Below are 218,251 nucleotides of genomic sequence, written 5' to 3' on the forward strand. Positions count from 1 at the left end.
ACCTGCCTCGATGTCGGCGCCTCGACCGGTGGCTTCAGCGACGTCCTGCTCCGGCGGGGGGCGGCGCATGTCTACGCCATCGATGTCGGTCAGGCGCAGTTGCATGACAGCCTGTGTGGCCATCCGCGCCTGACCAGCCTGGAGAGCCAGGACATCCGTACGCTCGATTCCGGCCTGTTCGCTGAGGCGCCGGCGCTCGCCGTGATCGATGTCAGCTTCATCTCGCTGAAGCTGGTGCTGCCGGCGGTAGCGGAGCGGCTGGCTCCCAAAGCCCGGCTGGTCGCGCTGGTGAAGCCGCAATTCGAGACGAAGCGTTCGGCACTGAAGAAGGGCGTGCTGCGCGACGAAGCGCTGCAGCAGCGGATCTGCGCAGAGATCGCGGAGGCGGCCACCGGCCTCGGCTTCGTCGTCAGCGGGCTGATCCCCTCGCCGATCGAGGGCGGCGACGGCAACCGCGAGTTCCTGCTCGGCAGCGAGCGAACGGCCTAACTCGCCATCACGGCGTCGATATCGGCCTGTACCGCATTTGGATCGATATAGGCCGCCTCGCCCTGGCCGTTGGCATTGATGAAGGCAGTGGCACGGGCGATCAGACGGCGTAGCGACAGGCTGGCGACATCGACGATCAGCCCCGGATCCTCCTCCGCCGGCATCTCCTCGAGCAAGGCCGTTGCCGTATAGATCAGGCGGTCCATGGCAGTGCAGAGTGCATCGAAGCTCTGGGCTTCGCGCTGGCCGAGTCCGCGATAGGCAGCCATCGCCTCTCCGGCGCAGCGCAACGGCGAGCTCGCGAAATGCTCGAAATAGCCGACGGCGCGCCAAGCCTTGAGGTCGCCGACGATCTCGCGGTCGACCGGCACCATCTCCAGCAGCATCAGCGCCTCGCTGTGCCGGTTGAGGTAGTCGGTCGAAAGCTGCGGAGCTGTCCAGTCCGCCGCGGTCGGTGATGTCTCGGTCGCGGAAGCAGACATGAAGGGCCCCGAAGCGCCGCGACTATGCTGTGCCAACCGCAAACAAAGTCTTGATCCGGTCACGATAAGGCGAAAGTGATCAGAAGATGTGTGGTCGCTATGCCATTACCTTGCCGCCTGAGGCGATGCGCGAAGCCTTCGCCTATCGCGAGCAGCCGAATTTCCCGCCGCGCTACAATATCGCGCCGACGCAGCCGGTGCCGGTGGTGTGCCTCGACGAGGGCCGACGCCAGTTCATCCTGATGCGCTGGGGCTTCATCCCGGGCTGGGTCAAGGATCCCAAGGACTACCCTTTGGTCATCAATGTCCGCAGCGAGAGCGCCAGCGAGAAGCCCTCCTTCCGAGCCGCCCTCACCCGAAGGCGTTGCCTGATGCCGGCCGACGGCTTCTACGAATGGCACCGCCTCGGCGAGGGCCGCCAGCAGGAGAACAGGCCCTATCTCTTCCGCAAGCCGGATCAGGACTTCTTCGCCTTCGCGGCCCTGTGGGAGACCTGGCACAGCCCCGATGGCTCCGAGATCGACACGGTCGCGATCGTCACCGGTCCGGCGAACGGGCAGATGGCGGCGATCCATCACCGCTCGCCTGTCATCGTGCCGCCCGAGGCTTTCGACGCCTGGCTCGATCCTGCGGCGGAGCCTGCGACCGTGCAGAGCCTGATGCGGCCACCGCCCGACGATCTCTTCGAGATGTTCCGGCTCGGCGCTGGCGTGAACAAGGTCGCCAATGACGGGCCGGAGGTACAGGAGCCGTTCGATCCGGCTTCGGAGCCGGCCCCCGCTCCCAAGCCCGCCATGCGTTCCCGTCGGGGCGGCCCCGACGATGCACAGGGCAGCCTGTTCTAGCGCAGTCTACCGCGGCGCGCTTACTCTGGTCCCAAACGAGACCAACAGAGGGAACGCACGAGATGGATGGCCGCCGCCCGACGATGAGCTCCCTGCACGGCATGGTCGCCGCCGCGCATCCACTGGCGGCACAGGCCGGCGCCCGCATCCTCAGCCAGGGCGGCAATGTCTTCGACGCGGTCGGCGCAGTCGCCTCCGCGCTCAACGTGGTCGAGCCGTTCATGTCGAGCCTTGCCGGCATGGGCTCAGCGATCATGTGGGTCGCAGCCGAGAAGCGCGTGCGCGTGCTCGATTTCGTGCCGCCCGTGCCGGAAAGCTTCCCGTTCGAACGCTTCACGCAGCGTTCCGAGCTGGAGCGCGGGGCGCTCGCCGTCGCTCCGCCCGGCAATCTCGCCGGCTGGTGCGAGCTCAACCGCGCTTATGGCCGGCTCTCGCTGGAGCAGATCTTCGCGCCGGCGATCGCGCTCGCGCAGGATGGCTTCCCGATCGCCGAGTTCGGCGTGATCGAGTTCAACGAGCAGGCGCCGCTGCTGCGCGAGCGGCCGGAGCTCTATGAGCATTGGGCTCGGAACTACCTGCGCGATGGTGCAACGAGCGTCGCGCTCGGGCAGATCCTGCGCCAGCCCGAGCTGGCGGCGACCCTGCGCGACATCGCCGCCAAGGGACCGGGCCATCTCTATCAGGGCGCGCTCGGCGAGACGATCACCAACCATCTCAAGGCGCAAGGCGGCACGCTGACCATGGCCGACCTCGCCAGGATCGCCCCGGGATGGCGCGAGCCGCTCGCCGCCGCCTATCGCGGCCGGCAGGTGCATGTGCCGCCGCCGGCCTGCGAAGGCTTCCAGTTCCTGTTGACCCTGCGCATCCTCGACGGCTTCGACCTCGGCAAGCTCGAACGCAACGGCACCGAGCATCTCGACATCGTCTATCGCGCCATCCGCCTCGCTGCCGGCGTCCGGATCGCCCACAACAACCCCAGGCCCGAGAAGCTCACAGAGATCCTGTCCGACGCCTTCGTCGAGCGGCTGCGGGCGCGGGTCCGAGACGGCAAGCCGATCGACGGCCCCACCGAGCAATGGATGCCGCAGGCGCCGGCGGGCGAGGACCCCGGCCACACCACCTCCTTCTCGATCGCCGACCGCGACGGCAATCTGATCTGCGTGACGCAGAGCATTGGCAGCCCGTTCGGCAGCGGCGTCGTGGTGCCGGGTACCGGGCTTTGCCTCAACAACTTCCTCTATTGGGCCGACGTCCAGCCCGGCAGCCCGAACCGCTCGATGCCCGGCTCGGAACTGCCGATGTGCATGTCGCCGACGCTCTCGACCAAGGACGGCGCGCCGGTGCTCGCGCTCGGCACGCCCGGCAGCTACGGCATCATGCAGACGCAGATTCAGGCCATGGTCCAGCATGTCGATTTCGGACTGCCGCTGCAGCACGCGATCGAGGCGCCGCGCGCCCGGCTCTGGGATGGCCGCGAGGTCGAAGTCGAGAACCGGCTTCCCACGGAGACCATCGCGGCGCTGGCCGAGCGCGGGCACGGCATCTTCGCCAATGACAGCGGCTGGACGATGCGCGTCGGCGGCATGCAAGCGGTGTCGCGCGATCCGTCGACCGGGCGGCTCACCGGCGCCTGCGATCCGCGCCGCGACGGCTATGTCGCGACGCCGTGAGCGGCCACAGCGCTGGATCGAGCAGGCTTCGTTGGCGGCGCCAAGGATGGAAGCATTTTGAGCACAGCCGTGGATGATCTGCATGCCTGGCTTACGGGCACATTGCTGCCGGGCTGGATCGCCCGCGCCTTCGACCCGGCCCGGCCCGGTTTCGTCGAATATCTCGGGCCGGATGGAACGCCCGAGGCCAGTGAGCTGCGCACGACGCTGGTCACCGCCCGACTGACCTATGTCTTCAGCCACGCGCATCTGCTCGGGGTCCCAGGGGCGCTTGCCGCCGCGCGCCACGGCCTCGCCTTCCTGACCAGCGTCTGCCGGGGCGCCGATGGGCGTTTCGTCCATTCCTGCGCGGCGCATGGCGAGGCCGTCGACGGCAAGACCGACTTCTACGATCTCGCCTTCGTGCTGTTCGCGCTCGGCTGGTTCGCGAAGGCAACCGGCGAGACGGAGGTGCTGGCAATCGCCGGCGAGGTGATGGATTTTCTCGACGGCGAGCTGGCCCATCCGGCCGGCGGCTTTCGCGAGGATACGCTGGGCACCCAGCCGCGGCGGCAGAATCCGCATATGCACCTGCTCGAGGCCTGCCACGCCCTCGCGGCGGTCTCACCCGATCCGCGCTGGCTGGCGATGGCCGACAGGCTCGTGCGGCTGATGCGGGAGCGGATGCTGGATACCAATGGCACGCTCGGCGAGTTCTTCAGCGAGGACTGGGCGGCCTTTCCCGGCCCGCGCGGGCTGATCCGCGAGCCAGGCCATCATTTCGAATGGACCTGGCTGCTCTATCACCACGAGCGGCTGACCGGTTCGAGCGAGGCTCGCGAGACGGCCCGCAAGCTCCATGCGTTCGGGCAGCGTCAGGTCGACGCCTCCGCCAATTCATTGCGGCTCGTCGTGAACGAGGTCGACCCGACCGAGCGTGTGCTGAACGGCGCTGCGCTGCTCTGGCCGCAGACCGAATACCTGAAGGCGCTGGTCGCACGGATCGAATTCGAGGGCGATACAAATGCCGCAGCACTGCTTGATCGGCATCTGCGCCTGATGTTCCGGCACTTCGTCGACGCCAAGAGCGGGATCTGGGTCAACCAGCTCGACGACGAGGGAAGGCCGATCAGCGAGCGGGTACCGGTCCGCGTGCTCTATCACCTCGTGCTGGCACTCGCCGAAGTCTGCCGCGTCACCGAGGGCGACGCGGCCTTCCAACGACCCTCGCCCGCTACAGCACCGAGCCGGGATTGAGCACGCCCTTGGGATCGAGCGCTACCTTGATCGTCCGCATCAGATCGAGCTCGACCGGATCCTTGACGCCCGGCAGCAGCGAGCGCTTCAGGCGGCCGATGCCGTGCTCGGCCGAGATCGAACCCTTGAGCTCGGTGACGATGGCGTGCACCGCCTCGTTCATCGCACTCCAGCCGGCGAGATAGGCGGCCTTGTCGGCGCCGACCGGCTGGCTGACGTTGAAATGGATGTTGCCGTCGCCGAGATGGCCGAAGGGCACCGGCCGGCAGCCCGGTACCAGCGCCTCGACCGCGGCAATGGCACGCTTCAGGAACTCGGGCGTCGCCTGGAGCGGCACTGAGACGTCGTGCTTGATCGAGCCGCCCTCATGGGTTTGCACCTCCGAGAGCATCTCGCGCAGCTTCCAGAGATCGGCGCGCTGGCCAAGCGAGCCGGCGAGCACGGCATCGGTGACGAGCCCCTCCTCCAAGGCTTCGCCGAGGAAGGCTTCGACCGCCTCGCTGAGCCCGGTTTCGGCCTGGGCGCAGACCTCCATCAGCACATACCAGGGTGACGGCTCCGACAGCGGGTCGCGCGCGCCGTTGGCATGGCGGACGACGAAGTCGAGGCCGATCCGCGGCATGATCTCGAAGGTGGTGAGCGTGCCGCCGGCGCTGGCCTTGGCCTTGTTGAGCAGCGCGAGCGCGGCTTCCGGATCAGGCACGGCGAGGAAGGCGGTGGCGCGCGCCGCGGGCAGCGGGAAGAGCTTCAGCACCGCGGCGGTGATGATGCCGAGCGTGCCTTCCGAGCCGATGAAGAGGTTCTTGAGGTCGTAGCCGGTGTTGTCCTTGCGCAGCTGGCGCAGGCCGTTCCAGACGCGGCCGTCGGCGAGGACCACTTCGAGGCCGAGGCAGAGCTCGCGGGCATTGCCATAGGCGATCACCGCCGTGCCGCCGGCATTGGCGGAGAGATTCCCGCCGACCGTGCAGGAGCCTTCCGAGGCGAGCGAGAGCGGGAAGAGCCGCCCGGCGGCCTCGGCCGCTTCCTGCGCCCTCTGCAGGATGACACCGGCCTCGACGGTCATGGTGTCACCATCGGCATCGACCGAGCGGATCCTGTCGAGCCGTTGCAGCGACAGGATGATCTCACGGCCCTCGGCGACCGGGACCTGGCCGCCGACCATGCCGGTATTGCCGCCTTGCGGCACCACCGTCGCGCCGGTCTCGCTCGCCCACTTCATCACGGCCGAGACCTCGGCGACCGAGCCCGGCCGCACCACGGCCTGCGCCTTGCCCTTGAACAGGCCGCGGGGCTCCTTGAGATAGGGCACCATCGCATCGGCGTCGGTGATGACGTTCTTTGCGCCGACGATGCCGGCCAGAGCTTCGATAACGGACGCGCTCATCCTGCCTCCGGAAACCTGATCATTTGCGGCCGGCGCTCTTTCGGAAGACGCCGACGAGTTCGATATGGGCGGAATAGCGGAACTGGTCGACCGGCGTCACGCGCTCAAGCGCATAGCCGCCTGCGACCAAAAGCGCCGCATCGCGGGCGAAGCTGCCGACATCGCAGGAGACATAGGCCACCAGCGGGACCTTCGACGCCGCAAGCCGTTTGACCTGCGCCTCCGCACCGGCGCGCGGCGGGTCGAGCACGACGGCGTCGAAGCCGTTGAGCTCATGCTCCAGCAGCGGCCGGCGGAAGAGGTCGCGCGCCTCGACCGCGACCGGCTTCAGCCCCTGCGTATGGTTGGCGGCCCGGCTCAGCGCCTGGATCGCCGCCTTGTCGCTCTCGAAAGCCGAAACCTGCGCCTTCTCGGCGAGCCGGGCGCTGAACGGGCCGCAGCCGGCGAAGAGATCGGCGATGCGCTTCGCCTTCGGGGTCGCCTCGAGCACGAGGCGCGACAGTGTCGCCTCGCCCTCGGCCGTCGCCTGCAGGAAGCCGCCGGGCGCCGGCGTCACCGCCGCCTTGCCCATCAGCTGAAAGGGCGCGCGCCGCTCGACGATGACCTCGCCATGCATGGAGAGGCGAGCGAGGTCGAGCCGCTCGGCCGCCTCGGTCAGCTGTCGGCGCAGGCTGTCCCCGGCTGGGCCATGACCGCGAATGTCGACATCGAGCCCGGCTTCAGAAGCAGTCAACTGAATATCGAGCGGCTTGTTCGAGGCGCGCAGGCGGTTGGCGAGGAGCTGCGCCACGACCGGTGCCCGGGCCAGTCCCGGCGCCAGCACGGGGCAAGCCTCGACCTCGATCAGATCGTGGGTGCGTGCCGCCATGAAGCCGACGCGCATGCCGCTCTCGTCGCGGCGGGCATGGAAGGTGACGCGCCGGCGGCCCTCGCCATGGGCATCGACCAGCGGTGCGACCTCCGTTTCCAGCCCGGCGCGGGACAGCGCCGTCACCACCTGCTGGCGCTTCCATTCGGCATAGAGGTCCTCGCCCATATGCTGCGCGGCGCAGCCGCCGCAGCGGGTGAAGAGCGGGCAGATCGCGGCGATGCGAGAGGTAGAGGGCGTCAGGATCTCCACGATCTGCGCCCGGTCGCCGTCGCGCACGGCGCGCACGCTCTCGCCCGGCAAGGCGAGCGGCACGAAGACCTGACCACCCGCCGTCTCAGCGACGCCGTCGCCGCGCTGGCCGAGCCGCGCGATCGTGAGCGTTTCATTCATGGCGAGGGCGGACATGGGGTGCTGGGCTCGTGACGTGATTGCGGGTTTGGCCTATCAGGTGCCGAGCGACAGGGAAATGGCTGGAGTTGCCTGACATGACTATCCGCAACGGCGTCGTCGAAGCGATCGGCAACACCCCCCTGATCAAATTGAAGCGTGCCTCGCAGGAAACCGGCTGCGAGATCCTCGGCAAGGCCGAGTTCATGAATCCCGGCCAGTCGGTCAAGGATCGGGCCGCGCTCGCCATCATCCGCGATGCCGAGAAGAGCAGCGCGCTACGCCCCGGCGGCGTCATCGTCGAGGGCACGGCCGGCAATACCGGCATTGGCCTCGCGCTGGTCGGCAATGCGCTGGGGTATCGCTCTGTGATTGTCATCCCGGAGACGCAGAGCCAGGAAAAGAAGGACATGCTGCGGCTCGCCGGCGCGACCCTGGTCGAGGTTCCAGCCGTCGGCTACGTCAACCCGAACAACTATGTGAAGGTCTCCGGCCGCCTTGCCGAGGAGCTGGCGAAGACTGAAGCCAACGGCGCGATCTGGGCCAACCAGTTCGACAATGTCGCCAACCGCCAGGGCCATATCGAAACGACCGGCCCGGAAATCTGGCAGCAGACCGACGGCAAGGTCGACGGCTTCGTCAGCGCCGTCGGCACCGGCGGCACATTGGCCGGCGTCGCGATCGCGCTGAAGGGTTTCAACCCCAAGATCCGCATCGCCCTCGCCGATCCGATGGGCGCGGCTCTCTACGCCTATTACACCACCGGCGAACTCAAGGCCGAGGGCTCCTCGATCACCGAGGGAATCGGCCAGGGCCGAATCACCAAGAATATCGAGGGCGCGCCGATCGATGTCGCCTTCCAGATCCCGGACGAGGAAGCGATCCCGCTCTGCTTCCAGCTGCTGGAGGAAGAGGGCCTCTGCCTCGGCGGCTCCTCCGGCATCAACGTCGCCGGCGCGATCCGGCTGGCGAAGGAGATGGGCCCCGGCCACACCATCGTGACCATCCTTTGCGATTACGGCACGCGCTATCAGTCGAAGCTGTTCAATCCGGAATTCCTGCGCTCGAAGAATTTGCCGGTGCCCGGCTGGCTGGAGCGCGATGGCGGGCTCAAGGACGTGCTCGCCAAGGTGATGGCCTGATCTCGTGCTGCTCGACCGGCGCACGCTTCAGGGCATCGCCGAGGGCAACATCACCATCATCCTGCGCCGTTGGCGCCGGCCGAGCGTCAAGAGCGGCGGCACGCTGCTGACGGCGATCGGCCAGCTCGCCATCGACGCGGTCGAACCCATATCCGAGGCTGAGATCGACAGCACCACCGCAAAGGCGACGGGCTTCAATTCGCGGGAAGATGCACTCGCTGCGCTGGCCGGACATGAAGGCGACCTCTACCGCATTCGCATTCGCTTGATCGGCCCGGATCCGCGCGAAGCTCTGCGGGGAGCGGATAGCCTGACCGACGCTGACATGCAGGAGCTGGTCGGGCGCCTCGACCGGCTCGACGCCCGCCAGCCCTGGACGCGCGCCACGCTCGAGCTGATCGCAGCACATCCGGGGCGACGCGCTGCCGAACTCGCCGAGCTGCTCGGGCGCGGAATGCTCCCGTTCAAGCAGGATGTGCGCAAGCTCAAGGCCCTCGGTCTCACCGAGAGCCTTGAAATCGGCTACAGGCTGTCGCCTCGCGGCAAGGCCCTGCTGGCGAAGCTCCCGCCGCGCTGATCCGCCTCAGGCCGTCTGCGCGCCGGCGTCGATGGCCTCGATGTCGCCGGCGCGATCGTACTGCGCCTGGTCGAGCATGCCCTGCCGCTTGGCGACGATGGTCGGCACCAGCGCCTGGCCGGCGACGTTCACGGCGGTGCGGCCCATGTCGAGGATCGGGTCGATCGCCAGAAGCAGGCCAACGCCGGCGAGCGGCAGGCCGAGCGTCGACAAGGTCAGCGTCAGCATCACCGTCGCGCCGGTCAGGCCGGCAGTCGCGGCCGAGCCGATCACCGAGACGAAGGCGATCAGCACATATTCCTGGATGCCGAGCGGGACACCGTAGAACTGCGCGACGAAGATCGCCGAGATGGCCGGATAGATCGCGGCGCAACCATCCATCTTGGTGGTGGCGCCGAGCGGCACGGCAAAGGCGGCGTATTCGCGGGGCACGCCGAGGCTCTTCTCGGTCACGGCCTCGGTGACCGGCAAGGTGCCGACCGAGGAGCGCGAGACGAAGGCGAGCTGGATCGCCGGCCAGGCACCCGCGAAGAAGCGCAGCGGCGAGAGCCCGTGCAGGATGAGCAGGACCGGGTAGACGATCAGCAGCACGATGGCGAGGCCGAGATAGATCGCGAAGGCGTACCAGGAGAGCTGCTGCAGGGTCTGCCAGCCATATTGCGCCACGGCATTGCCGAGCAGGCCGATCGTGCCGATCGGCGTCAGCCGGATCACCCACCACAGGATCTTGCGCGTGATCGCCAGCAGCGACTCGTTGAAGGACAGGAAGGCATTGGCGCGCTCGCCGACCTTCAGCGCAGCGACGCCGACCACGATCGAGATGACCAGCAGCTGCAGCACGTTGAAGCCGAGCCGGGTAGTCGCTGCGCCGCCGTCGATCCGGGTCGAGGCCTGCAGGCCGAGCATGTTGGCTGGGACGAGGCCCTTCAGGAAGTCGAGCCAGGAACCGACCGAGCCCGGAGCCTTGGCACTGGCGGCGATCGCGCCGGAATTGATGCCAGGCTGGATGATCAGGCCGAGCGCGATGCCGATCAGCACGGCGATGAAGGCGGTGAGCGCGAACCAGAGCAATGTCTGCCAGACCAGCGCGGCCGCATTGGAGAGCTGCCGGAGATTGCTGATCGAAGCGACGATCGCCGTGAAGATCAACGGCGGCACCAGCGCCTGCAGCAGCTGCACGAAGATCGAGCCGGTGGTCGCGAGCGTCGTCGTCAACGCGTTCGGCTGTCCGGCTGCATCCGGGCCGATATTGCGCGCGACCCAGCCGAGCACGAGCCCGATCACCATGGCTGCCAGAACCTGGAAGCCGAAGTTCGCGTAAAATGGCTTTGCGCCGGCGGTCGCCGCGCCGGCTCGGGACGCCACTGTGGTCATGATGGGAACTCGTCAATCGCCGCACTGCGGCTGAAGCTATCTGCCGTTTATATAAGCACGGCAGCAACTTGCGGGAAGCCAAACACGTCCATTTTGCGCCATCCGAGCAGCAGGACCGTTCTCCATGGAAACGATCCGAAGAGAATTATCTTCTCCAGGCCTGTTTCGATATCCGCAAATGCCGCCGTTCAGCGCAGCGGCCAGACGAACAGGATCAGCGGCACGGCGAGCAGGATCACCAGCACCGACAATGGCGCGCCGAGCCTGGCGTAGTCGCCGAAGCGATAGCCGCCCGGCCCCATCACCAGCGTGTTGCACTGGTGGCCGATCGGGGTGAGGAAGTCGCAGGCCGCTCCGATCGCGACCGCCATCAGGAAGGCGTCGGGATTATAGCCGAGCGTCTTGGCAAAGCCTGCGCCGATCGGCGCCATTACCAGCACGGTCGCGGCGTTGTTGAGGAAAGGCGTCACCGCCATGGCGGCGACGAGCATCAGTCCGACTGCGCCCCAGCCCGGCAGGCCGGCGCCAACCTGCGCCAGCAAGCCGGCGAAGACATCAGTCGCGCCGGTGACGCGCAGGCTGTCGCTGACCGGGATCAGCGCCGCCAGCATGATCAGGATCGGCGCCTCGACCGAGTCGTAGGCATCGCGCAGCGTCAGGGCGCGGGTCACCAGCAGAAGCACGGCAGCGGCGAAGAAGGCGATCGCCACCGGCAGCAGCCCCAGCGCGACGACAGCGACTGTCGCGGCAACGATCGTTCCGGTGACGAAGCGGCGGCGCGTGCTGCCCAAAGCGAGGCTGCGCGCCGCCAAAGGCAGCAGGCCGAGCTCGCGCAGGCGCTCCGGCAGCAGATCCTCGTCGCCCTGCAGCAGGACGACGTCGCCGGCACGCAAGCGGATATCGCGCAGGCGCTCGGTGAAGCGCTCGCCGGCGCGGCTGATGCCGAGCAGGTTGATATGAAAGCGGGCGTGCAGGTCGATCTCGGCGGCACTGAGACCGTCGAGCAGCGAGCCCTGCGTGACGATCGCCTCGCCGGTGCGAGCCGGGTCGAGCGAGCCCTCGCGCTGTGTCGATCGATGCTGGCCGGTCAGCTCGAGTTCGCCCGCGGCGATGACGCGCTCCAGCGCCTTGGGCTCGCCGCGCAGAAGCAGGATGTCGCCGGCGCGCAGGCTGGCATCGGGCAGCGGCGCCCGTCGGCGCTCGCCATCGCGCAGGATCGCCACGACCTCGACCTCGCCATCGCCCGGCTTCCTGAGATCGGCGACCGTCTTGCCGGTGAGCGATCCCTTCTCGGGAAGGCGCGCCTCGGTGACGTAATCCTTGATGTCGACGGCCTGGTCGAGCGAGCGCGAACCCTGGCGGTCCTTCGGCAGCAAACGGTAGGCCACGCTGAGGAAGGCGCAGCCGGCGAGCGCGATGCCGATGCCGACCGGGGTGAAATCGAACATTGCGAAAGGTTCGCCGCCGAGCTCCTGCCTGACACGCGCGACGATGACGTTGGGCGAGGTGCCGACCAGCGTGACTATGCCGCCGAGCAGCGAGGCGAAGGCCATCGGCATCAGGAAGACCGAGGGCGATTTCCCGTCCTTGCGGGCGAGCTGGTAGGCGATCGGCAGCATCATCGCGAGCGCGCCGATATTCTTGATGATCGCCGACATGGCGGCGACGACGAAGACGAGGAGCGCGACCTGCGCCTGCGTCGAGCGCAGCGCCGGGGAGATACGGGCGAGCGCGGTCTCGACCAGCCCCGAGCGCGCCACCGCGGCGCTGACGATCAGCGCGCTGGCGACGATGATGACGATGTCGTCGGAGAAGCCCTTGAAGGCCTCCTTGGCCGGCACGACGCCAAGCGCGACGCCGGCGAGCAGGGCCAGAAGCGCGATCACGTCGTAGCGCAGCTTGCCCCAGACGAAGGCCGCCATCATCGCGGCGACCAGGGAACAGGAGAGAATCTGCGGCAGCGTCATCCGGGCAAGCTATAGGAAAGAGCGCCGCCCCGGCAGGGTCAGAGCCACTTCTTCCAGCGGAAGAACAGATAGGGCAGGATCGCCGCGACCACCATGATACCGAGCGACATCGGATAGCCGAGCTGCCATTTCAACTCCGGCATCTTCTCGAAGTTCATGCCGTAGATCGAGGCGACCAGCGTCGGCGGCATGAACACCACCGCGACGACCGAGAACAGCTTGATGATCTTGTTCTGCTCGATGCTGACCAGGCCGAGCGTCGCGTTCAGCATGAACTGGAGCTTGTTCGACAGGAAGGTGGCGTGCTCCTCGATCGCCTGGACGTCGCGGATCGCGGCGCGCCACTCCGGGGTGAAGCCGCTCGCCGCCTTCTTGGTGCGCTTGAAATTGGCCGAGAGGTAAAGCAGCACCCGCTCGACCGAGACCATGCTCTCGCGCACATTCGAGATGATGTGCTCGTACTGACCGATCTTGCGGACCACCGCCTGATAGACGCGCCCCTGCTCGACGCTGGCGCTGTTGCCATCGAATATCTGGCGTGAGCGCAGGTCGATGCGGTCGCCGACGCCGCGCAGCACCTCGGCGGCCCGGTCGACGATCGCCTCGATCAGTCCCTCGATCACGCCGGCGGGCTCGAGCTCGCAACCACCGGGCTTGGTGACGCGGTTGAGGAAGATGTTGAAGGCGCCCGGCTCGTCATAACGCACCGTGACCAGCGCCTTCTCGGTCAGGATGAAGGTGACGTCGGCGAGCCGGGGAACGTTGGTGTCCGACTGACAGATGACGCGCAGCGTCATGTAGTGCGCGCCATCCTCGGCATAGATCGTCTCGGAGGGCTCGAGATCGTGCATCTCCTCCTTGGTCGGGATCGAGATGCCGAGATGTTGCTCGACCTTGGCGTCCTCGGCTGCGGTCGGATTAAGCAGGTCGATCCAGATCGAGCCTGGCGGGATCTCCTCCTCGACGGCCAGGGTGCGATGCGCGAGCTTGTCGCCGTGCGTCTGGCAGATGCCGTGGATCAGGAGCATGGCCGGTTATCCGGAGTCGGGCGCCGCAAGGCGCGGATTTGCACTGCACCAACTCCAAACGTTCGGCAGTGTCAAACCGATGACGCGACCATGGCGATGGTAGCCTCCGGCGCAGTATTGGCTCGCCCCCGGCAGGCGCTACCCGGGACAAAGCGCGTGGTTAGCATAAAATAAATCGCCGGATGAGACACTTAACAGATCAATTGCTCATCCGGGTTTGCCATGCTCAACGCCGCGAAAAACCTCAGCATCAAGACCATGCTCCTGGCCGTCCTCGGTCTGGCCAGCGCGGCGATCGTAACGCTCTCGTCGCAAGCGCTCTGGCAGGCCTGGACGCGCTACAACAGGGCGGTCGAGGTTTCCGCTCTCGCCGACCTGAACAAGGCCTATTTCGCGGCGCTGCAGAACCTGCGTTACGAGCGGGGAAACGGCGCGAGCGCCCTGACGATGCCCACCGACAAGAACGGCGGGATGATCGAGGACGTGCTGACGCGGCGCAAGCGCTTGGACGATGCGATCGCAACGGCTCAGGCGATCGTCCAGAAGAACGGCTATGAGGTCGCGACGACCGTCTCGAAAGAGATCGACGGCCATGTCGCCGCCCTCAAGCCTTTGCGGGCAAAAGTGGACGGCAACTGGAAACTCCCGCTGGAATCGCGCGAAAAGGAGCTGGCCGGGGCCAGCATGGCCCAGACCGCCAAGTTCCTGACCGCGCTCGAGTCCGCATCGGCGACTCTCGAGGAGCGCATCCTCGCTCTCGACGCCAACTTCGCCAACCTGACCACCATCCGCTCGATGGCCTGGGCGGCGCGTTCGCTCAGCGGGTCCTCGACGATCGTCCTCAACAACGCCGTCGCGCAGGACCGGCCGCTCGACGCCAAGGAGAGCAATACCGTCCTCGTCAACGATGCGCGCATGGAGTTCGCCTGGGGCGTGGTGAAGCAGCTCATCGGCCAGGCCAACACGCCGCAGGCGTTGAAGGAGGCGCTCGCCACCGCCGAGAACACCTATTTCGGCGGCACCTTCAAGGCGACGCGGGCGGACCTGGTCGCCAATGCGACCGGAGGGCGCAAGCCGTCGATCAACCCCGATCAGTGGCGTGACCAGATCGTGGCCGCTTCCGAAACCGTCGGCGCCGTGGCGAGCCGTGCCATCGATGTCGTCTCGGATGCCGCCGATGCAAAGGCCGACGCAGCGATGCGCTCGCTCGTCATGTACGGCCTCGTGCTCCTGGCCGCGCTCGCGCTGGCGCTGATCGGGCTCTGGCTGGTGCAGAGCCGCGTGACGCGTCCGATCACGGCGCTGACCGCCTCGATGAAGCAGCTGGCACAGGGCGACTTCTCGGCTGAAGTCATCGACAGTGGCCGCAATGACGAGATCGGCGGCATGGCCGCCGCCGTCCGGGTGTTCAAGGAGAACGGGCTGCGCGTGCAGGCGCTGGAAGCGCAGGAGCGCGCCGCCGCAGCCGAGCGGGCGGCGCGGACGGAATCGATGATCGCGGTCGTCAACGATGTCGGGACGGTCGTCGCAGCCGCCGCGGCGGGCGACTTCAGCGCAAGGCTGCAGCTGGAGAACGCCGACGCGCAGATGCAGCAGCTGGTCAACGGCATCAACCAGATCAACGCCGTGGTCGACGGCGCGACGACGGAGTTCGCCGACATCCTGGCATCAGTCTCGCAGGGCGATCTGACCCGCCGGGTCGCGACCAGCTATCAGGGCCGCTTCGCCGAGCTGAAGCAGTCGGTCAACGAGACGGTCGAGCGCCTCTCGGAGACGATCGGCGGCATCCAGGCGACGACCTCGCAGGTCTCTGCCTCGGCTCGCGAGATCAAGGCAGGCGCCGACGATCTCGCCAAGCGGACCGAGGAGCAGGCCGCCTCGCTGGAAGAGACCGCTGCGACGACCGAGGAACTCGCGGCTTCCGTCAAGGCGAGTGCCGGTTCCTCGAAGGTCGCGGCATCGGCCTCCGACGAGGCCACGACCGTGGCGCAACAGGGCGGCATGATCGTGCAGGATGCTGTCGCGGCGATGGAGCGGATCGAGGCCGCCTCGCGCAAGATCACCGACATCACCTCCGTCATCGACGGCATCGCCTTCCAGACCAATCTGCTGGCGCTCAACGCCGCGGTGGAAGCCGCACGCGCTGGCGATGCCGGCAAGGGCTTCGCTGTCGTCGCCTCGGAGGTCCGGACGCTGGCGCAGCGCTCCGCCGAGGCCTCCAAGGACATCACGACCCTGATCCAGTCCTCGACCACGGAGATCGAGGAGGGCGTCAAGCTGGTCCGCTCGGCCGGAACGGTGCTCGACAAGATCGTCACGGCCTCCCGGCAGGTCGCGGCGACCGTCGTCGAGATTTCGGCAGCGGCAGGCGAACAGGCGAACGGCATCGACGAGATGAGCCAGACCGTCGCCCATATGGACGAGATGACCCAGGCGAACGCGGCGCTGGCCGAAGAGAGCGCCGCCTCCGCGGCTTCGCTCGCTGACCAGATCCACAGCCTGGATCAGCTCGTCGCGGCTTTCCGCGTCGCGGGCGGCGAGGCGCGCTCGACCAGCGAGCCGGAGCGCCTGCGCAACCTCGCCGCGGCCGCAATGTCGGAGACCCGCTCGGCTCCGCGCGCGCCTGCTCGGAAGGCACAGCCCGCCCCCACAACTCCGATGCCCGCCCGCAAGGTCGCGAACGGCGGAGCGCGCGATCGCGAGTGGGAGGAGTTCTGATCCCGCTAGGGCATGCCGAGTTCGCACGCAACCACGATCGTCATCCTGGGCGCCCGAAGGGCGTCCCGGGATCCATCGTAGAGCTCCGGAGCCTTACGATGGATCCCGGATCTGCGCGGCTTCGCCGCTTGTCCAGGATGACGGTGCGGTTCCGAGTAATATCCGCGGAACTAGGGCTCAGACGCCGCCCTTCACGCCCTGCGGCGGCTTGATCTCCTCAGGCACGAAGAAGTCCGGCATCAGCGGCACCGACGGATCGACGCGATAAGGCGTGAAGTCGGTGACGCCCTCGCCGGCCATGAAGTTGTCGTCGATCAGGAAGTTGCCCGAGAAGCTGCGTGATGGCTTGTTGAAGACCATATAGGCGGCGTCGGCCAGCATCTCCGGCGTCCGGCTCGCCTGCACCATCTTGTCGCCGCCGAGCAGGTTCTTCACCGCAGCAGTGGCAACCGTGGTGCGCGGCCAGAGCGCATTGACGGCGATGCCCTTCGGCGCCAGCTCGCCGGCAAGGCCGAGCACGCACATGCTCATGCCGTATTTCGCCATGGTGTAGGCCAGGTGCGGCGCGAACCAGCGCATCTTCATGTCGAGCGGCGGCGACAGCATCAGGATATGCGGGTTCTCTGCCTTCTCGAGATGCGGGATCGCGTATTTCGAGACCATGAAGGTGCCGCGCGTGTTGATCTGGTGCATCAGATCGTAGCGCTTCATGTCGGTCATCTGCGTATTGGTCAGCGAGATCGCGCTGGCATTGTTCACGACGATGTCGAGGCCGCCGAAGGTCTCGGCGGTCTTGGCGATCGCCTCGGCGACGCTCTGCTCGTCACGGACATCGACCATCAATGGGAGGCACTTGCCGCCGGCCGCCTCGATCTCGGCAGCGGCGGTGTAGATCGTGCCTTCGAGCTTGGGGTGCGGCTCGGCCGTCTTGGCGGCGATGGTGACATTGGCGCCGTCGCGCGCCGCCTTGATGGCGATGGCGAGCCCGATGCCGCGCGATCCGCCGGTGATGAAGAGCGTCTTGCCCTTGAGCGACATTGTGTCCTCCCTCGTTAAGTCTGCAAGCTGAACCGGTCCGGCTGGCTGCCGTCCGCATCGGTGAAGCCATAGGCGCGCGCCAGATCGGCGACGTGCAACACCTGGCCGGCATGGCGGGCGACGTCCGGATCGGCGGCGAGCGCAGCGACTGCACGGCCGGCATAGAGCGGCGTCTCGGTGGTCTCATCGGCCATGCCGGCGTCGCGCACCCGCTCGGTCAGGACATGACCTGGGGACAAGGCCAGCGCGGTAACGCCATAGGGCTTCAGCTCCTGCCCCATCGCCAGCGTCAGCCGGTTCATCGCCGCCTTGGCAAGGTCGTAGAAGACGTCGCCGAGATAGCCGCCGGTGGTGTCGAAGCTCACCGTGACGATCAGCCCCTGCCGCATCTGCACCATCGCAGGAGCGACCGCGCGCGCCAGCAGCAATTGCGCATAGACGCCACTCTCGAAGCTCTCACCGAGCCGCGCCACCGGGCGGCGCCAGAACGGCGCGCCGAAGGCCGAACCGTCCGGATAGCGCTCGCCGTCATAGCCCTCATTGCCGCCCCAGACCGCGTCGACGACGCAATCGAGCCGGCCGAAGCGGCGCAGCGACCAAGCGACGAGCTGGTCGACCTCGCGCTCATTGGTATGGTCGCAGCGATAGGGCTCGCCGCGCCCGCCGGCCGCCTCGACCTCGCGGGCGGTGTCCTCGAAGGTCTCCGAGCGCTGGTCGGTGCGCGGCCCCGCCTCGCTGGAGCGACCGGTGACGATCACGGTGGCGCCAGCCTGGCCGAGCGCCCGGGCAATGCCGCGCCCGAGCCCACGCGAGGCGCCGGCGACGAGGCAGACCTTGCCGGCGAGCGGCTTCAACTGGCTGTCACCGGTCATGGCGATACCGCTGGCGCAATGCGAGCGGCTCCGCTAGAAGCCCCCTCCCCCGAACGGCGAGGACGATCATGGAAGCGAGGGAAGTCGCGGCCTGCTGGGAGGCCAATGCCGAAACCTGGACCCGGCATGCGCGGGCCGGCTACGATCTCTACCGGGACGCCCAGAACACCCCAGTCTTCTTCGCGAACCTGCCCGACATCGCCGGCCTGACCGGCCTCGACATTGGCTGCGGCGAAGGCTCGAACTCGCGCAAGCTCGCCGAAGCGGGTGCAAGCGTCACCGCGATCGACATCGCCCCGACCTTCATCCGTCATGCGCAGGAGGCCGAGGCCGCAAACCCGCTCGGGATCACCTATCGCATCGCCGATGGCATGGCCCTGCCCTTCGCCGATGCCTCCTTCGATTTCGCCACCGCCTTCATGTCGCTGATGGACATGCCGCATCAGGATCGCGTGCTCGCCGAGGCCAAGCGGGTGCTGAAGCCGAGCGGCTTCCTGCAGTTCTCGATCCTGCATCCCTGCTTCGCCACGCCTGGCCGCAAGGTGATGCGGGATGAAACCGGCAACGTCCTCGGAATCGAGGTGCGCGAGTATTTCCGCGTCAGCGATGGCGAGATCGAGAGCTGGCGCTTCGGCGCGGCGCCCGACGAGGAGAAGGCCAAGGTCGAGCCATTCCGGGTGCCGCGCTTCCACCGCACGCTGAGCGACTGGATCAACCTGCTGGTCGCCACCGGCTTCCGGATCGAGCATATGCACGAGCCGGGCGTGGATGCAGAGACGGCCAAGGCCGTGCCCTATCTCGCCGACACCTATGTCGCGCCGCTTTTCCTGCACATGCGCGTGCGCAAGCCAGTCTGACACGTCCGGAGCGGCGAGCGGCGTCACGCCGCGAAGACCACAGCCGAACCCTCGACGGCGCCGGCGCCCTCGGTCACCGCGAGTTCCAGCGCGGTGGCCTCACCGACATGGTGCTCGGCGTAGAAGCGGGCGGTGGCGAGCGCCGCGGCGCCCTGGTCCTCGCCCTGCATTGCCAGCGCCTTCTTGGCGAGGCCCGTGCCGCCCTGGGCGAGTGCGAACAGCTTGAGATAGGGCGTCGCGCCCGCGAGCGCGCTCGCCTGGTCGATGCCCATCGTCGCCAGCATCCATTCGGTGGCGCGCTCGAGCGAGTCGACGGCAGCGCCGAGCCGCGCCGCGCTATGGCCGAAACCGGGTGTGTTGGCCTCGCGCACCTGCGCAACGACGCCGCGCATCTCGCCGATCAGCGCCTTGACCGCATCGCCATTGGAGAGCGGCAGCTTGCGCAGCACGAGGTCGATCGCCTGGATGCCGTTGGTGCCCTCATAGATCGTCGCGATCCGGGCATCGCGCAGATGCTGGGCCGCGCCGGTCTCCTCGACATAGCCCATGCCGCCATGGATCTGGACGCCGGTGGAGGCGACCTCGACGCCGATATCGGTGGCATAGGCCTTGGCGATGGGCGTGATGATCGCCGCCCGCTCGGCAGCCGCCTTGCGCTTGGCCTCGTCGGGCTCGCGATGCGAGCGGTCGAGCAAGGAGGCGAGAAGCAGCGAGAGCGTGCGCGCGGCCTGCGTCTTGGCGCGCATCTCCATCAGCATGCGGCGGATGTCGGGATGGACGATGATCGGGCTCATCGGCGCGCCCTTCGGCGCATCGAGCGCGGTGCCCTGCTTGCGTTCCTGTGCGAAGGACAGCGCCTGCTGATAGGCGCGCTCGGCGATGGCGACACCCTGTACCGCGACGTTGAGGCGGGCATTGTTCATCATCGTGAACATGCAGGCGAGGCCACGGTTCTCCTCGCCGATCAGCCAGCCGATCGCACCGCCCTCGTCGCCATAGCTCATCGCGCAGGTCGGCGAGGCGTGGATGCCGAGCTTGTGCTCGACGCCGGTGCAGCGGACGTCGTTGCGCGCACCGAGCGAGCCGTCGGCATTGACAAGGTATTTCGGCACGAGGAAGAGCGAGATGCCTCGCGTGCCGGGAGGTGCGTCGGGCAGGCGGGCGAGGACGAGATGGACGATATTGTCCGTCATCTCGTGCTCGCCATAGGTGATGAAGATCTTCTGGCCACTGATACGATAGGTGCCGTCGCCGGCGCGCTCGGCCTTGGAGCGCAGCGCGTTGAGGTCCGAGCCCGCCTGCGGCTCGGTCAGGTTCATCGTGCCCATCCACTCGCCCGAGACGAGCTTGGCGAGATAGGTCTCCTTCAGATAGTCGGAGCCATGGGCATGCAGCGCCTCGATCGCGCCGACCGTCAGCAGCGGGCCGAGCGCGAAGGCGAAGGCGGCCGAGTTCCACATCTCCGTGCAAGCCGACTGCACCAGGGTCGGCAGAGCCTGCCCGCCATAGGCTTCCGGCCCTGGCAGCGCATTCCAGCCTCCTTTAGCCCAGGCGTGATAGGCTTCCTTCCAGCCCGGCGGCGTGATGACGGTGCCGTCCTTGAGCTTGGAGCCGTGCCGATCACCCACGATATTCAGGGGAGCGAGAACATCGCTGGCGAACTTCGCGGCTTCCTCGAGCACGGCCTCGGTGACGCCGTCGGCGAGTTCCGGTGCGAGCCCCTCGCTGATCAGGGCATCGAGCCCGGCGACATGGCGCATCGTCGCCAGGATATCCTCGACCGGAGCACGGTACGACATCGCTTACCTCCCTCGGCGCCCGCGAAGCATGTCGGGGCATTCGTCTCGTTGCGTTGACGGCGATGCTAGCCGCGAACTATGCGCTTGCCCACGCGCCAGCCGGCGCGTTCTCGCACATGCCATCCCGGCATTGTTATAGTTTACATATGAACTTTCAAGAGCGGCCGTGACAGCATCTCGCCAGACCCAGCGCCTTTCCGCCGACGAGGCTGGCATCGCCGCCGCGACGGAGCTGCTGCGCGCCGGCAAGCTGGTCGCGCTGCCGACCGAGACCGTCTACGGCCTCGCCGCCGATGCCAGCGACGATCGCGCCGTCGCCTCGATCTATGCGGCCAAGGAGCGCCCGAGCTTCAACCCGCTGATCTCGCATCTACCGGATGTCGATGCGGCGCGGCGCCAGGGCCTATTCGACGCTCCGGCGCTGGCGCTGGCGAGGGCATTCTGGCCGGGTCCGTTGACGCTGGTCGTGCCGGCCTCCAGCGCCTGTACGATCTGCAGCCTCGCCCGCGCCGGGCTCGGCAGCGTGGCGCTGCGTGTCCCCTCTCATCCTGTCGCACACGCCGTGCTGCAGGCAGCCGGTCGGCCGATCGCCGCGCCCTCGGCCAATCGCTCCGGGCGGGTCAGCCCGACGCAAGCCGAGCATGTGCTCGCCGATCTCGACGGCCGCATCGACGCCGTGCTCGACGCCGGGCCGACCGCGGTCGGGCTCGAATCCAGCATCGTCGCCTGCCTCGGCGGTGCCCCGCGTCTGCTGCGTCCGGGCGGCGTGCCGCGCGCCGCGTTGGAAGCGGCGATCGGGCAGGCGCTCGTCATCGTCGAGGAGGGCGGCGCAGCGCCGATCGCTCCCGGGCTGCTCGCCTCGCACTACGCGCCGCGCGCCGCCGTCAGGCTCGACGCAGAGGCGCCGCGTCCCGGCGAGGCCTGGCTCGGCTTCGGTCCGGAAGCGAATGGCGGCGCCCTATCCGCGCTCGCCTTCAACCTCAGCCCAACCGGCGACCTGACCGAGGCGGCCGCCAATCTCTTCGCTGCGATGCGCCGGCTCGACGACCAGCGCCCGGCGACCATCGCGGTGGCACCGATCCCGATGCAGGGTCTCGGCGAAGCGATCAACGACCGGCTCCGCCGCGCCGCCGCTCCGCGCTGAGATCCGGCCGCACCGCCTGCACCCGCTTGCAATTCCGCAAGATCTGGCAATGCTGCGCGCAGCGTTGCCGGAGAATGCGCGTTGTCGACGTCGAAGCTCGCCTGGGATGATTTCCGCCTGATCAAGGCGATCGCCGATGCCGGCGGGCTGACCGGCGCGGCCGCTGCGCTCGGCGTCAACCATTCGACCGTGTTCCGCCGGCTCGGGCAGATCGAGGAGCAGCTCGGTCACGCCCTCTTCGAACGGCGCAAGACCGGCTATGTCGCGACCTCGGCCGGCGAGGAGATGACCACCCTCGCCTCGCGCATCGACGACGACGTCACCGCCTTCGGACGCCGGCTGGCGGGGCGCGACCTCGCGCCGTCAGGCGATCTGCGGGTCACCACCACCGACACGCTCTATCTGCATGTGCTGCTGCCGATCTTCGCAGCTTTCCGGGCGGCGCATCCGCTGATCCGGCTCGACGTCGTCATGGCGAGCCAGACGCTCAACCTCTCGCGCCGCGATGCCGACGTCGCCATCCGCGCCAGCGATTCACCGGGCGAGACGCTGGTCGGCCGCCGCCTCGCCAATCTGAACTGGGCCGTCTATGCCCGCGCCGACGCACCGGCGACGGAGGCCGAGGCGCACGAGCCGAAGCTGCTGTTCCGACGTGACTGGGTCGCGCTCGGCGACCCGCTCGGCTACGTCAAGGCGGCCCGCTATGTCCGTGACCATGTCCCGGCAGACCGGATCGCGCTGCGCTCCTCGGCCGTGCTCGGGCTGACGGAGGCGGTCGAGCAGGGCATCGGCATCGGCCCCCTGCCCTGCTTCATCGCCGACCAGCGCCCTGGGCTGGTCAGGCTGCTGCCACCGGATCCGGATTTCTCCACCGGCCTGTGGATCCTGACCCATCCCGATATCAGGCACGCGCCGCGGGTGCGCGCCTTCATGGATTTCGTCGGCGGCGAACTGGCAAAGCGGAAGGGCCAACTCGAAGGCGCCGGCTGATCCTCAGCCGATCTCGACGACGACCCGGCCGCGCACCTTGCCGTCGAGCAGAGCGCGGCCGGTCTCGACAACATCCTCGAGCGGGATCGTCGTGGTGATCACCGCAAGCTTGTCGCGGTCGAGATCGTGGGCAAGACGGGCCCAGGCTTCGAGCCGGCGCGGCTTTGGGCACATCACCGAATCGATACCGAGCAGCGCGACGCCGCGCAGGATGAAGGGCGCGACCGAGGCCGGCAGGTCCATGCCCTGCGCCAGGCCGCAGGCGGCGACGGCACCGCCATACTTGGTCATCGACAGGACATTGGCGAGCGTGTGCGAGCCGACTGCGTCGACGCCGGCGATCCAGCGCTCCTTGCCGAGCGGGCGGCCTGGAGCGGAGAGTTCGTTCCGATCGATGATCTCGGCGGCGCCGAGGCCCTTCAAATAATCTGCCTCCTCCGGCCGGCCGGTCGAGGCGATGACATGCCAGCCGGCCTTGGCAAGCAGCGCGGTCGCAACCGAGCCGACGCCGCCGGCAGCGCCAGTGACGACGACGGGGCCGTCGGCGGGCTTCACGCCATGGCGCTCGAGCGCGAGCAGGCTGAGCATGGCAGTGTAGCCGGCAGTGCCGATCGCCATCGCCTCCGCCGGTGTCATGCCCTCGGGCAGCGGCACCAGCCAGTCGCCCTTGACCCGGCTCTTCTGGGCATAGGCGCCGAGATGCGTCTCACCTGTGCCCCAGCCATTGAGGGTGACGAGATCGCCGGGCTTGAACTCGGGATGTTCGGAAGTCTCGACCCGGCCGGCGAAATCGATACCGGGGATCATCGGCCAGCGCCGCACGACCGGGGCGCGGCCAGTGATGGCGAGGCCGTCCTTATAGTTCAGCGTCGAATGTGTGACGCGGACGGTGACGTCGCCTTCCATCAGGTCCGCCTCGGCGAACTCGCCAAAGGCGACGCTGGTGCCGGCTTCGCCCTTGCTGGCGATGAGGGCCTTGAAGGTCGACATGAACTCACTCCCGGGAAACTATCGAACTTTCCCTAGGAGTGACCCGCCCGGCCGCCGCCCGCAAGCGCGGCGACCGTGCATCTTTGGTCAGGCCGGCTGCGGCACGGTGCGCGCCACTGGCTTTTCGACGATCGGCAGATTGATCAGCGCCGAGGCGACACCGAGTGCGACCGAGAGCCACCAGACGATGGTGTAGGAGCCGAACTGCTCATAGAGGATGCCGCCGAGCAAGACGCCGAGGAAGCCGCCGACCTGATGCGAAAAGAAAGCGAAGCCATAGAGCATCGCCATGTATTTGGTGCCGAACATCAGCATGACCAGCGCCGAGGTCGGCGGCACGGTCGAGAGCCAGAACACGCCGATGACGATGCCGAAGGCGATCGCGGTCACCGGGCTCGGCGGTAACATGATGAAGGCGGCGATGGCGACGGCGCGGCCGAGATAGATCCAGGCGAGCAGATGGCGCTTGGGCATGCGCGCCGTCAGCCAGCCGGAGCCGAGCGAACCGACGGCATTGGCGAGACCGATCGCCGCCAGCGTCCAGCCGCCGACCCAGGCCGGCATTCCGGTGTCCTTGAGATAGGCCGGCATGTGCACGGTGATGAAGGCGAGCTGGAAGCCGCAGGTGAAGAACCCCAGCACCAGCAGGACATAGGAACGGTGCTTGAAGGCCTCCGCCAACGCCTGCGCGATGCTCTGATTGGGGGCGGCGACAGCGCCGGGCGCAGCCGCAGGCTGCTTCGCGCCTCGCATTGCCAGCGCCACCGAGAGGGGCAGCACCGGCAGCAAGGTGAAGGCGAAGACGATCAGCGCCTGCTGCCAGCCCAGCGTCTCGATCAGGATGTTGCCGATCGGCGGGAACAGGAACTGGCCGAAGGAGCCGGCCGCCGTCCCGGCGCCGAAGGCGAGCGGGCGCCATTGCTCGGGCAGGAGTTTGCCGAAGGCGGCGAGGATCAGGTTGAAGGAGCAGGCCGAGAGGCCGAAGCCGATCAGCACGCCGGCGCCGAGATGAAGCTGCAGCGGCGTTCCGGCATAGGCCATCGTCACCAGACCGGCAGCATAGAGCAGCGCGCCGGCGCAGAGCACCCGCACCATGCCGAAGCGGTCGGCGATCGCGCCGGCGAAAGGTGCACCAAGACCCCAGAGCAGGTTCTGGATCGCCAGCGCCAGGCTGAACGTGTCGCGGCCCCAGCCGAACTCGGATGTCATCGGGATCTGGAACAGGCCGGCGCTGGCGCGCGGGCCGAAGCTGATCAGCGCGATCAGGCAGCCGGCGGCAACGATGATCTCCGGCGCGTAGCCGCGCTTGGTGGTGGCGGTCATGACGGGCTCCGGAGCAGGAAACGTGTGTCTGCACGATAGGGCGTGCAGGCTAAGCATACCAACGCGATTTCGTTACGTTGCGCATCACAGGATTGCATGGGGATGCACCTCCACTCCCGCCACAGGCTGGCCGCGTCCATGCGTCATAAGAAACCGGCAGACCGATCGCGAGGACCTAGGCCATGACCGTATCGAGCAATGACCGCCGCATCGACTATGTCGAATTCGTCGTCGCCGACATCGCCAAAGCGCGCGCCTTCTACGAGAGGGCCTTCGGCTGGACGATGACGGATTACGGCCCGGAATACTGCGCCTTCGCCGACGGCAGGCTGGAGGGCGGCTTCACCACGATCGGCACGGTGCGGCCCGGCGGCCCGCTGGTGATCCTCTATGCTGATGATCTCGCGGCCGTGCAGAAGAGCATCGAGGCGGCCGGCGGCCGGATCGTCAAACCGGCCTATGATTTCCCCGGCGGCCGGCGCTTCCATTTCGCCGACCCCGACGGCTACGAGCTGGCGGTCTGGACGAAGGCCTGACCCAAAGAATTCGCCGGCAAACGGCAGGTTTTCATGCTAGGATCGTCTCCGCAATCGTGGAGGCGTCTTATGCGTGCCGTCATTGAGTTGCTGTCCGCCTACTCTTCCTGGCTGTCCCGGATGCTTCTGGTGACGCCGGAGTTCATCACCAAAGATCGCAGAGGCAACATGCCGCCGCCATCCGGCGGCATCGGCGCCTATTGACGGTCACTGCCCGCTTTTGACGGCGGGCAGCAAGAGCAGCTGGGCTACTTGCCCCAGCGCAGGGCCAGCGGATCGAGTTCGCGCGCGAGCTCGAGCAGGCCTTCGCGCGTCTGCGGATGCAGCGGCGTCAGCGGATGGCGGACGGCGTCCGACTTGATCACCCCGCCCGCCTTCATCACCGCCTTGGCCGAGCGCAGGCCGCATTGGCGGTTCTCGTAGTTGATGATCGGCAGCGCGCGGGCATAGAGCGCCGCCGCCTGCTTGCGGTCGCCCGCGGCATGGGCGGCGAGGATCGGCTTGATCAAATCGGGGATCATCGCCGAGGTCATCGTGCCGGTGGCGCCGGCGTCCAGATCGGCCATCAGCGTGATCGCCTCCTCGCCGTCGAAGGGTCCGACGATGGCATCGCCGCCGGCTTCGATCAGCGAGCGCAGCTTGCCCGCCGTGCCCGGTACCTCGATCTTGAAATAGCGGACGAGTGGTACCTCCTTGTTGAGCCTGACCATGAAGGGCACGGTCATGGTCACGCCCGAGAGCGGCGCGTCCTGCAGGATGATCGGGATGCCGCAGGCATCGGCGACGACCTTGAAGTGCTCGATCATGCCCTGCTCGTCGGCCTTGAGCAGCGCGCCGTGATAGGGCGGCATCATCATCAGCATCTTGGCGCCGGCATCGGCCGCCGCCTTGGCGCGCTGCGCGGCGATGCGGGTCGAGAAATGCGAGGTGGTGACGCAGACCGGCACCCGGCCGGCGACCTGCTCGATCGAGAGCCGCATGACCTCGTCGCGCTCGGCGTCGGTCAGGAGGAACTGCTCGGAGAAATTGGCGAGGATGCAGATGCCGTCGACGCCCTGGTCGACCATCAGGTCCATGACCCGGCGATTGCCGTCATGGTCGACGTCGCCGTTCTCATGGAAGATCGTCGGCGCGATCGGGATGATGCCCTTGTAGGGTTCGGTCATGGCGTGGCCTCGGCTGTTCGTGGCTGAAAGAGAGTAGGAGCTACTGCGCCTGCGGATGGCCGGCCTCGGCGAGCTCGCGCTGGTAGATGGCGAGGTCCTCGGGCGAGAAGCAGCAGAGAATGATCGCGTCGAAAGCGGCCCCGTTCTTCAGGGCGGCAGCGACCGTCGCCACGGCGATCTTCGCCGCAGGCGCAACCGGATAGCCGTAGACGCCGGTGCTGATGCTCGGGAAGGCGATGGTGCGGATGCCCGCTCCGGCAGCGACCGCGAGGGAGCGGCGATAGCAGGAGGCGAGCAGTTCCGCTTCGCTCTGCCCGCCGCCCTGCCAGACCGGCCCGACCGTGTGGATGACGAAGCGCGCCGGCAGGCGATAGCCTTGCGTCAGCTTGGCGTCGCCGGTCTGGCAACCGCCGAGCTTGCGGCATTCCTGCAGGAGCTCCGGCCCCGCCGCGCGATGGATCGCGCCGTCGACGCCGCCCCCGCCCAGCAACGCGTTGTTGGCCGCGTTGACGATGGCGTCGACGGGAAGCGTCGTGATGTCGGCCTGGATGGCGCGCAGTCTCGAGTCTGTCATCGGCGTTCCGCCCTCGGCTCGGTTCTGGACGGCTCACCATAACGTCGACATCCGCGCTCCGGCAGTGCGTCTGGCTCAGGCCTTGGCTGCGCGCGCGGTCACAAGCTTGCGGATGCCGCGCCTTGTCGAGCCGATCAGCGGGAAGAGCAGCAGCGCGAGGCCGATCGCCATCAGGCTTGCCACCAGCAGGTTCGACCAGAAGATCGAGAGCGAGCCCTGGCTGAAGATCATCGACTGGCGGAAGGCGTCCTCCGCCTTGTCGCCGATGACCATGGCCAGCACCAGCGGCGCGATCGGGTAGTCGAGTTTCTTGAAGAGATAGCCGACGATGCCGAAGGCCAGCGCCAGCCAGATGTCGAACTGCTTGTTGCCGACGGTGTAGGCGCCGATGAAGCAGACCACGACGATCACCGGCCCGATGATCGAGAACGGGATGCGCAGGATCGAGGCGAAGAGCGGGACGGTCGCGAGCACGACGATAACCGCGACGACATTGCCGAGATACATCGAGGCGATCAGGCCCCAGACGAAGTCAGGCCGTTCGACGAAGAGCATCGGGCCCGGATTGAGGCCCCAGATCATCAGCCCGCCCATCATCACCGCGGCGGTTGCCGAGCCAGGGATGCCGAGCGCCAGCATCGGCAGCATAGCCGAGGAGCCGGCAGCGTGGTCGGCGGTCTCGGGCGAGATCACGCCCTCGGGCTCGCCCTTGCCGAACTTCTCCGGATTGCGCGAGGAGCGCTTGGCCATGGCGTAGCTCATGAAGGACGCCGCTGTCGGGCCGCCCGGGGTGATGCCCATCCAGATGCCGATGATGCTGGAGCGCAGCAGCGCCAGCCAGTAGCGCGGCAGCTTCAGCGCTGTGGCGAGCACGTCGCGCGGGCTGACCTTGGCCTTGACCCCATCAAAGCGCAGGCCCTCCTCCATCGTCTGCAAGAGCTCGCCGAGGCCGAACAGGCCGATCACCGCGATCAGGAAGCTGACGCCGGCGAGCAGCACGTCGAACTCATAGGTCAGGCGGACATTGCCCGAGACGGAGTCCATGCCGATCGAGGCGAAGGCGAAGCCCATCGCCATCGAGACGATCGTCTTCAGCGGCGAGGCGCCGCCGAGGCCGACGAAGCTGGCGAAGGTCATGAAGTAGACCGCGAAATACTCCGGCGAGGAGAATTTCAGCGCAAAGCGAGCGACCCAGCCCGAGAGCAGCGTGATCAGGATGACGCCGGCCATGGCGCCGATGCCGGCCGAGAGGAAGGCGAAGGAGAGCGCTTCGGTCGCCCTGCCCTGCTTGGCCATCGGATGGCCGTCGAAGGTCGTGGCGACCGAGGAGGGCTCGCCCGGGATGTTGAACAGGATCGAGGTGGTCGAGCCGCCGAAGAGCGCGCCCCAATAGAGCGAGGTCAGGAGGATGATCGCCGAGACCGGGTCCATCGAGAAGGTCAGCGGCAGCATCAGCGAGACGCCGTTGGGCGCTCCCAGGCCAGGCAGCACGCCGACCAGGATGCCGAGCAGTACGCCGGCGAACATCAGCGCGATGTGATGAGTGGTCAGCGCGATCTGGAAACCGTGGAGGAGCGAGGCGAAGTTTTCCATGGAAACTGTCCGGCTCGCTGTTCAGAGGCCGAGCATCGCCTCGACCGGCCCCTTGAGCAGGCCGACCTGGGCGAATTTCTCGAGGCCGAGATAGAAGAAGGCGGCGGTGCCGAAGGCCGTCGCGAGCGAGGGCAACCAGCCATAACGGCCCTGGAAGCGCATCGCGAAAACGAGATAGAGCAGCATCGCGACATACATGCCGAGCGTGACGGTCAGGATGACGAAGGCGAGCATCGGCAGGAAGAAGGACAGCACGCGCTTGCCCTGCTCCCTGTCGAGGACAATGCCGGCGAGCGTCGTTGAGCCGCCCATCCTCCGACCGATCGTCGTCGCGATCGTGCCCGCGCTGGCGAGCGCGATCAGCAGGCCGCAATAGAACGGGAAGGCGCCGGGCTGCGGGCCGGAGGAATCCCAACCGATGCCGAACTCGCGGGCGCCGTTGACGATGACGAGGCCGAAGGCGAGCGTCGCCAGCGCTGTCGCGATCTCGGCCTGAAAACGGCTGATCATCGGCGCTCCTCCCGAATGCAAACGCTGTTCTGAACGATCATCCCGGACGAGCCGCGCCCGCCCCGGGATGATCCGATGTCGACCCGTTCGGGTCAGTTCACGACCCAGCCTTCGTTCTTGAAGACCTTGGCGTTGGCCGCCTCGTCCTTGGCGACGAAGTCGGTGAATTCCTTGCCCTTCATGAAGCGGGCGGTCTGCGCGGTGCGGGCGATGAACTCGGCCCATTCCGGCGTCTTGCTGACCTTTTCCATCACGTCGGCGTAGAAGGCGACGGCGTCCGCGGGCACCTCGGCCGGGAGCCAGACGGTGCGCGGCATCTGGAAGGCTTCGAGCGGCAGGCCGGCCTCCTTGCAGGTCGGGATGTCGCCCCAGCCCTTGCCGTCATGGACCGGATCGCTCTTGGCGAGGCGCACCGGCGAGAAGACGCAGAGCGGCTTCACCTGGCCGGCCTTCCACTGGCCGATGTTCTCGTTCGGGTTGTTGGTGTTGGAATCGACATGGCCACCGGCGAGCTGGGTCGCAGCTGCGCCGCCGCCCTGGAAGGGCACGTAGATCCACTTGGCGCCGGTCGCCTCCTGGATCATCGCGGTCAGGGTCTGGTCGGTGTCCTTGGATTGGCTGCCGGCCATCTTCAGGCTGCCGGGCTTGGCTTTCGCCGCCTCGACATAGGCCTTGGCGTCGGCATAGGGCGCATCGCCCTTCACCCAGATCAGGAATTCGTCGAGCGCCAGCGCCGAGACCGGCGTCAGGTCGGAGAGCTTGTAGCCGAGCTTGGCGACATAGGGCAGCAGATAGGCGTTGTTGGTGCCGAAGACGACCTTGTGGGCATCACCCTTGGCGCCCTTGCCATAGATGTAGCCTTCGGCGCCGCTGCCGCCGCCCTTGTTGAGCACGACGACGGGCTGCTCGATCAGCTTGTGCTTGGTGATGATCGACTGGACGATACGGGCGAAATTATCGGTGCCGCCGCCGGGGCCCGAGGTCACGACGAACTCGATCGGCTTGGTCGGCTGCCAGGCTGCGGCCGGTACCACCGCGGCAATGACGGAAGCGACGGCAAAGCCGGCCGCAATGCACAAACGTTTCATGCTGTTTCTCCCTGGATGATTGTTGAAATGGGGCGCGGCTCTTCGCGGCCGCTTCGCCGGGACGTGATTTTCAGGCGGCCTTGCGCGCCGCCTTGCCTTCGCTCGCCATCTTGATCGCGAGCGAGAGCGCCGCGCGGGTGGCACCGAGATTGGCGATGCCCTTGCCGGCGATCTCGTAGGCGGTGCCATGCGCCGGCGTGCAGATCGGGAACGGGAAGCCGCCGATCAGGGTGACGCCACGGTCGAAGCCCATCAGCTTCATCGCGATCTGACCCTGGTCGTGATACATGGTCAGCACCGCGTCGAAATCGCCGTTCTTGGCGCGCAGGAAGACCGTGTCGGACGGGAACGGTCCCTCGACCGCATAGCCCTTGGCCTTCGCCGCCTTCACCGCCGGCTCGATCGTCTCGATCTCGTCGCGGCCGAAATTGCCGCCATCGCCAGCGTGGGGATTGATGCCCGCCACAGCGATGCGCGGCGGGTTGAAGCCGGCGGCGCGCAGGTTCCGGTCAGCGAGGTTGAGCGCCCGCAGGATGCGCTCCTGGGTGATGTTCTGCGCCACCTCGGAAAGAGGGATGTGCGAGGTGACACGCGCGTTCCAGAGCTTCTCCAGCACGTTGAACTCGCTGGCCGGCCCTTCGAACGCGATCGCGTCGCGGACGAAGCGGATCTCATCGTCATAGCCCGGATAGGCGAAGCGCATCGCCGCCTTGTTGAAGGGCGTGAAGAACACCGCATCGGCCTTGCCGGCGGCGGCGAGACGCAGCGCGCGGCGGAAATTGTCGGTCGCGGCCTTGCCGCCGGCGAGCGTCGCCGTGCCGCGCCGGAGGTCAGCCGGATCGTGGTTCTTGAGATCGACGAAGACCGGCTTGCCGGCGTCGGCAGGCAGGGCATCGCCCTCGCCGACGACATGGAGATCGGGGGTCAGGCCGGCGTCGTCGGCGCCGAGCTGGAACAGGCGCAAATCGCCGAAGACGATGTAGCGGGCAGCACTGCGTAGATCGGGCTCGACCAGGATGCGGGCGGTGAGTTCGGGGCTGATGCCGGAGGGATCGCCCATCGCGACCGCGATCACCGGTAAGGAAGCCTGCGCCTTGATATCCATCTCGTCCTCCCGAGGCCGGCCGCGACCGGTTGCTTGGCTTTCGGCCTATCATGGGCAGCAATGAGAAGGCAAGTATGCTGTATGCAGCATAACATTCCTGCACTACTCTGCCGCGAGTCCGGCGGCGGCTTCACCTGTCCACAGGCGAGGCCGCGTCCGGTCAGGAGGGGCGCGTCACAGCAACCCCGGTCGCGTTGACAGCGCGAAAGCGCCATGCCGTACAGATACAAAGGAGAGCCGCGATGACGAACGAGGCCGGCATGTCGAGCGAGGCGCAGGACGTCTATCCGCGCATCACGCGGCGCACCCTGCACGAAGAGGTGCTCGAACGACTGCGCGACATGATCATCGAGGGCAGGCTCGCACCCGGTCAGCGCATCAATGAAGGCGCTGTCGGCGCGCAGCTCGGAGTCTCGCGCACCCCCTTGCGCGAGGCGATCAAGACGCTGGCGAGCGAAGGCCTTGTCGAGATCCAGCCGGCCAAGGGCGCGATCGTCCGCAAGTTCTCGGCGCAGGACCTGCTGCAGATCCTCGAAGTGCTGAAGACGCTGGAACAGCTCGGCGGCCGGATGACCTGCGCTGAAGCCAGCGACGAGACCATCGCGGCGATCAAGGCTCTGCACGACGAGATGATGGAGCTTTACCGGACCCGCAACCGGCTCGACTACTTCAAGCTCAACCAGGCGATCCACAGCGCGATCGTCGCCGGCTCGGGAAACGGCGTGCTGGTCGAGATGCATGGCACGCTCCAGGCCAGGATCAAGCGCCTGCGTTTCGTCGGCAATGAAGGTCCGGAAAAATGGGCCGGTGCCGTGGCCGAGCATGAGGAGATGATCGAGGCGCTGCTGAAGCGCGACGGCGACGCGCTCGCCGTGATCATCGGCAAGCACATGGACTCGACGCTGGTGCGCGTACGCGACGTGCTCTGAGTCCAGCGCGCTTTCAAAACGCAAGGCATATCGACGGGCGCAGCCATCGCGCCTGACATAATGGCGCGTTCAGTCAGAGGATGAACGCGCTGGACAGCGCCCGCGATAGTTGCTTACCATGTATATATTCAATCAGAACGGTTATAATTTAAGTCAATAACAGCACAGCAGACGACCTTGGTTTCCGCAGACTTCGATGTCGATGGAGCGCTTATGTCCTGGCTGCACGCCCTGTTCGCCCAGTCGCCCGAAATCGCATTATTTCTGTCTCTCGCCATCGGCTACTGGGTCGGCAAATTCCAGTTCGGCAAGTTCCAGCTCGGCGGCGTCGCCGGTTCGCTTCTTGCTGCAGTGATCATCAGCCAGGTCGGTGTCTCCATCGACAACGGCATCAAATCCGTCCTGTTCGCCCTGTTCATCTACGCGGTCGGCTATGAGAGCGGCCCGCAATTCTTCCGCTCGCTCGGGCGCCAGTCACTGCGCGAGATCGCCATGGCATCCGTGCTGGCGGTGAGCGGGCTCCTCACCGTCATCGTGCTCGCACGCGCCTTCGGCCTCGACAAGGGCCTCGCGGCGGGGATCGCCGCCGGCGGCCTGACCCAGTCGGCCATCATCGGCACCGCCGGCGCCGCGATCGGCAAGCTCGGCCTCGCGGCCGACGAGACCCAGCGCCTGCAGGCCAATGTCGCGATCGGCTACGCCGTCACCTACATTTTCGGCTCGTTCGGCGCGATCATCGTCTGCGTCAACATCCTGCCCTGGTTCATGCGCCGGAGCATCCGTGACGACGCGATCAAGGCCGAGGCCGAGCTCCTGGCCGGGTCGCGCAGCTATGGTGTCGGCGAGCACGCGGCCGCGCCCGATCTCGTCGGGCGGATCTATCGCATCGAGACCGCGGCCGGCCGCAGCGTCGCCGAGATCGAAGGCGCCAGCGCCCAGCCGATCAGCATCGAGCGCATCAAGCGCGGCGGCGCGCTGATCGGAGCGGAACCGTCGCTCAAGCTCGAAGCCGGTGACATCGTCCTCCTGGTCGGGCGCCGTTCGGGCGTGGTCGGCCTGTCGCAGCAGCTCGGCCCGGAGCTCGAATCCTCGGAAGGCATGGACGTGGTCGTCGTCACCCGCGACGTCGCGGTCACCGCGCCTGCCTTCGTCAAGCGCACCATCGCCGAGATTCGCAGCTCGACCGCCGCGGATCTGCGCCACGGCGTCTATGTGATCGCGGTCAAGCGGGCCGGCACCGCGTTGCCGCTCGAAGGCGCGACGGTGATCGAGCCGGGCGACGTCGCCACGCTCTACGGTACGGCCGAGGACGTGCAGCGCGTGGCGCGGCAGGTCGGCACCGTCATCATTCCGAGTGACAAGACCGATTTCGTCTTCCACGGCTTCGGCCTGGTCGTCGGCCTGCTGATCGGCCTCGCAGTGGTCCGGATCGGCGATATCCCGCTGACCCTGGGCAGCGGCGGCGGCGCGCTGCTCTCGGGCCTGGCCTTCGGCTGGTATCGCAGCCGCAACATGACGCTCGGCAACATGCCGACCGCGGCCTCAACGCTGCTGCGCGATCTCGGCCTCGCCGGTTTCGTCGCGGTGGTCGGCCTGCAATCAGGCCTGCAGGCGGTCAGCACGATCGCCGACAAGGGTCTGTCGATCTTCCTGATCGGCGTGGTGGTGACGCTGCTGCCGCTGCTGATCACCATGATCTTCGGCCGCTATGTCCTGCGCTACGACAACACCGCCGTCTTCGCCGGCGCGCTGTCGGGCTCGCGCAGCGCCAACCCGGCCTTCGGCGAGATTCTCGACAAGGCCGGGAACTCGATCCCGACCACGCCCTTCGCCATCACCTACGCCCTCGCCAACGTCTTCCTGACCCTGCTCGGACCGCTCGTCGTCGCCTTCGCCTGAATCGATCGGAGTTTGCCATGGCCACCGACTACTCGAAATACGCCAAGCTCAGCCCGTTCGAGCTCAAGGACGAGCTGATCAAGCTGGCCTCCGGCAAGGCGAATCGGCTGATGCTCAATGCCGGCCGGGGCAATCCCAATTTCCTGGCCACCCTGCCCCGCCGCGCCTTCTTCCGCCTCGGCCTCTTCGCCGTGGCCGAGGCCGAGCTGTCCTATTCCTATATGGAGAACGGCGTCGGCGGGCTGCCGAAGATCGAGGGCATCGAAGGACGGTTCGAGCGCTTCACCGCCGAGCACCGCGACCAGCCGGGCGTCGTCTTCCTCGGCCGGGCCCTGAGCTATGTCCGCGACCAGCTCGGTCTGCCCCCTTCCGACTTCCTGCACGAGATGGTCGAGGGCATCCTCGGCAGCAACTACCCCGTGCCGCCTCGGATGCTCAGGATCAGCGAGGAGATCGTCAAGCAGTACATCGTCAAGGAGATGATCGGCGGCTTCCTGCCGGCCGGCAGCATCGACCTCTTCGCCACCGAGGGCGGCACGGCGGCGATGGCCTATATCTTCAACACGCTGAAGCAGAACGGCCTGTTGAAGCGCGGCGACAAAGTCGCGATCGGCCTGCCGGTGTTCACGCCCTATATCGAGATCCCCGAGCTCGACGAATACGGACTCGTCGAAGTCGCGATCAACGCCGATCCGGCGCGCGGCTGGCAATTCCCAGACGAGGAGCTCGACAAGCTCAAGGATCCGGCGGTCAAGATCTTCTTCTGCGTCAACCCAAGCAACCCACCCTCGGTCAAGATGGACGACCGCAGCCTCGACCGCGTCGCCGCGATCGTCAGGGAGCACCGGCCGGACCTGTTCATCCTGACCGACGACGTCTATGGCACCTTCGCCGACGAGTTCCGCTCGCTGTTCGCGACCTGCCCGCAGAACACCATGCTGGTCTACTCGTTCTCGAAGTATTTCGGGGCGACCGGCTGGCGCCTCGGCGTGATCGCCACGCACAAGCAGAACGTCTTCGACAGCGCGCTCGACGCCCTGCCCGAAAAGGCCAAGAAGAGCCTCGACCACCGCTATGGCTCGCTCCTGCCGGATGTGCGGTCGCTGCGCTTCATCGACCGGATCGTCGCCGACAGCCGGGCGGTGGCGCTCAACCACACCGCCGGCCTTTCGACCCCGCAGCAGATCCAGATGGTGCTGTTCTCGCTGTTCGCGCTGATGGACGAGAGCGACAGCTACAAGGCCGAGCTGAAGAAGCTGATCCGTCGGCGTGAAGCTGCGCTCTACCGCGAGCTCGGCATCGAGCAGGATACGGACCCGAACGCCGTCGACTACTACACCCTGCTCGATCTCGAGGAGATCGCGCGCAAGCTCTATGGCGACGACTTCGCCAAATGGGTCCTCGACCGTTCGGCCGCCGGCGACTTCCTGTTCCGCATCGCCGACGAAACCGGGATCGTGCTGCTGCCGGGGCGCGGCTTCGGCACCAAGCAACCAGCAGGCCGCGCCTCGCTCGCCAACCTCAACGAGTACGAATACGCCAATATCGGCCGGGCGCTGCGCAGCATGGCCGACCAATTCTACACCCAATACAAGAAGAAGGGCCGCAAGTGAGGCGCTCCGCAGCGTCTCGCCTACGCCCCGCCCGACGACCATGGAGAACGCCGATGATCCCGCGGATCACCGCCGGCGCGCTCGCCGCCGCGGCCATCATCGTCTTGTCTGCAAGCCTGCCGGCCGGGCCCGCGGCTGCCTGCAACCGGATGGATGGCTGCATCCATGATTCCCAGCTCGAGAATTACGGCATGATGCATGACGGCCGCATGGATACCGCCATGCGCAGCGGCGCGGCGAACGTCGATGCGTTCCGCGAGATGGGTACGGCGGCCCGGCAGCAAGAGCAGCCCGGGCGCGAGCCGAGGAAGCGGCCGGCCACCCTCAGTGGCCGCTGAACACCAGCGTCTGGATTGGCAGCACGAGCGCCTGGATCCGCAGCAGAATCGCGTGCACCAGCCCGACCGCGTCCACCGCATGCAGGGCGATCCGGCGCAGCGTGCCGGTGTCCTTGGCGGCGATGATGTCGTGGTTGTTGCTGTAGGCGTTGGCGATGCAGCTTGAGCCCGGCGTCACGCCGTCGAGCCCGCCCGGATAGAGCGGCTCCATATAGGTCAGGATCGTTCCAGGCCGTACCACCTGCTGAGCGTCGATCAACTGGTCGCCACTGCGGACCTGGCCAGCGGCAATGAAGTCCTGCACGCCGGTCACGACCATCGGGATCACCGTCCAGGGCTTCGAGATGCAGGTGACCTCGGCAACCATCCCGACCTTGATGACCTGCGCCTCGATCTGGCCGAAGCCGGCCTGAAGCCGGCCACGGCCCGCCTCCTCCGGGATGATCACGCCAGCCGGACGCATGAACGGGTTGACGATGTCACCGGGGCGCAGCGTGAACTGCTCGACATGTCCGTTGAAGCCGGCCCGCACCACGGTCTTGCTCAGCTCGACCTCGGCCTGCGCCAGCGCGGCCTCGGCGCTGGCGCGCTCGGCCGGAAGCAGGGTCGAGATCTTCGTCTGGGCCGCCACCTGCGACGCCCCCGTCGCTGCAAGCGCCGCCTCGCGCCCCGCGGTGAGGTTCTCGAGCTTCTCGATTTCGCGGGTCGCGACGATGTCGTCGTTGCGCCGCCTCAATTCGCGCTTGGTCTGCAGTTCGTCGATTGCTTGCTGCAGCGAGCTCTTGGCTTCCTGGATCTTGCCGTCGAAGGTCAGGATATCGGCCTTCGCGACCACCAGTTCGGCCTCGACCTCCGCGAGCTTGCGTCGCGCCGTCTCGACCGCCGCCCGCTGGCTGGTGCTGTCGAGCGTGAAGATCGGCGCGCCCTGCGCCACCTTGCCACTCGTGCCGACATGCACCTGCGCGACCCGGCCGTTCGTCTCCGATATGATCGGGACGCTGCGGAAGAACACCGTGGCGCTGGTCGTCGAGGGGTGGTTGTAGAAGATCACCGTGATCAGCCCGACCGTCAGCATCACGCAGGTGACGATGCCCCAGCGCAATTCGAACCAGACCGAATAGAGTGTGATCTCCTTGCCCAGCCGTTTGCCCTGGCCGTAGCGGCGGTAGATGTAATCGGGGAAGATGGTGAAGAGCGCGCAGACAAGAAGCTCGAGCATCGCCTTCTCCCGTCAATGCTGGCCGGCCGGCGCAGCGGCCACGACCGGCGGAGTCGACGACCCGCCCTCCGGCGGGGCGATGCCATGCTCCACGTCGGACGCCGCGTCGCCGCCGCGGCCGGGCGCGATGCCGGCGATCTTCTCGAGCGAGCCGGCCATGCGGCTGAACATGCCCGTGAAGTCGGGAACGTCGATCAGAGCGAGCAGCAGGCCGATCACCCAGAACATATGCACATGCGTGAACAAGGCGAGCAGCCCGAGCACCGCGACGATCTCGAATTGCAGCTTGTGAGACTTGTGCGCCATGCGCTCCGGCAAGGTGTGCAGGCGCAGGAAGAGCAGGCCGACACCGAGCACGGCCGCGAGCAGAATGATCGCCGCAGCCACCATCAGGTAATCCGTGCCGCCCGGATCGGTGATGAACGACGGCAGATGATGCGGCGCCGCCGGGTGAGCCTGGTCCGCCATATCCATCCCCCGGAGCGATCGACGACCTAAGGTCAAGTGACGGGCAAAAGCGCGCCGAAGTCAATCAGCCCCAACGGGCAATGCGTATCGTCTTGACAGGCCGGCGGCGCTCGCTTCCGCTGCCTGCAAGAAGCCGGCGAGGAAACGCCATCCATGCTCACCCTGCGCCAGATCGAGGTGATCCGGGCGATCATGATCACCGGCACGATCGCCGGTGCCGCGAAGCTGCTCAACGTCTCGGCGCCCGGCATCAGCCGGCTGATGAAGCACACCGAGCGGACGCTCCGGCTCAAGCTGTTCGAGCGCAAGCACGGCCGCTACGTGCCGACGCCGGAAGCCAAGGACATCTTCGAGCAGATCAACGGCGTCTATCGCAAGGTCGACGACCTGCACTCGATGCTGGCGCGGATCGAGCGCGGCGGCGATGTCGAGTTCAAGCTCGGCTCGGTGCCGAGCATCTGCCATGTCATGGTGCCGCGCGCGATCGAGCGCCTACGGCGCAAGCATCCCGACCTGCGCATCGACATCAACATCCTGAAGATCGAGGAGGCGCTCGACTACCTCCTGCTCGGCAAGGGCGAGATCGTGGCGATGAGCTACAAGCTCGATCACCCGGGCCTGGATTTCATGCCGCTCGCCATGGGCGAACTGCTCTGCATCGTCCCGCAAGGCCACGCGCTCGCCGGCCGCAGCAGCATCTCCGCCCGCGAGATCGTCCAGCATCAGCTCATCGGCATCGATCCGAACGACCCGTATGGGCGGATCATGAGCGAGATCTTCGAGCACCAGCGACTGCGTTACGACATGGCGATCAAGGCGCGTTTCGGCACCACGGTCTGCTCGCTGGTCAGGGCCGGGCTCGGCATCGCGATCATCGATCAGTTCACCGTCGCGCACGACTCGATGCAGGGCATCGTCACCATCCCGATCGAGGAGCCGACCCGCTTCCAGACCTATGTCGCGATGAAGAACGACAAGGCGCCCTCGCTCTATGCCGAGACCTTTGTCAGGCTGCTGCGCGAGGAAATGAATGCGGTCGTCGGATCACGGCTTGCCGTCTCCTCCGGAAAGATAACATCAGGTTAGGCATTCACGACAAATTGGTTATCGCGTTAGCGGTTCAAATCGGTTTATGTCGAAGCCACCGATGAAGCCTGCCGAGACGGGCGCCGAAGGGAATGGAATGTCGACCATCGTCACCGCCAGGAAGAGCAAGCGGGTGCTGCTCGGGCTGATCGGCTCGCCGATCGCGCATTCGGCGACGCCGGCTGCGCAGGAGGCTGCGGCACGGGCGGCCGGCATCGAGGCGCATTATCATCTGATCGAGGTCGCAGGCGCCGAGCGCGACGACCTTGTCGCGATGCTCGACGGCGTGCGCCGGCTCGGCTTCTCCGGCATCAACGTCACCTTCCCCTACAAGGAAGCGGTCGTGCCGCTGCTCGACGGGCTGTCCGAGCAGGCCGCTGCGATGGGCGCGGTCAACACCGTCGTCGTCGACCATGGCAGGCTGATAGGCCACAATACCGACGCCTCGGGCTTCGCCACCGCCTATCGCCGGCTCGGCCGCCAGGATGGCGACAAGCCGGTCGCGATCATCGGCGCGGGCGGTGTCGGCAAGGCGATCGCCTTCGCACTCGCCGGCAGCGGCGTCAGCCGGCTCAGGCTCTACGACACCGACCAAAACAAGGCCGAGGCGCTCGCTGCAGCTCTTGGCACGCGTGCGGAGACCGTTCTCGCTGACAGCGCCGAAGCCGCCGCCGAGGGTGCCGCCGGCATCGTCAACGGCACGCCGATCGGGATGTTGCCGAACCGCGGAATCCCGATCGACACTGGCGCGATCCAGGCGTCGCAATGGGTCGCGGACGCGGTCTATCACCCGCTCTGGACACCGTTGCTGAAAGCGGCGCAGAAGGCCGGCGCAACGGTGATGACCGGGCGAGAGCTCGCCATCCACCAGGGCGTCGACGCCTTCCGGCTGTTCACCGGGCTGGACGCCTCGGAAGCAGTGATCGGCGCGGCCTTCGACGCGGTGATCGCGGCGCGCGAGAAAGCCGATCGCGCCGCCTGAGCAAGACGACCCGGACAGCACCGGGCGGGGATCAAGAAACGTGAAGGACGAGTGGAGGAAACGAGCATGAAGAAGCACTGGATCATCGCCGCCGCGCTCGGCATGGCCGTCAGCCTGCCGGCCCTGGCGCAGGACAAGGTCAAGCTGGTCGACGTCGTCGAGCTCTCGGGCGCGGGCGCGACCGCCGGCACCAACTGGAAGAACGGCATCGACCTCGCCGTCGCCGACATCAACGCCAAGGGCGGCATTCTCGGCAAGCAGATCGAGATCGTCCACTACGACACGCAGACCAATCCGGGTAACACCCGCGCCGCGGTCCAGCGCGCCATCGACGAGGGCACCTATGCCGTGCTTGGCCCGGTTTTCTCCGGCCCGATCGGCGCCTCCATGCAGATCGCCCAGCGCGCCGAGATCGCCCAGCTCGTCGGCGGCGAGGCGGCAGGCCTGACCAAGCAAGGCAACCAGTACCTGTTCCGCACCTCGCTCAGCCAGAGCGCGGCGATGCCGAAGATCGCGAAATATCTGAAGGACACGGTCAAGGCCGGCTCGGTCGCCGTGGTCTGGGTCAACAACGACTTCGGCAAGGGCGGCCGCGACGCGATCATCCCGGAGCTCGAGAAGGCCGGCATCAAGCTCGCCACCGACGTCGCAACCGAGCAGGGCCAGGCCGATTTCGCCGCCGACGCGATCAAGGTCAAGAACTCGAATGCCGACGCGATCTTCGTCTATCTGAACGAGGAGGAGAGCGCCCGCTTCCTGCGCGCCGCCAAGCAGCAGGGCATCACCAAGCCGATGGTCGGCGAGACCACCCTGCTCGGCGCCAAGGTGATCGAGCTCGCGGGCGATGCCGCCAATGGCGTCAAGGGCCATGTCGGCCTGTCGATCGACGCGCCGATCCCGGCCTTCCAGGAGTTCGGCAAGAAGTTCCAGGCCAAGTACAATTACGCCTCCGACCATAACGGCCTGAAGGGCTACATGGCCGTCTACATGGTCAAATGGGCGACCGAGAAGCAGAAGAAGTTCGACAAGAAGGGCGTCGCCGACACGTTGCGCGGCGCGACGATCAAGACCGCAGAAGAGCCGGGCATCCTGATCGAGACCACGATCGAGAAGAACGGCGACCTCGACCGCGAGAGCTTCCTCGCCGAGGTCAAGGACGGCAAGCAGGTGATCACGGCGACGCTGCCGAAGATCAACCCGTAACAGGCGCGTCATTCTCGGGTGGCGCGGCGCGCGGCCCGAGAATCTCACTATCCAGAGATGGTCGGGGCAAGCCCGACCATGACGCTCACGGCATCGAGCGAGAGCAAAGCCATGGCCGAATTCCTCGCCTATCTCATCGCCGGCATCGCCACGGGCGCGATCTACGCCCTGGCCGCGATCGGCTTCACTTTGGTCTGGCAGACCTCGCAGACGATCAACTTCGCCCAGGGCGAGTTCGTCATGCTGCCGGCGGTGCTGGTGCTGCTGGCGATCAAGCTCTTCGGCGCGCCGATCTGGCTGGGAGCCCTGATCGGCATCGCCGCCTTCATCCTGATCTTCGGCGTCGGCTTCAAGCTGACGATCGTCGATCCGATGATCCGGCATGGCGTCCTGCCGCTCGCCATCGCCACCATGGCGCTGTCGATCATCATGAAGGAAGGCGCCAAGGACGGCTTCTCGGCCGAGGCGCAGAAATTCCCCTCCTTCGTGCCGACCGAGACGATCTCGGTGTTCGGCGCGGCGATCTCGCTGCAGCATGTCGCGATCATCGCGGTCGCCTTCGCCGTGATCGGCCTGCTGCAATGGTTCGTCGGTGGCACCCGCCTCGGCCGCCAGATGCAGGCGACGGCGCAGAATCCGACGGTGGCGCGCATCCTCGGCATCCCGGTCGAGCGCATGGTGCTGCTCACCTTCGTCATCAACGCGGCGCTCGCCGTCGTCGCCTCGGTGCTGATCTCGCCGATCTACCTGGCGAAGTTCTCCAATGGCGAGGTCATCGGCCTGTTCGCCTTCATCGCGGCGATCGTCGGCGGCTTCAACCAGGTTCGCGGCGCCCTGGTCGGCGGGCTGATCGTCGGCATCGTCGACAGCCTGGCGGCGGCCTACATCTCGACCTCCTACCGGCTCGCCGTGCCGCTCGTGCTCCTGGTCGTCGTCATCCTCGTCAAGCCGGAAGGCCTGATGGGCCGCAAAGAGGAGCGCCGGGTATGACCGCGCCCGCAACTCACAGTGCCGCCCCGGCGGCGCGCCGCCTGCCCCTGCCCGGCTTCGTCGACGGCACGCTGCTGACGCTGGTCGCCGCCGCGGTCATCCTCTGGTTCGTCCCTTCCAGCATGGGCCGCTACGGCACCTATGTGCTCTCGCTCTGGCTGGTGATGAGCGTCGCGGTGATGGGGCTCAACCTGACGCTCGGCTATGCCGGCCTGAAGTCGCTGGCGCAGGCCGCCTTCATGGGCATCGGCGCCTATGCGACCGCGCTGCTGACCAGCAAGGTCGGGCTGAACTGGTACGCCTCCTTCGCGATCTCGGGTCTGCTCACCTTCGCAGTCGGGCTGGTGCTCGGCTTCCCGGCACTGCGGGTCAAGGCGCACTACCTCGCCTTCGTGACGCTGGCCTTCTCGACGCTGATCTGGCTCGTGCTGCGCAATGAGCAATGGCTGACCGGCGGCGTCTTCGGCCTCTCCAACATCCCGCGCCCGAGCTTCTTCGGGCTGAAGCTCGACGGCGCGCTGGCCTTCCACCGCTTCGTCGTCGTCGTCACCTTCCTGCTTGCCGTCGTGCTCTGGTGGATGATCCGCTCGCCCTGGGGCCGGGCCTTCACGGCGCTGCGCGAGAACCCGATCCGTGCCGCCAGCCTCGGCATCGACACCCGCATGTACACGCTGCTCGCCTTCGCGATCGGCTCGGCCTATGCGGGCTTCGCCGGGGCGCTCTATGCGCCGCTGGTCGAGTTCATCGACCCCTCGCCCTTCTCGCTGTCGCAGAGCTTCTTCCTGCTGCTGATGGTGGTCGCGGGCGGCGCCGGCTACCTGCTCGGCCCGTTCATCGGGGCGCTGCTCGGCGTGGTGCTGCCGGAATGGCTGCGCTTTGCCGGCTCGCTCTACCTGATCATCTTCGCGGCGATCGTCATGCTGCTGCTGATCGCCTGCCCGCAGGGCATGAGCGGCCTGCTCGAACGTGGCTGGGCGAAGCTTACCGGCAAAGGTGCTGCAAAGAAGGAGGGCGCGCGGTGAACCAGGTCCTCGAAGTCTCGAACCTCCACAAGGCCTTCGGCGGCATCAAGGCGGTGAACGGCGTCTCCTTCAAGGTCAATGAAGGCGAGATCCTCGGCATCATCGGCCCCAATGGTTGCGGCAAGTCGACCCTGTTCAACTGCATCCTCGGCCAGCTCGAGCCGACCGAGGGCGCGGTCAAGCTCGACGGTCGCGACGTCACCAATATGCGCCCCTCCGAGCTCAACAAGCTCGGCGTCAGCCGCACCTTCCAGCTGCTGCAGGTCTTCCCCGAGCTCTCGGTGCGCGAGAACCTGATCCTCGCCGGCCAGGAGCACGAGGGCACGATGCTCTCGCGCTTCTTCGGGCCGCGCGATGCCGGGCTTTCGGCCAAGGCCGAGCAGATGATCGGCTTCTTCAAGCTCGGCCATCTCGCCGACGCCAAGGCCGGTGGGCTCTCCTATGGCCAGCAGAAGCTGCTCGACGCCGCCATGGCCTTCATGGCGGGACCGCGCCTCGTCCTGCTCGATGAGCCGGCCGGCGGCGTGAATCTCACTATGCTCGGCGACCTCAAGGAGCGCCTGCGCGCCATCAACGCCGAGCAGGGCGCGACCTTCGTGGTGATCGAGCACAACATGGATTTCGTCATGTCGCTGTGCTCGCGCGTCATCGTGCTGGCCGAGGGCAAGGTCCTGGCAGAGGGCACGCCGGCCGAAGTCCGCGCCAATCCGGCGGTCATCGAAGCTTATCTCGGGCATTGAGGAGCAATCCCATGACCACTCCCATCCTCGAACTCGACGGCGTAGTCGGCGGCTACGGCGCCATGACCATCCTCAACGGCACGACGTTCAAGGTGCCGCGCGCCGCCATCACCACGGTGATCGGCCCGAACGGTGCCGGCAAGTCGACCGTGTTCAAGGCGATCTTCGGCCTGCTCAAGGTGCGCGAGGGCCATATCCGGCTGGAAGGCCAGGAGATCACCAACTGGAACCAGCGCAAGCTGCTCGAAGCCGGCATCTGCTATGTGCCGCAGGGCCGCAACATCTTCCCGGAGCTGTCGGTGCGCCACAATATCGAGCTCGGCGCGGTCGCCGCCGGCAGCCAGATCACCGACATGCCCAAACGGATCGAGGCTGCGCTCGATCGCTTCCCGTCACTGCGGGCCAAGGCCGACGTCCAGGCCTCGACCCTCTCCGGCGGCCAGCAGAAACAGCTCGAGATCGTGCGCGGGCTCCTGCTCGATCCCAAGCTGGTGCTGATCGACGAGCCCTCGATCGGCCTCTCGCCGATGCTGGTGCAGGAAACCTTCGACATCCTGAAGGAGCTGCGCGCCAAGGGCGTCACCATCCTGATGGTCGAGCAGAACGCCCGCTCGGCGCTGGAGATTTCCGACGAGGGCCTGGTGCTGGAGCTCGGCCGAACCCGCATGCAGGGTCCGGCCGCAGACATCCTCGCCGATCCGCGCGTCGGCCAGCTCTTCCTCGGCGGGGCGATGACGGAAGCGGCCTGAGCCCATGAACCCGACCTCGATCGCCACCGTCTCGCTCTCCGGCGATCTCGCCGACAAGCTCCGCGCCATTGCCGCGGCCGGCTTCGACGGGGTCGAGGTCTTCGAGAACGACTTCCTGACCTTCGACGGCAATCCGCGCGATGTCGGCAGGATGATCACCGATCTCGGCCTGGCCATCGTCGCCTTCCAGCCCTTCCGCGATTTCGAGGGCATGCCGGAGCCGCTGCGCGGGCGCACCTTCGAGCGGGCGCGGCGCAAGTTCGAGCTGATGAATGAGCTCGGCGCCAAGCTGATGCTGATCTGCTCGAACGTCTCGCCGCAATCGCTGGGTGGGATCGACCGTGCCGCCCATGACCTCGCCGAGCTCGGCGACCTCGCCAGCAAGCACGATGTGCGCGTCGGCTTCGAAGCCCTCGCTTGGGGCCGCCACGTCAACGACTATCGCGACGCCTGGGAGATCGTGCGCCGGGCCAATCATGACCGCATCGGCCTGATCCTCGATTCCTTCCATACGCTGGCGCGGCGCTCGCCGCTGGAGCCGATCGCCTCGATTCCCGGCGACCGGATCGAGCTGGTCCAGCTCGCCGACGCGCCGCTTCTCGACATGGACGTGCTGAGCTGGAGCCGGCATTTCCGCAACTTCCCCGGCCAGGGCGACCTGCCCGTCGCCGACTTTCTCCGGGCAGTCGAGGCGACCGGCTATTCCGGCCCGCTCTCGCTCGAGATCTTCAACGACCAGTTCCGCGCCGGCTCGGCCAAGCGCGTCGCGGTCGATGGCCTGCGCTCGCTGATCCAGCTCGCCGACCAGACGACCCGCCTGAGCGATCCCGCCAAGGCCGAGATACCGGCCCGCGCGCCACTGCTCGGCGTCGAGTTCATCGAGTTCGCGCTCGATGAAGAGCCTGCGCAGGCGCTGACCAGCCTGTTCGCGGCGCTCGGCTTCCACAGAAGCGGCGAACATCGCAGCAAGTCGGTGACGCGCTGGAGCCAGGGTGGCATCAACCTGATCGTCAACACCGAGAAGGACGGCTTTGCCCAGTCGCATGCGATCATGCACGGGCCCGGCGTCTGCGCACTGGCGCTGCGCGTCGCCGATGTCGGAGCGACGATGGCCCGTGCCCGGGCGCTCAAGGACACGACCTTCGATCAGCCGGTCGGACCGGGCGAGATGGAGATCCCGGCGATCCGCGGCGTCGGCGGCAGCCTGATCTACTTCACCGAGCCGCGCCATGACGGCGCCCAGAGCTGGCATGACGATTTCATCGCCAGCGGCGCCGGCGACAGCGCCCCTGTCCTGCTCACCGCGGTCGACCACATCTCGCAGTCGATGGACTATGACGAGATGCTGTCCTGGCTCTTGTTCTACACCTCGCTCTTCGCGCTCGACCGCGTGCCGCAGCTCGCCATCGCCGACCCGGCCGGGCTGGTGCAGAGCCGGCCGCTGGTCAATATCGACGGCTCAGTCCGGATGATCCTCAACGGTTCGCAGGCGACCCGAACCCTCTCGTCCCGCTTCGTCTCCGAGCATTTCGGCTCCGGCGTGCAGCACATCGCCTTCACCTCGCCCGACATCTTCGCGGCCGTGACGGCGATGCGGGCAGCCGGGCTCGATTTCCTCGATATCCCCGAGAACTATTACGACGATCTCGAAGCCCGCTACGGGCTGGAGCCGGCCTTCCTCGACCGGCTGCGCGAGCACCACATCCTCTACGACCGCGACGGCGAGGCCGAGTTCCTGCAGGTCTACACCCACGTCTTCGCCCAGCGCTTCTTCTTCGAGATCGTCGAGCGGCGTGGCGGCTATGCCGGCTTCGGCGCGGTCAATGCGCCGGTCAGGCTCGCGGCGCAGGCGCGCGAGGCGCGGCCCGTGACGGTGCCGCGCCCGCTGCACGAGGATTAGCGCCCCCGCACGCTCTGGCGGAACACCGTTGTCCGACAATGATTGTGGCCATGCGTGCCTGGGGCCGCACCCAGGCACGCATGGCCCGCCGCACAAGCTGAACCTGGGGGAGGACCGGTTCAGCCGCGCAGCATCTGCATCGCAGCGGGATAGTAGCGGAAGCCGTCGCCGGCCTTGGCGAGGTTGCCGAAGCCCGGCCAGGCGAAGTGATAGGACATCACCGGCGTCTTCTGCTCGGCCAGCATGGTGAGCAGCTTCACCCGCGACTGCACCGACATCTTCGGGTCCCAGTCATAGGCGAACTCGATCCGCGGGTTCTCGGTCAGCAGCACGGGGTGGTGGGTGAGATCGCCGAGGAAGACGAAGGACTTCCCGCCCGAGGAAACGTTGAAGATGGTGTGGCCGGGGCTGTGGCCCGGCGCCGAGATGGCGGTGATGCCCGGCAGGAACTCCTGCCCGTCCTTGAAGAAGACGATGCGCTCGCGCACGGGCCGCAGATTGGCCCGGGCATGGTCACCGAAGGCCTTGAACGGCGTGCCGAGCCTGGCGTCGTCGAGCCAGTAATCATGGTCGACCTGGCTGATATAGATCTGCGCATTCGGGAAGTTCGGCTTGCCCTCGGCCGAGCAGATGCCGCCGGTATGGTCGATATGGGCGTGGCTGCAGACGATCGCGTCGATCGCGGCCGGGTCGATGCCGGCTTCCTGCATGCTCTTCAGTAGCCGTCCGGTCGTCGGGCCGAAGGCCTTGGAGAAGCCCATGCCGGTATCGAACATCACCAGCCGATCACCGAAATTGACGATCGGAATGTTCTGCTCGAGCACGACATTGTCCTTGGCCAGGAAGTTGGCCTCGAGCAGCCCGTAGACCTGCTCCTTGGGCAGGCCGAGGAAGCTGGAGCCGGGATCGCCGAGCGGCAACGGCCCGTCGGACACCACCGTGACCTCGGCCTGGCCGAGCGGGAAGCGGTAGTAATAGGGCACCTGGCTGTTCGCGAGCGGAGCCTTGGCAAAGGCTCCGCCAGGCAAGGCCGCACCGGCGGCGAGCGCGGCCGCGCCGGACAGGAAACTGCGGCGATCGAGGGAGGGAGTGAGCAGCTTCGACATGGCGTTCCTCCAGGTGAAAGGGGAGCGGCGTCGGGCGCCGTCTTCTTCGCCGGGCGGCCTTGGTGTCGCGACAGGCCTTGCCGGAAGGGAACCATGCACGCCTGCGGAGTGGACGGCCAATAAGGCTTCGCTCTAGTCTGCATAAGCGAAAGCTGCCGCCCGGCGCGGCGGCAAAACAGAACCATGGGGGATCAGGCGGCGATGGATCTGCGCCAGTTGCGCTATTTCACAGCCATCGTCGAACAGGGCTCGTTCTCCAAGGCAGCAGTCAAGCTTCGGGTGGCGCAGCCGGCGCTGAGCCAGCATCTGCGCCATATGGAGGACGAGCTCGGCGTCGCCCTGCTGCACCGCGGCACGCGCGGGGTGCAGCCGACCGAGGCCGGCGAGCGCCTGCTCGCCAAGGCCCGCATCATCCTCGCCGAATTCGCCGAACTGCGCGACAGCGTGCGCGGCGAGCAGGCGGCGCCGGCCGGCGAGGTCCGCATCGGCCTGCCCGGCACAGTCAGCGAGCAGTTCAGCGTGCCATTGATCGAGGCGACGCAGGAGCACTTTCCGGATGTCCGCATCCGCGTCGCCGAGGCGATGAGTGGCTTCGTGCTCGACTGGCTGCGCAAGGGTGAAGTCGACCTCGCGGTGATCTACTCGACCTCGGACCCGAAGGGCCTCGGCATCCACCATGTCCTGACCGAGGAGCTCTGCCTGTTCGGCATCCCGGCTCTGACGGCGCTGAAGAAGCCGGCCGGCCAGGCGGTGACGCTGACGGAAGCCGCCGGACTCGACCTGATCCTGCCCGGGCCGGGCCATGGCCTGCGCGACCAGATCGACGAGGCAGCAGCGGGCATCAACGCCACGGTCCATGCCGCGGTCGAGATCGAATCCTACACACAGATCAAGCGTCTGGCCGAGCGCGGCCTCGGCTACAGCATCCTGCCGCGCATGGCTGTGCGGGCGCAGGAGAAGGCCGGCATCTTCCAGACCTGGCCGCTGGAAGAGCCGTCGCTCTATCGCAAGGTCTATCTCGCCTATTCGACCGAGCGGCCGATGACGGCCGCCGCCCGCGCCATCGGCCAGCTCTCCTGGGAGATCTTGCGCGGCCTTGTCGCCGACGAGCGCTGGACCGCGACGCTCGGCGACGAGACCGATCCGCCCGCCTTATACGGCTGATCGGGATTTCGTCTTTGACAGGCGGCGCGGCGGGCCGAACACTCGCGCGCAAATCAGCTCACGAGGACACGCCTTGAAGACCCGCGCCGCCGTGCTGCACGCCAGCCCCGTCACCGCGCCTTATGCGCAGTCGAAGCCGCTCCGGATCGAGGAGGTCGAGCTCGCCCCGCCGGCGATGGGCGAGGTGCTGGTCAGGGTTCGCGCCGCGGGCCTTTGCCATTCCGACCTCTCGGTGATCGACGGCAACCGGCCGCGCCCGGTGCCGATGGTGCTCGGCCATGAGGCGGCCGGCGAGGTCGAGGAGGTCGGCCCCGGCGTCACCGACCTCAAGAAGGGCGACCGCGTCATCATGGTCTTCGTGCCCTCCTGCGGCCATTGCGCGCCCTGCAGCGAGGGGCGCCCTGCCTTGTGCGAGCCCGGCAATGCTGCCAACGGCGTCGGCGAGCTGATGGCGGGCGGGCGCCGGCTCTCGCAGAACGGCAAGCCGGTGAACCATCATGTCGGCGTCTCCGCCTTCGCCGAGCATACGGTGATGTCGCGCCACTCCCTCGTGAAGATCGAGGCCGATATCCCGCATGAGATCGCAGCTCTGTTCGGCTGCGCCGTGCTGACCGGTGTCGGTGCCGCCGTGAACACCGCCAAGGTCCGCGCCGGCGAAACGGCGGCGGTGGTCGGGCTCGGCGGCGTCGGCCTCTCCGCTTTGCTCGGTGCCGTCGCCTGCGGCGCCTCGCGCGTCATCGCCGTCGACCTCTCGGACGAGAAGCTCCGGATCGCCCGCGAGCTCGGCGCGACCGACACCTTCAACGCCGGTGCCCCCGATGTGGTCGAGGCGATCCGCGCCGTGACCAAGGGCGGCGTCGACCACGGGCTGGAAATGGCGGGCTCGGTGAAGGCGCTGGAGCTCGCCTACCAGATCACTAGGCGCGGTGGCACGACGACGACGGCTGGCCTCGCCAACCCCGCCCACACCATGTCGCTGGCGCCGGTCCGGCTCGTCGGCGAGGAGCGGACGCTGAAGGGCTCCTACGTCGGCTCCTGCATCCCGGTGCGCGACATTCCCCGCTTCATCGACCTCTATTTGCGCGGCCGCATGCCGGTCGACAAGCTCTGGACCAGCTCGAGCCCGCTCGAAGGCATCAATGAGGGCTTCGACGCGCTGCACGAAGGCCGGACGATCCGGCACATCATCCAGATGTGAGCCCAGGCCGCTTCAACCGGAGCCAAGCGCAGCCTCCAACGAGCGTTCACGCGGCCTCTCGACCGACCGTGACGGCGAAGCAGTGATGCTGCGGGCCTGCTCGAGCGCCTCGTCGAGCGAGAAGACTGACCGCCGGCGCGTCGCGGGGGCTTGCGGGAAGTCCGTGCGACAGTGCGCTCCGACGCTGTCTTCGCGTCGCAGCGCCGCGATCGCCATTATCAGACCCACGGCGGCCGGGTCGGCTGCGGGCGACGAACTGATCACAAGGGGCAGGAGTTGGCGTACGCCTTCTTCGAGTCCCGCCCGATCGCGCAGGACACCGAGCGCCTCGCCCAGAATGGCGCGCACCGGCGCAGCATCCGCAGCCGGCAACAACGGCACGGCCGGCTCGTTCGCGCGGCGCTCCGCTCCTGCCGGCACCCCGCTGAGACTTTGCGCAACCCAGGCGGCGCAAACGACGGCTTCGGTCAGCGAATTGCTGGCGAGCCGGTTGGCGCCGTGCAGCCCGGTGCAGGCGGCCTCGCCGCAGGCCCAGAGCCCGGCCACGGTGGAACGCCCCTCGTCGTCCACGGCAATGCCGCCCATGTGGTAGTGCGCCGCCGGCCGGACCGGGATCGGCTGCGTCGCCGGGTCGATGTCTACCGCGCGACAAGCGGCGGCGATCGTCGGAAAGCGCCGCGGGAAGCTAGCGCCGAGTGCGGAGCGCGCATCCAGGAAGACGCGATGGCCGGCCTGCAGATGCGCCCAGACCCGCCGCGCGACGACGTCCCGTGGGGCAAGCTCAGCACCGGGCGCGTCCGCCATGAAGCGCGCGCCGGTCTCGTCGACAAGCGTCGCGCCCTCGCCGCGCACCGCCTCGCTGACCAGCGGCATCGGCCGCGCCGCGCCATCGAGGACGGTCGGGTGAAACTGGATGAACTCCATGTCGGCCAGCAGCGCACCTGCCCGCGCCGCCAGCGCCAGCCCCTGCCCGCAGGATGTCAGCGGGTTTGAACTGTGCGGAAAGAGGCCGCCGACCCCGCCGGTGGCGATGACCACGCGGTTGCTCTCGAATACGACCGCGCTGCCGACGCCATCGCGAGCGAGCAGGCCGGCCACCGCGCCATCGGCGAGCAACAATGACTGCGCCGTGACGCCTTCGAGGATCGCGATCGACGGTGTCCGCCGCACCGCCTCGACGAGCGCCCGGATCAGCTCGCGGCCGGTGCCGTCGCCGGCGGCATGAACGATGCGGCGGCGGCCATGCGCAGCTTCCAGCCCCAGCCACAACGCGCCGTCTGGTGCATGATCGAACATGGCGCCATGCCGCATCAACGTCTTGATCGCGGCGGGAGCAGCCCTCGTCACCCGCGCGGCAATGTCGGGATCGCAGAGCCCGTCGCCCGCGGCGAGCGTATCGGCGAGATGCAGCTCCGGACTGTCGTCCGCGCCAAGGCTCGCCGCGAGACCGCCTTGCGCCCAGCCGCTTGATGACTGCGTTCCAAGGCTGGCCGAGGACAGCAGCAGGACTGGCTCAGGCGCCAGATGCAGCGCGGTCATCAACCCGGCCAGGCCGGCGCCGATGATGACCGGCGTGCCGTTCAGGCGGCGGATATCAGGCTTCATACCGCCAGCATGCGCTCGACAGCCCGTCGCGCGCCTTCCGCCGTCGCCGGATCGAGCGTCACCGCATGGCGCATCTCCTCCAGCGCCCGCCGGATGTTCGGCAGCGTGATCCGCTTCATGTGCGGGCAGAGATTGCAGGGGCGGATGAAGTCGACATCGGGATGCAGGACCGCGACATTGTCGCTCATCGAGCATTCCGTCATCAGGACGACGCGGGCCGGCTTGTTGGCCGTGACATAGTCCGCCATCGCCGCGGTCGAGCCGGCAAAATCGGAGACGGCGACCACATCCGGCGGACATTCCGGATGCGCCAGAACGACGACCCCCGGATGAGCCTCGCGCAACTCAGCGATGTCGCCGGGCGTGAAGCGCTCGTGCACCTCGCAATGGCCCTTCCAGGCGATGATCTCGACCCTGGTCTCGGCTGCGACATTGCGGGCGAGATACTCGTCCGGCAGCATGATCACGCGCTCGCAGCCGAGGGATTCGACCACCGCCCTGGCATTGCCCGAGGTGCAGCAGATGTCGGACTCCGCCTTCACCGCTGCCGAGGTGTTGACATAGGTGACGATCGGCACGCCCGGATAGCGCGCCCGCATCAGCCGCACATCCGCTGCCGTTATCGAATCCGCCAGCGAGCAACCGGCTTCCAGATCCGGGATCAGCACGGTCTTGTCCGGATTGAGCAGCTTGGCGGTCTCGGCCATGAAGTGGACGCCGGCCAGCACGATCACATCGGCATCGACCGTCATCGCCTTGCGCGCCAGAGCGAGGCTGTCGCCGACGATATCTGCGACGCAATGGAAGATCTCCGGCGTCTGGTAATTGTGCGCCAGGATGACCGCGTTGTGCTTACGCTTGAGTTCCAGAATCGCGTCGACATCCCCGGCGAAGACCGGCCATTCGGCGGCGGGGATCACCCGGCGCACGCGTTCATAGAGGTCCTCGGTTCGTGCCCGAGCGGCGGCAATTGCGATCATATCTCTTATACTCCATATGAGCATAAATCGAGCATATGCTTACCCTGAGTATAAGGTCTGTCAAGACCTGGTCAGCGGCAACTTCGTCCCGGCGGCCGCCCGCTCGGCCAGGACGGCATGACGGAAGCGGAAGAGCTTCGCCGGCCGCCCACCGGTGTCGGAGGTGGTGACGCCGGTCTCCTCGACCAGCTCCTGCTGTTCGATCAGCCTGCGGAAATTCTGCTTGTGGACGAGGCGGCCGGCCAGGGCTTCGACGGCGCGCTGGAGCTGAAGCAGCGTGAAGGCGGGCTGCATCAGCTCGAAGACGACCGGGCGATATTTGATCTTGGCCCGCAGCCGGGCAATCCCCGTCGCCAGGATGCGGCGATGGTCGCCAGTCATCGCTTTGCCCGGAATGCGCGCCGCGTCGGACTGCACGCCCGACTCTCCCGCGCGCTCCGGAACCAGGGCCGCCTCGTAGAGCAGCTCGTAGCGCTGCAGGACGAGTTCCTCGTTCCAACCCTCGCCATCGAGACCGAACACGGATGCGCAGCGACGCCAACGCGCCTCGGACAGGGCCGTGGTAGCGCCGGCCTTTGCCCAATCGCGCAAACGCGGCGCGAGATGCTCCGCGATGATGGCCGGCGGGCCGTCGCGATGGTCCTCCCAGGGGAAATAGTCGTACCAGCTGCGCCAGCCGACCTCGCCCCGCGTCTCGCGCGTCAGGCCGAGATAGCTGATCGAGATCACACGCTGCGACGAGCCCGCCGCACTCCGGTCCCGGTCCGCGAAGGTATAGAGCTGCTCGACATAGCCGAGAGGGTGATGCGTCTGCTCCTCGACCCAGATGCGCAACCCGGTCTGCAGTGAGCGATGCGCGTCCTCGAACGGCCCGGACGGCAAGGCGTCGCCATTCTGGACGGTCAGGGCCGATGGCGAGCCGTTCACGACCGCGACGAGAACGGCGATCAGATCGACCGCGATGGCGCCAGCGAGGCTGGCCGTCGTCGTTTCAGGCACCCGATTCCCCTGTCTCGGGAGCCCTTATGCCATTGCCGTGGCGTGCGCGCACGCCTGCTCCTGCGGGGGGCGAGGTGGTGCTATCGATGGCCCTGGGGCGCCGGGCTTGTCTGCGGTCCGCGGCGGGAAGCGAAGATCGCCGCAAGGGCCGCCACGAGCATCAGCGCCACCGCGAGCCAGGCCAGCGCCGCAAAGCCGGCATGGGCATAGACCGGCCCGAAGCCCGTCGTCCCGACGAATAATGCGAGATAGGTCACGCCGCTGTTGAGGCCCATGATCGCGCCGCGGCGACCGGGATCGAGCGCTGCCAGCCGGAGGATCAGCACGTTCAGCGCCGCGTGATTGGCCATGCCCCAGCAGAAGACGACGGCGAGCATCGCCGGGTAGGACGCAGCAGCTGCCGACATCACCAGATAGACGCCGCCGACCACCGTGAAGAACAGCGGCAGCAGGCGAGCCGGGCCGAGGCGGTCGATCCAGCGGTCGAGAAAGGCCGTCGCGCCGAAGCCGAGGCCGTAGCACAGGGCAAGCAGGCCACCGGCGCTGACCGGCAGGCCGAGCCCGCGGTGAAGATGATCGCCGACATAAGCGTAGACGCCATAGAACGAGGCCATGAAGGCGGCGCAGGCGAGCAGCAGCGGCGCGATGCCGGGAACCCGTAACGCCGAAAGCGGCGACGGCGCGGCGCGGCCGGTCGCGCTGCCGCCGGCGGTCAACTTCGTCGTCCCGGCCATGGCGGCGAGACCGGCCACCACGACGATGCCATAGACCATGCGCCAGCCCAGGAAATCGGCGATCACCGCCGAGAGCGAGACGCCGGCGACCATGCTGAGCGTCCAGCCGAACAGGACGATGCCGAGCGTGTCGCTCTCGCGGCCGGCAGGCGCCGCCAGCGCGGCGAGCGTATAGATCGATGGCAGTGCGAGGCCGGCCGCGATCCCAGCCAGCAATTGCGCGCCGACGAAAGCCGGCAAGACGGGAGCCGCCCCGCTCGCTGCGAGCGCGGCGAGGAAAGCGAGCAACGCATAGCGCAGGACCCGTCCCGCGCCGAAGCGGTCGATCAGCCCGGCGAGCAGCAGAGCGCTCGCCGCCGTGCCGATGCCGAAGGCGGCCGAAGCCGTCATCACCGCCGGCACGCTGCTGGCGAAGCTCTTCGCCACGCTGGGCGCAATCGGCCCGAGCGCCAGCGAATTCGCGCCGACCAGTCCGATGCACAGGCACAGCGCATAGGCCGCGGCGGGGATCCGGGGCGTGCCGGTGGCGGTTTGATTTTCATTCGTCATTTTGACAGAATGACCGAATGAAATTCTGGTTCAATTGGAGACCGGCGAATGCTTGAAAAAACAGATAGCGTTCGGCGCAGCCGCGGGTCCGAGCGCGACCTCGATGCGATGGACCGAAAGCTGTTAGGCGTCCTGGTGGAGGATGCGACGATCAGCTACGCCGATCTCGGCGAACGCGTCGGCCTGTCGCCGCCAGCGGCGCATGAGCGGGTCAAGCGGCTGCGGCGCTGCGGCGCGATCAAACGGGTCGCGGCGCTGATCGAGCCGGAAGCGACGGGCAAGACGCTGCTCGCCTTCGTCCATGTCGACACCACCGGCTGGGGCAAGACGACGACGCTGCTGGCGATCGAGGCCCATCCCGAGGTCGAGGAGATCCATTCGGTCGCCGGCGACACCTGCATGATGCTGAAGGTGCGCACGCAGAGCACGCATGCGCTCGAAGGCCTGCTGGCGAAGATCTACGACGTTCCGGGCGTCACGGCGACGCGCAGCTATGTCGTGCTCTCGACCTATCTGGAACGGCCGGTCCAGCCGGGCATCACCAGCGAATGGCCAGGGCGGGTGAAGGATCCCCGTCAGCCGGCCGGAGCCGGCGCGGCCTGAGCCTCAACCGAACATCGCAGAGGTCCCTGCCGGCTTTGCAGCGAACGGCGCCTTGAGGTGGTGCAGCCGCAGCGGCTGGTGCAGGACATAGCCGCCCTTCTCGTGCTCCGACAGCGCCTCGAAGCGGGCGATCAGCTTGCCTTGCGCCGCCTGGGCCCGCTCCTCGCGCGACGGGTCGATCGCCACGGCGCGAGCCATGAAGGCAGCGGCATCGGGAAAAGCCTCGATCCGGTCGTACTCGATCTGCCTGATCTCGCTGACGATGCCGCGGCGCCTCGCCCTGACAATCGCATCCTGTGCCGCCTGCCGGACCTCGGTCTCGTCCTCGATCAGCCGCAGCGTGTCGAAGAACGAGCCTTCCGACAGCGATTCCACGACGATCACGCTGCCACCCTTGCCGACAACGCGAGCGGCCTCCTCCAGCGCCAGCAGCATGTCTGGCACCGGAACATGGTGCAGGCTGTTGAGGAAGAGCGCGGCATGCATGCTGCCATCGCCCCAGGGCAGGAGCTGGGCACAGCCCTGCTTCAGCGCGGCCTTCGGCACGAGCGCCTGCGCGATCTCCAGCATGACCTCGTCCGGATCGAGCCCAGCGACGCTGGCGCCACGTTCAGCCAGCGCCTGCAGCAGGTTGCCGCGGCCACAGCCGATGTCGAGGATGCGCCGGCCCTGCAGCGGCGCAAGCAACTTCTCCAGGATATCGACGGTATCGCCAGCCGGCCGCATGCCCATGACAAATGAATGCTTGCGCCCGCGATCGGGCGCAAGACCTGTTCTCGCACGATCCCAAGCTACTCCTTACGGGTAAACAACCTGGCCGCGATCTACTCGTTCCACTTCACCCGTGCTTGTGCACGATCGTCTTGGCCACGGCGAACTCCTCCAGCGCCATGAAACCCTTCTCGCGGCCATGGCCGCTCTTGCCGGTGCCGCCGAAGGGCAGTTCGATGCCGCCGCCAGCGCCATAGCCATTGATGAAGACCTGCCCGGCGCGGACCCGCTTGGCGACGCGCTGCTGGCGCCCGCCATTACTCGTCCAGACGCCGGCGACGAGGCCATAGGGCGTTGAGTTGGCGAGCTTCACCGCATCCTCCTCGTCCTCGAAGGAGAAGGCGGCGAGGACGGGCCCGAAGACCTCTTCCTGCTCCAGCCGGTTGCCGCGCGGCACCTGGCCGAACAGTGTCGGCGTCACATAGAAGCCGCCATTGGGCACGCCCTGGGCGATCGCACCCTCGGCCAGCACCGGGATGCCCTGCTCGCGCGCCTGGTCGACGAAGCTCTGCACCCGGCCGCGCTGCTTGGCGTTGATCACCGGGCCGCAATCGAGGTCCATCTCGGGCGTGCCGGCGCGCAGCTTGGCGAACTGCTTGGCAACGGCGCCGACGAAGTCGTCATAGATGGTCTTCTGCACCAGCACGCGGCTGCCGGCCGAGCAGGTCTGCCCGGTGTTCTGGACGATCGCCTTGCAGACGATCGGCACGGCGGCGTCGAAATCGGCGTCGTCGAAGACGATCTGGGGCGACTTGCCGCCGAGCTCGAGCGTGCAGGTGATGAAGTTGTCGGCGCAGGCCTTCTGGATGATCTGGCCGACCTGCGGCGAGCCGGTGAAGGAGATGAAGCCGACGCCGGGATTGCGGCAGAGCGCCTCGCCGGCCTCGTGGCCGCGGCCGGTGACGATGTTGATCGCGCCATCCGGGAAACCGACTTCCGTAGCGAGCTCGGCGAGCCGCAATGCCGTCTGGCAGGCATCCTCAGCCGGCTTCAGCACCACGGCATTGCCCATGGCGAGCGAGGCGGTCAGCGAGCGGCCGAACATCTGCGCCGGGTAGTTCCAGGGCAGGATATGGCCGGTGACGCCATAGGGCTCGTGCACGACGTTGACGCTGTAGCCGTTGAGGAACGGGATGATGTGGCCGTGCACCTTGTCGGCGGCGCCGCCATAGAACTCGAAATAGCGCACCGTCGCCTCGATATCGGCGCGCGCCTGCGCCATCGGCTTGCCGGTGTCCTGCGCCTCGATCCGCGCCAGCTCGTCGAAATGGTCCTGGACCTTGAGCGCGAGCCTGGAGATCAGCCGGCCGCGCTCAGCCGCGGTCAGCTTGCCCCAGGCGCCCTCATAGGCGGTGCGGGCCGCGCGTACCGCATCGTCGATGTCCTCGGCCGTGCCGCAGGCGATGCGGGTGAACTCCTCGCCGGTCGCCGGCGCGAGCACCGCCATGGTCTCGCCGGTGCGGCCGGCGACATGCCGGCCGTTGATGAAATGCTGGGTCATGATGGTCTCCGTCTACGGCGATGCCGTCTCGATCTTGTTCAATGCAGCCCGGCCGCGGCGAGCGAGCTTTCGGCCAACTGTGTTTCGCTGACCTCGCCGCGCTCGATCGCATAAGCCTTAGCCGCGAAGTTGCGCAGCAGACTGGGGTTGGATTCGGTGATCAGCAAGGCGATGTCGGGATGACTGTCCCGCAAAGCGCGCAGGGCAGCGGCATAGCGATTGGCCAGCACCGGGGCGAGGCCCTGGAAGGGCTCGTCGAGCAGGATGACGCGGCTGCCGATCATCAGAGCGCGGGCGAGCGCCGCCATCTTGCCTTGTCCGCCGGAGAGCCCCGCCGCCGGGCGCTGGCGCAGCTCGGCGAGCTCGGGCAGCACCGCGTAGATGCGCTCCAGCCGTCTCGCGATCTCGGCCTCGCCGAGCTTCATCACCTCGGCCGGCAGGCGGATGTTCTCCTCGATGGTGAAGGTCGAGAACAGGCGCCGGTCCTCCGGCGCATAGCCGATGCCGAGGCGCGGCCGCTCATGCGCCTTCACCGTATCGAGCGGCTTGCCGTCGAAGCTGATCGCGCCGCCGGTCACCGTCATGAAGCCCATGATGGCGCGCAGCAGGCTGGTCTTGCCGGCGCCATTGCGGCCGATGAGCGCAACGGTCGCGCCCTCCTCCAGCGACAGCGAGGCCCGGCGCAGCACCTGCACGCCTTCGATCTGCGCCGAGAGCTCCCTAATCTCCAGCATCTCAGACCCCCACCCCGATCACGGTCTCGCGCACCTCCGGATGGCTCAATATCTCCTCCGGCGTGCCTTGATGGGCGATGCGCCCGCCGGTCCAGACTGCGACGCGGTTGGCGTAGCGCGCGACCACGTCCATGTCGTGCTCGACGAAGACCGCCGTAGTGGCGCGAGCGTCGAGCACGCGGGTGAGCGTATCCATCACCTGGAACTTCTCGGTCGAGGAAACCCCGCTGGTCGGCTCGTCCATGAAAATCAGCCTGGGTTCGAGCGCGAGCGCGACGGCGATGTCGATCAGCTTGCGCATGCCCTCCGGCAGTTCGCGGACGATGCGGTTGCCGGTCTCCTTCAGCCCGACCAGATCGAGCAGCGCCCACATCTCCTCGGCTTTGGGATGGCGCTGCATGGCGAGGAAAGGCGACCAGGAGCCTTCGCGAGCCGAAAGCGCCAGCAGCAGGTTCTCGATCACGGTGTTGTCGAGGAAGAGCTGCGGGATCTGGAAGGAGCGGCCGATGCCGAGACAGGTGATCGCCTGCGGCGAGAGTCGCGTCACGTCCTGCCCGTTGAAGACGACGCGGCCGGACTGCGGCTTGAGATAGCCGGTGCAGAGGTTGATGAAGGTGGTCTTGCCGGCGCCGTTCGGGCCGATGATGGCGATGCGCTCGTTCGCTGCGACCTTGAGCGAGGCGCCGTTCGCCGCCTGCACGCCGCCGAAGCGCAGATGCAGATCATCCGCCTCGAGGATGACACCGCTCATCGCCCGCCCTCCTCGCGCTGCGGCTTGCCGCCTTTGCCGGCGACGATGCCGTAGAGCCCAGCCGGCGCGAAGAAGATGATGACGAGCAGCATCACGCCAAGCACCGCATGCCAGGTCTCGGGCGCATAGACCGCCGCGTAGCCGCGGATGATCTGGAACATCAGCGCGCCGAGGAACGGCCCGGCGACGCCGCCGATGCCGCCGAGGATCGCGATGAAGACGAACTCGCCGGAACGCACCCAATAGGCCAGCTCCGGCGTGACGTGGCCGGAGACCAGCGCGATGATCGCGCCGCCCAAGCCGGCGAGCAGGCCGGAGAGCAGATAGGCGCCGTAGAGCACTTTTCGCGGGGAGACGCCGAGATATTCGAGCCGGGTCTCGTTCGACTTGATCGCCTCCAGCGCCTTGCCGCCGGGCGAGAGCAGATAGCGCGCGACGAAGAGCGCGGCGAGGATGCAGAGCACCAGCGTGACATAGAAGGTCGCGAGCTCGAACTGCTCGCGGCCGAACTCGATGCCGGCGAAGGTCGGGCGCGGCACGCGCTTGCCGTCGGCGCCGCCGGTGATCGGGAAGAGCTTCTCCAAGAGCGAAAAGAACACCATGGAGATGGCGAGGTTGAGCATGCCGAAGAAGATCGCCCGATAACGCACGACGAAGAGCCCGACGATCGCCGCGAGCAGGCCCGAGGCTGCCATGCCGACCGGGATCAGGATCAGAGCCTCGTGGCCGACCTTGGCCGCGGCCAGGAAAGCGACCGCATAGGCGCTGAACGAGAAGAACAGGCCATGGCCGAAGGAGACCTGGCCGGCGCGGAGCAGCACCATGATGCCGAGCGCCGCGAGGCCCTCGCACAGGGCCACGGTCAGGATCACCGTCGACCAGGGCGAGAACAGCGGGAAGACCGCGAGCGCCGCGATCAGCGCGAGGCCGAAGACGAGCTGGCGCGCCATCACACCTTCCTCGTCTGCACGGTCGAGAACAGGCCCTGCGGACGGACCAGCAGCACGAGCATCATGATGAGATAGGGGATCAGCACGTCGAATTCCGGAGCGAAATAGACCGCGGCCGAGCGCCCGAGCCCGATCAGCAGCGCCGCCACCGCCGCGCCCTCGATCCGGCCGAGCCCGGCGGTCGCGGCGACCGCGAAGGAGAGGACGAGCGTGCCGGCGCCGATGCCGGGGGTGAGCGATGTCGTGGCCGAGGCGAGCGCGCCGCCGAGCGCCGCCAGGAAGGCGCCGATGATGAAGGTGATCAGGTAGACCCGCGCTGCATCGATGCCCATCGCGGTCGCGGCTTCGCGGTCCTGCGTCACCGCGACGATGGCGCGGCCGAAGCTGGTGCGGCGCAGGAAGAAGCGCAGGCCGAGCAGCACCGCAGCTGCGACCAGCGGCATCAGGATCAGCTGGTAGGTGGTGTAGAAGATGCCGAAGACCTCGACCGTCCCGAGCCAGTTCATCGGCGCATTGGCGAAATAGGGCTGCACGCCGAAGACGACCTTCTGCGCATCCTCCAGGATCATGAAGACGGCGAAGGTGACGATCAGCTGCAGCACCTCCTCCTTGCCGTAGACGCGGCGCAGAAGCGCGATCTCGACGAGACCGCCGACGAGGATGCCGACCAACGCGGCCGCGATCAGCAGCATCGGGAAGGCGAGCCAGGTCGGCAGGCCTGCGGCGCCGATGGCGAGCACGCCGGCTGCCGCGACATAGGCGCCGATCGCATAGAACGAGCCATGGGCGACATTGACGATGCCGAGCACGCCAAAGATCAGCGACAGCCCGACCGCGACCAGGAAGATCAGCGAGCCATAGGCGAGGCCGTCGAGCGCGGCGAGGAGGAGCATTTCAGGGGGCATAAGGATCGTTCTTCAGGTGTTGACCAAGGCCCCTCGCCGTCATTGCGAGGAGGCGAAGCCGACGAAGCAATCCAGGCAGCAGAGCGCGTTGCTGGATTGCTTCGCTACGCTCGCAATGACGAGGAGCTCGGGCTGATCGCTCACTTCGCGTAGTCGAAGGTCTCGATCGACTTGTCGGTAACGAGGTCCGGCTTCACCTTGGCGAACCAGTCGAGCGACTTCTCGCCGAGCGGCGTGGTCACCAGCTTGCCGGGATAAAGCGCCATCTTGTCATAGACCGCGAAGGGATACTCCGGCACGCGCTTGGTCGTGCCGAGCAGCTGGTCCTCAAGCCCTTGATGGTCCTGGCGGATGGTGATCGTGCCGGTCAGCGACTTGAACTCGAGCCCCTCGAAGGCGGCGATGACCTCTTCCTTGCTCGGCCATTTGCCGCCGGCGCCGGCCTTCTCATAGGCCTTCACAAGGCCGGTCAGGGCCTGCTGCATATGGAAGGTCGGATAGATCGGATAGACGCCGGTCTTGTCCTTGTACGCCTTGACGAAGGACTGCATCTCCGGCGTGTCCTTGTGCTTGGGATGCCGCCAGTAATGGTCGCCGCGCGAGCCGACGATCACGCCTTCCGGCAGGACATGGCCGAGCCGCTCCAGCGAGCTTTCGGCCAGCGGCAGCACGAAGGTCGACTGCTTCAGGAGGCCGCGCGCCGCCGCCTGCTGGACGAAGGTGTCGAGATCGCCGCCCCAGGAGGTCGAGATCACGACATCGGGCCTGAGCGCCGAGAGCCGCGTGATCTCAGTCGAGAAATCGGGGGCACCGAATTTTGGGAAGAGCTCGGCGACGACCTTCACATCGGGCTTCAGCGCCTTGAGGCCGGCCTGCAGCAGCGCCCAGGATTCACGGCCCCAGGCATAGTCCTGGTTGACCACGGCGACCGATTTGAAGTCGGGCTTCACCTTCATCAGGTAAAGCAAGGTCGCCATCATCTCGGCGCCGGCATGGGCCTGCGTCCGGACCGAATACTTCCACTTGCCGTCCTCGAAGATGGTCTGCGTGCCGCAATCCCACATCACGTTGACGACCTTGAGGTCTTCCGCCACCGGCGCCAGCGCATTGCAGGAGCCGGACGAGATCGCGCCCAGCATCACCTGCGCGCCCTGCTCCTGCACGACGCGGCGATATTCGGAGAGGAGCTGGTTGGTGCCGGCGCCCTCGTCGACATAGACCGGCTTCAGCGGCACGCCGAGCACGCCGCCCTTGGCGTTGATCTCCGCGATCAGGAGGTCGGCGGCGTTGCGGCCGGGCACGCCGAACACGGAAGCGGGGCCCGACAGGAAGGTCGCGATGCCGACAACCAATTCCTTGGGCTTGTCCTGCGCCAGCACTGAGCCTGCGAGCAGCGTCCCGGCCAGCGCGGCCAGCGCCAGTTTCATCGTCTTCATTCGCGTCCTCCCTGAACAGCTGGGCGCTCTTGAGCGGCGCCTCGTCCTGCAAAAAGGGGCGCATAGAGCCAGCAGTCGGACAAGAAGGATAAAGCGATGAAGGCCATAGGGTTTTTCTATGGAGCCGGACGCTATGGCCGCCATCGCGAAACGCTATTTGACTTCACCGGGGCGACGACGATCTCTCGCGCGGAACGGAAGGCGCATGACTGACTGATGACCAATGCTCTCGATGGAACCCTGGTGGTGGCGCTGGAGCAGGCGGTGGCCGCTCCCATGGCGAGTTGCCGGCTCGCCGATGCCGGCGCCCGCGTCATCAAGCTGGAGCGCGAGGAAGGCGATTTCTCGCGCGGCTATGACGACTATGCCGGAGGGCTTTCCTCTTATTTCGTCTGGATCAACCGCGGCAAGGAATCCTGCCGGGTCGACCTCAAGGACAAGACGGACCTCGCTCTGGTCGAGGCGATGCTGGCTGAGGCCGACGTCTTCATCCAGAACTTTGCCCCCGGCGCGACCGACCGGCTCGGCATCGGCAGCGAGGCGCTGCGCCAGCGCCATCGCAAGCTGATCACCTGCGACATCTCCGGCTATGCGCCGGGCACGCCGCACTACACCAAGAAGGCCTATGACCTCCTGATCCAGGCGGAAGCCGGCCTTGCCGCCGTCACTGGCAGCCCTGACTCCGGCCCGACGCGGATCGGCATCTCGATCGCCGACATCGCCACCGGCAACGCGGCCTATGCCGCGATCCTGGAGGCCTTGATCCGGCGCGGTCGTACCGGCGAAGGCTCGCGCATCCAGCTCTCGCTGTTCGACACCATCGCCGACCTGATGAACGTGCCCTATCTGACGCGGCGCTATGGCGGGATCGAGCCGCCGCGGCTCGGCCTCGCGCACCCCTCGATCGCGCCCTATGGTGTCTTCCGGCTCGCCGATGCCGAGGTGCTGATCTCGATCCAGAGCGAGCGCGAATGGCAGATCCTGGCCCGCGACGTGCTCGGCGATGCCGGCCTGCTCGAAGACCCACGCTTCGCCAGTAATGTGCTGCGCGTGCGCAACCGCCCTGCCCTCGACGCTGCGATCCAGGCGATCCTGATCGCTCGTACCTACGCCGAGACGGCGGCCGGGCTCGATGCCGCCCGCATCGCCTATGGCACGGTCTCGACCATGGCCGACCTGATCGACCACCCGGCGGCGACCGCCCTGCCCGTCCCGACCCCGAACGGCCCCATCGAGGTACTGGCGCCGCCGGTGCTGGTCGACGGCAAGCGCGTGCCGATGAGGACGCCACCTGGCCTCGGTGAACATGATGAAGCGTTGCGCCGCGAATTTGCGGCGAAGGCGACGCGATCAGCCTGAGATGAGCATGACGACAGCCAACGATCACACCGACATCCGCGAGGCGGTCGCGAGGCTCTGCGCCGACTTCCCCGGCGAGTACTGGCGCAAGCTCGACCGCGAGATGGCCTATCCGGCCGAGTTCGTCACGGCGCTCACCGAAAGCGGCTTCCTCTCCGCGCTGATCCCCGAGGAATATGGCGGAGCGGGCCTTACCCTCTCGGCCGCGGCGGTGATCATGGAGGAGATCCAGCGCCAGGGCTGCAATGGCGGCGCCTGCCATGCCCAGATGTATGTGATGGGCACGGTGCTGCGCCATGGCAGCGCCGAGCAGAAGCAGCGCTATCTGCCCGGGATCGCCTCAGGCGAGCTCAGGTTGCAGGCCTTCGGCGTCACCGAGCCGACCAGCGGCACCGACACCACGGCGCTGCGCACCACAGCCCGGCGCGAGGGCGATCATTACATCACCAACGGCCAGAAGATCTGGACCAGCCGGGCGGCGCAATCGGACCTGATGCTACTGCTCGCCCGCACGACCCCGCGCGACCAGGTGCAAAAGCGCACCGACGGGCTCTCAGTCTTCATCCTCGACATGCGCGAGGCCTTGAAGGATGGCCTCACCATCCGGCCGATCCGGACGATGATGAACCACGCTACCACCGAGGTCTTCTTCGACAATGTGAAGGTCCCGGCCGCAAACCTCGTCGGCGAAGAGGGCAAGGGCTTCCGCTACATCCTCTCTGGCATGAACGCCGAGCGCATCCTGATCGCGGCCGAATGCGTCGGCGACGCCAAATGGTTCATCGACAAGGCCTCGAACTACGCGAAAGAGCGCCAAGTCTTCGGCCGCCCGATCGGCCAGAACCAGGGCATCCAGTTCCCGATCGCGAGGGCCTACGCCAATATGCGCGCCGCCGAATTGATGGTGCGCGAGGCGATCCGTCTTTACGAGGCCGGGGAGAATCCAGGCGCGGAAGCCAACATGGCCAAGATGCTGGCGGCGGACGCCTCCTTCGAAGCGGCCAATGCCTGCATCCAGACCCATGGCGGCTTCGGCTTCGCCGAGGAGTACGACATCGAGCGCAAGTTCAGGGAGACGCGGCTCTACCAGGTCGCGCCGATCTCGACCAACCTGATCCTCTCCTATCTCGCCGAGCACGTCCTCGGCATGCCGAGAAGCTATTGAGCCCGATGGATATCGACCATCTGAAATCTTGGATCGGCAAGACCGAACAGGCCTCCGACCTGATCACGCCGCGGCTAGTCGCCAGCTATGAGGCGACCTTCGCGCCGCATCTGGCGCCCTATGCCCAAGGCGAAGCGCCGCTCGCCTTGCACTGGTGCCTCGCCCCGCCGATCTCGCCGATGGCCGCGCTCGGCGCGGACGGACATGCCGCCAAGGGCGAGTTCCTGCCGCCGGTCGCGCTGCCGCGGCGGATGTGGGCCGGCGGGCGGATCGAGACGATCGCGCCTTTGCGAACAGGCGACGAGGTCACCCGCCGCTCGACCATCGGCGATGTCAGTTACAAGGACGGCCGTACCGGCCCGCTCTGCTTCGTCGCGGTCGACCATGAGCTGGCCACGGCCCGCGGCGTCGCGCTGCGCGAACGCCACAACATCGTCTATCGCGAAGCGGCCAAGCCTGGAGCGGAAACATCGGCTGCTCCAGCCCCAGAAGAGCCGCGCCCGGCCGACCTGACCTGGACGGTCGAGGCCGATCCGGTGCTGCTGTTCCGCTATTCTGCGATCACCTTCAACAGTCACCGCATCCACTACGATCAGCCTTATGTCACCGGCGTCGAAGGCTATGCCGGGCTGGTCGTGCACGGGCCGATCCAGGCGACGCTGATCATGAACATCACCGCCACCCTCTCCGGTGGCGAACCGATCCGGCTCGACTATCGCGGGCTCGCGCCATTGATCGCGGGCGAGGCCTTCCAGGTGAAGGCGAAGCGCCTCCCGGATGGCGCCATCGCCGCCTGGACCGAAGGCGCCGACGGGCGGGTGCGGATGGAGGGCGTGAGCCGCTAGTACCATCTTCCCGCGTGTCACGGTCCTGCCATGGTGCTAGCGTCTGTCGCTGCACCTCGCTTCAGGAGCCGACGATGGACCGCGCCCCCCGTTTCAGCCGCCGCGACACGCTCAAGGCCGGGGCCACCATCGCAGCGGCGGGAGCGCTCGCCACGCCGCTCGCGGCACAAGCGCCGGCCAAGCTCAAGCTGCGGCTGCTGGAGACCAGCGACCTCCATGTCAACGTCGTGCCTTACGACTATTTCCGCGACGCGCCCGACGACACGGTCGGCCTTGCCAAGACGGCGAACCTGATCAAGGCCGCCCAGGCCGAGACGAAGAACAGCCTGCTCTTCGATAATGGCGACTTCCTGCAGGGTTCCTCGCTCGGCGATTTCGTCGCCTACAAGAAGGGTCTGAAGGCCGGCGAGACCCATCCGATGATCGCCGCGATGAACGCCCTGCCCTATCAGTGCGGCACGCTCGGCAACCACGAGTTCAATTACGGGCTCGACTTCCTCGAGCACGGCCTCGCCCGTGCCGAGTTCCCGATCATCTGCGCCAATGTCGATAAGGTCGGCGGCGGCACGCTGATCGAGCCCTGGCGCATCTTCGAGCAGAGCTTCGAGGACGAGGCCGGGACCAAGCATGTCCTCAACATCGCGGTGATCGGCTTCGTGCCGCCGCAGATCATGCAGTGGGACAAGGGCAATCTCGACCGCAAGGTGACCGCGACAGATATCGTCGACGCTGCGCAGAAATACCTGCCGGAGATCGCGCTCGCCCATCCGGACCTCACCATCGCGCTCTGCCATTCCGGCATCGCCGGCGGCGAGCGCAAGGGCGGCGAGGAGAACGCGGCGCTGCACCTCGCCAAGCTCGACGGCATCGACGTCGTCCTGACCGGCCACCAGCACCTCGTCTTCCCCGGCGGCAAGGCCTTCGACGGCATTCCCGGCGTCGACAACAAGAAGGGCTCGCTGCATGGCAAGCCCGCCTGCCAGCCCGGTTTCTGGGGCTCGCATGTCGGCATCGTCGACCTCGAGCTGGATAAGCGCGACGGGCGCTGGCGCATCGCCGATTTCAAGGTCGATCCCAAGCCGATCTATGAGCGCACGCCCGACCGCAAGATCGTGCCGAAGGCGGAGGTCGAGGCGGCCGTACTGGCGACAGTGAAGGCCGACCATGAGGCGACGCTGACCTATATGCGCGAGCCGGTCGGCACCACGAGCGCTCCGATCAACAGCTATTTCGCCCTCGTCGCCGACGATCCTTCAGTGCAGATCGTGGCGGAAGCGCAGATCGCCTACGCCAAGCCCCTGATGGCGCAGACGCCGCACAAGGACCTGCCCGTACTCTCGGCCGCCGCCCCGTTCAAGTCGGGCGGGCGTGCAGGCCCTGCCTTCTTCACTGATATCCCGGCCGGGCCGATCGCGATCAAGAACGTCGCCGACATCTATCTCTACCCGAACACCGTGCAGATCGTGAAAGTCACCGGCGCGCAATTGCGCGAATGGCTGGAGCGTTCGGCCGGCATCTTCAACAAGGTCGACGTCGCCAAGACCGAGGAGCAGCCGCTGATCAATCCGGGCTTTCCGGCCTTCAACTTCGACGTGATCGACGGCGTCACCTACCAGATCGATGTGACGCAAGCCTCGCGCTATGACGGCGACGGCAAGCTGGTCGCCCCCGATGCGCACCGCATCGTCGACCTCGCCTATCAGGGCAAGCCGATTGACGAGAAGGCGGAGTTCATCGTCGTCACCAATAATTACCGCGCCTCCGGCGGCGGCAATTTCCCGGGCACCAAGACGACGGTGGTGCTGGAGGCGCCCGACCTCAACCGCGACGTGATCGTACGCTTCATCATCGAGAAGAAGACGATCAACCCGGCCGCCGACGGCAACTGGTCGCTGAAGCCGCTGCCGGCCAACGTCAACGTCACCTTCCCGACCGCGCCAGCTGCGGTGAGCAAGAAGCCGGAGACGCTGAAGGCGCAGCCGATTGGCGATGCGGGCGAAGGCTTCGTGAAGTACCGGCTGGGCGGCTAGCCGCTCAGGATCTGTTCTTCGTCGCCCAGCAGGCCGAGCCGCTCTGGACGCTGCGCCAGACGCCGTTCGCCCTGCAGCCTTCAAGCGGCTGGCTGCAGAGGCGGGCGACGCAGGCCGACGGGTTGTTGCCGACCTTGTTGCAGTTCTGCTCGCAGTTCTTGAAAAGTGCCGAGCAGGAGCTGGCTGTCTGCCTGCAGCCCTCCTGCGCAGATGCCGAACCGCTGAAAGACACAGCGAACGAGGCCGCCACGCCTGCGATGAGCGCCAATCTGATCATGCCCGCCCCCTTCTGCGATAAAGCAGCGATCGTGGCGACCATCACGAAGGCGTCAACGAGGTAAGATCGGTACCTCCGCTGTGCCGCTCGGACCATGTCTCCGGCGCGCCCGACGAGGCGATGGCGGTGACATGGGGCCTGCCTTGATCAGCGGTGACTGCTCCTCCTCGCCGACGATCACTCCTGTTCGGCCGGCACAGGAGCGCAAATCGCGGGCGGCGGACACCTAAGACGAACGTCGTAATACCATGCCATCAGCGCTTGTTTGGTCTTATTCTAAAGAATGATGACTGTCGTTGACAGCATCATTTCACGGCGCCTAAGCATTCGGCCGACGAAAACTGTTTTCGCCGCAGAATTCGAGGCTCCCCATGACGTTTTCTCTCAAGGCTCTCGCCGGCGCGCTCGCGCTCGGCGTCTTCACTGCTGGCGTGGCTCACGCCCAGGCCCCGAGCCCCGAAGGGATCGTCGTCTACAATGCCCAGCATGAGAGCCTGACCAAGGCCTGGTCGGAGGCCTTCACCAAGGAGACCGGCATCAAGGTGACGCTGCGCAAGGGCGGCGACACCGAGCTCGGCAATCAGATCGTCCAGGAGGGCGCGGCCTCTCCGGCCGATGTCTTCATCACCGAGAACTCGCCGGCGATGGTGCTGGTCGACAATGCCGGCCTGTTCGCGCCGCTCTCCAAGGCGACGCTCGATCTCGTGCCGGAAGGCTATCGTCCGGCGAACGGTCGTTGGCTCGGCGTCGCAGCACGCTCGACAGTGTTCGCTTACGACAAGACCAAACTCAGCGCCGACAAGCTGCCGAAGTCGATCATGGATCTCGCCAGGCCCGAGTGGAAGGGCCGCTGGGCGGCCTCGCCGAGCGGGGCCGACTTCCAGGCGATCGTCGGCGCCATGCTGGCGCTGAAGGGCGAGGCGGCGACCTCCGACTGGCTCACCGCGATGAAGACGAACTTCAAGGCCTATCGCGGCAACAGCGTCGCGATGAAGGCGGTCAACACCGGCGAGGTCGAAGGCGCGGTGATCTACCACTATTACTATTTCGGCGATCAGGCGAAGACGGCTGAAAACAGCGGCAATGTCCTGCTGCACTACTTCAAGAACCAGGATCCGGGCGCTTTCGTCAGCGTCTCCGGCGCCGGCGTGCTCGCCTCCAGCAAGCACAAGGCCGAGGCCGAGGCCTTCGTCAAATGGGTCGCGGGCAAGGGCGGCCAGGACATCCTGAAGACCGGCGATTCCTTCGAATATGCCGTGGCCAAGGGTGCTGCCTCGAACCCCAAGCTGGTGCCGATCCCGGATCTGCAAGGCCCGGTGCTCGATCCGTCCAAGCTCGACAGCAAGGCCGTGACCGGGCTGATGACCAAGGCCGGCCTGCTCTGACGAGACCGGCCGCGTTCTCAAGATGAGCATCGCCTCATCGGCAGCAACACATGAGACGGCGCGGCGGCAGCTGCCGCTGCGCCGCCTGTCGCCGCGCGCGCCTGCGATCATGACCGGCCTTGCGGGGCTGATCGCGCTCGCCTGTCTGATCCCGCTCGGTTTCCTGGTCGCAATCACGGTCCAGACCGGCGCGGAGACCGTGGCGCAGCTGGTCTTCCGGGCCCGTGTCGCCGAGCTGCTGCTGAACACCGCGCTCCTCGAACTCTGCACCGTACCCCTGGCGATCGGGCTCGGCCTGGCGCTCGCCTGGCTGACCGAGCGGACCAACCTGCCCGGCCGGCGGCTCTGGTCCTGGCTCGCGGTCGCGCCGCTCGCCTTGCCTGCCTTCGTGCAAGGTTACGCTTGGGCGAGCTTCGCGCCGCATCTGCAGGGCCTGCCCGGCGCGACGCTGATCTCGGTCCTGGCCTATTCGCCCTTCATCTATCTGCCGGTCCTGGCGCAGCTGCGCCGGCTCGACCCGGCGCTGGAGGATGTCGCGACCGCGCTCGGACGCAGCCCCGCCCGGGTTTTCATGGAGGTCGTGCTGCCACAGCTTCGGCTGCCGCTCTGCGGCGGCGCCCTGCTCATCGGCCTGCATCTGCTCGCCGAATACGGGCTCTTCGCGATGATCCGCTTCGACACCTTCGCGACGGCGATCATCGACCAGTTCCAGTCCTCCTATAACGGCCCAGCTGCGAACATGCTGGCAGGCGTGCTCGTGCTCTGCTGCCTCGGCCTGCTGCTGCTCGACGGCTCCCTGCGCGGGCGCGAACGCTATGCCCGCGTCGGCTCCGGCGCGCCGCGCGCAATGCCGCTGCGCGAGCTCGCCAGCTGGACGCTGCCGGCTCTGTGCCTGCCGCTCGCCTATGCCGCGCTCGCGCTCGGTGTGCCTGCCTATACCCTGGGGCGCTGGCTCATCCTCGGCGGCGCCCAGGCCTGGCGCGTGCCGGAGCTGCTGGCCGCGCTGGGCACGACGATCGCCTATGCCGCCGCCGGCGCGCTGGCCACCACCATCATCGCCGTGCCCATCGCCTGGCTCTGCGTGCGCAATCCCGGGCCGTGGCAGCGCCGGCTCGAAAGCTGCCATGTCTATGTCGGCTCGCTGCCCGGCATCGTCATCGCGCTGGCGCTGGTGACGATCACGGTCAGGGTGGCGCTGCCGCTCTACCAGACTAGCGCGATGCTGGTGCTCGCCTATGCGTTGATTTTCCTGCCACGCGCGCTGATCGGCCTGCGCGGCAGCCTGGCGCAGGCGCCGGTCGAGCTCGAATGGGCTGCCGCGGCGCTCGGGCGCACGCCGCTACAGGCTGTGGCCCAGGTGACCTTACGCATTGCCGCTCCGGGCGTCGCCGCCGCGATGGCGCTGGTCGGGCTCGGCATCACCACCGAACTGACCGCGACGCTGCTGCTCGCGCCAAACGGCACGCGCACGCTCGCGACCGAGTTCTGGTCGCTCACCGCCGAGATCGACTATGTCGCCGCGACGCCTTACGCGCTGCTGATGATCCTGCTTTCGCTACCCATGACCATCCTGCTCCACCGGCAAGCGCGGAGCGCGCAAGCGCAATGACCGCGGTCACCATCGAAAGCCTGTCGAAGGGCTATGGCCCGGTCCAGGCGCTGAAGGATGTCAGCTTCGCCGTGCCGGCCGGCGCCCGCAGCGCCATCGTCGGCGCCTCCGGCTCGGGCAAGACGACGCTGCTGCGGATCATCGCCGGCTTCGAGCAGGCCGATGCCGGCCGCGTCAGGCTGGATGGCGACCTGCTGGTCGACGGCACGGCCGGCGTCCCGGCCCATAAGCGCGAGATCGGTGTAGTCACGCAGGACGGCTCGCTCTTCCCGCATCTCAGCATCGCCGAGAATATCGGCTTCGGCCTGCCGCGCGGACTCGCAGGTCGCGACGCCGAGATCGCACGGCTGCTCGATCTCGTCGAACTGCCCGCGGCGATGGCGGAACGCCGGCCGCACCAGCTCTCGGGCGGCCAGCAGCAGCGCGTCGCCCTCGCCCGGGCGCTGGCGCGCAAGCCTCGGCTGATGCTGCTCGACGAGCCGTTCTCGGCGCTCGACACGGGCCTGCGCGAGGCGATGCGGCGCTCGGTCGTCGCCGTGCTGCGCGACCAGGGCATCGGCGCGCTCCTGGTCACGCACGACCAGGCCGAGGCGCTCTCCTTCGCCGACCATCTCGTTGTCCTGCGCGAAGGGCGGCTCGTCCAGGCGGGCGCCCCGCGCGACCTCTATGCGGCCCCAGTCGACGCCGACATCGCCCGCTTCCTTGGCGAGGCGATCATCCTCGACGCCGAGATCACGGCCGGGCGCGCGCGCTGCCTGCTCGGCGAGATCGCGGTGCCGGCTGGTGCGCGACAAGGCCAGGCACAGATCATGCTGCGCCCGGAGCAGATTCGCCTGGCGGCGGCAGGCGCCACCGGCACGGTCGGCGACGTCGAATTCGGCGGCGGAAGCGCGGTCGTGACGATCGCGCTCGACGCTGCCACCGAGGCACCGCTACGCCTGCGCATCTCCGGCATCGATATCCCCTCGCCTGGCGAGACAGTCGCGCTCGAGGTCGTCGGCTCCGCTTACGTGTTCGACCGGCAAGCCCTTCCGACGCGCGACTAGACGCCCCAGGCTGGCGGATCGGTGCGGCGCAAGCAACGCCGCCTCGCCGCCGAGCCACGTGGCCCGCGCTCGTATCGCGTGCTAAAGCCCCGCCCGCCATGCTGCGTCGCTTCTTCGCCTATTACCGGCCCCATCGTGGGCTGTTCCTGCTCGATTTCGGCTGCGCCGTGATTTCCGGCCTGCTCGAGCTCGGCTTCCCGATCGCGGTGAAGCTGTTCGTTGACCAGCTCCTGCCGAGCGCGAACTGGAGCCTGATCCTTTTGGCCTCGTTCGGTCTGCTGGCGATCTATCTGATCAATGCCGGGCTGATGGTGGTGGTGACCTATTGGGGTCACATGCTCGGCATCAACATCGAGACCGAGATGCGCCGCAAGGCGTTCGACCATCTGCAGAAGCTTTCCTTCGGCTGGTTCGACAATCAGAAGACCGGCCATCTCGTCGGGCGCCTGACCAAGGACCTGGAGGAGATCGGCGAGGTCGCCCATCACGGGCCGGAGGACCTGTTCATCGCGGTGATGACCTTCATCGGCGCCTTCGCGCTGATGCTGAGCGTGCATCCGCAGCTGGCGCTGATCACCGCGACGATCGTGCCGCTGATCGCCTGGCTGACCGCCCGCTATGGTCGGCGGATGACGGCGAACTGGCAGAGGCTGTTCGGCAGCGTCGGCTCGTTCAACGCCCGCATCGAGGAGAATGTCGGCGGCATCCGCGTCGTCCAGGCCTTCGCCAACGAGGAGCACGAGCGTAGCCTGTTCGCGGTCGACAACCAGCGCTATCGCCGCACCAAGCTCGACGCCTACCGGCTGATGGCGGCCTCGACCTCGCTCTCCTATTTCGGCATGCGCCTGACCCAGATGGCGGTGATGATCGCCGGCGCCTATTACGTGCTGATCGGCGACCTCAGCGCCGGCGGCTTCGTCGGCTTCCTGCTGCTCGTCACGGTGTTCTTCCGGCCGATCGAGAAGATCAATTCGGTGATCGAGACCTATCCGAAGGGGATCGCGGGCTTCCGGCGCTACACCGAATTCCTTGATACGCGGCCGGACATCGCCGACCTGCCCGGCGCCATCGCCGTCTCCGGCCTCAAGGGCGACATCGCCTATGAGAATGTCAGCTTCGGCTACACGCCGGACCGCCAGATCCTGAAGGGCATCAACCTCACGATCCGCGCCGGCGAGACCATCGCTTTCGTTGGCCCGTCAGGCGCCGGCAAGACGACGATCTGCTCGCTGCTGCCGCGCTTCTACGATGTCGAGACTGGGCAGATCGCCATCGACGGCATCGATATCCGCCAGATGACGCTGGCCTCGCTGCGCGGCCAGATCGGCATCGTCCAGCAGGACGTCTTCCTCTTCGCCGGCACGCTGCGCGAGAACATCGCTTATGGCAAGCTGACCGCGAGCGAGGACGAGATCACCGAAGCCGCCCGGCGCGCCAGGCTCGACGAGATGATCGCGCGGCTGCCCGACGGGCTCGATACTGTGATCGGCGAGCGCGGCGTCAAGCTCTCGGGTGGGCAGAAGCAGCGCCTCGCCATCGCCCGCATGTTCCTGAAGAACCCGCCGATCCTGATCCTGGACGAGGCGACCTCGGCGCTCGACACCGAGACCGAGCGCGCCATCCAGGCCTCGCTCGCCGAACTGTCGAAGGGCCGGACCACGCTGGTGATCGCGCATCGCCTCGCGACGATCCAGGACGCCGACCGCATCATCGTCATCGACGAGACCGGCGTCGCCGAGCAGGGCCGGCATCAGGAGCTGGTGCAGCGGCCGGGCATCTATCGACGCCTGCACGAAGCGCAATATGGCGGTGGGAGGCGATAGCGCCTCTCAATCCGCCGTGTGCTTGCGGGCCTCGGACAAGAGGCCTTCCACGGCCTGCAAGGCCTGCTCGAGCGACAGCTGCTCATCCCCCTGCGGATCGAAGCAGATGCCCCCACAAGCCGTGATGAGTGCGGCGGCAACGGCATAGGCGAAAGCGCCCTCGACGAAACTCGCGCCCCAATAGAAGGCGGCGACGCGCACGATCCCGTCCGCTTGTGGGCCGAAGAGCTCGACCAGATCTTCAACCTCAGCCCGATCGTAGACACTGATTTCGATGCCGGCCTGTATCTGCGCCAGCCTGCCCGGCTGAAATCCGCCGACCTCATCGAGCGAAAAATCCTCGTCGAACGAGAGCTCGAGGCCAAGACGCGTGGCTTCGGTCGCGATCGCCTCGCCGGTGGTCGTCGTTCCAGCCGGCAAGCCGACAAGCAACTCCATTGACATCGCACCCCTCCCCGTTTGGTTGGCCTTCAAGCTGTTTGTTCACTATTTGTTCTTACCCGTTGCTGTCAAGCGGTACCGATACGTTCTGGTTGCGAATTCAGGAGAGCGCAGCCTTGATCGCCGCCGTATCAAAGTAGAACGGTGTGCCCTCGATCAGGCGCCCGCCCTCGAAGCGCAGCACCTCCGCGAAAGGCTGTAAGAGTGTCTTGCCGCTGCTGCGCGCCGTGAGCCGCAGGGTGCAGCTCATAAAGACCGTGTCGCCTGTCTTCGCCACCTGCAGACCCTCGACCGTAAGATCGCTCCAGGTCGCGCGCATCGTCCTGAACAGGCGCCCGATCCCGTCGAGCCCGCGCCAGTCGCCGGCATAGGGCAGCGATGCCGGCTCATGCACGACGACATCAGGATGGAAGGCGGTCGCGAGCAGGTCGAGATCGGCCTCGTCCTGTTGCAGGAAGCGCAGCTCGACCGCGAACATGCGTTCGAGCAGCTCCATGGCGGACAGGCCGCTGGTGTCGGCATTCATAGGAACCTCGAAGTCAGCGCGGCCGAAGCGACCGCTATGGCTCCGAGGAAGCCCTTATCACCCGTCAGCCGCCACCCGCTTCCTGTGCCGGTGGCAATCGAGCTCAGCCGCGCGCTTCGAGCGCCTTGACGATGGCGTCGCCCATCTCGGTGGTCGAGACGGCGTTGGCGCCGGGCGCGGCGATGTCCTTGGTGCGGGTGCCGGCGCCGAGCACGTCGGCGATGGCGCCTTCGAGCCGGTCGGCAGCCTCGCCGGCGCCAAACGAATAGCGCAGCGCCATGGCGAAGGAGCCGATCATCGCGATCGGATTGGCGAGGCCCTTGCCGGCGATATCGGGCGCCGAGCCGTGCACGGGCTCATAAAGCGCCTTGCGCTTGCCGGTCTCCGGATCCTCGGCACCGAGCGAGGCGGAGGGCAGCATACCGAGCGAGCCGGTCAGCATCGCCGCAACGTCGGAGAGGATGTCGCCGAACAGGTTGTCGCAGACGATGACGTCGTACTGCTTGGGCCAGCGCACCAGCTGCATGGCGCAGTTGTCGGCCAGCACATGCTCGAGCTCGACGTCCTTGTAGCTCTTGGCGTGCAGGGCGGTGACCGTCTGCTTCCAGAGCACGCCGGTCTTCATGACATTGTGCTTCTCGGCCGAGGAGACCTTGTTGCGACGGGTGCGCGCCAGCTCGAAGGCGACGGCGCAGATGCGCTCGATCTCGCCGGTGGTATAGAGCTGGGTGTCGACGCCGCGCTTGGAGCCGTCCTCCAGGGTGACGATCTCCTTCGGCTCGCCGAAATAGACGCCGCCGGTGAGCTCGCGCACGATCAGGATGTCGAGGCCCTCGACCACCTCCGGCTTCAGCGACGAGGCCGAGGCCAGTGCCGGATAGCAGATCGCCGGGCGGAGATTGGCGAACAGGCCGAGATCCTTGCGCAGGCGCAGCAGGCCGGCCTCGGGACGGTGCTGATAGGGCACGTCGGCCCATTTCGGGCCGCCGACCGCGCCGAAGAGCACAGCGTCGGCGTCTTGGGCGAGTTTCATGTCGCCTTCCGAGATCGCCTGCTTGTGGGCGTCATAGGCGGCGCCGCCGACGAGGCCGCGCTCGAGCGAGAACGAGCCGAGGCCCTGCTTCTCGAACCAGGAGACGATCTTCTCGACCTGCCCCATCACCTCGGGGCCGATGCCGTCGCCGGGGAGCAGCAGGAGCTTGTGGTTCGCCATCGATTGAGCCTCGCGCAACAGAAATGCGCTGGCTGCTTAGGGGCGCGCCGCGATGGGCGCAAGGCCGGGCGTGCAGCCCTGCCCCGCTGCAACGGGCGTTCAGGCCGATGCGAGCCGTGCCGTGACCTCGATCTCGACCTTCATCTCGGGCTTTAGCAGGCCGGCGACGATGTACATGCCTCCTGCTGGCCGGATCTCGCGGAAGACCTCGCCGCAGACGGCGAGCACCGGCTCGCAATAGCTCCGGTCGGTGACGAAATACTGGGCCCGCACCACCTGCGCGAGCGAGGAGCCGGCCTCGGTCAGCACTGCCTCCAGCGTGCGGAAGATGTTGCGCGCCTGCTCGGCGGCGTCTTCCGGCAACGTCATGGTGGCGTAGTCGTAGCCGGTCGTGCCGGAGACGAAGACCAGATCGCCGTCGACGACGGCGCGCGAATAGCCGAAGGAGCGCTCAAAGGGCGAGCCGGTGGAGATGAGACGGCGGGTCATGGCGGGACTCCGAAGGTGAGCCCTGTCCTCTGCCGGGCGGCTGGATCGCAGCCCACCCGTTTCCTGCGTCAGACGCGCCCGCCCTTCAGCGCGCGCAGGACCTTCTCGCCCGGGCGGCCGGTCTGCGGCATGCCGACCTTGCCCTCGATCTCCTTGATCGCGGCGCGCGTCAGCGCGCCGACGGCACCGTCGGGCTCACCGACATTGTAGCCGCGCTGGATCAAGAGGCGCTGCAGTTCGCGGCGCTGCTCGCGCGAGAGCGGCAGATCGTCGGTCGGCCATTCGCCCTGCACGCCCGGCCGGCCGCGCAGACGGTCGGAGAGCAACGAAATCGCAAGGGCATAGGAATCGGCGCCATTATAGCTGTAGGCGGCGTCGTAGTTCTTGAAGACGAGGAAGGCCGGGCCGTTGCGGCCAGCCGGCATCAGGAGGCCGGCATTGCCGGAGCCGGAGAGCGCCGAGCCGTCGAACTTGACGATGCCCTGGCTCGCCCAATGCGACACCGGTCGCTTCGGATTGCGCCCGGCTCCGCCGGAATAGCCGCCGGGGACGCGGACCTCATAGCCCCAGGTCGCACCGGTGACCCAGCCGGCCTTGGCCATAAAGTTGGCGGTCGAATGCAGCGCATCAGGGATGGAATCGACGAGGTCGCGCCGGCCGTCGCCATCGCCGTCGACGGCGAGCCGCAGATAGGTCGAGGGGATGAACTGGGTGTGGCCGAAGGCGCCGGCCCAGGAGCCGAACAGCCGCTCGGGACGAAGGTCGCCGCGCTCGATGATCTGCAAGGTGGCGATCAGTTCGCCCTTGAAGAAGGCGTTGCGGCGCGGCGCCAGGCAGGCGCCGGTCGAGAGCGCCTGGACCAGCGGCATCTTGCCCCGCGCCTTGCCGAAATCGCTTTCCACGCCCCAGACCGCCGCGATGGTATGGCGGTCGACGCCGAAGCGCTGCTCGGCGGCGGCGAGCGTCGAAGCGTGCTGGCGCATCATCGAGCGCCCCTCCGCAACCTTCTCGTCGTCGACCAGCGTGCCGAGATAGTCCCAGATCGGCGTCTTGAACTCCGGCTGGTTGTTCATCGCCTCGATCACCTTCATGTCGGGCGTAACGCCCGCCATGGCGCGGTCGAAGGTGGCGCCGGAGACGCCCTTGGCCGCAGCCGCCGAGCGCAGGCCGGCGACGCAGGAGTCGAAATCAGCACGCGCACCGGTCGCGGCGAGGAGCAGGAAAGGCAGGGCCAGGATCGAAGCGCGCATGGGTCCACCGAATCGCAGGATTGGCGCGAATCTAGGGCGCTGCGGTTAACGGAGGTTAACCATGCGCGTCCGGGGAGCGCGCGGCGCACCGAAACCGGCTATGTCTTCTCGACCTCTCCTGCCCGCGCGAATCGCTTCAGGTCCGCATGTCCACCGCCGCCATCGAAGCGCTCGGCTTCTGCGCCGCCTTGCTCACCACCTTCTGCTGGCTGCCGCAGGCCTGGCAGACGATCAAGACGCGCGATACCAGCGGCATCTCGCTGTGGACGCAGGCACTGTTCGCCACCGGCATCGTGCTCTGGCTGATCTATGGCGTGCTGATCGCCTCGTGGCCGCTGATCGGCGCCAATACGGTCACGCTCGCGCTGGTGCTCGTCATCCTGACGATGAAATTGCGCTACGGCTGAGCCGTTTCTCCACCCGATTTCCCAATTCCGGAACCTGCCATGCCAGCTCTCAGCACTGCCCATCTCTTGCCGATCGGCATGCTGATCGCCTCGAACGTGTTCATGACCTTCGCCTGGTACGGCCACCTCTCCTACAAGAGCACGGCGATCTGGCTGGCGATCCTGGCGAGCTGGATGATCGCGCTGCCGGAATACATGCTCGCCGTGCCGGCCAACCGGATCGGCCACGGCGTCTACTCGGCGGCCGAGCTGAAGACGATCCAGGAGGTGGTGACGCTCTGCGTCTTCGCATTGTTCTCGGTGTTCTGGCTGAAGGAGCAGCTGACCTGGAACCATGCCATCGGCTTCGCCCTGATCGCAGCCGGCGCCTTCTTCATCTTCCACGCCAAGGCTTGAGCGATGGCGCCGATCCCGCACTCCGGTCATTCTGCCGTCGAGGCCTATCTCGCCGAGGGCTATGAAAGCGTCGTCGGCATGTCCTCACGCTTTGCGGCTGCGGTCTGCGCACGGCTGCTGCGGCTGCAGACGGAGGAAGGCGTCAAAGGGCCGATCGCCGAGATCGGCGCCTTCGAAGGCCGTTTCTTCATCGCGCTGGCCCATGCGCTCGAGCCCGGCGAGATCGCGCTGGGCATCGACATCTTCGAATGGCCCAACCCCGAGGTGAAGGACCGGTTCGAGGCGAACTGCCTGAAGCATGGCATCGCGCCCGAGCGCCGCGTCACCATCAAAGGCGATGCCGGCGCGATGTCCCCGGCCGAGCTGATCGGCCATGCCCGCGGCGAGAAACTGCGCTTCATCCATATCGACGGCGAACACTCGCGCGCCGCCCTGAGCAAAGATCTGGCGCTCGCCACCGCCTGCCTTTCCGAGGGCGGGCTGATCGTGCTCGACGACATGCTGCACCCCGGCTACCCGACGCTGATGGTCGCGGTGCAGGAGTATCTCGCCGCCAATCCCGGTATCGTTCCGCTGTGCATCATCGACCGGGAGACCATTGTCGGCGCGACCAAGTTCGTGCTTTGCCAGCGCCACTGGTTCGAGCGTTATCAGGCGGTCATGCTGACGATCTTCAAGGAGCAGATCTGGCCGCTGGGAGCCGACTTCGAGCCACATTGGTGCCTCGTTCTGTCGCTCGATACGCGGCTCGCCGAGATCACCTGATTCTCCCCGGACTGCCCGAAGGATGCCTGCCTTGCTCAAGCCGATGACGCTCGCCCTGTGCCTTGCCGCCCTGTCCAGCGCTGCCCTTGCCGGACCGACCTGCTCGCCGAGCGACGAGCGCGCCCGCATCCTCGCCTCGGCCTCGCCCGGTAACCTCCATCGCGACTGGAAGGGCGGAAACCGGGTCGGCTATGGCTGGTCGCTGCAGGTCGACCGCAGCGTGCGCGACGCGGCCGGCACCGAATACTATCTCGGCGACCTCTACGACACGCGCGGGCAGCTCGCGACCCGCAAGGTCTTCGTCGTTGAGCGTGAATGGGATTGCGGGCCGTGACGAGCCCTCTCCGTCATTGCGAGGAGCGATAGCGACGAAGCAATCCAGGGGCGGCAGAGCTCTACGCCTCCCTGGATTGCTTCGCTGCGCTCGCAATGACGAGCTGGCTCAGCGCGCCGGTTTTACCCGCAGCACCTTCCCGTTTGAATCGTCGCTGAGCAGATAGAGGAAGCCGTCCGGCCCCTGCCGGACGTCGCGGATGCGCTCACCGAGAGTGGTCAGCAGACGCTCCTCGCCAGTGACCTTCTCGCCATCGGTCGAGAGCCGCGACAGCAATTGTCCGGCGAGCGCGCCGACGAAGAGCGAATTCTTCCAGGCAGGCCACTTATCGCCGGTGTAGAAGGCGGCGCCGGACGGCGCGATCGACGGATCCCAGTAGAACAGCGGCTGCTCCATGCCGGGCTTCGAGGTGCCCTCGCCGATCTTCACGCCGGAATAGTCGATGCCGTAGGTGATGACCGGCCAGCCATAGTTGAGGCCGGCCTTCGGCGTATTGATCTCGTCACCGCCGCGAGCGCCGTGCTCGGCCGTCCAGAGCTGGCCGGTCTGCGGATGCAGCGCGGCGCCTTGCACGTTCCTGTGGCCGATCGACCAGATCTCCGGCGCCCAGCCCGGCTTCTTCGGATTGCCCTCCGCCGCTCCGCCCTCGGGGCGAATGCGCAGCACCTTGCCGAGATGGTTCTCCGGGTTCTGCGCCTGGTCGCGCTGGCTGTAGCGGTCGCCGACCGTGACGAAGAGCGCACCGGTCCGGTCGAAGACCAGCCGCGAGCCGAAATGCATGTTGCTGGCGATCGTCGGCATCTGCCGGAAGATCACGCTGAGGCCCTCCAGCGTGGTGCCGTTGGCGCTGAGGCGGGCGCGGGCGACGCTGGTGCCGTTGCCGTTAGCGCGCGGCTCGGCGAAGGAGAGGTAGAGATAGCGGTTCTGGGCGAAGTTCGGATCGAGCACGACGTCGAGCAGGCCGCCCTGCCCGCGCGCCACGACATTGGGCACGCCCGAGATCGGCGGCGAAAGCTTGCCGTCGCTGCCGACCAGCCTCAAGCGCCCCGGCCGCTCGGTCACCAGCATGCGCCCGTCAGGCAGGAAGGCGAGGCCCCAGGGATTCTCCAGCCCGCTCGCTACCGTCTCCACGACGAGTTCGCCGGCGCTCGACGGATAGCGCTGCTGGGCCGCGGCGGGCGTTGCTCCGAGAGCCAAAGCGAGGGCGATGAAGGCGAGCCGCATGCAGAAACTCCCGAAGTCGATAGCAAACCTGCCGCCACTTCGTGACGACAGCACGTCCCGCCCCGAACGAGACGGGGCGAGCGCTTCAGGAAGAATGCACGATTCAGCCGCCGGTTGCTTCGAGCTCACGCCGAAGTGAGACGATCTGTGAGGTCTCGTCCAGCGCAACGTCGGCGCTGGTGACGACCGCCCCGGCGGCAACGTCGCGCACCAGCTTGACGTGATGGGCGAGTCCAATCGGCAGCGCCTTCGCCGCGCGGCTGGCGGTTGCCGGCATCAGCTTGCCGTAGACGGTGTAGCCGCCCTCGCCGTCCAGCATCTCACCAGCTTTGAGATCACGCTTGGCTGTGGCGACCGCATCGCCGCGCCAGCTCCTGGTCGTGCCGGTCGGCTCGCCGCGCAGGGCCGCGTTCAGCACCGAGAGCGACAGTTCGAGCCCGATCAGGTGGAAGGGCTTGTACATCGCCGCATAGAGGCCGGTGGAGTCGGTCGGCAAGCCGTATTGCTTGAAGCAGGCGGCGGCATAGGGGTTTGGCGCCTTCAGCACGACATAGACGCCCCAGCGCAGGTCGCGGAAGACCGGCCGCCCGTCGCGCTCCAGCGAGGAGACGACCTCGACCATGCCGTCATGGTCGAGCTGGCCGCCGACCGCCTTCGGCCGCAACACATGGGCGAGATCATCGACGCCGCAAGGCGGGAACGACAGTCCATCGGCCGGGACATCGAGACCGCAGGCATTGGCGACCGCCGCCATCTCGATCGCCGATTTGGTGCCATCGAGGAAGGAGTTGAACATTTGCGGGTTCATGCCGGCGGCCTTCGCCGCCTCGGGCGTCAAACCGTAATGGCTCCAGACCTCGTCGGGCGTGACGCGGTGATAGGCCGGCAGGTATTTGGTGCCCTTGCCGGCGGCCGCGACAGTGAAACCGGTGGCTCTGGCCCAGTCGACCATCTCGGCGACGAGCGCCGGCTGGTCGCCATAGGCCATGGAATAGACCACGCCTGCCGCTCTCGCCTTCGCGGCCAGCACCGGGCCGACCAGCACGTCGGCCTCGACATTGACCATGACGACATGGCGCTTGGCCGCGATCGCGGCGAGCGCGTGGCGGGCGCCGGCGGCCGGATGGCCGGTCGCCTCGATCACCACCTCGACGCCGTCCATCTCCGCCGCGGTGACGCCGCTATCGACGAAGCGCGTGGCGGCGATGCGGGTCTCGTCCCAGCCGACGGTGCGGCAGGCAGTTTTCGCCCGCTCGGGATCGAGATCGGCGATCACCGCGACCTCCAGCCCCTCGATATGCGGAACCTGGGCCAGGAACATCGAGCCGAACTTGCCGGCACCGATCAAAGCGCAGCGGACGGGACGGCCGGCCTCGGCGCGGGCGGCGAGCTTGGGCATCAGGTTCATGGGCAGGCTCCGTTAGCGACGATCCCATAAGGCACACCCTACCCGTCATGCTCGCCCTTGTGGCGAGCATCCACGTCTCGAACACCGCATGCGATCAAGGAAGCGAAGACGTGGATGGTCGGGACAAGCCGACCATGACGGAAATGGCATATGCGGCTTTTGAAGATCACTCCGGCTTGACGCCGGCTTCCTTGATGATCTTCTCCCAGGTCGCGATTTCCTGCTGGTGATAGGGCCGGAAGGCGGCGGGATCGCGGACCTTGAGGGTGAAGCCGAGCTTGAGGATCTGCTCGGCGATCACCGGCTTGGCGAGCGAGGCCAGCACGGCCTTGGACAGGGTCTCCAGCACCGGCGCCGGTGTCGCGGCCGGGGCGAAGAAGGCGGCCCAGCTATCGGCATCGGCATCGCTCACGCCCTGCTCGCGCAAAGTCGGGATGTCCTTGGCGCGCGGATTGCGCTCCGGGCTCGCCAGCGCGATTGCCCGCAGCGTGCCGGCATTGATCTGCTCCAGCACCGAAGGCAGCGTCGAATTGGCGATGTCGATGCGCCCGCCGATGATCTCCTGCACCAGCGGCGCAGCGCCACGGAACGGCACATGCGTCATCTTGATGCCGGTGCGCTGCATGAACAGCTCCATGGCGAGATGCGAGCCGGAGCCGACGCCGGTCGAGCCATAGTTGAGCTTGCCGGGATCGGCCTTGGCGAGCGCGATCAGCTCCTTGATGTTTTTCGCCGGCAGGTCGTTGCGCACGACGAAGGCGTGCTCGAAGGCGCCAACGCCGGCGACCGGCGCAAAATCCTTGACCGCGTCATAGCCCGGCTCCTTCAGCAGGAACATGTTGTTCCCATGCGTCTGGTTGTTGCCGAAGATGAAGGTGTGGCCGTCGGCGACGCCATGCGCGACCGCACGGGTACCGACCGCGCCCGAGGCACCAGCGCGGTTGTCGACGAGAACGTTCTGGCCGATCGAGGTCGAGAGGTCCTGCGCAACGAAGCGCGCGATCGCATCGGTCGGCCCGCCCGCCGGGTAAGGCACGACCAGCGTGATCGGCTTCGACGGATAGCTCTGCGCCCGCACGATGGCCGGAGCGAAGACTGCGCCGGCAACGAGGCCGAGCGTGGAACGGCGGGTCAGCGACATGGATTTCCTCCCGGGAGCCCGATTGGGAGACGGGCTTTCGGGGCAGGATTAGGGGCAACGCCCTACTTCGTCCAGCCGCCCACGGCTTACCCTATGTACAGCTTGGCGATGATGCACCGCTGCTGCTACGCTGGCAGGGATAGCCGTGCCTCGAGCGAGACTTTGTCCGCTCCAATCTGCTCCCAAAGTGCAGGTGACCAAATGGCGATCCGGCCCTTCATCCTCGAGCCAAACTACGACTCGTTCTTCGACCGCGCGGGAACAGGACAACCGGCGCAGCTTCGCATCAGGCTGAAGGTGACGCTTGTTCCCCTCGATCCGTCGACAGCGTGGGCGAGAAGCCGCCATGCCTCCAACCTTCCGGGATCGCCTGCGGGACCGCTTCCTCCGTCCCATCTGGCTGCGAGCGAGGCCGATTTCAAACGCGGCAGCGTCGTCGACGCCGGCGGCCAACCCGTGCCCTGTCGGAGCTGGCTCGCCAGCGAATGGCAGGATTTCACCAAGCGCTTCAAGCACATCGTCGAGACCGTCTGGAACAACCAGATGGTGTTCCTGCCGACCGAGAATGGAGACAGCCTGAGCGACGCCGATTTCTGGCAACTGATCGGCAATCCCAAGGTGCCGGCGCATGTCGTGGGCGTACTCGAAATCGATCTGCAGCCGACCGGTGCGGGTAGCCATGCCATCATCGAGGTCGCGCATCTGGCCAATCCGGGGGCGAGCTTCCGGGACCGGATGACCCGCATCACCGATGAAAGCGTCCAGTTCGGGGAGCACAATTTCAGGGCGGGCCGGGCCCGCGGGATCGGTGGGAAGACCGGCCAATTCGCGGCCGCGCACGAAGTCGGCCACTGGCTCCGCGACCCCGGCTCGACAGTGTTCGACCACATCGATCGGTCCTATGCGCTCACCCTGCCCAGAGCCCAGCAGGACAACGCGCAATATGGCCGGACGCTCGGACGATACTATTCGATCATGGGCGGCGGGACCGTGGTGACCGATCATGACGCCACGCCGTGGATTTCGCGCCTGCGCCGACAGACGCCGATGAAGCTCGGCTGGATGTATGTGCACAGAATCCACTTCCGCCGCAGCCTGAACGAGGTGTCCGCGCGTCAGAAGCGATTGCTGCTGGCTGCGGGTTTCCTGCCCAAGCTTCTCCAACCGGGGCAAATTCCCTAGGCGGAGAATCCCGCCCGCTTCAGGCGCTGCACCGCGACGTCCAACGCCTGCAGGAAGGCCGAGCGGTCCTTCTGCGAGAACGGCTTCGGCCCGCCGCTGACGCTGCCCATGGCGCGCAGGTCCTCCATCATGTCGCGGGTTGCGAGCGCCATGCCGATCGAGGCTTCGGTAAAGGGCTTGCCTGTCGGGCCGACCACGTCGGCGCCGGCCTTGATGCAGCGATCGGCGAGCGGGATGTCGGCAGTGATCACGATCGCGCCGCGGCTGGCACGCTCGGCGATCCAGTCATCGGCGGCATCGAAATTCCCGGGCACGACGACGCGCTCGATCCAGGGTTCGCGCGGCACCTGCATGAAGCTGTTGGCGACGACGAAGACCTTGAGCTTGTGCCGCTCGGCGACGCGATAGACCTCCGGCTTCACCGGACAGGCGTCGGCGTCGACATAGATCGCAATGGTGTTGGCGGGACCGTCCATCCGCACGCAATCGCAGGCGATCCGGCGTGGCGCAAGCGCCTTTATGCCGGCCTTATGCGCTGGAACGCCTTCCGCATGGCGGTCTTATCGGGAGCGGACCTACATCATCGGCATCGATGGAGGTCGATATGTCGATGAACAACGCCTTGTTCCGCACCAGCCAGCAGCGCCGCGCCCGCGCCGTCTATGACAGCGTCGCCAGCCGCCGCCCGGTCGTCGGAATCCTTTGTGCCGAGATGGTCGCGCTCGCCGTGTTCGCACTGGCCGCCGCCGCCTTCATCGGCCTGCGCGCCTGGTTCGCCTTGCCGAACTGACGCGCCACCATGGGACAGTTCAAGCCGCTACAGCCGCTTACCGGCGAGAGCCATCTCTTCCTGGTCGGCCAGTCGAGCCATGGCTTCTGGGTCGCGCGCGACCTCGAAGGCCGCAGCGAAGGCATCTTCCGCAACCAGAAAGACGCGGTCCGCTTCGCCCTTTCCGAGGGCGGCCACCCCAATGCCGTGCTGATCTCACCGAACGAGGTCGAGCCGAGCTATGGCCTGGGCATCCATTGAGGGCATGCCCGCAGCCGACAAGGCGAGCCGCGACCTCGACAGGGCGCTGCTCGCCATCTTCCTGGAAGCTGCAGGCGCGCTGATCGATCAGCTCGTCGACGCCGGCATCGTCGATCCCGCCGACATCGCCCGCCGCCTCAACCGGCGCGGCTTTCCCTGCTTCGGGCGGCCGCGCTGGAACGCCGTCGCAGTCGCGACGGTGCTGCGTCGCCGGGAGCGCCTGCGCGAAGCAGCCTGACATGAGAGCCGGCGTGTGGCACGCCTGCCCGCATCAGCCTGGAAGCCCGGTCGGCATGCTCGGCCGGCGGGCGGCGGCAATGACGACGCCCGTCGCCACCTGGCCGGCTTTCCGCTGCGTGATCAGCCTGTGCAAGGCAACCGTCATCATGGCGCCGACGATGACGTCGATGAGATGGTGACCACCGATCGGAATGGTCGATATGATGATCGCGCCCGCCACCGCCCAGGCCAGCGCGGTCACCGCGCCGAGCCCGCGCAAGGCCAGCGGCACGCACAGCGCGGCGGCCGTATGGAAAGACGGGAAGGTGATCAGGCCTTCCGTGGCAGGCAGGCTGAAACGCGTGAAGGTTCCCGCCCGAAGCGCCTCGAATTGAGCGAGATGCCAAACCCCGGCATCCGCCGAGATGGCGCTGCGCACGGTTTCGTCGGGACGGAAATGCACATAGGCGCCAACGGCCGGAACGATACCGGACAGAACGGCGGCCAACAGGCATGTCCCGACGAGCAGGACCATGAACTCCACGATGCGGGCGTGCCATTGCAGCACGTTGAGCAGGACGAGCACATAGATCAGCGGCACGATGGTGCCGTGATAGGCATAACCGAGCAGCCAGACCAGAGTGGGGCTCTCGTTGAACCAGGCGACGACCGCGAGCCAGTCGAAACCGAGCCAGCTATCGACCCGCGCCAGGACAGGGTCCATCAGCGGCATGCCCGCGCCAAGCCCGGCCGTGGCGTAGGTGAAGATCGCGAGGGGCGCCGGCATCAGCAGGAACCACGCCACGCTCAGCGCAGACGACGTCGCCACAGCATTGCCGAGCCAGGCCGCAGCCAGGACGAATCCCGACGCTATGGCGAGGACGAGCCCCATGGTGCGCCAGCTGGCCGGCTCGATGGTGATGCCGAGCCAGGCGAAGCTGAGGAGGCCAGCCACCAGCGCCCCGGCCAACAGCCCGAAGGGCAAGGCGACGGCCCGGATCAGCATCAGGTTGGCGGCGGGAAGGGCGCGGATCATCATGGCGCAACCTCTCGCAACTGCGTTTCCATGCCGTTACCGCAGGTGACATCTGCGCAGCGCGTCGCATCGCATCATGAACGAATGCTTGCGAGGCCGGTCATGCGGGCCTAGGAAGCACCCCGCGCCCGCGATGGGCGCCTTTGCCCTCCCGGAGACCTGGACCATGGCTTTCCTTGCCGACGCCCTGAAGCGCGTGAAGCCGTCTGCGACCATCACCATCACGCAGAAGGCGCGCGATCTGAAAGCGCAGGGCAAGGACGTGATCTCGCTCTCCGTCGGCGAGCCCGATTTCGACACGCCGGACAATATCAAGGAGGCGGCGATCGCCGCCATCCGCCGCGGCGAGACGAAGTACACGCCGGTCCCCGGCATCCCGCAGTTGCGCGAGGCGATCACCCGCAAGCTGAAGCGCGAGAACGGCCTCGACTATAAGGCCAGCCAGACCATCGTCGGCACCGGCGGCAAGCACGTCATCTACAACGCCCTGCTCGCCACGCTGAACCCGGGCGACGAAGTGATTTGCGTTGCGCCCTACTGGGTCAGCTATCCCGAGATGGTCGCGCTCTGCGGCGGCACACCGACCTTCTGCGAGGCGACGCTTGCCAACAACTTCAAGCTCCAGCCGGCCGATCTCGAGGCCGCGATCACGCCGAAGACCAAGTGGCTGATCCTGAACTCGCCGTCGAACCCGTCGGGCGCCGCCTACACCCATGCCGAGATGAAGGCGCTGACCGACGTTCTGATGCGCCATCCGCATGTCTGGATCCTGACCGACGACATGTACGAGCACCTGGTCTATGGCGACTTCAAATTCGTCACCCCGGCGCAGGTCGAGCCCGGTCTCTACGAGCGCACGCTGACCATGAACGGCGTCTCGAAGTCCTATGCCATGACCGGCTGGCGCATCGGCTACGCCGCTGGCCCGCAGCACCTGATCAACGCCATGGACCTGGTCCAGGGCCAGCAGACCTCGGGCACCTCGGCGATCTCGCAATGGGCGGCGGTCGAGGCGCTCGACGGCACCCAGGAGCATATCCCGGTGTTCCGCAAGGCGTTCGAGCGCCGGCGCGACCTCGTCGTCTCGATGCTGAACCAGACGCGTGGCCTGAAGTGCCCGACGCCGGAAGGCGCCTTCTACGTCTATCCCGATTGCTCGGAGCTGATCGGCAAGAAACTGCCGAACGGCAAGACAATCGAGACCGATGAGGACCTGGTTATGGGCCTGCTGGAGAACGAAGCGGTCGCCGCCGTGCACGGCTCCTCCTTCGGCCTCGGCCCGAACTTCCGCATCTCCTACGCGACCTCCGACGAGAAGCTGGAAGAGGCCTGCCGCCGTATCCAGCGCTTCTGCGCCGAGCTGCGCTGAGACATCGCGAGGCCGGCGGCTCGTCTGCCGGCCTCGTTCTGATCCGCGATGACACTCGAAGACCAGCGCGCCCTGATGCTGTCGGGGCGCATGTATGACGACCTGACGCCGGAGCTGATCGCGGCGCGGGCGCAGGCCGTCGGCCTGACCGATGCCTATAACCGCAGCCTCGGCCAGCCGCAGGCGAAGCGCGAGGCGCTGCTCCGGGCCGTCCTGCGCGATATCGGCCCCGGTGCGCATTTCGAGCCGAATTTCCGCTGCGAGTTCGGCTTCAACATCAGCATCGGCCGCAGCTTCTACGCCAATTTCGACTGCGTCATGCTGGATGGCGGCGAGATCACCATCGGCGACCATGTCCTGCTCGGTCCGCGCGTCGGCATCTACACCTCCAACCACGCCATCGATCCGGCCGAACGGGTGGCCGGCGGCTGCTATGCCAGGCCGGTGACGATCGGCAACCGGGTCTGGGTCGGCGGCGGCGTCCAGATCAACCAGGGCGTCACGATCGGCGACGACAGCATCATCGGCGCCGGCAGCGTCGTGACGCGCGACGTTCCGGCCGGCGTGATCGCAGCCGGCGTGCCCTGCAAGGTGCTGCGCGCGATCACCGAGGCGGACAGGACCGGGTTTCGCTCGACGCGTCGCTGAGCAGACGCCAGCCGTTTCCGGCTTCGTGAATTGCGATCACCTGCGCCTTTGGATAACGCTCCGGCATGAACCGCCGTGCGCTCCTGCTGCTCGCCGCCCTCTGCTCGCTCCCGGCACGCGCCGAAGCTCAGACAGCCCTGCCCTCGCTCTCCGTCCGCGAGGCACACGAGGCAGCCAAAGCCGGCAAGCTCGTCCTCGTCGACATCCGCACGCCCGAGGAATGGGCCGATACCGGCGTGCCGGAGGGCGCGATCAAGCTCGACATGACCGGCAGCGCCTTCGAGGTCAGGCTGGCGGCGCTGAAGCTCGACCATCCCGGCAAGCCGATCGCGCTGATCTGCCGGACCGGCAACCGGACCTCGACCGTGCAGAAGACGCTCGCGGCGCGTGGCTGGAAGGAACTGGTCGACGTCCGCGGCGGGCTGCTCGGCAATCCCAGGGACAAGGGCTGGCTGGCGGAAGGCCTGCCGGTGGTCGGGCCTTGAGGGGCTACCCCCGCAACGGGCCGATTGACGCGACACATCGCCGGCCCCAAGCTGGAGCGGTGAACTCCGCTCCGCGCCCCACGAACATCGTCCGACGCCGACGCTGCATCAACCAGCGGCGGGGCGTGCCGATTCTGCGACGACGAGACTTCCGAGGGCACTAGACCCTCATTCCGGCGCCGAAGAATCTTCCGCAACCTGCCCACCTCCCGGTCGGCAGGATTTTTGTTGCCTGACATCATCGGCCCTATGGCCAGCGCATTGCCCCAGGCGAATACAGTCTCATCAGGAGAGGTTGGATCTCACATGGCATCTCGCGTCACACTCAAAGCCTTGGACGGTGCCTACGGCGTGGCCCGGCTGGCTTCGTCCGATCCGATTCCGGGCTGGGCCGATGGCGCTGGCTTCGTCAGCATCAGCCGCAGCGATGACGAACTCTCGGTCGTCTGCCGGGAGGACCGTGTCCCGCACGATGTGCGCATGGATGGCGGCTGGTCCTGCCTCAAGCTGCAGGGGCCGTTCGCCTTCGATGAAACCGGCATCGTCCTGTCGGTGATCGCGCCACTGTCGAGCAACGGCATCGGCATCTTCATCGTCTCGACCTTCGATGGCGATCATCTGCTGGTGAAGGCGACCGATTTCGAGAAGACGTGCACATTGCTGGCAGAGGCTGGGCACAGGCTGATCTGACGCCGGGCCTCAGACAGGCAGCTGTGTCCCTTCAGGAACGCTCGCGGTCGCCGAGCAAATCCGGTCGCCGCTCCCGCGTGATCCGTTCCGCCTGCTCGCGGCGCCAGCGGGCGATGCGGGCATGGTCGCCGGAGAGCAACGCCTCGGGCAGGCCCCTGCCCTCCCATTCGCGCGGGCGGGTGTAGTGCGGGTATTCGAGCAGACCGTTCTCGAAGCTCTCCTCGGTGCCGGAGGCTTCCTTGCCCATCACGCCGGGGATCAGGCGCACGCAGGCGTCGAGGAGCACCATGGCGGCCATCTCGCCGCCGGAGAGGATGTAGTCGCCGACCGAGACCTCGGTCAGCCCCCGCCCCTCGATGACGCGCTCGTCGACGCCCTCGAAGCGGCCGCAGACGATGACGACGCCTTCGCCGGCAACGTAGTCCCGCACCATGCGCTGGCTGAGCGGGCGCCCACGCGGCGACATCAGCAGGCGTGGGCGGGTATCGTCAGCCGGAACCGCCGCATCGATCGCCGCCGCCAGCACGTCGCAGCGCAGGACCATGCCGGCGCCGCCGCCGGCCGGCGTGTCATCGACATTGCGATGCCGGCCAATGCCGTGCTCGCGGATCTGGTGCGTCTCCAACGACCAGAGCCCGGTGCGCAGGCCCTCGCCCGCCAGCGAGGCGCCGAGCGGGCCAGGGAACATCTCGGGATAGAGGGTCAGGACCGAGGCGCGGAATGCCATCGCTCAAGCAAAGCGCAGTGCCGGATGCCCGTCCAGCCTCGCATAATCGCTGACGCTGGCGATGACGTTGTCGAAGGCGGCGAAGGCCTCGGCCGGCAGCATGGTCAGCACCGCAACGGCGCGCATGCCGGCGCGGCGAGCGGCCTCGACGCCATTCGGGGCATCCTCGAAGACGATGCAATCGGCCGGGGCGACGCCCATGCGCTCGGCTGCGGCGAGGAACATGTCGGGATGCGGCTTGCCGCGAAAGCCCTGGCTCGGCGAAACGATGGTGGCGAAGCGCTGGCGCAAAGAGAGCGTATCGAGGATCAGGGCAATGTTCGGCGGCGCGGCGGCGGTGCCGACCGCCATCGGCACGGCATGATTGTCCGCTCGGTCGAGCAGATCGACGAGGCCGCCGAGCGGCGTGACCAGCGGGCCATAGGTCTCGCGGTAGAGCCCTTCCTTCTCCTCGGCGAGCCGATCCAGCTCGGCCGCATCGGCGCCGGGGAAATGCGGGCCGATGATGTCGGAGATCGCCATGCCGGCGGTCCGCGCCGAAAAGGTCGCGCGCTCGAAGGGCAGGCCGTATTTGCGGTACCAGACCTCCCAGGCGTCGTCATGGTAGCGCATATTGTCGACGATGGTGCCGTCCATGTCGAAGATCAGCGCCTTGGCCGGCGTCTCAGGCAGCATCGTCATCCTCGAACAATCCGGCGGGAGGCAGTGCCTCGATGCGCTTGGCCGCGATGTCGATGCGTGGCGCATAGGCCTTGGTGAAGGGCATCAGCACCGAGCGGCCATCCGGCGTCTCGATGTCGATGAGGTCGCCGGCGCCGTAATTGGCGACGGCGGTGACAGTCCCCAGAACGGCTCCATCGGGCCCGATGACGCTGCAGCCGACGAGATCAGCCTGCAGGAACTCGTCCTCGTCCTCGGGCGCCGGCAGGCGCGAGCGCTCGATATGGAGCTTGACGCCGTTCAGGAGCTCGGCGCCCTCGCGGCTGGTCACGCCCTTGAGCCGGGCGACGACCACTTCCTTGGCGGGCCTGATATCGGCGATCTCGAAGCGCCGGCCCTTCTCGTCGACGAGCGGGCCGTATTCGGCGAGCGCCAGCGGATCGGCCGTGAAGGTCTTGATCCGGACCTCGCCGCGCACGCCATGCGGCGCGCCGACGACGCCGAGCAGGACGAGATCACCGTCAGCCATCACGCTTCCTTCTCGGCCACCCGGTCATGCTCGGGCTTGCCCCGAGCATGACCGCAATCGGCTCACTCAGCCGCAGCTTCGGCCGGGGCGGCAGCCTTCTCGGCCTTCTTCTCAGCGCGCTCCTTGGCCTTGTCGCCGGGAACAGCCTTGTTCGGGTTGTTGCGGGCCGGGCGCTTGGACACGCCAGCAGCGTCGAGGAAGCGCAGGACGCGATCGGTCGGCTGAGCGCCCTTGGCGAGCCAGGCCTTGGCCTTCTCGAGGTCGAGCACGACGCGCTCCGGCGAGTCCTTGGCCTTCATCGGGTCATAGGCGCCGATCTTCTCGATGAAGCGGCCATCGCGCGGCGAGCGGGCGTCGGCGACGACGATGCGGTAGTACGGGCGCTTCTTGGCGCCGCCACGGGTCAGGCGGATCTTCAGGGACATTGCTCTTCTTCCTTTGGTTCGAGCGGTAGAATTACTTCTTCTTGAACGGATTGTTGCCGAGGCCAGGCAGGCCGCCCAGTCCCGGGAGCTTAGGCATCATGCCGGCAGGCGGGGTGACGCCCTTGGGCAGACCGGGGAAGCCGCCCGGAGGCAGCGAAGGCATGCCGCCGCCCGCGCCGAGCTGCTTCTGCAGTTCGGCGAGCTGCGCGGGGTCCATCTTCGAGGGGTCGGGCATGCCGGCCGGCAGGCCGCCCATGCCGCCGCCGAGACCGAACATGCTGCCGAGCTTGCCGAGCATGCCGCCCTTCTGGCGGGCCATCTGCTTCATCATGTCCGCCATCTGGCGGTGCATCTTCAGCAGCTTGTTGATCGCCTCGGGCGAGGTGCCTGAGCCGGCAGCGATGCGCTTCTTGCGGCTGTTCTTGAGCAGATCGGGATTCTTGCGCTCGGCCGATGTCATCGAGTTGATGATGGCGATCTGCCGGGCGATGACCTTATCGTCCATCTTCGAGCTGGCGATCTGGTTCTTCATCTGCGCCATGCCGGGCAGCATGCCCATCAGCCCGCCGAGGCCGCCCATCTTCTCCATCTGCTGGAGCTGGGTGCGCAGGTCGCCGAGATCGAAATTGCCCTTGGCGAGGCGCTGCGCCAGTTCCTGCGCCTTGTCGGCATCGACCGTGGCCGCCGCCTTCTCGACCAGGCCGACGATGTCGCCCATGCCGAGGATGCGGTTGGCGACGCGCGAGGGATGGAAATCCTCGAGCGCGTCGGTCTTCTCGCCGGTACCGACGAGCTTGATCGGCTTGCCAGTGACGGCGCGCATCGAGAGCGCAGCGCCGCCGCGGCCATCGCCGTCCATGCGGGTCAGCACGATGCCGGTGAGGCCGACGCGGCCGTCGAAGGCGCGGGCGGTGTTGACCGCGTCCTGACCGGTCAGCGCATCGGCGACGAGCAGGACCTCATGCGGATTGGTCGCCGCCTTGACCTCGGCGACCTCGGCCATCAGCGCCTCGTCGAGGGTGACCCGGCCGGCGGTGTCGAGCATGACGACGTCGTAGCCGCCGAGCTTACCGGCCTCGATCGCGCGACGGGCGATCTGCACGGCCGACTGGCCGGCGACGATCGGCAGCGTCTCGACGCCGACCTGCTTGCCGAGGATGGCGAGCTGCTCCATCGCGGCCGGGCGGCGCGTATCGAGCGAGGCCATCAGGACTTTCTTCTTGTCCCGGTCGGTCAGGCGCCTGGCGATCTTGGCCGTCGAGGTGGTCTTGCCGGAGCCCTGTAGACCCACCATCAGGATCGGGACCGGCGGCACGGCGTCGAAGGTGATGCCCTCGCCCTCGCCGCCGAGCGTGTCAATCAGCACGTCGTTGACGATCTTGATGACCTGCTGGCCGGGCGTGACCGACTTCAGCACCTCGGCGCCGACGGCGCGCTCGCGGACCTTGTCGGTGAAGCTGCGCACGACCTCGAGCGCGACGTCAGCCTCGAGCAGCGCCCGGCGCACCTCGCGCAGCGCGGCGTTGACGTCGTCCTCGGTCAGCGCGCCCCTGCGGGTCAAACCCGAGAGGATGCCGGAAAGTCTGTCGCTCAGCGTGCCGAACATGCGGTCCTGCTTTGCCTGGCCTCAAGAAGTCGACATCACCTATGCTATCCGCCAACCGGTTTCGCGCCCGAGGGCGCAGACGCGCTGTCGGGCGTTGACCTCCGGGCTCATGAAAGCCGCTGGGCGGCCCGGTCGGCGGATGAGGTTTCGGCGATGTCGGCGAAACGAATGCGCGCGTTAAAGCGGACAAATGCGGCGAAAGTCAAGCTGAAGCGCGCAAGTGGCGGCTGCGCCAGCCTCGCGCGATCCTCATCATGGAGATGACATGAAGCTTTCGGTCCTTGCCGCCGCGTTGTTCGCGCTCGGCCTCACCCAGGCGCAGGCCCAGTCCTGCGAAGGCAATTTCTCGGTGGTCGGCACGCCGATGCTGACCGGGCTGACCTACAAGACCTGGGATATCGTGCCGAAACGTGCGCCGGCGCGGGTGCTGAAGGACCTCGGCGCCGCCGTTTCCGCCGAAGGCTTCGCCGACATGCGCATCGACAATGCGACCAGCTCCGTCGTCGCCATGCAGGAAACCTCTGGCTCGGGACGGCCGCAGAGCCTGCGCGTCACCGCCCGCAAGAGCGGCAGCGGCACGCGGGTTGATGCGGTCTTCATCGTCCAGCAGGGTCAGGTCGCTCCCGAAGGCTATGTCCGTGACGCACTCTGCCGCGTGATCTCCGGCGCGCAGGGCTAGCCCTGCGTCGTCAGCAGATTGGCGTCGCGGGAGAGCCGCCAGCGCCCATCCAATTCCTTGCGGAGGATCGTCAGCGTCCAGCCCGCGCGGCGGGTGGCCTTGCCGTCCGGCGCGGTCGCGATCATCTCGATCCGGTTGCGGAGGTAGGCGACATCACCAAGCACCGCGAGCTCATGAATATCGCTGCGGCCCTCGATCGTCATGATCCCCAGCCCCTTCAGCGCGGCGGCGAAAGCGTCCTTGCCGAAAGGCTCGGCGCCGGGAACCATGAAGACGACATCGTCGCTCATCAGGTCGAGCACGGTTGCGGAGTCACCCGCTTTCGTCGCACTCATCCAGATCTCGACGAGATCCCGGATCGCCCGTTCGTCATCGCTCATGGGGTTTCCTCCCGGCCGGGGCTGCGCTAAGCGCGCCCGACTCCCCAGCCCAGGCTCATCTGGCGACAGCAAATGCCGAGATCGATGTTATGACAAGACATGTGGGCGCAGCCCTCCTGACCGCCCTGCTTCTGGCCGGCTGCGCCGGAGCGCAGCGCGAGACGACGGCGCCGAGCCCGCGCAAGATCGAGCGCCTTGCGGCTGTGAAGGCCGATCCGGCCGAGGCGGTGCGCATCCTCAACGCCTACCGCGCCGGCAAGGGGCTCGGCCCGGTCAGGCTCGATTCGACGCTGACCGCGATGGCGCAGCGCCAGTCCGATGCGATGGCGGCCAGCGACGATCTCTCCCACAGCGCCGCCGGCAGCTTCAACTCCCGCGTCAATGCCGCCGGTCTCGACACGGTGCGCGCCGCGGAGAATCTCGGCGCCGGCTACTACTCGACGCAGGAGGCCTTCGACGGCTGGAAGAAATCGTCGGGCCACGAGGCCAACCTGTCGATGCCGCAGGCAACGCGCATCGGCCTCGCGCTGGCGAAGAACCCGCAGACCCGCTACGGCGCCTGGTGGACGTTGGTGCTCGCCGGCGAGCCGGAAAAGCGGCAGGAAATGTCGGCCGGGCCGCTGGTGCCGGTGCGCGGCAGCGGGACGACGACCTTCCGCTGGGGCGCGCCGCTCTAAATCCGCACAGACCTCGACAAGCGCACAACGCCATCGGCGCCGCCGATTCGAGATGGGATTGAGAATGACGAAGACGACCATTGCCTGCGCCGGAGTTGCGCTCTTCCTGCTTTCCGGCACGGCCGGCGCCCTGGCCCAGAGCTGCGAGAAGACCTTCGCGGCCGGCGGCGAGCCCTTCCTGACCGGGATCAATTATCGCGCTTCCGGCATCGTCAAGGCCGCTCCGGCCAAGGCCCTGAACGGCCTCAAGCGCGGCATGGCCGCGGAGGGCTTTTCGAATGTCACGGTCGATCAGGAGGAAGGGACCGTGACAGGCTTCAAGGACGGCGCCGGCACCGGCCGGCTGCAGCGCCTGGAAGGAACTGCGCGCAAGGCCGGCAATGGCACGGTGGTCGAGATCTTCTACCAGCTCCAGAGCGGCCAGGTCTCGGACGAAGCCTTCATCCGCACCGCCTTCTGCCGCATCATCAACGGCGCCGGCCGCTGAAGCGGCCCGACAATGGCGGCGCCGCGAGCGCCGCCAAATTTTCCGCTTTACAAGCGCCCCGCTCTGGTGATGGCTCTGGTTTTTAGCGGAGCCTTCACATCATGACCTTTGAAGCTTGGGCCGCCTTCGCCGCCGCCACCGCCGTTCTGCTTGTCATCCCCGGCCCGACCATCCTGCTGGTGATCTCCTATGCGCTCGGCCAGGGCTGGCGCACTGCCTTGCCGATGGCAGTCGGGGTCGCGCTCGGCGACTTCACCGCGATGACCTTGTCCATGCTCGGCGTCGGCGCGCTGCTCGCCACCTCGGCGACGATCTTCACCGCGCTGAAATGGGCCGGCGCGGCCTACCTCATCTATCTCGGCGTCAAGCTCTTCCGCGCCGGCGGCAGCCTCGATGCCGAGCCGCGTCGGGATGCCACCTCAGCGCTGAAGATGCTCGGCCATGCCTGGCTGGTGACGGCGCTGAACCCGAAGAGCATCACCTTCTTCGTCGCCTTCCTGCCGCAGTTCCTCGATCCGAAGGCCGACTTCTGGACGCAGATGCTGATCTTCGAGGCGACCTTCATCACCCTCGCCTTCGCCAATGCCTTCGGCTATGCGCTGATCGCCTCGCGCGCCCGCGCCCTCGTCGGCAATCCGCGCGCCATCGGCCTATTCAACAAGGCCGGCGGCACATTGCTGATCGGCGCCGGCATCGCCACCGTCGCGGTGCGCTCGGGCAGCAACTGAAACGGCTCTCAATTCGCTGCCGGCCGAGCTTTCAGGCGCGCCTCGAACCAGTGGCGCGCCTGCTCGGCCCATTCCTTCGGCGGATCCTCATGGCCGCCGGCATGGAGCATGAGCGAAACCTGCCGACCGCTCTCGCAGTTCGTCCATGAGCGCTGCCAGACCGGACCGCGCACTTCGATTGAATCGGGCCGTGTCGTCTTGCAGCCATTGGTCGCGCGCCAGAGCTGAAGACCTTCGAAGACATCGCCCTGTGCATGGTTGGGGCCGAGCTGGCGGCCTTCGAGTGGGAAGACCTCGTCGCGCCAGCCATGGGTCTGCAGGATGTCGACCGGCCCGGCGCATCTGGTCGGATGCGGTCGCCAGAAATTGCCGGCGAGCGGCACATAGGCCGCGCCAAGGTCCGGCTGCCGGCAGGCGAGATACCAGGTCAGCGAAGCGCCGATCGAGAAGCCGCCGATGAGAACGCGCTTGCGGTCGATATCGAAGCGGGTGGCAGCATCGTCGAGCACCTGCTGCGTAAAGGCGAGCTCGTCGCGCTGCTGCGGCGCGTCCGGCAGGAAGGACCAGCCGCGGCCATAGCGGCTGCCCTGCATGACCAGCCCGTTCGGGCCGAGCACGACATAGCCCGCCTCGACGAAGGGCCGCAGGACGGAGTCGCTCGCCAGGACGGCGTCACCACCTCCACCCGCGCCATGGAAGAACAGGACGGCCGGCCGTTTCTCTCCACGCGGCGGTGCGGCAGCGGGGACGGCCGCATGATAGTCACCGAGCGCGACCTTGCAGGGCTCGGCCTGCGAGCCACAGGCCTGCGCCGCCGTACTGGCGAAACCGAAGAGAAGCGCGGACAAAAAGGACAGTCGTGCCATGTCAGCCTCACGGGACGAGGCCGGACTATGCCTTTCCGCCGGGAACGATCAAGGCTTGACGCTGACCGCATGTGTCAGCGACCTGCAGCTGCGACCGAAGATACTGTCCTGGAGATCACAATGTCCGGCGATGACCGCGCGACACTCGATTTCTACACCGACGAGGCGGAGACCTACGCCGGGCGGGCCCGCGAGCTCGGCGCAGCACGACTGCGGCGCTTCGCCGAGTCGATCCTTGCCGGCGGCCAGGTGCTCGAACTCGGCTGCGGCGGGGGACAGGACAGCGAGGCCCTGCTTGCGCTCGGCCTCGACGTCACGCCGACTGATGGCTCCCCTGAGCTCGCCGCCCAGGCACAAAAGCGCCTTGGCAGACCTGTCCCGGTCCTGCTTTTCGAGGATCTCGTGGCCGATGCCGCGTTCGATGGCGTCTGGGCCAATGCCTGCCTGCTGCATGTCCCGCGCCCGGCCCTGCCCGGCATCCTGGCCAGGGTGCAGCGGGCGCTGCGGCCAGGCGGGGTCTTCTACGCCAGCTTCAAGGCCGGCGAGGCGGAAGGCCGCGACCGCTTCGGCCGCTACTTCAACTACCCGGACGCCGCATGGCTGCGCTCGGCCTATGGCGACGCAGGCTGGCGCAGCCTCGACATCGCCGAGGACATCGGCGGCGGCTATGACAACGAGCCGACACGCTGGCTGCACGTGACGGCGATCAAATTGCCTTGAGTTTCGCGCGGGAATGACGATGGCGCAGGTGATCAGCCCGGCTGCAGCTTGATTATCGTGCCGCCCGGCCCACATCCATCAGCCATGACACGCCGCAAGCTCCTGCGCCTCCTCGGCATCCCCGCCCTCCTCGGCTCGACCGGGTTCGCCTGGGCCTCCTATGCGCGCTCGCGCAATCCTTACTACCAGGGTCCGGTCAGCGACCATTTCGACGGGCTGGTCTTCAGCGACGGCCGGCCGGTCACCAAGGGGCTGGCCGATGTCTTGCGCTGGCAGTTCTCGAAGCGCGAGCGCGAGGTCTTCCCGGCGCTCTATGAAGCGCCACCGCAGGACAAGCCGCCGGCGCGCGTCGAGGGCTTGCGGGTCGTGCATCTCGGCCACGCCTCGTTCCTGTATCAGGTCGCCGGCCTCAATATCCTGATCGACCCGGTCTTTTCCGAGCGCGCGAGCCCGTTCTCCTTCTTCGGACCGAAGCGGGTGAATGCGCCCGGCGTCGCCTTCGCCGACCTGCCGAAGATCGACGTCGTGCTGGTCACGCACAACCATTACGACCATCTCGACGTCGAGACACTGGCAGCGGTCCATGCCCGCGACAATCCGCGCATGATCATGCCGCTCGGCAACGACGTGATCGTGAGGGCGCGCGACGCCGCCATCCGGGCCGAGGCGCATGACTGGGGCGCGCGGCTGGAGCTCTCGGACAAGGTCACCACCACGCTGGTGCCGAGCTATCACTGGTCGGCCCGCGGCGCCTTCGACCGGCGCATGGCGCTGTGGTGCTCCTTCGTCATCGAGACGCCCGCCGGCAAGCTCTTCCACATCGGCGACACCGGCTATCATGACGGCTCGCTCTATGACCGGCTCGGCAGGGAGTACGGCCCGTTCCGGCTGGCGGCGCTGCCGATCGGCGCCTATGAGCCGCGCTGGTTCATGAGCGACAACCACATGAATCCGGAAGAGGCGGTGGCAGTGATGCGTTCACTGCGCGCCGAGCAGGCGCTCGGCCATCACTGGGGCACGTTCCAGCTCACCGACGAAGGTGTCGGCCGCCCGCCCGAGGCGCTGAAGGTCGCGCTGGAGAAGGCCGGACTGCCCGAGGAGCACTTCCGGCCAATGCGGCCGGGGCTCGTCTGGGAAGCTTAGACTGTCGCACCGTCATGCTCGCCCTTGTGGCGAGCATCCACGTCTTGAACACCGAATTCCATCACTGAAGCAAAGACGTGGGTGGTCGGGACGAGCCTGCCCATGACGGCAAGGAGCTGTGCCCTATTTCGGCTGAACGTAGACGTTGATCTCGAGGTTGGGATCACCGGGATCCTTGAGGTCGCTGACATATTCCTCGAGGAAAGCGTCCTTCACGACGATGTTCTTGGCCTCGAGATAGGCCGTGATCGTCTCATAGGTCGAATCGATGTCGTCATAGGGCGCCGTGTGGACGAAGCGCAGCGAGCGTCCCGCCGGTGACTGCCCATTGCGCACGCCGGTCGCCAGCGGCTTTGCTGCGTCCGCCGCCCTGTCGACCGGCAGCATCGCCTCGAATTTGAAACCGTTGTCGTCGGTCTCGACGAACAGGGTCAGCGGCCGGCCGGCGACCTTGAGCCCGGCCTTGTCGGCCTCGCCGCGCAGCAGCCCGATCGCCTCCGAGAGCTTCTGGAAGCCCTGATCCCAGCTCGACTGGCCGGCGAGCAGCAAGACGGGCTTGGCGGTCAGCGGGACTTCGTCGACATCCGAGGGGTCGCCCGGCTTGCCGGCGAGCGTCGCATTGGGGTTGGGGGCGCCCGTCTGCTGTTGCTGCACGGGCGGCGCCGACTGCGGATTGGGCAGTGTCGGCGGCGGCTGGACGGGTTGCGGCTCGATCGGCGTCTGCGGCGTCGGGGCAGGCTGGACCGGCTGGGGCACAACCGGCGTCTGCGGTGCCGGGGGCGGCTGCACGGGCTGCGGCTCGGCCGGGACCGGCGGATTGGCCTGAGTCTGGGTCGGAGCCTGCTGGGCAGGCTGCGCGTTCTGTGCCGGCGTCGCCGTTCCCGGCGGCGCGGCGAGCGGCGTGCTCTCGACAGCGGTCGGCGGCGCCACGCGCGTCTGCGCGGCGGCCGGGTGAACGAAGGCGAACGCTAGAAGAAGCGCGCTGAATCTCGACTGCCGCATACCCGAACATCCCGAGCTGACACGATCGATTCGCGCCGTGCCGCACGCTACGACGATCCCGTTACGGCAGGAAGATCGCGAAGGGTGGCATTTTTTCGGCGTCAGGCTCATATACCCGCATCATCAACGACGTGTGACCATATGAACGCCCTCGCCAATCGCCGGTTCCTCAAGATGAACGGACTCGGCAACGAGATCACCGTGCTCGACCTGCGCGGGACGAAGCATGTCGTCAGCGAAGCCGAGGCACGCGCCATCGCGAGCCAGGAGCGCACCCGCTTCGACCAGCTGATGGTGCTGCACGACGCGAAGGCGTCGGGCATCGACGCCTATGTCCGCATCTACAACACCGACGGCTCCGAGGCCGGCGCCTGCGGCAACGGCACCCGCTGCGTCGCCTGGGCAATGACCGCCGACCCGCAGATGGGGCAAGCCGGCCGCGACGGCCTGCTGCTGCAGACCAAGGCCGGCCTCCTGCCGGTGGCGCGCCTGTCGGAAGCCGTCTTCACCGTCGACATGGGCGCGCCGCGCCTCGCCTGGGACGAGATCCCGCTGGCCGAGCCTTTCGAGGACACCAGCCGCTTCGAACTGCAGATCGGGCCGATCGACGATCCGATCCTGCACACGCCCTGCGCCGTCAGCATGGGCAATCCGCACGCCGTCTTCTTCGTCGACGATCCCTATCGCTTCAATCTCGAGCAGATCGGCCCGCTGCTGGAGAACCATCCGATCTTCCCGGACCGGGCCAATATCGGCCTCGCCGCCGTCAAGGCGCCGGACCATATCGTGCTGCGGGTCTGGGAGCGCGGCGCCGGCATCACCCGCGCCTGCGGCTCGGGCGCCTGCGCGGCGCTGGTCGCCGCGGTGCGCCGCGAGTTTTCCGACCGGAAGGCGACTGTCAGCCTGCCCGGCGGCGACCTCGTCATCGAATGGCGCGAGAGCGACGGCCATGTGCTGATGACCGGGCCTGCCGCGCTCGACTGGGACGGCGTATTGGAGCCCGGCCTCTTCGCCGCCGTCGCCTGATGGGCGTCGAGCTCGTCACCTTCGGCTGCCGGCTGAACCTCGTCGAGAGCGAGACGATCGAACGGCAGGCGCTGGCCGCCGGCCTCGCCGATGTCGCGGTGATCAACACCTGCGCCGTGACGGCGGAGGCCGTACGCCAGGCCGGCCAGGCGATCCGCCGGCTCGCCCGCGAGCAGCCGGCGCGCCCGATCGTCGTCACCGGTTGCGCGGCGCAGATCGAACCCGCGCGTTTCGCCGCCATGCCGGAGGTGGCGCGGGTGCTCGGCAATGCCGAGAAACTCGACATCGCGAGCTGGCAGGCTCTCGCCGGCTCGAACAGCCTGCGCTCCCCGAGCCCATCGGACGATCCGTCGGGCAAGATCATTGTCGGCGACATCATGCAGGCGCGCGACACAACCCCTCAGCGCACCCAGGCCCTCGGCCAGCACACGCGCGGTTTCCTGCAGGTGCAGAACGGCTGCGACCATCGCTGCACCTTCTGCGTCATCCCCCTCGGACGCGGCAATGCGCGCTCGGCCCCCGTTGAGGATGTCGTGGCGCAGGCGCGCCGTCTCGTTGCGGACGGCGCCAGCGAGATCGTGCTGACCGGAGTCGATCTGACGAGCTACGGCCGGGAGCGGCCGGGAGCGCCGACGCTCGGCGCGCTCGTCGGCGCGATCCTCGCCGCGCTGCCCGAACTGCAGCGTCTGCGCCTGTCCTCGCTCGACGCCGTCGAGGTCGATGACGAGCTGCGCGCTCTCATCGCCGTAGAGCCGCGGTTGATGCCGCATCTGCACCTGTCGCTGCAATCAGGCGACGACCTCGTCCTGAAACGGATGAAGCGTCGCCATAGCCGCGCCGACGCCGTCCGCTTCTGTGCCGAGATGCGCGAGTTGAGACCCGATATCGTCTTCGGCGCCGACCTGATCGCCGGTTTCCCGACCGAGGACGAGGCGATGTTCTCGCGCACCCTTGCTTTGATCGAGGACTGCGGCCTGTCCTATGTTCACGGCTTCCCGTTTTCGGCCCGGCCGGGCACTCCGGCGGCACGCATGCCGCAGGTCGCCGGCAGCGTGATCAAGGAGCGCGCAGGCCGCTTGCGCGAAGCGGCAGAGGCCGCCCATGCGCGGCATCTTGCCGCCCGCATCGGCCGGCCGCTTTCGGTGCTGACCGAGCGCGGCGACAGCGGGCGGGCCGAGGATTTCACGCTGGTGCGCTTCAACCGCAGCGTCGCGCCCGGTCAGATCCTGCCGGTGACAGCACACACCCGGGCCGGCAAATGCTTGCTGGCGGCTTGACCGGCCGTTGCTTGCCGCTCATAGCCCGCAGAACTTCGCTCATCTCGCCGCTGTCGCAATCAGGAACCAGCCCGTGGCCATGATCAGACCGCTTCGCTTGCCCGTCGCCCTCGCCGCCAGCCTGCTCGCCGGCGCCGCCGCCGCACAATCCTATGGCGATGCGGCAACCGGCCTGTCCGTCACGCCGCCGGCGGGCTTCAAGGCGGAAGCCGGCAAGCCGCATCCGCAATTCGAGGTGACGATCGACATCAACTCGAAGACCGGCACGCCGAAGGTCGTCAACAGCACCGGCCAGCTCTGCACGCTCGGTTTCAAGCGGGCGACACAGAACGCCCAGCTGACGCGCGAGACCATCAACGAGCAGATGGCCAAGCCGGAATGGCAGCAGCTCTATCGCGAGATGTTCGAGACGATCGGCACCGTGTCCGATCTCAAGCTGTTCGAGCATCAGGGCTTCACCGGCGTCGAGCTGATCGTCGCGCCCAAGGCCGGCCCGAATGCGCAGAACGTGCGCATGTTCACCTCGACCGTGGAGACGGCCAAGGGCCGCACCGCCCTGATCTGTGCCACCGATCAGGCCGGCCTTGCCGCCGCGCTTCCGCAGCTCAAGGCCCTGCGCGCGACGATCCACGCACCGGAATAGGCCGCGCTCAGCCCTTCTGGGCGGCGACCTCCTCGCGCAGTGCCCGACGCAACACCTTGCCGACATTGGTCTTGGGCAGCGCGTCGCGGAAGATGATGTGCTTGGGCACCTTGTAGCCGGTCAGGTTCTCCTTGCAGAACGCGCGCAGCTCCTCTGCCGTTACGGCCGGGTTGCGCTTGACCACGAAGGCCGTCACCGCTTCGCCGGAATGCTCGTCCGGAAGGCCGATCACGGCCGATTCCAGCACGCCGGGATGCTTGGCGAGCACGTCCTCGACCTCGTTCGGATAGACATTGAAGCCGGAGACGATGACCATGTCCTTCATCCGGTCGACGACCTTGACCTGCCCGTCCGGCAGGAGGACGCCGACATCGCCGGTTCGGAAGAAGCCATCCGCCGTCATCACCTTGGCGGTCTCGTCCGGCCGGTTCCAGTAGCCGGCCATCACCTGCGGCCCGCGAATGCAGATCTCGCCAGCCTCGCCAGCCGGCATGTCATTGCCCTCGGCGTCGCGAATGGCGAAATCGGTCGAAGACAGCGGATATCCGATCGTGCCGGTGAACTCGGTGATGTCGGTGCGGTTGACCGAGGCGACCGGTGACGTCTCCGACAGGCCATAACCTTCGATGATCGGCCGGCCGGTGGCGTCTTTCCAGCGCTTGGCGACGGCGGCCTGTGTCGCCATGCCGCCGGCGATGGCGAAGCGCAGTTCCGAGAAATCCACATCCTTGATTTCGGGATGGCTGGCGAGCGCATTGTAGAGCGTGTTGACGCCGGAGAAGAGCGTGAACCGGCTTCCTTTCAGAATCTTCACGAAACCGGCGATGTCACGCGGATTGGCGATCAGCAGGCTCTTGGCGCCGATACGCAACATAAACATGCAGCAGCAGGTCAAGGCGAAGATGTGGTAGAGCGGCAGCGCCGTCACCATGACGTGCTGGTAGTCGCCGCGACCATGCGGCGCCTCGAGCTCCCAGCCGAGCCAGAGCGCGCATTGCGCGACATTGGAGGCGACGTTGTGATGGGTCAGCGTCGCCCCCTTGGCGATGCCGGTCGTGCCGCCGGTGTATTGCAGGAAGGCGACATCCTCGGGCGTAACGGTGACCGGGGTCATCGTCCCCGGCTGTGCGAGGATCGTCTTGAGCGGCACCGCGCCCGGCAGATTGTAAGGTTTGACCACCTTCTTGATCTTGCGGGCGACGAAATTGACGATCGCCCCCTTGAAGCCCATCAGATCGCCCGCAGTGGCGATGACGATCGACTCCAGCTTGAGATTGGGCCGCGCCTCTTCGACGACATGGGCGAAGTTCTCGATCACCACCAGCGCGCGCGCGCCGGAATCGTTGAGCTGATGCGTCAGCTCGCGGGCGGTGTAGAGCGGGTTGACGTTGACCACGGTGAAGCCGCCGAGCAGCGTGCCGAAGATCGTCACCGGATTGGCGAGGATGTTCGGCATCATCAGCGCGATGCGGTCGCCCTTCTTGAAGCCCTGCGCCTGCAGCCAGGCGGCGAAGGCCCGCGCCGCGCGCCCGACCTCGGCAAAGCTGATCGATTTGCCGAAGCTCTCGAAGGCCTGGCGATCAGGGTAGGTCTCGTAGGCCCCGCGGATCAGGTCGGCGAGCGTGCCGACCTTGGCCTCGTCGATGGTCGGCGGCACGGCCGGCGGATAATGCGCCAGCCAGGGACGCGCATCCGATGTCGCCTGAACCGCGGAAAGAACCGTCATCTTCACCCTCCCCTCGGCGGCCCGCCCTGTTGCCGGGCGTGGGTACCGCGTGGCGGACACTCGGCCGTCGGCCGGTCGCGGTCCGCACCTTCTGATTGTCCTGCGCTACACTGCGCAAGCCTTGCGGCGGGCGCAAGCGCTCGCCGCAAGAAAGTTTACATATAAACTTTTGCGCTGCAACAGGCCGAAGGCAGCGCTCTGCCGGATCGCCAGCAACGCGCCAGCCTGGGGCCAGCGCCAAATCCGCCCCTCTCACTTAGTATGTAGACTTTAGTCTACACTAAACCTCCCGACCGGCCCGCCGCGCAAGCGGGCCGGAACGGGCTCTAGCGCGCCTGTGCCATCGCCTGCGCCGCGACGACCGCATCGGCCGGCTTGCCGGCGAGCTCGGCAAGATGGTCGAAACGGGCACTGAACGAGCCGACGCCGGCGGTCGCCGAGCGTAGTTCGACGATCAGTCCGCTCATCTCCGCCTCCGGCATCAACGCGTTGATCTGGTCCCAGCCGCGCCAGCCGGGCCGCGCGTCATAGCCGAGGATCTGGCCGCGCCTTGCCGAGACGATCGCCGAGGCCCGCGACATCGCGTCCGAAGGAATCACGATCTCGACCGCCAGGATCGGCTCCAGCAGCACGGGCCTGGCTTGCGGGCAGGCCTCGCCCATCGCGATCCGCGCCGCCTGGCGGAACGCCATGTCGGAGGAATCGACCGTGTGATAGGAGCCGTCCGTCAGCGTCACCTCGATATCGACGAGCGGAAAGCCGAGCGGGCCGCGCTGGCAATAGTCGCGCACCCCGGCCTCGACCGAGGAGATGTATTGCTTCGGCACGACGCCGCCGGTGATGCGGTCGACGAAGCGGATGCCCTCACCGCGCTGCAGCGGGGCGATTTCCAATACGACATCGCCGAACTGGCCATGGCCACCACTCTGCTTGCGGTGCCGGCCACGGGCGCTGGCCTTGCCGCGCAGGGTCTCGCGATAGCCGATCTGGGTCGCGCCGCTGTCGACATTGACGCCGTAGCGCGCGGCGAGCCGTTCGAGTGCGACGCGCAGATGCATCTCGCCCTGGCCGGAGAGGCGCATCTCGCCGAACTCGGCGCGATGTTCGAGTGAGAGCGCCGGATCCTCCTCAATCAGCTTGGCGAGGCCGGTGTTGAGCCTGACATCGTCCTTGCGGTCCTTGACGCCGACCGAGAGCGCGTGGACCGCCTCGGGCGGCGCGACGGCGCTGACGATGTCGGGCCGGACCTTGCCGACCGCGACCGCATCGCCGGTGCGTATCCCTTCGAGCCGGGCGAAGGCGACGACCTCGCCCTCCTCCGCCACCGGGCGACGCTGTTGCTCGGAGCCCTTGAGCTCGAGCACGCCGGCGATACGGGCCTCGACGCCGCCGGATGAAGTGATCACGTCGCCTTCGGCCATCCGCCCGCGCAGCACGCGGGCCAACGAGAGCTTGCCACCCTGGCCGGACTGCCAGGTCTTGAGCACCAGGGCGAGCGGCGCGCCGCTGTCGACCACGCCGATCCGCCCGCGTGTCACCTCCAGGGACGGCGCCTCGTGCCTCAGCGCCTTGAGCAGCCGGGTCACGCCGTTGCCGCGCTCGGCCGCGCCGATCAGCACGGGCACGACGTGGCGTTCCTTGAGCTCGCGGGCGAGATCGTCGAAGACGAGGTCCCGCGGCGGCTCGATGTCGCCGAGCAGGCCTTCCATCAGCTCGTCGTCATAGTCGGCGAGCTTTTCCAGCATCGAGAAGCGGGCGTCGCGCTCGCGCTCGATCTCTTCGGGCGCCAGCGGCACGACCTCGCTCGGCGCATGCTCGCGATAGATGAAGGCCCGCTCCAATGCGAGGTCGATGAAGCCGACGGCGATACCGCCCTGCCAGATCGGGATCTGCCGCAGCAGCAGCGGGGTGCGCGAGGCGCGCTGCAGCAATCCGAGTGTCTCGCGCACGCGCCGCGAGGCGGAATCGATCTTGTTCAGGAAGAGGAAGCGCGGGATGTCGGCTTCCTCGAGCTCGCGCAGCACGAGCTCCAGCGCAGGCGCCTTGCGGTCGTCGGCCTCGCAGACCACGACCGCGGCGTCCACCGCCGGCAGGACATGGCGCATCTCGTGCAGGAATTCGACGGAGCCGGGGCAGTCGATGAAAGTATAGCGCTCGCCCATGAACTCGACGGTCGCGACATTGGGCTCGGTGCTCATCTGATGGGAGCGCGCTTCGGGGGAGGCGTCGCCGACGCTATTCTTCGTCTTGACGGAGCCGGCGCGCGAGACTGCGCCGCAACGCTCCAATATGCTCTCGAACAGACTGGTCTTGCCGCTCTGGAAGGGACCGACGAGGGCGATGCATCGCGGCCCCCTGCCTCTGTCTCCGGGTGAGCGTCCTCCATTGCCGGACGTCGCAGCCATGTCGTCCTCCTTCGGTTCGGGCCGCGCGCGGACGGTGGCGTTGAAGCCTTTTCGTCCGGGGCGGCGGTTGACCGGCGGGAACGGGAATGGAGCGCCCACGCCGGAAAGGCGGCGGTCGCACAGGCCCGACAGGGTCGGGCGGCCGTCGAAGAGGGATGTCGGAAGGCAGGTTCGCGCCGTTCCGGAGCCGGCGCAAGCGGAATATTGCCGCTGGCTCAGGCCGGCTCCGACCGGCGCGGACCATGCGCCTGCCCCCAATGAGCCATCGCATCGAAGATCGGCGCAAGCGCCCAGCCTTGCTCGGTCAGCGCATATTCGACCTTGGGCGGCACCGTCTCCTGCACGCTGCGCGAGATAATGCCGTCCTCCTCCAGCGCCCGCAGCTGCAGGGTCATCATCCGCTGCGTCACATGCGGCAGGAGCCGGCGCAGCGCGTTGAAGCGGCAGGGGCCACGCGTCAGCTGGAACAGGATCAGCGCCTTCCACTTGCCGCCGATCACGTCGATCGTCGCCTCCACCGGGCACCAGACAAAGGGGATGTCCTTGAGCGACGGACGCATCGGCTGCTCCAATCTGGTATAAAAATTGTGCGTACTTACGCTCCTGATACTGCCCTGTTATCCCGGCTCCATCAACCGATGGAGGACTTGGATGTTTGCGATCATGGGAGCGACGGGACAGACGGGCGGCGCGGCTTTGGCGGCTGCGCTCGCAGCAGGTCATGCGGTCAGGGCGGTCGTCCGCGAGCCGAGCCGCGCCACGGCGCTGGCCGAGACGGGCGCCTTGCTGGCAAAGGCCGATCTCGATGATGTCGAGGCGCTGACGGCAGCCTTCACCGGTGCCGATGCGGTTTATGTCCTGAACCCGGTGCCGCACGCCGCCGAGGACGTCTTCGCCGCCGCGGCAAAGAATGGCGCAGCGATCGCCGAGGCGATCCGCCGCGCCGGCGTCCCGCATGTGGTGGCGCTGTCGTCGAGCGGCGCCCATCGCACGGAAGGCACGGGCATCGTGCGGGCGCTGCACGATTTCGAGCAGGCTTTGCGCGGCGCAGCGCCGTCGCTGACCTTCATCCGCGCGACCGAGTTCATGGAGAACTGGGGTAGCGTCCTCGCTGTCGCGGCCGAGCACGGCATCCTGCCGAGCATGCGCCAGCCGCTCGACGCCGCAGGCGAGACCGTCTCCGCGGTCGATGTCGGCCGGCAGGCGGCTGCCGAGCTCACTCGCCCGCACGCCGGCGAGCGCATCGTCAACCTGAAGGGGCCGGCGGAGTATTCGCCGGAGGACGCCGCGCAAACGCTCGGCGAGTTGCTCGGCAAGCCGGTAGCGGCTGTGCCGACGCCGCGCGAGGAGTGGGAACCCGGCCTCATCGCCGCCGGGCTCAGCGCGAGCCATGCGCGCGAGCTGGCCGGGCTGTACGATGCCATGAACGCCGGCCGGGCCGGCTTCGAGGAGGTCGGCGAGACGCGCCGCGGCAGCGTCACGTTGAAGGAGGCGCTGGCCGGGCTGCTGGGTTAGGCGCGACAATCATCGTCATTGCGAGAAGCGAAGCGACGAAGCAATCCAGCAGCGGCAGAGCGCTACGTCCTTCTGGATTGCTTCGCTTCGCTCGCAATGACGACTCAGCGGTTGCGCCTTTGCCCACGCAATGTCGGCAGGCCGATCCCGACCGCGTCGAAGCCGCCATCGACGGCGAGCACCTGGCCGGTGATGTAGCTCGCCCGGTCGCTGCACAGGAAGAAGATCGCCTCGGCGAGTTCCTCTTCCGCGCCATAGCGGGCGAGCGGGATGGCGTCGTGATAATCCGCACGGATCTCGGGGCTATGCACCGCCTTAGCCATCGCCGTCTCGACCGGGCCGGGCGCGACGGCGTTGACGCGGATGCCGAGCCCGGCGAGCTCGGCCGCCTGCTGCTTGGTGAGATGGGCCAATGCTGCCTTGCTGGTCCCGTAGGCGACACGCAGCGTCGAGGCGCGCAGGCCCGAGATCGAGGTGATGTTGACGATGGCGCCGCCGCCATTGTCGGCCATTACCGGCGCAGCGGCCTGCGTCGTCAGGAACGGCCCATCGAGATTGACCGCTAGCACACGCTGCCATTCAACATAGGTTGTCTCCAGCAATAGCTTGAACACGGCGGTGCCGGCATTGTTGACGAGGGCGTCGAGCCGGCCGAAGCGCTCGACCACCGCATCGACCGCCGCCGCGACCTGCGCGGGCATGGCGACGTCGCAGCCGATTGACATCGTCACCGTCGGCGCGTCGAGCTCGGCCATCGCCTGCGCCAGCTGCGGCTCGTCGATGTCGAGCAAAGCGACACGCCAGTTGTCGGCAAGGAAGCGCTTGGCGGTCGCCAGCCCGATTCCGCGCGCGGCCCCGGTGATGAGGGCGACTTTGGCGATGTCTTGCGGCATGATGCGATCCGGAAAGCTCAAGCGAGGCGGCGACCATAGGCAGGGCGACCGGCCAAGGCAAAACCCTTCCGCCGGCTCAGCGGCGCTCGACAAGAGCCCCGCTCTCCTGTATGGCCACGCCCTCAACTGAAAACAGCGAGCCGAAAGCCCGCGCTACCCGCGCGAACACGGCCATGGAGATAGCCATGAACATCATCGAGCAGCTCGACAAGGAGCAGATCGCCAAGCTCGCCGAGAGCAAGGAGATCCCGCACTTCCAGCCCGGCGACACCGTGCAGGTCAACGTCAAGGTCAAGGAAGGCGAGCGCAGCCGCGTCCAGGCCTATGAAGGCGTCGTGATCGCCCGCAATGGCGGCGGCCTCAACGAGAGCTTCACCGTCCGCAAGATTTCCTATGGCGAGGGCGTCGAGCGCGTCTTCCCGCTGTATTCGCCGAACCTCGACTCGATCAAGGTCGTCCGCAAGGGCAAGGTTCGCCGCGCCAAGCTGTATTACCTGCGCGATCGCCGCGGCAAGTCGGCCCGCATCGCCGAACGCGTCGACGCCAAGGGCGGCAAGGACGGCAAGTAAGCCTTTCTGCCCGCTTCGGGATTTCAGAAACGCGGCCTTCGGGCCGCGTTTTTTGTTTGCCGGCGCTCGACGAAGGCGCGGGGCATAACATTCCCAATACGCATATCAAGGCCGCCAAATAGAGATTGAAATGCGCTCACCGCATTGATATGTAAGCATATCATTAGCAAGCTATCTATGTGGTCACTATGAACTCTCCGGAGCTTCAGGCCGCCTTCACCGCCGAACTGGCTTCGGCCAACCGCAAGCTCAGGGCGCTGGTCGACGAGCGCGCTCGCGACATGGGGCTGACGCTCTCGCGGGCTCGCCTGTTGATGCAGCTCGCCAAGGCCGACGGGCCGATCCAGTCCGACCTTGCGAGCTTGCTCGACATCGAGCAGCCGACGCTGGTGCGCCTGCTCGACGGGCTCGAACGCACCGGCATGATCGAGCGCCGCGCCGCCGAAGGCGACCGCCGCGCCCGGCGCGTCTTCCTGACGCCGATCGCACGCGCCCAGGCCGAGGATATCCTCGCCTTCCTGGCCGAGCTGCGCGCCGGCGTGCTCGACGGGATCGACCCGCACGAGCTGGAGATCGCCTTGCGTGTCCTCACCCGGATGTCGGACAACATCGTCGCCAGCCGGGTCAATCGATGAACGCCCCTGCCCCTGCCCCCCAGGCGGCGCCGCCACCCGCCGCGGCCGGCATGAGCCGCGCCCGTGCGCTCGGCTATATGCTGGCTTCGACGATGCTGGCGATGACGCAGCAGGTCGGCGCCAATCTCGTGGCGACCAATGTCTACCAGATCCAGGGCGATCTCGGCGCCACCGTCGCCGAGACCAACTGGCTGATCGCCGCCTATATGGCGCCGAACGTCTCGCTCTCGATCGCGCTGATCAAGATCAGGATGCAGTACGGCCTGCGCAACTTCGCCGAGATCAGCATCGCCGGCTTCGTGGTCGCCGCCTTGCTGAATTTCTTCGTGCACGACCTGCAATCGGCCGTGGTCGTCCGCTTCATGAGCGGCATCGCGGCCGCGCCGCTGTCTTCGCTCGCCTTCCTCTACATGATCGAGCCGCTGCAGCCGCGCCAGAAACTTACCGTCGGCCTGTCACTGGCGCTGACCAACACCACGCTCGGCATTCCCGTGACGCGGTTGCTCTCGCCGAGCCTGCTCGAGATCGGCGGCTTCCATGGCCTGACCCTGTTCGAGATGGGGCTGGCGCTGGTCGCCTTCGGCCTGGTCTACGCCCTGCCACTGACCACGCCGCCGCGGGTCAAGGTGATCGGCCCGCTCGACGGCGTGAGCTATCTCCTGATCGCGCTCGGCTTCGGCGCCACCGCCGTCGCGCTCTCCCTCGGCCGTATCTACTGGTGGCTGGAAGCGCCCTGGCTCGGCTGGCTCTTCGCCGGTGCGATCCTCTGCCTGACGCTGGCGGCGGTCGTCGAATTGCACCGGCAGAACCCGCTGATCGACATACGCTGGCTGACCAGCCCGGCGACGCTGCACTATGCCACGGTGCTGCTGCTCTTCCGGATCGTGCTGGCCGAGCAGACGGTCGGCGCCTCCAATTTCTTCCAGGCGCTCGGCTTCCAGAACGAGCAGACCATGCCGCTCTATGGCGTGATCCTGGCGGCGATCCTCGCCGGCGGCTTCACCTGCGCAGCACTGCTGCGGCCCGGGCGGGAGAGCGCCTTCTACGCGGCGGCTCTGATCTGTATCATGACCGGCGCCCTGCTCGACAGCAGCGCCACCAGCCTGACCCGCCCGCATGACATCCATCTCAGCCAGGCGCTGGTGGCCTATGGCTCGGCCCTGTTCCTGCCGGCTGCGATGGGACAGGGCCTTGCCCCGGCGCTGGCGCGCGGGCCGGTCTACATCCTCAGCTTCTTCGTGATCTTCCTGTTCACCCAGAGTCTCGGCGGCCTGCTCGGCTCGGCGCTGTTCGGCAGCTTCATCACGCTCCGGACCAGCTTCCACTACAGCCAGCTCGCCGAGCATTTTTCACTGGCCGATCCGCTCGTCGCCCAGCGCATCCAGGAGCTCGCCAGCACCTATGGCCATATGCTGACCGACGCCGGACTGACGCGAGCCGAGGGCGTCACCCTGCTCGCCCAGCAGGCGATCCGGGAAGCGACCGTGCTCGCCTACAACGACGCCTTCCTGCTGATCGCCGTGATCGCCGGCAGCGCGCTCGCTGGCCTACTTGCCCATCTCGCCGCCCTCAATCTGCGGGAGCGCTTCGCCGCTCCGGCCGCCACGTCTGAACCTGCGCCCCAGCCATGACCCGCATCTTCCGCTCCGTCTCGACCTTTATCGCGCTCGCTGTCGGCCTCGCCGGGCTCGGCGTCATCCTCTACGCATGGCGGTTGCCGCCCTTCGCCAGCGCGATCGAGACCACCGAGAACGCCTATGTCCGCGGCCAAGTCACGGTGATCGCGCCGCAGCTCGCCGGCTATGTCGCCGAGGTGGCCGTGCAGGATTTCGCCACGGTCAAGCAGGGCCAGCTTCTCGTCCGCATCGACGAGCGCATCTTCCAGCAGCGGCTGGAACAGGCGCGCGCCAGCCTCGCTGCCCAGCGCGCGGCACTCGCCAATTCCGAGCAGTCCCGCCACGCCGCGGAGGCACGTTTGCGTGCCAGCGAGGCCAATGTCGCCAGCGCCGAGGCAGCCTTGCGTACGGCGGAGGCCAATTGGGGCCGGATCGAGCCGCTGCGCGAGCGTGGCGTCGTCAACCAGACCAATGCCGATCAGAGCCTGCAGGCGCTCGACCAGGCCCGGGCCGGGCTGACGGCGAGCAACGCCGCCGTCGACGTCTCACGTCAGGATGTGCAGAGCGCGATCGTCAACAAGGGTTCGCTCGAAGCGGCGGTCCAGGGCGCCGAGGCCACCGTCCACCTCGCCGAGATCGACCTGCAGAATACCCGCATCACCGCGCCGCAGGATGGACGCCTCGGCGAGGTCTCGGCCCGGCTCGGGCAGTATGTCTCGGCCGGCACGCAATTGATGGCGCTGGTGCCGAGCCAGGTCTGGGTGATCGCCAATTTCAAGGAGACGCAGCTGCCCGGCATGCGGATCGGCCAGAAGGTCTCCTTCACCGTCGATGCGCTGCGCCATGCCAGGCTGACAGGGACGATCGAACGCTTCTCGCCTGCAGCCGGCTCGGAGTTCAGCGTGATCCGGCCGGAGAACGCCACTGGCAATTTCGTCAAGATCGCCCAGCGCGTCCCGGTGCGCATCGCGATCGATCCCGGTCAGGAGCTGGCCGCGCGGCTTTCGCCCGGCATGTCGGTTGTGGTCAGCGTCGACACCGCCCAGCGCTGACAAGCCGCATTACCTGATCAATCAGCGATATCGACGTCGGTGAGCTGGAAGCCGCTCGGCGCCTTCGTGAAGGTGAAGATGCTGCCGCCGCAGGCGATGGCGTAGATTTCGTTCCTGGCGCCATCGCGGTCGTAGACCGGCTTGGCGCGCTGAAGGCAGGTGCGGTTCTTGGCGGTGAAATCACGCGGCCAGGCCTTGGCACGGAACTGCGCGGCGTCGCTGATGGAGGCGTCGGCCATATAGGGCAACCGCGTCATGGCGGCGACGGCCGCCGGATCGTTCGCCTTCAGCGCCGCCCGGAACTTTCCGATGAAGCCGTCGAATTCCTTCTGCACGGCCGGGGACGCTGCGGCTTTCCCGGGAGCTTGCGCGAAGGCGGGAGCGAGGGAGGCGAGTGCAATTGCCATCGCAAGGCCCGGCAGCGTCTTCATGCGTCAGCTCCGTCCGCTCGATCGATCAGCGCGGGGGTGGCTGATCGGGCGGGATGCTACCGCAACGTCACCATTCTCTCCAGCGGCGCAGATCCATTTCCGATGCGGATCACGGATTGACGCGTCGGCTTCGATCCCACCATGTTAGGTTGACCGGCCCGAGAAATTCGCCCTTGCGATGTAGGCTGGCGATTGATCGCCTCGCCATGGCGAGACCAGCAGGAACGTCGAAACCAAGCGGGGTGAAGCGGACCGGCGACGATATGATTTCCCGACCGAGGGGCGGGTGAGCTCGCCCCTGCATCGAAATGGCGGCGATCGGCAAAGAGCCGACGCGAGAACCAGCAATTCTTCCAGGGAGTGGACAACGATGACGATCCGGAAGCTCACATTCGTTCTGGCCGCTGGCCTGCTCGGCCTCGTCCCCGCCAAGGCACAGGAGCAGGTCGAGGTCCTGCACTGGTGGACCTCCGGCGGCGAGGCCGCCGCGCTGAGCGTGCTCAAGGACAATCTCGGCAAGCAAGGTGTCGCCTGGAAGGACATGCCGGTCGCCGGCGGCTCCGGCGTGCAGGCGATGACGGCATTGCGCGCCCGGGTCACCGCCGGCACCCCGCCGACCGCGGCGCAGTTGCTCGGCTTCAACCTGCGCGATTGGGGCTCGCAGGGCTTCGCAGCCAATCTCGACGACGTCGCCAAGGCCAATGACTGGGAAAAGCTGGTCCCCGAACCGCTCAAGGCATTCGCCAAGGATGGCGGCCATTGGGTCGCCGCGCCGGTCAACATCCATTCGACCAACTGGCTCTGGATCAACAAGGCGGCGCTCGACAAGGCCGGCCTGCAGCCGCCCAAGACCCTCGACGAGTTCTTCGCCATGCTCGACGCCTTCAAGGCGCAAGGCATCACCGCCCTCGCCCATGGCGGCTCGCCCTGGCAGGACACCACCTTGTGGGAAGCGGTGGTGCTCTCGATCGGTGGCATGGATTTCTACAAGAAGGCGGTGCTCCAGCTCGATCCGGCGGCGCTGAAATCGGACACGATGCGCAAGGCCTTCGATACGATGACCAGGCTGCGCGGCTATTTCGACAAGGGCTTCTCCGGCCGCGACTGGAATCTCTCCACCGCCATGGTGATCAAGGGCGAGGCCGGCGCGCAGGAAATGGGTGACTGGGCCAAGGGCGAGTTCATCGGCGCCAAGAAGGTGCCGGAGCAGGACTTCGTCTGCATCCGCTTCCCGGGCACGCAGGGCAATGTGCTGTTCAATTCCGACCAGTTCATGATGTTCAAGCTCGGCACCAAGGACATTCCGGCGCAGCACAAGATGGCGGCGGCCGTGCTGGATACGAGCTTCCAGATCGCCTTCAACAAGGTGAAGGGCTCGGCCCCGGCGCGCCTGGGCGTCTCCGACGCCGAGTTCGACGCCTGCGGCAAGAAGGGCATCAAGGATGTCGCCGAGGCGATGGCCGCCGGCACCATGGTCGGCTCGCTCGCCCATGGCTATGCCCAGCCCGACTCGATCAAGAACGCCTTCTTCGACGTCGTGACCCAGCACCTGAACGGCCAGCTCACCACCGACCAGGCGCTGACCCGCCTGCCGGCGGCGATCGCCGCTGCCAAGTAGCCGCCTCTCCTGCCCTCCCGGATGCCGGCACCCTGCGCGCCGGCATCCGCCGGACTCCAGCGCATGACTGCAGCACCCTTGACCGACGCGGCCGGGAGATCGTCGGCTCCCCTGGCCGAACGGCTGCGCCTCGCCTTGCCGAAGCTGGTGCTGGCGCCAAGTTTCGCCGTCGTGCTCGTCTTCGTCTACGGCTTCATCCTGTGGACGATCTATCTGTCGTTCACCCCCTCGCGCATGCTGCCGGTCTATCAGTTGATCGGCTTCGACGCCTATCAACGGCTCTGGTCGCAGCCGAACTGGTATGTCGCGCTGCAGAATCTCGCGATCTTCGGTTCGCTCTATCTGGTGCTGTGCACGGCGATCGGCCTGACCCTGGCGATCCTGCTCGACCAGCGCATCCGCTTCGAAGGGGTGCTGCGGCCGATCTTCCTCTACCCGATGGCGCTGTCCTTCATCGTCACCGGCACGGCCTGGCAATGGTTCCTCAACCCGACGCTCGGCCTCGGGCGCACCCTGCACGCGCTGGGCTGGGAGACATGGGCGCCCGTGCGCTGGCTCGGCTGGGAAAACGCGCAGTTCGACTGGCTGGTCAGTACGGAGACTGCGATCTACACGATCGTCGTCGCCGGCGTCTGGCAGGCCTCCGGCTTCGTCATGGCGATGTTCCTCGCTGGCCTACGCGGCATCGACGGCGAGATCGTCAAGGCAGCGGAGATCGACGGCGCCTCAAGCTTCACCATCTATCGCCGGATCATCATCCCGATGCTGCGGCCGGTATTCCTCTCCGTCTTCATCGTGCTCGCCCACATGGCGATCAAGTCCTACGACCTGGTCAAGGCGCTCACCGGCGGCGGCCCCGGCAACGCCACCGAGCTGCCCTCGACCTTCATGTATTCCTTCACCTATGAGCGCAGCCAGATGGCGGTCGGCGCCGCGAGCGCCGTGATCATGCTGATGACGATCACCGCGATCATCGTGCCCTACCTCTACTCCGAACTCAGGGAGCGGCGCGGATGAGCAGCGGCGCCAGCGCGATGCGTCCCGGCGGCAACGTCGCCTCGCGGATCGTGATCTACGGCCTCCTGGCGATCTTTGCGGTGCTGTTCCTGCTGCCGCTGTTCGTCATGGTGGTCACCTCGCTGAAATCGCTCGACGAATTGCGGGGCGGCACCATGCTGTCGCTGCCGCAGGAGGTGACCTTCGAGCCCTGGCAGAAGGCCTGGAGCGAGGCGCGCATCGGCGTCGGCAGCGTCAATGGCGATGGCATTCGCGGCTTCTTCTGGAACTCCTTCCGCATGGTCGTGCCGGCGGTGATCATCTCGACCATGCTGGGGGCGCTCAATGGCTACGTCCTGACCAAATGGCGCTTCACCGGCCACCAGCTGATCTTCGGCCTGATGCTGTTCGCCTGCTTCATCCCGTTCCAGATCGTGCTGATCCCGATGGCGCGGCTGCTCGGCATCATGGGTCTCGCCAACTCCACCGCCGGGCTGGTGCTGGTCCATGTCGTCTACGGGCTCGGCTTCACCACCCTGTTCTTCCGCAATTTCTACGAGGCCTTCCCGGACGAGCTGGTCAAGGCGGCGCAGATCGACGGGGCCGGCTTCTTCCAGATCTTCTGGCGGATCCTGCTGCCCTCGTCGGGGCCGATCATCGTAGTGACGGTGATCTACCAGTTCACCAATATCTGGAACGACTTCCTGTTCGGAGTCTCGTTCTCCTCCGGCGACCAGGCGCCGATCACGGTGGCTTTGAACAATCTGGTCAACTCCTCCACGGGCGTGAAGGAATACAACGTCCACATGGCGGCGGCGATGATCGCCGCCCTGCCGACATTGCTCGTCTATATCGTCGCCGGCCGCTATTTCGTGCGCGGGCTGATGGCCGGAGCGGTCAAGGGGTGAGCATGAGCGCAGCGTTCCTCGACATACGCGACGTACACGAGCGCATCGGCGCCACGCCGGTGCTCAAGGGCATCAACCTCACCCTCGAGAAGGGCGGCTTCCTGGTACTGGTCGGCCCGTCCGGCTGCGGCAAGTCGACCTTGCTCAACACCATCGCCGGGCTGCTGCCGGTGACCAGCGGCGACATCCTGATCGACGGCCAGACGGTGACGCATCTGGCCCCATCGAAGCGCGACATCGCGATGGTGTTCCAGTCCTACGCGCTCTACCCGAACATGACGGTGGCCCAGAACATCGCCTTTGCCCTGGAAATGCGCAACGTGCCCAAGCCGGAGCGGGAGGCGGCCGTGCGCGCCGTGGCTCAGACGCTGCAGATCGAGCACCTGCTCGGCCGGCGCCCGGCCCAGCTCTCCGGCGGCCAGCGCCAGCGCGTCGCCATGGGACGCGCTCTGGTGCGCAAGCCGCGGGTGTTCCTGTTCGACGAGCCCCTGTCCAATCTCGATGCCAAGCTGCGCGTCGAGATGCGGCACGAGATCAAGCGCCTGCATCAGCGCACCGGCAACACCATCGTCTATGTCACGCATGACCAGATCGAGGCGATGACGCTCGCCACCAAGATCGCGGTGATGCGCGACGGCGAATTGCAGCAGGTCGGCACGCCGGACGAGATCTACAACCGGCCGGCCAATCTCTTCGTCGCCGATTTCATGGGCTCGCCGGCGATGAACCTGCTGACGCTGCGCCATGTCGCCGGCAAGGGTCTGGTCAGCAAGAACGGCGCGGATATCGAGATCGCCCTGCCGCGCAGCGCCTACAACGCGCCCCTGAGCGACGGCCAGGAGGTCATCCTCGGCATCCGGCCGGAGGCAGTGACCGATACCGCCATCACCGACCCGTCCGCCGGCGCGCTTGCCCCGCTCGACATGCAGATCGAGGTGGTCGAGCCGACCGGTTCCGATCTCTACGCCATCGCCCGCCGCGGCGAGGTGACGCTGACCGCGCGCCTGCGCGCCGATGCCCCGGTCAAGGCCGGCGAGACCTGCAGGCTGGCGCTCAACCTGGACAAGGCCGTGCTGTTCGACCCGATCAGCAAGGTGCGGATCTAGGATCCTTCAGGCGAGCCTGGCCAAGCGCTGCAGCAACGTCTGCACATCGTCGGCGTTCTGGTAGAGCCCGAAGCCGACACGCAGGCGATCGCCGCGCAGGTCGACGGTGATTCCGGCCTGCTTCAGCTTCTCATGCCACTCCGCCGCATCGGCGTGGCGGAAGGTCAGGAAGTTGCCACGCGCCGGCTCGCTCAAGGGCACGACAAGGTTCTCAAGCGCGAGCACGCCGCACGGCCGCTGCGCCAGCCCATCGGCAAAGATCGCCTGCAAGGCATGGGCATGGGCGTGGATCGCTGCGACATCGAGGCCCCTGGCGTCGAGCCAGTCGAACATCGCGCCCATGCGGTAGAGACCGGATGGGTCGAAGGTCGCGCCCATGAAGCGCCAGCCGTTCTGCGCATAGCCGATCTCGCCTTGTGCCCCCTCGAGCGCGCCGAAGGAGGCGTACCAGCCGGTGTCGCGCGGCCGCATGGCGAAGCCGGGCGGGCAGTGCATGAAGCACGCGCCTTCGCCCGACATGGCGTATTTGTAGCCGCCGGCGATGTAGAAGGCCTTGCCGGCGATCCCCGAGAGGTCTGTCGGCCGGGCCAGGAAGCCGTGATAGCCGTCGATGACGACGAGCCGGCCGGGCGCCCTGACGCCATCGACCAGTTTTTCCAGATCGGTCAGCGCATAGCCGGAATTGAACTGGACCTGGCTGACGAAGACCATGTCAGGGCCGGGGCCGGTTTGCGCCGCCGCAATCAATCGCTCCGCGAGGCCGGCGAAAGGCTCGGCCGGCACGACGGTGAGCTCGATCAGCCCATCCTCTCCGAGCCGCTCGATCTGGCGCCGGAAGGAATGAAATTCGGCATCGCTGGTCAGGATGCGTGGCTTGCGCTCGCGCGGCAGGCAGGAGAGCAAACGGTTGACGAACTCATGGGTGTTGTTGGCCGGGACGAGCCCATCGATCCCTGGCAGATTGAGATGCCGGGCCACGCCCTGCGCCAGCTTCTGCCAGACCGGCCCGAGCACCTCCTGCCATTTGCCGTCGACGAGGCGGGCGGCATCGTCCCAGGCACGCAGATGGGCCTCGCGCGTCGCATCCGGCCAGAAATGATGGCTGTGAGCGGCGAAATGCAGCTTGGCCGGCCAGTTCTGGCGGAAGCGCGAGAACTCGGCCGCGAGATCGAAGGGCGATCGACCGAGCGCCGCGGGAGCATTCGTCATCTGGTCCATCATCAGGCTCCGCCACCTTGCCGAACCGGCAAAATACTTTAAGCTTAAAATATCTTGCGCCTCTCTCTAGTCAAGGCGCGAGACGAGCGAGGGCGGCATCATGACCAGCGGAACGGGCGATCACCAGAGCCGGATCGAGCCGGGCATGCAGACCGATTTCAAGGAGCGGATGGACTACGGCTCCTATCTCGGTCTCGATCTCCTGCTCGCAGCGCAGAAGCCGCTAAGCGACGCGCCCGACGAGCTCCTGTTCATCACCATCCACCAGGTGCAGGAGCTCTGGCTGAAGCTCGCCGCCCATGAGCTCGACGGCGCCATCGCCGCGATCAGGGCCGACGAATTACAGCCGGCCTTCAAGTCGCTGGCGCGCATCTCGCGCATCCAGGCGCAACTGGTCACTGCCTGGGACGTGCTCTCGACCATGACCCCGGCCGATTATCTCGCCTTCCGCGACGCACTCGGCCAGTCCTCGGGCTTCCAGTCCTATCAGTATCGCGCGCTTGAATTCCGCCTCGGCGCCAAGGATCCGCGCATGGCGGCGATGCACAAGCATCACCCCGAGCACCACGCCCATCTGCAGGCGCTGCTGGAGGCGCCGAGCCTCTATGACGAGGCACTGCGGCTCTTGGCGCGCCGTGGGCTGCCGGTTCCGCCGGAATGTACCGAGCGCGACTGGAGCCAGCCGCATGTCGCGAACGAGGCGGTGAAGGCAGTGTGGCTTTCGATCTACCGCGACACGCACCAATACTTCGACCTCTACGAGCTCGCGGAGGAGCTGGTCGATCTCGAGGACCAGTTCCAGCAATGGCGCTTCCGCCACATGAAGACGGTCGAGCGCATCATCGGCTTCAAGCAGGGCACCGGCGGCTCCAGCGGGGTGAAGTTCCTGAAGACGGCGCTGGAGCGTTCGTTCTTTCCGGAGCTCTGGCAGCTGCGCAGCGAGCTGTAAGGCGAAGACGCGTCTCTAGTTCGTCATGCTCGCCCTTGTGGCGAGCATCCACGTCTTGAACACCGCACGCATCACAAGACGACGTGGATGGCCGGGACAAGCACGACCATGACAGTAAGGGCTACTCGTTGTTGCCGAAGGTCATGTCCCGCCGCGCCGTCAGGATGCTGATCGAATAGCCGGCGATCACATCGACCAGCGCCATCAGCGTGATGATCACGAAGGTGCCGGTGCCGAAACCGGGCACGAACAGGAAGATCAGCCCGCAGGCGATGAACACCACCATGGACAGGCCATGGTTGAGGATCGAGCTCGACTTGGCGCTGGTCGCATTCATGATCTCGAAGAAGAGCACGATGGTCGAGATCGCCAGCAGGAGCTCGCTGACCGTCAGCACGAAGGCACCGCCCGACGGCAGGCCGATGCTCAGGAGCTCGCGCGAGAGCGGCACGCCCATCGCCGCGACGGTGACGCCATAGGCGATGACCGCCAGCAGCATGAAGGGAAAGAAGCGCGCCATCGCATCACCGTTCCGTTTGCCGGCGCAGCCACTCTTTCGCAGCGCACCCGGAGCCGCTAGATATCAGCCCTGCACTGAACGCGCTACGCGGCTGCCCCTGCGACAGCCCCGCCGCGTTGCCCGTGCAGTTTGGAACTGGTAGAAGCGGGTCATGACGGTGAAGCGGCAGAACAGGGGCGAAGTCCGGCGCGTGATGCGCCGCACGCTGAACCTGCGCCGTTTTCCGACCACCCAGGGCTTCGCCGCGCTGCATGACCATGCCCGCCTGCCCTGGCGCTTTTTCGGCCGCTTCACGGCCTCGCTCGCAGCAGGCCTTACGCTCGCCTGAGACCGGCCGTCCGGCCGGCGACAGGCCGTTGCGATGCGTGCTGGCCCCAAAGCGGGCCGCTACCCGATTTCCATACCGAAGGCGATTGAAGCCATGACTGCGACCAAGGCCCCCACCACCCTCTACGACAAGATCTTCGAGGACCATGTCGTCGACCGCCAGGACGACGGCACCTGCCTGCTCTATATCGACCGCCACCTCGTCCACGAGGTCACCAGCCCGCAGGCCTTCGAGGGCCTGCGCATGACCGGCCGCAAGGTCCATGCGCCCAGCAAGACGCTCGCCGTCGTCGACCACAACATCCCGACGACCGACCGCAGCAAGGGCATCGCCGAGGAAGAGAGCCGGATCCAGGTCGAGGCGCTGGCCAAGAACGCGAAAGAGTTCGGCGTCGAGTACTTCAACGAGCTCGATATCCGCCAGGGCATCGTCCACATCGTCGGCCCCGAGCAGGGCTTCACCCTGCCCGGCACCACCATCGTCTGCGGCGACAGCCACACCTCGACGCATGGCGCCTTCGGCGCTCTGGCCCACGGCATCGGCACCTCGGAGGTCGAGCATGTGCTCGCCACCCAGACGCTGATCCAGAAGAAGGCCAAGAACATGCTGGTCCAGGTCGACGGCAAGCCCGCTCCGGGCGTCGGCGCCAAGGACATCACGCTCGCCATCATCGGCGAGATCGGCACCGCCGGCGGCACCGGCTCGGTGATCGAATATGCCGGCGAGGCCATTCGCGGCCTCTCCATGGAAGGCCGCATGACCGTCTGCAACATGTCGATCGAGGGCGGCGCCCGCGCCGGCATGGTCGCGCCGGACGAGAAGGCCTATGCCTATCTCAAGGGCCGCCCGAAGGCGCCCCAGGGCGCCGCCTGGGACGAGGCCGTGCGCTACTGGGAAACGCTGCGGACCGACGAGGGCGCGCATTTCGACCGGATCGTCAGGCTCGACGCCGCCAACCTGCCGCCGATCGTTTCCTGGGGCACCAGCCCCGAGGACGTGATCTCGGTGACCGGCGCGGTGCCCGATCCCGAGCAGATCGAGGACGAGGTCAAGCGCGCCTCGAAGAAGCGGGCGCTCGACTATATGGGCCTGACCGCCGGCACCAGGATGACCGAGATCCCGCTCGACGTGATCTGGATCGGCTCCTGCACCAATGGCCGCATCGAGGATCTGCGCACCGTCGCCAAGATCGTCGAGGGCAAGAAGATTCATGAGAGCCTGGACTACGCCATGATCGTGCCGGGCTCCGGCCTGGTGAAGCAGCAGGCGGAAGCCGAGGGGCTCGACAAGATCTTCCTCGCCGCCGGCTTCGAATGGCGCGAGCCGGGCTGCTCGATGTGCCTCGGCATGAACCCGGACCAGCTCAAGCCGGGCCAGCGCGCCGCCTCGACCTCGAACCGCAATTTCGAGGGTCGCCAGGGCTATCGCGGCCGCACCCACCTGGTCTCGCCGGCAATGGCGGCGGCAGCGGCCTTGATCGGCCACTTCGTCGACGTGCGTACGCTGGGCTGAAGCGGATCGTTTCGCGGGAGGATGTCATGAGCACCGATCCCCGCGAAGCCGCTCGCGCCAAGGAAGCCAAGGAAGCGCTCGATCGCGTCAGGCGCGACGACGAGAGCTTCCTCGGCTCGTCCATGGGGCGCGCGGCCGACCACTTCTCCGGCAAGGACGCGCCGGAAGGCGACAAGATCGAGCTCTGGGGCCGACGCATCGGCCGCGGTCTCTCGCTGATCGCCTTCATCGGCCTGTCCTGGTGGCTCGGGCATCAACTGAAGATCTGGTGATGGGCTCAGTTCCCTCGATCAAGACAGGCGCTTCGGCGCCGGCCTCGCAGGGTCTCGACTGGGACGGCGTGCGTGCGCCTTCGAGCGCCGAGTTCGAGATCCTGGCGCAAGCGGCCTATGACCGCCTGCCCGAGGATTTCCGCAAGCTCTGCGCCGACCTCGTCATCAACGTCACCGAGTTCCCCGAGGACGACGTGCTGAAGGAGCTCGAGGCCGAGAGCCCCTTCGACCTGCTCGGCCTGTTCTCCGGGATCGGCCTGCCGCAGCAGGGCTATGCTCCGCAGACCGGGCAGATGCCCAACACCATCCATCTCTATCGCCGGCCGATCCTCGACTACTGGGCCGAGCATGACGAGACGCTCGGCGCCATCGTCAGCCATGTGCTCGTCCACGAGATCGGCCACCATTTCGGCTTCGACGACGACGACATGGACGCGATCGAGAAGGCGGCGGGGTGACCATGACCGAACCGCCGAAACTCTGGTATTGGCGCCGCGTGATTGCGGTCAGCCTGGATTTCGTCGCTGCATCGCTGATCTTCGTGCTCGCCTTCAGTGCCATCGCCGGCACGGCCAGCGACCGGTTCCGCCTCAGCGGTCTCGGCGTCACCTCGAGCGAGTGCAGGGAGACGAAGCCGTCACAGGCCGTACTCGACGCCGGCAGCCGGACCATGCCCGGCATCATCTGGACGAAGACGACCCTCTGCGACGGCACGAGCTTCGGCCTCGTCCGCGATCGCATCGTCCAGCTGTCGCGGGAGGAACGCATCCGGGACAACGCTACCCAGACGAGCTGGGCCAGTGTGGCGGTCGACGCTGCCGGCAACCCGGTCGACCCGACCTATCTCGACTGGCTTGGCATCCTCTTCTTCGTAGCCGTCTCCGTGCTGTTCGTGATTTCGCCGATGCAGGCGACCCCGGCCCTGCGCCTGTTCGGGCTGAGGCTCGTGGCCTCGGACGGCGGACGGGTCGGTCTTGCCGCCGCTTTGCTGCGTCTGGTCTATGGCGCGGCCGCCACGGCCCTGGGCCTGGCTATTGCCTTCGGCGTGTTCTGGCTGGTCGTTACCAAGGGCCTCACCGCCTGGCTGCTGGCCTTGGTGTTTTTGTGTCTCGCGACGGCCTATGCCGTCTGGTGGCGGCCATTCAGCGTTCGTCCGGACCTGCCGCACGCACCGCTGCACGACATCTTGGCCGGGACCCGGATCGTTCGCGTCGCACCGACGCCTGCCCTCGACGCCGCGACGGAGACTGAACGATGATCGACGAACTGATCCGCCACCTGCCCGATCTGGCTCTGGTCTTCTCGGCCTTCTTCATCGCCGTCGCCAGCCCCGGACCGAGCAATCTCCAGGTGATGGCGACCTCGATGGAACATGGTCGGAAAGCCGGGATGACGCTGGCGCTCGGCGTCACCACGGGATCGCTGACCTGGGGCATCCTCGCCGCGGTCGGCGTCACCGCGCTGATCGTCGCCCATCCCGGCGCGCTCTACGCCATCAAGATCGTCGGCGGACTCTATCTCCTGTTCCTGGCCTGGCGCTCGGCGCGTTCGGCCATGCAGGCGGAGATGCCGCCGCCGAAAGCCAGTGGCTCGGGCCGCCGCCTCTATCTGCGCGGCTACCTGATGCACCTCACCAACCCGAAGGCGATCCTGAGCTGGACGGCGATCATCGCGCTCGGCCTCAGGCCCGAGACGCCGGCGGTGGTGCTCTACGCCATCATCTTGGGATGCTTGACGATCTCGCTCGCGATCAACCAGACCTATGCCTGGCTGTTCTCGACCGCCTCGATGGTGGCGGGCTATCGCCGGATCCGCCGCCGGGCGGAAGCCTGCCTCGCCGCCTTCTTCACCTTCGCCAGCTTCAAGCTCCTGACGGCGCAGCTCTGACGCGCCGCCTCATCCCATCCTGACCAGAACGACCTGCCGGAGTATCCGCCATGCAGCCCTTCACCACCCTGACCTCGACCCCCGCCCCGCTGAAGGTGATCAATGTCGACACCGACATGATCATCCCCAAGCAGTATCTGAAGACGATCAAGCGCACCGGCCTCGGCACGGCGCTGTTCTCGGAGATGCGCTACAAGGAGGACGGTTCGGAGAACCCCGACTTCGTCCTGAACCAGCCGGCCTATCGCAAATCCGAGATCCTCGTCGCCGGCGACAATTTCGGCTGCGGCTCGTCGCGCGAGCACGCGCCCTGGGCTCTGCTCGACTTCGGTATCCGCTGCGTGATCTCGACCAGCTTCGCTGACATCTTCTACAACAACTGCTTCAAGAACGGCATCCTGCCGATCGTGGTCAGCCAGGAAGACCTGGAGAAGCTGTTCGACGACGCTGATCGCGGCTCGAACGCGACGCTGACCGTCGATCTGGTGAACCAGAGCATCAAGGGCCCCGACGGTGGCGAGGTCCGCTTCGAGATCGACCCCTTCCGCAAGCACTGCCTGCTCAACGGCCTCGACGACATCGGCCTGACCATGGAGAAGTCGAGCAAGATCGACGCCTTCGAGGAGAAGCTGAAGGGCCGCGCCTGGGCTTGAGCCCTTCCCCCCTCGGGGGAGAAGGTGGCAGCGCGTAGCGCTGACGGATGAGGGAAGGGCCGCGTGAGCGGCCCTTTGTCGTTTCACCCAGTCGTGCCGCCCTCATCCGCCTGCCGGCACCTTCTCCCCGGAGGGGAGAAGGACGCTAGACAACCAGCCCCTGCATCGGCGCCAAGCCGCCGGTACCTGGAAACACCTTCTCGGCCAGCACAGGCCCCGACAGCCCGAACAGATCCGCAACCACGCCCTTCGCAACCGCGCGGATGTCGATGGTCGGCCTGAGATCGCGCTGCTCGTGCAATTGCTCCGGCTTCAACCCGGGCCAGTCGACGATCATCCGCCTGCCCTTGACCGCGCCGCCGACCAGGAAGGCGACCGTACCGGTGCCGTGGTCGGTGCCGACCGTGCCGTTGACGCGAGCGGTGCGGCCGAACTCGGTGACGACCATCACCACCGTATCCTTCCAGACCGGCTTCAGTCCGCTCTCGAAGGTCGCGAGCGCACCGTCGAGCCCGCCAAGCAGCGTGGCGAGCCTTCCTTTGGCGCCGCCTTCGTTGGCATGCGTGTCCCAGCCCTCGAAAGCCAAAGCAGCGATGCGCGGACCATCCTCGGCGCCGACCAGCCTCGCTGCGCCTTCGGCGATGCGCTTCATGCCCTCGGCGCTGTCAGGCCCGCCGCCGCCGCGCGGTTGCTCGGCGCCCTGCCTCGACGCGATCAGTTCGGTCTCGATCGCCCGCTTCAGCACAAGCGCCAGCGCCGGATCACGCTCGCCATAGAGATCGCCGAGGCGCTGGACGAGATCGGCGCCGGCCCGTGCCATGCGCGGCGGCGCCCAGCCAAGCACCGGCGCCTCGCCCCGTACCACCAGAGGCGGGACGACGCCGACGCCAAGCGCGCCATGACGCGAGACCGCCTCGCCCGGGGGCAGACTGGCGATCAGGCGATTGAGCCAGCCGCTATCGGTCTTGCCCGGGCCACCCTGTCCGCTTTCGAGCACATCCTGGCCGTCGAAATGCGAGCGCTCGCGATAGCCGGTGGCGCTGGCGTGAACGATCGCCGCCTGTCCATCGGCATAGAGCCGGGCCAGGTTCGGCATCGCCGGGTGCAGGTAGAAGAAGCCGTCGAGCGGCAGCGCCGCCTCCGGCCCGTCCTTGGCCAAAGCGATGCCTTCGCGCAGTTCGGCGTAGGCGGGATCGCCGAGCGGCGGCACGGCGGAAAGCCCGTCGAGCGCGCCGCGCAGCACCACCAGCAGGAAGCGGGAATCGCGCGAACCCGCCGCCGCATGGGCGAATTTCGGCATGTAAGACCAGGCGAAGAGTGCGCTGGCCGCCCCGAGCACGGCCCGGCGCGAAGGCGTCATGCGTTCGCAATCGTCATCGTCGGCGGCCATGCTCACCTCCGCTGGAATTCAGGCGACATCAGCAGCAGCGCGAGCGCCTGCGGCTTGCTCTCGGCACGCGCTACGGCCTGCCGCGTCTGCGGCGAAGCGAGCGGGCCGAGCACCTCCTCGACCAACGCGCGCGGATCGGCGACCGAGCCCGCCGCCTGGCGGCCGAGCTGTGCGGCGACGTCGATGCGGGTCTTGATCCCCTCCGGCGTCGCCCAGGCGGCATTGCTGTCGGGATAGCCGTCCGGCCCGGAGGGCTGCCAGAGCGGCTGGCCCATCACGCCGAGCGGCCCGGCGACCTGGCCGAACTCTGGCTTGCGGCCGAGCGCCCGGAACGCGGCAATGAGGAATTCCTGCGGGGTCCGCAGCTTGGTCGCGGGGGCGGCTACGGCAAGCTCCGAGGTCACCAGTGTGCGCGACAGCGCGGCAAGATCACCTCCCGTCTCGCGGAAGTTGCGGGCGAGCTCGGCGACCAGCGCCTGCGGTGGATCGTCGGCGACGAAATGGCGGGCGAGCTTGCGGGCGATGAAAGAGGCCGTGCTCGGATGGCGGGCGAGGTCGGCGAGCGCCGCCATGCCCATCTCCTTGCCCTCCTGCCGGTAGACCTTGCCGAGCAGCCTCTGGCCGCCGGGATCGTGCAGGCCGGGATTGAAGGCGAAAGAGCCGGGGAAGCCGAGGCGGGCATCGCGCCCGACCACCGTCCAGCCGGTGATGATCCGCGCCAGCGAGGTGACGTCTCCTTGTGTATAGCCACCGGAGACGCCGAGCGTGTGCAACTCCATGATCTCGCGGGCGAGATTCTCGTTGAGGCCGCGGCCCCGCCGCTTGCCGGCGCGGGAATCCGGGCCGATCGAGAGCTGGTTGTCGAGGAAATTGAGCATCGCCGGATGGCTCTCGACCGCGACCAGCAGCTCCTCGAAGCGGCCGAAGATGTTGGGGCGGATCGCCTCGCGCTCGAAGGCGCCGGCCATGGCGCGGACGAAGTTGCCCTTGGCGACCGAGACGCAGAAATGGTTCGACCAGAACTGCACCAGCCGCTCGGCAAAGCCGGTCTCGGCCTCGAGCGCGCCCTGGAAGCGCGCGACCGCTTCCTCGCGATAGATCGCCTGCGGAAACTGGGGAACCGGCTGTGCGGGGGCTGGCATCTGGCCTTGCGGCTGTCCGGGCATGGGCGGCGCGGCGGCGACCTGCACGCCCTGCCCCATGCCTTGCTGGCCACCCTGCTGGGCAGCGACACGCTTTGCCTCGCGCGCGGCCCGCTCCTCGTCCTCGAAGGCATAGAGTGCCCGGCCGATCGGCGCCGCGCCGGAGAAGCTGACGCGCGGCTGGGTAGCGCCTTCGCTGCGAATCTCCGCGAGCAGGCGCTCGCGAACATCTGCCAGCGCTACGCCCTGCCCCGGCTTCGGACCGAGGCCGAAGCGTTGCAAGGCCTGCATCCTCAAGCGTGGGTCTGACCAATCTGCCATGCCCTCGCCTCCGCCATCTGCGCCGCCGCCGACAGATTCCACTGCAACTATGGCGAAAGCCCGGCCGTCTTCGCAACGCGAAAGGCCGCCGCTCCCGAGGGAACGACGGCCTCCCGCAGGTCGAAAGATGCGTTCGGGTCACATCGCCGGCAGCGCCGCGACATCACGCACCGGCGCGGTGAGCCCGCCGATCTTGCCGACCATCGCGGCCTTGCCCGAGGTCAGGTCGACCTTGTAGAGGCCGCCATCGGCGACGAGCCAGCCGGTATTCGTGCCGTCAGCAGCCGTCTCGATGTCGAAAGCGATTGCCTTGGGCGTGACGCCGAGCTTGCCGATCGCGCCGAGCACGCCATCATTCGGCGGCGCCTGCTTCAAGAGCCCGCCGATCTTGCCGTCGATATCGTAAAGCGCCGTTTCCTTGGTGCCCTTGACCGAATTGCTGTAGGCGCCGGCGACGACCATCGGCGTCTCGCCCTTGTGCATGTCGGTCTCGGCGAATTTCAGCTTGCCGTCGACCGTGGTCTTGCCGTCGTCGACATTGACCCGAAGATTGGTGCCGTCGGCGCCGATGACGCGCAAACGGTCGGCGGCCGGGTTGAAGTCGACCGTCGCCATGGTGCTGGCGGGCAGCACCGTATCCATCTTCGACTTCATCGTGGCCTTGCCGGCCTTGTCGACCGTGTAGATCGTGCCGTCGGTCGCCAGCGCATAGAGCATGCCGTCGGCGGGGCGGACATCGATGCCGGCGATCTTGCCGTTGATGCCGCTGACCTTCATCGACTTGCCGGCCTTCTGGGTCGCGGTATCGACCATGGTCAGCGTGTCGTCGCCAGTCAGGACGGCAAGCATGCCGGCCTGGGCCGCGCTGGCCGCAGCGAAAGCGGTGGCGAGAATGGTGGAAGCGAGAAGCAGGTTGCGAGCCTTGGTCATGTGATGTCCTCCGGTTCGTGTCGCGATCTCAAAGGGGCTGGCCGACGCCTCCTGCGGTGCGGCACCCATGGCGGATAGCGGCGAACTCTCGGGGCAGATGCGGATGAAAAAATAAAAGCCTCGGACGCATCCAAAGCCACAGCGATCGCGTATCAATGGGCTCGCCGCATCCGAGATGACGGCCGGATTACCGGGGAGACGGATGGCGACCGACGCTACGCAGCCGCGACAGGCCGGCGAGATCGAAACCGCGCTGCTCGCCTGCGCCGCCGGCGATAAAACTGCACTCCGGCGCATCTATGAGGCGGAGTCGCCGCGTATGCTCGGTGTGGCGCAGCGTCTGCTGAAGCGCCGGGCCCTGGCGGAGGAAGCGGTGCAGGACGCGTTCGTGCTGATCTTCAGGCATGCCGACCGCTTCGATCCGGAACGCGGCGCCGGCCTGACCTGGATCTATGCGATCCTGCGCAATCGTTCGCTGTCGATCCTGCGCGACGAGAAGCGCACCGAGACGAGCGACACGCCGATCGCCGAGGAAACCGCGAGCGAGGAGGACGATCCGGAGACGGTGATGGCGAAGCTGTCGGATGCCACGGCGCTGCGCGCCTGCCTGGAGATGCTGCCGCCACAGCGGCGTGGCCTGGTGCTGCTCGCCTTCGTCCAGGGGCTGACGCATGGCGAGATCGCCGGACGGATGAAGCTGCCGCTCGGGACCGTCAAATCGTGGATCCGCCGCTCGCTGCTCTCGCTGAAGGAGTGTCTCGGATGAGCGCCTCCCGCGATGACCAGCTCGGCCCGCCGGAGCGCGACGCGCTCGCCGGCGAATATGTGCTCGGCCTGCTCGACGGGGTCGAGTTCGCCGCGGCCGAGCGCCGTCTCGACACGGATCGCGATTTCGCCGCCTCCGTCGAGCGCTGGCGCCTGCACTTCTTCGCAATCGATGCGACGGCCACGCCGCTCGCGCCATCCGTTGATCTCTGGCCCCGGATCGAGGCCGGACTGGCAGGCCTGCTCCAGCCGACGGCTTCCTCCGCGGCAGCGACGTCACGCGCGACAATGGCCGGCTCCAGCCGCTTCGCCGAGTGGTGGAACAGCCTGTTCATCTGGCGCGGCGCCGCCTTCGCCGGTGCATTGGCGACCGTGCTGTTGGCCATCGGTCTCGTCAGCGCACTCGATCGTGCCAAGCGCCAGCCATTGATGGTCGCGGTGCTTCTGACCGAGGGCAACGCCGCCGCCGCCGTGGTCAACACCTTCGCCGACGGGCGCGTCGAAATGCTGCCCTTGCAGAGCATCGACGTGCCGGCCGGCAAGGCGCTCGAGATCTGGACCTTGTGGGACCGTGCGGTCGGCCCGCGCTCGGTCGGCCTGATCGATCGTGCCCGCTCGACACCCCTGCGACTCGACAACCTGCCGCTCGGCAAGGACCAGCTCTTCGAGATCACGCTGGAGCCTGCATCGGGCTCGCCGACCGGACGCCCGACCGGCCCGATCATCGCCAAGGGCACGACCTCGCAGCGGCTGTGATGGACCGGACCGGTGCTGACGCGATAGGACGCCGCCGGGCGACAAGCTCGGCGGACCTGCAGGGCTGACGGCGAGAGGCAATGACTGATCCGAACGGACGAACGGCTCTGGTCACCGGGGCCGGCAAGGGCCTCGGCCTAGCGATCGCCAGAGGGCTCGCGGCGCGCGGCGCGCATGTGGTGATCCATGGTCGCAGCCAGGACATGCTCGACAGCGCTGCCGCTAAGCTAACCGCCGAAGGCCTCGCGGTCTCGACCTTCGCCGCCGACCTTGCCGACGAGGAGGCAACAGCAGCGGCGCTCGATGCGCTGCTCGACCGTCACCCCCGCATCGACATCCTCGTCAACAATGCCGGCCTGCGCGACCGCAGGCCACTCGATGCGCTCGACCGTGCCGCCTTCCGCGCGCTGCTGGAGGTCAACCTCGTCGCGCCCTTCGACCTGGTGCGGCGCCTCGCCCGGCACATCCCGGATGGCGGGCGCATCGTCAACATCACCTCGATCGCCGGCTCGATCGCGCGAGCCGGCGATCCCGGCTACATCGCGACCAAAGGCGGGCTCGAGGCGCTCACCCGGGCGCTCGCGGCCGAGCTCGGCCAGCGCGGCATCACGGTCAACGCCGTCGCGCCCGGCTTCTTCGCGACCGAGGCCAATGCCGGCCTCGTCGCCGATCCCGGCATCGCCGGCATGCTGGCGCAGCGCACCTCGATCGGACGCTGGGGCGCGCCGACCGAGCTGGTCGGCGCCGTCGCCTTCCTGTGCTCTCCGGAAGCGGCCTATGTCACCGGCGTGACCCTACCGGTCGACGGCGGCTATCTCGCGCATTTCTGATTAGCCACTGCCCTCACTGCAGGTCAGCGAAGGCCCGCTTCAGGCGCTCGGCGGCCTCGACCACGACGGAACGCTGGGTCGCGAGATTGAAGCGCAGGAAGCTGTCGCCGCCGGCGCCGAAGCTGGTGCCGTGGTTGACCGCAATCTTCGCCTGCTTCTCGACACGAGCGATGAAGTCCTTCGGCTCCATACCGGTTCCGGCGAAGTCGACCCAGGCGAGATAGGTCGCCTCCAGCGGCATCGAGCGCAGGCCGGGTATGGCGTGGATCGCCTCGTCGAAGAGCCGACGGTTGCCGTCGAGATAGGTCGTGAGCGCATCGACCCAGGCCGCCCCCGCCGGACTGTAGGCTGCGGTCGACATCTCCATGCCGAAGGAGTTCGGGGAGATGCCGAGCGCGTTCATCCGGGCGCGGAACGGCGCGCGCAGTTTCTCGTCGGAGATGATGACATTGCCGACATGGGCGCCGGCGATGTTGAAGGTCTTGGTCGTCGCCGTCATCATCACCAGGCGATCGATGATCTCTGGCGCCGCGAGGGGCATGACCGTGTGCTTGTAGCCGGGCATGACGAGGTCATGGTGGATCTCGTCCGAGACCAGAACGAGGTCGTGGCGGACGCAGAAATCGGCGATCTGGCGGAGTTCTTCACGGCTCCAGACCCGCCCGCCGGGATTATGCGGCGAGCACAGGATCAGCATCTTCTCCTTGCCGGTCATCTGCGCATCCCAAGCGGGGATGTCGAGGACATAACGGCCATCCTCCTGCGCGAGCCGGCATTCGACGACCTCGCGGCCGGCTGCTTTGATGACGCGGGCGAAGGCGTGATAGACCGGCGTCATCAGCACGACGCCGTCGCCCGGCCTGGTATAGGCATCGACGCAGAGCGCGGTGCCGTTCACCAGCCCATGCGTGGTGAAGATCGCCTGCGGCTCGACGGCCCAGCCATGGCGCTCCTGCATCCACCAGCGGATCGCATCGCTATTGGTCTTCTCGTCGCCGAAATAACCGTAGACGCCATGGGCGGCCATCGCCTCGACCGCGGCCTGCACGCAGGCCGGCGGGCGGAAATCCATGTCGGCGACCCACATGGCGATGCCCTCGGAAGCCGGCACCCCGTAGATGGCTTCCATCTTGTCCCATTTGGCGCAGTTGCTGCCGCGGCGGTCGATGTGCAAGTCAAAGGTCGAAGCTGCGATCATCTCGGGTTCCGATGCATTGCCGGGCCAGCACGAAACCATCGCATACCAAGAAAATTCTTCTCCGCCAGCAGCGTTTCACGCAATTCCAATCTACCGTGGCGGTCTGGCGCCAGCTCGCCGCTGCGGCCTTGGGGCTGCTATAGGCCGCTCATGAGCCTGCCAGCCCCTCTGGTCGAGACCTTCGTTTCCGTCGCTGCGATCATGGCGACGGCGCGCGATCCCTGGTGGATCATCGCCAGCGCTGCAGCCGCTCTGCATGGGGCAAGCCCGATCACGGTTGCGGATGTCGATATCCTGCTCAGCGTCGAGGATATCAACCGCATCCTGCCGGTTCTCGGCATAGAGCCCTATCAGGGGCCACCGAACCCGCTGTTCCGGTCGCAGGTCCTGGCAAAATGGCCGGCGCCGCCCGTGCCGGTCGATCTCATGGCCGGCTTCGAGCATCGTGTCGGCAATGCCTGGCATCCGGTCCTGCCGGCGACACGGCAGGCGCTCACGATCGATGGCGCCACCGTCTATGTCCCTGAGCGCGATGAACTCCGGAACATCATCGAAGGCTTTGGGCGCCCCAAGGACCTCGAACGCGCCCGCCTGCTCGCGGAGCTTACATCACCACCGTGATCGTCTCGGCCGCCCGCGTCAGGCCGGTATAGAGCCAGCGCGCCCGGTGCTCGCGGAAAGCGTAGGCCTCGTCGAACATGACGATGTTGTCCCATTGCGAGCCCTGCGCCTTATGCACCGTCAGGGCGTAGCCGAAGGTGAACTCGTCGGTGTGGCGGCGCAGTTCCCACGGCACCTCGTCCTCGGTGCCGTCGAAGAAGTTCGGCATGACCGAAACCTTGACCGGCTTGCCGCCGGTGTCGTCCTCCGGCGTCACCCGCATGGTGACGAGGCCCTTCTTCGAGGTCTTCAGCTCCTGCACGATCCAGGCGCCGCCATTGAGCAGGCCCTTGCTCTTGTCGTTGCGCAGGCAGACCAGCTTCTCGCCGACCGCCGGGACATTGGCGACATGGCCCATCAACTGGCGCATGCGGGCATTGTATTGCCGGCGCGTCTTGTTGAGGCCGACCAGCACCTGATCGGCCGAGAGCACCATCTCCGGCGTGATCTCGGCGCGCCGGATGATCCGGCTCGCGCCATAGTCGCCGACCTCGAGCCGGCCGCCCTCGCGCACGATCATCGACATGCGCACGATCGGGTTGTCCGCCGCCTGGCGATGGACCTCGGTCAGCATGATGTCGGGCTCGGCCTCGGTGAAGAAGCCGCCACCCTTGACCGGTGGCAACTGCGCGGGATCGCCGAGGACCAGTACCGGCGTGCCGAAGGAGAGCAGGTCACGGCCGAGCTCCTCGTCGACCATCGAGCATTCGTCGATGATGATCAGCTTGGCCTTGGCGGCGGTGCTCTCGCGGTTGAGCACGAATGTCGGGCTCTCCTCGTCAACGCCACGCGAGCGGTAAATCAGCGAATGGATGGTCTGCGCGCCCTCGCAGCCCTTGTTGCGCAGCACGAGCGCCGCCTTGCCGGTAAAGGCGGCGAAGACGACGGTGCCGTCGACACCCTCGGCGATATGGCGGGCGAGCGTGGTCTTGCCCGTGCCGGCATAGCCGAACAGGCGGAAGAGCTGTGGCGAGCCGGCCTTGAGCCAATCGGCCACGGCGGCAAGCGCCGCGTCCTGCTGCGGCGACCAGCTCATGAGAGAAGGCGGATGCTTTTGGGCATGGCGCACAAGGCCGCGAGTCGGGCGGCCAAGGCAAGCCGGTTCAGGCGGCGCGCAGCCGCCGGGCGAACTCGTCGGCCTCGGCCTGCAGCGCCGAGATGCGCTCGTCGAGCTGGCGGGCACCGCTCGCGCCCTGCTCGGCATGGGCAGAGGTCTGGACACCGGCGCCGGCGATCGTCGTCACGGCGCTGGCGGCCTGCCCGGTGACCACCGAGATGCGCGCGATGGTCTCGCCGAGCCCCTGCAGCAGGCCGGTATGCGAGGCGACCATGGTCGAGATCTCGGTGCTCGCCTGCTCGACCGCACCGGCCCGGCCGGCGATGCCGATGATCGCCTGAGCTGCCTGCGACAGGGCCGTGTCCACGGTCGCGATCCGCTTGGAGATCTGCGCCGTCGCGTCGGCGGTCTGCGTCGCCAACGCCTTCACCTCGCTGGCGACGATGGCGAAGCCGCGGCCATGCGCGCCGGCGCGGGCCGCCTCGATGGTGGCGTTGAGGGCAAGCAGATTGGTCTGCCGGGCAATCGCCTCGATCAGCTGGACGACGTCGCGGATCTTGCCGGCATTCTCGGTCAGCCTGCCGACGAGGCCGACCGTGCCGGCGGCGTCGCGGGTCGCCAGGCTCGCGGTCTCGGAGACACGCCGGACCTCACGATTGATCTGCTCGACGACCTCCTCCAGCCGCACGGCAGCATCGGCGATGCGCTCTGCTTCATCGCCGGCTCCTGCGACGGCCTGTGCGGCAGCGTTGCCGCTGTGCGAGATCTGCGCGGAACGGGCGGCAGAGGCGGCGAGCGCCGCGCGCAACCCCTCACTCAACCGGCCGATATCGGCGAGCAGGCGACCGATGCGCGTCTCGAATTCCTGGGCGATGCGGTGCAGTTCCTCGGTCCGGCGTTGCTGGTGCTGCTGCGAGAGATCGGCTTCGGCATCGCGGGTGACGAGCGTGGCACGGAACTCGCTCAGCGTCCGCACCGTGCGGGCAAGCTCGCCGATTTCGTCGCGGCGCCTGCGATGCGGCACGTCGATGACCCGGTCCGACGATGTCGCCAGCTTGATCGCGTCCATCAGCTCGCGCAGCGGCCGGGTCAGATGCGTCCGCAACATCAGGATCGCCAGCATCCCGCCGGCGAGCGGCAGGCCGGCGGCAATCACGATGACACGCAACCTCACCTGCGAAGCAAGATCCTGCGCCCGGGACGCCGCGATCCCGGCCTGCCGATCGAGATCGTCACGCATGGCCGAGGTCACCAGCATGATCTGGCGGACATTCTCCTTTGCGGCTTCGGCCGAGGCTTCGATCAGTGCGGCCTTCGGCGAGACCTTGCGGCCGATCTCGACGATGTCGCGCTGGAAATCGACGAAGGTCCGGATACGCGCATCCAGCGTCGCGTTGGACTGCTGTATATTTGCCGGCAAGGAAGAGGCCAGATTGGCCCGCGCCGCATCGACAAGCTCGATGGCGGCGTCGAGCTGGTCGAGCGCCTGTTCGACGGCCCGTGGCTCGGCCGCGTCCTCGAAACGGCTGAGGAGCGACGCCTGCGCGACCCGGCTGGAGAGCAGTGCTGCCTTGTTGGCGAGTTGCTGCCCGGCAAAGGCCTGGCGATCGATGTCGTGAACGGAATCGAGACCGCTCACGGCACTGGCGAGACCGAGCGCCGCCGCGATGCCGAAGATCGCGAAAAGCGCCGTGATCTTCGCCGTCAACCCGAACCGCCGCATCATATCCACCGCCAATGTCGAGCGGCGGACTTCTCGCAGTTGCGAAGCAAACAGATGCTTAACGGAGCCAGCTAACTACCTCAAATATCTTAAATTTCAAACTTGACAACGACCCGGGCGCGAGCCTGCGCCCGTCGGCTCTCAGAACGCGAACCGCATCAGCGGCCGACCGGGCTTCTGCCTGGCGACCTCGGCGAAGCCGGCGCGCTGGAACACGCTCTCCGGCCCGACATAGAGCCCATCGGCACTGCGCTTCTCCTCGTTGTCCATCGGCGCAGCCTCGACCAGGCGTGCGCCACTCGCCCGGGCGAAAGCGAGCCCGCCGGCGAGCAGAGCTGCCGTGACACCCTGGCCTCGAAAGCCCTTGCGGACGAAGAAGCATGACGCCGCCCAGCTGCGCTCATCCTGCGCCGGTGCATCCGGCAGCGGTGTCGAGGCGCGGCGCGGATTGTTCCACTCGGGCACATGTGCCCGCGGCCCGATCTGCAGCCAGCCGACCGGAACGTCGCCGGCGAAGGCGAGCACGCCGGGCGGCGGCCCCCTCCTCACCCGGTCCTCGAAGAGCTGCCGCGCACCTTCGCCGAGCAATGGCTTGCGCAGCTTCGGCGGCATGCGGAAATGGTTGCACCAGCAGCCATAGCAGGGACCGTGCGGGCCGAAGAGGTCTTCCAGCGCCGGCCAATGCTCCGGTGTCAGCGGGACGACCTGGAAACCAGTTTTCGGCACGTCCGCCCTCCTCTCTCGACAGGTCGGCGCAAACAGGAGAGGAATGACGCGCCGTCTTCAAGGCGGCCGCCAAGCCGCCGGAGGCTATCCCATGTCACTCGAACTCTTCGCCGCCTATCTCGTCGCCTGCCTGGTCATCATCATCGTACCCGGCCCGACCGTGACGCTGATCATCGCCAACAGCCTGAGGCATGGTAGCCGCGCTGGGCTTCTCAACGTGGCAGGAACACAGGCTGGCCTCGCGATCATGATCGCGATCGTCGGCATCGGCCTGAGCTCGGTGATCGCGGCGATGGGCCATTGGTTCGACTGGGTCCGCCTCGCCGGCGCCGCCTATCTGATCTGGCTGGGCTGGAAGATGTATCGCAGTGCCGGGGCGGCGGCCGAGGGCCTCATCGAAGCGCGTCCGCCGCGCGGCGGCTTCTTCCTGCAGGGGCTCCTGGTCGCGCTGAGCAACCCGAAGACTCTGGTCTTCTTCGGCGCCTTCTTCCCGCAGTTCCTCGATCCAGCCCGTGACCATGCCACCCAGATCGCAATCATGGGCGCAACCACCATGCTGTTCGCCGCGCTCAGCGACGGCGCCTATGCGATCCTCTCCGGACGGGCCGGGCGCTTCCTCTCGCAGCGGCGCGTCCGGCTGATGTCAAAGGTCAGCGGCGGTTTCCTGATCGGCGGCGGGCTCTGGCTCGCCTCGACCCGCGGCAGCTGATCCCCTACCAGGGGATCTCTTCGCCCTTCCAGTTGCGGAAGCTGTTGGTCTCGCGCATGCTCGAGGCATCGATCGTGGCGATCAGCCCGGCAGCGCTCTCGGCCGGCGGGATGTCCGCCCCGCCGCCGCCCATATCGGTGCGGACCCAGCCGGGATGGAAGAGCAGCACCGCGACCTCGCTGTCGCGGACCGCATTGCCGAAGCCGACCATCACCATGTTCACCGCCGCCTTCGAGGAGCGATAGGCAATCGCGCCGGAGGGATTGGAACCGATCGAGCCCATGCGGCTCGATATCGTCACGATCTTGCGGCCAGAGCCGGCCTCGACATTGGGCAGGAAAGCCTGCGCCACCCGTAAGGGAGCATAGACATTGACCTCGAAAACCTCGCGCCAGGCCTTGAAGTCCATGTCCAGCGCCGACTGCTTGTCGCGCGGGCCATAGACGCCGGCATTGTTGACGAGCACGTCGATCGGACGGCCATCGAGCGCCTGCTTGGCCGCGGCGATGCTTCTGTCGGAGGTGACGTCGAGCTCGAGCGGGGTCAGCGTTCCCGCTTGTCCGCCGGCGACCTCCGCCAGCGCCCCACCCCAGGGATCACGCGCTGCGGCGACGACATGGTCGCCCCGCCGCAGCAATTCCATCGTCAACGCCAGGCCGATGCCGCGATTGGCACCGGTGATCATCCAGGTCTGGGGCATGGTCGGTCTCCATCTTGAAGACCAGACCTAAGCCTCAGCCCTTCGGCTTTCCATAGCCCCCCGCCGTCGGCGTGATCACGGTCACCGCTTCGCCGGCCTGGAGCAGCGTCTGGTCTGATGGCTTGAGCTCCTCGACCTCGCCCGAAAGCCGCCGGACCAGCGTCCGACCGAGCTGCCCGGGCTCACCGCCCTTCATGCCGAAGGGGCGAACCTTGCGGTGCGAAGCCAGGATGGCGCAGTCCATCGTCTTGAGGAAGCGGATGGTGCGGCTGGTGCCGTCGCCGGCATTCCATTCGCCCTTGCCGCCGGATCCCGCGCGGATGTGGAAGTCCTCGAGCACGACCGGGAAGCGCGTCTCCAGGATCTCCGGATCGGTCAGGCGCGAATTGGTCATGTGGACGTGGACACCGGAGGTGCCGTTGAAGCCCGGCCCGGCCGGCGAGCCCGAGCAGATCGTCTCGTAATACTGGTACTGGTCGTTGCCGAAAGTCAGGTTGTTCATCGTGCCCTGCGAGGACGACATCGCCTCCAGCGCGCCGAACAGCGTGTTGGTCACGGCCTGGCTGACCTCGACATTGCCGGCGACGACGGCGGCCGGATAGCGCGGCGCCAGCATCGAGCCTTCAGGCACGATCACCTTGATCGGCCGCAGGCACCCAGCATTCATCGGGATCGCGTCGTCGACCATGACGCGGAAGACATAGAGCACGGCGGCGCGGGTGACCGGCGCCGGCGCGTTGAAGTTGTCCTCGCGCTGCGGCGAGGTGCCGGTGAAGTCGACGATCGCCTCGCGCTTGTCGCGATCGATGATGATCTTCACCTTGATCGCGCAGCCCTGGTCCATCGGATAGGTGAACTCGGAGTCGTGCAGGCGGGTCAGCAGGCGTGCGACGCTCTCGGCGGCATTGTCCTGAACATGGCCCATATAGGCCTGGACCACGTCGAGGCCGAAGGAGCGGATCATCTTGCGCAGCTCGGCCACGCCCTTCTCATTGGCGGCGATCTGCGCCTTCAGGTCGTTGACGTTCTGGACGACGTTGCGGACGGGATAGCGCGCGCCGGTCAGCAGCTTGACCAGCTCTTCTTCGCAGAAGCGGCCCTGATCGACGATCTTGAAGTTGTCGATATAGACGCCTTCTTCCTCGATATTGGTCGCCAGCGGCGACATCGAGCCCGGCGCCGTGCCGCCGACATCGGCATGATGGCCGCGGCTCGCCACCCAGAACAGGATGTCCTTGTCCTCATTGTCGAAGACCGGCGTGCAGACCGTGATGTCGGGCAGATGCGTGCCGCCATTATAGGGCGCGTTCAGGCAGTAGACGTCGCCAGGCCGGATCACCGGGTTGTTCGAGATCACCGTCTCGACCGAGCGATCCATCGAGCCCAAGTGCACCGGCATGTGCGGCGCGTTGGCGACGAGCGCGCCGGTCTGGTCGAAGACGGCGCAGGAGAAGTCGAGCCGCTCCTTGATGTTCACCGAATAGGCGGTGTTCTGCAGCGTCACGCCCATCTGCTCGGCGATCGACATGAACAGGTTGTTGAAGATCTCGAGCATGACCGGATCGGCCTTGGTGCCGATCGCGGCGTTCTGGACCAGCGCCTTGCTGCGGGTCAGGACGAGATGGTCCTTGGCGGTCAGCCTGGCGGTCCAGCCGTCCTCGACCACGACGGTCTGGTTCGGCTCGATCACGATGGCCGGGCCGGCAATGCCCTGGCCGCGCGCCATCGCCTCACGCCGGACGATCGCGGCCTCGTGCCACTGCCCCTTCGAGAAGAAGCGGGTGCGCTCGGCGATTCCGGGCTCGCCAGCGTTCTCAGCCGCAGCAGCCTCCTCGAAGCGGGCGCCGCCGCCGACGGCCTCGACCTCGACGGCCTCGACGACCAGCGCCTTGGTCTCGTCCATGAAACCGAAGCGGGCTTTGTGCGCCGCCTGGAAGGCGTCCTGCATCTCGGCGCGGCTGCCGAAGGGCGTCGCGATCGCGGTATCGGTGCCGGCATAGCGGATATGGGCGCGGACATGGATGGCGATATCGCCATCCGGCACGCCCTGCCCTGCCACCTCGCCCTTCGCATCGGCGCCCAGCCGGTCGGCGAGCGCGCCGATCGCGGCCTTGGCCTCGGCATCGAGCGGCACATCGAGCGCCGCGGTCCGGGTGGCGCGGATCTCGGCGAGGCCCATGCCATAGGCCGAGAGCAGGCCGGAGAACGGGTGCAGCAGCACGGTCTTGATGCCGAGCGCATCGGCGACGAGGCAGGCATGCTGGCCGCCGGCGCCGCCGAAGGAATTCAGCGCATAGCGGGTGATGTCATAGCCGCGCTGGACCGAGATCTTCTTGATCGCCTCGGCCATGTTGGCGACCGCGATCTGGACGAAGCCATCGGCGACCTCCTCCGGGGAACGGCCATCGCCGACCTCGGCCGCGAGCGTCGCGAACTTCTCGCGCACTGTCGCGACATCGAGCGGCTGGTCCTGGCCGGGGCCGAAGATCGGCGGGAAATAGGACGGGATCAGCTTGCCGACCATGACGTTGGCGTCGGTCACGGCGAGCGGGCCGCCACGGCGATAGGCGGCCGGGCCAGGATTGGCGCCGGCGGAGTCAGGGCCGACGCGGAAGCGCGAGCCGTCGAAATGCAGGATCGAGCCGCCGCCGGCCGCGACCGTATGGATCAGCATCATCGGCGCGCGCATGCGCACGCCCGCGACCTCGGTCTCGAAGGCGCGCTCGTACTCGCCGTCGAAATGGGCGACGTCGGTCGAGGTGCCGCCCATGTCGAAGCCGATGACCTTGTCGAAACCGGCCGAACGGCCGGTCTCGGCGAGGCCGACGACGCCGCCGGCCGGGCCGGACAGGATCGCATCCTTGCCCTGGAACAGCTCGGCGGCGGTGAGGCCGCCCGAGGACATCATGAACATCAGCCGCGCGCCGGTGCGGGCGATGTCGAGTTCTTCGGAGACCTGCGCGACATAGCGGGCGAGGATCGGCGAGAGATAGGCATCGACCACGGCGGTGTCACCGCGCCCGACCAGCTTGATCAGAGGTGAGACCTCATGGCTGACCGAGACCTGCGGGAAGCCGATCTCGCGGGCGATCTTGGCGGCGAGCTCTTCATGGGCCGGATAGCGGTAGCCGTGCATGAAGGCGATGGCGACGGCGCGGAAACCGGCATCGAACTGTGCCTGCAAGGCGGCGCGGATCGCGGCTTCGTCGGCGACCTTCTCGACCGCGCCGTCGGCGAGGACGCGCTCCTCGATCTCGACGACGGCGTCGTAGAGCTGCTCCGGCTTGATGATCTCCTTGGCGAAGATGTCGGGCCGGGCCTGGTAGCCGATGCGCAGCGCGTCGCGGAAACCCTTGGTGGTGACGAGCAAAGTACGGTCGCCCTTGCGCTCGAGCAGCGCGTTGGTCGCGACCGTCGTGCCCATGCGGACCTCGCCGACCGTGCCGGCCGGGATCGGTTCGCCGGCCTTGAGACCGAGATGGTCGCGGATGCCCTGGACGGCAGCGTCACGATAGGCGCCGGGATTTTCGGAGAGCAGCTTGCGGGCATGCAACTTGCCTGCAGGATCGCGGCCGATCACGTCGGTGAAGGTGCCGCCACGGTCGATCCAGAAATCCCAACGGCCGCTCGTCATCTGATCCCCCGATTATTGGCCAATAAGGCTCTTTGACGTTTCATCGATAAATCGTCGATGAAACGTTGACAAGCTCATTTCGCCGACTAGGATCGACATCAGCGATCGGGACATGGCTGAGGGGCCGGGCCGATCGAGGGGAGGCTTTCATGACAGGACCGGTCCTGGCAACCGCCGCTTTGCGCATGGCCGAGCGGCCCGGTGCGACGGCCCATCGTCGCGAGGCGCGCGCATGATCCGCCGCTTCCTCGATGCGCTCTACCTCTTCGCCGGTTATGCTGCCGGCTTGTTCCTGATCGCTATCCTCGTCCTGATGATGGGATTGTCGATCGGCCGCGAGGTCGGCTTCAACATCCCGGCCGGCGACGATTTCGCCTCCTGGTGCATGGCGGCGATGGCCTTCCTCGGCCTCGCCCACACCTTCAAATCCGGCGAGATGATCCGGGTCGGCCTGCTGATCGACCATTTCCAGGGTCGCAAGCGCTGGTTCTTCGAGGTCTTCTCCCTCGTTCTCGGCCTCGGCTTTGCCGGCTTCTTCGCCTGGCACGCCGTGGTGATGACCTGGCAGTCCTATGAGTTCAACGACGTCGCCGGCGGCGTCGTCGCCATGCCGATGTGGATCCCGCAGCTCGGCTATTCCGGCGGCCTCGTCATCCTGTTCATCGCCATGCTCGACGAGTTCGTCCACGTCGTGCTGCGTGGCCAGCCGCCGCGCTACGAGAAGCCGCCGCCGCAATCCGACGAGGAGATCGTCGAGCGTGCCATGGCGAGCGGAGTCTGAGCGATGTCGATGATGGAAATCTCCGCGCTGCTGCTCGTCCTGCTGGTCATCATGCTGGCGGGCGGCGTCTGGATCGCGATTTCGCTGATGGCCTGCGGCTGGGTCGCGATGCAATTCGTCGCCGGCGGCATTCCGGCCGGCTCGGTGCTCGCCACGACGATCTGGGGCAACAGCGCCTCCTGGACACTCGCCGCCCTGCCCCTCTTCATCTGGATGGGCGAGATTCTCTATCGAACGAAGCTGTCGGAAGAGATGTTCCGCGGCCTCGCCCCCTGGCTGAACTGGCTGCCGGGCCGGCTGATGCATGTCAACGTGCTGGCTTGCGGCATCTTCGGCTCGGTTTCCGGCTCTTCGGCCGCGACCTGCGCCACCGTCGCCAAGATCGCCCTGCCCGAGCTGAAGCGCCGCGGCTACGACGAGAAGCTCGCACTCGGCTCGCTCGCCGGCGCTGGCACGCTCGGCATCCTGATCCCGCCCTCGATCACCATGGTGGTCTATGCGGTGGCGGCGAATGTCTCGATCATCCAGATCTTCCTCGCCGGCTTCCTGCCCGGCCTGCTCGTGATGGCGCTCTATTCCGGCTACATCGCGATCTGGCACATGCTGCATCCGGACAAGGCGCCGCCGGCCGAGCCGAGGATGAGTCTGCGCGAGAAGCTCCGGGAATCGGCCAATCTCATCCCCTGCATGCTGCTGATCGCGCTGGTGTTCCTGTCGCTGCTGCTCGGCTGGGCGACAGCAACGGAATGCGCGGCCTGGGGCGTGCTCGGCTCCTTCGGCATCGCCTGGTGGTCGGGCTCGCTGACCAAAGAAGCCTTCTGGCAGAGCGTGATGGGCACGACGCGGATCACCTGCATGATCATGCTGATCCTCGCCGGCGCCTCCTTCATGTCGACCTCGATGGCCTATACCGGCATCCCGGCCGCGCTGGCCGAATGGGTCGATAGCCTGCATCTCTCGCCCTATGCGCTGATCGCCGCGCTCACCGTGATGTACATCGTGCTCGGCACCGCGCTCGACGGCATCTCGATGATCGTGCTGACCACCGCGATCGTCATCCCGATGATCAAGGCCGCCGGCTTCGACCTGGTGTGGTTCGGCATCTTCCTGGTGCTGATCGTCGAGATGGCCGAGGTCTCGCCGCCGGTCGGCTTCAACCTGTTCGTCCTGCAGACCATGTCGGGCAAGGATTCGAACACGGTCGCGCTCGCCGCCTTGCCCTTCTTTTTTCTACTGGTCGCCGCAGTGGCGATCATTACGATCTTCCCACAGATCGTGATGATCTTGCCCCAGCTCGCCTTTCCAGGATGATGCGCAACCACCAAGAGGGAACGGAGAACACCATGAAGCGCAGCGATTTCATCAAGGGCATGCTCGTCGCCGGCGTCGCCGCCGCGAGCATCTCGCTCGCCGCCCCCGCGGCCTTCGCCCAGGCGAAGTGGAACCTGCCGGCGGCCTACCCGTCCGACAACCCGCACAGCGAGAACCTCGCCACCTTCGCCAAGGACGTCGAGGCGGCGACATCAGGCAAGCTCTCGATCACGGTCCACGCCAATGCCGCTTTGTTCAAGGCGCCCGAGATCAAACGCGCCGTCCAGACCGGCCAGGCCCAGATGGGCGAGGTGCTGATGTCGCTGCACGAGAACGAGGACCCGGTCTTCGGCATCGACGTCGTGCCGTTCCTGGCGACCTCCTTCGTCGAGTCGAAGAAGCTCTATGCGGCCTCGAAGGCAGCGGTCGAGAAGAAGCTCGACAGCCAGGGTATCAAGCTCCTGTTCATGGTCCCCTGGGCGCCGCAGGGCGTCTACGCCAAGAAGGAGATCAACACGATCGAGGACATGAAGGGCCTGAAGTGGCGGGCCTATAATGTCGGCACGACCCGCCTCGGCGAATTGCTCGGCATGCAGGCGGTCACAATCCAGGCGGCGGAGCTGCCGCAGGCGCTGGCGACCGGCGTGGTCAATTCCTTCATGTCATCGGGCGGCACCGGCTACGACTCGAAGGCCTGGGAGACGCTGACGCATTTCTACGACGTCCAAGCCTGGATCCCGAAGAACGCCACCTTCGTCAACAAGGCGGCCTTTGCCGGCCTCGACAAGGCGACGCAGGACGCGATTCTCAAGGCCTCGGCCGATGCGGAAGCTCGCGGCTGGAAGCTCTGGGAAGAGAAGACCAACTGGTATCTCGACCAGCTCAAGAGCAAGGGCATGAAGGTCAATGCGCCCTCGCCGGCCCTCGCCAGCGGCTTCAAGAAGGCCGGCGAGACGCTGACCGCCGACTGGCTGAAGAAAGCCGGCGCCGACGGCCAGGCGATCGTCGACGCTTATAAGAAGATGTGAGGCGGCTCAGGACGAGGGCGACGCGAACCCTTCTCCCTTCGGGGGAGAAGGTGGCAGCGCGAAACGCTGACGGATGAGGGAAGGACGGGCTCGACCTGCCCTCACCTCACCCGGTCGCACCGCCCTCATCCGTCTGCTCCGCAGACACCTTCTCCCCCGAGGGGAGAAGGAAGCTCCCCGCGTACCGCGCCCCTTTCGGCAAGAAGCAGCATGCACCCTTCCGACGACCTCGGCCCGATCGTCTCCTCCGGTCATCTCGCCTCCGGCGCGATGCCGGCGCTGTCGGAGTTCGAGTTCGCGCTGACGATGACCGTCAACGCCTTCCATCGCTGGATGCTGCGCGCCATGACGGCAGCGGGCGTGCCGGAACTGACGCCGATGGACGTGCTCGTCCTGCACAACGTCAACCATCGCGGCAAGGCCAAGCGCCTCGCCGACATCTGTCTCGTCCTCAACATCGAGGACACGCATCTGGTGAACTACTCGCTGAAGAAGCTCGAGCGCCTGAAGCTCCTGAAGAGCGGGCGCAAGGGCAAGGAGAAGACCGTCGCGATCACCCCCGCCGGCGAAGAAGCCTGCAGGCGCTATGCCCAGATCCGCGAGCAGTTGCTGGTCAAGTCAGTGCTGGCGACCGGCATCGACCCCGCCCGGCTATCGGAGATCGCCGCCGCGATGCGCTCGCTCTCAGGGCAGTACGACCAGGCGGCACGGGCAGCGGCGAGCCTTTAGAAACGCGAGGGCTATGACATGTTGCGGAGGACACTGACTTACGCGTCTGGGTCCGGCGACATCCTGGTTCAAATCACCATCGAAACACCGCGCCAAGGCGAACACGATTGGTCCTGCGCATACGAGATCGGTTGGCCGGACGGCCAGCGCCGCGGTTTCGGCTACGGCATCGATGCAACGCAGGCGATACTGCTGGCGTTGAAAGCGGTCGGGACTGACCTCTACACCAGCGACTATCACCGCTCCGGCCGGCTCAGATGGATCGAGCCAGGCGACGGCTATGGCTACCCGGTACCGAAGATCATCCGGCACCTGTTGGTCGGTGGCGATGCTGAGGACGAGGGCTAACCCTCAACCAGCCGCCGCGCGATCACCTGCGCCTGGATCTCGGCCGCGCCCTCGAAGATGTTGAGGATGCGGGCGTCGCAGAGCACGCGGCTGACCGGATATTCCAGCGCAAAGCCATTGCCGCCATGGATCTGCAGCGCGTTGTCGGCCGCCGCCCAGGCGACGCGGGCGCCCAAGAGCTTGGCCATGCCGGCCTCGAGATCGCAGCGCCGATCGGCATCCTTCTCGCGGGCGGCGAAATAGGTGAGCTGGCGGGCGATGACCAGCTCAGCCGCCATCATGGCGAGCTTGTCGGCGACGCGCGGGAAGGCGATCAGCGGCTTGCCGAACTGGATGCGCTCCTGGGCATAGCGCAGGCCGAGGTCGAAGGCCGATTGCGCGACCCCGAGCGCGCGCGCCGCGGTCTGGATGCGGGCCGCCTCGAAGGTCTGCATCAATTGCTTGAAGCCCTGCCCTTCGACACCGCCGAGCAGGTTCTCCCCCTTGACCTCGAAACCGTCGAAGGCGAGCTCGTATTCCTTCATGCCGCGATAGCCGAGCACCTCGATCTCGCCGCCGGTCAGGCCTTCGACCGGGAACGGCTCGGCGTCTGTGCCGCGCGGCTTTTCGGCGATCAGCATGGAGAGGCCGCGATAGCCCGGCGCATCCGGGTCGGTGCGGACCAGCAGCGTCATGATGTCGGCACGGACCGGATGGGTGATCCAGGTCTTGTTGCCGTAGACCTTCCAGACCTCACCATCCTTCACCGCCTTGGTGCGCAAGGAAGCGAGGTCGGAGCCGGTGTTCGGCTCGGTGAAGACCGCGGTCGGCAGGATCTCGCCCGAGGCGATCTTCGGCAGCCAATAGGCCTTCTGCTCGTCGGTACCGCCGTTCAGGATCAGTTCGGCGGCGATCTCGGAGCGGGTGCCAAGCGAGCCGACGCCGATATAGCCGCGCGAGAGTTCCTCGGAGACGACGCACATCGAGACCTTCGACAGGCCCATGCCGCCGAACTCCTCGGGGATGGTTAGGCCGAAGACGCCGAGCTCGGCCATCTGCTCGACCACCGGCATCGGGATGTATTCGTTCTGAAGATGCCATTCATGCGCATGCGGCGTCACCTGCTGCTCGCAGAACCGGCGCATCTCGGAGCGGATAGCTTCCAGTGTCTCGTCGAGGCCGGGATCGCCGACGCTGGCGAGGCCCTGGCTCTGGCTGAACAGCGCAACGAAGCGGGCGCGGTTCTCCGGCGTATTGCCCTCGGCGATCAACTGCTCGGCCGCATCCGAGCAGGCAGCGGCGACGGCCTTGGCCGTAAGGCCGAGCGCCGGCAGGCGGACGATCTCGCCCTGGCTCATCGGGATGCCGCCGAATATCTGGGCGGCATATTCGCCGGCGCCGATCCTGATGGCGTAGTCCTCGATCGCACCATAGCGATCCTCGGCCTGCAGGCGCTCGCCATAGGCTTTCAGCTCGCGCAATGCCATCACATAGGTAGCGAGCCAAGAGAGGCCGTGGGCGGCGTGCTGCTCCTGCTCGAGCCTCGCCGAGGAGATCCGGCCCTCGACCAGCACCTTCTGCCTGACGGCAGCGACCGCCTCCTCCAGCAGAGCCTCGAAACCCGGCAAGGCGGCAGCGATCAACGCGACGGCATTGGCCTCGGAATCGGCCTTGAGGGCGGTGGCATTCATGTCTCTCTCCCTTTGTTGCGGCGCAGCATAAGGGAAGAATCGCGGATCGCGAAAGCCGTCTTTTGGCGGATGTCCGCTACGGCGAGCCCTGCCGCGTTAACCCCCCTTCAACCCTGACAAGGGATTATCCAACTGTCGCGAATTTGCATCATCGCGGTTCGCGGCCGCTCGTCTTTCGTCTTTTTGGCTATGAGGGCTCTGGTCAGTTGCGTCTGCGTCGGCGATCGAAGCGAGTGGGCTGGCAGCGTCTGCGCTGGGCGCTGGCGACGGTCGCGCCCTGGGCGCTTTCGGCCGGCATGCTGGTCTCCTTCACCGCCTCGGCCGGGCAGAACCCGGCGCCCCTTGGCCCGCCAGGCTCGCTGATCGCGCGTACCGCGCCCGGCCCGCTCTCCGATCTGGCCGATGGTCCTTCCCTGCTCGTCGCCGCCAGCGCCTTCCATCTGCCCGAGCGCGCCTATGCCCGCCTGATCCAGCCGGCGCGCCTTTCCTTCGAGCAGCCCGAGAACATCTTCGCGATCGATCCGCGCCAGCCGCGCGAGGACATGAAGCGCTCCGCCAGCGGCTTCCCGCAGGTCGACCGCAGCAGCAAGGGCGACCCGATCGTGTCGCTGCGCCCGACGCTGACCCGCAACGGCCCGCCCGGCGAGCTCGAACGCGTCGTCTTCGGCGACACCCAGCCCGGGCTGATCTCGGGCGGCTTCTCGCTCGAGGCGCAGGAAAGCCCGGAGGAGCCGCCGCTCGGCTTCGAGCCCTTCCTGCGCGACGAGGGCGTCACCGACCCGGCCCTGTCGGATTCCTCGCCGACGGCGGTTCCAAAGAACATCGGCTCGCCGCGTCATGGCGAACTCAATCCGGAAAACCTCGACGGCGCGACGCCGACCGTCCCAACCGCACTCGGCCAGTCCTCCAGCACGCCGACCTCCACCGGCATCGCCGGCGGCGCCTCCGCGACGCCGATGCAGATGGCGCCGGTCGCCGCCGAGCCGAAGTCGCGCAGCCGCGTCGCCAAATCGGAGCGTGGGCCAACCACGGACCTGCGCACCGTCGATCCCGCCGAGAAGCAGATCTACACCAGCCTGATCGCGCCCGAGAACATGGCCAAGGAGCAGCGCTGCCTGGCCGAGGCTGTCTATTTCGAGGCGCGCTCGGAAGGCGAGCAGGGCCGCGCCGCGGTGGCGCAGGTGGTGCTCAACCGGGTCAAGAGCGGGCTCTACCCGAACACGGTCTGCGGCGCGGTCTACCAGAACGCCAGCCGCCATCTCGCCTGCCAGTTCACCTTCGCCTGCGAGGGCAAGTCGCTGCGCATCACCGAGCCCGGCCCCTGGCGCGACGCGGTCCGCATCGCCCGCGAGGTCTATGACGGCACGACCTATCTGGCGGAAGTCGGCGCCTCGACCCATTACCACGCCGACTATGTCCGGCCGTACTGGGCCCGCAAGCTGAAGAAGATGGACACGATCGGCCGGCATGTTTTTTACAAGCTCAGGCCGGGGCAGACGTAAAGCTTGCTGTAGCGCGAAAAATCGAATGGCACTGCCAGAGCTAGGCCAAGCTGGACGCTACTCGGACCTAGGCTTGGTTGCCGACGAACGACAGCTTTCCGACCCCGGTCTTAAGGTCCTGCGCCATATCTAGCGGGCCACGTCGCGCGCAAGCAGCAGCAACGCCAATGCCGCGGCACCAGAAAGCGCGACCAAGACCACGGTGCTTGCAGACAGCCCAGCGCGTTCCATCATGACCGCAAAACCCAGCGGGGCGGCAGCGCGGATGATCAGGCCGGGTGCAGACAATTTGCCAAGCATGGCGCCATAGCCGGCCGGACCGAAGAGCTGGAGCGGCACCGTGCCGCGGACGATCGAACTCAAGCCCATGCTGACGCCGTAGGCGATCGCGAAGAGCCCAGCGAGCGCTGCCGTGTTGCTGGCGAAGGCGAGCAAGATGAACCCTAGCGGCATGAGCGCGCCGGAGACCCACGCAGTCGTCACTGGAGCGACGTTGATGCCGAACAGCATCTCGATGAGCCGTCCGGTCACCTGCGAGGGGCCGACCATGGCGCCGAGGGTGACCGCCAGCGCCGCGCTGAAACCGAAGCCCTGCAGCAGCGTTAGCATATGAACCGACATCGCCGAGACGACGAAGCCTTGCAGCGAGAACGCGATCGCAAGAAGGACAAAGGCACGTCGGCGGGCCTGCCCGGCGAGATAACCGCCATGGTCCTGCTTCTCGCTCGGCTGAGACGGCCTTGCGGCAGCCACCCGGCCGCGAGGCAACAGGAGGGCGTGCAACGGCAGCGCCAGGGCCAGATACCCCACTGCATAAATCTGATAGATCGAGCGCCAATCCGCCTGGGCCAGCAGCGCAGTGGTGAGCGGCCAGAACAATGTCGAGGCGAAGCCACCAATCAGCGTCAGCTTGCTGATCGCGCGCCTGGCATTCGCGCCATGCGCCTGAGTGAGAGCCGTGAACGCGGCGTCATACAGAACCAGCGTCGAGACGACCTCGAGGACGATCATTGCCGCGTAGTAGCTGACCAATCCCTCAGCTTTGGACAAGGCAAAGAGAGACAGGCTCGCCAGCACGCTGCCGACGCTCATCATTCGGCGCGTGCCGCACTTGTCGATCAGGCGCCCTGCGAAGGGCGCCACCAAGCCGCCGGCGAGCAGTCCAATGGCAAAGCCGCCATAGGTCCATTCGGGTGCCCAGCCAAAGCTCTTGGTCATGCCAGGGGCGAGCACGGCGAACGCGTAGTAGAGCGCGCCGTAACCAGCGACCTGTGTGATGCCCAGAGCGAGGATGAGCCCGATCCCCGCACTAGGGCCCGGGCCATGTTCCGAATCGGCGAGTGTCGTCATTGCGCTTGGGCGGCCTCATCGATTTTCGACGAGCTGCCACAGCCGCAACCCGCCTTGCCCTGTGCTTTGGCGGAAGCGTCGTCGACGCAGCAGGCGTCTGCGTCACTCGGGGCCGGGCCGCCACAGCAGCCGCCTGAGCTTTCCGGTGCGGTCGTGCATACGCCGGTCTCCGGGAGGGTGAGCTGGGCAGTATCGGCCGCCGCCATGTCACCGGCGATTGCGGCAACCACCGAACGGACCTGCTCATAGCCGGTCAGCATCAGGAAGGTCGGCGCGCGGCCATAGCTCTTGATGCCGACGGTGTAGAAGCCGGGCTCGGGATGAGAAAGCTCGCGGTGTCCGTGCGGGGGCACCGAACCGCAGGAATGCAGGTTGGGATCGATCATCGGCCCGAGTGCCTTGGCGCTCTCCAGCCACGGGTCAAGCTCGATGCGCAGTTCGCGGGTCAATGCGAGGTCCGGACGCTGGCCCGTGCACACCACGATCTGATCGACAGACACAACCGTGCGAAGACCTTCCGGGGTCTCGCCGTCGAGCGCGAGGCGACCATTCGCCTCTCGTACGGTGATGACCGCGAAACTGGTGACGAGTTCGACGCTGCCCGCTTCGACGAGCTGCCGCAGTCTCTGCCCGAGGTCGCCGCGCGCCGCGAGCTGGTCGTTGGCCCCGCCGCCGTAGACACGGGAGAGGTTGTTGCTGCGCGTCAGCCAGATCGTCTTGTTGGCGGGTTCGGCGGTCGCGAGTTCGGCGAGATCGAGCAGCACATTCGCTGCAGAATGACCGGCCCCGACAACGACCGTCGTGCGCCCGGCATAGCGGGCCCGGTCCCGGCCGAGCACATCGGGAATGCGGTAGGCAATCCGGTCCGCGAACGCTTCCTCGCCGTCTGCGGCCACGCCGCCTGCGCCGAGCGGATTTGGTGACATCCACGTTCCCGAGGCGTCGATCACAGCCCGCGCGAGGTCGCGGCGGACACGGCCGTCGCTGCCGATGATAGTCAGCTGGAACGGGCGCAACTCGCGGTCACGGCTGACGACCTTGTCGACGCCGCGCCGGCCGATAGCCTTGACGCAAGCTCCATATTCAATGACCGGCGCCAGTTCGGGAGCTTGCGACAGCGGAGCAAGGTAATCGCGGACGAGGTCGTTGCCGGTCGGGTAGACGGTCGCATCCGGCGCCCGCCATCCCGCCTTCTCCAGCAGTGAGCGCGCCGCTGGATCGACATTATAGGCCCATGGCGAGAACAGCCGAACGTGGCCCCAATCGCTGATGCTCGCACCGGCCGCGGTACCGGCTTCATAGACCTTCACGGGAAGGCCGCGCGCAACGAGATTGGCCGCAGCGGCAAGGCCGACAGGACCGGCGCCAATGACGGCGACAGGGAGTTCCATCATAACAAGCTCTCCTATCATTCTAGAAGGATGGAATTATAGGGCAAATAAAAAGGCGCTTCAGGCGGCCTGATTGGAGGCTGAGCAGGCTTCATCGGCGCAGCATTCATCTGCGAGGAAACCAAGCAAGGCAGCCATGGCAGAATACTCGGCCCGACAGATCAGGGTCGTGGCCTGCCGCTCCTGTGAGACCAGTCCGTTCTGCACGAGGCGCTGAAGGTGGTGCGAGAGGGTCGAGGCGGGAATGCCCAGACGCTCCTGCACCTGATTGACCGGCAGCCCACTGTGGCCGGCGCGGACCAGGACCCGATAAAGCTCAAGGCGGGTCGGATTGCCAAGCGCCTCAAGCTGTTTTGCCGCTTCTTCGATTTTCATGGAAATAGACTGTGCCACTTGTGGGAGGCCGTCAAGGGGTATTTCGATGATCGTCGAATTATTCGGCGACCTGCACCTTCCGGACGCGACCGCCGCGCTCGTACCAGCCCTTCGAGCCGTTCACGATCCCAACCCTGTCAGCATCACGGGAATCTCGACCATCCTTCCACCCAGCCCAAGCGTTTCCCGCCCTGACCGCCACAAACAGCCTGGCGATCTGCTGTGCTGGAGCGCCCTCATGGACCACGACAGACTTCGACAGGCCCAGGCCCTGCGTGTGAAAGCGTTGAAATGCCGCCGCTGGGCCGATACGGCCTGTGACGACGAGACCGCGGCCCGCCTGAAGGCGATGGCGAGCGACTACGAGCGGCAAGCGGAAGCCTTCGAACAAGACATTGCCGCGCCCCAGTTCCAGCAGGGACGATAAGCATCGTCTTCAGGATGTCTTGTCGCGTTCGTAGGCAAGGCTGCGGAGCGTCTTCCGGCCCCGGCCTAATGGGCAGCACGCCTGTCCTGGCAGGCCTTCGACGGCTCGCCATGGCAGCAAACACAGTGCTCCGCGGATTTCAAACCCGGCTTTGACGAACCGCATGCGCGCAGCGCCGGGTGGGTACCCGAAAGTTGCAATTCGCCCTTCTGGACAGCCACCGGTTGCTGTGCCAGATACCGCGCCCCTGACTACGCGGTAGGCACGATGACCGTTGCGCTCGCTATCATCTCCGGTCTGGCCTTGTTCGCCTTCGGCCTGATTCCGATCCTGGAACATGGCAGCCCGACCCGGGCCATCATCGTCAACCTGTTCGTGATTGCAATGCTGAAAGGCTTCGGCATCGGAACAGCCATCGCCGTTGTCAGGGGTTTCTTGCGCGGGGCGGGTCGCAAGACGCCGATCGCGCTGCTCGCACCGCCTCGGGCGGCCGCAGCAGTCGACGGGGTCGGCGTGGGTACCGGCGAACAGGCCTTCGAGAAGAGCGCTCCCTGCTCCTCACGCTAGGCACCAGGATCCATTCCTCTGGTCGAGACGAGCGATGAGCGGCCGCAGCCAGGCTGCCTGCTCTCGACGGCTACCCGCTGTAAAGCGCCGAATGCCGCGCCGCGGCCAGGCTGTCGACCTGGTCTTTCCCGATCGCGTCGGGATTGTAGAGCCAGCAGATGTCCTCGCCCTCGTTCACCATCCGGCCCTGGGCGAGCTCGGCGCCGGCATAGCCGGCCTCGCGCAGATCGCGCCTGAGCCTGCGCAGGTCCCATCGGATCGCGGCATAGCCGAAAGCGTCGTTGTCGAGGACGAACCCGTCTTCCTTGATTCGCAGAAGCGCGTTCGAGATGTCTTGCGATGAATATGTCATGGCCTGTTCTGGGCTTTGCTGGCGCTCCTCTAATCCGCTGGCCGTTGGCCAACCGCTACGGATTTGACGGGCATTTTAGCGGATTGGCGATTTTGCGTGCGCGCCAGGCCTGCGTCGAAGCCGGCACCGGGCTGCGAGCCGGGCAAGCCCAGGCGGGGCGGCAATCGCCGAGCGCCCTGCCGCACAGTTCTTCCCGAGGCTTCGCTTGGGAGGCGCTCTAGATCCTGGTGAGATAGTGGCCCAGCAGCAGCAGGCCGATCACGCCGAAGAAGCCCATGCCGAAGATCTGTTCTGCAGGGTGAGCCGTCTTCGGGGCCGAGGTCGTTTCGGTCCCGTGGTCCTCGTCGCGACAGGCCAGAAAATAAAGCGGCGCGGCGAGCGCCAGATAAATCACGCCCCAGCCCGCGACCAACCGGAGCGCCGCCTGTCCCTGCCAGGAGGAATAGGCGTCGAGCAGGCGCAGCAGCAGCAGGCAACCGACGCCAACGATCACGGTTTGCAGCAATAGGCGATTCACCGCGTGACTCCAGAGCCGCGCGATGTGGCATCGGCCGAGGCGCCACGTCAACATGCCGGGTTGTATGGAAGCCGCCTACGCAGCCGATGCGAGCATCGCCGCGATGCAGCGCGAGGCCGGGATCGCTCCCGGCCTCGCTCCCAGCTTTCGGACGACGCCTGCCGAGCCGGCTAGTCCTGAAAAGCCCAGGCGGCCGGCAGCCAGCGATACTGGCCCTGATCGGCAACGACGCGGCCCAGCCCCGGGAAGGGCATATGGGTCGCGGCGATCAGGGCGCCCTCGGCTGCCGCACGCTGGAAGAAGCGGGTGCGCATCGCCTGCGCAGCCGGGCGGTCCTGCTCGAACAGGAAGTTCACATCCAGCCCCGCCGGATGCACGACCGGGAACAGCATGTCGCCGGCCATGATCAGGCTCTGGCCGGCATCGGCGATGCGTACGCCGATATGGCCGGGGGTGTGGCCGGCCAGATCGACGATCGAGACGCCGGGGATGATCTCGCGCTCGCCATCGATGGCCTGCAGCTTCGGATAGAGCCGCGCGACCTCGCCGGCGAGCTTGATGCCGTTCTGGAGATAGGAAGGAGAGGCCGAGCGGGTCGCCGGATTGGTCCAGTGCGCCAGCTCGCGCCGGTCGACATAGATCTCGGCCTTGGCGAAATTGGCCTGCTCGCCAGCGACGAGGCCGCCGATATGGTCCTGATGCATGTGGGTGACGATCACGGCGTCGATCCGGCCGCGATCGAGACCGAGCGCGCTCAAGCCCGCCGGCAAACGCCCCGACTGGCCGATGGTCCCGCCCGGCCCGGCATCGATCAGGATACGGCTGCTGCCGTCCTCGATCAGATACTGGTTGAACATCATCCTGACGCCGCCGGCGCGCGCCGAGAACTGCGCCTTCGCCAGCGCCTCGACTTCGGCGGCGGAGCGGCCGGGGAAGTACTCATAGGGCATGTCGACATAGCCGTCGCTCAACGCCGTCACCGTGAAGCGGCCGATCCTGAGCTGCGCCAAGGGCGGCTGATCCGCGGAACGCTCGGCCGCTGCCGGCGCCTGCGCCAGGCCGGCCGACGACAGAGCAGCGCCTGCAGCCGCCAGGGCCGGGAGGCCGAGCGAAAATCCCCTGCGTGAAAGACCGGTCATCGTGAACTCCTGGGCTCATCCGAGCGCGAGACGCCAAGAGCGGCGCCTCAGTCAGGAGCGACGTAGTCCTCTCGATCGTCGGGTGCTATGGACGTATCGTGGAGACACCCTCTCGAATTATGGAAGGCTGATGGATCGTCTGGACGCCATGGCGGTGCTGCTCGCGGTGGTGGAGGCCGGGAGCCTGTCGGCGGCCGCGCGCAAGCTGCGCATGCCGCTCGCGACTGTCAGCCGCAAGATCGCCGAGCTCGAAAGCCATCTGCGGGCGAAACTGATGCTGCGCACGCGGCGCGGAACCGAGCTGACCGAAGCGGGCCTCGCCTATATCGAAGCCAGCCGGCGGATCCTCGAACAGGTCGAGGAGGCCGAGCGCATGGCCGCCGGGGAATACAGCGCACCCCGCGGCGAGCTGCGCGTCACCGCTCCCACATTGTTCGGCCAGCGCCATGTCCTGCCGATCGCCCTCGCCTTCCTGGAGCAGAACCCGGAAATCGCGCTCAAGCTTCATCTCGAAGACAGGCAGATCAATCTCGCCGACGAGCACATCGACGTCGCGGTGCGGATCGGCCATCTCGACGCCGGCGGGCTGATCGCGGTGAAGGTCGGAGAAGTCCGCCGCGTGATCTGCGCCAGCCCGGCCTATCTCGCCCGCCATGGCAGGCCACGAACGCCGGAGGAGCTCAGGGATCATGACGGCGTCTCGTTCCGCGGCTTTTCGGTCACGCCGGAATGGCGCTATCGCGGCGACAATCCCGCCCTCGGCGAAGAGCCGAGAGCGCGGCTGTCGGTGAACTCGACCGCCGCCGCCATCGATGCGGCATTGGCCGGCTTCGGCCTCGTGCGCGTGCTGTCCTATCAGGTCGAGGAGCAGCTCCGGCAAGGCGCGCTCGAAGCGGTGCTGGAGCCGTTCGCGCCGGCGCCACTGCCGGTCAGCCTCGCCTATGCGGAGGGTGGACTGCGCAGCCTGAAGGTCCGCGCCTTCCTGGACTGGATGACGCCGCGCCTGCGTGCGCGGCTCGCTGCTCGCAGCCCCGAGCGCCCTTAGGAATTCAGTTTCCGCCGAACAATTCCGCCGCCCGCGCGTTCCTTGAATACACCTATCACGAAGATGAGGAGCGTCCGATGGACTGGAACCGCGTCGAAGGAAACTGGAAGCAGCTCAAGGGCAAGGTCAAGGAGCAATGGGGCAAGCTGACCGATGACGATCTCGACGTCATCGCCGGCAAGCGCGACCAGCTCGAGGGCAAGATCCAGGAGCGCTACGGCATTGAGAAGGACAAGGTCCGGACCGATGTCGACGCCTGGTACGGCCGCCAGACCTGGCATTGACCACTCACGGTCGATGCAGGCTGCAAGGCCGGCATCACCGCTGAGGAAGGCCTCGCCGGCTCGCACCGGCGGGGCCTTTCGTTTGCCGGAGCAGCGACGTCATCGCAACGTCACCGCGCCTCCCTAGCGTCACCTCGTTGGCCTTGGCCCTCTCGGGCCGCGACAGGGTGGGTGGACGCATGAAGCTCCTGGTCAAGCTGGCCGTCGCCGGCGCTGTTCTCGCCGCCTGCACGGCGCCTGCCGCCGCCGAGCCGATCACCGGCGCGGGTTCGAGCTTCGCCTTCCCGGTCATCGGCAAATGGGCGCAGAACTACCGCGTCGCCAAGTCCGACGGCGCCGAGATGACCCCGCTCGACATCGGCGTCGACTATGAGCCGATCGGCTCGCTCGGCGGCGAGGTCCGCGTCACCCAGCGCGCCGCCGAATTCGGCGCCTCCGACCGGCCACTCTCCGCCGAGGAGCTGCAGCGCTCGGCCCTGATCCAGTTCCCGATCGTGATGGGCGGCATCGTCCCGGTGGTGAACATCGACGGCATCGGCCCCGGCCAGATCCGCTTCACCGGCCCCCTCCTCGCCGACATCTATCTCGGCAGGATCAAGCTCTGGTCCGACCCGGCGATCAAGGCGGCCAATCCCGAGCTGAAGCTGCCCGACGCTCCGATCAGCGTGATCTATCGCTCGGACGGCTCGGGCACGACCTTCAACTGGACCGACTATCTCGCCAAGGCGAGCCCGGAATGGCGCGGCAAGGTCGGCGTCAACACGCAGGTCCCCTGGCCGGTCGGCGCCGGCGCCGAGCGCACGCAGGGCGTGACCGACGCGGTGAAGCGGACCAAGAACGCGATCGGCTATGTCGAATTCGGCCAGGTCGTGCGCGCCGGCCTCGCCTACGCCCAGGTGCAGAACAAGGCCGGCAACTTCGTCAAGCCGGATCCGGCGAGCTTCACTGCCGCCGCCGCCAGCGCCGAATGGGCCAAGGCCACGGACTTTTCGCTGATGCTGACGGACGCGCCCGGCGCCGAGGCCTACCCGATCGTCGCCACCACCTTCGCTTTGGTGCCTAAGCCGCGCACGCGCCGGACGCAGGAGGTGCTCGACTTCTTCCGCCTCTCCTTCGAGAGCGGCGCTGCCGACGCCAGCACGCTCGGCTATGTGCCGCTGCCGGAGACGCTTGTGAAGCAGGTCAAGGACTACTGGGCCAACAGCATGAAGGCCGGCAGCTGAGCTGACCCAAGCCTTCCGGCTCATCCGGCACCGACACTCACGCGCCGTTCATAGACTGGCCCTTATTCTGACCTCCGATGGATTCACACCCGGCCCCGGCCGGGCGACCAGGAGGACAGGCATGCTCAGGACGCTCGCTCTCGCCGCTCTCGTCGGCGCAGCCATCTCGTCCGCGACCAGCGCAAACGCCCAGTATTACGACCCGTATTACCGGCCGGCGCCGCGCTACGATTACGACAGGCCGCCGCCACCGCGCTATGACGATGACCGCCCGCGCTATCGCGACGACGGCCCGCGCTACGGCTATGATCGGCCGTCTCGCCGGCGCTTCGGCGACGTCTGTCTGACCTCGCGCGGCTCATGCGCGGCGGAACCCGCGCCACGGAACTCGTCCTGCGGCTGCTATATCGAAGGCTTCGGCATGAAGCGCGGCGCGATCGAGTGACCTACGCCGAGAAGCGCTCCCCTGTCGAAAGGCACCGCCTGCTGCCTTGAGAGGTAGCGGGCGGGCAAGGGAAATTCACTCGAATGCCGGCGGCCGGCTTGACGCTCCGACAAGGATACCAGCAGCTTCAGCGCCGCTGAAACTGGTTAATTTTACCTTGTTTTGCAGTTAACCTTGTCTTCATAGATCGCTTCGGGCTTTCTACCCTCAACGACGCAGCGGCAGCGGTGCGCAACGCAGGGTTGGGGTCGACTATGACGTTCAGGCTTCTTTCGCTTTCGGGTCTCGCCGCGGCGGCCCTTCTCGGCCTCGCCGCCCCGGCGGTCGCCGGCGGCTGCTACGCTTCCTCCTGCTACCGGGCGCCGGTCAGCACGTGCGGCGGCGGTTCCTGCTACAAGCTGGTCTCGACCCCGCCGGTCTACGGTACCGTCGATGAGAGCTATGTCGTGCGCCCCGAGCGTACCTTCTCCAAGGTCATTCCGGCCCAATACGACACGGTCACCGAGCAGGTGGTGCTCCAGCCGGAGCGCCGCGTCGCCCGCCACATCCCGGCCCAGTACAGGACCGTCTCCGAGAAGGTCCTGATCTCGCCGGCGACCAAGCGCTGGGAAGTCACCCGCGACGCTTACGGCCAGACGACCGGCTGCTGGGTGCATGTCCCCGCACAATACGGCTATCAGCAGCGCACCGTCGAAGTCTCGCCGGCCTCGGTCGACTACGACGTCATTCCGGCCGTGTATGGCCAGCGCAGCCGCCGCGTCATGGTCAGCGCCTCGCGGGTCGAGCACGAGACCGTGCCGGCCGAATATGCGACGCGCCAGCGCCAGGTCCTGGTCAGCCCCGGTTCGCAATACTGGGCCAGGGGCGGCTACTGAGTTTTCGAGTTTTCTTCGTAGTACCTGTCACCACGTAACAAGCACCTCACGCCCCGGCTTCGGCCGGGGCTTTTTTGTCTTGGATCGACAACTGGGGAGGCGCGCAAGTTGCCTTCCCCCGCCATCGTCGGGCCTGTCCCGACCATCCACGTCTTCGCCGGCCGTGCGCAGTGGGCAAGACGTGGATGCTCGCCACAAGGGCGAGCATGACGCGATTGGATCAATGTCGAGCTTGAAACGTCGCTGGCTGTCAGGCCAAGCCGCCGGTCAGCAGGATCAGCACGCCGACGCCGAGCGCGAAGGCGAGGATGCGGGCGGGCATGGAGAACAGGGTGCCAGGCGGCTGCTTCGTCGCGAAGCCGGCGACGACCTCGACCAGCGCGAGAGCCAGCAGCACATAGACGAAGGGCGGGAAGGTACCGCCTCTGGCGATCCAGCCGGAGTGGACCGCGAGCGAGGCGAGCGCGCCGAGCCCGGCGCCGGCCGCGATGAAGAACTGCTCGGGCCGGCTGAAGCGCACGGGCGTCAGCGCCGGCGGAAGTTCTGCGGGCGAGGCGGCATCGGGCCGGGGCTCGCGGTCTTCTGGCGGAAATTGATCCGGCCTCTGTCGAGGTCGTAGGGCGACATCTCCACGACCACGCGGTCGCCGGCGATGGTGCGGATGCGGTTCTTCTTCATCTTGCCGGCCGCATAGGCCAGGATGACGTGATCATTGTCGAGCTTGACCCGGTAGTTACCGTCCGGGAGCACCTCGACCACGGTGCCGTCGAATTCGAGCAGTTCTTCTTTCGCCATTCGCTGATCCTTCGTCTTGTCCTCGGCGCGGGGCCAGGCCGGATGGGCCTAGCCCAGAGCCGGATCCGATCAGGTTGAATCAACCTGATCGGTGAATCCGTCTCTCACTTTTAGTTAGAGACCGTTTTGCCGATCAGCTTGCAATGCAAGCTGATCGGAACGGGCTCTAGCGGTTGCGGTGCCTATCAGTTCGGGCGCCGCCCGCCGCCGCCGGTGCGTCGTTGTCCCGTTCTTTGCTGCAAGAACGCGACGCCGCCAAGCCCTTCCTTGCCGGAAACCGCGTCTTTTCGTGCACCGCCCCCATCCTGGCGCTGGGCCGGGCGCTCATGACGCTGCTGTTCGGGGCGCGCCTGATGCGGACGCTGCTGGTTCGGACGGGACTGCTCGCGATGCGGCTGGCCCTGACGCTCGCCCTGTTCCTGGCGCTGGCCATTGCGGCCCTGCGCGCCGCGGCCGTCGCGGCGCTGACCCTGACCCGGCTGCTGCCCGTTCTGCGGACGCCCCTGGCCGCGGCCGCCACGATTCTGCGGCGGCTTCTTCGGGGTGCGGCCATCCCAATGCGGCACGTCGCCGACCGGGGTGAGCGCGATCTTGGTCAGCTTCTCGATCGCAGCGAGATCGCCACGCTCTTCCGGCGTGCAGAAGGCGATGGCGAGGCCCGACGCCCCGGCGCGCGCGGTGCGGCCGATGCGGTGGACATAGGTCTCCGGCACATTCGGCAGGTCGAAATTGACGACATGGCTGATGCCGTCGACGTCGATGCCGCGGGCGGCGATGTCGGTCGCGACCAGGATGCGCAGCTCGCCGTCACGGAAGGCGCCGAGGGCGCGCTCGCGCTGGCCCTGGCTCTTGTTTCCGTGGATCGCAGCCGACTTGATCCCGGACTGCTCGAGCTGGCGCACGACCTTGTCGGCACCGTGCTTGGTACGGGTGAAGACGATGGCGCGCTCCATCTCGGGAACGCTCAAGGTCTTCGCCAGCAGTGCCGGCTTCTGGCCAGCTTCCGTGAAGATGACGCGCTGCTCGATCTTCTCGGCCGTGGTCGCGACAGGCGCGACCGCGACCTCGACCGGGTCGGTCAGATAGGCTTGGGCGATCTCGCGGATCGCCTTCGGCATGGTCGCCGAGAACAGCAGCGTCTGGCGCTGCTTCGGGATCAGCGTCGCGATCTTGCGCAGCGCGTGGATGAAGCCGAGGTCAAGCATCTGGTCGGCTTCGTCCAGCACCAGGAACTCGATCTCGCGCAGCGAGACGGCGCGCTGGTCGACGAGGTCGAGCAGGCGGCCGGGCGTCGCGACGAGGATGTCGACATGCTGGCCGAGCGCGCGGATCTGCTTGCCGACCGGCACGCCGCCGAAGATCACTGTCGACTTCAGCGAGGTGAACTGGGCATAAGTGCGGATGCTGGCCTCGATCTGCGCCGAGAGCTCGCGCGTCGGCGACAGGATCAGGGCGCGCACCGAGCGCGGCTGCATGCGCCGCGGCTGGTTGAGCAGCCGGTGCAGCATGGGCAGGGAGAAGGCGGCGGTCTTGCCGGTGCCGGTCTGGGCGGCTCCGAGCAGGTCACGGCCATCGCGAATGGAAGGGATCGCCTGCGCCTGGATCGGCGTGGGCGTCTCATAACCTTCGGCGGCGAGCGCTTTGAGGAGCGGCTCGGCCAGGCCGAGGTCGGTAAATTTGGTCAAATCAGGTCTTTCTGAGCCGAACGAAATGGGGCGCACGTGGTGAACGGAAGCGCCTCGACATGCCGTCTCGGTCTACGCATGGTCTCTTTCCGCCCGGCGAACCGCTAGCCACTGCGCCGGAGGATGTCGTGTGTCGCGGGCCTCAAGGCTCGCATCTTGAAAACGGGCGGACACGGATGGTCCGCCCGAAAACGTCTTCAGCCGGCGACGAGGTTGCCAGCCGAGGACTTGCCGGTCTTGCGATCGGCGATCAGCTCGTAGGAGACGACCTGGCCTTCGCGCAGCTCGCGCAGGCCAGCGCGCTCGACGGCGCTGATGTGGACGAAAATGTCCGGGCCGCCAGCCTCAGGGGTGATGAAGCCGTAGCCCTTGGTGGCGTTGAACCACTTGACGGTGCCCTTGTTCATAGCGGGACTAATCCTTGCACTTCAGATCCGCGTATTCGTGGAACCCATAACCGGACGCGCGGACGCCTTGCCATGGCCTTGTATCGACGTGTGGTGGATCTGAAGTGGCCCGCCGGTCGGAATACCCGCGCGGAGGATTGGCCAGAACCGGCCGCATCTCGTCTTACATCGGTGGAGCTAGCATAAATTGCAAGCTCGGTCCAGCAGAGCGGGTTTTCGCCTCCTTTGCGACAGGTTGAACAACCACGCGTCCGGCTGGTTGTCGTCAGAAGATTGTCGGGAGGCGAACGATGCCGATCACGCTGAAAGGTTCCTGTCGCTGCGGCAAGGTGAGCTTCACAGCCGAGAGTCACACGCCGGTACCCTACCAGCTCTGCTACTGCTCGATCTGCCGCAAGACCGCCGGTGGCGGCGGCTTCGCCATCAACATCATGGCGGACGCGGCCACGCTCAAGATCGAAGGCGAAGACTCGATCGGCGTCTTCCATGCCGAGATTTGCGACGACTCCGGCCATTGCGAGACGTCGCGCGGCGAACGGCGCTTCTGCAAGGGTTGCGGCACGGCGCTATGGGTATTCGATCCGGCCTGGCCGGAGCTCATCCACCCCTTCGCCTCCGTCATCGACAGCAAATTGCCGAAAGCAAACGAGAAGACCCATCTGCTGCTCCGCTTCAAGGCGGATTGGGTCGAACCCGATATCGGCCCTCGCGACCAGCGCTTCGACGACTATCCGCAGGACTCAATCGAGGAGTGGCACCGCAAGCGCGGGCTATGGATCGAATAGAGGGCGCGCTTCAGCCGATCTCGCTGACAAGATCGACCAGCCCGCCGAGATCGGCGAGCTTGCGGAAGCGCGCCTCGTCCGCCGGCTCCTCGGCATGCTCCAGGACCCAGGTCAATTCGTGCGGCACATGCGCCGCCCAGGCGCCCGCGGCGAGCGCCGGGACGATGTCGGATTTCAGCGAATTGCCGACCATCATCGCCCGCCTTGCCCCGTCGCCATGGCGGGCGAAGAGCTTCTCATAGGTGGCGGTGCTCTTGTCGCTGACGATCTCGACCGCGTCGAAGAAATCGCCGAGGCCGGACTGGGCCAGCTTGCGCTCCTGGTCGAAGAGATCGCCCTTGGTGATCAGCACCAGCCGGTAGTGGCCGGCGAGCACGGCGAGCGTGTCCTTGGCATGCGGCAGCGTCTCGACCGGATGGGTCAGCATCTCGCGGCCCGCCGCCAGAATCTCCCCGATCACTGCCGGCGGTACCTGGCCACGGGTGATCTCGAGCGCCGTCTCGATCATCGAGAGAGTGAAGCCCTTGATGCCGAAACCGTAGAAGGCGAGGTTGCGCTTCTCAGCCTCGAGCAGCTTGCCGGAGATCTCGGCGGCCTCGCCGTGCTCACCGAGCAGCGCGACGAAGCGATCTTCCGTCAGGCGGAAGAACTGCTCGTTCTGCCAGAGCGTGTCGTCGGCATCGAAGCCGATGGTGGTGAGGGCGCGTGCCGCCATGATGGATCGCGCCCTCCCCGCTTCTCAGGCGTCCTTGGCCTTGATCGCCCCCAGCGCCGCCTGCGCGGCGGCGAGGCGCGCGATCGGCACGCGGAAGGGCGAACAGGAGACGTAATCCAGCCCCACGCTCTCGCAGAAGCCGATCGAGGCCGGATCGCCGCCATGCTCGCCGCAGATGCCGAGCTTGATGTTCGGGCGCGCCTTGCGGCCGCGCTCGGCGGCGAGCCTGACGAGCTCGCCGACACCATCCTGGTCGATCGTCACGAAGGGATCGGATTCGAGCAGGCCGCGCGCCGTATAGGAGCCGAGGAAGGAGCCGGCGTCGTCGCGGCTGATGCCGAGCGTGGTCTGCGTCAGGTCGTTGGTGCCGAAGGAGAAGAATTCGGCGCTCTTGGCGATCTCCTCCGCCCGCAGCGCGGCGCGCGGCAATTCGATCATGGTGCCGACCTGATAGGTGAAGGCGCTGCCGCTCTCCTTCTTGACGGCCTCCGCCATCGCATCGATCCGGCCCTTGACCAGGTCGAGCTCGGGCGCGCCCATGACGAGCGGCACCATCACCTCCGGGATGACCGGGTGGCCGGTCTCCTTGGCGGCGATGACCGCCGCCTCGAAGATCGCGCGCGCCTGCATCTCGGCGATCTCGGGATAGGCGACGGCGAGGCGCACGCCGCGGAAACCGAGCATCGGGTTGAACTCGTGCAGCTCGGCGGCGCGGCGCTTCAGCTTTTCGGCCGTCGTGCCCATGGCCACTGCGACCTCGGCGATCTCGTCGTCGGTATGCGGCAGGAACTCGTGCAGCGGCGGATCGAGCAGGCGGATCGTCACCGGCAGCCCCTGCATGATGGCGAAGAGCTCGACGAAGTCCTGGCGCTGCATCGGCAGGAGCTTGGCGAGAGCAGCCCGCCTGCCCTTCTCGTCCTCGGCCAGGATCATCTCGCGCACGGCGAGGATGCGGCCGGCATCGAAGAACATGTGCTCGGTGCGGCAGAGGCCGATGCCCTCGGCGCCGAACTCGCGGGCCGCCTTGGCGTCACGCGGGGTCTCGGCATTGGCGCGGACCTTGAGGCGCCGTACCTTGTCGGCCCAGCCCATCAGCGTCCTGAAGTCGCCGGAGAGCTCCGGCTGCTGCATCTTGACCTCGCCAAGCAGCACCTGGCCATTGCTGCCGTCGATGGTGACGAAGTCACCGGCCTTCAGCGTGGTCGGGCCGACGGTCATCGTGCCCTTGGCGTAGTCGACGCGGATCTGACCGGCGCCGGAGACGCAGGGCTTGCCCATGCCGCGCGCCACCACCGCGGCATGGGAGGTCATGCCGCCCCGCGTGGTCAGGATACCCTCAGCGGCGTGCATGCCGTGAATATCCTCGGGCGAGGTCTCGACGCGGACGAGGATGACCTTCTTGCCACCCTTCTTGGCGGCCTCGGCCGCCTCCGAGGTGAAGACCACCTCGCCGGCGGCGGCGCCGGGCGAAGCCGGCAGGCCGGCGGTCAGCACACGGCGCTCGGCCTTGGTGTCGATGGTCGGATGCAGGAGTTGGTCGAGCGCGCCGGGCTCGACACGGCCGACCGCCTCCTGCTCCGTGATCAGGCCTTCGCGGGCGAGTTCGACCGCGATCCTGAGCGCCGCCTTGGCGGTGCGCTTGCCGGAACGGGTCTGCAGCATCCAGAGCTTGCTCTCCTGGATGGTGAATTCCATGTCCTGCATGTCGCGGTAGTGCTTTTCGAGGATGCCGTAGATGCGGCAAAGCTCGGCATAGGCCTCCGGCATCGCCTTCTCCATCGAAGGCTTGTCGGATTTGGCAGCGATCTTGGCCGCCTCGGTGATGTCCTGCGGAGTGCGGATGCCGGCGACGACGTCTTCGCCCTGGGCGTTGATCAGGAACTCGCCATAGAGCGCGTTCTCGCCGGTCGAGGGATTGCGGGTGAAGGCGACGCCGGTCGCCGAGGTCTCGCCCATATTGCCGAAGACCATCGACTGGACGTTGACCGCCGTGCCCCAGGAGGCCGGGATGCTGTTGAGCTCGCGGTACTTGATGGCGCGGGCGTTCATCCAGGAGGAGAAGACGGCGCCGACCGCGCCCCAGAGCTGTTCCTGCGGATCCTGTGGGAACTCGGAGCCGAGCTCCTTCTTCACGATTTCCTTGTACTTGCCGACCAGCACCTTCCAGTCATCGGCCGAGAGATCGGTGTCGAGGTTGAGACCCTTGCGCTCCTTGTAATCCTCGAGCGCCTCCTCGAAATGGCCGTGATCGACGTCGAGCACGACGTTCGAATACATGGTGATGAAGCGGCGATAGCTGTCATAGGCGAAACGGGCATCGCCCGAGGCCTTGGCAACCGCCTCGACGGTGACGTCGTTGAGGCCGAGATTGAGGACCGTGTCCATCATGCCCGGCATCGAGGCGCGAGCGCCGGAACGGACCGAGACGAGCAGCGGATTGGCCGGGTCCCCGAAGGTCTTGGCCGTGAGCCTGGCCATGCCGGCCAGCGCCGCCTTGACCTCGGCATCGAGCTCGGCCGGGAAATTCTTGCCGTTGTCGTAATACCAGGTGCAGACCTCGGTGGTGATGGTGAAGCCGGGAGGCACCGGCAATCCGAGATTGCTCATTTCGGCCAGGTTCGCGCCCTTGCCGCCGAGCAGGTTCTTCATGCCCGCCTCGCCTTCGGCCTTGCCGTCGCCGAAGGTGTAGACCCACTTCTGCCCTGCCATAGCCTGCCTTTCCCAAGGTTGTCGCCGGCTTGATCAACGCCTGCGCGCCCACATGGTTTCGCATCTGCAGTGCCCGCTTGCTGCAGCGCACCGGTGCGGCGTGGTCATGCCGAAAACCGGATGAACAATCAATGAGCATGCGCAGCGGCAGGCGGCGCAATATGGCCAAGGTGGGCGTTGCGCGATAGGGTGCCGTCCCGCCTTGAGCAGCGGCGGCCACCGCTGATCCGATGGTTGCCGGCGCCGCCCCGCCTTTCCAGAACGAACGATGCGCCTGAACGACTGCCACAACTTCCATGACTTCCGCACCCTCGCCAGGAAGCGGCTGCCAGGCCCGATCTTCAATTACATCGATGGCGGCGCCGATGACGAGGTCACCCTCCGGCGCAATTCCGAGAGCTTCGAGCGCTGCGACCTCGTTCCGAGTGTCCTGCGCGGCGTGAGCAGCCTCGACACCTCCGTCACGGTGATGGGCCAGAAGCTCGCCGTGCCGTTCTACTTCTCGCCGACTGCCTTGCAGCGCCTCTTCCATCACCAGGGCGAACGCGCAGTCGCCGCGGCCGCGGCGCGCTATGGCACCATGTTCGGCGTGTCCTCGCTCGGCACGATCAGCCTCGAGGAGCTGCGCAAGGCCCATAGCGGGCCGCAGGTCTACCAGTTCTACTTCCACAAGGACCGCGGCCTGAACCGGGCGATGATGGAGCGCGCCAAAACGGCTGGCGTGAATGTGATGATGCTGACCGTCGACAGCATCACCGGCGGCAACCGCGAGCGCGATCTGCGTACCGGCTTCTCGATTCCGTTCAGGCTCAACCTCGCCGGCGTGACGCAGTTCGCGATCAAGCCGCAATGGGCGCTGAACTACCTCACCCATGAGAAATTCAGCCTGCCGCAGCTCGACAGCCACGTCGACATGGGTGGCGGCGTGATGTCGATCAGCCGCTATTTCACCGAGATGCTCGACCCGGCGATGACCTGGGACGACGTCGCCGAGATGGTCAGGCTCTGGTCCGGGCAGTTCTGCCTGAAGGGCATCATGTCGGTCGCCGACGCCAGGCGCGCGGTCGAGATCGGCTGCACCGGCATCATCCTCTCCAACCATGGCGGCCGCCAGCTCGACGGCTCGCGCGCAGCCTTCGACCAGCTCGCTGAGATCGTCGATGCGGTCGGCGATCGTATCGACGTGATCATGGATGGCGGCATCCAGCGCGGCACCCATGTGCTGAAGGCGCTGTCGCTCGGCGCCAAGGCGGTCGGTGTCGGGCGCTATTACCTCTATCCGCTCGCGGCGGCCGGGCAGCCGGGCGTCGAACGGGCCCTCGGCCAGCTCAGGACCGAGGTGGAGCGCGGCATGAAGCTGATGGGCGTGACCAGGCTCGACCAGCTGTCGCGCGAGAATCTGCGCTTCCGCTAGCTGCGCGGCGCGGCCCCTCGACCTGCGTTCAGCCGGCCCGCTTGCCGCGTGCAGCCTTCGGCCAACGCAGTGGCCAATTGACGATGCGCTCGACGATCTCGTCCTCGCCGACCTCGTCCTCATTGGCGTGGACCTTGTCCCGGACGGAGACGCCCGCAGCGACGACAGTCTGCGGATCGCCCGAAACGAGCGGATGCCACCAGGGCAGGTCCTTGCCCTCACCGACGAGACGGTAGGCGCAGGTCGGCGGCAGCCAGGACAGCGAGCGCACGGCATCAGGCGTCAGCGTGACGCAATCCGGCACCGTCTTCGAGCGATTGGTGTAGTCACGGCAACGACAGGTCGCCGCATCGAACAGGCGGCAGCCGATATCGGTCGCGTGGATCTTGCCGGTATCCTCGTCCTCGAGCTTGACCAGACAGCAGCGGCCGCAGCCGTCGCAGAGCGATTCCCACTCCGCCTCGGTCATCTCCTCAAGCGTCTTGCTACGCCAGAAGGGCGTGCTGTCGATCATCTGGTCGGCCATGGCCGCTTATGCCCCGGCGAGGGCACGGAGGGAAGCGCGCCAGCGTCGCAGCGACGCGGCGCGGCAGTCACAATTTTATAGTCATTCTAATCTTTGTTTAGAGGCATTATAATCTATGAAAATTGACCGAATACTCGGATCGGCCTAACGGGAGGAAGAATTCCCTCGTTTCCGAGCTTTCCCGATGCTGACCCGCCGACATCTGCTGCGCGCCTTTACCGTCACCGCGGGCCTTGCGATCACCTCCCTCCCCGCTTTGGCCGACAAGGTCACAGTCACCGACATCGTCGGGCGCAAGGTCGAGGTCGAGGCGCCGGTCAAGCGGATCATCCTCGGCGAGGGCCGGCAGATGTATTTCGTCGGCGCGCTCGACAAGGACGAGCCGTTCAAACGCGTCGTCGGCTGGCGCGACGATCTCGGCAAGGCCGATCCCGAGACGTATCGCGCCTATGAAAAGCGTTATCCGCAGATCGCCAAGCTGCCGACCTTCGGCGGCATGAAGGAAGGCGCCTTCGACATCGAGCAGGCGATCGCGCTCAAGCCCGACGTGCTCTTCCTCAATATCGAGGCCAAGATCGCCAGCGACGAGGCCAAGCTGGTCGAAAAGCTCGCCTCGGTCGGCATTCCCGTCGTCTATGTCGACTTCCGCGAGAAGCCGTTCGAGCACACCGAGCCGTCGATGCGGCTGATCGGCAAGCTCTTCGGCAAGGAGCAGGTCGCCGAGGACTTCATCAAGTTCCGGGCCGAGCAGATCAAGCTCGTCACGGACCGCCTCGCCGGCGCCAAGGATCTGAAGCGCCCGCTCGTCATGGTCGAGCGCGCCGGCGGCTATTCCGACGATTGCTGCATGTCCTTCGGCAATGAGAATTTCGGCAAGATGGTCGACTTCGCCGGTGGCCGGAACCTGGCGACCCCGCTGATCCCCGGCACCTTCGGCACAGTCAATGCCGAGCAGATCGTCGCCGCCAATCCCGATGTCGTGATCGTCACCGGCAGCAACTGGGACGGCTTTGTCCCGGGCGGCAACTGGGTCGGGCTCGGCTATGGCGCCAACATGACCGAGGCGCGCCGCAAGCTGACCAATCTGATGAAGCGCCCGGCCTTCGCCCAGACCACCGCCGTCAAGACCGGCCAGGTTCATGGCATCTGGCACCAGTTCTACAATAGTCCCTACCAGTTCGTGGCGATCCAGGAGATCGCGAAATGGCTGCACCCCGAGCTGTTCAAGGATGTCGACCCGAACGCGACCATGAAGACGCTGCATGAGCGTTTCCTGCCACTGCCTTACGAGCCCGGCCTGTGGGTCTCCCTCGAGGCTGCCAAGTGAGCCTTGCTCCCGCCAGCGCTGACGAGATCGCGCCTCCGCAAGCGGAGGCGCCGCGAGCGGCCGCCCAGGGGCGCGATGCCTACCGGGCGCTGGCGCTGCGCCGCAAGCTGATCCTCGCCGGCTTCGCCGCTGTGCTGCTGGCCTGCCTGATCGTCGACCTGATGCTTGGGCCGGCGCGCTACAGCGTTGCCGAAGTCGTCAACGCGCTGATCTCGCCCTCGACCGCCCCGGCTGCGGTCAGGGTGGTGATCTGGGACATCCGCCTGCCCGTCGCGCTGATGGCCGTCGTCACCGGCGCGGCCCTCGCCATCGCCGGCGCACAGATGCAGACCGTGCTGAACAACCCGCTCGCCAGCCCGTTCACGCTCGGCATCTCGGCCGCGGCGAGCTTCGGCGCGGCGCTGGCGCTGGTCTTCGGCGTCTCGATCGTGCCGCTCGCGATCGACTATGTCGTGCCGCTCAACGCCTTCATCATGGCGATGGGCGCTTCGCTGCTGATCCATCTGCTGAGCCAGCGCCGCGGCGTCACCACCGAGACGGTGGTGCTGCTCGGCATCGCCCTGGTCTTCACCTTCAACGCCCTGCTGGCGCTGCTGCAGTTCTTCGCCTCCGAGCAGGCGCTCGGCGCCGTCGTGTTCTGGATGATGGGCTCGCTGACCAAGGCGAACTGGCACAAGCTCGCCATCACCTCGGCGGTTCTGCTGATCTGCATTCCGCTGTTCGCGCGCCGGGCCTGGGCACTGACGACGCTGCGCCTCGGCGACGAGAAGGCGGCGAGCTTCGGCATCGACGTCAGGTATCTGCGGCTCGAGACCATGCTGCTCGTCGCGCTGCTCGCGGCGGTGCCGGTCGCCTTCGTCGGCACGATCGGCTTCATCGGCCTGGTCGGCCCGCATATCGCGCGCATGGTGATCGGCGAGGATCAGCGCTTCTTCATGCCGGCCTCCGCGCTGGCCGGGGCCGCCGTGCTCTCGGCTTCCTCGGTGGTCTCTAAGTCGCTGATCCCCGGGCTGATCTTCCCGATCAGCATCGTCACCGCACTGGTCGGCGTGCCCTTCTTCTTCAGCCTGATTCTGACCAGCCGGAGGCGCTCGTGGTGAAGCGCCTTGCGCTCAATGATGTCGGCGTCGCCTATGGCAAGCGCCAGATTCTTTCGGGGATCACCACGCCGACCATGACCGGCGGCGAGGTCGTCGCCGTGATCGGCCCGAACGCCGCCGGCAAGTCGAGCCTGTTCCGCCGCATCGCCGGTCTGATCCCGGGCGCCGGCAAGGTCCAGGTCGAGAGCACGACTGGCAAGACGCCCTGCTACCTGCCGCAGGATACCGCGGTGAACGCGGTGCTGACCGTCTATGAATCGATCCTGCTCGCCCGCAAGCAGGGCGGGTCCTGGGGCGTCGGCGACGACGAGCTCGCCGCGATCGACGAAGCCCTGCACGCGCTCGACATCGCCGACCTCGCCTTTCGCGGCCTCGGCGAGCTCTCCGGCGGCCAGCGCCAGCTCGTCTCGATCGCCCAGACGCTGGTGCGTCGGCCCGAGATCATGCTGCTCGACGAACCGACCAGCGCACTTGACCTGCACCGCCAGTTCGAGGTTCTCAGCCTCGTCGGCCGCTTGGCGCGCGAGCGGCAGATCTGCGTGCTGATCGCGATCCACGACCTCAACCAGGCCCTGCGCATCGCCGACAAGGTGATGGTGCTGTCGCAGGGACGGCTCGCTGCCTTCGGCGATCCGCGCGCGATCATCACGCCCGCTTTGCTGGAAGAGGTCTATGGCGTCGTCGCCCGTGTCGAGGCAAATGACGGTGAGACGCCCTTCGTCGTCGTCCACGGCTCGGCCCGCAGGCGGAGCCGCGGCGAGGCGCAGCTTGCGCCCGCCCAGGCAGCGGAATAACACCCTCTCAGAGTTCAGCTTGGCGAACCGCCGATGTCCGACAGCAGCCTTCCCACTGGTCTTTCCACCCCTGGCGCCAACTTCTCCCTCAAGGAGGAGATCCGGTCCTATTGGTCCGGCCGGGCCGCCACTTTCGACCAGCAGGTCGGCCACGCTATCAAGTCGGACGCCGAGCTCGCCGCCTTCCAGTCGCTGCTGCGACAATCCTTCGGTGCGGAGCCGCGCGAAGTGCTCGATCTCGCCTGCGGTACCGGTGAGATCACCCGCGCCTTGCTCTCGCTCGGGCACAAGGTCACGGGAATCGACTTCTCCGAGGATATGCTAGCCCGTGCCCGGGCCAAGCACGGCGACAACGCCCGCATCCTGGCTGGTGATGCCGAACGCCTGCTCGACGATGATGCCAGCTATGACGCGCTGGTGACGCGCCATCTGGTCTGGACGCTGACCGATCCCGAGGCCGCCTTCGCCGAATGGTTCCGGGTGCTAAAGCCGGGCGGCAAGCTGCTAGTCATCGATGGCGACTGGATCAACCGCTCCTGGCTGCAGGGGCTGCTCAACCGGGCAGCGACCTTCCTGCGCGAGCGCGCCGGCGCCGCCGCGCACGGCTCCGACCGCGAAGCCTTCGACTCGATCACCAAGCGCTTCTTCTTCCGCGAGGGCCTGAGCTTCGAGCGGCTCGGCGCGATGCTGCGCCAGGCCGGGTTCGCCCGCATCGAGGCCGCCGACTATGCACAGGTCGTCAGGGCGCAGCAGCGCCATGGCGCCCTGCACGATGCGCTCCGGCTCGCGTCCTCGACCCGCTTCGCGCTGCTCGCGACCAAAGACTGACCAACCGGCAGCACACCGTTTTTGCCGTGCAGTTAGCCTGCCGCCCTCTTCCGTTGGCGGCACCGAGCCCTTACCTTCTGAGATCGGGTCAGGTCTTCGCCGACCGGCCCGGGACGCCGCGGATGCTAGCCGCCAGCATGCTCAGGATGGCCGACAGACGTGATGGAGTTCAGAAAAGCGAGCTGGACGACCCGTCTCAAGCGCCTCGCGCTGGGCGTCGACTCGTGGATCGACGCCTCGCTCTATTCGGCCGGGCATCGCGCCGGCGAGGTCTATGAGCGCGTCCGCAGCATCACCGACCGGCTGACCGTCAGCGGCCCGAAGCGACTCGCCGCCGAATTCGCCAGCGAGGGGCTGAACGTCGGCATCGCCGGCGCGATCGTGATGCTGATGCTCGCGATCCCGGCCTTTCGTGAAGGGCGCGAGGAGGCGCTGAAGAACCAGGTCTTCGCCGTCACCTTCCTCGATCGCTACGGCTCCGAGATCGGCCATCGCGGCGCCCGCCATGACGATTCGCTGAAGCTCGAGGAATTTCCGGACCATCTGCTCAAGGCGGTGCTGGCGACCGAGGATCGGCGCTTCTATGACCATTTCGGCATCGACATCTTCGGCACCTTCCGGGCGCTGACCGTCAATGCCCGTGCCTCCGGCGTGGTCCAGGGCGGCTCCTCGCTCACCCAGCAGCTGGCGAAGAACCTCTTCCTCAACAACGAGCGCTCACTCGATCGCAAGATCAAGGAAGCCTTCCTGTCGCTCTGGCTGGAATACCGGCTGAGCAAGAACGAGATCCTCAAGCTCTACCTCGACCGCGCCTATATGGGCGGCGGCACCTTCGGCGTGGCGGCGGCGGCCGAATACTATTTCGGCAAATCGGTGAAGGACGTGTCCCTGGCGGAAGCGGCCATGCTCGCAGGCCTGTTCAAGGCCCCGACCAAATTCGCCCCGCATGTCAACCTGCCGGCGGCCCGGGCACGCGCCAGCGACGTGCTCAGCGCCATGGTCGATGCCGGCTTCATGACCGCCGGCCAGATCGATTCCGCCCGGCGCAACCCGGCGACGCCGATCGACCGTCGGCGCGATTCCAGCCCGGACTATTATCTCGACTGGGCCTTCGACGAGGTCCGCAAGCTCGCCGAGGACGGCAAGCTCGGCCCGGAGCGGGTACTGACGGTGAAGACGCCGCACGATCCGGCGATCCAGAAGCGCTCCGACGAGGCGATCGAATCGGTGCTGCGCCAGCACGGCCCGGCCTATCGCGCCAGGCAGGCGGCGGCGGTGATCATGGATCCGGACGGGGCGGTGCGCGCCATTGTCGGCGGGCGCGACTATGGTGCGAGCCAGTTCAATCGCGCCACGGCGAGCCTGCGCCAGCCAGGCTCCTCCTTCAAGCCTTACGTCTACGCTGCGGCGATGAGCGCCGGGCTCTACAAGCCGACGACGATCGTCACCGACCGGCCGGTCTGCATCGGCAACTGGTGCCCGAACAATTACGGGCGCTCCTATGCCGGCTCGATGCCGCTGACGGTGGCGCTGGCCAAGTCGATCAACACGATCCCCGTGCAGATGTCGATCGCGATCGGCAAGGCGACCGGCGAGACGCATGAGGCCCGGGCCGCCCGCATCGGCCGGATGAAGATCGTCGAGACCTGCCGCGCCATGGGCCTGACCACGCCGCTGACCGACACGGTCTCGCTGCCGATCGGCGCCGGCGAGGTCACCGTCATCGAGCAGGCTGCCGGCTATGCCGTCTTCGCCAGCGGCGGCAAACGAGCCAAGCCCTATGCGGCCTTCGACATCCGCAATTCGGCCGGTGAGGAAATCTACCGCCATGACCGCGACGAGCCGGCGCCGGCGCAGGTGCTCAGCACGCAGGTCGCCTTCGAGATGAACCAGATGCTGTCGACCGTGCCGACCGCCGGAACCGGCCGGCGCGCCGCACTCGACGGCGTCGTCAGCGCCGGCAAGACCGGCACGACCAATGGCTACAAGGACGCCTGGTATGTCGGCTACACCGGCAACCTCGTCGGTGCGATCTGGTTCGGCAATGACGACTCCTCCGAGACCAACAACATGACGGGCGGCTCGCTGCCGGCGATGACCTGGAAGGAGATCATGGCCTTCGCCCATCAGGGTATCGAGCTCAAGCCGATTCCGGGCGTGGCGCCGCAACCCGGCGATGCCAAGACGGTCGTCGCCAAGGCGGCCGATCCGGCGACTGGCGCCGGTGCCGGTCATATGCCGCGCAAATCCTTCGAGGTGCTCTCTTCCGTCGGCGCGATGTTCAAGGCGGTCGAGGCGCCGCGAGCCGCCCGCGCTTCAGTCCAGGCCGGAATCCGCGAGGTTCCCGCCGGCCGACCCATCATCCGCTAGGCTGGCGCCCATGCGCCCCGACCCGACCCCATGCGTGTCATCCCGCTCGCTTACGTGATCGCGCTCGGCGCCGGGCTCGGCCTCGCCTCCGCCCGCTACGCGGTCGCGGAGCGACCCTGGTTCGGCCGGGCCCAGATCGGGGCCTGGACGACCTGGCCCAAGAGCGGCGCACGCGACATCGACCCCTATATGCGGGCCCATCTGGCGCGCGGCGTACACCTGCCGCTCGGCGCCGGCGAGGGGCTCGAGCTGATCGCGGCGAGCGACGATGCCGGCCGGGCGCTCGAGGCACGCTGCCGTTATCTTATCACCGGCTCGACGCCGCCGGCACGCGGCTGGTCCCTCGGCGTGACCGACCCGGCGGGCCGTTCGCTGCAACTCGCCGTGGCGCGCGAGAGCTTCACCGATGCCGAGATCGTCCGTGGCGAGCGCGGCGGCATGCGCATCGCACTGGCGACGACGCCCGAGGCCGGCAACTGGCTGCCCCTGCCGACCGGCGGCCGCTTCGAGCTTCGTCTGCGGCTCTACGACACGCCGATCTCGAGCCATGCCGGCGAGCTCAGGCCGGACGCCCTGCCCCGTATCGCGCGGATCGATTGCCGATGAGCGCGGCGGACGAGGCAGCAATGCGCCCGGCGGCAAGCGAGCCTTCTCCCCGCGCCGGATCCCAGCCGCGCCGCTGGCTGTCACGGCTGGGACGCAGCCTGCTGCGGTTCACATTGTTGACGCTGGCCGGCTTGCTGCTCGCCGGCATCGTCCACATCGTCACGGTGTTGCGGGTCCCCGCCCTCGCCACGCGCGACGCGGCCACTGCTTACGCGGCGTTGGGAATGAACGGCAATGCTCAGTTGGTGACACCGCCTCCAGCCGGACTGCCGGCCCTGCTTGATGCCGACCCCAATAGTGTCGCCGCCGCCTGCGGCTACGACCTCTCCGCCGGCCCCCTGCGCGTGGTGGCCCGGACCGGGTCGATGCCGCTCGGCCTCACCGTCCACCGTCGCGGCGGCGGCGTCGCCTATGCGATCACCGACCGGGCCGCGATCCGCGGTGTGCTCGAATTCGTGGTGATGACTCAGGAACAGCTCGACGAGAGGCTGGCGAAGGACGAGGAAGGCGAAACCTCGCGGGAACTGCGCGTGGTCTCGCCCTCGCTGCAAGGGCTCGTCATCGCCCGGGTCGCGGTCCGGCGCGCCTTCGACCGCGGCGAGGCGGAGGCACTGGCGACAGGTGTGGCCTGCGGGCTGGCGGATTAGTCCGGCTTGGCGCTCAGCGTTCCGAAGATGGATTCGAGCTGCGCGCTCATTGGCAGGCGCAGGCGCTCGCCACCCGGCAGCTTGTGCATGAACCAGCGATTATAGGTGTGCTCGAGTTCCCGGCTCTCGGCGATTGTGCGGAACATCCTGTCGACCAGCACCGCCATCGCCGGATCGTCGCGGCGGAACATGATGCCGTAGGGATCGTAGGACAGGAAGTCGCCGACGACCATCACCTTGTCCTCGGCCTTGGCGCGCGCGACCATGCCGTAGAGCAGGATATCGTCGCCGGCATAGGCGTCCGCCTTGCCCGCCATGAACAGCGCGAAGGACTGATCGTGGTCGGGCGTAGTGACCAGCGTCGCGCCGGTATTGAAGCGTGCCTGGAGATCGTTCAGGGCCTTCTCGTTGGTCGTGCCGGCTGTCGCAACCACGGTGCGGCCACGCAGGTCACGGAACGAGCGGACGCCGGAATCCTTGCGGACCAGGAGCTTGGTACCGGCGACGAAAATGACTGGCGAGAAGCCGGCGATGGCCTGCCGCTCGCGGTTCTGCGTGGTCGAGCCGCATTCGAGATCGATCTCGCCCCTGGTCAAGGCATCGAAGCGCGAGGCGGAGGTCACCGGGACCCATTTCAGCTGCAATTCGCGCCCGATCTCGTCTCCGACCGCCTCGACGATCAGCCGGCAGAGATCGATCGAATAGCCAACCGGCTCCCGTTTGGCGTCGAGATAGGAGAAGGGAAACGAGGCCTCGCGATAACCGATCGTCATGGCGCCGGCATCGCGCGCCTTCTTCAGCGTGCCGGCCAGCGCACCAGGCTGGTCCTGGGCACCTGCGACAGCCGCTCCGACGAGGCAGCCGAACAGAGTGATCAAGCCGACAAAGAGCCGTCGCATCACCGCTCCTTTTCCCGGCGGCCGTTAAGGCCGCCTACCCCATTGGTTCCCCGTCGTCGGTGCCGGATCAGGCGACCTGGCCGGCGAGGCCGGGCGACACTCCGGCTGGAGCCAGATCGTCCACCGGCTCGCCGAGTTGCCCCTCCCATTTGGCGACGCTCGCCACCGCGATCGAGTTGCCGACGGCATTGGTGGCGGAGCGGCCCATATCGAGGAACTGATCGACGCCCATGATCAGCAGCAGCCCGGCCTCCGGAATGTTGTACTGGTTCAGGGTCGCGGCGATGACGACGAGGGAGGCGCGCGGCACGCCGGCCATGCCCTTCGAGGTCAGCATCAGCAGCAGCATCATCGAGATCTGGGTGCCCCAGGACAGTTCGATGCCGTAGGCCTGAGCGATGAACAGCACGGCGAAGGTGCAGTACATCATGCTGCCGTCGAGGTTGAAGGAATAGCCCATCGGCAGCATGAAGCTGGAGATCTTGCGGCTGACGCCGAAGCGGTCGAGCGCTTCCAGCATTTTCGGATAGGCCGCCTCCGAGCTCGCCGTCGAGAAGGAGATCAGGAACGGCTCCTTGACCAGGCTGACGAGCCTGGCAACGCTCGGCCCCAGGATCAGGAAGCCGACGAGAATCATCAGCCCCCAGAGCACGAACAGGCCGAGATAGAACGAGCCCATGAACTTGGCGAAGGTGACGAGGATGCCGAGCCCCTGGGTTGTGATGGTCGAGGCGACGGCGGCGAACACGGCGATCGGCGCGAAATACATCACCATGCCGGTGATCTTCAGCATCAGATGGGCCATCTGATCGATCATCTCGGTCAGGGCTTTGCCCGTCTCGCCCATCGAGGCGAGGGCGACGCCGGCGAACAGCGAGAACACCACGATCTGCAGGATCTCGTTGGTGGCGAGCGCCTCGGCCACCGATTTCGGCACCAGATGCGTGATGAAGTCCTTCAGCGTGAAGGAGGAGGTCTTGAGATTGGTCGCGGCGCCGACATCGGGCAGCGGCAGGCCGATATTGTGGCCGGGCTGGAGAAGGTTCGCCAGGATGAGCCCGAGCGCCAGGGAGATCAGCGAAGCGATCATGAACCAGCCGAGCGCCTTCAGGCCGACCCGGCCGACCGCGGAGGTGTCGCCCATATGGGCGATGCCGACGATCAGGGTGGTGAGCACCAGCGGGCCGATGATCATCTTGATCAGCCGCAGGAACACCGTGGTGATGATGTTGATGTTGTCGGCGATCTGCCCGGCGACCTTCGGGTCCGGGTAGTTGGTGTTGCACATATAGCCGACGATGACGCCGAGGATCATGCCGATCAGCACATACATGGTGATCGGTGGCCGTTTCTTGGTTTCCGCCGCGGCTGCCATTGTCTCGCTCCCTCATGTCCAAGGTCAGCAATGCAGTGCCCGCCGGCGCGCCTATCGGCGTAGCTGGCCGATCACAACCGGAAGGTTCAACTTGCAGTATCCGATGTCAATGACGCGCATATCGGCGCGTTGCCTGGCCAAACCATCGAGAGGGCGCGACATCGCCCCCATCAGAGCCAGCCATTGCGCTTGAAGCGCCAGAAGAGCGTCAGGCAGGCGGTGACGATGAACGCGAGGACGACGTAATAGCCGTAATGCATCTCGAGTTCCGGCATGTTCTTGAAGTTCATGCCGTAGATGCCGGCGACCGCCGTCGGCACCGCGAGGATGGCGGCCCAGGAGGCGAGCCGCTTGGTGATCGCGTTCTCCTGGCTCTGGCCGACGAGCAGGCTCGCCTCGAAGGCGAAGGCCAGCACCTCGCGCAGGCTGTCGATCTTCTCCTGCACGGTGCGGACATGGTCGGTCACGTCGCGGAACATCGCGGCCAACGTCGGGCGCACCTGCGGCACGCTGCCATTGGTCAGGCGCTGGCAGACCTCGACGAGCGGGCCGGCCGCGTTGCGCAGGCGCAGGAGATCCCGCCTGAGCATGTAGAGCCGCTCGATGTCGGCGCGCGTCATCGGCCTGGCGAGGACCTTGTCCTCGATCTCCTCGACCTCGTCATGGATCGCCTCGAGCACCGGCATGTAGTTGTCGACGATGAAATCGAGGATCGCGTAGAGGATGAAATCCTCGCCCTTGGCCAGCGAGGTCGGGCAGGTCTCCCAATGCTGCCGGACCGACTTGTACGAGGTCGAGGCGCCATGGCGGACGCTGACGATGTAGCCGTGGCCGACGAAGATGTGCGTCTCGCCGAAGGCGATGCGCTTGTCGACCATCTGCGCGGTGCGGGCGACGACGAAGAGCGCGTCACCATATTGCTCGAGCTTCGGCCGCTGATGAGCGTTGGTCGCGTCCTCGACCGCGAGCGGGTGCAGGTTGAACTGTTCCTGCACGCATTTGAGCAGTGCCGCCTCAGGCTCCAGCAGCCCGATCCAGACGACATGGCCATCCTTGCGGGACCACTCGCCGGCTTCCTCGATCGGGATGTCGGCGATGCGCACGCCATGGGCGTAGACGCTCGAGGCGACGATGCCGACTTCGTGACGCTGCCCCTGGTCGACGGGCGGATCGCCGGAGGGCCCCATCGCAGTGGAGGCCGTGAATCTGAGATGTGCGACTGACATGAGTCACTCCACCGATCGCCAGCTCATGATCGGCAGGCTAGACCCAAGCCGAGGACGATGGAAATCTTTTTCTCAGCAGGCGCAGGAGCTTGAACGCAGGCCGGCTAGCCCTTGTAGACCACCGGGCCACGCTCCGCCGGCGCGCCGCCGCCCTTGCCGGAGAAGACGCCGATCAGCGGCAGGTTGCAGGCGGGACCCAGCTCGCTCTCCAGCCCCATGATGGCGCGCTCGGCCTTGACCGCCTCGCGCGAGGGCATCTCGACGACGAGGTTGTCGACCGAGTAGCGATAGCTCTTCAGCCGGAAGCGGGCGCGCTCGCAGCCCCAGAGCATCAGCCCTTCGTTCTCGACGACGCGCTGCCAGGCCGGGTCGCGCTGCTCGGGCGGCACCTGCTGCGAAGCGTCGAGGGTCCGCAGGCGGGCGCGATCGGCATTGATGACCCGCAAGGCATTGGCACGGAACTGCCCGAGCAGCAGCCGGTCGCCATTGGCGTCCTCGCTCAGCCGGTTGTAGCGCGAGGCCTGCGAGGCGAAGGAGCCGGAGGTCAGGGCGCGGTGATAGGAGGTGATATCGTTCGACTGCGCCTCGACTGGCAGGATGCGGGCATGGGCGAGCTTGGACACCTCGCGATCGAAATCGCTGCGCTCATGCGCAGGCAAGACCAGCCGCCAGGCGCGAGCCCGCAACTGCTCCTCATCGTCGGTCAAATGGAACCAGGACGAGGCCTCGCCGCGAAAGCGTGCGCTCCAGTCGCCGATCGCCGGGGCGATCTGGTCGGCGAAGATATTGGGGCGGGGCCGGCCGAGATCGCCGGTGGTCGAGCAGCCGGCGAGCACAAGGCAGGACAAGGCCGCGATCGCGACCGAACGGGATGCGAAAAAGTGGGAACCGGTCTTTCGCATGAATCCCACTCGAACTCTCAAACAGGGATCGCGATGATTCCGGGTCGATCCAGAATCATCCTGATCCGTCGGCTTCTCAGCCCGGACGCCTGCGCCCTGTCTCGCGTTCGCTGCGGCCGGCTGGACGCGGCCGCCGCGGCGGCTTGTTCGCAACCGGCTCGTGCTGGCGCTCGTAGCGCACGCCGGTGAAGAACAGAATTTGTCCGAACGGCCCCGCTACCGCGAGGTTCTGGCTGGAGGAGCGCCTGCGCGGCGCGAAAGGAATGACGTCTGCCATGATGCGCCTCCCTTGCTGGCGCCTGCGCCCAATTCGCAAACAACACGGAAGCCCGGACGGCTGGTTGCACACATCGCGCCTGCCATCCTCAAGACCATCAAGGGGCCATCATGGTTAACGCCGTGCTAACGCATCGCAGATAAGTTTCGCAAAAGTGAAATTCGCCCGACGAGAATCGCCCATGCCGTCCCGCATCGCCACAGACCTCGCCGAGCTCGCCAGGCTGGCCAGCGATGGCGGGCTCGACCTGCGCCAGGTCGCGCTGCGGGTGAAGACCGATCTCCTGCTGGCGACGCCGAGCCCGTCGCCCGAGGACATGGACGCCTTCCGCGCCATGGCCGAGGCCTTGGTCCCCGTGATCGACGAGGCGACGGCGACGATCCTCGCCCGCAAGCTCGCAAGCTGGCCGCATGCGCCGCGCGAGGTGCTCGCCGCCTTGCGCGCCCGTGGAGGCGACGTGCTGGCCGCATTGATCAGCCATGACATGCCGCTCGCGGCGGCCGAGATCGAGGAGATCGCAGCCGAAGGCGGGAACGAGGCGAGGATCGCCCTCGCCAGCCGTCGTGATCTCTCCGGCAATGCCAGCGTCACCCTCGCCGGCTGCAACAATGCGCAGATCGACGCCGCCCTGGCCGCCAACGCGGCGGCACCGCTGCCGCATGCCGCGCTCGACCTGTTGCTGCCGCGCGCAATCCAGACGCCCGCCCTTGGCGCCAGCCTGCTGGCGCGGGCCGATCTGCCGATGTCGGACCTGACACCGCTCTTCCTGCAGGCGAGCCTGGAAAAACGCCTCACCATGATCGAAGCCGCCACGGCCCACGAGGCGCTGGCGCCCTCGCCACGACCGGCAGCGCTGCCCAGCGAGCAGATTGCCAGCCTGATCGCGACGGTGCTTTCCGACCGGCCCGGCGCCTTCGCGGCGCTGGCGGACGCCTTTGGCGGCGATGCCCGCTTTGCGACGACCATGGCGAACGATCAATCGCGCCAGCTCGCGGCGCTGGCACTGATCGGCTGCGGGGCCAGCCCGGAGGATGCGACGCGCTTCCTGATCGGGCTCGGCGACGATGCCGCCCGCTCGGTCGAGCGCATCTTCGCGCTGGTCGAGCTGATGCGGTCGCTGCAGCCGACGGTGGCGCGCCGGCTGGCTCAGCAGATCGGTGGGATCGCGCCGCGCAGCACCCGTTTAGGTGCTTTGCAGCCCGCGATGGCCCCGAGCGGCACGCCGGCCCGGCCGGGTGCCGAGCGGGCGCCGTCGCGCAGCATCGTTCAGGAAGTCAGGCGCAGGCTCGGCGGCAACGGCGACTGAGGATTAGCTTTCGACGACATCGAGGCGTGCATCGCCGGCACGGTTCTCGATCTCGACCAGCCAGAGATCGCTGTCGAAGCGCACTTCGCGCGCGACCCTGTCCTCGACCGCGAGCGGATCGGCGTCGAGCACGAGCTGGAAGCGCCGCTCGCCGGCCTCGTCGGCCAGCGCCTGCGGCGCCGGGCCGTAGAGCGCCGCAGTGCCATCGAGCCGGTCGAGCTTGACGAAGATCGCCCCGGCCTCGCGCGCACCGCGCCGCCGCAGCACCGCGACGAATCCGTCATAGGCGGCCTGGCGCAGATAGGCCGAAACCCAGAAGTCGCTGGTCAGGCGCGGCAAGGCGCGCGCTCCCGCAGTCCGCGCGACATGGCCGTCAGCGCCGCTGCCCCCGGATATCGGCCGGCGGGCGGATGTCGGCGCCGTTGATCAGGTCGGCGATCGGATCGCGCGCCGGCGCGGCGGCCGGAACCGGGCGAGCCGGGGCCTGCGCCGATTGCGTCTGCCGCGGTTGCGCGGGCGCGACCGGCGCCGGCGGGCGCGGTGCCGCTTCGCGGGCAGCCGGCGCGAGGGTGCCGGGGCGCGACGGCGGCATCACCGTCTGCTGGGCGGGGACTGCGCTAGTCGATTCGGCGGCGGCCGGAGCCTCGACCCGACGCTGCTCGGCCGGCCGGGCCGCCGATTGCGGCGGCGACAGCATCGGCGCGGGATGGCGACCCTTCTGGAACAGCACCGCATTCAGGACGATCAGCACCGATACGGCGGCAAAGAGCAGCACGATGAGGCCACGGCCCGGGCGGCGGACGAGCCAGCGTAGCAGCCGCGCCGGCAGCGACGGCGCCGCCCGCCGGCCGGCAGGGCGTCGGACGGGCATGGACAGCGTCGCATCTGAGCGGGCACGGGCGGCGAGCGTAGCTGACATGGGTCTTGAACTCTCGGTCAGGCGGTCAGGCGAACGGGTTGCTTGGTTTCGAAGCCACGGCGCGGCGCGCGGGCGAAGGTCGCGATGCGGGCCGGCTCGCTCGCAGCGGCGACGCCCCCGATCGGCAGGCGGACGCCGACGCGGGTACCAACCCCCGGCGCACTCTCGATGGTGAGCGTGCCGCCATGCAGGCCGACCAGGCCACGCACCACCGACAGGCCAAGCCCGGTGCCGTCATGGGCGCGATCATAGGAGGATTTGGCCTGGAAGAAGGGATCACCCAGCCGCGGCAGGTCGGCAGCTGAGATGCCGATGCCGGTATCGGAGACCGACAGGTCGATCATGCCGCCATCGCGCACCAGCGCAAGGGTGACGCGTCCGCCCGGCGGTGTGAACTTGATCGCATTGGACAGGAGGTTGAGCATCACCTGCTTGAGGGCGCGCCGGTCACCAAGCAGCTGCGGCAGCTCCGGGCCGACGATGCGTTCGAGCGCAACCGTGCCGGTCCTGGCCTTGAGCGCGACGACATTGCAGCAATCCTCGGCGAGTTCGGCCATGTCGAGCGGATCCTGCTCGATCGCCATTGCCCCGCTCTCGATCTTCGAGACGTCGAGCAGCGTATTGACGACATCGAGCAGATGCTGGCCGGAATCGTGGATGATCCTGGCGTATTCCTGGCGCTGCGCCGGGCTGAAGGACGGGCCGAGCTCGCCGCTCAGCATCTCCGAGAAGCCGATGATGGCGTTGAGCGGCGTGCGCAGCTCATGGCTGACCGTCGCCAGGAACTGCCCCTTGACGTCGCTCGCCTTGACCGCCTCGGCGCGATTGCGCTCGCGCTCCTCGTCGATCGCATGCCGGTCGGTGACATCGCGGCTGACGCAGACCACGGCAGCGGCACCTAGGGCGCCCCGCTGCTCGATGCGCCGGGCGCTGAGATCGAGCCAGCGCACGACCGGACCGGCCGAGCCATGCTCGCCGGCAGCAGCCGGGATGAACAGGACGCGGAAGCAGGCGCTGGCCCGGCCGCTGCCATGCGCAGCATCGTTCAACGCCTTGAGGAAGAGCGGCCTGTCGGCGATGTGGACGCGCTCGAACAGGCCGCGGCCGAAAAGCTCTGCCGGTTCGGCACCGGTCAGGCCGCGGGCGGCCTCGTTGGAGAAGACGACAGCGCCGGCAGCGTCATGCCAGGTGACGAGGTCTCCGACATGCTCGAGCATCAGTTGCGCCCGTGCGTCGGACGCGCGGTGCTCGCGCAGCTCGTCGTCGCGGCGGTAGAGGAAACCGACGGTGATCAGCGCTGCATGCAGGATCGCGATCGCGGCGAAGACTGGCATCGCCTGCCAGGTCCAGGCCGCCGGCTCCGCGATCGCGCCAGCTCCCTGCAGGGCGACGACGGTCCCCAGACCGATCACCGCCAGCGCGCTGGCGCGCGCCACATAGGGCCGGGAACCAAAGAACATCGCTTCGGCCGGAACCGCGGCGAGCCAAAGCAGCAGTGGCGAGGCTGCCCCGCCGGTCAGGCAGGCCAGCGTGGTGATCAACAGGGTGAGTGCGGCGCCGGACAGGCAATGCGCGAGATCGAGCCGCCCCGTCCGCGAGAGCAGGAAGACCGCCACCAACGGCAGCGCCATCGCGACGAGCACAAGCAGTTCGAGGGCGCCGATACGGCCGCGCCAGGCGATATAGGCCGGCATCAGGCTGAGCGCCGCGATCGAAGCGACGAGCCTGCTCAGCATGAAGCGCTCATGACGCATGCGCTCGAGCGAATCGGCCAGCGCCGATGGATGGACCATCGCCGCGACCTGCGCCCTCACCGCCGTCATCAAACTGGAAAACCGCAAACGCGCACCTCTGCCGGCAATCGGCGCCTTCGCCTCGCCTTGTTGCCACGATCCTCGCGGCTGCCGTTTAAGCGGGGCTTAAAGCGACGGCGTCCGGAATCGGGCCACCTTCCCGCCGAGCATCGAAATAGCTTTGGTTTTTCAACAAATTGCGCGGACCGACACATGCTACAGCCGGCCAAGTGGTTGTTGCCGGCAAGGTGAACGGAAGCTGAAGACGGCACACTGCCTTTGATTCAACAACAACACGCGATCTTTCGAACCCTGCACTAAGGTTCGATCATTCGCGGGCTGGTGAGCCCGGAGCCGATGGGGACCGAAATGGCCTATCTTCTGCGCAGCCTGGCGATCGTCGGCGTGATCGCGCTGAATTCGCCCGTGCACGGCACGAAGAGCGAGCCCGACACGCTCGCAGTCGACGCCAAGGCGGCAATCGCGATCCTCGCCAAGATCGACCCCAAGGCGGCCTTGCAGGGCGCGACCAGCCTGCGCGAAGCTGCGGAGGTGCTGGCCGGACTGGAGCCCGAAACCCGTGCCCGGGTTCTTGCCCTGGCAGCGAACGCCGCGACCCGCGCCACCGAGACGCAGCCGCGACAGCGCTGACGCTTGACCTCGCTGCGCTACAGGCCGAAGACGCTTCGTCATCGCCGCCTCATAGCGGCGGCGGAGCGAGCCGGAGGCCGATAGCGGAGTTCATGAGCGAGAGCCTCGACGAGATCGTCGCCAATTTCGAAGTGCTGGACGAGTGGGACGATCGCTATCGCTATCTGATCGAGCTCGGGCGGACGCTCGCGCCTCTGCCCGAAGACGCGCATAGCGACGCCAACAAGGTGCGCGGCTGCGCCAGCCAGGTCTGGCTCAAAACCCGGACCGAAGGCGGGCCCGGCGAAACGACGCGCCTCTTCTTCCTTGGCGACAGCGACGCACATATCGTGCGCGGCCTGGTCGCGCTCGCCATCGCCATCCATTCCGGCCACACCGCGCAGGACATCCTGACGACCGACGCCTTCGCGATCTATGAGCGGCTCGGCCTCGCCGCCCATCTGACGCCGCAGCGCTCCAACGGCGTGCGCGCCATGATGGAGCGGATTAAAAGCGACGCCCGCGCCGCGCTCGCCTAGTCGGAACGCTCCGGCGAAGGCGGAATCGACGGGCGCGCATCGGCTGCGCGCCAAGCGGAGCGGCCGGCCGGCAGACCCTGCTTTGCGCCCAGCCCGTAGTGCTCGACCAGCGCCGACAGTGCCAGTCGGAGCACGACCTTGGCCGAGCGCGCCGGCCATCTGCGCTCGCGCTCGACCTGGTCGAGCCCCTTCAGGAAGCCACAGACATCGATCGCCAGCCCTGACAGCTCAGGGCCAAGGCGCTTGCAGGCGAGCCGCGTGCGCTGGCGCGCCGCCAGGCTGGAATCGGATGCCTCGGCCGGCCCGTGCGTCGGCGAATGGGTGCCGGCGGCGAGGCCTGCATCCCAGTTGACCGTCGTCCGCGGCAGCAGTTGCGCGAGCGTCAGATCGGCGCGAAAGCGCTCGCCGGCGGCAAACTCGACCGCCGATATCTGCGGTGCTCCATCCTTGCCGGGGCGGCGGTGGAGCCAAAGCAGCGGACTTTCGCGCTCGTCCAGCACGACCTGCTGCGCCTGCCCGTCGACCATCACCGTGGTCGTCGCCCGCGGCCTTTCGGCCTCGGCATCGAGCAGGCGCAGCCGCCGTCGCCCTGCTTCCATGATCCAGCCGGCGAAACCTGCAGCGACGAGAGCAGCGGCCTCGGCGGCGGGGACATAGCCGGCTCCGAGCGTGGCGCCGCCTGCGCCCCGACGGTAGAGCGCGATCCGTCCGCAATCCAGCGGCGAGTCGATGGCGTAGGCGCCGGGCTCGCTCAGGTGACGCAGCAGGCGGGACGGCGGTCGATTGCGATCATCTGTGGTGCTCATCGCGCGCCCTCGAAACCAATGCCCAGCTGCAATCCGAAAGCGAGATGCGCCAGACCGGCCTCGAGCGCCGAGACGGCGAGATCGAAGCTCGGCTGATCGCGCCGGTCCTCGACCAGGGCGCAGGCGTGCCGCACGGTGGTGCGATCGCGTTCGAAGCAGGCGCCGACCTCGGTCAGGGTCAAGCCGAAGCCGACATGCGTCAGATACATCGCAAGCTGGCGAGCGGAGGCGATCCGGCGGGTTCCGCGTCCGGCCTGCAACGCCCCGGCGGGCAGGCGCATGGCGCCGCAGACGGCGGCTTCGGCAAGTCGCGCCGGAGCGCGCCATTGCTGGGGATCCCGCCGCCGCTTGGCAGCTGCTGTGTTCATGATATGTTCCATTGCGGGCATCACCCTCCCGGCTCAACCGTGACGTTAACAGGTATATATTCCTATATCGCTTCACGGCAAGCGGATGATCGGACATCCCGACAGACTGCTGACAAGTTTGGGCTTGCAGTCTCCCGCGACGACGAATGTCGGCCCGATGCTCGCTCAGCCGGTCGTCACGGCGATTTCCGGCCTGCGTAGCGGCTCTGCCTCGGACAAGACCCAAGACGCAAAAAAGCCGCCGGCTTTGCCGACGGCTTCCTGGCGCCAGCTCGCAAGCTGGCCCGGTCAGAGAGGAATCAGCGGCGCTTGCGACGCTGTTGCCCGAGACCCATTTTCTTGGCGAGCTGCGAACGAGCCTCGGCATAGTTCGGCGCGACCATCGGATAGTCGGGCGGCAAACCCCACTTCTCGCGATACTGCTCGGGCGACATGTTGTACTGCGTGCGCAGATGGCGCTTCAGTGACTTGAACTTCTTCCCGTCCTCCAGGCAGATCAGATAATCGGCCGTGATCGACTTCTTCACCGCGATGGCAGGCTTGGGCGCCTCGACCGGAACAACCGGCGCGACACCGCCGACGACGCGATTGAGCGCAGCGTGAACATCGCTGATCAGCGCCGGCAGTTCGGAGGCAGGAACAGAATTGTTCGACACGTAGGCGGAAACGATATCTGCCGTGAGTTCGATGAAATCGGAACCGTCTTGGTCAGCCATGATGGCGTTGCTCCATTGTTTTCTTGACCGGTCGTAGCGGTGACTGCGCCCAGCTCTGTTTCCAGGCGCAAGCGCCTTCCCTGATCTCCGCCGACGAACGGTCGAATTTCCGCCGGAATAGAATCATGCAAAACGGACCAGCAGGCAATCGTCTAAGCCATGCTGATCAATGTCGCAAGTGGCCTAACAAGGATTCGAATACATTCATCGAGACATATTATTGCTGATTTGAGGCGCACAAATCGTAACCTGAGCGCTTTGCGCTGCAGCATTTGCGCCAAAAGGTTGTCCTTGTCAGTGTCCGCATCGACCTCTACCTGTCGTCGCAGGCAATGACGAGGCGATCCTGAGAGCGATCGTGGCGTTCGAGGCGGTCAAATCGTATCCGGAGACCAAACATGACTAGCCAGCGCAGGTTCACCGGCCCGCCGACTCCTGCCGCCCGCCCGCAGAGCCGCACTGTCCATGGTGTCGCACTGACCGACGATTACGCCTGGCTGCGCGCCGAGAACTGGCGCGAGGTCCTGCGCGATCCGGACACCCTGCCCGACGAGATCAAAGCGCATATCGAGGCGGAGAATGCCTGGTGCGACACGCTGATGGCGCCGACGAAGGCGCTCCAGCGCACGCTGATCAAGGAAATGCGCGGGCGCATCAAGGAAGACGACAGCGAGCCGCCGCAGCCGGATGGCCCCTTCCTCTACTACAGCCGCTATCGGCGCGGCGGCGAGCATCCGCTGATCTGCCGCAAGCCGCGTGCGGTTAGAGGCGACAAGGCCGGCCGCGAGCAAGTCATGCTCGACGCCGACGCCCTGTCCGAAGGGAAAGAGTTCTTCGATCTAGGCGACGCCGAGCACAGCCCAGATCATCGGCTGCTCGCCTGGAGCGCCGACGAGGCCGGCTCGGAGCTTTACCTCATCAGGATCCGCGACCTCGCCAGCGGCAAGGACCTGCCGGACAGGATTTCCGACACCTCGGGCGAGATGATCTGGGCCGCCGATTCCAGCGCCTTCGCCTATGTCGCGCTCGACGACGATCACCGGCCGACGCGCGTGCTGCGCCACCGGCTCGGCACGCCCCAGAGCGAGGACGAGCTGCTCTACGAAGAAACCGATCCCGGCCTGTTCGTCGATATCGACCAGACCCAGTCGCGCCGCTTCCTGCTGATCTCCAGCAGCGACCACGAGACCTCGGAAGTCAGCCTGGTCGACCTCGCCGACAAGGCCGGCAAGCCCAGGCTGATCGCGCCCAGGCTGGCGGGTCGGCAGTATAGTGTCGAGCATCATGGCGACGAGCTGCTGATCCTGACCAATGCCGACGGTGCCGAAGACTTCAAGGTCGTTCGCGCGCCGCTCAGCGATCCTTCGCCGTCGAACTGGACCGATCTCGTGCCCCACAAGCGCGGCCGGCTCGTCCTCAGCCATATCTGCCTCGCCGACAGGCTGATCCGCCTGGAGCGCGAAGAGGGCCTGCCGCGCATCGTCATCCGCAACCTCACGAGCGGGGCCGAGAGCAGCATCGCCTTCGACGAGGAAGCCTACGGGCTCGGCATCGATGCCGGCTACGAGTTCGACACCGACCGGTTGCGCTTCATCTATGCCTCGATGGCGCGGCCGGCCGAAACCTATGACTACGATCTCGCGACCGGCGAGCGCACGCTGGTGAAGCGCCAGGAGGTGCCCTCCGGCCACGATCCGGACGCCTATGTCGTGCGCCGCATCTTCGCGACGGCAAAGGACGGCGCCAGGGTGCCGGTCTCATTGCTGCATCGGCGCGATCTGAAGCTCGATGGCTCGGCGCCCTGCCTCCTCTATGGTTACGGCTCCTATGGCGCGGCGATGTCGGCCTCGTTCCGAACCCGGCCGCTCAGCCTGGTCGACCGCGGCTTCGTCTATGCGATCGCCCATATCCGCGGCGGCACCGACAAGGGCTGGGGCTGGTATCTCGACGGCAAGCGCCAGAATAAGCAGAACAGCTTCACCGACTTCATCGCCGCCGGCGAGATGCTCGCGGCCGAGGGCTTCACCAGCCGCGGCCGCATCGTCGCGCAGGGCGGCAGCGCCGGCGGCATGCTGATGGGTGCGGTCGCCAATCTCGCACCGGAGCTGTTCGCGGGTATCATCGCCGAGGTGCCGTTTGTCGACGTGCTCAACACCATCCTCGACGAGAGCCTGCCGCTGACCCCGATGGAATGGCCGGAATGGGGCGACCCGATCCGGGACCTCGCCGCCTTCCGGACGATCCTGGGCTATTCGCCCTATGACAATGTCAAGCCGCAGGCCTATCCGCCGATCCTGGCGACGGGCGGTCTGGCCGATCCGCGCGTGACCTATTGGGAGCCGGCGAAATGGGTGGCGCGCCTGCGCGCGACCATGACCGGTGGCGGCCCGATCATGCTGCACACCAACATGGACGCCGGCCATGCCGGCGCCGCCGGGCGCTTCGACTCGCTGAAGGAGACCGCCCTCGCCTACGCCTTCGCCATCACGGCGGCAGGCGGCGGCTGGGACGAGGCCAGCGAGCCGATCAGTTCGAGCTAGACTCCAGCTTGTCCTTCTCGCTGGCGAGATAGGCCTTCAGCTCCTCCATCGAGGCGAAGGTGTAATCGCCATCCGGCGTGCGGGCGTGGATCGAGCCATCGGCGAACATGGTGAACTGCGTCTCGCCGACCTGATAGGCGCCGATCACGCCCTCATCCGACGCCGCGGGCTCCTCGTCGGACTTGGTCCCGACGGCTGAGGGCTCGACCTTCTCCGCAGGGGGCACCTCAGCGTCGGCAGAAGCCGGCTCCGGGGCTTCCTTCTCCTGAGGCTCGGCCTCGGTCTCCAACTCCGGTACCGCAGGCTCGTTCTCCGCAGGAACCGGTTCGGTCTTCACCTCATCCGGCGCGGCCTTGGCGGCAGCCTCGGCATCGGCATCGCCCAAAACGCCGAGATCGCGCGGCTGGGTCACCGGCGGCCAGGGCCGTGGCGCCATCCAACTCTCGGAAGAAGCCAGCGCATCGCTATCGCGTCGCGGCGGCTCGACCTCGGGCGCATTGACGACGCCGGCAAGCTGATTGCGCAGCGCGTTGAACTCGTCATCAATCGAAGCGACCTCAGCGCGGGCGGGGCGCTCGATCTTGGGCCACCAGAGCTGATCCTCGGAACTCGGCGCAGGCACGGTTTCCTGCTTTGCGGCGTCGACTTCGTCCTCCTGCTGCGTGGCTTCAGGCTCCTCGATGGAGGCGGCGGACGATTCGGCTTCCTCATCCTTCGCGTCTTCGCCCTTTGTGGCATCGCCCTTTGCGTCGTCCGGCTGCGAAACCTCGTCATTGCCCGCCGAAGCCGGGCGCTCCTGCTTCTCCTGTAAGCCTTCGGCCGTCTCGTCGGCTTCGTCGCTCTCGCTTCGCTCATCAGGCTCAGTATCCGAAGGCGCCGCATCGAGTGCCATGGAGGCTGGGGGAAGCAGCCAGCTGTCGGGTTCCTCGGCCACGGCCGGCGGCGACTGCGACGGCTCGGCAGCAGTCTCGGCGGGCTCGGAGTGATGGCCGTCGCCCCCCTCCGCCTTGTCGGCCACATCCGCCTTGTCCGGATTTTCTTCCTTCGGTCGCTCTTCGCTCTGCGCCAGGCCGGTGAGCGCACCGGCGACCACGGCAGCTCCAGCGCCCGCGGCCAGCGTGGTCGCGATGCCGAGATGCCCGGCCTCGCGCGCAGGCTCCTTTGCGAGCGCGGGCTCCGGGCGGACGGGCGCCGCGTTCGGCAGCGGCCCTTCGCCGGCGCGCGATTCGGACAGCGCCACCACCGCCATGGCGCCGCTGACCAGTCCCTTGAGCCGACGGACCTCGGCGAGCACGGCCGCAAGCGCGAGCAGGATCAGGCCGGCGATCGTCGCCAGAGCCCCCAGGATGACTTCGGTGAAGCCACGTTCCAGAACGAGATATGGCCAGCCATCGACGATGGCATAGGCGCCGCCCGCCAGCAGAGCGAGCCCGAGAACCACGAAAAGCTTGACCAACGCTTGCTCCTTTGAGGCTGGGCGAGCTGCGACAGCTTGCCGCCTCGGCGGTTAAACTATCGATACCATTCCGGATTGCCAACCAAATGGCCCCCCGACGCTCTCCCGCCGACGACGCAGCCCGGCCGTGCCGGATTTCTCGGGCCCCGGCGGTTGCCGCTGCGAACCGAGGGGCTTAACTAACAGGCGAATGGCGGGGTGTTCCGCCGGGCAAACCTTGCCCAAGCGTTGCGTCATCGCAGCCATTCTCACGTCGCGATTTCGACAGCCCAAGGAGAGGCCCGATGTCCTTTACCCTGCCCGATCTTCCCTATGCGCATGACGCCCTCCAGCCCTTCATGTCGAAGGAGACGCTGGAGTACCATCACGACAAGCACCATCTCGCCTACGTCAACAACGGCAACAACGCGATCAAGGGCACGGAATTCGAGGGCAAATCGCTCGAGGAGATCGTCAAGGGCTCCTACGGCAAGAACCCGGCCGTGTTCAACAATGCCGGCCAGCACTACAACCACCTCCACTTCTGGAAGTGGATGAAGCCCAATGGCGGCGGCAAGCTGCCGGGCGCGCTGGAGAAGGCGATCACCGATTCCTTCGGTTCGGTCGACAAGTTCAAGGAAGACTTCGTCGCCGCCGGCGTCGGCCAGTTCGGCTCCGGCTGGGCCTGGCTCGAGGTCAAGGGCGGCAAGCTCGCCGTCAGCAAGACCCCGAACGGCGAGAGCCCGCTGGTCCATGGCGGCACACCGATCCTCGGCGTCGACGTCTGGGAGCACTCCTACTACATCGACTACCGCAATCGCCGCCCGGACTATCTCAAGGCCTTCCTCGAGAGCCTGGTGAACTGGGACTATGTCGCCGAGCTCTATGACGGCGCCAAGGCCTGATCGCTACGCTCGAACGACGAATATGGACGGGGCCCTTCGGGGCCCCGTTTCGTTTGGGCAGGGCTCAGGCCGCGACGCGCTTGAGGAACTGGTCCACGGTCGAATCGAGCCGCATCGCCTGGGCCGAGACCTCACCGGCGGCATGACGGACCTGCTCGGCCGAGCGACCGGTCTCCTCGACGCTGTCGGCCAGCACGCTGAGATCGCTGGAGACGGAGAGCGCCGAGGTGCTTGCCATGGCAACGCCGCTGGCGATCTCGCCGGTCGCGATCGCCTGCTGCTCGATCGAGGTCGCGACCGAATTGGCGAAGCTCTCGATCGCACCCATCCGGGTGGCGATGTTCTGGATCGCGTCGACGACCTCGGTCGTCGCGCCCTGGATGGCGCCGACCTGGCTGACGATCCGGTCGGTCGCATCGGCCGTCTGGGAGGCGAGACTCTTCACCTCGGCCGCGACGACGGCAAAGCCACGCCCGGCCTCGCCGGCACGCGCCGCCTCGATCGTCGCGTTGAGCGCCAGGAGATTGGTCTGCGCGGCAATGTCGCGAATGAGGTTCACCACCTCGCCGATCGCGCGGGCCGTCCCATCCAGCGCCTGGACCGAGCCGGCAGTGTCGCGGGAGGCTGACGCCGCCTCGACGATCTCGGTACGGACACGGCGCACCTGGAACTCGACCTCGCGGATCGCCGCGCCCATCTCCTCGGCGGCCTGGGCCGCATTCTCGACATTGGCCGAAGCGCCGTGCGAATTCTGCGCGGCACGGGCGGCGCGCTCGGACGATTCCGCCGCGACCTGGGCCAGGCCGTCCGACGCTTCACCCATGCGGTCGGCATTGCTCTTGAAGGCCTCGAGCGCGACGCCGACTTCACCGCGGAACAGCGCGATCGCTTCTTCGACGCGCTTCTGGTTGCGATGGCGATCCGCCTCCGTCACCAATTGCTGCTCCTGCAGGCTCGCCCGCTCGGCAAGGCGTAGCTTCAGCACGCCGAGCGCCCTGGCGATGGCGCCGATCTCGTCCTGACGGCCGACCGCGTCGATCGGCGTGTCGAGCTTGCCGTCTGAAATATTGACGATGGCGCGGGTCATGCTCTTCAGCGGCCGCATCGTCCGCGACAGCGAGATCCAGAGCAGCGGCCCGAGGACGACGAGCAGGGCGATGCCGAGCCCGATCGTCAGGAACTGTTCCCAGGCCGAGCGCGCAATGAGCCGGGTCTTGTCGAAACGCAGGGCGACATAGCCGATCTGCTTCTTGAAGCCGCCGACCTTTACGGTGAGCAGTTGCGTCACATAGGTCTTGTCTTCGAGCCGGAGCGTGTCCTGCTCGCCGAGCACCTCCCATGCATCCCGCCCGAGCTGCCGACCGAGCTTGTTCGGGGTGAAGGACAGCCGCGCCTCGTCATTGCGGCCGGCCGAGGCGAGCGCGACGAGATCATCGGCGACGAAACCGGCGTCGAAATCGGGATCGCGCTTCAGCGATTCGAGAATATAGCTCAGCGTGATCGTATCGCGCGCCAGGATCAGGGGCGGCGAGGCATGGGCGATCATCGCGGTCAGCGACATCATCTTCTGCTCGAGATCGCCACGCGTCTTGGTTTCGTTGTAGCGGGCAGCGGCCACCACGACGAAGACGATGGCGACGGCGACGATGGCGACGGCAGCGCCCGCGATCTGACTGCTGAGCGAGCGCGTCACAGTCTCGGCGTGGCTGGCCTGTGGCAGGCCCGCCTGCGGTCGCCGCGCCCGTGACTGTAACCAGGCCATCACGCTCATCGTCCGCGGACTCCAGACACCGACGTCCCACGGAGATGTCGGGACTGCTGTCCGATAGAGTGAACGAGCGGGGTAAATTTTCGATTGCGCACAGACGGAGCCTGCACGCTGGGCGGCAGCGGAGCGTGAGCTCAGGCAGCGGCGCCGAACCGGCCGATCAGCAGCCCCGGCGGCGGCTCGAAAGCAGCCAGCACCGCATGTTCGAGCGGACGCGTCGCAACGACCGGGTCGAGCGTGGCGAGCTCGTCGTCGACATGGCCGGGGTGGCACATCACCAGATGCTCCGGACCCGGCTGGACGAGGAAGGCCGCGAGATCGACCGCGAAATCGCGCCCGGCATCGAAGGGCGAGAAGCCCGAGAAGCCGCGATTGGTCGGGATGCCGCGCCGGGCGGCGGCGCTGCGCAGGCCGGTCGCGAGCCCGGCAACGGTCAGGGCCTTGCCGACGGCGACACCGCGCGCACGGATCGCCGCGATGGAATCGGAGGGATCACGCACATAGACCGAGCCGGCGGGATAGCGGGCGGCCATCGCATCGAGCACCGCCCGGCGAATGCCAGGCAGGACATGGACATGCTGATGGCCGTCGACGAAATCGGGCGCCCGGCCGAAATGCTGCTCGAAGGCATCGAGCTGCCGCGCGATCTCACCCGCGATCTCGTCGCGCGCAGTGCCGGAGCGCAGCGCCAGCTTTGCGAGCTCGCCGAGCTTCGGCAAGGTGCCCGACGGCGCCACGGTCGGCATCGCCGAGAGCGGCGCAGCGCAGGTCAGGTTGAGGTGAAGGCCGAGATCTGTCCTCCCCGAGAAGGCTGCGAGCTCCTGTGCGAGCCGGGGCCAATGCGGCCGGTTGGTCATCGCCCCCGTGGCCGAGAGCCTGCCGGCACCGAGCAGCTCCAGGATCGAGCGGCTGACACCCTCGGTCATGGCGAAATCATCGGCGCAGAGCACGAAGCTGCGGGTCATGCCGGCTGTTACCCCCTATTCATCTGCTCTGGTGTATGCAGCCTGCGGCTGCGCGCCTTACAGCACCAGCCCTAGCCGAGCCGAAGAGGTCCTGAAAGTCTTGTCCGCGATTGCGCCCAGCTCCGCTTCCACCACGACGCCGGCGCCCGCTCCGCGGCCGGAACTCTCGATCGTCGTGCCGGTCTACAACGAGGCGGACAATCTCGCGCCGCTGGTCGCCCGGCTCGAACCGATCCTCGACGCCCATGTCGCCTCGTGGGAGATCATCTGCGTCGACGACGGCAGCCGCGACGGGACGCTGGCGGCGCTGCGCGCCCTGCATGCGCAGGACAGCCGGATCAACGCCATCTCCTTCAGCCGCAATTTCGGCAAAGAGGTCGCGATCGCCGCCGGGCTCGACCATGCCAATGGCGACGCCGTGGTGATCATGGATGCCGATCTGCAGCACCCACCGGAGGTGATCCCCACTTTCCTGGCGAAATGGCGCGAGGGCTTCCTCAACGTCTACGGCCAGCGCACCGACCGCGAAGGCGAGAGCCCGCTGAAACGCAATTTCGCCAAGGCCTTCTACAAGCTCTTCGCCAGCTTCGGCGAGACCGAGCTGCCGGAAGGGGCCGGCGACTTCCGCCTGCTCGACCGCCGGGTCGTGGAGGCTCTGCGGGCACTGCCCGAGCGGGCACGCTTCTCAAAGGGCCTCTATGCCTGGGTTGGCTTCCGGGCAACCGGCGTGCCCTTCGCGGTGGCCGACCGCGCCCATGGCGAAAGTAAGTTCCGCTTCAGCAGGCTGTTCAGCTTCGCCTTCGACGGACTCTCCTCCTTCTCGACCGTGCCGCTGAAGATCGCGACCTGGCTCGGCGTCGTCATCGCCATCATCGCCACACTGACCGGCCTCTACTTCCTGGTCCGCACACTGCTCTTCGGCACCGACCTGCCCGGCTTCCCGTCGCTGATCGTCTCGATCATGTTCTTTTCCGGGATCCAGCTGATCTCGCTCGGGATGATCGGCGAATATGTCGGGCGCATCTTCGCCGAGGTGAAACGCCGGCCGCTCTACCTGGTCGGCGAGCGCATCGGCCTCGACAAGCACGACGGCGTCCCGCCGCGCGGCGATGTGCTGCCGCCCGGGATCGGGTAGCCGCTACAGCTGGACCATCTCCCGCGACGCAGCTATGCGGCTAGATGCAAGTGGCCTGCCGACCCCGGCGGCCCCGAGTGGCGCGATGCTGAGAAAGATCCTCTCCGTCAGCGGCTTCACGCTGCTCTCGCGACTGTCCGGCTTCCTCCGCGACATCGTGCTCGCGGCCGCGCTCGGTGCCAGCGGGCTGATGGACGCCTTCTCGGTGGCGCTGCGCCTGCCCAATCATTTCCGCGCCGTCTTCGGCGAAGGCGCCTTCAACCAGGCTTATATCCCGGCCTATAGCCGCATTCGCGAGCAGTCGGGCGAGGCGGCTGCGGCGCAGTTCTCGAACCGCGTCTTCTCGCTCAACTTGATCGTCCAGCTCGTCTTGCTGGGACTCGCCATCCCCTTCATGCCGGAACTGGTGCGGCTGCTGGCGCCCGGCTTCGTCAACGATCCCGCTCGCTTCGACCTCGCGGTCACGCTGACCCGGATCACCTTCCCCTATCTGCTCTTCGTCACCCTGGTAACGCTGCTCTCGGCCAATCTCAACGCGGTCGACCGCTTCGCCGCCGCTGCTGCGGCGCCCATTCTCCTGAATGTCTGCCTGATCGGGGCGCTCTTCATCGCCTTCCTGTTCCCGAGCGCGGCCCATGCCGCCGCCTGGGGCGTCGCCGTCGCCGGCGTGCTGGAATGGTTGCTGCTCTGGATCGCGGCACGGCAGGCGGGCGTCTCGGCTGCGCTGACACGGCCGCGTCTCGATGGCGAGGTGAAGAGCTTCCTCAAGGCGTTCGGGCCGGCGGTGATAGGCTCGGCTGGCGTACAGATCGCCCTCTTCGCCGACACGATCATCGCCTCGCTCCTGCCGGCCGGCGCTTACTCGGCACTCTACTATGCCGAGAGGCTCTATCAGCTGCCACTCGGCGTGATCGCGATCGGCGTCGGCACGGTGCTGCTGCCGACGATGAGCCGCGCCATCGCTACCGGCAGCGAGGCCAAAGCGGAGGCGGCGCAGAATCGCGCGATCGCGCTGACCCTGGTCGCAGCCGCGCCTTTCGCCGCCGCCTTCCTCGCCATCCCGGAACTGATCGTCGGGGCGCTGTTCGAACGCGGCCGTTTCGACGAAGCGGCGACCCAAGCCGCCGGCGCAGTGCTGTTCGCATATGCGATCGGCCTGCCGGCGATCGTGCTCATCCGGGCCCAGGTCTCGAGCTTCCAGGCGCGGGGCGACACGACCACGCCGATGCTGGTCTCGCTCGCCGCCATCGCCGCCAATGTCGGGCTGAAGCTCTTGCTCTGGAAGAGCCATGGCGCGCCCGGCCTCGCCTTCGCCACCGCCGTCGGTGCCTGGATCAATCTCGGCGCGCTCTATGGCCTCGCGCTGAAACGCGGCTGGACCAATCCCGACCGCGGCCTGCCGCTGCTGATCGTGATCGTCGGTGTCGCCGCCGGCTTCGCCGCGCTGATCGCGCGCTTGCTGGCCGAGCCACTCTACGGCTTGCTGATCCGGTTCCCCTACGAGCCGCGTCTGATCGCACTCGCCATCCTCAGCCTCGCTGCCGGCTGCATCTATGGCGCGGTCGCGCTCGGCGGGCTGAGGTCAGCCGGACTCTGGCGACTGCTGCGCTAGTTCAGCCTGCGACCAGCCTGGCACCAGCCCGCAGGCGATCAGCCGCCTCATCGACCATGCGCGCGACGACCTCGCCGGCGGACGGGATATCCGAGATCAGACCTGCCGCCTCGCCGAAGACCACTGCCGCCCTGTCCGGATCGCCGGCCATGAAAGCCTCGCGATAGGCTGGCGCCTCATCCTCGATCGCGGCGCGCAGCTCGGCCTCGCGGCCACGCCATCTGGCGATGAAGGCATTGTCGCTGACGCGGATGTCGAAGGGCCGCGGCCAGTCGAGCCGGCGGGCGATGTCGGGAAGCGCCGAGCGCACCGTCTGGTCGCCGGTCGCCGCGACCGCCACGGCATGATGGTTCGGATGCACCAGCGCCTCGCGGCTCGCCCAGAAGCGGGTGCCGACCAGGACGCCGTCGGCGCCCAGCATCAGCGCCGCGGCAAGGCCGCGCCCGTCGGCGACGCCGCCGGCGGCGAGCAGCAAGGTGTCCGGGCTTTCACGCGCCAAAAGGTCGGCGACCTCCGGCACAAGGGGAAGCGTGCCGCGTGCATGGCCATGCCCACCTGCCTCGGCGCCCTGCGCCACGATGATCGCGGCGCCCGCCTCCAGCGCGGTGCGGACATGACCGAGATTCTGGCACTGGCAGATCAGCGGCACGCCGGCCGCAGCGATCTCGCCTGCGAAGGGCATGGGATCGCCGAAGGAGAGCATCAGAGCCGCTGGCTGGCGGGCCAGCACTTCACCGAGCAGATGCGGTTGCTTCGCCAGCGACCAGGTGATGAAGCCGCAGCCGGTACGGGTATTGCCGGCAGCGGCATATTGCGTCGTGAGCCAACCAGTGTCGCCATAGCCACCGCCGATCAGGCCGAGCCCACCGGCGCGGGTCACGGCGGCGGCGAGCGCTCCGCCGCCCGCCAGAGCCATCGGCGCCGAGAGGATCGGATGCTCGATCCCGAGGCGCTCGGTCAGGCGGGTGGCGAGCCGGGCCATCTGGCCTCAGGCGCCCTTGCTGTGGGCGAAGTCCATATAGAGTTCGCGGGCCTTGCGGAACATCGGGCCGGGCTGGAGCTCGCGATCGTCGATCTTGTAGATCGGGATCACCTTCGAGTAGTTGCCGGTCGAGAAGATCTCGTCGGACTGCTCGAAATCCTCATAGCGCAGCGTCGTCTCCTCGACGGTGACGCCGGCCTGGCGCAAGAGGCCGATGGTGCGCTGGCGGGTGATGCCGTTCAGGAAGGTGCCGTTCGGGGCCGGCGTCTTCACCACGCCGTCCTTGGCGAGGAAGATGTTGGAGGTGCCGGTCTCGGCGACATTGCCAAGCATGTCGAGCACCAGCGCATTGTCGAAGCCCCTGCCCTTGGCCTCGCGCAGGACGCGGGCGTTGTTGGGATAGAGGCAGCCGGCCTTGGCGTCGGTCGGCGCGTTCTCCAGGGTCGGGCGGCGATAGGCGCCCTTGGTCACCGAGAAGCCCTTGCCGGGATCACCCATCGCCGCCTCGAACAGGCAGAGCGCGAACTGCGTCGACTCGGGATCGCCGATGATGGTCGACGGACCGTCGGCCTCGGCCCAGTACATCGGCTTTATGTAGAGCGCGGCGCCGCTGCTGAACTTCTTCACGCCTTCGGCGGCCTTGGCGACGATCTCCTCGGCCGACATGGTCGGCTTCAGGCCGAGCGCCAGAGCGGAGCGGTTCACGCGGGCGGCATGCCGGTCGAGATCGGGCGAGACGCCGTCGAAATGGCGGGCGCCATCGAAGACTTGGGAGGCCTGCCAGGCGGCGTGGGTGCGCGGGCCCATGATGCCGGGGTTACCCTCGCGCCACTCTCCGTCGAACCAGGTCCATGTCTGCGAATACCAGGCCATCATGCGCTCCGATCAGTCAGGGTTGCTGCCCGGCACCGTCTGCCGCAGGCAAGGCGGCGTCAACATGCCGGCCGCATGCCGGCGAACGATTGCTGTGATGGGTGCGATCGTAGCCGGTGATGGATCACGGCATCAGGTTGAAAATCCGCGACGGGGCCTGTGCGATCCCGCCCTGCCCTCAGAAGCCGGCGGCGCGCATCAGCGCGACCACCACCATGCCGACCAGCAAGGCGAGCAATTCGCTGCGCCGGATCACCATGCTGGCGACCGCCGCCAGCAGGGCGAGCCCGGCGGCGAAGCCGAGCCGCTCGATCAGCGGCAGGACGGTCGCGACCACGATCGAGCCCGGCAGGGCGGCAAGACCGCGCCGGACCCGCGGCGTCAGCGGGACAAAGCCCATCAGCACGACGCCGGAGATGCGACAGAGATAGGTCGCCAGCGCCATGGCGGCGATGGCGAGATAGGCCCCCCAGCTTCCAGGCTCAGGCAGCATCATCGAGGAAAGCCCCTGCAAGGGCGCCGGAGAGCGCACCGACGATGATGAAGGCGTAGCCGTCGACAAGGCGCGTGGTGATCAGCGCGACGATGCCCGCGACGATCCAGGGCAGCGCCGCCCGCTTCCCACGCCAGAGCGGCACGATCATCGCCGCGAAGAAGATCGGCATGACGAGATCGATGCCGTATTGGCGCGGATCGGACACCAGCGCCCCGAGCAGATAGCCCGGCACGGTCGCCGCCACCCAGACCAGCCAGAGCGCAAGTCCTGCGCCGACCAGCACGCTGAGATCGCGCCCGCCTTCGCCATGGTAGCGCGTGCCGATCAGCCAGTTCGCATCCGTGAAGAAGAACAGATGCACCGCGTTGACCAGCCTGGGATAGCGCGTGAACCAGGGCTGCAGCGAGGCGCCCTGCAGCACCATGCGGGCGTTCACCGTGGCCGTGACGACGGCGAGCGCGACGATCGCACCCCAGCTCCATTCCGGCCGCCAGAGCTCCATCGCCACGAGCTGCGAGACGCCGGCATAGACCAGCGCGCTCATCAGCACGGCCTCGAGCAGGCTGAGGCCCTTGGCCGACGCAGCGGCGCCGAAGGCGACGGCGAAAACGATGACGCCCGGCATCAGCACGGAGACACGGCGCAGGCCGAGGAGCATGCCGGCGAGGGTCAGTCGGGCCGCGGCTTGCGGTTCGGATTTCGCTTCGGAAGGCATGTCTCCTCGAACCGGTTTCCCCATGATGCGTCAACGCCTTGCAAGCTGCGGGCCTCCATGAGCGTGACGCAGGGCGGGCCAAGCCGTCTCCTTCCGCACTGGCGCAGGCTGCACTAGAATCGCGGGATGCTCTGGCTTTCCTCCATCGATCAGACCGCGCCTGCCCTGCCCGCGGCGTGGCTGATCGCGACACAGGCACGACCAGCAAACCTGCCGGAGCGCTCCGAGTTGCGGCGATCGCTGGCACGCAAGCTGCTGGCGCGCCAGTTCAGCCTAGACGAGGATGCTGTCGAGATCGGGCATGAGCCGGCGGGCCGGCCGCTGATCATGTCACCGCACGGCTCCGGGCTGCACCTCTCGCTTGCAACACGGTCGGGGCTCGTCGCCGTCGCCCTGGGGCATGGTCCGGTCGGGATCGATGTCGAGCAGGTCGCCACCGCAGGCGAGCCGCCGCTCGCTGTGCTCCATCCCGACGAGCGCCGCTGGCTCGAGAGCCTGCCCGCCCCTGCCCGGCCTCTCGCCTTCGCCCAGCTCTGGAGCGCCAAGGAGGCCTATGTGAAAGCGCTCGGCATCGGCTTCGCCCGCGCGCCCGAGAGCTTCTCGGTGCAACTCGACGGCGCCGAGGGCTTCGCCGTCAGCGATGAGGACAATGGCCGCCGCGCCAGCGGCTTCGTCCGGCTCACGAAAAACGGCGGCCATGAAACCATGGCCGCCGCATTCATTGCTCTCGATCGGGCCTGACTTTTCAGCCCGGCTGGTCGACCGGCTTCTTCTTCAGGAGATAGCCGGCGACGACGACGACCAGCGCGCCGAGGATCGCCGCCGTATAGAACGGCATCTTGGCTGGCAGCAGACCGATCGGGTTGACCTCGGAGGTCGGGACGCTGACGACCCAGTTCGGCATGTTCGCCTGCAGCCATTGCAGCACCGCCATGTCGCTCAGCAGCATCTCGCCGGCGATCCAGCCGAGCAGGGCCGCACCGAGCCAGATCAGGATCGGGAAGCGCTCGAGGACGGTCGAGAGCATGCGGGCGCCGAAGATGATCAGCGGAATCGTCAGCAGCAGGCCGAAGATGAAGAGCTCGAAATGGCCGCGCGCCGCGGCGGCGATGGCGAGCACGTTGTCGAGGCTCATCACCGCGTCGGCGATGGCGATGGTGCGCACCGCCTTCCAGAGATTGTCGCTGGCCTCGATCTCGCCATGCGCCTCTTCCTCGCCCTTGGCGAGCTTGATCGCGATCCAGAACAGCAGCAGCGCACCGACGACCTTCAGGAAGGGGACGGCGAGCAGGTAGGTGACCACCACCGCGAAGATGATGCGAAGACCCACCGCAGCACCGGCACCGAGCCAGATGCCGACCTTGCGCTGCTTCTCCGGCAGCGAGCGCACCGCGAGCGCGATGACGACCGCGTTGTCGCCGGAGAGCAGCAGGTCGATCCAGATGATCTGGAGCAATGACGTCCAGAAAGCGGAAGATGCGAAATCCATAGGTCGGTCAGTCCCTGTCTTAGAGGGCCGGATCTGGCCGGCGTTGCTTGAGGAAATAGCCGAGACCGAGCACGAGCACGGCCCCCAGAATGGCAGCGGGGTATTCCAGTTGGTGGGCGAGCGTCTCGCCGAGCTTGCCGATCAGCCAGGGATCGCTTTCGAACATCTCGCCCGCGACCCAGCCGAGCAGGCCGGCGCCAGCCCAGACCAGGATCGGGAAGCGGGTCAGGAGCGAGGTGATCAGCGAGGCGCCGAGCACGATCAGCGGAATCGAGATGATCAGGCCGCCGACCAGCAGCGGGATCGAATCCTTGGCGACGGCCGCAATGGCAAGCACGTTGTCGAGGCTCATGACGATGTCGGCGATGGCGACGGTCTGCACCGCCTTCCAGAGCTTGCTGCTGGCGGCGACAGCGTTCTCGTCGCTCTCGCCGTCCTCGATGATCAGCTTGACCGCGATCCAGACCAGCAGGATCGCGCCGACGATGTGCAGGAACGGCATGTTGAGGAGGGAGGCGATCAGCACGGTGAAGACGACGCGCAGCAGCACGGCGACGCCTGCGCCCAGCGCGATGCCTTTGGCGCGCTGCTCGGGCGCCAAGGCCCGGCAGGCGAGCGCGATCACCACCGCATTGTCACCCGACAAGACGATATTGAGCGCGATGATCTCGAAGAGCTTGCCCCACAGCGTCGGGTCGAGCAGCGAAAACGTCAGATCGGGCACCTTGTTCCCCCTCCTTTAGTCTTACGTCTTTTCGGCGCCGACCACTGCTTGTGGTCAGCACCAGCGTCGTCGTCAACCCAGCGCCTGCTCGATCGCCTTGCCGGCCGCCTCAGTCTTTAGGCTACCGCCGAGATCGCGCGTGCGGGTGTGGGCATCGCCGAGCGTGCGCTCGATCGCGGCCTCGATCGCCTTGGCCGCTTCGTGCTCGCCGAGATGATCGAGCATCATCGCCCCCGACCAGATCTGGCCGACGGGGTTGGCGATGCCCTGCCCGGCGATGTCCGGGGCGGAGCCGTGCACCGGCTCGAACAGGGACGGGAATTCGCCGGTCGGGTTGATGTTCCCCGACGGTGCGATGCCGATCGTGCCGGTGCAGGCCGGACCGAGGTCCGAGAGGATGTCGCCGAACAGGTTCGAGGCGACGACCACGTCGAAACGGTCGGGGTTGAGCACGAAATGCGCGGTCAGGATGTCGATATGGTACTGGTCGACCGCGACGTCGGGATAGTTCTTCGCCATCTCCTTCACCCGCTCGTCCCAGTACGGCATGGTGATCGAGATGCCGTTCGACTTGGTCGCCGAGGTCAGCTTCTTGCGCGGCCGGCGCTGGGCCAGCTCGAAGGCGTATTTGAGAACGCGGTCGACGCCGACGCGGCTCATCACCGTCTCCTGGATGACGATCTCGCGCTCGGTGCCGCCATACATGCGCCCGCCGACCGAGGAGTACTCGCCCTCGGTGTTCTCGCGCACGACGAAGAAGTCGATGTCGCCTGGCTTGCGGCCGACGAGCGGGCCGGGCACGCCCGGCATCAGCCGCACGGGGCGCAGGTTGACGTACTGGTCGAACTCGCGGCGGAACAGCAGCAGCGAACCCCAGAGCGAGATGTGATCCGGCACCTGGGCCGGCATGCCGACGGCGCCGAAGAAGATCGCGTCATGGCCGCCGATCTTCTCCTTCCAGTCGTCCGGCAGCATCTTGCCGTGCTTGGCGTAGTAGTCGCAGGAGGAGAAATCGAACTCGTCGAGCTGGAGTTCGAAGCCGTATTTCTTCGCGGCCGCCTCGAGCACGCGCAGGCCCTCGGGCATGACCTCCTTGCCGATGCCGTCACCGGCGATGGCGGCGATGCGGTAGACGCGATTGGTGCGGCTCATATGTTCTCTCCGAAGAAGGCCGAGAATTCGGCGACGACGAGATCGGGGATCTCCTCCGCCAGATAATGCCCGCCCGGCAGGGCCCGGCCTTGGACGTTTTCCGCGCGCTCGCGCCAGAGCCCGAGCACGTCGAAGCATTTTCCGACGGCACCGCGATCGCCCCACAGCGCCAGCAGCGGGCAAGCGACCTTCCTGCCGTCATCGGCATCGTCATGGGCGATGTCGATCGTCGCCGCGGCGCGATAATCCTCGCAGCTGGCATGGATCATCGCCGGATCGCGGAAACAGCGGAGATACTCGTTCAGCGCCGCGGGCTCGAACAGCTTCATGTCCGAGGCGCGCCGGCTCGTCCAATAGAACTCCGGATCGGCGCCGATCATGCGCTCGGGCATCGGCGCCGGCTGGATCAGGAAGAACCAGTGCCAATAGGCGCGGGCGAAGGCGTCGGTGGTGTCGCGATACATTTCGCGCGTCGGCGCGATGTCGAGCGTCGCCAGCTTCAGCACCCGCTCGCTGTGATCGAGCGCCAGCCGGTGTCCGACACGGGCACCGCGGTCATGCGAGCCGACGAAGAAGCGGTCATGGCCGAGCGCGCTCATGACCTCGGCCATGTCCTGCGCCATGGCGCGCTTGGCATAGGGCGCGTGATCGGCCGCGCTCGGCGGCTTTTCGGAATCGCCGTAGCCGCGCAGGTCCGGGCAAACCAGGGTGAAGCGCTGCGCCAGCTGCGGAGCCACGCGCCGCCACATGATGTGCGTCTGCGGATAGCCGTGGAGCAGAAGCAGCGGTGGCCCCTCCCCGCCAGTGCGGACGCGAATGCGTGCACCTGACGTCGCAACGTCGAGCAGCCGGAAACCGGGGAACAGATCGTCCTCGACTGGGAGCTCGGTCAGCGACATCAGGCCTCTCGGATTGCAACAATCGGAGCCGATACCCGTATTTTCAACCGATTTCGCGCGTCGATTATTTCATAATTCTGGTCAATAACGGGAGCGGACGCCAACGAAGGCAGAGCTGCAGCGAATGACCGTGCCTCCCACTGGATTGGACGAAAGCGACCCGGTCAAGCGTGCCTTTGCTCCTCTCATCGGCCGGCCGGCCTGGAACGTTCGAAAAGGGCAAGGCTCGATGCTGACTTTCGAGTTTGGAGAACCTTCACTCCAGATCAGAGAGCCAATCGACACCGGCGCAGGGGCAAGTCCTAGGACAGGAGCATTGTTGGCTCGGCGAAGGGTCACGCCGCGTGGCGAGTGGCATCTCTGGATCTACTGCTGTAACTGGCGATGCCTTGCGAACGGCGTGGAGATCGCACGTTCCGATTCTGCCGACGCCGACATTGCAGCAGCGGCCGCCGAACTGGACGGCCAGCGCCTTCTTGCGGTGACAGTCGAGCCGCATCGGGGCAGATCGACCTTCACTTTCGATCTCGGCGGATTGCTGGAAGCTTCACCTTATGACGATGGCGAAGACGAGCAATGGCTCGTCTATCGCGAGTCCGGTGACGTCTTCGCCTACCGGGCCGATGGCCGCTACAGCTGGGGACCATCGGACGAACGCCCGGAAGACGAAGTCTGGCTGCCGCTGACGGCAGCCCCGGCCTGAGTCCTAGCCGCGCAGCACCGCGCCGTAGCGCTTGGCCATCTCGGCGACGATCCTGGCCGCAACGGCCTCGATCTCGGCATCGGTCAGCGTCTTCTGCGTCGGCTGCAAGGTTACCGCCAGCGCCACGGACTTCTTGCCCGGCTCGACGCCCGTGCCCTCATAGAGATCGAAGACGCCAACGTCCGAGACCAGCGCGCGGTCGGCGTTCTGGGCACTCTTGGCCATCTCGCCGGCCGCCACCGCCTTGTCGACGATGAAGGCGAAGTCGCGCGTCACCGGCTGGAAGTCGGAGAGCGCCAGCTTCGGCTTGACCTTGGTCGGCTTGTACTTGGGCAGCGGCAGCGCATCGAGATGGATCTCGAAGGCGACCAGCGGGCCCTTGACGTCGAGCGCCTTGAGCACGCGCGGGTGAACCTCGCCGAAAGCGCCGATCACACCCTTGGGGCCGAACTGGAGCGTGGCCGAGCGGCCAGGATGGGCCCAGGCCGGACCGCCGGCGACGATCTGCAGGCCGCCAACCGGCACGCCGAGCCCGGAGAGCAGGCCGAGCACATCGGCCTTGGCGTCGAAAGCGTCGACGGACTTCAGCGCACCGTCCCAATAGCGGCCGGCGCCTTCCAGCCTGGCCGTACCACGGCGCAGGCCAGCGGCGGCGATGAGCTGGCCTTCCGGCTCGTCACTCTGAAAGATCTGGCCGACCTCGAACAAGGCGACGTCGCCGAAGCCGCGATCGGCATTGGCCTGCGCCGAGCGGATCAGCCCCGGCAGCAGCGAGGGCCGCATGTCGGAGAGATCGGCCGCGATCGGGTTGGCGAGCACGAGCTTGCGCGAGCCGCCGCCGAAGAGCTTGGCGGCATCATGCGAGATGAACGACCAAGTCACGGCCTCGACCAGCCCGCGGCTGGCGAGCAGGCGCTTGGCCTGGCGCGTGCGCTTCTGCAGCACGGTCAACACCGGCTTGATCACCTCGCCCTTGATGCGCGGCAGCGGCGCCGGATCGACACGGTCGATGCCGGCGATGCGCAGGATCTCCTCGACGAGATCGGCCTTGCCCTCGACATCGGCGCGCCAGGACGGCGGCGCGACCTTGACGCGCTCGCCGGCACCCGAAACGTGGAAGCCGAGCGAGGTCAGGGCCAGCTTCATCTCGACCAGCGGCAGGTCGAGCCCGGTCAGGCGCTTGACCTCGGACCAGGGGAAATCGATCGCACCCGGGCTCTCCGGCAGGTCACCGGCGAAGACGACCTCGGAGGGCTCGCCGCCGCAGAGCGCCATGATCATCTGCGTCGCCATGTCGAGGCCGGGTCGGGTGAAGTCCGGATCGATGCCGCGCTCGTTGCGATAGCGCGCATCGGAATTGATGCCCAGCGCGCGGCCGGTGCGGGCGATGTTGAGCGTATTCCAGAGCGCGCTCTCGACCAGCACGTCGGTGGTGTTTTCGTCGCAGCCGGAATGCTCGCCGCCCATCACGCCGGCGATCGATTCGACGCCGTTGTCGTCGCAGATCACGACCATCTCGTCCGTGAGCGCATAGGTCCGGCCGTCGAGCGCCAGCACCTCCTCGCCATCCCTGGCACGGCGGACGACGAGATCACCCTTGACCTTGGCCGCGTCGAAGACGTGCAGCGGTCGGTTGCGGTCGAAGGTCATGAAGTTGGTGATGTCGACCAGGGCGTTGATCGGCCTGAGGCCGATGGCGCGCAGCCGCGCCTGCAGCCACTCCGGCGACGGACCGTTCTTGACGCCGCGCACCAGCCGCAGCGCAAAGGCCTGGCAGAGATTGCGGTCTTCCGCGGCGAAGTCGAGCCTGAGATCGACCGGGCATGGGAAAGCGCCGCGCACCGGCTGGACCAGCGGCGTCTTGACCGTGCCGAGGCCGGCGGCGGCGAGGTCGCGGGCGATGCCGGCGATGCCGAGCGCATCGGCGCGGTTTGGCGTCACGGCGATCTCGATCACGGCATCGTCGAGCCCGGCATAGGTCGCATAGGACTGGCCGAGCGGCGCGTCCTCAGGCAAATCGAGGATGCCGTCATGGTCGTCGGAGATCTGCAATTCGGCGGCAGAGCAGAGCATGCCGTTCGACTCGACGCCGCGGATCACGCCCTTGCCGAGGGTGATGTCCTTGCCGGGGATATAGGTGCCGGGCGGCGAGAACACGCTCTTCATGCCGGTGCGGGCATTGGGCGCGCCGCAGACGACCTGGACCGGCTCGCCCGAGCCGGTGTCGACCATGCAGACGCGCAGCCGGTCGGCATTCGGGTGCTGCTTGGCCTCGATGACATAGGCGATGGTGAAGGCGCTGAGCGCCTTGGCCTTGTCCTCGACGCCTTCGATTTCGAGGCCGATGCGGGTCAGCGTCTCGGTGATGGTGTCGAGCGAGTCGGTGGTGTCGAGGTGCTCTTTGAGCCAGGAAAGCGTGAATTTCATGGTCTTCCGTCGCTACGCATATTGACTGCCGAGAGCGCCGGGACGGCTTTATTCAGCTCGTCCTCGCCATCGGCCTTGATCTTCATGGCATTGCCGCGCCAGCTGACTTCGCGCGCGACGAAGGCATAGGCCCAGATGCCGGGGAATACGAGGTCGCGCGCCAGATAGGCCAGCGGCGTGCGCCAGTTCACGAACCAGCCGACGCCCTTGGCCAGCGCGATCTCGCCGGCATACCAGAGCGCCAGCACGGCGAGCACGCCTTGCCAGGGGGCGAAGCCAAAGGCTGGCGCGGCGAAGGCGGCGAGCACAGCCGGCACCAGCGACCCGACCAGTATCTCCGGCGCGAAGAAGGGCAGGAAGGTGACGCGGCGCAGGCGGGCCCAGCGGAACTGGCGCTGCACGACTTCACCGAACGCGCGCGATCCGAGCGGCTGCTCGAAGGGCTGGCCGACGAGATGGACATGCTTGCCGGCCTTGCGCACCAGCTTGGTCGCCGCCGCATCCTCGGCGATCTCGGCGGCGAGCGCGGCGATGCCGCCATTGGCGTCGAGGAAGGGCTTGTTCCAGAGCATCGACTTGCCTTGGGCGAAGCCGAAGCCGAGCGCCTCGCCGGCGTACTGCCAGCGCGCCTGGAAGGTATTTAGGAAGGCGCACTCGACCTCGGCGCCGAAACAACCTGGCCGCGAGCCGGCCGGCGTCGAGCAGACGAGCCCGGTATCCTCGCGCCAGGAGGCCATCAGCCGCTGGATATAGTCCTTCGGCATCAGCACGTTGGAATCGGCGAGGACCACCCAGTCATGGCGCGCCGCCTCCCAGCCCTTGACGCAGTTGTTGAGCTTGGGATTGGCGCTGACGGCGACGTCACCGACGATCAGGCGAACGCGGTCGGCGCCATGGGTCGCGATCAGCTCCTCGATCAGCGGCACGATCGGATCATGGCCGTCGGCGACGCAGAAGATCGTCTCGTACTGGGGATAGTCGAGCTCGAGGCCGGAGGTCAGCGTCTCCCGGCTGAAGGTCTCGATGCCGCGCACGGGACGGACGATCGTCACCGCTGGCGCGAGCCTCTGCAGGCGCGATGGCGCCTGCTTCCGGCGCAGGCGCACGAAGGCGACGGCCAAGCACAGCAGATTGGCGGCGACCATCAGCGCCGCGATCAGCCCAGCCCATTGCGCGCCGTTCATGCGTCTCCCCTTGCGGTGAGGTTTAGGAGGTCAGCCCACCGGTCAGGGTCGGCAGGTCGAGCGGACGGAAACCGTAATGCGACAGCCAGCGGATATCGGCCTCGAAGAAGGGCCGCAGGTCCGGCATGCCGTATTTCAGCATGGCGATGCGGTCGATGCCCATGCCCCAGGCGAAGCCCTGGTAGACGTCCGGGTCGAGCCCGCAATTCCTGAGCACGTTCGGATGGACCATGCCGCAGCCGAGGATCTCGAGCCAATCCTCGCCCTCGCCGAAGCGGATCTCGCCGTCCTTGCGCGAGCACTGGATGTCGACCTCGGCCGACGGCTCGGTGAAGGGGAAGAAGGACGGCCGGAAGCGCATCTTGACGCCCTCGACCTCGAAGAACGCCTTGCAGAACTCCTCCAGCACCCATTTCATGTGGCCGAAATGGGTCTTCTTGTCGATGACGAGGCCCTCGACCTGATGGAACATCGGCGTGTGGGTCTGGTCGGAATCCATGCGGTAGGTCCGGCCCGGACAGATCACCCGGATCGGCGGCTCCTGCGACATCATCGTGCGCACCTGAACCGGCGAGGTGTGGGTGCGCAGCAGCTTGCGCTCGCCATTGGAATCCGGCGCGAAGAAGAAGGTGTCGTGCATCTCGCGGGCGGGATGGCCGACCGGGAAGTTCAGCTTGGTGAAATTGAGATCGTCGGTCTCGACATCGGGGCCTTCTGCGACCGCGAAGCCCATATCGCCGAAGATCGCAGTGATCTCGTCGATGACCTGGCTGATCGGGTGGATGCGCCCGCGCGCCTCAGGCCCCTCGCGGACCGGCAGCGAGATGTCGAGCCGCTCGCTCGCCAGCCGCGCTTCCAGCGCCGCCTCGCCGAGCGCGTCCTTGCGGGTGGCGAGCGCCTGCTGGACGACATCGCGCAGGCCGTTGATGCGCGGCCCCTGCTCCTTGCGCTCCTCCGGCGTCATCGTGCCGAGCGTCTTCAGCAGGCCCGAAACCGAGCCGGACTTGCCCAGCGCCGCGATCCGCAGCTGCTCCAGCGCCGCCTCGTCGCCGGCCGCCTCGATCTCCCCGACCAGGGAATCGCGAAGGGTGTCGATGTCGTTCATGCCTGCTCTGGTCCGTTTGCGAGGCATCTTCTATGGTGTCGGCGGCGGTGAAGCTAGGGGCAATCGTGCTGGCAAAGCATCTCGCCAGCACGGAAATGCCACCCGAAATCCGGGATCGCGTGCAAAGATGACAATCTTGTCTCAAGCTCGGCGTCGCGTGCTGCTTTCCACGGCTTTTGCCGGCCTGTTCACTATCGCATTGCCGGCATCGGCCCAGCAGAGCGGCCAGCGCGTCACCATCACCGGTGAGATCAGCGACAGCTGGTGCACGATCAGCGGGCTGATGTTCGCCAAGGGCACGGCCCATCATCAATGTGCCGTCTGGTGCGCGCTCGGCGGCATCCCCGTCGCGATCCGCGACGCCGGCGGCAATCTCTATCTGATCCTGAAGATCGGCGACGACGAGGACAGCGCCGGCAATCCGCGCGTGGCGAAACTGGCGACGCACGAGGTCACGGTCGATGGCGAATTGCTGGAACGCGACGGCGTGAAGTACCTGCTGGTCGACCGCATCGCCGATGACAAGGGCGTCATCACGATGACGCAGGAAGAACACGGCATCCAGCCGTTCGGGAACTGAGGCCATGCGAGGCGGTCTCAACGCATTGATCATCGCAGCCGGCCTGGCAACGGCGCCGGCTGTCGCTGCCGAGCCCTGGAACATCCCGCACGAGAAGCAGGCCGTGCTGAAGGGCCGCGTCGTCGATGCGCTCTGCCAGCTCAAGGGCCGCTGCGCGCCGGACTGCGGCGGCGGCAGGCGGCAACTCGGACTCGTGCTCGCCGACGGCACCTTCCGCCTCGTCGCGAAATCGAACATCGACTTCGCCGGAGCGACGGCGGATCTTTCGCCCTATTGCGGTCGCGCGGTCGAAGCTGACGGCCTGCTGATCGAGAACCCGGCCGTGACCCTGTTCTTCGTGCAGCGCCTGCGCGAGCGGCCAGATCAGGACTGGATCGTCGCGGAACGCTTCAAGGTCGGCTGGGAAGCCAGGAACGGCAAGGCCGAGGAATGGTGGCGCGCAGACCCCGAAGCCAACCGGATCATCGCCGCGGACGGACCGTTCGGGATCAAGGGCCTCCAACCGAAACCGAAGCCGTGAGCCGCCGGCTCGCCCGCCGGAGCCTTCTCGCCGGCCTCACCGCAGCGCTGGCCGTGCCGGCTCTCGGCCATGACGCCACCTCGCCCGCATCGCGCGACCCGCTGGCGACGCAGTTCGGCGGCCCGTTCGCGCTGCTCGATCACACCGGCAAGCGCGCGACCGACGCCGATTTTCGCGGCCGCTTCATGCTGGTCTATTTCGGTTTCACCCGCTGCACCGACACCTGCCCGATCGACCTGCCGGTGATCGCCGGGGCGATCGATGGGCTCGGCCCACTCGCCGAAAAGATCACTCCGCTGTTCATCAGTGTCGACCCGGTCAACGACACCCCGGCCATCATGGCGACCTATGTCGCCAATTTCCATCCGCGGCTGGTCGGACTGTCCGGCAGCGAGGCCGAGATCGCCGCGGTCGCGAAAGCCTACAAGGTTCACCGCCGCAAGCTGAGCCAGGGACATCACGGGCCAGGCGAATACACAATCGACCACGGCTCCCTGACCTATCTGATGGGACCGGACGGCCGTTTCCTGACCTTGCTGCCGCATCGAACCTCATCAGAGCGCATGGCGGCAGTGCTGCGCAAATACCTGTCGTGAATGCGCGGAATTGGGCGAGATAGAACCGATTGAGTCGGCGCGCGCGATCCCTCGACCACACCCGGCTCGACGGACGGCACGCCGGCCGGGAGACGACCATGCCTGACAATACCGCCCAGAAGAATTCGCCCTCCTATCGGGTCGCCGCACTCGACCAGGACTTTCTCCTCGGCGACTCGACGCGCGGGGCGCGCTTCATGCTCGAATACCAGAAGGCCGAGGATGCCCTGCGGGCCCGCGGCATCGTCTCGACCATCGTCGTCTTCGGCTCGGCACGGGTGCGCGAGGGCAATCCCTGGTACGAGGCGGCGCGAGCGTTCGGCAAGATCGCCTCGGAGTGCGGCGGCGCGCTCGACGGCAAAGAGAGCGGCCGGCACCATGTCATCGCCACCGGCGGCGGGCCGGGCATCATGGAGGCCGCCAATCGCGGAGCGACGGAAGCGGGCGCGGTCTCGATCGGCTTCAACATCACACTGCCGCACGAGCAGGAGCCGAATGCCTGGTCGACGCCGGACCTGACCTTCCGCTTCCATTATTTTGCGATGCGCAAGATGCACCTCGCGATGCGGGCGGCGGCGCTGGTGGTCTTTCCCGGCGGCTTCGGCACGCTCGACGAACTCTTCGAGATCATGACGCTGGTGCAGACCGGCAAGATGCCGCCGGTGCCGATCGTGCTCTATGACAGCGCCTATTGGCAGGGGTTGATCAACCTCGAGCGGATGGCCGAAGCCGGCTTCGTCCGGCCCGAGGACCTCAAGCTGTTCTGCTATGCCGACAGCCCCGAAGAGGCCTACCAGCGCATTGTCGACGGCGCCGGCGAGAACTGGACGCCGAAGGCGGCCGAGAAGGTGCAGACGTAAGCGGTCCCACGCCCCCGTCATGGTCGGGCTTGCCCCGACCATCCACGTCTTTGCCGTTAGAGAGGTGTTCAAGACGTGGATGCTCGCCACAAGGGCGAGCATGACGGCGAGCCCAAACAAAAAGGCCGGCGTTTCCGCCGGCCTTCTGTATTCCGATCAGGCAAGTCCGCTCAGGCGGCCTTGGCTTCGGCGCCGAGCGCGCCCTTGACCGTCTCGACCACCGCAGCGAAGGCGGCAGCGTCGTCGATGGCGAGGGCCGACAGGGTCTTGCGGTCGAGCTCGAGGCCCGCCTTGGCGAGACCGCCGATGAACAGCGAATAGGTCAGGCCATGCTCGCGCACCGCAGCGTTCAGACGCTGGATCCAGAGCGCGCGGAAGGTGCGCTTCTTGTTCTTGCGGTCGCGATAGGCGTACTGCATCGAACGATCGACGGCCGCCTTGGCGGCGCGGATCGTATTCTTGCGGCGGCCATAGAAGCCCTTGGCGGCCTTGAATGTCTTCTTGTGCTTGGCGTGGGACGTAACGCCCCGTTTCACGCGAGCCATGTTTGATCTCCGGAAAAGTTAGGGGACGTCAGCCGTTGGGGAGGAAGTACTTCTTCACGTTGGCGGCATCGCCTTCGAAAAGAACGTTCGTCCCACGGTGATTGCGGAGCTGCTTGTTGGTCCGCTTGATCATCCCGTGACGCTTGCCGGCCTGGGCGTAGAGCACCTTGCCGGTTCCGGTGACCTTGAACCGCTTCTTGGCGGCCGATTTAGTCTTCATCTTGGGCATTTCAGCTCCTCATAGGTCGCGAGCGCGAACAATGCGCCGCTTCAATTTTGCTTTGGGAAGCAAAGTACGACCGCCACGGCAGCCCTTATCAGCCGGGCGATCGAAGGTGGGGCCTATGACAGAAAAGCCTGGAGCTGGCAAGAGCCTGCAGTTGCGGGGAAAACCGCCCCTCGATGGCATGCCTTGCGTCAGTGGACATCCATCATCTGAAAATCGTCATAGAACCGTAATTATTTCCGACCATCGCAGCCGCTTTCCCGCCCGGAGACACTCACCGTGAAGACACCCCTCCTCAGCCTGGCAGCGGGCCTTGCGCTCGTCGCCGCCTCCGCCGTCTCCGCCTTCGCCCAGGGCGGCAGCCAGTCGACCCTCGACCGGATCAAGGCGCGCGGCCATATCGTCTGCGGCACCAGCGAAGGCGTGCCGGGCTTCTCGCTGCAGGACGGCAAGGGCGTCTGGAACGGCTTCGACACCGATGTCTGCCGCGCGCTCGCGGCTGCGATCTTCAACGATCAGGACAAGGCGCAATATCTGTCGCTGTCGAGCAAGAACCGCCTGGTGGCGCTGCAATCGGGTGAGATCGACGTGCTGGCGCGCACCACCACCTGGACGCTGAGCCGCGACATCGGCCAGGGCCTCAGCTTCACGGCGGTGAACTATTATGACGGCCAGGGCTTCATCCTGCGCAAGAAGCTCGGCGTGAACACGGTCAAGGAGCTCAATGGCGCCTCGGTCTGCGTCGCCCAGGGTACCACCACCGAGCTCAACCTCGCCGACTACGGCCGCACCAACAATCTCAAATTCGAGACCGTCGCCTTCGCCACGCTGGAGGAGACGGTCGCCGCCTATGAGGCCGGGCGCTGCGACGCCTACACCACCGACCTCTCCTCGCTCGCCGGCACGCGCAACAAGCTGCAGAAGCCGGACGAGCACATCCTGCTCCAGGAGGTCATTTCCAAGGAGCCGCTCGGTCCCTGGGTCCGCAAGAGCGACCAGGCCTGGTTCGACATCGTGCGCTGGACCGTGTTCGCGCTGATCAATGCCGAGGAGCTCGGCGTCACCCAGGCCAATGTCGAGGAGCTGGCGAAGAGCTCGCAGAATCCGGAAGTGCGCCGCATGCTCGGCGCCGAGAGCAAGTTCGGCGAGTCGCTCGGCCTGAGCAATGACTGGGTGGTGCGGATCGTCAAGGCGGTCGGCAATTACGGCGAAAGCTTCGAGCGGCATTTCGGTGCCCAGAGCCGCAACCCGCTACCGCGCGGCGTCAACAAGCTCTGGTCGCAGGGCGGGCTGCAATACGCACCGCCGATCCGCTGAGCGGTTCGCAAACAGATCGGGCGGCCTCCTCCGGGAGGCCGCCCTTTTTTTTGAGACGGACTTTACGTGCGGCTTGCCTTCAGCCCGTCCATGCCATCGCCGTCCGCCGCGGCTCGGCGATCAGGCAGAACCCGATCGTGACGGTCGCCAGCGCCGAAAACCCGCCGGCGACCGAGACGTAGAAGCCGGTGCTCGCGCCATAGATGTCGATCAGCCAACCGGAGGCGGCCGAACCCGCCGCCATGCCGATCCCCATGCCGGTCATCACCCAGGTGATGCCCTCGGTCAGCTTCGAAGCCGGCACATGCCGCTCGACCAGCGCCATCGCGACGATGACGGTCGGCGAGATCGAGGCGCCGGCGATGAAGAGCACGATGCCCAGCATCCAGAGCGACGAGACGACCAGCAGCGGCAATGTCGTCGCCGCAGCAAGCCCGATCGCGAGCAGCAATTGTGTGGCGAGCGGCAGGCGCAGGCGGAGCGCACCGAAAACGAGGCCGGTGATAAAGGAGCCGGCGGCATAGGCCGCGAGCGCCAGACTCGCCGCCGCCTTGTTGCCCTGTGCCTCGGCGAAGGCGACCGCAGTGACCTCGGCCGTGCCGAAGACGACGCCGAGCGCAACCATCAGCAGCGCAATGATCTGCACCGGCACCAGGCGGATGGCGGAACTGCTGGCGTCGACGCCTTGCGAGTGCACGGGCGGCTCGGTCGCGCGCTGCGCCACGAACAGGGCCATGCCGACAGCGAGCATGATCGTCGCCGCAAGCGGCCCGGCTTCCGGGAACCAGATGACACTGAGGCCGATCGAGATCACCGGGCCGAGCATGAAGATGACCTCGTCGATGACCGATTCGAAGGCAAAGGCGGTGCGCAAATGCGGCGTATCGCGATAGATCTCGGTCCAACGGGCGCGCACCATCGCCATCATGCTCGGCTCGAGCCCGGCGAGAGCGGCAAAGAGGAAGAGTACCCAGATCGGCGCCTCGAGGCGCGTCGCCAGCATCAGCCCGATCAGCGCGACAATGGTCGCGAGCGTGGCTGGGATCAGCACCTTGCTCTGACCATGGCGGTCGACCAGC

222 protein-coding genes (2 of these 222 cut by a window edge) are annotated in these 218,251 nt (G+C 67.0%); 114 read left to right on the plus strand and 108 right to left on the minus strand.

The window, feature by feature from the left end:
• Window positions 1-489, plus strand: the 3' portion of a protein-coding gene (locus ACWIGM_RS11760) for a TlyA family RNA methyltransferase (RefSeq protein ID WP_454026115.1). 270 nt of this gene lie to the left of the window's left edge; the window shows 489 of its 759 coding nt (coding positions 271-759); the start codon falls outside the window, past its left edge; it ends in the stop codon at window positions 487-489.
• Here ACWIGM_RS11760 and ACWIGM_RS11765 read toward each other — a convergent pair.
• Window positions 486-971: a hypothetical protein gene (locus ACWIGM_RS11765; protein ID WP_454026116.1), complete on the minus strand. Its 486-nt coding sequence runs from the start codon at window positions 969-971 to the stop codon at window positions 486-488. The two genes, ACWIGM_RS11760 and ACWIGM_RS11765, sit on opposite strands and share 4 nt — an antisense overlap.
• 86 nt (window positions 972-1,057) lie before the next feature.
• Between ACWIGM_RS11765 and ACWIGM_RS11770 the strand changes: the two genes are divergently transcribed.
• The 3 genes from ACWIGM_RS11770 (at window position 1,058) to ACWIGM_RS11780 (ending at window position 4,722) form a co-directional block, all read left to right on the plus strand.
• Entirely contained in the window at window positions 1,058-1,816 is a 759-nt protein-coding gene (locus ACWIGM_RS11770) for an SOS response-associated peptidase (protein WP_454026117.1), read from the plus strand.
• 62 nt (window positions 1,817-1,878) lie between these two features.
• Window positions 1,879-3,486 carry a gamma-glutamyltransferase family protein gene (locus ACWIGM_RS11775; RefSeq protein WP_454026118.1) on the plus strand — a complete coding sequence of 536 codons (1,608 nt, stop codon included), beginning with the start codon at window positions 1,879-1,881 and terminating at the stop codon, window positions 3,484-3,486.
• Window positions 3,487-3,555: 69 nt separating this feature from the next.
• The gene (locus ACWIGM_RS11780) at window positions 3,556-4,722 is read left to right on the plus strand and encodes an AGE family epimerase/isomerase (RefSeq protein ID WP_454026119.1); all 1,167 of its coding nucleotides are present in this window, start codon (window positions 3,556-3,558) and stop codon (window positions 4,720-4,722) included.
• On the opposite strand, the gene ACWIGM_RS11785 is transcribed toward ACWIGM_RS11780, so the two are convergent.
• Window positions 4,700-6,106 carry an FAD-binding oxidoreductase gene (locus ACWIGM_RS11785; RefSeq protein ID WP_454026120.1) on the minus strand — a complete coding sequence of 469 codons (1,407 nt, stop codon included), beginning with the start codon at window positions 6,104-6,106 and terminating at the stop codon, window positions 4,700-4,702. The genes ACWIGM_RS11780 and ACWIGM_RS11785 overlap by 23 nt on opposite strands.
• Window positions 6,107-6,125: 19 nt before the next feature.
• Window positions 6,126-7,382, minus strand: coding sequence for a class I SAM-dependent RNA methyltransferase (locus ACWIGM_RS11790; protein WP_454026121.1), 1,257 nt, complete (start codon window positions 7,380-7,382; stop codon window positions 6,126-6,128).
• Window positions 7,383-7,462: 80 nt separating this feature from the next.
• On the opposite strand from ACWIGM_RS11790, the gene ACWIGM_RS11795 reads away from it, so the two are divergent.
• Together ACWIGM_RS11795 and ACWIGM_RS11800 are read left to right on the plus strand one after the other, a co-directional pair.
• Window positions 7,463-8,506, plus strand: a complete 1,044-nt coding sequence (locus ACWIGM_RS11795; protein WP_454026122.1) for a cysteine synthase A — start codon at window positions 7,463-7,465, stop codon at window positions 8,504-8,506.
• 4 nt (window positions 8,507-8,510) lie between these two features.
• Window positions 8,511-9,083 (plus strand): ASCH domain-containing protein, encoded by a 573-nt coding sequence (locus ACWIGM_RS11800; protein ID WP_454026123.1) that lies wholly within the window; start codon window positions 8,511-8,513, stop codon window positions 9,081-9,083.
• Between the two features lie 6 nt (window positions 9,084-9,089).
• On the opposite strand, the gene ACWIGM_RS11805 is transcribed toward ACWIGM_RS11800, so the two are convergent.
• From ACWIGM_RS11805 to ACWIGM_RS11815, 3 genes are all read right to left on the minus strand, one after another.
• Complete coding sequence (locus ACWIGM_RS11805) at window positions 9,090-10,457, minus strand: dicarboxylate/amino acid:cation symporter (protein ID WP_454026124.1); 1,368 nt, start codon at window positions 10,455-10,457, stop codon at window positions 9,090-9,092.
• Window positions 10,458-10,645: 188 nt separating this feature from the next.
• Window positions 10,646-12,424 (minus strand): SLC13 family permease, encoded by a 1,779-nt coding sequence (locus ACWIGM_RS11810; RefSeq protein ID WP_454026125.1) that lies wholly within the window; start codon window positions 12,422-12,424, stop codon window positions 10,646-10,648.
• A 38-nt stretch (window positions 12,425-12,462) separates the two neighbouring features.
• Complete coding sequence (locus ACWIGM_RS11815; RefSeq protein ID WP_454026126.1) at window positions 12,463-13,452, minus strand: magnesium transporter CorA family protein; 990 nt, start codon at window positions 13,450-13,452, stop codon at window positions 12,463-12,465.
• A 258-nt stretch (window positions 13,453-13,710) separates the two neighbouring features.
• Between ACWIGM_RS11815 and ACWIGM_RS11820 the strand changes: the two genes are divergently transcribed.
• Window positions 13,711-16,170, plus strand: coding sequence for a methyl-accepting chemotaxis protein (locus ACWIGM_RS11820; protein WP_454026127.1), 2,460 nt, complete (start codon window positions 13,711-13,713; stop codon window positions 16,168-16,170).
• Window positions 16,171-16,347: 177 nt separating this feature from the next.
• Here ACWIGM_RS11820 and ACWIGM_RS11825 read toward each other — a convergent pair whose 3' ends face one another.
• Together ACWIGM_RS11825 and ACWIGM_RS11830 are read right to left on the minus strand one after the other, a co-directional pair.
• A complete protein-coding gene (locus ACWIGM_RS11825) occupies window positions 16,348-17,208 on the minus strand; it encodes an SDR family oxidoreductase (RefSeq protein ID WP_454026128.1) in 861 nt (286 codons plus the stop codon).
• 14 nt (window positions 17,209-17,222) lie between these two features.
• On the minus strand, window positions 17,223-18,080 hold the full coding sequence (locus ACWIGM_RS11830; RefSeq protein ID WP_454026129.1) for an SDR family NAD(P)-dependent oxidoreductase: 858 nt from the start codon (window positions 18,078-18,080) through the stop codon (window positions 17,223-17,225).
• A gap of 68 nt (window positions 18,081-18,148) precedes the next feature.
• Between ACWIGM_RS11830 and ACWIGM_RS11835 the strand changes: the two genes are divergently transcribed.
• Entirely contained in the window at window positions 18,149-18,937 is a 789-nt protein-coding gene (locus ACWIGM_RS11835) for a class I SAM-dependent methyltransferase (protein ID WP_454026130.1), read from the plus strand.
• Between the two features lie 23 nt (window positions 18,938-18,960).
• Here ACWIGM_RS11835 and ACWIGM_RS11840 read toward each other — a convergent pair whose 3' ends face one another.
• Window positions 18,961-20,736 carry an acyl-CoA dehydrogenase gene (locus ACWIGM_RS11840; protein WP_454026131.1) on the minus strand — a complete coding sequence of 592 codons (1,776 nt, stop codon included), beginning with the start codon at window positions 20,734-20,736 and terminating at the stop codon, window positions 18,961-18,963.
• Between the two features lie 166 nt (window positions 20,737-20,902).
• On the opposite strand from ACWIGM_RS11840, the gene ACWIGM_RS11845 reads away from it, so the two are divergent.
• Together ACWIGM_RS11845 and ACWIGM_RS11850 are read left to right on the plus strand one after the other, a co-directional pair.
• Window positions 20,903-21,880 (plus strand): L-threonylcarbamoyladenylate synthase, encoded by a 978-nt coding sequence (locus ACWIGM_RS11845; protein ID WP_454026132.1) that lies wholly within the window; start codon window positions 20,903-20,905, stop codon window positions 21,878-21,880.
• 81 nt (window positions 21,881-21,961) lie between these two features.
• Window positions 21,962-22,870, plus strand: coding sequence for a LysR family transcriptional regulator (locus ACWIGM_RS11850; RefSeq protein WP_454026133.1), 909 nt, complete (start codon window positions 21,962-21,964; stop codon window positions 22,868-22,870).
• Window positions 22,871-22,873: 3 nt separating this feature from the next.
• Here the strand turns inward: ACWIGM_RS11850 and acuI are convergent, their stop codons facing one another.
• Both acuI and ACWIGM_RS11860 read right to left on the minus strand, forming a co-directional pair.
• On the minus strand, window positions 22,874-23,860 hold the full coding sequence (gene acuI / locus ACWIGM_RS11855; RefSeq protein ID WP_454026134.1) for an acrylyl-CoA reductase (NADPH): 987 nt from the start codon (window positions 23,858-23,860) through the stop codon (window positions 22,874-22,876).
• Window positions 23,861-23,947: 87 nt separating this feature from the next.
• Window positions 23,948-25,183 (minus strand): MFS transporter, encoded by a 1,236-nt coding sequence (locus ACWIGM_RS11860; RefSeq protein WP_454026135.1) that lies wholly within the window; start codon window positions 25,181-25,183, stop codon window positions 23,948-23,950.
• A gap of 182 nt (window positions 25,184-25,365) precedes the next feature.
• On the opposite strand from ACWIGM_RS11860, the gene ACWIGM_RS11865 reads away from it, so the two are divergent.
• Both ACWIGM_RS11865 and ACWIGM_RS11870 read left to right on the plus strand, forming a co-directional pair.
• Window positions 25,366-25,719 carry a VOC family protein gene (locus ACWIGM_RS11865; protein ID WP_454026136.1) on the plus strand — a complete coding sequence of 118 codons (354 nt, stop codon included), beginning with the start codon at window positions 25,366-25,368 and terminating at the stop codon, window positions 25,717-25,719.
• A gap of 69 nt (window positions 25,720-25,788) precedes the next feature.
• Window positions 25,789-25,923, plus strand: a complete 135-nt coding sequence (locus tag ACWIGM_RS11870; RefSeq protein WP_436096089.1) for a hypothetical protein — start codon at window positions 25,789-25,791, stop codon at window positions 25,921-25,923.
• 44 nt (window positions 25,924-25,967) lie between these two features.
• Here the strand turns inward: ACWIGM_RS11870 and ACWIGM_RS11875 are convergent, their stop codons facing one another.
• The 6 genes from ACWIGM_RS11875 to ACWIGM_RS11900 all read right to left on the minus strand — a co-directional run bounded on the left by ACWIGM_RS11875 (window position 25,968) and on the right by ACWIGM_RS11900 (window position 31,755).
• The gene (locus tag ACWIGM_RS11875; RefSeq protein ID WP_454026137.1) at window positions 25,968-26,885 is read right to left on the minus strand and encodes a dihydrodipicolinate synthase family protein; all 918 of its coding nucleotides are present in this window, start codon (window positions 26,883-26,885) and stop codon (window positions 25,968-25,970) included.
• Window positions 26,886-26,925: 40 nt separating this feature from the next.
• The gene (locus tag ACWIGM_RS11880) at window positions 26,926-27,459 is read right to left on the minus strand and encodes an O-acetyl-ADP-ribose deacetylase (protein ID WP_454026138.1); all 534 of its coding nucleotides are present in this window, start codon (window positions 27,457-27,459) and stop codon (window positions 26,926-26,928) included.
• A gap of 75 nt (window positions 27,460-27,534) precedes the next feature.
• Entirely contained in the window at window positions 27,535-29,052 is a 1,518-nt protein-coding gene (locus ACWIGM_RS11885; RefSeq protein ID WP_454026139.1) for a tripartite tricarboxylate transporter permease, read from the minus strand.
• 21 nt (window positions 29,053-29,073) lie between these two features.
• Window positions 29,074-29,562 carry a tripartite tricarboxylate transporter TctB family protein gene (locus ACWIGM_RS11890; protein WP_454026140.1) on the minus strand — a complete coding sequence of 163 codons (489 nt, stop codon included), beginning with the start codon at window positions 29,560-29,562 and terminating at the stop codon, window positions 29,074-29,076.
• Window positions 29,563-29,654: 92 nt separating this feature from the next.
• Window positions 29,655-30,650, minus strand: coding sequence for a tripartite tricarboxylate transporter substrate binding protein (locus ACWIGM_RS11895; protein WP_454026141.1), 996 nt, complete (start codon window positions 30,648-30,650; stop codon window positions 29,655-29,657).
• Between the two features lie 70 nt (window positions 30,651-30,720).
• A complete protein-coding gene (locus ACWIGM_RS11900; RefSeq protein WP_454026142.1) occupies window positions 30,721-31,755 on the minus strand; it encodes a 4-hydroxythreonine-4-phosphate dehydrogenase PdxA in 1,035 nt (344 codons plus the stop codon).
• A gap of 242 nt (window positions 31,756-31,997) precedes the next feature.
• On the opposite strand from ACWIGM_RS11900, the gene ACWIGM_RS11905 reads away from it, so the two are divergent.
• From ACWIGM_RS11905 to ACWIGM_RS11920, 4 genes are all read left to right on the plus strand, one after another.
• A complete protein-coding gene (locus ACWIGM_RS11905) occupies window positions 31,998-32,684 on the plus strand; it encodes a GntR family transcriptional regulator (protein WP_454026143.1) in 687 nt (228 codons plus the stop codon).
• A 213-nt stretch (window positions 32,685-32,897) separates the two neighbouring features.
• Window positions 32,898-34,583 carry an aspartate-alanine antiporter gene (gene aspT, locus ACWIGM_RS11910; protein WP_454026144.1) on the plus strand — a complete coding sequence of 562 codons (1,686 nt, stop codon included), beginning with the start codon at window positions 32,898-32,900 and terminating at the stop codon, window positions 34,581-34,583.
• 17 nt (window positions 34,584-34,600) lie between these two features.
• Window positions 34,601-36,196, plus strand: coding sequence for a bifunctional aspartate transaminase/aspartate 4-decarboxylase (locus ACWIGM_RS11915; protein WP_454026145.1), 1,596 nt, complete (start codon window positions 34,601-34,603; stop codon window positions 36,194-36,196).
• Window positions 36,197-36,249: 53 nt separating this feature from the next.
• Window positions 36,250-36,534: a hypothetical protein gene (locus ACWIGM_RS11920; protein ID WP_454026146.1), complete on the plus strand. Its 285-nt coding sequence runs from the start codon at window positions 36,250-36,252 to the stop codon at window positions 36,532-36,534.
• Here the strand turns inward: ACWIGM_RS11920 and ACWIGM_RS11925 are convergent.
• Window positions 36,521-37,753 (minus strand): HlyD family secretion protein, encoded by a 1,233-nt coding sequence (locus ACWIGM_RS11925; RefSeq protein WP_454026147.1) that lies wholly within the window; start codon window positions 37,751-37,753, stop codon window positions 36,521-36,523. The genes ACWIGM_RS11920 and ACWIGM_RS11925 overlap by 14 nt on opposite strands.
• A 12-nt stretch (window positions 37,754-37,765) precedes the next feature.
• Entirely contained in the window at window positions 37,766-38,221 is a 456-nt protein-coding gene (locus ACWIGM_RS11930; protein WP_454026148.1) for a hypothetical protein, read from the minus strand.
• Between the two features lie 153 nt (window positions 38,222-38,374).
• Here ACWIGM_RS11930 and ACWIGM_RS11935 point away from each other — a divergent pair, with 153 nt between their 5' ends.
• The 8 genes from ACWIGM_RS11935 to ACWIGM_RS11970 all read left to right on the plus strand — a co-directional run bounded on the left by ACWIGM_RS11935 (window position 38,375) and on the right by ACWIGM_RS11970 (window position 46,893).
• Window positions 38,375-39,307, plus strand: coding sequence for a LysR family transcriptional regulator (locus ACWIGM_RS11935; RefSeq protein ID WP_454026149.1), 933 nt, complete (start codon window positions 38,375-38,377; stop codon window positions 39,305-39,307).
• Between the two features lie 97 nt (window positions 39,308-39,404).
• Window positions 39,405-40,289, plus strand: coding sequence for a shikimate dehydrogenase (locus ACWIGM_RS11940; protein WP_454026150.1), 885 nt, complete (start codon window positions 39,405-39,407; stop codon window positions 40,287-40,289).
• A 66-nt stretch (window positions 40,290-40,355) separates the two neighbouring features.
• A complete protein-coding gene (locus tag ACWIGM_RS11945; protein ID WP_454026151.1) occupies window positions 40,356-41,492 on the plus strand; it encodes an ABC transporter substrate-binding protein in 1,137 nt (378 codons plus the stop codon).
• 111 nt (window positions 41,493-41,603) lie between these two features.
• Entirely contained in the window at window positions 41,604-42,482 is an 879-nt protein-coding gene (locus tag ACWIGM_RS11950) for a branched-chain amino acid ABC transporter permease (protein WP_454026983.1), read from the plus strand.
• Window positions 42,479-43,504, plus strand: coding sequence for a branched-chain amino acid ABC transporter permease (locus ACWIGM_RS11955; protein ID WP_454026152.1), 1,026 nt, complete (start codon window positions 42,479-42,481; stop codon window positions 43,502-43,504). Before ACWIGM_RS11950 ends, ACWIGM_RS11955 begins: the two co-directional genes overlap by 4 nt.
• Window positions 43,501-44,244 (plus strand): ABC transporter ATP-binding protein, encoded by a 744-nt coding sequence (locus tag ACWIGM_RS11960; protein WP_377011714.1) that lies wholly within the window; start codon window positions 43,501-43,503, stop codon window positions 44,242-44,244. The genes ACWIGM_RS11955 and ACWIGM_RS11960 overlap by 4 nt, the downstream gene beginning before the upstream one ends.
• 11 nt (window positions 44,245-44,255) lie before the next feature.
• Window positions 44,256-44,993, plus strand: coding sequence for an ABC transporter ATP-binding protein (locus ACWIGM_RS11965; RefSeq protein WP_454026153.1), 738 nt, complete (start codon window positions 44,256-44,258; stop codon window positions 44,991-44,993).
• A gap of 4 nt (window positions 44,994-44,997) precedes the next feature.
• Window positions 44,998-46,893, plus strand: a complete 1,896-nt coding sequence (locus ACWIGM_RS11970) for a bifunctional sugar phosphate isomerase/epimerase/4-hydroxyphenylpyruvate dioxygenase family protein (protein ID WP_454026154.1) — start codon at window positions 44,998-45,000, stop codon at window positions 46,891-46,893.
• A gap of 119 nt (window positions 46,894-47,012) precedes the next feature.
• On the opposite strand, the gene ACWIGM_RS11975 is transcribed toward ACWIGM_RS11970, so the two are convergent.
• Window positions 47,013-47,999, minus strand: coding sequence for an MBL fold metallo-hydrolase (locus tag ACWIGM_RS11975; RefSeq protein WP_454026155.1), 987 nt, complete (start codon window positions 47,997-47,999; stop codon window positions 47,013-47,015).
• Window positions 48,000-48,200: 201 nt separating this feature from the next.
• On the opposite strand from ACWIGM_RS11975, the gene ACWIGM_RS11980 reads away from it, so the two are divergent.
• Entirely contained in the window at window positions 48,201-49,163 is a 963-nt protein-coding gene (locus ACWIGM_RS11980) for a LysR family transcriptional regulator (protein ID WP_454026156.1), read from the plus strand.
• A 73-nt stretch (window positions 49,164-49,236) separates the two neighbouring features.
• On the plus strand, window positions 49,237-50,361 hold the full coding sequence (locus ACWIGM_RS11985; protein WP_454026157.1) for a zinc-dependent alcohol dehydrogenase family protein: 1,125 nt from the start codon (window positions 49,237-49,239) through the stop codon (window positions 50,359-50,361).
• Window positions 50,362-50,373: 12 nt separating this feature from the next.
• Here the strand turns inward: ACWIGM_RS11985 and ACWIGM_RS11990 are convergent, their stop codons facing one another.
• From ACWIGM_RS11990 to ACWIGM_RS12005, 4 genes are all read right to left on the minus strand, one after another.
• Window positions 50,374-51,966 (minus strand): L-aspartate oxidase, encoded by a 1,593-nt coding sequence (locus tag ACWIGM_RS11990; RefSeq protein WP_454026158.1) that lies wholly within the window; start codon window positions 51,964-51,966, stop codon window positions 50,374-50,376.
• The gene (nadA, locus tag ACWIGM_RS11995; RefSeq protein ID WP_454026159.1) at window positions 51,963-52,946 is read right to left on the minus strand and encodes a quinolinate synthase NadA; all 984 of its coding nucleotides are present in this window, start codon (window positions 52,944-52,946) and stop codon (window positions 51,963-51,965) included. The genes ACWIGM_RS11990 and nadA overlap by 4 nt, the downstream gene beginning before the upstream one ends.
• Window positions 52,947-53,006: 60 nt before the next feature.
• Window positions 53,007-53,945, minus strand: coding sequence for an NUDIX hydrolase (locus ACWIGM_RS12000; protein WP_454026160.1), 939 nt, complete (start codon window positions 53,943-53,945; stop codon window positions 53,007-53,009).
• A gap of 80 nt (window positions 53,946-54,025) precedes the next feature.
• The gene (locus tag ACWIGM_RS12005; protein ID WP_454026161.1) at window positions 54,026-55,228 is read right to left on the minus strand and encodes an MFS transporter; all 1,203 of its coding nucleotides are present in this window, start codon (window positions 55,226-55,228) and stop codon (window positions 54,026-54,028) included.
• A gap of 48 nt (window positions 55,229-55,276) precedes the next feature.
• Here ACWIGM_RS12005 and ACWIGM_RS12010 point away from each other — a divergent pair, with 48 nt between their 5' ends.
• Window positions 55,277-55,831: an Lrp/AsnC family transcriptional regulator gene (locus ACWIGM_RS12010; RefSeq protein ID WP_454026162.1), complete on the plus strand. Its 555-nt coding sequence runs from the start codon at window positions 55,277-55,279 to the stop codon at window positions 55,829-55,831.
• 3 nt (window positions 55,832-55,834) lie between these two features.
• Here the strand turns inward: ACWIGM_RS12010 and ACWIGM_RS12015 are convergent, their stop codons facing one another.
• From ACWIGM_RS12015 to ACWIGM_RS12045, 7 genes are all read right to left on the minus strand, one after another.
• Window positions 55,835-56,563, minus strand: a complete 729-nt coding sequence (locus ACWIGM_RS12015; protein WP_454026163.1) for a class I SAM-dependent methyltransferase — start codon at window positions 56,561-56,563, stop codon at window positions 55,835-55,837.
• A 106-nt stretch (window positions 56,564-56,669) separates the two neighbouring features.
• Window positions 56,670-58,103: an aldehyde dehydrogenase family protein gene (locus tag ACWIGM_RS12020; RefSeq protein WP_454026164.1), complete on the minus strand. Its 1,434-nt coding sequence runs from the start codon at window positions 58,101-58,103 to the stop codon at window positions 56,670-56,672.
• 38 nt (window positions 58,104-58,141) lie between these two features.
• Window positions 58,142-58,837 carry an ABC transporter ATP-binding protein gene (locus ACWIGM_RS12025; protein ID WP_454026165.1) on the minus strand — a complete coding sequence of 232 codons (696 nt, stop codon included), beginning with the start codon at window positions 58,835-58,837 and terminating at the stop codon, window positions 58,142-58,144.
• A gap of 1 nt (window position 58,838) precedes the next feature.
• Window positions 58,839-59,588 (minus strand): ABC transporter ATP-binding protein, encoded by a 750-nt coding sequence (locus tag ACWIGM_RS12030; protein WP_454026166.1) that lies wholly within the window; start codon window positions 59,586-59,588, stop codon window positions 58,839-58,841.
• The gene (locus ACWIGM_RS12035) at window positions 59,585-60,538 is read right to left on the minus strand and encodes a branched-chain amino acid ABC transporter permease (protein WP_454026167.1); all 954 of its coding nucleotides are present in this window, start codon (window positions 60,536-60,538) and stop codon (window positions 59,585-59,587) included. The genes ACWIGM_RS12030 and ACWIGM_RS12035 overlap by 4 nt, the downstream gene beginning before the upstream one ends.
• On the minus strand, window positions 60,538-61,431 hold the full coding sequence (locus tag ACWIGM_RS12040; RefSeq protein WP_454026168.1) for a branched-chain amino acid ABC transporter permease: 894 nt from the start codon (window positions 61,429-61,431) through the stop codon (window positions 60,538-60,540). Before ACWIGM_RS12040 ends, ACWIGM_RS12035 begins: the two co-directional genes overlap by 1 nt.
• A 152-nt stretch (window positions 61,432-61,583) precedes the next feature.
• On the minus strand, window positions 61,584-62,879 hold the full coding sequence (locus ACWIGM_RS12045; RefSeq protein WP_454026169.1) for an ABC transporter substrate-binding protein: 1,296 nt from the start codon (window positions 62,877-62,879) through the stop codon (window positions 61,584-61,586).
• A 216-nt stretch (window positions 62,880-63,095) separates the two neighbouring features.
• Here ACWIGM_RS12045 and ACWIGM_RS12050 point away from each other — a divergent pair, with 216 nt between their 5' ends.
• The 4 genes from ACWIGM_RS12050 to ACWIGM_RS12065 all read left to right on the plus strand — a co-directional run bounded on the left by ACWIGM_RS12050 (window position 63,096) and on the right by ACWIGM_RS12065 (window position 68,278).
• The gene (locus ACWIGM_RS12050; protein ID WP_454026170.1) at window positions 63,096-64,238 is read left to right on the plus strand and encodes a CaiB/BaiF CoA transferase family protein; all 1,143 of its coding nucleotides are present in this window, start codon (window positions 63,096-63,098) and stop codon (window positions 64,236-64,238) included.
• Between the two features lie 7 nt (window positions 64,239-64,245).
• On the plus strand, window positions 64,246-65,403 hold the full coding sequence (locus ACWIGM_RS12055) for an acyl-CoA dehydrogenase family protein (RefSeq protein WP_454026171.1): 1,158 nt from the start codon (window positions 64,246-64,248) through the stop codon (window positions 65,401-65,403).
• 5 nt (window positions 65,404-65,408) lie between these two features.
• Entirely contained in the window at window positions 65,409-66,248 is an 840-nt protein-coding gene (locus ACWIGM_RS12060; protein ID WP_454026984.1) for an HTD2 family dehydratase, read from the plus strand.
• 74 nt (window positions 66,249-66,322) lie between these two features.
• A complete protein-coding gene (locus ACWIGM_RS12065) occupies window positions 66,323-68,278 on the plus strand; it encodes a bifunctional 2',3'-cyclic-nucleotide 2'-phosphodiesterase/3'-nucleotidase (RefSeq protein ID WP_454026172.1) in 1,956 nt (651 codons plus the stop codon).
• A gap of 4 nt (window positions 68,279-68,282) precedes the next feature.
• Here the strand turns inward: ACWIGM_RS12065 and ACWIGM_RS12070 are convergent, their stop codons facing one another.
• Window positions 68,283-68,597 (minus strand): hypothetical protein, encoded by a 315-nt coding sequence (locus ACWIGM_RS12070; RefSeq protein WP_454026173.1) that lies wholly within the window; start codon window positions 68,595-68,597, stop codon window positions 68,283-68,285.
• A 329-nt stretch (window positions 68,598-68,926) separates the two neighbouring features.
• On the opposite strand from ACWIGM_RS12070, the gene ACWIGM_RS12075 reads away from it, so the two are divergent.
• The 4 genes from ACWIGM_RS12075 (at window position 68,927) to ACWIGM_RS12090 (ending at window position 74,418) form a co-directional block, all read left to right on the plus strand.
• Window positions 68,927-69,940, plus strand: coding sequence for an iron ABC transporter substrate-binding protein (locus tag ACWIGM_RS12075; protein WP_454026174.1), 1,014 nt, complete (start codon window positions 68,927-68,929; stop codon window positions 69,938-69,940).
• Between the two features lie 22 nt (window positions 69,941-69,962).
• The gene (locus ACWIGM_RS12080) at window positions 69,963-71,549 is read left to right on the plus strand and encodes an ABC transporter permease (RefSeq protein ID WP_454026175.1); all 1,587 of its coding nucleotides are present in this window, start codon (window positions 69,963-69,965) and stop codon (window positions 71,547-71,549) included.
• Window positions 71,546-72,595, plus strand: a complete 1,050-nt coding sequence (locus ACWIGM_RS12085; protein WP_454026176.1) for an ABC transporter ATP-binding protein — start codon at window positions 71,546-71,548, stop codon at window positions 72,593-72,595. The genes ACWIGM_RS12080 and ACWIGM_RS12085 overlap by 4 nt, the downstream gene beginning before the upstream one ends.
• A gap of 98 nt (window positions 72,596-72,693) precedes the next feature.
• Window positions 72,694-74,418 carry an ABC transporter ATP-binding protein gene (locus ACWIGM_RS12090; RefSeq protein WP_454026177.1) on the plus strand — a complete coding sequence of 575 codons (1,725 nt, stop codon included), beginning with the start codon at window positions 72,694-72,696 and terminating at the stop codon, window positions 74,416-74,418.
• 6 nt (window positions 74,419-74,424) lie between these two features.
• Here the strand turns inward: ACWIGM_RS12090 and ACWIGM_RS12095 are convergent, their stop codons facing one another.
• From ACWIGM_RS12095 to ACWIGM_RS12115, 5 genes are all read right to left on the minus strand, one after another.
• Window positions 74,425-74,856, minus strand: a complete 432-nt coding sequence (locus ACWIGM_RS12095) for a hypothetical protein (protein ID WP_454026178.1) — start codon at window positions 74,854-74,856, stop codon at window positions 74,425-74,427.
• Between the two features lie 103 nt (window positions 74,857-74,959).
• Window positions 74,960-75,385, minus strand: a complete 426-nt coding sequence (locus ACWIGM_RS12100) for a nuclear transport factor 2 family protein (RefSeq protein WP_454026179.1) — start codon at window positions 75,383-75,385, stop codon at window positions 74,960-74,962.
• Window positions 75,386-75,488: 103 nt separating this feature from the next.
• A complete protein-coding gene (gene leuB, locus ACWIGM_RS12105) occupies window positions 75,489-76,598 on the minus strand; it encodes a 3-isopropylmalate dehydrogenase (RefSeq protein WP_454026180.1) in 1,110 nt (369 codons plus the stop codon).
• 99 nt (window positions 76,599-76,697) lie between these two features.
• Window positions 76,698-77,087: a RidA family protein gene (locus ACWIGM_RS12110; RefSeq protein ID WP_454026181.1), complete on the minus strand. Its 390-nt coding sequence runs from the start codon at window positions 77,085-77,087 to the stop codon at window positions 76,698-76,700.
• 68 nt (window positions 77,088-77,155) lie between these two features.
• Entirely contained in the window at window positions 77,156-78,337 is a 1,182-nt protein-coding gene (locus tag ACWIGM_RS12115) for a lytic murein transglycosylase (RefSeq protein ID WP_454026182.1), read from the minus strand.
• 146 nt (window positions 78,338-78,483) lie between these two features.
• Between ACWIGM_RS12115 and ACWIGM_RS12120 the strand changes: the two genes are divergently transcribed.
• The 4 genes from ACWIGM_RS12120 to ACWIGM_RS12135 are packed head-to-tail and all read left to right on the plus strand — an operon-like array spanning window position 78,484 to window position 80,239.
• Entirely contained in the window at window positions 78,484-78,744 is a 261-nt protein-coding gene (locus ACWIGM_RS12120) for a SemiSWEET family sugar transporter (RefSeq protein WP_436096137.1), read from the plus strand.
• A 39-nt stretch (window positions 78,745-78,783) separates the two neighbouring features.
• On the plus strand, window positions 78,784-79,140 hold the full coding sequence (locus ACWIGM_RS12125; RefSeq protein ID WP_454026183.1) for a DMT family protein: 357 nt from the start codon (window positions 78,784-78,786) through the stop codon (window positions 79,138-79,140).
• Between the two features lie 3 nt (window positions 79,141-79,143).
• Window positions 79,144-79,905, plus strand: coding sequence for a class I SAM-dependent methyltransferase (locus ACWIGM_RS12130; protein ID WP_454026184.1), 762 nt, complete (start codon window positions 79,144-79,146; stop codon window positions 79,903-79,905).
• Between the two features lie 31 nt (window positions 79,906-79,936).
• Complete coding sequence (locus ACWIGM_RS12135; protein WP_454026185.1) at window positions 79,937-80,239, plus strand: hypothetical protein; 303 nt, start codon at window positions 79,937-79,939, stop codon at window positions 80,237-80,239.
• A 108-nt stretch (window positions 80,240-80,347) separates the two neighbouring features.
• On the opposite strand, the gene ACWIGM_RS12140 is transcribed toward ACWIGM_RS12135, so the two are convergent.
• The 3 genes from ACWIGM_RS12140 to ACWIGM_RS12150 form a co-directional block, all read right to left on the minus strand.
• Window positions 80,348-81,463, minus strand: coding sequence for a PQQ-dependent sugar dehydrogenase (locus ACWIGM_RS12140; RefSeq protein WP_454026186.1), 1,116 nt, complete (start codon window positions 81,461-81,463; stop codon window positions 80,348-80,350).
• A gap of 103 nt (window positions 81,464-81,566) precedes the next feature.
• Window positions 81,567-82,871: an NAD(P)H-dependent oxidoreductase gene (locus ACWIGM_RS12145; protein ID WP_454026187.1), complete on the minus strand. Its 1,305-nt coding sequence runs from the start codon at window positions 82,869-82,871 to the stop codon at window positions 81,567-81,569.
• A gap of 166 nt (window positions 82,872-83,037) precedes the next feature.
• Window positions 83,038-84,012 (minus strand): Bug family tripartite tricarboxylate transporter substrate binding protein, encoded by a 975-nt coding sequence (locus ACWIGM_RS12150; protein WP_454026188.1) that lies wholly within the window; start codon window positions 84,010-84,012, stop codon window positions 83,038-83,040.
• A gap of 201 nt (window positions 84,013-84,213) precedes the next feature.
• Between ACWIGM_RS12150 and ACWIGM_RS12155 the strand changes: the two genes are divergently transcribed.
• Entirely contained in the window at window positions 84,214-85,194 is a 981-nt protein-coding gene (locus tag ACWIGM_RS12155) for a hypothetical protein (protein WP_454026189.1), read from the plus strand.
• Here the strand turns inward: ACWIGM_RS12155 and ACWIGM_RS12160 are convergent.
• Entirely contained in the window at window positions 85,191-85,670 is a 480-nt protein-coding gene (locus ACWIGM_RS12160; protein WP_454026190.1) for a YaiI/YqxD family protein, read from the minus strand. The genes ACWIGM_RS12155 and ACWIGM_RS12160 overlap by 4 nt on opposite strands.
• Before the next feature lie 128 nt (window positions 85,671-85,798).
• Here ACWIGM_RS12160 and ACWIGM_RS12165 point away from each other — a divergent pair, with 128 nt between their 5' ends.
• The 3 genes from ACWIGM_RS12165 to ACWIGM_RS12175 are packed head-to-tail and all read left to right on the plus strand — an operon-like array spanning window position 85,799 to window position 86,462.
• Window positions 85,799-85,984 (plus strand): hypothetical protein, encoded by a 186-nt coding sequence (locus tag ACWIGM_RS12165; protein ID WP_152017057.1) that lies wholly within the window; start codon window positions 85,799-85,801, stop codon window positions 85,982-85,984.
• 9 nt (window positions 85,985-85,993) lie between these two features.
• On the plus strand, window positions 85,994-86,224 hold the full coding sequence (locus ACWIGM_RS12170; protein ID WP_454026191.1) for a hypothetical protein: 231 nt from the start codon (window positions 85,994-85,996) through the stop codon (window positions 86,222-86,224).
• A gap of 4 nt (window positions 86,225-86,228) precedes the next feature.
• Window positions 86,229-86,462, plus strand: a complete 234-nt coding sequence (locus tag ACWIGM_RS12175) for a hypothetical protein (protein ID WP_454026192.1) — start codon at window positions 86,229-86,231, stop codon at window positions 86,460-86,462.
• A 33-nt stretch (window positions 86,463-86,495) separates the two neighbouring features.
• Here ACWIGM_RS12175 and ACWIGM_RS12180 read toward each other — a convergent pair whose 3' ends face one another.
• The gene (locus ACWIGM_RS12180; protein WP_454026193.1) at window positions 86,496-87,482 is read right to left on the minus strand and encodes a phosphatase PAP2 family protein; all 987 of its coding nucleotides are present in this window, start codon (window positions 87,480-87,482) and stop codon (window positions 86,496-86,498) included.
• A 163-nt stretch (window positions 87,483-87,645) separates the two neighbouring features.
• Between ACWIGM_RS12180 and ACWIGM_RS12185 the strand changes: the two genes are divergently transcribed.
• The 4 genes from ACWIGM_RS12185 to ACWIGM_RS12200 all read left to right on the plus strand — a co-directional run bounded on the left by ACWIGM_RS12185 (window position 87,646) and on the right by ACWIGM_RS12200 (window position 90,671).
• Window positions 87,646-88,848 (plus strand): pyridoxal phosphate-dependent aminotransferase, encoded by a 1,203-nt coding sequence (locus ACWIGM_RS12185; RefSeq protein WP_454026194.1) that lies wholly within the window; start codon window positions 87,646-87,648, stop codon window positions 88,846-88,848.
• Between the two features lie 48 nt (window positions 88,849-88,896).
• Complete coding sequence (locus ACWIGM_RS12190) at window positions 88,897-89,496, plus strand: sugar O-acetyltransferase (protein ID WP_454026195.1); 600 nt, start codon at window positions 88,897-88,899, stop codon at window positions 89,494-89,496.
• Window positions 89,497-89,561: 65 nt separating this feature from the next.
• Window positions 89,562-89,981 carry a rhodanese-like domain-containing protein gene (locus ACWIGM_RS12195; RefSeq protein WP_454026196.1) on the plus strand — a complete coding sequence of 140 codons (420 nt, stop codon included), beginning with the start codon at window positions 89,562-89,564 and terminating at the stop codon, window positions 89,979-89,981.
• Window positions 89,982-90,287: 306 nt separating this feature from the next.
• Window positions 90,288-90,671: an ACT domain-containing protein gene (locus ACWIGM_RS12200; protein ID WP_454026197.1), complete on the plus strand. Its 384-nt coding sequence runs from the start codon at window positions 90,288-90,290 to the stop codon at window positions 90,669-90,671.
• A gap of 31 nt (window positions 90,672-90,702) precedes the next feature.
• On the opposite strand, the gene trmD is transcribed toward ACWIGM_RS12200, so the two are convergent.
• The 5 genes from trmD to ffh all read right to left on the minus strand — a co-directional run bounded on the left by trmD (window position 90,703) and on the right by ffh (window position 94,618).
• On the minus strand, window positions 90,703-91,398 hold the full coding sequence (gene trmD / locus ACWIGM_RS12205) for a tRNA (guanosine(37)-N1)-methyltransferase TrmD (protein ID WP_454026198.1): 696 nt from the start codon (window positions 91,396-91,398) through the stop codon (window positions 90,703-90,705).
• 3 nt (window positions 91,399-91,401) lie between these two features.
• A complete protein-coding gene (locus tag ACWIGM_RS12210) occupies window positions 91,402-92,079 on the minus strand; it encodes an HAD family hydrolase (protein ID WP_454026199.1) in 678 nt (225 codons plus the stop codon).
• Window positions 92,063-92,587 (minus strand): ribosome maturation factor RimM, encoded by a 525-nt coding sequence (rimM, locus tag ACWIGM_RS12215; RefSeq protein ID WP_454026200.1) that lies wholly within the window; start codon window positions 92,585-92,587, stop codon window positions 92,063-92,065. The genes ACWIGM_RS12210 and rimM overlap by 17 nt, the downstream gene beginning before the upstream one ends.
• Window positions 92,588-92,649: 62 nt before the next feature.
• Window positions 92,650-93,012, minus strand: a complete 363-nt coding sequence (gene rpsP / locus ACWIGM_RS12220) for a 30S ribosomal protein S16 (protein ID WP_454026201.1) — start codon at window positions 93,010-93,012, stop codon at window positions 92,650-92,652.
• Window positions 93,013-93,043: 31 nt separating this feature from the next.
• The gene (gene ffh / locus ACWIGM_RS12225; protein ID WP_454026202.1) at window positions 93,044-94,618 is read right to left on the minus strand and encodes a signal recognition particle protein; all 1,575 of its coding nucleotides are present in this window, start codon (window positions 94,616-94,618) and stop codon (window positions 93,044-93,046) included.
• Window positions 94,619-94,883: 265 nt separating this feature from the next.
• On the opposite strand from ffh, the gene ACWIGM_RS12230 reads away from it, so the two are divergent.
• Window positions 94,884-95,297 (plus strand): hypothetical protein, encoded by a 414-nt coding sequence (locus tag ACWIGM_RS12230; protein WP_454026203.1) that lies wholly within the window; start codon window positions 94,884-94,886, stop codon window positions 95,295-95,297.
• Here the strand turns inward: ACWIGM_RS12230 and ACWIGM_RS12235 are convergent.
• Window positions 95,294-95,677: a YybH family protein gene (locus ACWIGM_RS12235; RefSeq protein WP_454026204.1), complete on the minus strand. Its 384-nt coding sequence runs from the start codon at window positions 95,675-95,677 to the stop codon at window positions 95,294-95,296. The two genes, ACWIGM_RS12230 and ACWIGM_RS12235, sit on opposite strands and share 4 nt — an antisense overlap.
• Before the next feature lie 101 nt (window positions 95,678-95,778).
• On the opposite strand from ACWIGM_RS12235, the gene ACWIGM_RS12240 reads away from it, so the two are divergent.
• From ACWIGM_RS12240 to ACWIGM_RS12250, 3 genes are all read left to right on the plus strand, one after another.
• Complete coding sequence (locus tag ACWIGM_RS12240; RefSeq protein WP_454026205.1) at window positions 95,779-96,354, plus strand: CAP domain-containing protein; 576 nt, start codon at window positions 95,779-95,781, stop codon at window positions 96,352-96,354.
• Window positions 96,355-96,418: 64 nt separating this feature from the next.
• The gene (locus ACWIGM_RS12245) at window positions 96,419-96,841 is read left to right on the plus strand and encodes a hypothetical protein (protein ID WP_454026206.1); all 423 of its coding nucleotides are present in this window, start codon (window positions 96,419-96,421) and stop codon (window positions 96,839-96,841) included.
• A gap of 101 nt (window positions 96,842-96,942) precedes the next feature.
• Window positions 96,943-97,569 (plus strand): LysE family translocator, encoded by a 627-nt coding sequence (locus ACWIGM_RS12250; RefSeq protein WP_454026207.1) that lies wholly within the window; start codon window positions 96,943-96,945, stop codon window positions 97,567-97,569.
• An 8-nt stretch (window positions 97,570-97,577) separates the two neighbouring features.
• On the opposite strand, the gene ACWIGM_RS12255 is transcribed toward ACWIGM_RS12250, so the two are convergent.
• Window positions 97,578-98,435, minus strand: a complete 858-nt coding sequence (locus ACWIGM_RS12255; protein WP_454026208.1) for a CE1 family esterase — start codon at window positions 98,433-98,435, stop codon at window positions 97,578-97,580.
• 120 nt (window positions 98,436-98,555) lie between these two features.
• On the opposite strand from ACWIGM_RS12255, the gene ACWIGM_RS12260 reads away from it, so the two are divergent.
• Together ACWIGM_RS12260 and ACWIGM_RS12265 are read left to right on the plus strand one after the other, a co-directional pair.
• Window positions 98,556-99,155, plus strand: a complete 600-nt coding sequence (locus ACWIGM_RS12260) for a class I SAM-dependent methyltransferase (protein ID WP_454026209.1) — start codon at window positions 98,556-98,558, stop codon at window positions 99,153-99,155.
• Between the two features lie 84 nt (window positions 99,156-99,239).
• On the plus strand, window positions 99,240-100,298 hold the full coding sequence (locus ACWIGM_RS12265) for an MBL fold metallo-hydrolase (RefSeq protein WP_454026210.1): 1,059 nt from the start codon (window positions 99,240-99,242) through the stop codon (window positions 100,296-100,298).
• 123 nt (window positions 100,299-100,421) lie between these two features.
• On the opposite strand, the gene ACWIGM_RS12270 is transcribed toward ACWIGM_RS12265, so the two are convergent.
• Complete coding sequence (locus ACWIGM_RS12270; RefSeq protein ID WP_454026211.1) at window positions 100,422-101,228, minus strand: GyrI-like domain-containing protein; 807 nt, start codon at window positions 101,226-101,228, stop codon at window positions 100,422-100,424.
• A gap of 213 nt (window positions 101,229-101,441) precedes the next feature.
• Here ACWIGM_RS12270 and dapF point away from each other — a divergent pair, with 213 nt between their 5' ends.
• The 3 genes from dapF to ACWIGM_RS12285 all read left to right on the plus strand — a co-directional run bounded on the left by dapF (window position 101,442) and on the right by ACWIGM_RS12285 (window position 104,246).
• Window positions 101,442-102,326 (plus strand): diaminopimelate epimerase, encoded by an 885-nt coding sequence (gene dapF / locus ACWIGM_RS12275; protein WP_454026212.1) that lies wholly within the window; start codon window positions 101,442-101,444, stop codon window positions 102,324-102,326.
• A complete protein-coding gene (gene mtaB / locus ACWIGM_RS12280) occupies window positions 102,326-103,603 on the plus strand; it encodes a tRNA (N(6)-L-threonylcarbamoyladenosine(37)-C(2))-methylthiotransferase MtaB (RefSeq protein ID WP_454026213.1) in 1,278 nt (425 codons plus the stop codon). The genes dapF and mtaB overlap by 1 nt, the downstream gene beginning before the upstream one ends.
• A gap of 73 nt (window positions 103,604-103,676) precedes the next feature.
• Entirely contained in the window at window positions 103,677-104,246 is a 570-nt protein-coding gene (locus tag ACWIGM_RS12285) for a hypothetical protein (protein ID WP_454026214.1), read from the plus strand.
• Between the two features lie 7 nt (window positions 104,247-104,253).
• Here the strand turns inward: ACWIGM_RS12285 and ACWIGM_RS12290 are convergent, their stop codons facing one another.
• The 3 genes from ACWIGM_RS12290 to ACWIGM_RS12300 form a co-directional block, all read right to left on the minus strand.
• Window positions 104,254-105,972: an AMP-binding protein gene (locus ACWIGM_RS12290; RefSeq protein WP_454026215.1), complete on the minus strand. Its 1,719-nt coding sequence runs from the start codon at window positions 105,970-105,972 to the stop codon at window positions 104,254-104,256.
• Between the two features lie 326 nt (window positions 105,973-106,298).
• On the minus strand, window positions 106,299-108,377 hold the full coding sequence (locus tag ACWIGM_RS12295; RefSeq protein WP_454026216.1) for an elongation factor G: 2,079 nt from the start codon (window positions 108,375-108,377) through the stop codon (window positions 106,299-106,301).
• Window positions 108,378-108,592: 215 nt separating this feature from the next.
• Window positions 108,593-108,937 (minus strand): winged helix-turn-helix transcriptional regulator, encoded by a 345-nt coding sequence (locus ACWIGM_RS12300; RefSeq protein WP_454026217.1) that lies wholly within the window; start codon window positions 108,935-108,937, stop codon window positions 108,593-108,595.
• A 91-nt stretch (window positions 108,938-109,028) separates the two neighbouring features.
• Between ACWIGM_RS12300 and ACWIGM_RS12305 the strand changes: the two genes are divergently transcribed.
• Entirely contained in the window at window positions 109,029-109,892 is an 864-nt protein-coding gene (locus ACWIGM_RS12305; RefSeq protein WP_454026218.1) for an NmrA family NAD(P)-binding protein, read from the plus strand.
• Between the two features lie 104 nt (window positions 109,893-109,996).
• Here ACWIGM_RS12305 and ACWIGM_RS12310 read toward each other — a convergent pair whose 3' ends face one another.
• Window positions 109,997-110,785: an SDR family NAD(P)-dependent oxidoreductase gene (locus tag ACWIGM_RS12310; protein ID WP_454026219.1), complete on the minus strand. Its 789-nt coding sequence runs from the start codon at window positions 110,783-110,785 to the stop codon at window positions 109,997-109,999.
• A gap of 185 nt (window positions 110,786-110,970) precedes the next feature.
• Here ACWIGM_RS12310 and rplS point away from each other — a divergent pair, with 185 nt between their 5' ends.
• The 4 genes from rplS (at window position 110,971) to ACWIGM_RS12330 (ending at window position 114,657) form a co-directional block, all read left to right on the plus strand.
• Entirely contained in the window at window positions 110,971-111,354 is a 384-nt protein-coding gene (gene rplS / locus ACWIGM_RS12315; RefSeq protein ID WP_454026220.1) for a 50S ribosomal protein L19, read from the plus strand.
• Window positions 111,355-111,542: 188 nt separating this feature from the next.
• The gene (locus ACWIGM_RS12320; RefSeq protein WP_454026221.1) at window positions 111,543-111,989 is read left to right on the plus strand and encodes a MarR family winged helix-turn-helix transcriptional regulator; all 447 of its coding nucleotides are present in this window, start codon (window positions 111,543-111,545) and stop codon (window positions 111,987-111,989) included.
• Window positions 111,986-113,620: an efflux MFS transporter permease gene (locus ACWIGM_RS12325; RefSeq protein ID WP_454026222.1), complete on the plus strand. Its 1,635-nt coding sequence runs from the start codon at window positions 111,986-111,988 to the stop codon at window positions 113,618-113,620. Before ACWIGM_RS12320 ends, ACWIGM_RS12325 begins: the two co-directional genes overlap by 4 nt.
• Window positions 113,617-114,657 carry an HlyD family secretion protein gene (locus ACWIGM_RS12330; RefSeq protein WP_454026223.1) on the plus strand — a complete coding sequence of 347 codons (1,041 nt, stop codon included), beginning with the start codon at window positions 113,617-113,619 and terminating at the stop codon, window positions 114,655-114,657. Before ACWIGM_RS12325 ends, ACWIGM_RS12330 begins: the two co-directional genes overlap by 4 nt.
• 17 nt (window positions 114,658-114,674) lie before the next feature.
• Here the strand turns inward: ACWIGM_RS12330 and ACWIGM_RS12335 are convergent, their stop codons facing one another.
• A complete protein-coding gene (locus ACWIGM_RS12335; protein WP_454026224.1) occupies window positions 114,675-115,088 on the minus strand; it encodes a hypothetical protein in 414 nt (137 codons plus the stop codon).
• Between the two features lie 370 nt (window positions 115,089-115,458).
• On the opposite strand from ACWIGM_RS12335, the gene ACWIGM_RS12340 reads away from it, so the two are divergent.
• The 4 genes from ACWIGM_RS12340 to ACWIGM_RS12355 all read left to right on the plus strand — a co-directional run bounded on the left by ACWIGM_RS12340 (window position 115,459) and on the right by ACWIGM_RS12355 (window position 119,716).
• Window positions 115,459-116,706 (plus strand): ABC transporter substrate-binding protein, encoded by a 1,248-nt coding sequence (locus tag ACWIGM_RS12340; protein WP_454026225.1) that lies wholly within the window; start codon window positions 115,459-115,461, stop codon window positions 116,704-116,706.
• Between the two features lie 63 nt (window positions 116,707-116,769).
• Window positions 116,770-117,723 (plus strand): carbohydrate ABC transporter permease, encoded by a 954-nt coding sequence (locus ACWIGM_RS12345; RefSeq protein WP_454026226.1) that lies wholly within the window; start codon window positions 116,770-116,772, stop codon window positions 117,721-117,723.
• Entirely contained in the window at window positions 117,720-118,610 is an 891-nt protein-coding gene (locus ACWIGM_RS12350) for a carbohydrate ABC transporter permease (protein WP_454026227.1), read from the plus strand. Before ACWIGM_RS12345 ends, ACWIGM_RS12350 begins: the two co-directional genes overlap by 4 nt.
• Before the next feature lie 2 nt (window positions 118,611-118,612).
• Window positions 118,613-119,716, plus strand: a complete 1,104-nt coding sequence (locus tag ACWIGM_RS12355) for an ABC transporter ATP-binding protein (protein WP_454026228.1) — start codon at window positions 118,613-118,615, stop codon at window positions 119,714-119,716.
• Window positions 119,717-119,722: 6 nt separating this feature from the next.
• Here the strand turns inward: ACWIGM_RS12355 and ACWIGM_RS12360 are convergent, their stop codons facing one another.
• Window positions 119,723-120,925: an aminotransferase class V-fold PLP-dependent enzyme gene (locus ACWIGM_RS12360; protein WP_454026229.1), complete on the minus strand. Its 1,203-nt coding sequence runs from the start codon at window positions 120,923-120,925 to the stop codon at window positions 119,723-119,725.
• Window positions 120,926-121,034: 109 nt separating this feature from the next.
• Here ACWIGM_RS12360 and kynA point away from each other — a divergent pair, with 109 nt between their 5' ends.
• Window positions 121,035-121,883, plus strand: coding sequence for a tryptophan 2,3-dioxygenase (kynA, locus tag ACWIGM_RS12365; protein ID WP_454026230.1), 849 nt, complete (start codon window positions 121,035-121,037; stop codon window positions 121,881-121,883).
• Between the two features lie 121 nt (window positions 121,884-122,004).
• Here kynA and ACWIGM_RS12370 read toward each other — a convergent pair whose 3' ends face one another.
• The gene (locus tag ACWIGM_RS12370; protein ID WP_454026231.1) at window positions 122,005-122,403 is read right to left on the minus strand and encodes a hypothetical protein; all 399 of its coding nucleotides are present in this window, start codon (window positions 122,401-122,403) and stop codon (window positions 122,005-122,007) included.
• Between the two features lie 151 nt (window positions 122,404-122,554).
• Between ACWIGM_RS12370 and ACWIGM_RS12375 the strand changes: the two genes are divergently transcribed.
• The 7 genes from ACWIGM_RS12375 to leuD all read left to right on the plus strand — a co-directional run bounded on the left by ACWIGM_RS12375 (window position 122,555) and on the right by leuD (window position 127,055).
• On the plus strand, window positions 122,555-122,731 hold the full coding sequence (locus tag ACWIGM_RS12375) for a hypothetical protein (protein ID WP_159650289.1): 177 nt from the start codon (window positions 122,555-122,557) through the stop codon (window positions 122,729-122,731).
• 93 nt (window positions 122,732-122,824) lie between these two features.
• Entirely contained in the window at window positions 122,825-124,243 is a 1,419-nt protein-coding gene (leuC, locus tag ACWIGM_RS12380; RefSeq protein WP_454026232.1) for a 3-isopropylmalate dehydratase large subunit, read from the plus strand.
• Between the two features lie 26 nt (window positions 124,244-124,269).
• Window positions 124,270-124,515: a hypothetical protein gene (locus ACWIGM_RS12385; protein ID WP_454026233.1), complete on the plus strand. Its 246-nt coding sequence runs from the start codon at window positions 124,270-124,272 to the stop codon at window positions 124,513-124,515.
• The gene (locus tag ACWIGM_RS12390; protein WP_454026234.1) at window positions 124,515-124,973 is read left to right on the plus strand and encodes a metallopeptidase family protein; all 459 of its coding nucleotides are present in this window, start codon (window positions 124,515-124,517) and stop codon (window positions 124,971-124,973) included. Before ACWIGM_RS12385 ends, ACWIGM_RS12390 begins: the two co-directional genes overlap by 1 nt.
• Before the next feature lie 2 nt (window positions 124,974-124,975).
• Window positions 124,976-125,773 carry an RDD family protein gene (locus ACWIGM_RS12395; protein ID WP_454026235.1) on the plus strand — a complete coding sequence of 266 codons (798 nt, stop codon included), beginning with the start codon at window positions 124,976-124,978 and terminating at the stop codon, window positions 125,771-125,773.
• On the plus strand, window positions 125,770-126,402 hold the full coding sequence (locus tag ACWIGM_RS12400; protein ID WP_454026236.1) for a LysE family translocator: 633 nt from the start codon (window positions 125,770-125,772) through the stop codon (window positions 126,400-126,402). Before ACWIGM_RS12395 ends, ACWIGM_RS12400 begins: the two co-directional genes overlap by 4 nt.
• 50 nt (window positions 126,403-126,452) lie before the next feature.
• A complete protein-coding gene (leuD, locus tag ACWIGM_RS12405; protein ID WP_454026237.1) occupies window positions 126,453-127,055 on the plus strand; it encodes a 3-isopropylmalate dehydratase small subunit in 603 nt (200 codons plus the stop codon).
• A 145-nt stretch (window positions 127,056-127,200) separates the two neighbouring features.
• Here the strand turns inward: leuD and ACWIGM_RS12410 are convergent, their stop codons facing one another.
• The 3 genes from ACWIGM_RS12410 to ACWIGM_RS12420 all read right to left on the minus strand — a co-directional run bounded on the left by ACWIGM_RS12410 (window position 127,201) and on the right by ACWIGM_RS12420 (window position 130,838).
• Window positions 127,201-128,445 (minus strand): DUF1501 domain-containing protein, encoded by a 1,245-nt coding sequence (locus ACWIGM_RS12410; protein ID WP_454026238.1) that lies wholly within the window; start codon window positions 128,443-128,445, stop codon window positions 127,201-127,203.
• A gap of 2 nt (window positions 128,446-128,447) precedes the next feature.
• A complete protein-coding gene (locus tag ACWIGM_RS12415) occupies window positions 128,448-129,878 on the minus strand; it encodes a DUF1800 domain-containing protein (protein WP_454026985.1) in 1,431 nt (476 codons plus the stop codon).
• A gap of 168 nt (window positions 129,879-130,046) precedes the next feature.
• Window positions 130,047-130,838 carry a DUF4394 domain-containing protein gene (locus ACWIGM_RS12420; RefSeq protein ID WP_454026239.1) on the minus strand — a complete coding sequence of 264 codons (792 nt, stop codon included), beginning with the start codon at window positions 130,836-130,838 and terminating at the stop codon, window positions 130,047-130,049.
• 202 nt (window positions 130,839-131,040) lie between these two features.
• On the opposite strand from ACWIGM_RS12420, the gene ACWIGM_RS12425 reads away from it, so the two are divergent.
• The 3 genes from ACWIGM_RS12425 (at window position 131,041) to ACWIGM_RS12435 (ending at window position 133,189) form a co-directional block, all read left to right on the plus strand.
• The gene (locus tag ACWIGM_RS12425) at window positions 131,041-131,604 is read left to right on the plus strand and encodes a sigma-70 family RNA polymerase sigma factor (protein WP_454026240.1); all 564 of its coding nucleotides are present in this window, start codon (window positions 131,041-131,043) and stop codon (window positions 131,602-131,604) included.
• Window positions 131,601-132,359: an anti-sigma factor gene (locus ACWIGM_RS12430; protein WP_454026241.1), complete on the plus strand. Its 759-nt coding sequence runs from the start codon at window positions 131,601-131,603 to the stop codon at window positions 132,357-132,359. Before ACWIGM_RS12425 ends, ACWIGM_RS12430 begins: the two co-directional genes overlap by 4 nt.
• Window positions 132,360-132,439: 80 nt before the next feature.
• Window positions 132,440-133,189 (plus strand): SDR family oxidoreductase, encoded by a 750-nt coding sequence (locus ACWIGM_RS12435; protein WP_454026242.1) that lies wholly within the window; start codon window positions 132,440-132,442, stop codon window positions 133,187-133,189.
• 13 nt (window positions 133,190-133,202) lie between these two features.
• Here ACWIGM_RS12435 and ACWIGM_RS12440 read toward each other — a convergent pair whose 3' ends face one another.
• On the minus strand, window positions 133,203-134,387 hold the full coding sequence (locus ACWIGM_RS12440) for a MalY/PatB family protein (RefSeq protein ID WP_454026243.1): 1,185 nt from the start codon (window positions 134,385-134,387) through the stop codon (window positions 133,203-133,205).
• A 150-nt stretch (window positions 134,388-134,537) separates the two neighbouring features.
• Here ACWIGM_RS12440 and ACWIGM_RS12445 point away from each other — a divergent pair, with 150 nt between their 5' ends.
• The gene (locus ACWIGM_RS12445) at window positions 134,538-135,008 is read left to right on the plus strand and encodes a hypothetical protein (RefSeq protein WP_454026244.1); all 471 of its coding nucleotides are present in this window, start codon (window positions 134,538-134,540) and stop codon (window positions 135,006-135,008) included.
• Here ACWIGM_RS12445 and ACWIGM_RS12450 read toward each other — a convergent pair.
• The 3 genes from ACWIGM_RS12450 to ACWIGM_RS12460 all read right to left on the minus strand — a co-directional run bounded on the left by ACWIGM_RS12450 (window position 134,992) and on the right by ACWIGM_RS12460 (window position 138,553).
• Window positions 134,992-136,083, minus strand: coding sequence for an ATP-dependent DNA helicase (locus ACWIGM_RS12450; RefSeq protein ID WP_454026245.1), 1,092 nt, complete (start codon window positions 136,081-136,083; stop codon window positions 134,992-134,994). The genes ACWIGM_RS12445 and ACWIGM_RS12450 overlap by 17 nt on opposite strands.
• A gap of 67 nt (window positions 136,084-136,150) precedes the next feature.
• Complete coding sequence (locus tag ACWIGM_RS12455) at window positions 136,151-137,830, minus strand: methyl-accepting chemotaxis protein (RefSeq protein ID WP_454026246.1); 1,680 nt, start codon at window positions 137,828-137,830, stop codon at window positions 136,151-136,153.
• A 138-nt stretch (window positions 137,831-137,968) separates the two neighbouring features.
• Window positions 137,969-138,553, minus strand: a complete 585-nt coding sequence (locus ACWIGM_RS12460; RefSeq protein ID WP_454026247.1) for a GNAT family N-acetyltransferase — start codon at window positions 138,551-138,553, stop codon at window positions 137,969-137,971.
• Window positions 138,554-138,644: 91 nt separating this feature from the next.
• Between ACWIGM_RS12460 and ACWIGM_RS12465 the strand changes: the two genes are divergently transcribed.
• Window positions 138,645-139,262, plus strand: coding sequence for a LysE family translocator (locus tag ACWIGM_RS12465; RefSeq protein WP_454026248.1), 618 nt, complete (start codon window positions 138,645-138,647; stop codon window positions 139,260-139,262).
• 4 nt (window positions 139,263-139,266) lie between these two features.
• Here ACWIGM_RS12465 and ACWIGM_RS12470 read toward each other — a convergent pair whose 3' ends face one another.
• Window positions 139,267-139,962 carry an SDR family oxidoreductase gene (locus tag ACWIGM_RS12470; protein ID WP_454026249.1) on the minus strand — a complete coding sequence of 232 codons (696 nt, stop codon included), beginning with the start codon at window positions 139,960-139,962 and terminating at the stop codon, window positions 139,267-139,269.
• 34 nt (window positions 139,963-139,996) lie between these two features.
• On the minus strand, window positions 139,997-143,596 hold the full coding sequence (locus ACWIGM_RS12475) for a hydantoinase B/oxoprolinase family protein (RefSeq protein WP_454026250.1): 3,600 nt from the start codon (window positions 143,594-143,596) through the stop codon (window positions 139,997-139,999).
• Between the two features lie 232 nt (window positions 143,597-143,828).
• On the opposite strand from ACWIGM_RS12475, the gene ACWIGM_RS12480 reads away from it, so the two are divergent.
• The 5 genes from ACWIGM_RS12480 to ACWIGM_RS12500 all read left to right on the plus strand — a co-directional run bounded on the left by ACWIGM_RS12480 (window position 143,829) and on the right by ACWIGM_RS12500 (window position 147,793).
• Window positions 143,829-144,377 (plus strand): TRAP transporter small permease, encoded by a 549-nt coding sequence (locus ACWIGM_RS12480; RefSeq protein WP_454026251.1) that lies wholly within the window; start codon window positions 143,829-143,831, stop codon window positions 144,375-144,377.
• Window positions 144,378-144,380: 3 nt separating this feature from the next.
• Window positions 144,381-145,688, plus strand: a complete 1,308-nt coding sequence (locus tag ACWIGM_RS12485) for a TRAP transporter large permease (protein WP_454026252.1) — start codon at window positions 144,381-144,383, stop codon at window positions 145,686-145,688.
• 32 nt (window positions 145,689-145,720) lie between these two features.
• Window positions 145,721-146,716 (plus strand): TRAP transporter substrate-binding protein, encoded by a 996-nt coding sequence (locus tag ACWIGM_RS12490; RefSeq protein WP_454026253.1) that lies wholly within the window; start codon window positions 145,721-145,723, stop codon window positions 146,714-146,716.
• 210 nt (window positions 146,717-146,926) lie between these two features.
• Complete coding sequence (locus ACWIGM_RS12495; protein ID WP_454026254.1) at window positions 146,927-147,445, plus strand: winged helix DNA-binding protein; 519 nt, start codon at window positions 146,927-146,929, stop codon at window positions 147,443-147,445.
• An 18-nt stretch (window positions 147,446-147,463) separates the two neighbouring features.
• Window positions 147,464-147,793, plus strand: a complete 330-nt coding sequence (locus tag ACWIGM_RS12500) for a DUF6968 family protein (protein WP_454026255.1) — start codon at window positions 147,464-147,466, stop codon at window positions 147,791-147,793.
• Here ACWIGM_RS12500 and ACWIGM_RS12505 read toward each other — a convergent pair.
• Window positions 147,790-149,463, minus strand: a complete 1,674-nt coding sequence (locus tag ACWIGM_RS12505) for an acyl-CoA dehydrogenase family protein (RefSeq protein WP_454026256.1) — start codon at window positions 149,461-149,463, stop codon at window positions 147,790-147,792. The genes ACWIGM_RS12500 and ACWIGM_RS12505 overlap by 4 nt on opposite strands.
• 233 nt (window positions 149,464-149,696) lie before the next feature.
• Here ACWIGM_RS12505 and ACWIGM_RS12510 point away from each other — a divergent pair, with 233 nt between their 5' ends.
• Window positions 149,697-150,965: a cell wall hydrolase gene (locus ACWIGM_RS12510; protein WP_454026257.1), complete on the plus strand. Its 1,269-nt coding sequence runs from the start codon at window positions 149,697-149,699 to the stop codon at window positions 150,963-150,965.
• 129 nt (window positions 150,966-151,094) lie between these two features.
• Here ACWIGM_RS12510 and ACWIGM_RS12515 read toward each other — a convergent pair whose 3' ends face one another.
• Genes ACWIGM_RS12515 through ACWIGM_RS12525 form a run of 3 tightly spaced genes read right to left on the minus strand, consistent with a single transcriptional unit; the run spans window position 151,095 to window position 154,081 of the window.
• Complete coding sequence (locus tag ACWIGM_RS12515; protein ID WP_454026258.1) at window positions 151,095-152,315, minus strand: MFS transporter; 1,221 nt, start codon at window positions 152,313-152,315, stop codon at window positions 151,095-151,097.
• Window positions 152,312-153,706, minus strand: a complete 1,395-nt coding sequence (locus tag ACWIGM_RS12520; protein WP_454026259.1) for an FAD-dependent oxidoreductase — start codon at window positions 153,704-153,706, stop codon at window positions 152,312-152,314. The genes ACWIGM_RS12515 and ACWIGM_RS12520 overlap by 4 nt, the downstream gene beginning before the upstream one ends.
• 60 nt (window positions 153,707-153,766) lie before the next feature.
• On the minus strand, window positions 153,767-154,081 hold the full coding sequence (locus tag ACWIGM_RS12525) for an ArsR/SmtB family transcription factor (RefSeq protein ID WP_454026260.1): 315 nt from the start codon (window positions 154,079-154,081) through the stop codon (window positions 153,767-153,769).
• Window positions 154,082-154,127: 46 nt separating this feature from the next.
• On the opposite strand from ACWIGM_RS12525, the gene ACWIGM_RS12530 reads away from it, so the two are divergent.
• Together ACWIGM_RS12530 and ACWIGM_RS12535 are read left to right on the plus strand one after the other, a co-directional pair.
• On the plus strand, window positions 154,128-154,508 hold the full coding sequence (locus ACWIGM_RS12530; RefSeq protein WP_454026261.1) for a hypothetical protein: 381 nt from the start codon (window positions 154,128-154,130) through the stop codon (window positions 154,506-154,508).
• A gap of 267 nt (window positions 154,509-154,775) precedes the next feature.
• Complete coding sequence (locus tag ACWIGM_RS12535; protein WP_454026262.1) at window positions 154,776-155,075, plus strand: hypothetical protein; 300 nt, start codon at window positions 154,776-154,778, stop codon at window positions 155,073-155,075.
• Between the two features lie 70 nt (window positions 155,076-155,145).
• Here the strand turns inward: ACWIGM_RS12535 and ACWIGM_RS12540 are convergent, their stop codons facing one another.
• The 3 genes from ACWIGM_RS12540 to ACWIGM_RS12550 all read right to left on the minus strand — a co-directional run bounded on the left by ACWIGM_RS12540 (window position 155,146) and on the right by ACWIGM_RS12550 (window position 157,083).
• Complete coding sequence (locus ACWIGM_RS12540) at window positions 155,146-155,427, minus strand: hypothetical protein (protein WP_454026263.1); 282 nt, start codon at window positions 155,425-155,427, stop codon at window positions 155,146-155,148.
• Between the two features lie 217 nt (window positions 155,428-155,644).
• On the minus strand, window positions 155,645-155,932 hold the full coding sequence (locus ACWIGM_RS12545; protein WP_454026264.1) for a hypothetical protein: 288 nt from the start codon (window positions 155,930-155,932) through the stop codon (window positions 155,645-155,647).
• A gap of 182 nt (window positions 155,933-156,114) precedes the next feature.
• Window positions 156,115-157,083 (minus strand): MBL fold metallo-hydrolase, encoded by a 969-nt coding sequence (locus tag ACWIGM_RS12550; protein ID WP_454026265.1) that lies wholly within the window; start codon window positions 157,081-157,083, stop codon window positions 156,115-156,117.
• Between the two features lie 130 nt (window positions 157,084-157,213).
• Here ACWIGM_RS12550 and ACWIGM_RS12555 point away from each other — a divergent pair, with 130 nt between their 5' ends.
• The 5 genes from ACWIGM_RS12555 to ACWIGM_RS12575 all read left to right on the plus strand — a co-directional run bounded on the left by ACWIGM_RS12555 (window position 157,214) and on the right by ACWIGM_RS12575 (window position 160,955).
• Window positions 157,214-158,128 (plus strand): LysR family transcriptional regulator, encoded by a 915-nt coding sequence (locus ACWIGM_RS12555; RefSeq protein ID WP_454026266.1) that lies wholly within the window; start codon window positions 157,214-157,216, stop codon window positions 158,126-158,128.
• A 77-nt stretch (window positions 158,129-158,205) separates the two neighbouring features.
• Window positions 158,206-158,412: a CsbD family protein gene (locus ACWIGM_RS12560; RefSeq protein WP_284168656.1), complete on the plus strand. Its 207-nt coding sequence runs from the start codon at window positions 158,206-158,208 to the stop codon at window positions 158,410-158,412.
• A 179-nt stretch (window positions 158,413-158,591) separates the two neighbouring features.
• Window positions 158,592-159,635 carry a phosphate ABC transporter substrate-binding protein PstS gene (gene pstS, locus ACWIGM_RS12565; RefSeq protein WP_454026267.1) on the plus strand — a complete coding sequence of 348 codons (1,044 nt, stop codon included), beginning with the start codon at window positions 158,592-158,594 and terminating at the stop codon, window positions 159,633-159,635.
• 121 nt (window positions 159,636-159,756) lie between these two features.
• Window positions 159,757-160,080: a hypothetical protein gene (locus ACWIGM_RS12570; RefSeq protein WP_454026268.1), complete on the plus strand. Its 324-nt coding sequence runs from the start codon at window positions 159,757-159,759 to the stop codon at window positions 160,078-160,080.
• Between the two features lie 254 nt (window positions 160,081-160,334).
• Complete coding sequence (locus ACWIGM_RS12575) at window positions 160,335-160,955, plus strand: hypothetical protein (protein WP_454026269.1); 621 nt, start codon at window positions 160,335-160,337, stop codon at window positions 160,953-160,955.
• Window positions 160,956-161,205: 250 nt separating this feature from the next.
• Here the strand turns inward: ACWIGM_RS12575 and ACWIGM_RS12580 are convergent, their stop codons facing one another.
• From ACWIGM_RS12580 to ACWIGM_RS12595, 4 genes are all read right to left on the minus strand, one after another.
• Entirely contained in the window at window positions 161,206-161,475 is a 270-nt protein-coding gene (locus tag ACWIGM_RS12580; RefSeq protein ID WP_454026270.1) for a hypothetical protein, read from the minus strand.
• A gap of 5 nt (window positions 161,476-161,480) precedes the next feature.
• The gene (gene infA / locus ACWIGM_RS12585; RefSeq protein ID WP_057187732.1) at window positions 161,481-161,750 is read right to left on the minus strand and encodes a translation initiation factor IF-1; all 270 of its coding nucleotides are present in this window, start codon (window positions 161,748-161,750) and stop codon (window positions 161,481-161,483) included.
• Window positions 161,751-161,935: 185 nt separating this feature from the next.
• Complete coding sequence (locus tag ACWIGM_RS12590) at window positions 161,936-163,435, minus strand: DEAD/DEAH box helicase (protein ID WP_454026271.1); 1,500 nt, start codon at window positions 163,433-163,435, stop codon at window positions 161,936-161,938.
• Window positions 163,436-163,632: 197 nt separating this feature from the next.
• A complete protein-coding gene (locus ACWIGM_RS12595) occupies window positions 163,633-163,842 on the minus strand; it encodes a cold-shock protein (RefSeq protein ID WP_152016986.1) in 210 nt (69 codons plus the stop codon).
• Between the two features lie 290 nt (window positions 163,843-164,132).
• On the opposite strand from ACWIGM_RS12595, the gene ACWIGM_RS12600 reads away from it, so the two are divergent.
• Window positions 164,133-164,627 carry a GFA family protein gene (locus tag ACWIGM_RS12600; RefSeq protein WP_454026272.1) on the plus strand — a complete coding sequence of 165 codons (495 nt, stop codon included), beginning with the start codon at window positions 164,133-164,135 and terminating at the stop codon, window positions 164,625-164,627.
• 10 nt (window positions 164,628-164,637) lie between these two features.
• On the opposite strand, the gene ACWIGM_RS12605 is transcribed toward ACWIGM_RS12600, so the two are convergent.
• The gene (locus ACWIGM_RS12605) at window positions 164,638-165,342 is read right to left on the minus strand and encodes an HAD family hydrolase (protein WP_454026273.1); all 705 of its coding nucleotides are present in this window, start codon (window positions 165,340-165,342) and stop codon (window positions 164,638-164,640) included.
• Window positions 165,343-165,366: 24 nt separating this feature from the next.
• Window positions 165,367-168,051, minus strand: a complete 2,685-nt coding sequence (gene ppdK / locus ACWIGM_RS12610) for a pyruvate, phosphate dikinase (RefSeq protein WP_454026274.1) — start codon at window positions 168,049-168,051, stop codon at window positions 165,367-165,369.
• A 268-nt stretch (window positions 168,052-168,319) separates the two neighbouring features.
• Here ppdK and ACWIGM_RS12615 point away from each other — a divergent pair, with 268 nt between their 5' ends.
• Window positions 168,320-169,465 (plus strand): alpha-hydroxy acid oxidase, encoded by a 1,146-nt coding sequence (locus ACWIGM_RS12615; RefSeq protein ID WP_454026275.1) that lies wholly within the window; start codon window positions 168,320-168,322, stop codon window positions 169,463-169,465.
• A gap of 28 nt (window positions 169,466-169,493) precedes the next feature.
• Here the strand turns inward: ACWIGM_RS12615 and ACWIGM_RS12620 are convergent, their stop codons facing one another.
• Window positions 169,494-169,991, minus strand: a complete 498-nt coding sequence (locus ACWIGM_RS12620; RefSeq protein WP_454026276.1) for a YcgN family cysteine cluster protein — start codon at window positions 169,989-169,991, stop codon at window positions 169,494-169,496.
• A 184-nt stretch (window positions 169,992-170,175) separates the two neighbouring features.
• Between ACWIGM_RS12620 and ACWIGM_RS12625 the strand changes: the two genes are divergently transcribed.
• The 7 genes from ACWIGM_RS12625 (at window position 170,176) to ACWIGM_RS12655 (ending at window position 177,663) form a co-directional block, all read left to right on the plus strand.
• On the plus strand, window positions 170,176-171,318 hold the full coding sequence (locus ACWIGM_RS12625) for an ABC transporter substrate-binding protein (RefSeq protein ID WP_454026277.1): 1,143 nt from the start codon (window positions 170,176-170,178) through the stop codon (window positions 171,316-171,318).
• 26 nt (window positions 171,319-171,344) lie between these two features.
• Window positions 171,345-172,418 carry a FecCD family ABC transporter permease gene (locus ACWIGM_RS12630; RefSeq protein WP_454026986.1) on the plus strand — a complete coding sequence of 358 codons (1,074 nt, stop codon included), beginning with the start codon at window positions 171,345-171,347 and terminating at the stop codon, window positions 172,416-172,418.
• Complete coding sequence (locus tag ACWIGM_RS12635; RefSeq protein WP_454026987.1) at window positions 172,415-173,212, plus strand: ABC transporter ATP-binding protein; 798 nt, start codon at window positions 172,415-172,417, stop codon at window positions 173,210-173,212. Before ACWIGM_RS12630 ends, ACWIGM_RS12635 begins: the two co-directional genes overlap by 4 nt.
• A 33-nt stretch (window positions 173,213-173,245) precedes the next feature.
• Window positions 173,246-174,040: a class I SAM-dependent methyltransferase gene (locus ACWIGM_RS12640; protein ID WP_454026278.1), complete on the plus strand. Its 795-nt coding sequence runs from the start codon at window positions 173,246-173,248 to the stop codon at window positions 174,038-174,040.
• A gap of 162 nt (window positions 174,041-174,202) precedes the next feature.
• Window positions 174,203-176,410, plus strand: a complete 2,208-nt coding sequence (locus ACWIGM_RS12645) for a transglycosylase domain-containing protein (RefSeq protein WP_454026988.1) — start codon at window positions 174,203-174,205, stop codon at window positions 176,408-176,410.
• A 30-nt stretch (window positions 176,411-176,440) separates the two neighbouring features.
• Window positions 176,441-177,016, plus strand: a complete 576-nt coding sequence (locus ACWIGM_RS12650) for a DUF1214 domain-containing protein (protein ID WP_454026279.1) — start codon at window positions 176,441-176,443, stop codon at window positions 177,014-177,016.
• A complete protein-coding gene (locus ACWIGM_RS12655) occupies window positions 177,013-177,663 on the plus strand; it encodes a DUF1254 domain-containing protein (protein WP_454026280.1) in 651 nt (216 codons plus the stop codon). The genes ACWIGM_RS12650 and ACWIGM_RS12655 overlap by 4 nt, the downstream gene beginning before the upstream one ends.
• On the opposite strand, the gene ACWIGM_RS12660 is transcribed toward ACWIGM_RS12655, so the two are convergent.
• From ACWIGM_RS12660 to ACWIGM_RS12680, 5 genes are all read right to left on the minus strand, one after another.
• Window positions 177,660-178,562: an amino acid ABC transporter substrate-binding protein gene (locus ACWIGM_RS12660; RefSeq protein ID WP_454026281.1), complete on the minus strand. Its 903-nt coding sequence runs from the start codon at window positions 178,560-178,562 to the stop codon at window positions 177,660-177,662. The genes ACWIGM_RS12655 and ACWIGM_RS12660 overlap by 4 nt on opposite strands.
• 67 nt (window positions 178,563-178,629) lie before the next feature.
• Window positions 178,630-179,937: a dicarboxylate/amino acid:cation symporter gene (locus ACWIGM_RS12665; protein WP_454026282.1), complete on the minus strand. Its 1,308-nt coding sequence runs from the start codon at window positions 179,935-179,937 to the stop codon at window positions 178,630-178,632.
• Between the two features lie 170 nt (window positions 179,938-180,107).
• On the minus strand, window positions 180,108-181,124 hold the full coding sequence (gene corA, locus ACWIGM_RS12670; protein ID WP_454026989.1) for a magnesium/cobalt transporter CorA: 1,017 nt from the start codon (window positions 181,122-181,124) through the stop codon (window positions 180,108-180,110).
• A 143-nt stretch (window positions 181,125-181,267) separates the two neighbouring features.
• Window positions 181,268-182,011 carry a hypothetical protein gene (locus ACWIGM_RS12675; RefSeq protein ID WP_454026283.1) on the minus strand — a complete coding sequence of 248 codons (744 nt, stop codon included), beginning with the start codon at window positions 182,009-182,011 and terminating at the stop codon, window positions 181,268-181,270.
• 130 nt (window positions 182,012-182,141) lie between these two features.
• Window positions 182,142-182,342: a hypothetical protein gene (locus ACWIGM_RS12680; protein WP_454026284.1), complete on the minus strand. Its 201-nt coding sequence runs from the start codon at window positions 182,340-182,342 to the stop codon at window positions 182,142-182,144.
• 181 nt (window positions 182,343-182,523) lie between these two features.
• On the opposite strand from ACWIGM_RS12680, the gene ACWIGM_RS12685 reads away from it, so the two are divergent.
• Window positions 182,524-183,648, plus strand: coding sequence for a DUF2336 domain-containing protein (locus tag ACWIGM_RS12685; RefSeq protein ID WP_454026285.1), 1,125 nt, complete (start codon window positions 182,524-182,526; stop codon window positions 183,646-183,648).
• 3 nt (window positions 183,649-183,651) lie between these two features.
• Here the strand turns inward: ACWIGM_RS12685 and ACWIGM_RS12690 are convergent, their stop codons facing one another.
• From ACWIGM_RS12690 to ACWIGM_RS12700, 3 genes are read right to left on the minus strand one after another with little or no spacing between them, the layout of a single operon-like run.
• On the minus strand, window positions 183,652-183,987 hold the full coding sequence (locus ACWIGM_RS12690; RefSeq protein ID WP_454026286.1) for a DUF1491 family protein: 336 nt from the start codon (window positions 183,985-183,987) through the stop codon (window positions 183,652-183,654).
• A gap of 34 nt (window positions 183,988-184,021) precedes the next feature.
• Window positions 184,022-184,567, minus strand: coding sequence for a hypothetical protein (locus ACWIGM_RS12695; protein WP_454026287.1), 546 nt, complete (start codon window positions 184,565-184,567; stop codon window positions 184,022-184,024).
• A gap of 17 nt (window positions 184,568-184,584) precedes the next feature.
• A complete protein-coding gene (locus ACWIGM_RS12700) occupies window positions 184,585-186,390 on the minus strand; it encodes a sensor histidine kinase (protein ID WP_454026288.1) in 1,806 nt (601 codons plus the stop codon).
• Between the two features lie 339 nt (window positions 186,391-186,729).
• Between ACWIGM_RS12700 and ACWIGM_RS12705 the strand changes: the two genes are divergently transcribed.
• Window positions 186,730-187,011 carry a hypothetical protein gene (locus ACWIGM_RS12705; protein WP_454026289.1) on the plus strand — a complete coding sequence of 94 codons (282 nt, stop codon included), beginning with the start codon at window positions 186,730-186,732 and terminating at the stop codon, window positions 187,009-187,011.
• Window positions 187,012-187,103: 92 nt separating this feature from the next.
• Entirely contained in the window at window positions 187,104-187,529 is a 426-nt protein-coding gene (locus ACWIGM_RS12710; RefSeq protein WP_454026290.1) for a SufE family protein, read from the plus strand.
• On the opposite strand, the gene ACWIGM_RS12715 is transcribed toward ACWIGM_RS12710, so the two are convergent.
• The 3 genes from ACWIGM_RS12715 to ACWIGM_RS12725 all read right to left on the minus strand — a co-directional run bounded on the left by ACWIGM_RS12715 (window position 187,526) and on the right by ACWIGM_RS12725 (window position 189,419).
• Window positions 187,526-188,335, minus strand: a complete 810-nt coding sequence (locus ACWIGM_RS12715) for a DUF6456 domain-containing protein (protein WP_454026291.1) — start codon at window positions 188,333-188,335, stop codon at window positions 187,526-187,528. The two genes, ACWIGM_RS12710 and ACWIGM_RS12715, sit on opposite strands and share 4 nt — an antisense overlap.
• Window positions 188,332-188,703: a helix-turn-helix domain-containing protein gene (locus ACWIGM_RS12720; protein WP_454026292.1), complete on the minus strand. Its 372-nt coding sequence runs from the start codon at window positions 188,701-188,703 to the stop codon at window positions 188,332-188,334. The genes ACWIGM_RS12715 and ACWIGM_RS12720 overlap by 4 nt, the downstream gene beginning before the upstream one ends.
• A 299-nt stretch (window positions 188,704-189,002) precedes the next feature.
• Window positions 189,003-189,419, minus strand: coding sequence for a Ros/MucR family transcriptional regulator (locus ACWIGM_RS12725; protein ID WP_454026293.1), 417 nt, complete (start codon window positions 189,417-189,419; stop codon window positions 189,003-189,005).
• Window positions 189,420-189,817: 398 nt separating this feature from the next.
• Between ACWIGM_RS12725 and ACWIGM_RS12730 the strand changes: the two genes are divergently transcribed.
• Window positions 189,818-191,959: a S9 family peptidase gene (locus ACWIGM_RS12730; protein ID WP_454026294.1), complete on the plus strand. Its 2,142-nt coding sequence runs from the start codon at window positions 189,818-189,820 to the stop codon at window positions 191,957-191,959.
• On the opposite strand, the gene ACWIGM_RS12735 is transcribed toward ACWIGM_RS12730, so the two are convergent.
• A complete protein-coding gene (locus ACWIGM_RS12735; protein WP_454026295.1) occupies window positions 191,946-193,415 on the minus strand; it encodes a hypothetical protein in 1,470 nt (489 codons plus the stop codon). The genes ACWIGM_RS12730 and ACWIGM_RS12735 overlap by 14 nt on opposite strands.
• A 284-nt stretch (window positions 193,416-193,699) precedes the next feature.
• Here ACWIGM_RS12735 and ACWIGM_RS12740 point away from each other — a divergent pair, with 284 nt between their 5' ends.
• Window positions 193,700-194,299, plus strand: a complete 600-nt coding sequence (locus ACWIGM_RS12740; RefSeq protein ID WP_091831660.1) for a superoxide dismutase — start codon at window positions 193,700-193,702, stop codon at window positions 194,297-194,299.
• Between the two features lie 64 nt (window positions 194,300-194,363).
• Here ACWIGM_RS12740 and ACWIGM_RS12745 read toward each other — a convergent pair whose 3' ends face one another.
• Both ACWIGM_RS12745 and ACWIGM_RS12750 read right to left on the minus strand, forming a co-directional pair.
• The gene (locus ACWIGM_RS12745; RefSeq protein ID WP_454026296.1) at window positions 194,364-196,061 is read right to left on the minus strand and encodes a methyl-accepting chemotaxis protein; all 1,698 of its coding nucleotides are present in this window, start codon (window positions 196,059-196,061) and stop codon (window positions 194,364-194,366) included.
• Between the two features lie 140 nt (window positions 196,062-196,201).
• The gene (locus ACWIGM_RS12750; protein WP_454026297.1) at window positions 196,202-197,032 is read right to left on the minus strand and encodes a ChbG/HpnK family deacetylase; all 831 of its coding nucleotides are present in this window, start codon (window positions 197,030-197,032) and stop codon (window positions 196,202-196,204) included.
• Between the two features lie 100 nt (window positions 197,033-197,132).
• Between ACWIGM_RS12750 and ACWIGM_RS12755 the strand changes: the two genes are divergently transcribed.
• Both ACWIGM_RS12755 and murJ read left to right on the plus strand, forming a co-directional pair.
• Complete coding sequence (locus tag ACWIGM_RS12755) at window positions 197,133-198,167, plus strand: glycosyltransferase family 2 protein (RefSeq protein ID WP_454026298.1); 1,035 nt, start codon at window positions 197,133-197,135, stop codon at window positions 198,165-198,167.
• 85 nt (window positions 198,168-198,252) lie between these two features.
• A complete protein-coding gene (gene murJ, locus ACWIGM_RS12760; protein WP_454026299.1) occupies window positions 198,253-199,779 on the plus strand; it encodes a murein biosynthesis integral membrane protein MurJ in 1,527 nt (508 codons plus the stop codon).
• Window position 199,780: 1 nt separating this feature from the next.
• On the opposite strand, the gene ACWIGM_RS12765 is transcribed toward murJ, so the two are convergent.
• The 4 genes from ACWIGM_RS12765 to ACWIGM_RS12780 form a co-directional block, all read right to left on the minus strand.
• Window positions 199,781-200,761, minus strand: coding sequence for an NAD(P)H-dependent flavin oxidoreductase (locus ACWIGM_RS12765; protein WP_454026300.1), 981 nt, complete (start codon window positions 200,759-200,761; stop codon window positions 199,781-199,783).
• A gap of 6 nt (window positions 200,762-200,767) precedes the next feature.
• A complete protein-coding gene (locus ACWIGM_RS12770; RefSeq protein WP_454026301.1) occupies window positions 200,768-201,634 on the minus strand; it encodes a branched-chain amino acid aminotransferase in 867 nt (288 codons plus the stop codon).
• A 178-nt stretch (window positions 201,635-201,812) separates the two neighbouring features.
• A complete protein-coding gene (locus ACWIGM_RS12775; protein WP_454026302.1) occupies window positions 201,813-202,130 on the minus strand; it encodes an AzlD family protein in 318 nt (105 codons plus the stop codon).
• On the minus strand, window positions 202,117-202,845 hold the full coding sequence (locus ACWIGM_RS12780; RefSeq protein WP_454026303.1) for an AzlC family ABC transporter permease: 729 nt from the start codon (window positions 202,843-202,845) through the stop codon (window positions 202,117-202,119). Before ACWIGM_RS12780 ends, ACWIGM_RS12775 begins: the two co-directional genes overlap by 14 nt.
• Window positions 202,846-202,971: 126 nt before the next feature.
• Here ACWIGM_RS12780 and ACWIGM_RS12785 point away from each other — a divergent pair, with 126 nt between their 5' ends.
• Window positions 202,972-203,586 carry a 4'-phosphopantetheinyl transferase family protein gene (locus ACWIGM_RS12785; protein WP_454026304.1) on the plus strand — a complete coding sequence of 205 codons (615 nt, stop codon included), beginning with the start codon at window positions 202,972-202,974 and terminating at the stop codon, window positions 203,584-203,586.
• Window positions 203,587-203,590: 4 nt separating this feature from the next.
• Here ACWIGM_RS12785 and ACWIGM_RS12790 read toward each other — a convergent pair whose 3' ends face one another.
• The 4 genes from ACWIGM_RS12790 to ACWIGM_RS12805 form a co-directional block, all read right to left on the minus strand.
• Window positions 203,591-204,334: a TerC family protein gene (locus ACWIGM_RS12790; RefSeq protein WP_454026305.1), complete on the minus strand. Its 744-nt coding sequence runs from the start codon at window positions 204,332-204,334 to the stop codon at window positions 203,591-203,593.
• A gap of 19 nt (window positions 204,335-204,353) precedes the next feature.
• The gene (locus ACWIGM_RS12795) at window positions 204,354-205,058 is read right to left on the minus strand and encodes a TerC family protein (protein ID WP_454026306.1); all 705 of its coding nucleotides are present in this window, start codon (window positions 205,056-205,058) and stop codon (window positions 204,354-204,356) included.
• 72 nt (window positions 205,059-205,130) lie between these two features.
• Window positions 205,131-206,210, minus strand: coding sequence for a tartrate dehydrogenase (locus tag ACWIGM_RS12800; protein ID WP_454026307.1), 1,080 nt, complete (start codon window positions 206,208-206,210; stop codon window positions 205,131-205,133).
• Window positions 206,207-207,109, minus strand: a complete 903-nt coding sequence (locus ACWIGM_RS12805; protein WP_454026308.1) for an alpha/beta fold hydrolase — start codon at window positions 207,107-207,109, stop codon at window positions 206,207-206,209. The genes ACWIGM_RS12800 and ACWIGM_RS12805 overlap by 4 nt, the downstream gene beginning before the upstream one ends.
• 124 nt (window positions 207,110-207,233) lie before the next feature.
• Between ACWIGM_RS12805 and ACWIGM_RS12810 the strand changes: the two genes are divergently transcribed.
• The gene (locus tag ACWIGM_RS12810) at window positions 207,234-207,812 is read left to right on the plus strand and encodes a hypothetical protein (protein ID WP_454026309.1); all 579 of its coding nucleotides are present in this window, start codon (window positions 207,234-207,236) and stop codon (window positions 207,810-207,812) included.
• A 3-nt stretch (window positions 207,813-207,815) separates the two neighbouring features.
• On the opposite strand, the gene pheT is transcribed toward ACWIGM_RS12810, so the two are convergent.
• Genes pheT through pheS form a run of 3 tightly spaced genes read right to left on the minus strand, consistent with a single transcriptional unit; the run spans window position 207,816 to window position 212,528 of the window.
• The gene (gene pheT / locus ACWIGM_RS12815) at window positions 207,816-210,239 is read right to left on the minus strand and encodes a phenylalanine--tRNA ligase subunit beta (protein ID WP_454026310.1); all 2,424 of its coding nucleotides are present in this window, start codon (window positions 210,237-210,239) and stop codon (window positions 207,816-207,818) included.
• Complete coding sequence (locus ACWIGM_RS12820) at window positions 210,236-211,423, minus strand: glycosyltransferase (protein ID WP_454026311.1); 1,188 nt, start codon at window positions 211,421-211,423, stop codon at window positions 210,236-210,238. The genes pheT and ACWIGM_RS12820 overlap by 4 nt, the downstream gene beginning before the upstream one ends.
• A 22-nt stretch (window positions 211,424-211,445) precedes the next feature.
• Complete coding sequence (gene pheS / locus ACWIGM_RS12825) at window positions 211,446-212,528, minus strand: phenylalanine--tRNA ligase subunit alpha (protein ID WP_454026312.1); 1,083 nt, start codon at window positions 212,526-212,528, stop codon at window positions 211,446-211,448.
• Between pheS and ACWIGM_RS12830 the strand changes: the two genes are divergently transcribed.
• The 4 genes from ACWIGM_RS12830 (at window position 212,518) to ACWIGM_RS12845 (ending at window position 215,084) form a co-directional block, all read left to right on the plus strand.
• The gene (locus ACWIGM_RS12830; RefSeq protein ID WP_454026313.1) at window positions 212,518-213,108 is read left to right on the plus strand and encodes a hypothetical protein; all 591 of its coding nucleotides are present in this window, start codon (window positions 212,518-212,520) and stop codon (window positions 213,106-213,108) included. The two genes, pheS and ACWIGM_RS12830, sit on opposite strands and share 11 nt — an antisense overlap.
• Before the next feature lie 4 nt (window positions 213,109-213,112).
• Window positions 213,113-213,628 (plus strand): hypothetical protein, encoded by a 516-nt coding sequence (locus ACWIGM_RS12835; protein ID WP_454026314.1) that lies wholly within the window; start codon window positions 213,113-213,115, stop codon window positions 213,626-213,628.
• A complete protein-coding gene (locus ACWIGM_RS12840) occupies window positions 213,625-214,224 on the plus strand; it encodes an SCO family protein (RefSeq protein ID WP_454026315.1) in 600 nt (199 codons plus the stop codon). Before ACWIGM_RS12835 ends, ACWIGM_RS12840 begins: the two co-directional genes overlap by 4 nt.
• Before the next feature lie 98 nt (window positions 214,225-214,322).
• Window positions 214,323-215,084 (plus strand): LOG family protein, encoded by a 762-nt coding sequence (locus ACWIGM_RS12845; protein WP_454026316.1) that lies wholly within the window; start codon window positions 214,323-214,325, stop codon window positions 215,082-215,084.
• A gap of 170 nt (window positions 215,085-215,254) precedes the next feature.
• Here ACWIGM_RS12845 and rplT read toward each other — a convergent pair whose 3' ends face one another.
• Complete coding sequence (rplT, locus tag ACWIGM_RS12850; protein WP_057187775.1) at window positions 215,255-215,629, minus strand: 50S ribosomal protein L20; 375 nt, start codon at window positions 215,627-215,629, stop codon at window positions 215,255-215,257.
• A 28-nt stretch (window positions 215,630-215,657) separates the two neighbouring features.
• Window positions 215,658-215,858, minus strand: coding sequence for a 50S ribosomal protein L35 (gene rpmI, locus ACWIGM_RS12855; protein WP_091831700.1), 201 nt, complete (start codon window positions 215,856-215,858; stop codon window positions 215,658-215,660).
• 276 nt (window positions 215,859-216,134) lie between these two features.
• Between rpmI and ACWIGM_RS12860 the strand changes: the two genes are divergently transcribed.
• Window positions 216,135-217,172 (plus strand): amino acid ABC transporter substrate-binding protein, encoded by a 1,038-nt coding sequence (locus ACWIGM_RS12860; protein WP_454026317.1) that lies wholly within the window; start codon window positions 216,135-216,137, stop codon window positions 217,170-217,172.
• A gap of 79 nt (window positions 217,173-217,251) precedes the next feature.
• On the opposite strand, the gene ACWIGM_RS12865 is transcribed toward ACWIGM_RS12860, so the two are convergent.
• Window positions 217,252-218,251: the 3' portion of an MFS transporter gene (locus tag ACWIGM_RS12865; RefSeq protein ID WP_454026318.1), read on the minus strand. 206 nt of this gene lie beyond the right edge of the window; only the last 1,000 of its 1,206 coding nucleotides appear in the window; the start codon falls outside the window, past its right edge — the gene reads right to left on this strand; the stop codon is at window positions 217,252-217,254.

This window comes from Allobosea sp. NPDC055332, from assembly GCF_053645455.1.

Bases quoted from the DNA above. Each gene is read 5' to 3' on its own strand.
- ACWIGM_RS12800 (WP_454026307.1), bottom strand. From the start codon at position 206,210: ATGAGCCGCACCAATCGCGTCTACCGCATCGCCGCCATCGCCGGTGAC.
- ACWIGM_RS12395 (WP_454026235.1), top strand. From the start codon at position 124,976: ATGACCGAACCGCCGAAACTCTGGTATTGGCGCCGCGTGATTGCGGTC.
- trmD (WP_454026198.1), bottom strand. From the start codon at position 91,398: ATGGCATTCCGCGCCTCGGTCCTGACCCTCTATCCCGAGATGTTCCCT.
- ACWIGM_RS12555 (WP_454026266.1), top strand. From the start codon at position 157,214: ATGGATCGTCTGGACGCCATGGCGGTGCTGCTCGCGGTGGTGGAGGCC.
- ACWIGM_RS12490 (WP_454026253.1), top strand. From the start codon at position 145,721: ATGAAGCGCAGCGATTTCATCAAGGGCATGCTCGTCGCCGGCGTCGCC.
- ACWIGM_RS12550 (WP_454026265.1), bottom strand. From the start codon at position 157,083: ATGACCGGTCTTTCACGCAGGGGATTTTCGCTCGGCCTCCCGGCCCTG.
- ACWIGM_RS12780 (WP_454026303.1), bottom strand. From the start codon at position 202,845: ATGCCTTCCGAAGCGAAATCCGAACCGCAAGCCGCGGCCCGACTGACC.
- ACWIGM_RS12005 (WP_454026161.1), bottom strand. From the start codon at position 55,228: ATGACGAATGAAAATCAAACCGCCACCGGCACGCCCCGGATCCCCGCC.
- ACWIGM_RS12805 (WP_454026308.1), bottom strand. From the start codon at position 207,109: ATGTCGCTGACCGAGCTCCCAGTCGAGGACGATCTGTTCCCCGGTTTC.
- ACWIGM_RS12265 (WP_454026210.1), top strand. From the start codon at position 99,240: ATGACACGCCGCAAGCTCCTGCGCCTCCTCGGCATCCCCGCCCTCCTC.
- ACWIGM_RS11895 (WP_454026141.1), bottom strand. From the start codon at position 30,650: ATGAAACGTTTGTGCATTGCGGCCGGCTTTGCCGTCGCTTCCGTCATT.
- ACWIGM_RS12055 (WP_454026171.1), top strand. From the start codon at position 64,246: ATGACGACAGCCAACGATCACACCGACATCCGCGAGGCGGTCGCGAGG.
- ACWIGM_RS12360 (WP_454026229.1), bottom strand. From the start codon at position 120,925: ATGACGAATGCTCCCGCGGCGCTCGGTCGATCGCCCTTCGATCTCGCG.
- ACWIGM_RS12375 (WP_159650289.1), top strand. From the start codon at position 122,555: ATGACGGTGAAGCGGCAGAACAGGGGCGAAGTCCGGCGCGTGATGCGC.
- ACWIGM_RS12120 (WP_436096137.1), top strand. From the start codon at position 78,484: ATGTCCACCGCCGCCATCGAAGCGCTCGGCTTCTGCGCCGCCTTGCTC.
- ACWIGM_RS12495 (WP_454026254.1), top strand. From the start codon at position 146,927: ATGCACCCTTCCGACGACCTCGGCCCGATCGTCTCCTCCGGTCATCTC.
- pheT (WP_454026310.1), bottom strand. From the start codon at position 210,239: ATGAAATTCACGCTTTCCTGGCTCAAAGAGCACCTCGACACCACCGAC.
- infA (WP_057187732.1), bottom strand. From the start codon at position 161,750: ATGGCGAAAGAAGAACTGCTCGAATTCGACGGCACCGTGGTCGAGGTG.
- ACWIGM_RS12370 (WP_454026231.1), bottom strand. From the start codon at position 122,403: ATGGCGCGCTTCTTTCCCTTCATGCTGCTGGCGGTCATCGCCTATGGC.
- rpmI (WP_091831700.1), bottom strand. From the start codon at position 215,858: ATGCCCAAGATGAAGACTAAATCGGCCGCCAAGAAGCGGTTCAAGGTC.
- ACWIGM_RS12765 (WP_454026300.1), bottom strand. From the start codon at position 200,761: ATGGCCCGGCTCGCCACCCGCCTGACCGAGCGCCTCGGGATCGAGCAT.
- ACWIGM_RS12465 (WP_454026248.1), top strand. From the start codon at position 138,645: ATGTCACTCGAACTCTTCGCCGCCTATCTCGTCGCCTGCCTGGTCATC.
- ACWIGM_RS11890 (WP_454026140.1), bottom strand. From the start codon at position 29,562: ATGATCAGCCGTTTTCAGGCCGAGATCGCGACAGCGCTGGCGACGCTC.
- ACWIGM_RS11955 (WP_454026152.1), top strand. From the start codon at position 42,479: ATGACCGCGCCCGCAACTCACAGTGCCGCCCCGGCGGCGCGCCGCCTG.
- ACWIGM_RS12340 (WP_454026225.1), top strand. From the start codon at position 115,459: ATGACGATCCGGAAGCTCACATTCGTTCTGGCCGCTGGCCTGCTCGGC.
- ACWIGM_RS12145 (WP_454026187.1), bottom strand. From the start codon at position 82,871: ATGAACCTGATGCCCAAGCTCGCCGCCCGCGCCGAGGCCGGCCGTCCC.
- ACWIGM_RS12075 (WP_454026174.1), top strand. From the start codon at position 68,927: ATGACGTTTTCTCTCAAGGCTCTCGCCGGCGCGCTCGCGCTCGGCGTC.
- ACWIGM_RS12740 (WP_091831660.1), top strand. From the start codon at position 193,700: ATGTCCTTTACCCTGCCCGATCTTCCCTATGCGCATGACGCCCTCCAG.
- ACWIGM_RS12770 (WP_454026301.1), bottom strand. From the start codon at position 201,634: ATGGCCTGGTATTCGCAGACATGGACCTGGTTCGACGGAGAGTGGCGC.
- ACWIGM_RS12195 (WP_454026196.1), top strand. From the start codon at position 89,562: ATGAACCGCCGTGCGCTCCTGCTGCTCGCCGCCCTCTGCTCGCTCCCG.
- ACWIGM_RS11805 (WP_454026124.1), bottom strand. From the start codon at position 10,457: ATGACCACAGTGGCGTCCCGAGCCGGCGCGGCGACCGCCGGCGCAAAG.
- ACWIGM_RS12150 (WP_454026188.1), bottom strand. From the start codon at position 84,012: ATGTCGCTGACCCGCCGTTCCACGCTCGGCCTCGTTGCCGGCGCAGTC.
- ACWIGM_RS11875 (WP_454026137.1), bottom strand. From the start codon at position 26,885: ATGACCGAACCCTACAAGGGCATCATCCCGATCGCGCCGACGATCTTC.
- mtaB (WP_454026213.1), top strand. From the start codon at position 102,326: ATGGGCGTCGAGCTCGTCACCTTCGGCTGCCGGCTGAACCTCGTCGAG.
- ACWIGM_RS11920 (WP_454026146.1), top strand. From the start codon at position 36,250: ATGATCCCGCGGATCACCGCCGGCGCGCTCGCCGCCGCGGCCATCATC.
- kynA (WP_454026230.1), top strand. From the start codon at position 121,035: ATGACCAGCGGAACGGGCGATCACCAGAGCCGGATCGAGCCGGGCATG.
- ACWIGM_RS12640 (WP_454026278.1), top strand. From the start codon at position 173,246: ATGTCCGACAGCAGCCTTCCCACTGGTCTTTCCACCCCTGGCGCCAAC.
- ACWIGM_RS12125 (WP_454026183.1), top strand. From the start codon at position 78,784: ATGCCAGCTCTCAGCACTGCCCATCTCTTGCCGATCGGCATGCTGATC.
- ACWIGM_RS12425 (WP_454026240.1), top strand. From the start codon at position 131,041: ATGGCGACCGACGCTACGCAGCCGCGACAGGCCGGCGAGATCGAAACC.
- ffh (WP_454026202.1), bottom strand. From the start codon at position 94,618: ATGTTCGGCACGCTGAGCGACAGACTTTCCGGCATCCTCTCGGGTTTG.
- ACWIGM_RS11945 (WP_454026151.1), top strand. From the start codon at position 40,356: ATGAAGAAGCACTGGATCATCGCCGCCGCGCTCGGCATGGCCGTCAGC.
- ACWIGM_RS12330 (WP_454026223.1), top strand. From the start codon at position 113,617: ATGACCCGCATCTTCCGCTCCGTCTCGACCTTTATCGCGCTCGCTGTC.
- ACWIGM_RS12575 (WP_454026269.1), top strand. From the start codon at position 160,335: ATGACGTTCAGGCTTCTTTCGCTTTCGGGTCTCGCCGCGGCGGCCCTT.
- ACWIGM_RS12705 (WP_454026289.1), top strand. From the start codon at position 186,730: ATGGCCTATCTTCTGCGCAGCCTGGCGATCGTCGGCGTGATCGCGCTG.
- ACWIGM_RS12010 (WP_454026162.1), top strand. From the start codon at position 55,277: ATGCTTGAAAAAACAGATAGCGTTCGGCGCAGCCGCGGGTCCGAGCGC.
- ACWIGM_RS12665 (WP_454026282.1), bottom strand. From the start codon at position 179,937: ATGGCAGCCGCGGCGGAAACCAAGAAACGGCCACCGATCACCATGTAT.
- ACWIGM_RS12085 (WP_454026176.1), top strand. From the start codon at position 71,546: ATGACCGCGGTCACCATCGAAAGCCTGTCGAAGGGCTATGGCCCGGTC.
- ACWIGM_RS11915 (WP_454026145.1), top strand. From the start codon at position 34,601: ATGGCCACCGACTACTCGAAATACGCCAAGCTCAGCCCGTTCGAGCTC.
- ACWIGM_RS12025 (WP_454026165.1), bottom strand. From the start codon at position 58,837: ATGCTGGAGATTAGGGAGCTCTCGGCGCAGATCGAAGGCGTGCAGGTG.
- ACWIGM_RS12230 (WP_454026203.1), top strand. From the start codon at position 94,884: ATGAAGCTTTCGGTCCTTGCCGCCGCGTTGTTCGCGCTCGGCCTCACC.
- ACWIGM_RS12500 (WP_454026255.1), top strand. From the start codon at position 147,464: ATGTTGCGGAGGACACTGACTTACGCGTCTGGGTCCGGCGACATCCTG.
- ACWIGM_RS12725 (WP_454026293.1), bottom strand. From the start codon at position 189,419: ATGGCTGACCAAGACGGTTCCGATTTCATCGAACTCACGGCAGATATC.
- ACWIGM_RS12605 (WP_454026273.1), bottom strand. From the start codon at position 165,342: ATGGCGGCACGCGCCCTCACCACCATCGGCTTCGATGCCGACGACACG.
- ACWIGM_RS12715 (WP_454026291.1), bottom strand. From the start codon at position 188,335: ATGAGCACCACAGATGATCGCAATCGACCGCCGTCCCGCCTGCTGCGT.
- ACWIGM_RS11975 (WP_454026155.1), bottom strand. From the start codon at position 47,999: ATGTCGAAGCTGCTCACTCCCTCCCTCGATCGCCGCAGTTTCCTGTCC.
- ACWIGM_RS12070 (WP_454026173.1), bottom strand. From the start codon at position 68,597: ATGGTCGCCACGATCGCTGCTTTATCGCAGAAGGGGGCGGGCATGATC.
- ACWIGM_RS12015 (WP_454026163.1), bottom strand. From the start codon at position 56,563: ATGGGCATGCGGCCGGCTGGCGATACCGTCGATATCCTGGAGAAGTTG.
- ACWIGM_RS12295 (WP_454026216.1), bottom strand. From the start codon at position 108,377: ATGGCTGCGACGTCCGGCAATGGAGGACGCTCACCCGGAGACAGAGGC.
- ACWIGM_RS12385 (WP_454026233.1), top strand. From the start codon at position 124,270: ATGAGCACCGATCCCCGCGAAGCCGCTCGCGCCAAGGAAGCCAAGGAA.
- ACWIGM_RS12115 (WP_454026182.1), bottom strand. From the start codon at position 78,337: ATGCGCGCTTCGATCCTGGCCCTGCCTTTCCTGCTCCTCGCCGCGACC.
- ACWIGM_RS12660 (WP_454026281.1), bottom strand. From the start codon at position 178,562: ATGCGACGGCTCTTTGTCGGCTTGATCACTCTGTTCGGCTGCCTCGTC.
- ACWIGM_RS12645 (WP_454026988.1), top strand. From the start codon at position 174,203: ATGGAGTTCAGAAAAGCGAGCTGGACGACCCGTCTCAAGCGCCTCGCG.
- ACWIGM_RS12480 (WP_454026251.1), top strand. From the start codon at position 143,829: ATGATCCGCCGCTTCCTCGATGCGCTCTACCTCTTCGCCGGTTATGCT.
- ACWIGM_RS12255 (WP_454026208.1), bottom strand. From the start codon at position 98,435: ATGGCACGACTGTCCTTTTTGTCCGCGCTTCTCTTCGGTTTCGCCAGT.
- ACWIGM_RS12185 (WP_454026194.1), top strand. From the start codon at position 87,646: ATGGCTTTCCTTGCCGACGCCCTGAAGCGCGTGAAGCCGTCTGCGACC.
- ACWIGM_RS12110 (WP_454026181.1), bottom strand. From the start codon at position 77,087: ATGACCCGCCGTCTCATCTCCACCGGCTCGCCCTTTGAGCGCTCCTTC.
- ACWIGM_RS12200 (WP_454026197.1), top strand. From the start codon at position 90,288: ATGGCATCTCGCGTCACACTCAAAGCCTTGGACGGTGCCTACGGCGTG.
- ACWIGM_RS12040 (WP_454026168.1), bottom strand. From the start codon at position 61,431: ATGCTCCTCCTCGCCGCGCTCGACGGCCTCGCCTATGGCTCGCTGATC.
- ACWIGM_RS11980 (WP_454026156.1), top strand. From the start codon at position 48,201: ATGGATCTGCGCCAGTTGCGCTATTTCACAGCCATCGTCGAACAGGGC.
- ACWIGM_RS12175 (WP_454026192.1), top strand. From the start codon at position 86,229: ATGCCCGCAGCCGACAAGGCGAGCCGCGACCTCGACAGGGCGCTGCTC.
- ACWIGM_RS11880 (WP_454026138.1), bottom strand. From the start codon at position 27,459: ATGACAGACTCGAGACTGCGCGCCATCCAGGCCGACATCACGACGCTT.
- ACWIGM_RS11925 (WP_454026147.1), bottom strand. From the start codon at position 37,753: ATGCTCGAGCTTCTTGTCTGCGCGCTCTTCACCATCTTCCCCGATTAC.
- ACWIGM_RS12435 (WP_454026242.1), top strand. From the start codon at position 132,440: ATGACTGATCCGAACGGACGAACGGCTCTGGTCACCGGGGCCGGCAAG.
- ACWIGM_RS12245 (WP_454026206.1), top strand. From the start codon at position 96,419: ATGACGAAGACGACCATTGCCTGCGCCGGAGTTGCGCTCTTCCTGCTT.
- ACWIGM_RS11950 (WP_454026983.1), top strand. From the start codon at position 41,604: ATGGCCGAATTCCTCGCCTATCTCATCGCCGGCATCGCCACGGGCGCG.
- ACWIGM_RS11900 (WP_454026142.1), bottom strand. From the start codon at position 31,755: ATGGATATCAAGGCGCAGGCTTCCTTACCGGTGATCGCGGTCGCGATG.
- ACWIGM_RS12700 (WP_454026288.1), bottom strand. From the start codon at position 186,390: ATGACGGCGGTGAGGGCGCAGGTCGCGGCGATGGTCCATCCATCGGCG.
- ACWIGM_RS12655 (WP_454026280.1), top strand. From the start codon at position 177,013: ATGAGCGCGGCGGACGAGGCAGCAATGCGCCCGGCGGCAAGCGAGCCT.
- ACWIGM_RS12530 (WP_454026261.1), top strand. From the start codon at position 154,128: ATGATCGTCGAATTATTCGGCGACCTGCACCTTCCGGACGCGACCGCC.
- ACWIGM_RS12845 (WP_454026316.1), top strand. From the start codon at position 214,323: ATGCCTGACAATACCGCCCAGAAGAATTCGCCCTCCTATCGGGTCGCC.
- ACWIGM_RS12470 (WP_454026249.1), bottom strand. From the start codon at position 139,962: ATGCCCCAGACCTGGATGATCACCGGTGCCAATCGCGGCATCGGCCTG.
- ACWIGM_RS12190 (WP_454026195.1), top strand. From the start codon at position 88,897: ATGACACTCGAAGACCAGCGCGCCCTGATGCTGTCGGGGCGCATGTAT.
- ACWIGM_RS12505 (WP_454026256.1), bottom strand. From the start codon at position 149,463: ATGAATGCCACCGCCCTCAAGGCCGATTCCGAGGCCAATGCCGTCGCG.
- ACWIGM_RS12600 (WP_454026272.1), top strand. From the start codon at position 164,133: ATGCCGATCACGCTGAAAGGTTCCTGTCGCTGCGGCAAGGTGAGCTTC.
- ACWIGM_RS12350 (WP_454026227.1), top strand. From the start codon at position 117,720: ATGAGCAGCGGCGCCAGCGCGATGCGTCCCGGCGGCAACGTCGCCTCG.
- ACWIGM_RS12445 (WP_454026244.1), top strand. From the start codon at position 134,538: ATGAGCCTGCCAGCCCCTCTGGTCGAGACCTTCGTTTCCGTCGCTGCG.
- ACWIGM_RS12625 (WP_454026277.1), top strand. From the start codon at position 170,176: ATGCTGACCCGCCGACATCTGCTGCGCGCCTTTACCGTCACCGCGGGC.
- pheS (WP_454026312.1), bottom strand. From the start codon at position 212,528: ATGAACGACATCGACACCCTTCGCGATTCCCTGGTCGGGGAGATCGAG.
- ACWIGM_RS11820 (WP_454026127.1), top strand. From the start codon at position 13,711: ATGCTCCTGGCCGTCCTCGGTCTGGCCAGCGCGGCGATCGTAACGCTC.
- ACWIGM_RS12165 (WP_152017057.1), top strand. From the start codon at position 85,799: ATGTCGATGAACAACGCCTTGTTCCGCACCAGCCAGCAGCGCCGCGCC.
- ACWIGM_RS12440 (WP_454026243.1), bottom strand. From the start codon at position 134,387: ATGATCGCAGCTTCGACCTTTGACTTGCACATCGACCGCCGCGGCAGC.
- ACWIGM_RS12535 (WP_454026262.1), top strand. From the start codon at position 154,776: ATGACCGTTGCGCTCGCTATCATCTCCGGTCTGGCCTTGTTCGCCTTC.
- ACWIGM_RS12155 (WP_454026189.1), top strand. From the start codon at position 84,214: ATGGCGATCCGGCCCTTCATCCTCGAGCCAAACTACGACTCGTTCTTC.
- acuI (WP_454026134.1), bottom strand. From the start codon at position 23,860: ATGTCGACCTTCAAGGCCCTCATCGCCAGCAAGGGCGAAGCCGGCACC.
- ACWIGM_RS11940 (WP_454026150.1), top strand. From the start codon at position 39,405: ATGTCGACCATCGTCACCGCCAGGAAGAGCAAGCGGGTGCTGCTCGGG.
- ACWIGM_RS11860 (WP_454026135.1), bottom strand. From the start codon at position 25,183: ATGACCGCCACCACCAAGCGCGGCTACGCGCCGGAGATCATCGTTGCC.
- ACWIGM_RS12300 (WP_454026217.1), bottom strand. From the start codon at position 108,937: ATGCGTCCGTCGCTCAAGGACATCCCCTTTGTCTGGTGCCCGGTGGAG.
- ACWIGM_RS12050 (WP_454026170.1), top strand. From the start codon at position 63,096: ATGACCAATGCTCTCGATGGAACCCTGGTGGTGGCGCTGGAGCAGGCG.
- ACWIGM_RS12485 (WP_454026252.1), top strand. From the start codon at position 144,381: ATGTCGATGATGGAAATCTCCGCGCTGCTGCTCGTCCTGCTGGTCATC.
- ACWIGM_RS12810 (WP_454026309.1), top strand. From the start codon at position 207,234: ATGACCGTGCCTCCCACTGGATTGGACGAAAGCGACCCGGTCAAGCGT.
- ACWIGM_RS12065 (WP_454026172.1), top strand. From the start codon at position 66,323: ATGGACCGCGCCCCCCGTTTCAGCCGCCGCGACACGCTCAAGGCCGGG.
- ACWIGM_RS12345 (WP_454026226.1), top strand. From the start codon at position 116,770: ATGACTGCAGCACCCTTGACCGACGCGGCCGGGAGATCGTCGGCTCCC.
- ACWIGM_RS12455 (WP_454026246.1), bottom strand. From the start codon at position 137,830: ATGATGCGGCGGTTCGGGTTGACGGCGAAGATCACGGCGCTTTTCGCG.
- ACWIGM_RS12100 (WP_454026179.1), bottom strand. From the start codon at position 75,385: ATGAATGCCGACACCAGCGGCCTGTCCGCCATGGAGCTGCTCGAACGC.
- corA (WP_454026989.1), bottom strand. From the start codon at position 181,124: ATGGGGCCCTCCGGCGATCCGCCCGTCGACCAGGGGCAGCGTCACGAA.
- ACWIGM_RS12450 (WP_454026245.1), bottom strand. From the start codon at position 136,083: ATGAGCTGGTCGCCGCAGCAGGACGCGGCGCTTGCCGCCGTGGCCGAT.
- ACWIGM_RS12835 (WP_454026314.1), top strand. From the start codon at position 213,113: ATGCGAGGCGGTCTCAACGCATTGATCATCGCAGCCGGCCTGGCAACG.
- ACWIGM_RS12325 (WP_454026222.1), top strand. From the start codon at position 111,986: ATGAACGCCCCTGCCCCTGCCCCCCAGGCGGCGCCGCCACCCGCCGCG.
- leuD (WP_454026237.1), top strand. From the start codon at position 126,453: ATGCAGCCCTTCACCACCCTGACCTCGACCCCCGCCCCGCTGAAGGTG.
- ACWIGM_RS12785 (WP_454026304.1), top strand. From the start codon at position 202,972: ATGCTCTGGCTTTCCTCCATCGATCAGACCGCGCCTGCCCTGCCCGCG.
- nadA (WP_454026159.1), bottom strand. From the start codon at position 52,946: ATGATCGCAATTGCCGCCGCTCGGGCACGAACCGAGGACCTCTATGAA.
- ppdK (WP_454026274.1), bottom strand. From the start codon at position 168,051: ATGGCAGGGCAGAAGTGGGTCTACACCTTCGGCGACGGCAAGGCCGAA.
- ACWIGM_RS12250 (WP_454026207.1), top strand. From the start codon at position 96,943: ATGACCTTTGAAGCTTGGGCCGCCTTCGCCGCCGCCACCGCCGTTCTG.
- ACWIGM_RS11815 (WP_454026126.1), bottom strand. From the start codon at position 13,452: ATGCTCCTGATCCACGGCATCTGCCAGACGCACGGCGACAAGCTCGCG.
- ACWIGM_RS11870 (WP_436096089.1), top strand. From the start codon at position 25,789: ATGCGTGCCGTCATTGAGTTGCTGTCCGCCTACTCTTCCTGGCTGTCC.
- ACWIGM_RS12540 (WP_454026263.1), bottom strand. From the start codon at position 155,427: ATGACATATTCATCGCAAGACATCTCGAACGCGCTTCTGCGAATCAAG.
- ACWIGM_RS11835 (WP_454026130.1), top strand. From the start codon at position 18,149: ATGGAAGCGAGGGAAGTCGCGGCCTGCTGGGAGGCCAATGCCGAAACC.
- ACWIGM_RS12525 (WP_454026260.1), bottom strand. From the start codon at position 154,081: ATGAAAATCGAAGAAGCGGCAAAACAGCTTGAGGCGCTTGGCAATCCG.
- ACWIGM_RS11965 (WP_454026153.1), top strand. From the start codon at position 44,256: ATGACCACTCCCATCCTCGAACTCGACGGCGTAGTCGGCGGCTACGGC.
- ACWIGM_RS11935 (WP_454026149.1), top strand. From the start codon at position 38,375: ATGCTCACCCTGCGCCAGATCGAGGTGATCCGGGCGATCATGATCACC.
- rimM (WP_454026200.1), bottom strand. From the start codon at position 92,587: ATGGCTGACGGTGATCTCGTCCTGCTCGGCGTCGTCGGCGCGCCGCAT.
- ACWIGM_RS12710 (WP_454026290.1), top strand. From the start codon at position 187,104: ATGAGCGAGAGCCTCGACGAGATCGTCGCCAATTTCGAAGTGCTGGAC.
- ACWIGM_RS12235 (WP_454026204.1), bottom strand. From the start codon at position 95,677: ATGAGCGATGACGAACGGGCGATCCGGGATCTCGTCGAGATCTGGATG.
- ACWIGM_RS12090 (WP_454026177.1), top strand. From the start codon at position 72,694: ATGCTGCGTCGCTTCTTCGCCTATTACCGGCCCCATCGTGGGCTGTTC.
- leuC (WP_454026232.1), top strand. From the start codon at position 122,825: ATGACTGCGACCAAGGCCCCCACCACCCTCTACGACAAGATCTTCGAG.
- ACWIGM_RS12310 (WP_454026219.1), bottom strand. From the start codon at position 110,785: ATGCCGCAAGACATCGCCAAAGTCGCCCTCATCACCGGGGCCGCGCGC.
- ACWIGM_RS12420 (WP_454026239.1), bottom strand. From the start codon at position 130,838: ATGACCAAGGCTCGCAACCTGCTTCTCGCTTCCACCATTCTCGCCACC.
- ACWIGM_RS12775 (WP_454026302.1), bottom strand. From the start codon at position 202,130: ATGATGCTGCCTGAGCCTGGAAGCTGGGGGGCCTATCTCGCCATCGCC.
- ACWIGM_RS11905 (WP_454026143.1), top strand. From the start codon at position 31,998: ATGACGAACGAGGCCGGCATGTCGAGCGAGGCGCAGGACGTCTATCCG.
- ACWIGM_RS11990 (WP_454026158.1), bottom strand. From the start codon at position 51,966: ATGAAGCCTGATATCCGCCGCCTGAACGGCACGCCGGTCATCATCGGC.
- aspT (WP_454026144.1), top strand. From the start codon at position 32,898: ATGTCCTGGCTGCACGCCCTGTTCGCCCAGTCGCCCGAAATCGCATTA.
- ACWIGM_RS12045 (WP_454026169.1), bottom strand. From the start codon at position 62,879: ATGAAGACGATGAAACTGGCGCTGGCCGCGCTGGCCGGGACGCTGCTC.
- ACWIGM_RS12170 (WP_454026191.1), top strand. From the start codon at position 85,994: ATGGGACAGTTCAAGCCGCTACAGCCGCTTACCGGCGAGAGCCATCTC.
- ACWIGM_RS12035 (WP_454026167.1), bottom strand. From the start codon at position 60,538: ATGGCGCGCCAGCTCGTCTTCGGCCTCGCGCTGATCGCGGCGCTCGCG.
- ACWIGM_RS11785 (WP_454026120.1), bottom strand. From the start codon at position 6,106: ATGAGCGCGTCCGTTATCGAAGCTCTGGCCGGCATCGTCGGCGCAAAG.
- ACWIGM_RS12060 (WP_454026984.1), top strand. From the start codon at position 65,409: ATGGATATCGACCATCTGAAATCTTGGATCGGCAAGACCGAACAGGCC.
- ACWIGM_RS11770 (WP_454026117.1), top strand. From the start codon at position 1,058: ATGTGTGGTCGCTATGCCATTACCTTGCCGCCTGAGGCGATGCGCGAA.
- ACWIGM_RS12095 (WP_454026178.1), bottom strand. From the start codon at position 74,856: ATGGAGTTGCTTGTCGGCTTGCCGGCTGGAACGACGACCACCGGCGAG.
- ACWIGM_RS11810 (WP_454026125.1), bottom strand. From the start codon at position 12,424: ATGACGCTGCCGCAGATTCTCTCCTGTTCCCTGGTCGCCGCGATGATG.
- ACWIGM_RS11765 (WP_454026116.1), bottom strand. From the start codon at position 971: ATGTCTGCTTCCGCGACCGAGACATCACCGACCGCGGCGGACTGGACA.
- murJ (WP_454026299.1), top strand. From the start codon at position 198,253: ATGCTGAGAAAGATCCTCTCCGTCAGCGGCTTCACGCTGCTCTCGCGA.
- ACWIGM_RS12475 (WP_454026250.1), bottom strand. From the start codon at position 143,596: ATGACGAGCGGCCGTTGGGATTTCTGGATCGACCGTGGCGGCACCTTC.
- ACWIGM_RS12560 (WP_284168656.1), top strand. From the start codon at position 158,206: ATGGACTGGAACCGCGTCGAAGGAAACTGGAAGCAGCTCAAGGGCAAG.
- ACWIGM_RS12080 (WP_454026175.1), top strand. From the start codon at position 69,963: ATGAGCATCGCCTCATCGGCAGCAACACATGAGACGGCGCGGCGGCAG.
- ACWIGM_RS11830 (WP_454026129.1), bottom strand. From the start codon at position 18,080: ATGACCGGTGACAGCCAGTTGAAGCCGCTCGCCGGCAAGGTCTGCCTC.
- ACWIGM_RS12830 (WP_454026313.1), top strand. From the start codon at position 212,518: ATGTCGTTCATGCCTGCTCTGGTCCGTTTGCGAGGCATCTTCTATGGT.
- ACWIGM_RS12335 (WP_454026224.1), bottom strand. From the start codon at position 115,088: ATGAAGACGCTGCCGGGCCTTGCGATGGCAATTGCACTCGCCTCCCTC.
- ACWIGM_RS11775 (WP_454026118.1), top strand. From the start codon at position 1,879: ATGGATGGCCGCCGCCCGACGATGAGCTCCCTGCACGGCATGGTCGCC.
- ACWIGM_RS12290 (WP_454026215.1), bottom strand. From the start codon at position 105,972: ATGACGGTTCTTTCCGCGGTTCAGGCGACATCGGATGCGCGTCCCTGG.
- ACWIGM_RS12020 (WP_454026164.1), bottom strand. From the start codon at position 58,103: ATGACCCAGCATTTCATCAACGGCCGGCATGTCGCCGGCCGCACCGGC.
- ACWIGM_RS12400 (WP_454026236.1), top strand. From the start codon at position 125,770: ATGATCGACGAACTGATCCGCCACCTGCCCGATCTGGCTCTGGTCTTC.
- ACWIGM_RS11970 (WP_454026154.1), top strand. From the start codon at position 44,998: ATGAACCCGACCTCGATCGCCACCGTCTCGCTCTCCGGCGATCTCGCC.
- ACWIGM_RS12695 (WP_454026287.1), bottom strand. From the start codon at position 184,567: ATGTCAGCTACGCTCGCCGCCCGTGCCCGCTCAGATGCGACGCTGTCC.
- ACWIGM_RS12130 (WP_454026184.1), top strand. From the start codon at position 79,144: ATGGCGCCGATCCCGCACTCCGGTCATTCTGCCGTCGAGGCCTATCTC.
- ACWIGM_RS11885 (WP_454026139.1), bottom strand. From the start codon at position 29,052: ATGGAAAACTTCGCCTCGCTCCTCCACGGTTTCCAGATCGCGCTGACC.
- dapF (WP_454026212.1), top strand. From the start codon at position 101,442: ATGAACGCCCTCGCCAATCGCCGGTTCCTCAAGATGAACGGACTCGGC.
- ACWIGM_RS12595 (WP_152016986.1), bottom strand. From the start codon at position 163,842: ATGAACAAGGGCACCGTCAAGTGGTTCAACGCCACCAAGGGCTACGGC.
- ACWIGM_RS12745 (WP_454026296.1), bottom strand. From the start codon at position 196,061: ATGGCCTGGTTACAGTCACGGGCGCGGCGACCGCAGGCGGGCCTGCCA.
- ACWIGM_RS12520 (WP_454026259.1), bottom strand. From the start codon at position 153,706: ATGGAACTCCCTGTCGCCGTCATTGGCGCCGGTCCTGTCGGCCTTGCC.
- ACWIGM_RS12180 (WP_454026193.1), bottom strand. From the start codon at position 87,482: ATGATGATCCGCGCCCTTCCCGCCGCCAACCTGATGCTGATCCGGGCC.
- ACWIGM_RS12030 (WP_454026166.1), bottom strand. From the start codon at position 59,588: ATGAGCGGTGTCATCCTCGAGGCGGATGATCTGCATCTGCGCTTCGGC.
- ACWIGM_RS12415 (WP_454026985.1), bottom strand. From the start codon at position 129,878: ATGCAGGCCTTGCAACGCTTCGGCCTCGGTCCGAAGCCGGGGCAGGGC.
- ACWIGM_RS11795 (WP_454026122.1), top strand. From the start codon at position 7,463: ATGACTATCCGCAACGGCGTCGTCGAAGCGATCGGCAACACCCCCCTG.
- ACWIGM_RS12615 (WP_454026275.1), top strand. From the start codon at position 168,320: ATGCGCCTGAACGACTGCCACAACTTCCATGACTTCCGCACCCTCGCC.
- ACWIGM_RS12820 (WP_454026311.1), bottom strand. From the start codon at position 211,423: ATGAACGGCGCGCAATGGGCTGGGCTGATCGCGGCGCTGATGGTCGCC.
- ACWIGM_RS12685 (WP_454026285.1), top strand. From the start codon at position 182,524: ATGCCGTCCCGCATCGCCACAGACCTCGCCGAGCTCGCCAGGCTGGCC.
- pstS (WP_454026267.1), top strand. From the start codon at position 158,592: ATGAAGCTCCTGGTCAAGCTGGCCGTCGCCGGCGCTGTTCTCGCCGCC.
- ACWIGM_RS11840 (WP_454026131.1), bottom strand. From the start codon at position 20,736: ATGTCGTACCGTGCTCCGGTCGAGGATATCCTGGCGACGATGCGCCAT.
- ACWIGM_RS12260 (WP_454026209.1), top strand. From the start codon at position 98,556: ATGTCCGGCGATGACCGCGCGACACTCGATTTCTACACCGACGAGGCG.
- ACWIGM_RS12515 (WP_454026258.1), bottom strand. From the start codon at position 152,315: ATGACGACACTCGCCGATTCGGAACATGGCCCGGGCCCTAGTGCGGGG.
- ACWIGM_RS11930 (WP_454026148.1), bottom strand. From the start codon at position 38,221: ATGGCGGACCAGGCTCACCCGGCGGCGCCGCATCATCTGCCGTCGTTC.
- rpsP (WP_454026201.1), bottom strand. From the start codon at position 93,012: ATGTCCCTGAAGATCCGCCTGACCCGTGGCGGCGCCAAGAAGCGCCCG.
- ACWIGM_RS12430 (WP_454026241.1), top strand. From the start codon at position 131,601: ATGAGCGCCTCCCGCGATGACCAGCTCGGCCCGCCGGAGCGCGACGCG.
- ACWIGM_RS12570 (WP_454026268.1), top strand. From the start codon at position 159,757: ATGCTCAGGACGCTCGCTCTCGCCGCTCTCGTCGGCGCAGCCATCTCG.
- ACWIGM_RS12790 (WP_454026305.1), bottom strand. From the start codon at position 204,334: ATGGATTTCGCATCTTCCGCTTTCTGGACGTCATTGCTCCAGATCATC.
- ACWIGM_RS12160 (WP_454026190.1), bottom strand. From the start codon at position 85,670: ATGGACGGTCCCGCCAACACCATTGCGATCTATGTCGACGCCGACGCC.
- ACWIGM_RS12620 (WP_454026276.1), bottom strand. From the start codon at position 169,991: ATGGCCGACCAGATGATCGACAGCACGCCCTTCTGGCGTAGCAAGACG.
- ACWIGM_RS12650 (WP_454026279.1), top strand. From the start codon at position 176,441: ATGCGTGTCATCCCGCTCGCTTACGTGATCGCGCTCGGCGCCGGGCTC.
- rplT (WP_057187775.1), bottom strand. From the start codon at position 215,629: ATGGCTCGCGTGAAACGGGGCGTTACGTCCCACGCCAAGCACAAGAAG.
- ACWIGM_RS12320 (WP_454026221.1), top strand. From the start codon at position 111,543: ATGAACTCTCCGGAGCTTCAGGCCGCCTTCACCGCCGAACTGGCTTCG.
- ACWIGM_RS12140 (WP_454026186.1), bottom strand. From the start codon at position 81,463: ATGCGGCTCGCCTTCATCGCCCTCGCTTTGGCTCTCGGAGCAACGCCC.
- leuB (WP_454026180.1), bottom strand. From the start codon at position 76,598: ATGGCGAACCACAAGCTCCTGCTGCTCCCCGGCGACGGCATCGGCCCC.
- ACWIGM_RS12750 (WP_454026297.1), bottom strand. From the start codon at position 197,032: ATGACCCGCAGCTTCGTGCTCTGCGCCGATGATTTCGCCATGACCGAG.
- ACWIGM_RS12410 (WP_454026238.1), bottom strand. From the start codon at position 128,445: ATGGCCGCCGACGATGACGATTGCGAACGCATGACGCCTTCGCGCCGG.
- rplS (WP_454026220.1), top strand. From the start codon at position 110,971: ATGAACATCATCGAGCAGCTCGACAAGGAGCAGATCGCCAAGCTCGCC.
- ACWIGM_RS12720 (WP_454026292.1), bottom strand. From the start codon at position 188,703: ATGAACACAGCAGCTGCCAAGCGGCGGCGGGATCCCCAGCAATGGCGC.
- ACWIGM_RS12355 (WP_454026228.1), top strand. From the start codon at position 118,613: ATGAGCGCAGCGTTCCTCGACATACGCGACGTACACGAGCGCATCGGC.
- ACWIGM_RS12390 (WP_454026234.1), top strand. From the start codon at position 124,515: ATGGGCTCAGTTCCCTCGATCAAGACAGGCGCTTCGGCGCCGGCCTCG.
- ACWIGM_RS12730 (WP_454026294.1), top strand. From the start codon at position 189,818: ATGACTAGCCAGCGCAGGTTCACCGGCCCGCCGACTCCTGCCGCCCGC.
- ACWIGM_RS11825 (WP_454026128.1), bottom strand. From the start codon at position 17,208: ATGTCGCTCAAGGGCAAGACGCTCTTCATCACCGGCGGATCGCGCGGC.
- ACWIGM_RS12680 (WP_454026284.1), bottom strand. From the start codon at position 182,342: ATGGCAGACGTCATTCCTTTCGCGCCGCGCAGGCGCTCCTCCAGCCAG.
- ACWIGM_RS12305 (WP_454026218.1), top strand. From the start codon at position 109,029: ATGTTTGCGATCATGGGAGCGACGGGACAGACGGGCGGCGCGGCTTTG.
- ACWIGM_RS12210 (WP_454026199.1), bottom strand. From the start codon at position 92,079: ATGACGATGCTGCCTGAGACGCCGGCCAAGGCGCTGATCTTCGACATG.
- ACWIGM_RS11865 (WP_454026136.1), top strand. From the start codon at position 25,366: ATGACCGTATCGAGCAATGACCGCCGCATCGACTATGTCGAATTCGTC.
- ACWIGM_RS11790 (WP_454026121.1), bottom strand. From the start codon at position 7,382: ATGTCCGCCCTCGCCATGAATGAAACGCTCACGATCGCGCGGCTCGGC.